178 protein-coding genes, 4 tRNA genes and 2 other RNA genes (1 of these 184 cut by a window edge) are annotated in these 230,686 nt (G+C 26.9%); 106 read left to right on the top strand and 78 right to left on the bottom strand.

Annotated elements, in window-relative coordinates; genetic code table 4:
* Positions 1-773: the 5' portion of a restriction endonuclease subunit S gene (locus tag EXC44_RS00900; protein ID WP_129621074.1), read on the bottom strand. The gene continues 430 nt to the left of window position 1, outside the view; 773 of the gene's 1,203 nt are visible here — the first part of the coding sequence; the start codon lies at positions 771-773; the stop codon falls past the left edge of the window.
* A 224-nt stretch (positions 774-997) separates the two neighbouring features.
* On the opposite strand from EXC44_RS00900, the gene EXC44_RS00895 reads away from it, so the two are divergent.
* Entirely contained in the window at positions 998-2,506 is a 1,509-nt protein-coding gene (locus EXC44_RS00895; protein ID WP_129621071.1) for a DUF2130 domain-containing protein, read from the top strand.
* 41 nt (positions 2,507-2,547) lie between these two features.
* On the opposite strand, the gene topA is transcribed toward EXC44_RS00895, so the two are convergent.
* Complete coding sequence (topA, locus tag EXC44_RS00890; protein WP_129621068.1) at positions 2,548-4,356, bottom strand: type I DNA topoisomerase; 1,809 nt, start codon at positions 4,354-4,356, stop codon at positions 2,548-2,550.
* A 238-nt stretch (positions 4,357-4,594) separates the two neighbouring features.
* Between topA and rpsF the strand changes: the two genes are divergently transcribed.
* The 7 genes from rpsF to EXC44_RS00855 all read left to right on the top strand — a co-directional run bounded on the left by rpsF (position 4,595) and on the right by EXC44_RS00855 (position 11,230).
* Positions 4,595-5,029 carry a 30S ribosomal protein S6 gene (gene rpsF, locus EXC44_RS00885; RefSeq protein WP_129621065.1) on the top strand — a complete coding sequence of 145 codons (435 nt, stop codon included), beginning with the start codon at positions 4,595-4,597 and terminating at the stop codon, positions 5,027-5,029.
* Between the two features lie 27 nt (positions 5,030-5,056).
* Positions 5,057-5,647 carry a single-stranded DNA-binding protein gene (locus EXC44_RS00880; RefSeq protein WP_129621062.1) on the top strand — a complete coding sequence of 197 codons (591 nt, stop codon included), beginning with the start codon at positions 5,057-5,059 and terminating at the stop codon, positions 5,645-5,647.
* Positions 5,648-5,656: 9 nt separating this feature from the next.
* Entirely contained in the window at positions 5,657-5,917 is a 261-nt protein-coding gene (rpsR, locus tag EXC44_RS00875) for a 30S ribosomal protein S18 (protein WP_129621058.1), read from the top strand.
* 257 nt (positions 5,918-6,174) lie between these two features.
* Entirely contained in the window at positions 6,175-7,560 is a 1,386-nt protein-coding gene (locus EXC44_RS00870; protein ID WP_129621055.1) for an ABC transporter ATP-binding protein, read from the top strand.
* Positions 7,544-8,377, top strand: a complete 834-nt coding sequence (locus tag EXC44_RS00865; RefSeq protein WP_099309294.1) for an ABC transporter permease — start codon at positions 7,544-7,546, stop codon at positions 8,375-8,377. Before EXC44_RS00870 ends, EXC44_RS00865 begins: the two co-directional genes overlap by 17 nt.
* The gene (locus EXC44_RS00860) at positions 8,370-9,155 is read left to right on the top strand and encodes an ABC transporter permease (RefSeq protein WP_099309295.1); all 786 of its coding nucleotides are present in this window, start codon (positions 8,370-8,372) and stop codon (positions 9,153-9,155) included. Before EXC44_RS00865 ends, EXC44_RS00860 begins: the two co-directional genes overlap by 8 nt.
* Positions 9,155-11,230 carry a type 2 periplasmic-binding domain-containing protein gene (locus EXC44_RS00855; protein WP_129621053.1) on the top strand — a complete coding sequence of 692 codons (2,076 nt, stop codon included), beginning with the start codon at positions 9,155-9,157 and terminating at the stop codon, positions 11,228-11,230. The genes EXC44_RS00860 and EXC44_RS00855 overlap by 1 nt, the downstream gene beginning before the upstream one ends.
* A 98-nt stretch (positions 11,231-11,328) precedes the next feature.
* On the opposite strand, the gene EXC44_RS00850 is transcribed toward EXC44_RS00855, so the two are convergent.
* Positions 11,329-14,013: a hypothetical protein gene (locus EXC44_RS00850; protein ID WP_129621051.1), complete on the bottom strand. Its 2,685-nt coding sequence runs from the start codon at positions 14,011-14,013 to the stop codon at positions 11,329-11,331.
* 170 nt (positions 14,014-14,183) lie between these two features.
* Between EXC44_RS00850 and EXC44_RS00845 the strand changes: the two genes are divergently transcribed.
* The 13 genes from EXC44_RS00845 (at position 14,184) to EXC44_RS00780 (ending at position 36,548) form a co-directional block, all read left to right on the top strand.
* Complete coding sequence (locus EXC44_RS00845; RefSeq protein ID WP_129621049.1) at positions 14,184-19,538, top strand: PDxFFG protein; 5,355 nt, start codon at positions 14,184-14,186, stop codon at positions 19,536-19,538.
* Between the two features lie 8 nt (positions 19,539-19,546).
* The gene (locus EXC44_RS00840; RefSeq protein WP_129621047.1) at positions 19,547-22,567 is read left to right on the top strand and encodes an ABC transporter substrate-binding protein; all 3,021 of its coding nucleotides are present in this window, start codon (positions 19,547-19,549) and stop codon (positions 22,565-22,567) included.
* Between the two features lie 2 nt (positions 22,568-22,569).
* Positions 22,570-23,607 carry an ABC transporter permease gene (locus EXC44_RS00835; RefSeq protein WP_165001833.1) on the top strand — a complete coding sequence of 346 codons (1,038 nt, stop codon included), beginning with the start codon at positions 22,570-22,572 and terminating at the stop codon, positions 23,605-23,607.
* 46 nt (positions 23,608-23,653) lie between these two features.
* Positions 23,654-24,640 (top strand): ABC transporter permease, encoded by a 987-nt coding sequence (locus tag EXC44_RS00830; protein WP_408634241.1) that lies wholly within the window; start codon positions 23,654-23,656, stop codon positions 24,638-24,640.
* 794 nt (positions 24,641-25,434) lie between these two features.
* Complete coding sequence (locus EXC44_RS04085; RefSeq protein WP_408634240.1) at positions 25,435-26,841, top strand: ABC transporter ATP-binding protein; 1,407 nt, start codon at positions 25,435-25,437, stop codon at positions 26,839-26,841.
* The gene (locus EXC44_RS00815) at positions 26,822-28,153 is read left to right on the top strand and encodes an ABC transporter ATP-binding protein (protein ID WP_129621041.1); all 1,332 of its coding nucleotides are present in this window, start codon (positions 26,822-26,824) and stop codon (positions 28,151-28,153) included. Before EXC44_RS04085 ends, EXC44_RS00815 begins: the two co-directional genes overlap by 20 nt.
* A gap of 66 nt (positions 28,154-28,219) precedes the next feature.
* Entirely contained in the window at positions 28,220-29,242 is a 1,023-nt protein-coding gene (locus tag EXC44_RS00810; protein WP_099309303.1) for a heat-inducible transcriptional repressor HrcA, read from the top strand.
* Positions 29,235-30,053: a nucleotide exchange factor GrpE gene (gene grpE / locus EXC44_RS00805; protein ID WP_129621039.1), complete on the top strand. Its 819-nt coding sequence runs from the start codon at positions 29,235-29,237 to the stop codon at positions 30,051-30,053. The genes EXC44_RS00810 and grpE overlap by 8 nt, the downstream gene beginning before the upstream one ends.
* Before the next feature lie 98 nt (positions 30,054-30,151).
* On the top strand, positions 30,152-31,948 hold the full coding sequence (dnaK, locus tag EXC44_RS00800) for a molecular chaperone DnaK (protein ID WP_129621037.1): 1,797 nt from the start codon (positions 30,152-30,154) through the stop codon (positions 31,946-31,948).
* Between the two features lie 425 nt (positions 31,949-32,373).
* The gene (locus tag EXC44_RS00795; protein ID WP_129621035.1) at positions 32,374-32,874 is read left to right on the top strand and encodes a dUTP diphosphatase; all 501 of its coding nucleotides are present in this window, start codon (positions 32,374-32,376) and stop codon (positions 32,872-32,874) included.
* Positions 32,875-32,890: 16 nt separating this feature from the next.
* Positions 32,891-32,974 (top strand) — tRNA-Leu (locus EXC44_RS00790).
* A 94-nt stretch (positions 32,975-33,068) separates the two neighbouring features.
* On the top strand, positions 33,069-34,160 hold the full coding sequence (locus EXC44_RS00785) for a M42 family peptidase (RefSeq protein ID WP_129621033.1): 1,092 nt from the start codon (positions 33,069-33,071) through the stop codon (positions 34,158-34,160).
* 201 nt (positions 34,161-34,361) lie between these two features.
* Positions 34,362-36,548: a hypothetical protein gene (locus EXC44_RS00780; protein ID WP_129621031.1), complete on the top strand. Its 2,187-nt coding sequence runs from the start codon at positions 34,362-34,364 to the stop codon at positions 36,546-36,548.
* A 25-nt stretch (positions 36,549-36,573) separates the two neighbouring features.
* Here the strand turns inward: EXC44_RS00780 and rbfA are convergent, their stop codons facing one another.
* Positions 36,574-36,918, bottom strand: a complete 345-nt coding sequence (gene rbfA / locus EXC44_RS00775) for a 30S ribosome-binding factor RbfA (RefSeq protein WP_129621029.1) — start codon at positions 36,916-36,918, stop codon at positions 36,574-36,576.
* A 235-nt stretch (positions 36,919-37,153) separates the two neighbouring features.
* On the opposite strand from rbfA, the gene EXC44_RS00770 reads away from it, so the two are divergent.
* From EXC44_RS00770 to EXC44_RS00670, 21 genes are all read left to right on the top strand, one after another.
* Entirely contained in the window at positions 37,154-37,450 is a 297-nt protein-coding gene (locus EXC44_RS00770) for a hypothetical protein (RefSeq protein ID WP_129621027.1), read from the top strand.
* Positions 37,437-38,210, top strand: coding sequence for a F0F1 ATP synthase subunit A (locus EXC44_RS00765; protein ID WP_120161078.1), 774 nt, complete (start codon positions 37,437-37,439; stop codon positions 38,208-38,210). Before EXC44_RS00770 ends, EXC44_RS00765 begins: the two co-directional genes overlap by 14 nt.
* A 9-nt stretch (positions 38,211-38,219) precedes the next feature.
* Positions 38,220-38,525, top strand: a complete 306-nt coding sequence (gene atpE / locus EXC44_RS00760; protein WP_197723762.1) for an ATP synthase F0 subunit C — start codon at positions 38,220-38,222, stop codon at positions 38,523-38,525.
* An 11-nt stretch (positions 38,526-38,536) separates the two neighbouring features.
* Positions 38,537-39,109: a F0F1 ATP synthase subunit B gene (gene atpF, locus EXC44_RS00755; protein ID WP_129621023.1), complete on the top strand. Its 573-nt coding sequence runs from the start codon at positions 38,537-38,539 to the stop codon at positions 39,107-39,109.
* Positions 39,109-39,657: an ATP synthase F1 subunit delta gene (gene atpH, locus EXC44_RS00750; protein WP_099309314.1), complete on the top strand. Its 549-nt coding sequence runs from the start codon at positions 39,109-39,111 to the stop codon at positions 39,655-39,657. The genes atpF and atpH overlap by 1 nt, the downstream gene beginning before the upstream one ends.
* Positions 39,657-41,240, top strand: a complete 1,584-nt coding sequence (gene atpA / locus EXC44_RS00745) for a F0F1 ATP synthase subunit alpha (RefSeq protein WP_129621021.1) — start codon at positions 39,657-39,659, stop codon at positions 41,238-41,240. Before atpH ends, atpA begins: the two co-directional genes overlap by 1 nt.
* Entirely contained in the window at positions 41,233-42,087 is an 855-nt protein-coding gene (gene atpG, locus EXC44_RS00740) for an ATP synthase F1 subunit gamma (RefSeq protein ID WP_129621019.1), read from the top strand. Before atpA ends, atpG begins: the two co-directional genes overlap by 8 nt.
* A gap of 13 nt (positions 42,088-42,100) precedes the next feature.
* The gene (atpD, locus tag EXC44_RS00735; protein WP_120161089.1) at positions 42,101-43,504 is read left to right on the top strand and encodes a F0F1 ATP synthase subunit beta; all 1,404 of its coding nucleotides are present in this window, start codon (positions 42,101-42,103) and stop codon (positions 43,502-43,504) included.
* Positions 43,504-43,914: a F0F1 ATP synthase subunit epsilon gene (locus EXC44_RS00730; RefSeq protein WP_223213745.1), complete on the top strand. Its 411-nt coding sequence runs from the start codon at positions 43,504-43,506 to the stop codon at positions 43,912-43,914. Before atpD ends, EXC44_RS00730 begins: the two co-directional genes overlap by 1 nt.
* Positions 43,915-43,937: 23 nt before the next feature.
* A complete protein-coding gene (locus EXC44_RS00725; protein WP_129621015.1) occupies positions 43,938-44,591 on the top strand; it encodes a LemA family protein in 654 nt (217 codons plus the stop codon).
* Positions 44,592-44,664: 73 nt separating this feature from the next.
* Positions 44,665-46,734, top strand: a complete 2,070-nt coding sequence (locus EXC44_RS00720; protein WP_129621013.1) for an Mbov_0121 family peptidase domain-containing ABC transporter — start codon at positions 44,665-44,667, stop codon at positions 46,732-46,734.
* Positions 46,721-47,122: an MAG1140 family protein gene (locus tag EXC44_RS00715; protein WP_129621011.1), complete on the top strand. Its 402-nt coding sequence runs from the start codon at positions 46,721-46,723 to the stop codon at positions 47,120-47,122. The genes EXC44_RS00720 and EXC44_RS00715 overlap by 14 nt, the downstream gene beginning before the upstream one ends.
* Before the next feature lie 49 nt (positions 47,123-47,171).
* Positions 47,172-48,026 carry an RluA family pseudouridine synthase gene (locus tag EXC44_RS00710; protein WP_129621009.1) on the top strand — a complete coding sequence of 285 codons (855 nt, stop codon included), beginning with the start codon at positions 47,172-47,174 and terminating at the stop codon, positions 48,024-48,026.
* A gap of 7 nt (positions 48,027-48,033) precedes the next feature.
* Positions 48,034-48,336, top strand: a complete 303-nt coding sequence (locus EXC44_RS00705) for an Asp-tRNA(Asn)/Glu-tRNA(Gln) amidotransferase subunit GatC (protein ID WP_099309323.1) — start codon at positions 48,034-48,036, stop codon at positions 48,334-48,336.
* Complete coding sequence (locus EXC44_RS00700) at positions 48,336-49,655, top strand: amidase family protein (RefSeq protein WP_129621007.1); 1,320 nt, start codon at positions 48,336-48,338, stop codon at positions 49,653-49,655. The genes EXC44_RS00705 and EXC44_RS00700 overlap by 1 nt, the downstream gene beginning before the upstream one ends.
* The gene (gatB, locus tag EXC44_RS00695) at positions 49,655-51,082 is read left to right on the top strand and encodes an Asp-tRNA(Asn)/Glu-tRNA(Gln) amidotransferase subunit GatB (RefSeq protein ID WP_129621005.1); all 1,428 of its coding nucleotides are present in this window, start codon (positions 49,655-49,657) and stop codon (positions 51,080-51,082) included. Before EXC44_RS00700 ends, gatB begins: the two co-directional genes overlap by 1 nt.
* Positions 51,063-52,184 (top strand): YhjD/YihY/BrkB family envelope integrity protein, encoded by a 1,122-nt coding sequence (locus tag EXC44_RS00690; RefSeq protein WP_129621003.1) that lies wholly within the window; start codon positions 51,063-51,065, stop codon positions 52,182-52,184. The genes gatB and EXC44_RS00690 overlap by 20 nt, the downstream gene beginning before the upstream one ends.
* A gap of 59 nt (positions 52,185-52,243) precedes the next feature.
* On the top strand, positions 52,244-52,744 hold the full coding sequence (locus tag EXC44_RS00685; RefSeq protein WP_129621001.1) for an MAG0490 family ComEA-like DNA-binding protein: 501 nt from the start codon (positions 52,244-52,246) through the stop codon (positions 52,742-52,744).
* 44 nt (positions 52,745-52,788) lie between these two features.
* A complete protein-coding gene (locus tag EXC44_RS00680) occupies positions 52,789-53,946 on the top strand; it encodes a ComEC/Rec2 family competence protein (protein ID WP_165001832.1) in 1,158 nt (385 codons plus the stop codon).
* Between the two features lie 8 nt (positions 53,947-53,954).
* Positions 53,955-54,890: a DNA polymerase III subunit delta gene (gene holA / locus EXC44_RS00675; protein WP_129620997.1), complete on the top strand. Its 936-nt coding sequence runs from the start codon at positions 53,955-53,957 to the stop codon at positions 54,888-54,890.
* Positions 54,853-56,094 carry a hypothetical protein gene (locus EXC44_RS00670; RefSeq protein WP_129620995.1) on the top strand — a complete coding sequence of 414 codons (1,242 nt, stop codon included), beginning with the start codon at positions 54,853-54,855 and terminating at the stop codon, positions 56,092-56,094. The genes holA and EXC44_RS00670 overlap by 38 nt, the downstream gene beginning before the upstream one ends.
* A gap of 14 nt (positions 56,095-56,108) precedes the next feature.
* Here EXC44_RS00670 and EXC44_RS00665 read toward each other — a convergent pair whose 3' ends face one another.
* Positions 56,109-57,029, bottom strand: coding sequence for a nucleotidyltransferase (locus EXC44_RS00665; protein WP_120161116.1), 921 nt, complete (start codon positions 57,027-57,029; stop codon positions 56,109-56,111).
* 144 nt (positions 57,030-57,173) lie between these two features.
* Between EXC44_RS00665 and rpmF the strand changes: the two genes are divergently transcribed.
* The 4 genes from rpmF to secDF all read left to right on the top strand — a co-directional run bounded on the left by rpmF (position 57,174) and on the right by secDF (position 61,707).
* On the top strand, positions 57,174-57,380 hold the full coding sequence (rpmF, locus tag EXC44_RS00660; RefSeq protein WP_099309332.1) for a 50S ribosomal protein L32: 207 nt from the start codon (positions 57,174-57,176) through the stop codon (positions 57,378-57,380).
* A gap of 93 nt (positions 57,381-57,473) precedes the next feature.
* A complete protein-coding gene (gene ruvA, locus EXC44_RS00655) occupies positions 57,474-58,064 on the top strand; it encodes a Holliday junction branch migration protein RuvA (RefSeq protein ID WP_129620993.1) in 591 nt (196 codons plus the stop codon).
* Complete coding sequence (ruvB, locus tag EXC44_RS00650; protein WP_223213413.1) at positions 58,042-58,998, top strand: Holliday junction branch migration DNA helicase RuvB; 957 nt, start codon at positions 58,042-58,044, stop codon at positions 58,996-58,998. Before ruvA ends, ruvB begins: the two co-directional genes overlap by 23 nt.
* 153 nt (positions 58,999-59,151) lie before the next feature.
* Positions 59,152-61,707: a protein translocase subunit SecDF gene (secDF, locus tag EXC44_RS00645; protein ID WP_129620991.1), complete on the top strand. Its 2,556-nt coding sequence runs from the start codon at positions 59,152-59,154 to the stop codon at positions 61,705-61,707.
* A gap of 726 nt (positions 61,708-62,433) precedes the next feature.
* On the opposite strand, the gene EXC44_RS00640 is transcribed toward secDF, so the two are convergent.
* The 3 genes from EXC44_RS00640 to mutM are packed head-to-tail and all read right to left on the bottom strand — an operon-like array spanning position 62,434 to position 64,152.
* Positions 62,434-62,769: a Smr/MutS family protein gene (locus tag EXC44_RS00640; protein WP_129620989.1), complete on the bottom strand. Its 336-nt coding sequence runs from the start codon at positions 62,767-62,769 to the stop codon at positions 62,434-62,436.
* Positions 62,754-63,329 carry a cysteine hydrolase family protein gene (locus EXC44_RS00635; RefSeq protein ID WP_223213414.1) on the bottom strand — a complete coding sequence of 192 codons (576 nt, stop codon included), beginning with the start codon at positions 63,327-63,329 and terminating at the stop codon, positions 62,754-62,756. The genes EXC44_RS00640 and EXC44_RS00635 overlap by 16 nt, the downstream gene beginning before the upstream one ends.
* Entirely contained in the window at positions 63,304-64,152 is an 849-nt protein-coding gene (gene mutM / locus EXC44_RS00630) for a DNA-formamidopyrimidine glycosylase (RefSeq protein ID WP_120161125.1), read from the bottom strand. The genes EXC44_RS00635 and mutM overlap by 26 nt, the downstream gene beginning before the upstream one ends.
* A 165-nt stretch (positions 64,153-64,317) precedes the next feature.
* Here mutM and deoD point away from each other — a divergent pair, with 165 nt between their 5' ends.
* From deoD to deoC, 3 genes are read left to right on the top strand one after another with little or no spacing between them, the layout of a single operon-like run.
* Positions 64,318-65,022, top strand: a complete 705-nt coding sequence (deoD, locus tag EXC44_RS00625; protein WP_129620987.1) for a purine-nucleoside phosphorylase — start codon at positions 64,318-64,320, stop codon at positions 65,020-65,022.
* 4 nt (positions 65,023-65,026) lie between these two features.
* A complete protein-coding gene (locus EXC44_RS00620) occupies positions 65,027-66,322 on the top strand; it encodes a thymidine phosphorylase (protein ID WP_129620986.1) in 1,296 nt (431 codons plus the stop codon).
* Positions 66,323-66,330: 8 nt separating this feature from the next.
* A complete protein-coding gene (deoC, locus tag EXC44_RS00615; RefSeq protein ID WP_099309340.1) occupies positions 66,331-66,993 on the top strand; it encodes a deoxyribose-phosphate aldolase in 663 nt (220 codons plus the stop codon).
* A gap of 102 nt (positions 66,994-67,095) precedes the next feature.
* On the opposite strand, the gene EXC44_RS00610 is transcribed toward deoC, so the two are convergent.
* Positions 67,096-68,871: a hypothetical protein gene (locus EXC44_RS00610; protein WP_129620984.1), complete on the bottom strand. Its 1,776-nt coding sequence runs from the start codon at positions 68,869-68,871 to the stop codon at positions 67,096-67,098.
* Positions 68,872-68,951: 80 nt separating this feature from the next.
* On the opposite strand from EXC44_RS00610, the gene secG reads away from it, so the two are divergent.
* The 17 genes from secG (at position 68,952) to EXC44_RS00525 (ending at position 90,718) form a co-directional block, all read left to right on the top strand.
* Positions 68,952-69,182 (top strand): preprotein translocase subunit SecG, encoded by a 231-nt coding sequence (gene secG, locus EXC44_RS00605; RefSeq protein ID WP_099309342.1) that lies wholly within the window; start codon positions 68,952-68,954, stop codon positions 69,180-69,182.
* Positions 69,183-69,186: 4 nt separating this feature from the next.
* The gene (gene rnr, locus EXC44_RS00600; protein WP_129620982.1) at positions 69,187-71,391 is read left to right on the top strand and encodes a ribonuclease R; all 2,205 of its coding nucleotides are present in this window, start codon (positions 69,187-69,189) and stop codon (positions 71,389-71,391) included.
* 2 nt (positions 71,392-71,393) lie between these two features.
* On the top strand, positions 71,394-72,170 hold the full coding sequence (locus EXC44_RS00595) for a tRNA1(Val) (adenine(37)-N6)-methyltransferase (RefSeq protein ID WP_129620980.1): 777 nt from the start codon (positions 71,394-71,396) through the stop codon (positions 72,168-72,170).
* Positions 72,170-73,714, top strand: coding sequence for a methionine--tRNA ligase (gene metG, locus EXC44_RS00590; RefSeq protein WP_129620978.1), 1,545 nt, complete (start codon positions 72,170-72,172; stop codon positions 73,712-73,714). The genes EXC44_RS00595 and metG overlap by 1 nt, the downstream gene beginning before the upstream one ends.
* A gap of 2 nt (positions 73,715-73,716) precedes the next feature.
* Positions 73,717-74,001 (top strand): antibiotic biosynthesis monooxygenase, encoded by a 285-nt coding sequence (locus tag EXC44_RS00585; RefSeq protein WP_099309346.1) that lies wholly within the window; start codon positions 73,717-73,719, stop codon positions 73,999-74,001.
* Positions 74,002-74,196: 195 nt separating this feature from the next.
* Positions 74,197-76,911 carry a P68 family surface lipoprotein gene (locus EXC44_RS00580; RefSeq protein ID WP_129620976.1) on the top strand — a complete coding sequence of 905 codons (2,715 nt, stop codon included), beginning with the start codon at positions 74,197-74,199 and terminating at the stop codon, positions 76,909-76,911.
* A 56-nt stretch (positions 76,912-76,967) separates the two neighbouring features.
* Entirely contained in the window at positions 76,968-78,413 is a 1,446-nt protein-coding gene (locus EXC44_RS00575) for a thermonuclease family protein (protein WP_129620974.1), read from the top strand.
* 14 nt (positions 78,414-78,427) lie between these two features.
* Complete coding sequence (locus EXC44_RS00570) at positions 78,428-80,518, top strand: ATP-binding cassette domain-containing protein (protein WP_129620972.1); 2,091 nt, start codon at positions 78,428-78,430, stop codon at positions 80,516-80,518.
* The gene (locus EXC44_RS00565; protein ID WP_129620970.1) at positions 80,499-81,545 is read left to right on the top strand and encodes a carbohydrate ABC transporter permease; all 1,047 of its coding nucleotides are present in this window, start codon (positions 80,499-80,501) and stop codon (positions 81,543-81,545) included. The genes EXC44_RS00570 and EXC44_RS00565 overlap by 20 nt, the downstream gene beginning before the upstream one ends.
* Complete coding sequence (locus EXC44_RS00560) at positions 81,493-82,533, top strand: carbohydrate ABC transporter permease (RefSeq protein ID WP_129620968.1); 1,041 nt, start codon at positions 81,493-81,495, stop codon at positions 82,531-82,533. The genes EXC44_RS00565 and EXC44_RS00560 overlap by 53 nt, the downstream gene beginning before the upstream one ends.
* A 2-nt stretch (positions 82,534-82,535) precedes the next feature.
* Positions 82,536-82,811: a hypothetical protein gene (locus EXC44_RS00555; RefSeq protein WP_120161155.1), complete on the top strand. Its 276-nt coding sequence runs from the start codon at positions 82,536-82,538 to the stop codon at positions 82,809-82,811.
* 2 nt (positions 82,812-82,813) lie between these two features.
* Positions 82,814-84,697, top strand: a complete 1,884-nt coding sequence (locus EXC44_RS00550; protein ID WP_129620966.1) for a hypothetical protein — start codon at positions 82,814-82,816, stop codon at positions 84,695-84,697.
* A 73-nt stretch (positions 84,698-84,770) separates the two neighbouring features.
* On the top strand, positions 84,771-85,949 hold the full coding sequence (locus tag EXC44_RS00545; RefSeq protein ID WP_129620964.1) for a hypothetical protein: 1,179 nt from the start codon (positions 84,771-84,773) through the stop codon (positions 85,947-85,949).
* Positions 85,949-86,920, top strand: coding sequence for a DHH family phosphoesterase (locus tag EXC44_RS00540; protein ID WP_129620963.1), 972 nt, complete (start codon positions 85,949-85,951; stop codon positions 86,918-86,920). The genes EXC44_RS00545 and EXC44_RS00540 overlap by 1 nt, the downstream gene beginning before the upstream one ends.
* Positions 86,920-87,885 carry a DHH family phosphoesterase gene (locus tag EXC44_RS00535; RefSeq protein ID WP_129620961.1) on the top strand — a complete coding sequence of 322 codons (966 nt, stop codon included), beginning with the start codon at positions 86,920-86,922 and terminating at the stop codon, positions 87,883-87,885. The genes EXC44_RS00540 and EXC44_RS00535 overlap by 1 nt, the downstream gene beginning before the upstream one ends.
* Before the next feature lies 1 nt (position 87,886).
* Positions 87,887-88,858: a DHH family phosphoesterase gene (locus tag EXC44_RS00530; RefSeq protein ID WP_129620959.1), complete on the top strand. Its 972-nt coding sequence runs from the start codon at positions 87,887-87,889 to the stop codon at positions 88,856-88,858.
* Between the two features lie 102 nt (positions 88,859-88,960).
* Positions 88,961-90,718: an endonuclease gene (locus EXC44_RS00525; RefSeq protein WP_129620957.1), complete on the top strand. Its 1,758-nt coding sequence runs from the start codon at positions 88,961-88,963 to the stop codon at positions 90,716-90,718.
* A gap of 40 nt (positions 90,719-90,758) precedes the next feature.
* Here EXC44_RS00525 and EXC44_RS00520 read toward each other — a convergent pair whose 3' ends face one another.
* The gene (locus EXC44_RS00520; protein ID WP_129620955.1) at positions 90,759-92,048 is read right to left on the bottom strand and encodes a glucose-6-phosphate isomerase; all 1,290 of its coding nucleotides are present in this window, start codon (positions 92,046-92,048) and stop codon (positions 90,759-90,761) included.
* 49 nt (positions 92,049-92,097) lie between these two features.
* A complete protein-coding gene (locus EXC44_RS00515) occupies positions 92,098-92,676 on the bottom strand; it encodes a thymidine kinase (RefSeq protein WP_129620952.1) in 579 nt (192 codons plus the stop codon).
* Between the two features lie 189 nt (positions 92,677-92,865).
* On the opposite strand from EXC44_RS00515, the gene EXC44_RS00510 reads away from it, so the two are divergent.
* Both EXC44_RS00510 and EXC44_RS00505 read left to right on the top strand, forming a co-directional pair.
* Complete coding sequence (locus tag EXC44_RS00510; protein WP_120161173.1) at positions 92,866-93,528, top strand: deoxynucleoside kinase; 663 nt, start codon at positions 92,866-92,868, stop codon at positions 93,526-93,528.
* Between the two features lie 3 nt (positions 93,529-93,531).
* Positions 93,532-94,209 carry a deoxynucleoside kinase gene (locus EXC44_RS00505; RefSeq protein ID WP_120161175.1) on the top strand — a complete coding sequence of 226 codons (678 nt, stop codon included), beginning with the start codon at positions 93,532-93,534 and terminating at the stop codon, positions 94,207-94,209.
* A gap of 15 nt (positions 94,210-94,224) precedes the next feature.
* Here EXC44_RS00505 and EXC44_RS00500 read toward each other — a convergent pair whose 3' ends face one another.
* The gene (locus EXC44_RS00500; RefSeq protein WP_129620944.1) at positions 94,225-96,042 is read right to left on the bottom strand and encodes a hypothetical protein; all 1,818 of its coding nucleotides are present in this window, start codon (positions 96,040-96,042) and stop codon (positions 94,225-94,227) included.
* Positions 96,043-96,144: 102 nt separating this feature from the next.
* Positions 96,145-96,430, bottom strand: an RNA gene (rnpB, locus tag EXC44_RS00495) — RNase P RNA component class B.
* Positions 96,431-96,475: 45 nt separating this feature from the next.
* Here rnpB and EXC44_RS00490 point away from each other — a divergent pair.
* Positions 96,476-97,756 (top strand): nicotinamide mononucleotide transporter family protein, encoded by a 1,281-nt coding sequence (locus EXC44_RS00490; protein ID WP_223213744.1) that lies wholly within the window; start codon positions 96,476-96,478, stop codon positions 97,754-97,756.
* Between the two features lie 546 nt (positions 97,757-98,302).
* On the opposite strand, the gene EXC44_RS00485 is transcribed toward EXC44_RS00490, so the two are convergent.
* The 3 genes from EXC44_RS00485 to EXC44_RS03895 all read right to left on the bottom strand — a co-directional run bounded on the left by EXC44_RS00485 (position 98,303) and on the right by EXC44_RS03895 (position 101,567).
* Positions 98,303-99,220, bottom strand: a complete 918-nt coding sequence (locus EXC44_RS00485) for a hypothetical protein (protein ID WP_129620940.1) — start codon at positions 99,218-99,220, stop codon at positions 98,303-98,305.
* Entirely contained in the window at positions 99,213-101,036 is a 1,824-nt protein-coding gene (locus EXC44_RS00480) for a S8 family serine peptidase (protein WP_129620938.1), read from the bottom strand. Before EXC44_RS00480 ends, EXC44_RS00485 begins: the two co-directional genes overlap by 8 nt.
* Positions 101,037-101,393: 357 nt before the next feature.
* A complete protein-coding gene (locus EXC44_RS03895; RefSeq protein WP_165001831.1) occupies positions 101,394-101,567 on the bottom strand; it encodes a hypothetical protein in 174 nt (57 codons plus the stop codon).
* 107 nt (positions 101,568-101,674) lie between these two features.
* Between EXC44_RS03895 and EXC44_RS00475 the strand changes: the two genes are divergently transcribed.
* The 3 genes from EXC44_RS00475 (at position 101,675) to EXC44_RS00465 (ending at position 102,705) form a co-directional block, all read left to right on the top strand.
* A tRNA-Cys gene (locus EXC44_RS00475) sits at positions 101,675-101,749 on the top strand.
* Between the two features lie 12 nt (positions 101,750-101,761).
* Positions 101,762-101,838: transfer RNA gene (locus EXC44_RS00470), tRNA-Arg, on the top strand.
* Between the two features lie 120 nt (positions 101,839-101,958).
* Positions 101,959-102,705, top strand: a complete 747-nt coding sequence (locus tag EXC44_RS00465; RefSeq protein WP_120161193.1) for a phosphotransferase — start codon at positions 101,959-101,961, stop codon at positions 102,703-102,705.
* 106 nt (positions 102,706-102,811) lie between these two features.
* Here EXC44_RS00465 and EXC44_RS03890 read toward each other — a convergent pair whose 3' ends face one another.
* Together EXC44_RS03890 and rsmG are read right to left on the bottom strand one after the other, a co-directional pair.
* Positions 102,812-102,961, bottom strand: a complete 150-nt coding sequence (locus tag EXC44_RS03890) for a hypothetical protein (protein ID WP_165001830.1) — start codon at positions 102,959-102,961, stop codon at positions 102,812-102,814.
* Positions 102,962-103,505: 544 nt separating this feature from the next.
* The gene (rsmG, locus tag EXC44_RS00460; protein ID WP_129620936.1) at positions 103,506-104,201 is read right to left on the bottom strand and encodes a 16S rRNA (guanine(527)-N(7))-methyltransferase RsmG; all 696 of its coding nucleotides are present in this window, start codon (positions 104,199-104,201) and stop codon (positions 103,506-103,508) included.
* 160 nt (positions 104,202-104,361) lie between these two features.
* Here rsmG and rplU point away from each other — a divergent pair, with 160 nt between their 5' ends.
* On the top strand, positions 104,362-104,673 hold the full coding sequence (gene rplU, locus EXC44_RS00455) for a 50S ribosomal protein L21 (protein ID WP_099309369.1): 312 nt from the start codon (positions 104,362-104,364) through the stop codon (positions 104,671-104,673).
* Positions 104,674-104,680: 7 nt separating this feature from the next.
* Positions 104,681-104,944, top strand: a complete 264-nt coding sequence (rpmA, locus tag EXC44_RS00450; RefSeq protein ID WP_099309370.1) for a 50S ribosomal protein L27 — start codon at positions 104,681-104,683, stop codon at positions 104,942-104,944.
* Between the two features lie 33 nt (positions 104,945-104,977).
* Here the strand turns inward: rpmA and EXC44_RS00445 are convergent, their stop codons facing one another.
* From EXC44_RS00445 to EXC44_RS00415, 7 genes are all read right to left on the bottom strand, one after another.
* Entirely contained in the window at positions 104,978-105,718 is a 741-nt protein-coding gene (locus EXC44_RS00445) for a DNA-processing protein DprA (protein ID WP_129620934.1), read from the bottom strand.
* A gap of 73 nt (positions 105,719-105,791) precedes the next feature.
* Positions 105,792-106,370 (bottom strand): SMC-Scp complex subunit ScpB, encoded by a 579-nt coding sequence (scpB, locus tag EXC44_RS00440; protein WP_120161197.1) that lies wholly within the window; start codon positions 106,368-106,370, stop codon positions 105,792-105,794.
* Positions 106,360-107,124 carry a segregation/condensation protein A gene (locus EXC44_RS00435; RefSeq protein ID WP_120161199.1) on the bottom strand — a complete coding sequence of 255 codons (765 nt, stop codon included), beginning with the start codon at positions 107,122-107,124 and terminating at the stop codon, positions 106,360-106,362. The genes scpB and EXC44_RS00435 overlap by 11 nt, the downstream gene beginning before the upstream one ends.
* On the bottom strand, positions 107,117-107,872 hold the full coding sequence (locus tag EXC44_RS00430; protein WP_129620932.1) for a lysophospholipid acyltransferase family protein: 756 nt from the start codon (positions 107,870-107,872) through the stop codon (positions 107,117-107,119). Before EXC44_RS00430 ends, EXC44_RS00435 begins: the two co-directional genes overlap by 8 nt.
* 17 nt (positions 107,873-107,889) lie before the next feature.
* Positions 107,890-108,207 carry a 4'-phosphopantetheinyl transferase superfamily protein gene (locus EXC44_RS00425; protein ID WP_197723761.1) on the bottom strand — a complete coding sequence of 106 codons (318 nt, stop codon included), beginning with the start codon at positions 108,205-108,207 and terminating at the stop codon, positions 107,890-107,892.
* A gap of 40 nt (positions 108,208-108,247) precedes the next feature.
* Entirely contained in the window at positions 108,248-109,510 is a 1,263-nt protein-coding gene (locus tag EXC44_RS00420; protein ID WP_129620930.1) for a hypothetical protein, read from the bottom strand.
* A complete protein-coding gene (locus tag EXC44_RS00415) occupies positions 109,503-109,883 on the bottom strand; it encodes an RNA-binding protein (RefSeq protein WP_129620929.1) in 381 nt (126 codons plus the stop codon). Before EXC44_RS00415 ends, EXC44_RS00420 begins: the two co-directional genes overlap by 8 nt.
* A 122-nt stretch (positions 109,884-110,005) precedes the next feature.
* Here EXC44_RS00415 and EXC44_RS00410 point away from each other — a divergent pair, with 122 nt between their 5' ends.
* The 3 genes from EXC44_RS00410 to pfkA are packed head-to-tail and all read left to right on the top strand — an operon-like array spanning position 110,006 to position 114,304.
* Positions 110,006-112,492 carry a valine--tRNA ligase gene (locus tag EXC44_RS00410; protein ID WP_129620926.1) on the top strand — a complete coding sequence of 829 codons (2,487 nt, stop codon included), beginning with the start codon at positions 110,006-110,008 and terminating at the stop codon, positions 112,490-112,492.
* Entirely contained in the window at positions 112,480-113,313 is an 834-nt protein-coding gene (locus EXC44_RS00405; protein ID WP_129620924.1) for a bifunctional 5,10-methylenetetrahydrofolate dehydrogenase/5,10-methenyltetrahydrofolate cyclohydrolase, read from the top strand. Before EXC44_RS00410 ends, EXC44_RS00405 begins: the two co-directional genes overlap by 13 nt.
* Positions 113,314-113,326: 13 nt before the next feature.
* Entirely contained in the window at positions 113,327-114,304 is a 978-nt protein-coding gene (pfkA, locus tag EXC44_RS00400) for a 6-phosphofructokinase (RefSeq protein ID WP_129620922.1), read from the top strand.
* Positions 114,305-114,707: 403 nt separating this feature from the next.
* On the opposite strand, the gene EXC44_RS00395 is transcribed toward pfkA, so the two are convergent.
* Positions 114,708-114,798, bottom strand: a tRNA-Ser gene (locus EXC44_RS00395).
* 439 nt (positions 114,799-115,237) lie between these two features.
* A complete protein-coding gene (asnS, locus tag EXC44_RS00390; protein WP_129621888.1) occupies positions 115,238-116,593 on the bottom strand; it encodes an asparagine--tRNA ligase in 1,356 nt (451 codons plus the stop codon).
* A gap of 134 nt (positions 116,594-116,727) precedes the next feature.
* Here asnS and prfA point away from each other — a divergent pair, with 134 nt between their 5' ends.
* The 3 genes from prfA to EXC44_RS00375 all read left to right on the top strand — a co-directional run bounded on the left by prfA (position 116,728) and on the right by EXC44_RS00375 (position 121,050).
* Entirely contained in the window at positions 116,728-117,807 is a 1,080-nt protein-coding gene (gene prfA, locus EXC44_RS00385) for a peptide chain release factor 1 (protein ID WP_129620920.1), read from the top strand.
* On the top strand, positions 117,807-118,520 hold the full coding sequence (gene prmC / locus EXC44_RS00380) for a peptide chain release factor N(5)-glutamine methyltransferase (RefSeq protein ID WP_129620918.1): 714 nt from the start codon (positions 117,807-117,809) through the stop codon (positions 118,518-118,520). Before prfA ends, prmC begins: the two co-directional genes overlap by 1 nt.
* Before the next feature lie 97 nt (positions 118,521-118,617).
* Entirely contained in the window at positions 118,618-121,050 is a 2,433-nt protein-coding gene (locus EXC44_RS00375) for a putative immunoglobulin-blocking virulence protein (RefSeq protein WP_129620916.1), read from the top strand.
* An 86-nt stretch (positions 121,051-121,136) separates the two neighbouring features.
* On the opposite strand, the gene EXC44_RS00370 is transcribed toward EXC44_RS00375, so the two are convergent.
* Together EXC44_RS00370 and EXC44_RS00365 are read right to left on the bottom strand one after the other, a co-directional pair.
* On the bottom strand, positions 121,137-122,996 hold the full coding sequence (locus tag EXC44_RS00370; protein ID WP_129620914.1) for a restriction endonuclease subunit S: 1,860 nt from the start codon (positions 122,994-122,996) through the stop codon (positions 121,137-121,139).
* Between the two features lie 762 nt (positions 122,997-123,758).
* Positions 123,759-125,600, bottom strand: a complete 1,842-nt coding sequence (locus tag EXC44_RS00365; RefSeq protein ID WP_129620912.1) for a hypothetical protein — start codon at positions 125,598-125,600, stop codon at positions 123,759-123,761.
* 276 nt (positions 125,601-125,876) lie between these two features.
* On the opposite strand from EXC44_RS00365, the gene trmB reads away from it, so the two are divergent.
* The 8 genes from trmB to EXC44_RS00325 all read left to right on the top strand — a co-directional run bounded on the left by trmB (position 125,877) and on the right by EXC44_RS00325 (position 142,535).
* Entirely contained in the window at positions 125,877-126,509 is a 633-nt protein-coding gene (gene trmB / locus EXC44_RS00360; protein ID WP_129620910.1) for a tRNA (guanosine(46)-N7)-methyltransferase TrmB, read from the top strand.
* Positions 126,496-127,590, top strand: a complete 1,095-nt coding sequence (locus EXC44_RS00355; RefSeq protein ID WP_129620908.1) for a M20/M25/M40 family metallo-hydrolase — start codon at positions 126,496-126,498, stop codon at positions 127,588-127,590. Before trmB ends, EXC44_RS00355 begins: the two co-directional genes overlap by 14 nt.
* A 30-nt stretch (positions 127,591-127,620) precedes the next feature.
* Positions 127,621-127,863, top strand: a complete 243-nt coding sequence (locus tag EXC44_RS00350) for a YneF family protein (protein WP_099309386.1) — start codon at positions 127,621-127,623, stop codon at positions 127,861-127,863.
* 65 nt (positions 127,864-127,928) lie between these two features.
* Positions 127,929-129,791 carry a TrkH family potassium uptake protein gene (locus tag EXC44_RS00345; protein ID WP_129620906.1) on the top strand — a complete coding sequence of 621 codons (1,863 nt, stop codon included), beginning with the start codon at positions 127,929-127,931 and terminating at the stop codon, positions 129,789-129,791.
* 6 nt (positions 129,792-129,797) lie between these two features.
* Positions 129,798-130,469 (top strand): potassium channel family protein, encoded by a 672-nt coding sequence (locus tag EXC44_RS00340; RefSeq protein ID WP_120161235.1) that lies wholly within the window; start codon positions 129,798-129,800, stop codon positions 130,467-130,469.
* 111 nt (positions 130,470-130,580) lie between these two features.
* Complete coding sequence (locus EXC44_RS00335; protein ID WP_129620904.1) at positions 130,581-131,027, top strand: division/cell wall cluster transcriptional repressor MraZ; 447 nt, start codon at positions 130,581-130,583, stop codon at positions 131,025-131,027.
* The gene (rsmH, locus tag EXC44_RS00330) at positions 131,020-131,922 is read left to right on the top strand and encodes a 16S rRNA (cytosine(1402)-N(4))-methyltransferase RsmH (protein ID WP_129620902.1); all 903 of its coding nucleotides are present in this window, start codon (positions 131,020-131,022) and stop codon (positions 131,920-131,922) included. The genes EXC44_RS00335 and rsmH overlap by 8 nt, the downstream gene beginning before the upstream one ends.
* Positions 131,923-132,425: 503 nt before the next feature.
* On the top strand, positions 132,426-142,535 hold the full coding sequence (locus EXC44_RS00325) for an SGNH/GDSL hydrolase family protein (protein ID WP_165001828.1): 10,110 nt from the start codon (positions 132,426-132,428) through the stop codon (positions 142,533-142,535).
* Positions 142,536-143,423: 888 nt separating this feature from the next.
* Here the strand turns inward: EXC44_RS00325 and EXC44_RS04035 are convergent.
* From EXC44_RS04035 to EXC44_RS00280, 9 genes are all read right to left on the bottom strand, one after another.
* Entirely contained in the window at positions 143,424-143,558 is a 135-nt protein-coding gene (locus EXC44_RS04035) for a hypothetical protein (RefSeq protein WP_268811770.1), read from the bottom strand.
* 112 nt (positions 143,559-143,670) lie between these two features.
* Positions 143,671-145,545 carry a hypothetical protein gene (locus tag EXC44_RS00315; protein ID WP_129620896.1) on the bottom strand — a complete coding sequence of 625 codons (1,875 nt, stop codon included), beginning with the start codon at positions 145,543-145,545 and terminating at the stop codon, positions 143,671-143,673.
* A 201-nt stretch (positions 145,546-145,746) separates the two neighbouring features.
* On the bottom strand, positions 145,747-146,520 hold the full coding sequence (locus EXC44_RS00310; protein WP_129620894.1) for a hypothetical protein: 774 nt from the start codon (positions 146,518-146,520) through the stop codon (positions 145,747-145,749).
* A gap of 3 nt (positions 146,521-146,523) precedes the next feature.
* Positions 146,524-147,471, bottom strand: a complete 948-nt coding sequence (locus EXC44_RS00305; RefSeq protein WP_223213743.1) for an aromatic motif membrane protein — start codon at positions 147,469-147,471, stop codon at positions 146,524-146,526.
* On the bottom strand, positions 147,464-148,333 hold the full coding sequence (locus EXC44_RS00300) for an aromatic motif membrane protein (RefSeq protein ID WP_129620889.1): 870 nt from the start codon (positions 148,331-148,333) through the stop codon (positions 147,464-147,466). Before EXC44_RS00300 ends, EXC44_RS00305 begins: the two co-directional genes overlap by 8 nt.
* On the bottom strand, positions 148,323-149,345 hold the full coding sequence (locus EXC44_RS00295; protein ID WP_129620887.1) for an aromatic motif membrane protein: 1,023 nt from the start codon (positions 149,343-149,345) through the stop codon (positions 148,323-148,325). Before EXC44_RS00295 ends, EXC44_RS00300 begins: the two co-directional genes overlap by 11 nt.
* Positions 149,323-150,033, bottom strand: coding sequence for an ABC transporter ATP-binding protein (locus EXC44_RS00290; protein ID WP_129620885.1), 711 nt, complete (start codon positions 150,031-150,033; stop codon positions 149,323-149,325). The genes EXC44_RS00295 and EXC44_RS00290 overlap by 23 nt, the downstream gene beginning before the upstream one ends.
* Positions 150,033-151,922, bottom strand: coding sequence for an ABC transporter permease (locus tag EXC44_RS00285; RefSeq protein ID WP_129620883.1), 1,890 nt, complete (start codon positions 151,920-151,922; stop codon positions 150,033-150,035). Before EXC44_RS00285 ends, EXC44_RS00290 begins: the two co-directional genes overlap by 1 nt.
* Positions 151,923-152,005: 83 nt before the next feature.
* Positions 152,006-152,596 (bottom strand): hypothetical protein, encoded by a 591-nt coding sequence (locus EXC44_RS00280; protein ID WP_129620881.1) that lies wholly within the window; start codon positions 152,594-152,596, stop codon positions 152,006-152,008.
* 63 nt (positions 152,597-152,659) lie between these two features.
* Between EXC44_RS00280 and EXC44_RS00275 the strand changes: the two genes are divergently transcribed.
* The 8 genes from EXC44_RS00275 (at position 152,660) to EXC44_RS00245 (ending at position 164,846) form a co-directional block, all read left to right on the top strand.
* Positions 152,660-154,642, top strand: a complete 1,983-nt coding sequence (locus tag EXC44_RS00275) for an MIP family Ig-specific serine endopeptidase (RefSeq protein ID WP_129620879.1) — start codon at positions 152,660-152,662, stop codon at positions 154,640-154,642.
* A 2-nt stretch (positions 154,643-154,644) separates the two neighbouring features.
* Entirely contained in the window at positions 154,645-157,146 is a 2,502-nt protein-coding gene (gene mip, locus EXC44_RS00270) for an Ig-specific serine endopeptidase MIP (protein WP_129620877.1), read from the top strand.
* A 21-nt stretch (positions 157,147-157,167) separates the two neighbouring features.
* Entirely contained in the window at positions 157,168-159,471 is a 2,304-nt protein-coding gene (gene mip / locus EXC44_RS00265) for an Ig-specific serine endopeptidase MIP (protein ID WP_408634239.1), read from the top strand.
* A 6-nt stretch (positions 159,472-159,477) separates the two neighbouring features.
* Positions 159,478-159,636 carry a hypothetical protein gene (locus EXC44_RS03980; protein ID WP_223213741.1) on the top strand — a complete coding sequence of 53 codons (159 nt, stop codon included), beginning with the start codon at positions 159,478-159,480 and terminating at the stop codon, positions 159,634-159,636.
* A gap of 81 nt (positions 159,637-159,717) precedes the next feature.
* The gene (locus EXC44_RS00260) at positions 159,718-160,416 is read left to right on the top strand and encodes a nuclease-related domain-containing protein (protein ID WP_129620875.1); all 699 of its coding nucleotides are present in this window, start codon (positions 159,718-159,720) and stop codon (positions 160,414-160,416) included.
* Positions 160,412-162,550 (top strand): helix-hairpin-helix domain-containing protein, encoded by a 2,139-nt coding sequence (locus EXC44_RS00255; protein WP_129621887.1) that lies wholly within the window; start codon positions 160,412-160,414, stop codon positions 162,548-162,550. Before EXC44_RS00260 ends, EXC44_RS00255 begins: the two co-directional genes overlap by 5 nt.
* A gap of 32 nt (positions 162,551-162,582) precedes the next feature.
* Positions 162,583-164,412, top strand: a complete 1,830-nt coding sequence (gene mnmG / locus EXC44_RS00250) for a tRNA uridine-5-carboxymethylaminomethyl(34) synthesis enzyme MnmG (protein ID WP_129620873.1) — start codon at positions 162,583-162,585, stop codon at positions 164,410-164,412.
* The gene (locus tag EXC44_RS00245) at positions 164,412-164,846 is read left to right on the top strand and encodes a 23S rRNA (pseudouridine(1915)-N(3))-methyltransferase RlmH (RefSeq protein WP_120161269.1); all 435 of its coding nucleotides are present in this window, start codon (positions 164,412-164,414) and stop codon (positions 164,844-164,846) included. Before mnmG ends, EXC44_RS00245 begins: the two co-directional genes overlap by 1 nt.
* A gap of 20 nt (positions 164,847-164,866) precedes the next feature.
* On the opposite strand, the gene EXC44_RS00240 is transcribed toward EXC44_RS00245, so the two are convergent.
* Positions 164,867-165,589: a class I SAM-dependent methyltransferase gene (locus EXC44_RS00240; protein ID WP_129620871.1), complete on the bottom strand. Its 723-nt coding sequence runs from the start codon at positions 165,587-165,589 to the stop codon at positions 164,867-164,869.
* Positions 165,579-167,333, bottom strand: a complete 1,755-nt coding sequence (locus EXC44_RS03885) for an LppA-related lipoprotein (RefSeq protein ID WP_165001827.1) — start codon at positions 167,331-167,333, stop codon at positions 165,579-165,581. The genes EXC44_RS00240 and EXC44_RS03885 overlap by 11 nt, the downstream gene beginning before the upstream one ends.
* A gap of 209 nt (positions 167,334-167,542) precedes the next feature.
* Here EXC44_RS03885 and rpoB point away from each other — a divergent pair, with 209 nt between their 5' ends.
* Together rpoB and EXC44_RS00220 are read left to right on the top strand one after the other, a co-directional pair.
* Complete coding sequence (gene rpoB / locus EXC44_RS00225) at positions 167,543-171,166, top strand: DNA-directed RNA polymerase subunit beta (protein WP_120161275.1); 3,624 nt, start codon at positions 167,543-167,545, stop codon at positions 171,164-171,166.
* The gene (locus EXC44_RS00220) at positions 171,159-175,589 is read left to right on the top strand and encodes a DNA-directed RNA polymerase subunit beta' (protein WP_120161277.1); all 4,431 of its coding nucleotides are present in this window, start codon (positions 171,159-171,161) and stop codon (positions 175,587-175,589) included. The genes rpoB and EXC44_RS00220 overlap by 8 nt, the downstream gene beginning before the upstream one ends.
* 130 nt (positions 175,590-175,719) lie before the next feature.
* Here EXC44_RS00220 and EXC44_RS03975 read toward each other — a convergent pair whose 3' ends face one another.
* From EXC44_RS03975 to EXC44_RS00205, 5 genes are all read right to left on the bottom strand, one after another.
* Entirely contained in the window at positions 175,720-175,929 is a 210-nt protein-coding gene (locus EXC44_RS03975; protein WP_223213739.1) for an IS3 family transposase, read from the bottom strand.
* Positions 175,917-176,165, bottom strand: coding sequence for an IS3 family transposase (locus tag EXC44_RS04080; protein ID WP_334295154.1), 249 nt, complete (start codon positions 176,163-176,165; stop codon positions 175,917-175,919). The genes EXC44_RS03975 and EXC44_RS04080 overlap by 13 nt, the downstream gene beginning before the upstream one ends.
* Positions 176,135-176,356 (bottom strand): hypothetical protein, encoded by a 222-nt coding sequence (locus tag EXC44_RS03970; protein ID WP_223213738.1) that lies wholly within the window; start codon positions 176,354-176,356, stop codon positions 176,135-176,137. Before EXC44_RS03970 ends, EXC44_RS04080 begins: the two co-directional genes overlap by 31 nt.
* A 555-nt stretch (positions 176,357-176,911) precedes the next feature.
* Positions 176,912-177,703: a hypothetical protein gene (locus EXC44_RS00210; protein ID WP_129620864.1), complete on the bottom strand. Its 792-nt coding sequence runs from the start codon at positions 177,701-177,703 to the stop codon at positions 176,912-176,914.
* Positions 177,678-179,492 (bottom strand): S8 family serine peptidase, encoded by a 1,815-nt coding sequence (locus tag EXC44_RS00205; RefSeq protein ID WP_129620862.1) that lies wholly within the window; start codon positions 179,490-179,492, stop codon positions 177,678-177,680. Before EXC44_RS00205 ends, EXC44_RS00210 begins: the two co-directional genes overlap by 26 nt.
* A 381-nt stretch (positions 179,493-179,873) precedes the next feature.
* On the opposite strand from EXC44_RS00205, the gene EXC44_RS00200 reads away from it, so the two are divergent.
* Positions 179,874-180,620, top strand: coding sequence for a hypothetical protein (locus tag EXC44_RS00200; RefSeq protein WP_129620860.1), 747 nt, complete (start codon positions 179,874-179,876; stop codon positions 180,618-180,620).
* Between the two features lie 345 nt (positions 180,621-180,965).
* On the opposite strand, the gene EXC44_RS03965 is transcribed toward EXC44_RS00200, so the two are convergent.
* The 8 genes from EXC44_RS03965 to ffs form a co-directional block, all read right to left on the bottom strand.
* Positions 180,966-181,103, bottom strand: coding sequence for a hypothetical protein (locus EXC44_RS03965; RefSeq protein WP_223213737.1), 138 nt, complete (start codon positions 181,101-181,103; stop codon positions 180,966-180,968).
* 128 nt (positions 181,104-181,231) lie between these two features.
* The gene (locus tag EXC44_RS04075; RefSeq protein ID WP_334295153.1) at positions 181,232-181,567 is read right to left on the bottom strand and encodes an IS3 family transposase; all 336 of its coding nucleotides are present in this window, start codon (positions 181,565-181,567) and stop codon (positions 181,232-181,234) included.
* Positions 181,470-181,730, bottom strand: coding sequence for a hypothetical protein (locus EXC44_RS03960; protein WP_223213736.1), 261 nt, complete (start codon positions 181,728-181,730; stop codon positions 181,470-181,472). Before EXC44_RS03960 ends, EXC44_RS04075 begins: the two co-directional genes overlap by 98 nt.
* A 481-nt stretch (positions 181,731-182,211) precedes the next feature.
* The gene (locus tag EXC44_RS00190; RefSeq protein ID WP_129620858.1) at positions 182,212-185,742 is read right to left on the bottom strand and encodes a type I restriction endonuclease subunit R; all 3,531 of its coding nucleotides are present in this window, start codon (positions 185,740-185,742) and stop codon (positions 182,212-182,214) included.
* A 605-nt stretch (positions 185,743-186,347) separates the two neighbouring features.
* Complete coding sequence (locus tag EXC44_RS00185) at positions 186,348-187,442, bottom strand: restriction endonuclease subunit S (RefSeq protein WP_129620856.1); 1,095 nt, start codon at positions 187,440-187,442, stop codon at positions 186,348-186,350.
* Positions 187,443-187,838: 396 nt separating this feature from the next.
* A complete protein-coding gene (locus EXC44_RS00180) occupies positions 187,839-189,323 on the bottom strand; it encodes a type I restriction-modification system subunit M (RefSeq protein WP_129620854.1) in 1,485 nt (494 codons plus the stop codon).
* Between the two features lie 86 nt (positions 189,324-189,409).
* Positions 189,410-189,856, bottom strand: coding sequence for an NUDIX hydrolase (locus EXC44_RS00175; protein ID WP_129620852.1), 447 nt, complete (start codon positions 189,854-189,856; stop codon positions 189,410-189,412).
* 27 nt (positions 189,857-189,883) lie between these two features.
* An RNA gene (gene ffs / locus EXC44_RS00170) (signal recognition particle sRNA small type) lies at positions 189,884-189,968 on the bottom strand.
* A 185-nt stretch (positions 189,969-190,153) separates the two neighbouring features.
* On the opposite strand from ffs, the gene EXC44_RS00165 reads away from it, so the two are divergent.
* From EXC44_RS00165 to EXC44_RS04030, 5 genes are all read left to right on the top strand, one after another.
* Positions 190,154-191,191, top strand: coding sequence for an NAD(P)-dependent oxidoreductase (locus tag EXC44_RS00165; RefSeq protein WP_120161287.1), 1,038 nt, complete (start codon positions 190,154-190,156; stop codon positions 191,189-191,191).
* The gene (locus EXC44_RS00160) at positions 191,169-192,206 is read left to right on the top strand and encodes an aquaporin (protein WP_129620850.1); all 1,038 of its coding nucleotides are present in this window, start codon (positions 191,169-191,171) and stop codon (positions 192,204-192,206) included. Before EXC44_RS00165 ends, EXC44_RS00160 begins: the two co-directional genes overlap by 23 nt.
* A 299-nt stretch (positions 192,207-192,505) precedes the next feature.
* On the top strand, positions 192,506-193,522 hold the full coding sequence (locus tag EXC44_RS00155; protein ID WP_129620848.1) for a hypothetical protein: 1,017 nt from the start codon (positions 192,506-192,508) through the stop codon (positions 193,520-193,522).
* 116 nt (positions 193,523-193,638) lie between these two features.
* Entirely contained in the window at positions 193,639-194,625 is a 987-nt protein-coding gene (locus EXC44_RS00150) for a putative immunoglobulin-blocking virulence protein (protein WP_220096564.1), read from the top strand.
* Between the two features lie 736 nt (positions 194,626-195,361).
* Entirely contained in the window at positions 195,362-197,080 is a 1,719-nt protein-coding gene (locus EXC44_RS04030) for a serine-rich family protein (protein ID WP_165001826.1), read from the top strand.
* A gap of 108 nt (positions 197,081-197,188) precedes the next feature.
* Here the strand turns inward: EXC44_RS04030 and EXC44_RS00135 are convergent, their stop codons facing one another.
* The 12 genes from EXC44_RS00135 to EXC44_RS00080 form a co-directional block, all read right to left on the bottom strand.
* Positions 197,189-199,621, bottom strand: coding sequence for a putative immunoglobulin-blocking virulence protein (locus tag EXC44_RS00135; protein WP_129620844.1), 2,433 nt, complete (start codon positions 199,619-199,621; stop codon positions 197,189-197,191).
* A 1,047-nt stretch (positions 199,622-200,668) separates the two neighbouring features.
* The gene (locus tag EXC44_RS00130; protein ID WP_223213735.1) at positions 200,669-201,919 is read right to left on the bottom strand and encodes an MFS transporter; all 1,251 of its coding nucleotides are present in this window, start codon (positions 201,917-201,919) and stop codon (positions 200,669-200,671) included.
* Complete coding sequence (locus EXC44_RS00125) at positions 201,903-203,534, bottom strand: zinc-binding metallopeptidase family protein (RefSeq protein WP_129620842.1); 1,632 nt, start codon at positions 203,532-203,534, stop codon at positions 201,903-201,905. The genes EXC44_RS00130 and EXC44_RS00125 overlap by 17 nt, the downstream gene beginning before the upstream one ends.
* Positions 203,534-204,550, bottom strand: a complete 1,017-nt coding sequence (locus EXC44_RS00120; RefSeq protein ID WP_129620840.1) for an asparagine synthetase A — start codon at positions 204,548-204,550, stop codon at positions 203,534-203,536. Before EXC44_RS00120 ends, EXC44_RS00125 begins: the two co-directional genes overlap by 1 nt.
* 101 nt (positions 204,551-204,651) lie before the next feature.
* Positions 204,652-206,391, bottom strand: coding sequence for a 3'-5' exonuclease family protein (locus EXC44_RS00115; RefSeq protein ID WP_129620838.1), 1,740 nt, complete (start codon positions 206,389-206,391; stop codon positions 204,652-204,654).
* Entirely contained in the window at positions 206,384-207,733 is a 1,350-nt protein-coding gene (gene rlmD / locus EXC44_RS00110) for a 23S rRNA (uracil(1939)-C(5))-methyltransferase RlmD (RefSeq protein WP_129620836.1), read from the bottom strand. Before rlmD ends, EXC44_RS00115 begins: the two co-directional genes overlap by 8 nt.
* A complete protein-coding gene (gene rsmD, locus EXC44_RS00105; RefSeq protein ID WP_129620834.1) occupies positions 207,693-208,238 on the bottom strand; it encodes a 16S rRNA (guanine(966)-N(2))-methyltransferase RsmD in 546 nt (181 codons plus the stop codon). Before rsmD ends, rlmD begins: the two co-directional genes overlap by 41 nt.
* 99 nt (positions 208,239-208,337) lie before the next feature.
* On the bottom strand, positions 208,338-208,943 hold the full coding sequence (gene nusG / locus EXC44_RS00100) for a transcription termination/antitermination protein NusG (RefSeq protein ID WP_129620832.1): 606 nt from the start codon (positions 208,941-208,943) through the stop codon (positions 208,338-208,340).
* 22 nt (positions 208,944-208,965) lie between these two features.
* Positions 208,966-209,187 (bottom strand): preprotein translocase subunit SecE, encoded by a 222-nt coding sequence (secE, locus tag EXC44_RS00095; RefSeq protein ID WP_129620830.1) that lies wholly within the window; start codon positions 209,185-209,187, stop codon positions 208,966-208,968.
* 2 nt (positions 209,188-209,189) lie between these two features.
* A complete protein-coding gene (gene rpmG / locus EXC44_RS00090; RefSeq protein ID WP_129620828.1) occupies positions 209,190-209,342 on the bottom strand; it encodes a 50S ribosomal protein L33 in 153 nt (50 codons plus the stop codon).
* A gap of 77 nt (positions 209,343-209,419) precedes the next feature.
* Positions 209,420-211,120 carry an MnuA family membrane nuclease gene (locus EXC44_RS00085; RefSeq protein WP_129620826.1) on the bottom strand — a complete coding sequence of 567 codons (1,701 nt, stop codon included), beginning with the start codon at positions 211,118-211,120 and terminating at the stop codon, positions 209,420-209,422.
* A gap of 116 nt (positions 211,121-211,236) precedes the next feature.
* Complete coding sequence (locus tag EXC44_RS00080; protein ID WP_129620824.1) at positions 211,237-211,842, bottom strand: FMN-dependent NADH-azoreductase; 606 nt, start codon at positions 211,840-211,842, stop codon at positions 211,237-211,239.
* Between the two features lie 750 nt (positions 211,843-212,592).
* On the opposite strand from EXC44_RS00080, the gene EXC44_RS00075 reads away from it, so the two are divergent.
* Entirely contained in the window at positions 212,593-214,020 is a 1,428-nt protein-coding gene (locus tag EXC44_RS00075) for a hypothetical protein (protein WP_129620822.1), read from the top strand.
* 138 nt (positions 214,021-214,158) lie between these two features.
* Here the strand turns inward: EXC44_RS00075 and gap are convergent, their stop codons facing one another.
* From gap to EXC44_RS00020, 11 genes are all read right to left on the bottom strand, one after another.
* On the bottom strand, positions 214,159-215,160 hold the full coding sequence (gap, locus tag EXC44_RS00070) for a type I glyceraldehyde-3-phosphate dehydrogenase (RefSeq protein WP_120161325.1): 1,002 nt from the start codon (positions 215,158-215,160) through the stop codon (positions 214,159-214,161).
* A gap of 165 nt (positions 215,161-215,325) precedes the next feature.
* Entirely contained in the window at positions 215,326-216,177 is an 852-nt protein-coding gene (fmt, locus tag EXC44_RS00065) for a methionyl-tRNA formyltransferase (RefSeq protein ID WP_129620820.1), read from the bottom strand.
* Complete coding sequence (locus tag EXC44_RS00060; protein ID WP_129620818.1) at positions 216,170-217,066, bottom strand: ATP-binding protein; 897 nt, start codon at positions 217,064-217,066, stop codon at positions 216,170-216,172. Before EXC44_RS00060 ends, fmt begins: the two co-directional genes overlap by 8 nt.
* Positions 217,059-218,030, bottom strand: coding sequence for a replication initiation and membrane attachment family protein (locus tag EXC44_RS00055; RefSeq protein ID WP_223213423.1), 972 nt, complete (start codon positions 218,028-218,030; stop codon positions 217,059-217,061). Before EXC44_RS00055 ends, EXC44_RS00060 begins: the two co-directional genes overlap by 8 nt.
* Before the next feature lie 61 nt (positions 218,031-218,091).
* Positions 218,092-218,640: a nucleoside/nucleotide kinase family protein gene (locus tag EXC44_RS00050; protein ID WP_129620816.1), complete on the bottom strand. Its 549-nt coding sequence runs from the start codon at positions 218,638-218,640 to the stop codon at positions 218,092-218,094.
* A gap of 3 nt (positions 218,641-218,643) precedes the next feature.
* Positions 218,644-219,537, bottom strand: a complete 894-nt coding sequence (locus EXC44_RS00045) for a 5'-3' exonuclease (RefSeq protein ID WP_129620814.1) — start codon at positions 219,535-219,537, stop codon at positions 218,644-218,646.
* Positions 219,527-222,460, bottom strand: a complete 2,934-nt coding sequence (gene dnaE, locus EXC44_RS00040) for a DNA polymerase III subunit alpha (RefSeq protein WP_129620812.1) — start codon at positions 222,458-222,460, stop codon at positions 219,527-219,529. The genes EXC44_RS00045 and dnaE overlap by 11 nt, the downstream gene beginning before the upstream one ends.
* Before the next feature lie 362 nt (positions 222,461-222,822).
* Positions 222,823-224,454: an MHO_4530 family protein gene (locus tag EXC44_RS00035; protein WP_408634229.1), complete on the bottom strand. Its 1,632-nt coding sequence runs from the start codon at positions 224,452-224,454 to the stop codon at positions 222,823-222,825.
* 1 nt (position 224,455) lies between these two features.
* Positions 224,456-226,666: an ATP-dependent helicase gene (locus tag EXC44_RS00030; protein ID WP_129620808.1), complete on the bottom strand. Its 2,211-nt coding sequence runs from the start codon at positions 226,664-226,666 to the stop codon at positions 224,456-224,458.
* Between the two features lie 9 nt (positions 226,667-226,675).
* On the bottom strand, positions 226,676-227,308 hold the full coding sequence (locus tag EXC44_RS00025; RefSeq protein WP_129620806.1) for an RDD family protein: 633 nt from the start codon (positions 227,306-227,308) through the stop codon (positions 226,676-226,678).
* Between the two features lie 5 nt (positions 227,309-227,313).
* Positions 227,314-228,336: a glycosyltransferase gene (locus EXC44_RS00020; RefSeq protein WP_120161350.1), complete on the bottom strand. Its 1,023-nt coding sequence runs from the start codon at positions 228,334-228,336 to the stop codon at positions 227,314-227,316.
* Between the two features lie 183 nt (positions 228,337-228,519).
* On the opposite strand from EXC44_RS00020, the gene EXC44_RS00015 reads away from it, so the two are divergent.
* Positions 228,520-229,707: a phosphoglycerate kinase gene (locus EXC44_RS00015; RefSeq protein ID WP_129620804.1), complete on the top strand. Its 1,188-nt coding sequence runs from the start codon at positions 228,520-228,522 to the stop codon at positions 229,705-229,707.
* Between the two features lie 62 nt (positions 229,708-229,769).
* On the opposite strand, the gene EXC44_RS00010 is transcribed toward EXC44_RS00015, so the two are convergent.
* A complete protein-coding gene (locus EXC44_RS00010) occupies positions 229,770-230,033 on the bottom strand; it encodes an HPr family phosphocarrier protein (protein WP_099309444.1) in 264 nt (87 codons plus the stop codon).
* Between the two features lie 65 nt (positions 230,034-230,098).
* Positions 230,099-230,686: phospholipase D-like domain-containing protein (locus tag EXC44_RS00005; protein ID WP_223213734.1), on the bottom strand; the 588-nt coding region annotated here is incomplete at its 5' end.

Raw genomic sequence — 230,686 nt, 5'->3', positions numbered from 1 at the left:
GCATATTCATTAATAGAATATGGTTTTGCATGACAAGTAAAAAATGGATATATTCCTCCATCAACTGCATCTTTAGCATTCAATTTACCAGTTGTTATTGAACATAATTCTTTTAGTGGTTTATACTCAACCTTAACTTTTGAATCATCAAAAGATAAAAGTTTATCCCTATAATATTCATATTGTTTAATTCTGTCCTTAAGCTCTGTTGTAAGCTCTGTGAAATTGTCAAGAATTTTGACAATTTCGTCTTGGATCGCGCGGGGTGGGATTATAATTTTTAAATCCATAAAATCTACTTTTGAGATATAAAATCTTGTTGCACCTCTTACAACATTATTTACTTGCTTTCTGGAATAATCACTTCTTAAGTAATAGTTAATAAAAGTAGTATTAATTTGGTCTTTAAATTCATCTTTTAACCTAAGACCAAATAAGTGATCATCTAAAAAGACATTTTCACTTATTTGGTCTTCGATAACTGAAGACATAGCACATTCATCACGAGTTTCTGAAGCAGAAGTTAATAATATATCACCTTTTTTTAAAGTATTTTGTTTAAAGTTTTTAACTGTTGCTTTTTCTAATTTACTAACATCAATTTTTATATTTTTAAAAGCATTTTTAAAATCTATAAATTTACAATTGCCGTGTTCTTTTCATTTCTGTGACACTCCAGCCATTCCATTAAAGTAACTAAAAATTTCATTAAGTTTTACTTCTTTTACCCCACCAGGACATAATTTATCTATTAGTGTTTCTATTTTATTCATAATCTTTCCTTAATATATTATCATATTATAGCAATGTTTTATAAATATATGTTAGAAATAAAATACGATCTTTATAAAAGTTGAAAAACATACTGCATTTTAAAAATACACTATTTAATTTTTTCCTTTATTAGTTCTTTAGTTGTATTTTTATAAAAATTAACTATAATTCTATCGTACTTATATATTAATATAAGTAGTAAAATCACAGTTAGGAGCACACAATGAAAAAAATTAATATTCGAATTAAAGATATTGATAAAATGGAATTTGAGCTTTTAGAAAATGCACAAGCAGGAGATTACATTAGTTTAAATGGTTTAACTGAAAAAAATAGTCAAATTATTTCTGAGCATATTTCAAAAGCTGTAAGTCAAATTAGCGATGATGTAAAAAATAAAATTTATCAAGAAGCAATTGCTGATAATAGTAAATCAATTTTAGAATCAAAAGAATATAATGATTTAAAATTAGAAAATCAAAAAACAATCCAAGCTTTAAAAGATGAATTTTATAAAACCTTAATTCCTAATGAAATAGCAAAAAGTCGCAAGGAATGAGAAGTAGAAATACAAAATCAACTTAAAGCAAAAGAACTAGAAGTTAAAAATGATTTAAGTGAAAAAATAGCTAAAGTTCAAAGTAGTTTTCAACTACTTCAAAAAGATAAACAAACATTAGAAACTACTATTAAAGAAAAAGAAGAAAAAATCAAAGAATTAAACCAAAACTTAAAAGAAGCTAAAAAAGATTTCGAACTTCAAACAAGCCAAAAACTAAAAACAAAAGAGTTAGAAGTTCGACAAACTTACACTGAAAAATTTAAAAATCAAGAAACTCAAATTGAAGTATTAAAAAATACCAAAACATCTTTAGATAAAACTATTCAAGATAAAACAAAAGAAATTGAAGCTTTAAAAAACCAACTTAATGGTCTAATGATTAAACGTAGTTCATTAAGTCATATTCAAGCTGCAGGCGAAGATTATGAAACTTATATTCATTCATTATTACAACAAAACTTTAATATGGACAATGATATAAGGTTTTACAAAGCAACCCAAGTTATTAACGGGATGAAACCTGATATTATAATTGAATTTTTTGACAAAAAATCTGATGACCCAATTTTAATTGGTAAATTAGTAGTTGAAATTAAAGCTAAAGTTAGTGAAAAAGGTTCAAAAAAGAATGAAGAATTTTATGAAAAATTATTTAAAGATACAAAAAATAACAAGGCTGATTACGGAATCTTAATTACTGAATTGAACCCAGATGAAGATATTTTTATTGAGCAAGTTCAAGGTTATAAAAATATCTTCGTGGTAAGAGATCGTTCATTCTTAACGTTAGTTAGAATGTTAAGAATGATGTTTGATAATAAAGCAAGATTAAGTGTTGATTTAAAAGATTTTAAAGATAAAGAAATCATTAAACAAGAATTTAAAAATTTCTTTGAAAAAGAAATTGCTCGTAATTTTGAAATTATTAAAGAAAAATTTTCATCAATTGTTATTTGTACACAAGATATTATCAAAGCAGCTAAGAAAATTGAAGATAGAATGGAAGAAATTGAAAAAACATCAATTAAAAAAATTACAACTGCTTTTGAAACTAAATTTAGCAAACAAGACTTTTTAGAAAAACTAGATTCTTTTAATAAACGTCGTCTAGAAAATGTTAAAGAAATAAACCCAATTGAAGAAGATGTTTTAACTTTAAACGAAGAATAAGAAAAATGTTTATCCCCATTTATGGATAAACATTTTTTGTATTATTCATTATAGCTCTCAGTATATTTACATTTCGGAAATGCAGAGCAGCCAATAAATTTTTGACCTTTTTTATTATTTCTAACTAGTAAGCTACTATGGCACTGTGGACAATTTTGGTTAATGGTAGGAGTAGCAAAAGTATAAACATTCATTTTTTTTGCTGCAACTGAAAGTTCTGTTTGAAACTTAGTTCAAAAATTTTGCAAGACATTATTTTTAGAAAGCTCTTGCTCAGCTATTTTATCTAATTCTTCTTCGACTTGTGCGGTATATTTTTCATTAATAATATTTGAAAATCCTTGAATTAATGAATCACAGATTGCAAAACCAAATTCAGTAGGCACAAGTTGTGAACTTTCGTTATTAACAAATTTACGATCTTTAATTAAATTAACAGTTGTTGCGAAAGTAGAAGGTCGACCCACCTTAATATTGTCAAGTGTTTCAATTAATGAACCTTCATTATACCTAGGTGCAGGTTTTGTAGCATGTGCTTCAAAATTGAATTTTTCAACACCAATTGTTTGACCTTTTTGGTAATTTGGGTCTAAAGCTTCGGTTTCTTGAGGTGCAATGACATAATATCCGTCAAATAAAATTTTAGAAAATGATTGTCTAAAATGATATTTATCATTAGAATATTCATATAATTTTGATTCTCTAATAGGTTGAGAAATTAATGCCATAAGAGTTGTATCATAAATTAATTTATAAATCTTTAAATCATAATCTGTGAGCTCTGGATAGATCTTTGCAGCTTTAGCTGGGGTCAAATAAATATCGGTAGGTCTAATTGCTTCATGGGCATCTTGTTCACCACTAAAACCTTTAACTTCAGAAGCAACGTAATCTGATCCCCATGTGTTTAAAATATAGTTTTGGGCAACTTTAGTAAAATCATTTGATAAGCGAGTACTATCAGTTCTTGGGTAAGTAATTAACCCTCCATTACCAAAACCTTCGTAAAGTTTTTGCAAGATTCCTTGGGTTGAAGCTGCTGAATAAGGACTTTTTTTGTATAAAGCTGATTGTTTAAAAGGAGTAATTGCCCCCATTTTACGTTTAGAAACTGTGACATTTTCAACTAATAATGTTTTGGGTGCAGTTTCAAAATGTTTTTTAATTTCTTGTATTTCATTAGCATAAATTCAATTTTTCTTATCACCTTGGTTATTGGCATTATAATAATATGCTAAAACACTATTATTTGTTATTTTAGCATTAAGTATAAAGTATTCTTCAGGGATAAAATTTAAAATTTCTCTTTCTCGGTCTACTACTAATTTAAGGGCAATTGATTGTACTCTACCGGCAGTAGGAATACCAGGAGAATTTTTAAATTTTGCTTTCATTAAATTAGTTAATCTAAAGCCAATAATACGATCTAACATACGGCGTGATTTTTGAGCATCAATTAAACCTTGATTTAAATCAACAGGATTTGCAACTGCTTTTAAAATTGCATCCTTTGTAATTTCGTTATACTTAATTCTTTTAAAATTTTGAATTTTGAAATATTCTACAAGGTGACTACCAATTCCTTCACCCTCGCGGTCAGGGTCGGTTGCAATAAAGACAAAATCAGCATCTTTTAATTCTTTTTTAATTTCATTTACAATCTTAGTTTTGCTACGATCAAGGGCATATTTTGGTTCTCAATTTTCTAAATCAATACCTAAGCCGTGTTCGCCATCAGTTTTCATTTGCAAGAAATGACCCACTGATGCAACAACTTTATAATTATCTCCAAGATATTTTTGGATTGTAGAAACTTTATTGGGTGACTCTACTATAACTAAATTTTTCATAATATAAATATACATTTATTTTGATTATTTCCAATAAAAAAACTAAAATGATATTAGTTTTTGCCTCTATTTATTTACATATAAATATTAATTAAATCACTAATAAATAAATTTGGAAAATTTTGCTTTCATAATATAATATACAAGAGTATATAAAAACTATATTTTATATGAAATAGTGTTATACTCCTTGGCTATTAAAAAACCCAATAGCCCAGTAAGACCATAAGGAGGAACAATGAACAAATATGAAATTATGATGATTGTTGATCCAAAATCTGACGCAGCTTTAGCATTTGATTTATTAAAAAATGTTTTTGGAGCTGGTGTTAAAAAATCAGAAAAATTGGAAAACAATCGTTTAGCTTACAAAATTAATAAATCAGCTTTTGGACAATATATTTTAGCTAATGTAGAGGCTGAAGGTTCAAAAATTGCAGAATTCACACGTCGTACTAACATTATCAAGGAAATTTGAAGAATCCTTGTAATTAATTTAGATACCGAAAAAGGTTTAGATACAAAAAAAGAAGGTAAAAAACAACCAAGAGTTGTAAAACACCCAAGAAAAAGAGTTTATTTAAAAGATTCTAAAGAGCAAAAACAAGAGAAAACTCAACCACAAGAATCTAAAGAAGTAAAAGAACCAAATAAAAAATCACAAGAAAAATAATCATTAATAAACTTAGGAGGAACTAAAGTGTTAAATAGAGTTATATTAATTGGTCGTACTACTCAAGATGCCGAACTTGTTTATACTAAGCAAGGGGTAGCATATACAAGGTTAACTTTAGCTGTTGACCGTAGACGATTTAATAACGAAAGACAAACTGATTTTATTCCGTTTGTTTTATGAAGAAACCAAGCTGAATTTGCTAAAAACTACATTAAAAAAGGAACATTACTTTGTATTGAAGGAGAGATTCATATTAGTCAATATACAAATCAAACAACTAATTTATTACAAAGATCTTTTGATGTTGTAGTTAATGATATTAAGATTCTACAATCTCGGGCAAATGCAACTAGTTCATTTGATAATTTACAAAGAAATCAAAGTGTTAATTCATTCCAAGCTAATTTAAGTAGCAAATACCAAGCTGCTAATTCACAAGAAACATTTAACCCACTTTTAAGTTCTGATATTAATGATATTTTTGATCCTTCAGATTTAACTGATGGATCAAAACAACCTGAAGCACCACAAAATAATTCATTACACGAATTAGATGAAATGGTGTTTAGTGATGATACATCAGGATTAACTTTTCAATTTGATGATGATAATTAGGAGTTTTATATGGCATACAATAAGAATAAAAAAGCTTTTTTAAACAAAAGAAAAGTTTGTCAATTTTGTGAAAATAAACAAACTTACATTGATTACAAAGATACTGAAACCTTAACAAAATTTATTTCAGGAACTGGACAAATCAAATCTAAATCTTTAACTGGTACATGTGCTAAACACCAAAGAAAATTAGCAACTGCGATAAAAAGAGCTAGGTTTATCGCTTTATTACCATTTACAATTGTTCGTACACGTTTTTCATCAAAATAATTTTTGATTAAAAAACAATGAAAAAGAAAAATAAGATTTTTAAATCGAGTTTTTCTTTTTTTATATATAATATAAAACAATTATGAAAAGGACAATGATTTTACAAAAGATTTTACAGATTAAAAATATCTTAAACCTCTTTACTGAAATTTTATATCCTTGCGCACCTTGCAATAGGGAAGAATATTGCGAGAATCTTTTTGATACCGTCTCCCCTTTAACTAATAATTTTTAGATTATAGTTAGAAAGGAGCAAATTGAAAACAAATAATAAAAAGAATATCAAACACATTATAGAATTAAAAAATATTGTCAAAACATTTGACAACAATAAAACAGTTTTAAATAACATTGATTTAAAAATTAATCGTGGTGAATTTGTCACCTTACTTGGCCCTTCTGGTTCAGGAAAAACTACTATTTTAAGATTAATTGGTGGTTTTGAATGGGCAACACGGGGAGAGATTAAATTTAATGGCCGTGACATTAAAGATCTCTCACCTCACAAAAGAAATGTTTCAACAATTTTTCAAGATTACGCTTTATTTACCCATTTAAATGTTTATGGAAATATTTTATATGGACTTAAGCTTAAGAGAGTTCCAAAAGATACTGTAAGTAGCTACCGATTAAATGAACTTGAGAAAAAAAAGGTAGCTTGAGAAGCAAAAGCAAAAGCTAAAATGGTTGAACTTGATAAAATTCAAGATAAATATTTAGAAGAATTACAAACTTTAAAACCTGGTACTTTTAAATTTAACAAACGTCAAAGCTGGCTTGATGATTCAGATTTTAAATATTCATATTGAGAAAACTTCGTAGACTTAAAGGTTCAAGATTATGAAAACAAATATTTCAAGCGCCGCATGACTAAAGATGAGTTAAATGAAAAAACGAAGCGTATTATTGAAATAGTTGGATTATCAGGAAATGAAACTAAATCTATTTCAGAACTTTCTGGAGGAATGAAGCAACGTGTTGCTTTAGCCCGTAGCCTCGTAATTGAGCCTGAAATTTTACTTTTAGATGAACCTCTTAGTGCCTTAGATGCTAAAATTCGTCAAAGAATGCAAGTATTGCTTAGAAGCGTACAACAAGAACTTGGCTTAACTTTTATTTTCGTAACTCATGACCAAGATGAAGCTTTAGAATTATCTGATCGAATTGCAATTATGCGTGATGGAATAATTGAACAATATGATACTCCTAAAAATATTTACGACTACCCAGTTAATATTTGAGTGGCTAAATTTATTGGTGATTCAAATGTTTTTAGCGCTAAAATGGCTGAAGATGGAAATGTTAAATTATTTGGTCGAAAATATAAGACTATTCACGAAGATGATGAATTTCCAAAAAATACTGAAGTAGATGTTTTAATTCGTCCTGAAGATATTGATATTACTAGTGGAACTCAAGTTAAAAAAGATGGTAAGATAGTTGGTGAAGTTATTGATGTTTCATACAGAGGAAGCTATTACTATTTAAAAATTGAAGCTAATGATGGAAATATCTTTAATGTTGAAACTGCTAAAAAATTTGAATTAAATGAAACAGTATATTTAAGTTGAACTATTGATTCAATTCATTTAATGAAAAAAGATCCTAAGTGAGATTACAATCATAATGAGTTCAAAAATTAAAGCACTTTTTACTTTTGACAAAAAAGCATATTTATTTTTACCATACTTATTTTTAGCAATTTTTTTAATTTTATTACCAATTTTAATGATTGTTATTAGTGCGTTTTCAACAACTGATTTTGATGCATATGTTTTAATTAAAGATTCAAATACTTGAAATATTATCTTTAGATCATTATGAATTGGAGTTATATCGTCAATTTTATGTTTATTAATTGGTTTTCCTTATGCATATTTTGTCTCAACTTCAAAATCTAAACTATTCAAAATCTTTGCACTAAGTTTAATGATTAGTCCTCTTGCTATTTTTACTGTAGCTAGAATTTACTCAATTAAAGGTTTAGCTTTAGCAGTTTTAGCTACAAATCCTAAATCATTAAATAACGAATTTTTCATTATTTTTGGATTAACTTATCTTAATATTCCTTTGATGGTTATGCCCTTATATACTGTTTTTAAAGATATGCCAAAAAACATTATTGAAGCAAGTCATGATTTAGGTTATGGCTTAATTGCAACAATTTTTAAAGTTGTCATTCCTTATGGAACTAAAGCTATTTTAAGTGGATTAGGAATAATCTTTTTATCTAGTGCAACAACTTTTATTGTTAGTGCTAAATTATTGCCAGATGGTTCACAAAAACAATTAATTGGAATTGTAATCAATTCCAAGATTAACCCTGGTAATAAATATGATTTAAGTAGTGGTTCAATGCTTGTTATTGTTGTTTCAGCTATATTTATTGGACTTTATTCATTATTACAAATAGTTCCTAAGCTTATTTTTAAACTTAAAAAAGGAGCACACTATGAATAAAGTTACTAGCTTTTTAAGAAGTAGTTATATTTATCTTATTTTAGCTTTTATTTATGTTCCGCTTGTTTTTGGTGTTGTATTTAGTTTTAACAAACCCACACCAAAAGGTGAATTTAACCCTACTTGAGTTGGAAGTACCTTTGAAAATTGAAAAGGTCTTTTTGATGCTGGTCGTGATTTAAGTTTAATTAATACCATTTTACTTGGATTTATTGTTAGTGTACTAGTAATTAGTTTAAGTTTAGCAACTGTTTATGCAATTTACCGACGTAAAAATAAATTACTTAGAACAACTCTTTCAGTTACTTCAAATATTCCACTAATAAACCCTGATAATATTACTGCCATTGGACTAGTTTTAGTTTTTAGTTCATTTTTTGGTATCGTTGCTGTTGATAGCGAAGGTTTTGGCCGGGTAATTGTTGGTCATACTGTTATGACACTGCCTTATGGTATTTTATTAATGTTGCCAAGAAGTGAAAAATTTAACAACAACTTATATGAAGCTTCACAAGATCTAGGTTATTCAAAATTTAAATCATGAGTTAAAACATATTTAGTGTACATGATCCCTTCAATTATTACTGTACTAGTAGTAAGCTCAGTTTTTAGTTTTGATGATTTTATTATTACTCGAACTGTGTCAAATACTTCTACGTTAGGAACTAAATTATATGAAGGGGCTTTTGAACCTTGAGGGTTAGTGCTTGGTTCAATAGTACTATTTATTGTTTTAATTTCAAATATCGCTTACGCAGTATATAAATCTAAAAAATAATGAAAAAGAATTTTTGAAAAACTCATAAAAATAAAGTATTAGTTTCAAGTGGAATTTTAAGTGTTGCAGGAATTTTTACAGCTGTTTTATCAACTAAATTAACCAAAAAATTTAAACCAAGTTTTTATAACTATAAATCTTATATGTCAAGTGATAACATTGATAAATTAAATGAAACATTTGACTATAAAGAATTTGACGAAATAAACCAATTTAGTACTGCTTTAATAAATAATAAAGCAGTAGCTGGAATTGGATCAGACTTTTTAGCTGCTGAATTAGTTCGTAAAAAACTAATAGGAAAAATTGACTATGCTAGCTTATTAGGACTTGAAGAACTTGAAGGTTTTTTAGAATATGATAAATTAAAAACTCTTGTTAATTCACAAGATTTTACTAATTATTCAATAACAGAACAAGAAACCTATAAAAAAGAGCTTAGTGAAGCATTTAACAAAAAACAGTTAATTAAACAATTTGTGAAATTAACCTTAAGACCTGAAATTTGGGATCATTTACTAAAATATAAACTTGAAGACGATAATGAGCTTTGAGAATACTTCTATCCATATTTTTCACAAGATATGGTTGTTAGCTATAATATTAAGAAAAATCCTATAGCAGTAGACAACGCTACTGGCAATGGATCAATTGATTTCGAAAAATACAAAAATACTTTTCAAAATAATGATATTAAAGATCCTTTATCATTAGTTAATGTTTTAAAGATTATGTCTTTAAATAACTTTAATAAATGATATATTACAGATTCAATTAGAGATAATATGATGTATGGTTCATCATATTGACCTTTACCTACAGGGAGAACTGAAAATAACTTTACAGGATATGTTTTAGATAATGAAACAGATGGTAATGAAACGTATAAAATTTTAATTGATGCTTTTGCTGATTTAATTAATGATGGTACTGGTTATAACATTAAAGATGCAAATCATATTGCATTTAAAGGTGATGGCTTAGAGATAGTTAATGATTTAATTAACCCTTCGCGTAATGATGTTAATGTTGCTATTATGTATAATGGTGATGCTATTGATGCATATTATGGTAAAGATAATTTTCCCAATTTAGTTGAAGATGGACACATTAGAGCAATAAAACCAAAAAATAATATTTTATTACTTGATGGACTAGTTATTTCTTCTGGTGTTTCAAAAGAAAATGCAAAAAAATATGCACAAAAAGTTTCAGAAAGTTTTTTCCAAGGAACTATTGATATTATTAATTCATATAAAGCATTATTGGAAAATAATGCTATTAAAGAATTACGCTTAGGAACTAATCAAGTTGATTTTACTCATATGCAAACTAAAACAATGTTTAAAAGATTAGCAACTAATTGAAAAGAATTAAAAATTAATGAACTTTCTGAATTAGAAACAGCAAGCTTAAATCAAGAATATTTAAATCAGTTCATTAGTAAATTTACTAATCTTATAGATTTATCCTCAGAAGAAAACAAGGCATCATATGATGAATATTTAGCAATTCAAGAAAATTATCAAAATAACCAGAAAGTAGATTTTAGTGATCGTATTAATTTATTTGTTAAGATTATTAAAAATTACCTTGATGCGAATTTAAGTGATTTTTATCAACTTGCCATAAACAATATTGAGGAATCAAAAAAAGCTATTGAATACCAAAATTCATACGATAGTTTTGAAAAAGCATTAATATATGAATTTATTAGTTCCAATTTAGAAGAACTTAAAGAAGCTTTAAGTAAACATTCGACATTAAAAGAGAAAAAAGATTTTATTGGTCTATTTTTAGCACGTAAGATTGCTATCTTGGATTTTAGTACAATTAAAGATAAATATAATTTTACGAATTTTGATTATGTAAATTATGTACCTACAAATATTTCTGATTATGAGCAAGTGTTGCAAAACTATTTTTTAGATCCAATTAGTGGTCATGATGAAACTGCAATTAATTTATACGAAATCAATAATAAAACTGGAATAATCCACGAAAACATTCAACCTGTTTCTGATGAATTACAATCAAAAATAACCACTTATTATTTTAATAAAACTAAATCATAATAAGTTAAAACACTAATATTCAGATATCAATCTGAGTATTTTTAATACTAAAAAACTTAACATAGGTCATTACCTACGTTAAGTTTTAAATTACTTTTTTACCTTAAAATATTTAATACTTCATTAAGTAAATTAATTATAGTTGTTCTTAAGGTATTTAAGGAATTATATGAAATTTCGTAAGCAATCCGATTTTCATACCTTGTATAATTGGTAATTGTTTGTGAAGTTGGTTGTAATGTGAATGTAGCCTTATAATTATTCAATTGTTTTAGGATATTTTCTAATTTACCTAATGCATTAGTTACCTTGTTTCGAAGTGATGCATTTGTTGCTTCTAAGCTAGTAATAGTTTGTTTTAAGTTTGTCACTTGACTTTCAAGTGTTTTAATTAGATTATTTGCTTGTTTTAATGCATTAGTATGGTTTAAATTTTCAGCAACAAGCTGATTGTTTTTAATTATTTCTTGGTCAAGTTCTTTAACTAGTTCATTAATACGGTTGTTATTATTTTGGTTTTGTTTGTTTAAATTATTAATAATTTGGTTTTGCTGAGATATTTGACGATTTAAATCCGCATTTTCTTGTCTTAATTGATTTATTAAGGCATTTTGGTTGTTTAATTCGCCTTGCAATGCATTGTTTTGATTTGCTAAATTATCTTTTTGGTTTTGCAATAGATTATTTTGTCTTTGAGTTTCTTCTTTTTGATTTTTTTCTTTGATTAATTCATTATTAAGGTTTTGATTTTCAATAGTTAATTGATCAATTAAATCTTCTTTTTGTGCAATAACAATATTTAATTCATTAATTTGATTTTTTAATAATAAAACTTCATTTTCTAGTTCTAATATTTTAGTATTTTTCCGGTTAATTTCTCTTTGAAGATCTAAATTTTCGTTATTTTGTTCTTCATTTTGTTTATTTAAAACAACTATTTCTTCTTTTAGTATTTTAATATCTTCTTGTTTAGTTAAAATTTCATCATTTAATTCAGAAACTTGAGTTGTCAAAAGATCACTATGTTTTTGTCGTTTATCAAGTAATATTTCGAGCTCTTTATTTTTATTTTCATTGTAATTATTTCTTAATGTTAAAATTTTTATTTCGTTTGTTAAACTTTGAATTTGTGATAAATTTCGTTTTAGAATATTTTGGAAATAACTACTATTAATAAAAAGTATGTTATTTTGATTAATAATGGTATTAATTTCTAAAGTTTTTTGCTTGATATTGTTTTCTAAATTATTTGCTTCTTCTTGTGTGTTAATAATTTGTTCTTTGAATTCCTTAATTTCTTTAGTTTTTTTATTTATATCTTGGTTTGCAATTTGTATATTTAATTCGGCAATTTCTGGAACAATTTCTTTTGAATTTCTAATTTTAATAATTTCATTTTCTAATACTTCAATTTCATCTTGAGTAAGTTTCATTTTTTGTTTTAATGCTTCAATTTGAGCAACTTTATTTTGGTATTGTAAATTATCTTCTTTTAGTAATTGATAATTTTCTGTAAGTTTTTGATATTCATTTGCTAGTTTATTTGAAAATAATTCTAATAAACTAGCAAATGAACTAGTTATTTTTTGTGAAGTAATATTAATATTGTTTGCTGATATACGCAGTTGCTCTTCAGTAGTTCCTGAGCGAAGATTTTTATCTAATTCTTTTGTTAAGTTGTTGAAATCTTCGTGATATTCATCTAATTTAGCAATTAATTCTTGGTTAGATGCAAAAGTTGTTTTAAGTGTATTTAAAATATTTTTATAATCAGAATTAAATTGCTTTTGGTAAATGCTTAAACTTTGAATTGTTTCTAAATAGATACTTGTAATTTGTGATTCTTGAACATTATCAATAATTAAAGTATTTAATTTAGCAATATTTTCATTAATATAATTAGTAATTTCATTATTATACAAAGCAAGGACATTTAATAAACTAATAGCACCTGAGGCTAGCTTAGTTTTATTTTGTGAATTGTCAATTTCTTTTTCAGCAATATTTGTTTCTAAAGTTAATATTTCAGGACTAAATTCTTTAATATATTGATTATTCTTAATTGTTTTTAAAAATCTTTCATACATTAATAAGAAATCTCTAGTGGCAGAAATAGTTAATTGACCTTCATTAATAGAATTAATTCTTTTTAAAAACTGGTCAGCTAATGTATCAAGCTTTTCAGAAGTTTCCAGGTTATGTTTTGAATTGCTAAAGAAATTTTGGTTATTATCGATTAATTTTTTTAATTCATTGTTTTTAGTAATAATGTCTTTAATGATATATAACGAATTTTCTTTCGTTGGTTTAATTTTTTTGTAAAATTCACTACTTTCTTTTAAACTAGGATCAATATCATGAATATACTTTACTAAGTTTTGCTTAAATATGTCATTATTAACTAATTCAATTAATGAATTAAAATGATTATTAATAACTTCTATATTTAGATCATGATTTGATAGTAGCTGATTTTTTTGTGTTGTTTCATTAAGTTTAGTTTTAGCTTGGACTATTTTTGCATTATTTTCTTCAATTGATTGATTATATTTATCGATTTGATTTTGATAGGATTCTTGGGATGTTTTTACTTCTTGAATTAGCCCTTTTAGTTCATTAGATAAAGTCGATATACTTATAGATCAATTAATTGTTCTTGGTTTTTGTTCTTCAACTGGAGTTTTTTTTACAAAGTTGATAACTAAGGGGATGCTACCAGCAGCTGCGCCTAAAGTTCCAACTACTAATAAAAGTTTTAATGTATTTTTTAGCTTTATTGTCATTTTACCTCCTAATAAAGTGATAAATAAAGTAAAATAAAGCACCAAAACTAAAAAATAAATTACTATGATTTTCTTAAATTTTATGGTAAAATATAAAATATATTTATATATAATATAAATATCATAAAATGTAGATTACAGTTTACTAAATTGAAAGAAATGAGGTACAAATGAAAAAATTAAGTTTAAAAACCAAAGTTCTATTATCTGCAGGTTTAATTACCTTAGTATCTGGTTCAACAGTTGGAGGTATGTTTGCTTATGCTAAAAATTCTGATGAACTTAATGGAACTTATTCAGGATTCACTCAACGAGAATTAAGAAATGATTTTTCTCAAATTCGCGATGAACAAAATAAGCTAAAACCTGAAATTGCTATTCTTAACCCGTCAAAGTCAAGAATCGTTGCAACAGTTAATGAAACATATGACAAATTTGCCTTTGTTACTGACCCTAAGACATGATATGATTTTGACCAGTTTTTCAAAATTTATTATGAACTTTTTAATGAAAGTTTTATTTTACAAGTTAAGTATGGTTCATTTAGTTTTTACAATGAATATGTTCTAGCCGTTAAACCAAAACAATTCATTGAATTTACTTTATGATTTTTTAACAATGTTTCATGAGGCCCAGACCTTTTAACACTTGATAGTTTTAGAATTGTCCAAGGAGTTGAGCAAAATGGTAATTCAATTACTTTAGGTTCACATGCTTCATTACATAAAGAAAGTAGTGAAATTAAATTCTTCCCTGATGCTTTCTTTGGTTCAATGCCAATTTATTCAACTAGCCAAGGACAAGGTAATGCTGTTGATGCACTAACATATTCATTGTTTGATGACAAGGTATCTAAAGCCAATTTAGATAGTTTCTTAGAAAATATTCCAGCTGCCACTGCCTTAAAAAATAATAGTGGTAAATATTTTGTAAAACTAAATAATCCAACTAATTTAATTGGACAGGAGTTTTTAGTTTTACCAAATGAAGCTAAGAAAGAAACTGATTTTGCCTTAACCCAACAAGAAAAGGCTGAGGGACATGGAACTTTTGTTATTCCAACTAATAGTACAGTAGACAGTTTGAAAACATTTATTAAAAATAACTTCTTAGACGAAAATGAAGGTAACAAATATTTAGAGATTTTTAAAAATTCATCTAATGCAAATGCACAAAGAAAATTCCAAAAAGCTAAAGTTGTTAATGTCCAACTTAATCAAGTGCAAACAACTATGAGTATTGTTTTTGAATTTGGGGATGGAACTCAACATACATATGTAATGAAATCAGAAGATAAAGATCCATTTTGATTCTCTGCATATGAAACATTTAAAACAATTTTAGATGCAAACTTAAAAAGCTTCCTTGATTTTTATGATTACGAATCATATGTGCAAAATTCAGATAAAAGTAAGAAAAAATTTTGAATTTTTAAAAACGGTAATAAACAAGCTTTATATCAAACAAGAACTGAAGCTTTAGATAAAAATAAAAAGGCTATTAAAGATAGCAACCTAAATAATAAAATTGATGAACATGTCTTTGAAATTGAGCTTGAATCTTTTTCAGTTGTTGATGGTGTTTTCAAAGCTCAATTTAACAAGAATATAAACATTGAATTTGATGCTAAAAATTTAACTGATGATGTGCTTAATGCTTTTGATGAGTTCAAAGCTGCAATTGGTTACCGTGGATCTATTAGTCCTGCTGCTTTACAATATGGACCAGAAGACGTTACGATGGTTGATGCAGAGGGTAAACAACTTAAAGGATTAGAAACTCGTCAATACCAAGTGTACGTTGAAACATACAATGGATTAATAAACCGAGTATTACGTAAATATCCTCATTTAAAAGTCAAACTTAATGGTCCACACATTGTGAAAAAATTAAATAAGGATTATGTTTACGAGTATTCGATTGAAGAAGGTGATTTTTATGGTCTTAGTGATTCAGACCGCATCGGAATTCCTTTACTCTTAGCTGCTAGCTTAGATGATTTTGATGGTCTACCAACAGATTTCTTAAAATATGTTGGAGCACATGAATATGGTCACCACTTTACTTTAGATTCAAGCCAGGCTTTAAATGATAATTCTAAAGCTGTTCTTGTGGGAGGTCTTTCAACTAACAGGGGAATAAACGAATCTTCATATTATTCAATAGATGCTTTAAGAAATTACTTAAATGCTCGTACTAACCTTGAAGTTACGAGAGTTAACTCGCTTGGTAATGAGAGTGAAAAAGGAAGCTTCTTAAAATTCACTTACATTAAGAATGATGGAACTAAATATGTTGAAACTAAAGAAGATATTTGAGGTTCAGCAGATAATGACCGTCAAAATATTGCAAATATTATTAATAATCCTAAACGTAGATTCTTACAAGATTTTGAAGGAATACAAAAAGCAGCTAAACTTCGTGATGTGAAGTTAGGCGATTTATTTATTGCTAATTCATTTGATGAAGAATCAGGAACCTTAAATCCATACATTGGTGGAATTTTAAAATCATTCTCAGGAACTAAAGATAATTTCCAATTTGAAGACGTTGTAATTGGTAAGTTGCTTGCATCATTAAAAGATGGATTAGGAACTAATTTAACAGAGAAAGCTGTTCAAATTAATCCTAATAATCCAAACGAATATTCATTGAATCCGGTTACTTTTGGACAAAATGAAGCTGGTAACACAGTTGTTAGAGCAATTAATATGTTTGATTTAAATGGAAATCCTGTGATAAATGTTCCTTTAAATACTCCATTAACTCAAGCTGAATTAACTTATGTACAAACTAGAATTGCAACTATTCGAAAGAGCTTTCAAGATTTAATTACTCGTACTGTATCTGAAAGTGGTTGAAATACTGGAAATACAATTATTACTGCGGATCCAAAGTTAAACTTAGTAGGATTTTTCAATCGTGTGCACAGCAAAACATTACTTGATAAATACTTATCACGTACTAACCAAGCTGAAATAAATCCAGATTATAATAATATCTTTGCTCAAAACAACACAAGAAATGCATTTGAATATACAGCTATTGATAATAGTAATAATTTAGTGAGTCAAGTTTTTGATTTACTTAATTCAAGTGTTCCGCATTTAAACCAAAGTCAACATAATTTTTCATACTATTATTTATCACAATCTAATAATGTATATGCCTTTGTAGATAAGCAATCAGATAATAATTACGCAATTAAAGCGTCCTATACAATGCCAAGAACTACTTGAAGTGATTTACACATTGAATCATATATAAGACACAATAATTTAATTAATTATTTAGCAAGACAAGGTACTTATATTAATTCACAAATGCAGGTTGCATTCCATGTTAATTTTAGTGGGATATTCACAGGAATGAGAAATGTTAATTCACAAATTAAATATAACTTCTTATTCTTAAATGATAATAATCAATTACAAGATCCAGAATTATTCTTTCAATACTCAAAGAATAAAGAATATGTTGATAAAAACTTTAAAAAGATTGTTTTAAACAACCTTAAAGGACGTTTAACATTAACTAATGGCAAAAGTCTTTATGAAGCTTATCCAGAAGGTAAATTTGCCTTAATTACTGATGCAGGTAAAACTAATAAATCACCAGCATTTACTTCATTAGCTGATTTATTTGAATATATTTCAATTGATTATTCAAAAGCTAAATTAGTTGATGCTGCAACTGAAACATATAATTGAGATATTGATTATGTGAAAACTAAAATTGACTTTGATTTATTTAAAGCTGCAGCTGCTAATGAACAAGGAATTAGTGAGATTTTAAATTATGAACAATTATTAGCTAATGAAATTATGGAACGTTTCATTAAATCTCACCATTTTGGCTTTGTGAAAAATTTCAACCCTGCAAAAGAATTGCTTAATAATAGTGCAATTTTTAGTAAAAGATATGGGGTAACTTTTGATGATCCACAATTTACCCGAAGTTTTGTACTTGATAAAACAGTTACTCCAACTAAAGCGTCTAGTGTAAAAGTTTTTGATGTAAAAGATATTCAAGATATGTTTGTTAAATACGTGCAAGAAAACTTTGGAATAAGTCACCCAGATAAAGTTGAAGAAATTGTTAATAATTTAAATAGTCAAGATTTATGGAGGTTACTTGGTAACTCAATGTGGTTTGACTATCTTGGTATAACTGGAGAAAACCAAGAAATTTACTACTCATTATTTAGTGATGGAAATCCTTCAAGTGATGTTATAAACTATAACTTAACTAGAGTTGAACCTTTAGTTAATGATAAGTTTACCGACTATGTTTACAGCCTTTCTGAAACTTTAACACGTGATTATGTACAAACTACATATATTCCAAGTTGAGATGATTTTGGTGGATTACCTAGTTACGTTAAAGGTGTTAACGAAGCACAAACTGGACTTGATTATGTTATTGATGCAACCAGACTTGCTTTTTGAAAAGATCGTCAAAATAACCAAAAAAGCATTAGTGATTCAGTTTATGCTTTATTAAATGCACAATACCTAGAAAATAAAAAATATGTAACTCAAAAAACTTTTTACCAAAATTTACTAGATCGTAAAGCTGACTACGAAAAATACAAAGAATATGATGATGCAGTATCTAATAATGGAAAACTAGTAAATGGACAAAGAGTTTCCTTTGCTAATGAAGACGAGAAAAAAGAATATGAAAATTTAAGAAATGCTCAATTGGCAAAATTAACTTCAATCGATGCTCAAAGTAGTCTTAAAGCAACATTGGAGCAATTAAGAACCTTAGGAAGAGCTTTACCTGATGCAGAATCATTTATGTCATATGGTGAAACTAGAAATTCTTCATACTTTGGTAATTTATTATCAAAAAACAATGGATACTTTAAAGATCGTTTCCAAAAATTAACTATTGGAATGGAACTTTATGATGATTTAGGAAACGAAGTAATTGATAATACAATCCGTTTAAAAGATTTCGAGGGTAATGCAATAACTTCACGTCCAAAAGCCTTCTTTATCTCACAGTTACTTAATTACGGTGTAGGTTCAAGAAATATCTCTGGAATTTTCCGTCATAGAGGTATGGATGCAGTCGCAATGTATGGTTATATTAAAAATGATTTAGCTTCTAAAGTTAAGTTTGTTAAATTTACTGACTTAGAAACACAAGAAGTTAAATACTTACCAATTAACATTAGCAAAACTAATAATATTTTCTACTTACAAAAACAAGGTGATGCAAATTCAAAAGTTCATCTTGAAGATTTAGGTTATACTTCGTGAGTTTCAGATTATGGAATTATGGGCAAATACCGTGATGCATTATTGCTGCCTAAACATTCATATATTCTTGAATTTGTTGATGAAAAGTATAATTTTGTCGCAAACTTTAGTTTAGGAGACTTAGAAACAATTTCTGAAAATGGTAAAACAAGCTCACAAGCTCCAATTAAAATTACTAACCAATTAGATAACAACAACCAAAAAACTGGTAAAGCAGTTATTTCAATTGATTACCAATTCAATATAACAGGATAGGAGGTAGTATGAAAAAAATAAAATTAAAGAATTTTTTGCTTTTTAATCTTTTAATGGCGCCTGCGGCATTTTTAGCATCTTGTAGCCCTAGTGCTAATAATCCTTATGAACAAAAACTTAACTCATCCATTGATTATGATTTAGGGTTGGCAACTGAACCAATTAATAACTTAAATTACGTTCGTTATAAATCAGTTGATAAGATCTTACCTTCTTTAGTAGACTCCTTTATTAAATTAGGACCAGATACCAACTTAAAAAGAATAATTAAAACAAATAATTTTGCCATGGCTATGGTTGAAACATCTCAATCTGTAAATCAAAACGGTGAATTATCTGCTGATTTTGATGATTTTTACAAATTAAAAAATTCTTTAAAAGGTACCAATAATAATGGTTATGGTTTAATTACACGTTCTTTTTATGAATTTACTAACTTTAACTTAATTGGTGGGCTTGCAAAAGCTTCATCTACTTCTGATGTTGGTAGAACTGCAACTATTTATGGTTTTAGAAATCCAAAAAATACTAGCAACTATATGGCATTTACTGGATTTTTAAATAATAAATTGAACCGATGAAGTAATGGTGATTATGTTAGCGCTCAAGATTTACGTGACTATTTTGAATATATTCTTGATTTAAACACAGGGTCTCAAAAACTTGATGAAATTTTAAAATTTGGGATGCGTGGTGCTGAAAAATTCATTAATGCACAAAAAGAATATTTAGCTAAATATAATAAAAATTACATTAACCCATTTGGTCGTAGAAAATATGTTTTAAATAGCTATAATGAATATGTACAAGACCATGAAGAAAAAGTTTGACAACCACAAATTCAAGATCAAAATGGCAATTATGTTGACACAGAAGATGTTGAGAAAATTAAACAAGCAGCTTTAGAATTTGGGTTTTATACAGGGCAATTATATTTAGATTATTCTAATGAAACAATTAGTGAAAATTTAGCTCTTAATCCTAATTTTGATCTCACAAAAGAAACCCAAACTTTCAATATTTCAAAAAATGGAACTTTACAAACTATAACATTAGTTAAAAACCCATTTGTTAACCCATATCAAGAATATACTATTGATAATGAAGGTAAAATAAAACCAAGTTACAACCAATTAGCTAATTCAGAAAATGCCTTTACGATGATTTTTGACCAAAACAAAACCCCAGGCATTTTGTTCTTAATTAATAATATTGTTACAAATATTTATCCAATAAACCGCCGCTACGTTGAAACTGTGGCTGGTGGAATTGATAAATATGGTGCTGATCCTAAGACATTTATTACAACTGGACCATTTTTAATGGACCCTAGTGACGTTGTTTTAGGCCCACAAGGTCAAATCATTTTAACTAAGAACAATGAATATTTTGATGCTAAAAATACAATATCAAATAAAATTAAAATTTATTTTTCATCAGATCGTAATATTAACACTACTTTCTTTGAAGATGGGTATATTTCACAAACTTATATTCCAGCAACTAAAATTAGTAGCTATTGATCAAGTCCAATTTATAAAAACTTTTTAAATAAAAATAGTGGATATGGAACTATTGCTTACGGGTTTAACTTAGATGCCGAAACAAACGGAAATAGTTACTTGCAAGATCAAGACTTAAGAAATGCAATTTATTATTCAATTAATCGTGAAAATATTATTAAGTTTGTTGGTTGAGATTTCTCATTCCCAGTTAATACTTTTACTTCATATGGTCAATATAAAACTGAAAATGGTAAAAATATCGAAACATACTTTAGTGACTTAAACTCTAAAACAAAGGATGGAGTTGAGTATCCATTACAAAACTATGATTTTGTTGTACACCTTGCTAAAAATTTTTTATTTGAAAAAACGAACCGTGAAGATTTTGCTTATAATTTAAATACTGCGCGCTTTTACATGGGCCGCTTTAAGAAAAAATATCCTAATTTATCAAAACTTTCATTAAGATATTTAAATAATTCTTCAGATGAGCAAAAAAATGCTGGTCTATTCTTAAAAGAATCCTTGCAAATTGCTTTTGGGGATTTTATTGATTTAGAGCTTAAAAACTTACCAGAAAATACTTTTGCTTCCTATATCGAAGAAGGCAAATATGATATTATTTACCAAAACTATGATAAATTAGGTGGAAATGGTGCTGAAGACTATGTTGCTTCTTTCTTTAAAGATGATGGAATCAATACTTTATCACAAAAAACAATTGGATTTAAAAATAACCCAATTGGATCATTTGGTTACACTGATTATATTGTTGACTTATTACTTGAAAAGAATAATTTAAAAAGTAATTTTGAAACATTCCAAAGTTTATTGCAAGCTGAGATAACTAAAGTTGAAAATATTATTAACTCAACTTTAGCATCTGAATTTAACCAGATTAAAAACCAAGATGATGGAACGAGAAAAAATAACCTAATTAATAATTTTGTAAAACAATACTCAACAAAATTAGCAATTGATTTAGGAACTAACTTTAAAGCTGATTTTGTGGCAAGTATTATTGAATATTTATTATTAAATAACAAGAATATGAAATTAGCAAGACTTAAAAAAGCTTACAAACATTTTATAATCAATACTATGTCAATTGATGATATTGCTAAAGCAACAAATGCTACTAAAGAAAGATTAAATATCCAACAATCAGTTAGTCAAACAGCTATTAGCTTTGATTTTTGAAAGAAATTTATTGAGCTTTCATTTGCTAAAAATGGTGAATCATTAGTTGATTATGGAGATCGTTTAAGTGCCTTTTTCTCAGCTAACTTTACTAGTGAAGAAGTTGCTCAAGGATGAACACAAGAATATGTTTTTGTGTTTATTGGAGAACTCGAAAAAATAGTACGTGATGCAGCTTTCATTATTCCATTAATGGAAGTTGATACTAACTGAGAAATTACTAGAGTTGCCGGTACTTCATCATTATATCGCTTCTCATTACAATATGCTTATGACTATACACGTCCACCAAGACCAGGATTACCAAGAGGGAGGGATAATTAATTATGTTTAATAAAGTTGTTAATGATTTAAACCCAATTTATTTTGCAGGCAAAAGAAACAATGATTATTCTTTATTTGAAAAATTATTTTCATTTAATTCTGCTTTTGCTAAATCATTAATTAGATTTAGCAAAATCATCATTGAATTTTTTATCATTGGTTTAATTGTTATTACAATTACCTTTTTCTTAATTAATGCTGTTCCTGGATCTAACTCATTAACTGCTGGATTAGATGAGGCAGCTAGAAAAGCAATTGAAACTAAATATGGTTTAAATTTACCTATTTTCCAAAGGTATTTAAATTACATTGCTGGACTTTTTAAAGGTGAATTCGGAATTTCGATTTCTTTATTCCCTGGTCGTGAGATTCAAGATTTTATTTGAATTAGATTTTATAAATCATTCTTAGTTGGAATTTTTTCTGTAGTTCTTACTGTTATAATTGGTATTTCAGTTGGAATATGAGTTGGAAAAAATCCAGGTGGATGAGTTGATAATATTTCTACAGTTTTAGTAAGTATTTTCTCAAGTGTCCCTTCAATTATCTTTGCCTTAGTCTTAGTTTTTATTGGTAGATTAGTAGGTTTACCATATATTTTTAATGAGAATAATATAATTACATATATCTTACCAGCTTTAGCTTTATCGCTTGGTAGCATAATAGTATATATTAAATATATTAGAACCGAGTTAAACCGTGAGCTTAATTCAGTGCATGCAAAATTTGCATATTTAAAAGGTTTATCAAAAAATAGGTTTGTGTGAAAACATGCTTTAAAACCAGCTTTATTCCCAATTGCAACATTTTTCCCAGCAGTAATCTTTGGTTCATTTATTGGAAGTATTTTTATTGAACAAATCTTCTTTATTCCTGGATCAGGAGCAACATTATTACAAGCAATTCAAACTAAAGATTACAATATTATTTTATTTTTAATTATGATGTTTACATTGCTTACAATTTTATCTTATGCAACAAGGGATATTTTATATGAAGTAATTGATCCAAGGGTAAGAAGAAGGGGGTCTGGTGCCTAATAAGAAAAAATCTTTAAGTGAAAAATTTAGCACTTATGTATCTAAATTAAAAAATCGTAACGATTTAGGTGAAACAAACCTTGCTAATTTAGCAAGTGCACCTAACCCCTTAATTTCACCATTCCAATACCAAGCTTGAAAAATCATTGGTAAGACAATTGATTTTTCAACCAATCAACATATGAATGCTGAAGCAAAACCTTTTAAGGAATTTGTTTACAGATATTCAAAAAACTTTGCCGGAGTCTTTGGATTTGTATTATTAGTAAGCTTAATTTTACTTTCACTAATAATTCCATTTACTACCCATGCGCCTTTAGCAACTGATGTTAATAATCGTTATTTAACTTTTAATACTACTGATACTAATGGTATTAATCATATATTAGGAACTGACCATTTAGGAAGAGATTTATGGGCCAGGCTTTGACATGGACTAAGATATTCTTTATCCTTAGCCATTGTTGTAACAATTATTGAAGTTATCATTGGACTAGCTATTGGTATTATGATGGGACAATTTGAAAAGGTTGATAAAGTTTTTACCTTTATTATTAAAATTATTTCAGTTGTACCAACAATTTTAATTTTAATTTTAATGACTATTGTTGTTAGCCCTAGTTTTTGAGTTATCGCACTTTCTTTATCGTTAACTTCATGAACTGGAATGGCTAACCAAATTAGAGCTCAAGTAAAACGTGCAAAACACTTTGAATGAGTTTCAGCTTCTAGGGTTTTAGGTACCCCTATGACTAAAATCTTATTTAACTACATTCCAGTTATTTTACCAATCTTAATTACACAATTAGTATTTACAATACCTGGAGTAGTACTTTCAGAAACATCACTTGCTTTCATAGGATTGGCAATTGATGATGCTTCAACACTGGGGAACTTAATTTCAGAAGGTCAAAAACAATTCCCAGCATATTTAAGATACGTATTTGTGCCTTCAACTATATTAATATTAATTACAACTAGTGTCCAACTTATAGGAGCTAGTGTCCAAGATGCCTTAAGAAGGCAAAGATAGAGGGAGAAGAAATGAAAAAATATTCTAAGAAATATCGTTTTCAAAAACCTAAGAAAAAAACTAGATCTCATGAATTTGATGATGCAATTTTAGAAATTATAGCTAGTGAGCCAGTAGTTGAAGCTGAACCTTTAATTGAGGAAGAAATTATTGAGGAAATTCAACCAGAACCAATTTTGGTCAAAGAGGAACCTGCTCCTTTTATTGAACCAGAACCAGAACCAGAACCAGAACCAGAACCAGAACCAGAACCAGAACCAGAACCAGAACCAGAACCAGAACCACTGTTTGAGGAACAGCCTACTGTTGAAGAAGTTATTGATGAACCTATCGTGGAAGAGCAAGAAATTTACACTGGTCCAATTAACGAAGAAACCGAAGAACCAATTAAAATTCTTCCATTAGTTGTAAAACAACCTGAAGAAGATTTAGATTATTTATACACAGGCCCAATTAATGAAGAAACCGAAGAACCTGCTTATGAGGTTAAAATAGAACCAGCAGTTGAGCAAGAACCTGCCATTGAAGAAAATCAAGCAGTTCATGATTGTTCATTAGATTGTGATCCAACAGTTGAATTCGTTTCATTACACAAGAATTTAGAACAAGAGTTCGAACTTTTTAAGCAGGGAGCAGAGGTAACTACAGCCAAAGCTCCCGTAACTATTAGAGAATATGTAGTATATAAACACCAAAAAGAAGAACCAGTTAGAATTTTTAAGCAAGAAAGAGTTGTAGCAAACCCAAAACCAAAGGTAGAGGAAATAAAAGCGCAAATTCAGAGTGAATTAGTGATAGAACAACTAACTTCTAAAGAAGTTAAAAATGATCAACAAAATATTCAAGTTGATGAAGATAATGATGAACATTATGGACCAAAAGGCTTTTACCACAAACCTGAAGTTTTAAGAGTGCAAAGGCAAGAAACATTCTTACAAACAAAAAAACTTAAAAAGATTTGTAAAATGGAAAAATATTTTGGAAGATTTTATGCTTGTCAGTGTGCTAGACAACATACTCACAAAGAAACATATTTAAGTATTTTACAAAGATCGCTTAGCAAAAATAATACAAATCAATTTAATTTTGAAAATTTTTCAAAAAATGTCGAATATAAAACATTTTCAGATGGTTCAAAATTAAAAATTGCAGCTGAAATTAAAAACATACATTTATCATTTACTAACCCTGCTGTTCCGGGACAAAAAAATAAAGTGTTACGTGGTCCATCATTAGAAGTATATGAAGGTAAAGTACATGCAATTATCGGTGAATCAGGATCAGGTAAGTCAGTTATTACCTCGTTACTTTATGGTTTAACAGGTGATAATGCAGTAATTGATTCTGGTGAAATTAAACTTTATAATAATAACGTTGAAAATTTTAGTTTTAACGATTGAGAAAAATCCAACTACCGTGGTAGAGTTGTTTCAGCTGTTTTCCAAAATCCAATGTCAACTTTAAATCCAACTATGAAAGTTGGGGCTCAAATCATGGAAGGGATGCTTTTAAACAAAGTTGTTAAAAATAGAAAAGAAGCTTATACACGAGCTATTGAATTCTTAAAATTAACTAAGATCAATGACCCTGAAGCTGTTATGAAATTATACCCTCATGAAATGTCGGGTGGAATGATTCAAAGAGTTGTTATTGCAGCTATTGTTGCTTTAGAACCAAAGATCTTAGTTATGGATGAGCCAACAACAGCGCTTGACCCAACAGTTCAAGCTTTAGTGTTAGACGTTATTAAAGAATTGCAAGAAAAACTAAAATTAGCTATTGTTTTCATTACCCATGATCTAGGAGTTGTAGCTTCTATTGCAGATTATATTTCAATTATGTATGCTGGTCAAATCATCGAAGAAGGAGCAGCAAATGAAATTTTAAGTTACCCACAACATCCATATACTTGAGGATTAATCTCAAGTATGCCTGATGTTAATAAAGGTAGCCGCCTTGCAACAATTAGAGGAAGTGTGCCTTCTAATTTAAATAAAATCGTTGGTGATGCATTTGCAGTTAGAAATGACTATGCAATGGGTAAAGATTTAATTGACGAACCTGATTTTTACTGAATTTCTGACACTCACCGTGTTAAATCTGCCTTACTAGATGAGCAAGCTCAAAAATATTATGCACCATATTTAATTCAAGACATATGAAAGGAGTATTTGGATAAAAATGAAACTAGAAAGAACTAAAGTCGAATATACCCAAACTAAATTCCCGTTTCGTAAAATAAAAACTATTAGATACCAAACTCCTGGTGTAGAAGATATGCTTAGTCCTAAGCATAACGAAAAAATTTTAGCTTCATTGCGTAACGTTGATATTGTTTATGGTGAAGGAATAAAATCTTTTAAAGCTGTTTCTGACTTAAATTTAAATATTTATGAAGGTGAAGTTTTAGGTCTTGTAGGAGAATCTGGATCTGGAAAAAGTACAATTGGTAAAACATTAGTTGGTCTTGTTCCATACCGTTTTGGTGAAATTAAATTATTTGACAAAGTTTTGCCTAAAAAATTAACTAGAGGGTTAAAATTTGGTAAGGCTTTAAAAGAATGAAAAGCAATTGAAAACTTTTTAGTTAATAAAGTGCAAATGATCTTCCAAGATCCAGCTAACTCATTAAACCCTCATGCTAATGTTGAAGCAATTGTTTCTGAAGGTTTAGTTAATACTAAAAATGCTCGTGAAATTTTATTTTATAATTTTGACCAAAATACTTTAAAAGAAGTTTATGCTGTTATTGAAGCAACAGAACAAAATAAAGAATTATTTGGTAAATATTTAGATGAACTTAATAAAAATGTTTATTTAGATGAATTTCATGCTTATGAGGCTTTATATAATAAATTTTTAACTAAATTAAAAGATAAAAAATTAACTCAAGCAACTGAAGTATTAGAAAGATTTAAATTAGAACGTGATCAAATGGCTAATTTAACTGAAAAAGAATCTCGCAAATTATTAGTTCGTGATATCTTAATTTCAGTTGGATTAGATGAATCAGTTTTAAGACGTTATCCTCTTGAATTTTCAGGAGGGCAGCAACAACGGATCGGAATTTCACGTGCTGTCGTCTTAAGGCCACAACTTCTTGTAGCGGATGAGCCTATTTCTGCATTAGACGTTTCAATTCAAGCTCAAGTTGTTAATATTTTTAACGAGCTTAAAGAAAAGTACAACTTAACGATTTTATTTATAGCCCATGACTTACGCATGGTTGAATATATTTCTGACCGTATTGCTGTTATGAATAAAGGAAGATTATTGGAAGTTGGTAAAACCGAAGAAATTATGAATAATTCACTTCATCCTTATACTAAAAGTTTACTAGATGCTGTGCCATCAATTAAGGGTAAAAAAGGAAGTTTAATTGGTTATGTGTATGATATAAATATGCATAAATATAACGAAGTAAACCAACCAGAGTGAATTAAAGTAAATGATGATCATTATGTTTTAGCAACTCATCAAGAATTAGCTGACTGAAAAGCTGGTAAATACTAAAATTAAAAATTAGCAAGATTATAATAATATTGCTAATTTTTTTATTTCTTGTGGTATAATAGTCGCATGCATCAAAAACTAAGTAAGAAAATTGAACCAATTTTAAAGTATACTGTTGCATTATATATCGAAGAAGCTAATCCAATTAGCAGTTCATATTTAATTACTAAATATGGTTCAAAATTAAACTGTTCAAGTGCTAAAGTGCGCTACATCATGAATGAATTAGAAGCATCTGGTTATTTAAAAAAATCTCATAATTCAAGTGGTAGGACTCCAACAGTTTTAGGGCTTGATTATTATGCTAAATATTTATCGCGCAGCTGAGATCAAAAGATGAAAGAAAAAGTTGATAAGATTTTAATGCAAAAACATATTGACATAGACCATACAGTTGCTGAAGCAGCCAACATTATTACTGAAATGGCTGGTATTACCTTAGTGACTAATGAAATAACTAAAGATGCGTTACTTAAAAGTATTGATATTGTACCAATAGATTTAAATAAAGCTACAGTTGTTTTAGTTATTTCAACTGGAGAAGTATTCTCAAAAATTATTACTTTTGAGACTAAGATTTTAATTAGTGATTTAAAAATTGCACTTAGAATCTTTAAAGAAAGATTAATAGATTGTAAGTTAAAAGAACTAGCCGAAAAAGTTTCACTGCTCAAAGATTTATTAGCTGAATCAGTGAATGATTATCAATCAATTATTGATTCAATAGTCAACCAAGTTTTTAATACTTATCTAAAACAACAAGAAGTTAATAAACGCATTTATGGTAAGAATAATATTATTTTAAGCAAACAAATTCAACGAGAAGATTTAACAAAAATGATAAATTTAATTGAAGAAAATTCTATTTGGGAAAAAATCCAAGATGCAGCTGATGCTGATCAAAATATTAAAATTACTGTTGATTCTTCTGGAACTTTCATGTCAAAACGAATTGAGAACAATTCAAAAATAACTGAAATTTCAGCGGTTGGCGCTACTAATTCTGATTTTGATGCAATGAAAGCAGCAATTAACGTGCTTGATTCATTTTATAAAAAACTAAATAATGAAGAGGAAAATAATGATTAATTTAAAAATAAAACATAATGACACTTTAAAAGCAAAATTTAAATTATTAGTTGATGGACAAGAAATTACTCAATTTACTAAAGAACAAGAAATCATTATTGGTAATAATGAATATTTACCAAATTTTGATGATTATTTAAAAGGAAGAAAAGTTAAGGATAATTTAGAAATTAAATTATCTTTCCCTAAAAATTATGAAATTGATACTTTAGCTGGTAAGAAAGCTATTGTTATTTTAGAAGATATTAGCTTAAGCGAAGCTAAACTTGAAAATATTCAAGAACTTAAAAAGAAACTTGATGAATTAGAAAAAAAGTTAATGTTTAAAGAAGTTGAATTATTTAACTTAAATGAAACATACAAAACAAAAGCTAAAGAATTTAGTCAAAAAACCCAAGATAAAATCAATGAAATCACTTTAGAATATAAAAATAAATTTGACTTTGAAAAGCAAGAAGCTAAAAAATATGCAATTCAAAGCTTTGCTCAAGATTTTGCAATTCCATTTAGTAATTTTATCGCAGCTATCAAAGCTGGTGAAAATTCACAATCTAGTGAAGTAAAAAATTATATTTATGGTTTTAATATTATTTCTAGGCAGTTTGAAGAACTTTTAAATAACAACGGTATTGAATTAATTATCCCAAATTTAAACGATGATTTTGATCCAAACACTCAAGAAGCAGTTGATTTTAAAGAGTCAAACGATCCAGAAAATAAAATTTTAAGAGTTGTTAGATATGGACTTTTACTAAATGGAAGAGTCATAACACCAGCCTCAGTATTACTTTCAAAAAAATTTAGCAATTAAATGCTTTGATTGCTAAATTTTGTGTTATAATATTTTCAGTTGTTGCAAGAAACAACTTATCAAAGATACATAATATATAATTATAATTAGGAGATAAAATGGCAAAAGAAATCGTATTAGGAATAGATTTAGGTACAACAAACTCAGTTGTATCAATTACAGAAGGAAAAAACCCAGTTGTATTGGAAAACCCAAATGGTAAAAGAACAACTCCTTCTGTAGTAAGTTTTAAAAACTCAGAAGTAATTGTTGGAGATGTAGCAAAGCGTCAAGTTGAAACAAACCCAAACACCATTACTTCAATTAAAAGATTAATGGGTACTGACAAAACAGTACGTGCAAATAACAAAGATTATAAACCAGAAGAAATTTCAGCAATGATTCTTTCATATATGAAAGAATATGCTGAATCAAAATTAGGACAAAAAGTAACTAAAGCAGTTATTACTGTCCCAGCATACTTTGACAATGCAGAACGTGAAGCAACTAAAATTGCAGGTAAAATTGCAGGTTTAGATGTTTTAAGAATTATTAATGAACCAACAGCAGCAGCTTTAGCTTTTGGTTTGGAAAAAAATGATAAATCAATGAAGGTTTTAGTTTATGACCTTGGAGGGGGAACTTTCGATGTTTCAGTTTTAGAACTTGAAGATGGAACTTTTGAAGTTCTTTCAACTAGTGGTGATAACCACCTTGGTGGAGATGATTGAGATAATGAAATTGTTAAATGATTAGTAGCAAAAATTAAATCTCAATATAGTTTTGATGCTTCTAATGATAAAATGGCAAAAGCAAGATTAAAAGAAGCTGCTGAAAAAGCTAAAATTGATCTTTCAAGCCAAGCTGTTGCAACAGTTAACTTACCATTTTTAGCTGTAACTGAAAATGGACCAGTTAATGTTGAATTAGAATTAAAACGTAGCGAATTTGAAACAATGACAGCTCATTTATTAGACCGTACCCGTAAACCAATTGAAGATGCTTTAAAAGAAGCTGGAATTACAGCAAGAGACTTACATGAAGTTTTATTAGTTGGTGGATCAACTAGAATGCCAGCAGTACAAGACATGGTAAAAAGAACTTTAGGAAAAGAACCTAACCGTTCAATTAATCCTGATGAAGTTGTTTCAATTGGAGCTGCAATTCAAGGAGCTGTTTTAGCCGGAGATATTGATGATATCTTATTGTTAGATGTTACACCTTTAACATTAGGGATTGAAACAATGGGAGGAGTTTCAACACCTTTAATTGCAAGAAATACAACAATACCTGCAACTAAATCACAAGTTTTCTCAACAGCAGCAGATAACCAATCAGAAGTTACTATTAGAGTTGTCCAAGGTGAACGTCCAATGGCTTCAGATAATAAGTTATTAGGACAATTTAATCTTGGAGGAATTGAACCTGCTCCCAGAGGAGTGCCTCAAATTGAAGTTAGCTTTTCAATTGATGTAAATGGTATTACCACTGTAACAGCTAAAGATTTAAAAACTAACAAGGATGCCACAATAACTATTTCAAATTCATCTAAATTATCAGAAGAAGAAATTCAAAGAATGATTAAAGAAGCAGAAGCTAACAAAGAAGCTGATGAAAAACGTAAAGAAGAAGCGGAAACAATCGTAAGAGCTGAATCATTAATTGCTCAAATTAAAAAAGCAAATGAAGAACAAGGAGATAAACTTGATGCTAAATCTAAAGAAGAATCAGAAAAACTTCTTAAAGAACTTCAAGATTTATTAGATAAAAAAGATATTGCAGCTCTTAAAACTAAACTTGATGAAGTAGAGAATATGATGCGTAATTTTGCAAACTACGCAGCGCAACAAAATGCTACAAATCAAAGTGAAAATGAAGCAAATGAAGAAGATACTGCAACAGTTGTTGAAGAATAATATATTAGAAAACAATAAAATATCTAGCTATAGCTAGATGTTTTTATTTATTAAGATAATACTTAAACTTTAAATATGATTAAAAATCAAGGGATTTTAGTAAGATTCATGGAAGAAATTTTCAACAAATAAAATAACAAAAATTCTATAATTAAAATATAATCATAGAAGCAAAAAGAATTAAAAAACTATAAAAACTTATGATGCTAGCTGGATTTAGAATTAAGTGAAGATTAACTTATTAAAGCAACTTGCTTTCATAACAGAATTCTTGGCAAAAAGGAAGCGATACAGATGTAAGTCATATAAAAGTAGTTAACAAAGCATAGGTAAAACTGATAAAGAAATTTAATAAATAATTAAACAAACTAGCTTAATTATTTATTAACAATTTAAATTATTTTATTATATAATATTTAAATATTATGAATTTAATTCAACTCTTTGAAATGCAAAAAAAATTAGACGAAAAGATTGAAAAAAAGCATGAATCAATAAGCCCAAATTTTAGTAAGAAAGAAATTACTTTGCAACGTACATTAGCATTAATGGTTGAAGCTAGTGAGTTTATTAACGAAGTCCAATCATTTAAATATTGGAAACAAAATAAAAATATTTCGAAGACAAAAGTATTAGAAGAATTTGTCGATTTATTGCATTTTTTCATCAGTTTATCTTACCAAAATGATGTTCCACACACTCTTAATCCTAAAATTAATGAATATAATGACATAAACTTGCAATTTAAGGAATTATTTATTAATATTAGCGAGATTTTAAAACAACCTAATAAAGAAAATATTCAAATTTCTTTTGAAATTGCATTAGGTTGTTTTGAAATGTTAGGGTATAATTATAATGAGTTGTTTGAAGCTTACTTTTTTAAGAATCAAAAAAATTATAAGCGCTTATATAGCAATTATTAATTGCTATATAGTTTATGCCTTAGTGGTGGAATGGTAGACGCTGCGGACTCAAAATCCGCTGGAGCAATCCGTGCAGGTTCAAGTCCTGTCTAAGGCACCAAATGATTAATAGCTGATTAAATCAGCTCTTTTTTAATATTTATTTTGAATAATATATTAAAATATACTAGATATTTTAACCAAAGGAGGTGAATATGGATCAAAAATATCAAAATTTATTTGAACGTTTAAAACATTATATGGAATTATCAGCAATTTCACGTTTTGAAGAAACAATTGTTGATAATTTAAAACTCGGTATTAAAGTTGGAAGTTTTGAAATTTCTCGCGATAAACTTGGTTCAGTTATTTTTTATAAAAAATCAAAAAAAGTTAATGCTCCAAAAGTTATGATTGCAGCTCATATGGACGAAGTAGGTTATATGGTTAGAAGCATTAAAGATAATGGTAATTTAATGGTAACACCAATAGGAGGAATATGACCTTCAACTGTTATCGGAACGAAAGCCATTGTTATTTCTTCTGAAACTAAACAACAATTTGTTGGAGTTTTTGGTCATACAAGTATTCATATTATTACAAATGAGAAATATAAAGCTGCTATGACTAATGATGAACTATATGTCGATTTAGGATTTAAAACAAAAAAAGAAGTGGAAGAGCATAAAATTAATATTGGAGACCAGATTTTAATGACTGGTGAAACTGTGCAATTAGCTAATAATTTAGTTGGTGGAAAAGCTATGGACAATAGAGCTGGTGTTACTTCACTTGAATTTATTGCTAATAATGTTGCAGATCTTGATTTAGATTGTGATTTATATTTAGTAGGAACCGTTCAAGAAGAAGTTGGTACAAGAGGAGCAAGAACTGCTGTGCAAATAATTAATCCAGATATAGCCTTTGCATTAGATACTGGGGCTGCTCATGATACAACTGGTGCTAAAGAAGGTACACCAGTTTTAGGAAATGGTGTAAGTGTTTTAGTTAAAGATGGTGGTACTTTACCAGATCCTAAATTAATTAAATACTTATTTGAAATATCAAAAAAACATAATATTCCTGCATATAAATACGTAGCTGGTGGCGGTGGTACAGATGCAGCTGAATTACAATTTGCTCCTGGCGGAGCAGCAGTAATGACTATTTCAATTCCACAAAGATATCTACACAGTCCAATTGGAGTAGCTTCACTAATAGATATTCAAGCTACTATTGATTTATTAACTGAATTTATTAAAGATTTATCACCTGAAAAATACCAAGATCGCTTACAATACAAATAAGCCAAAGCAAGTAGCTTTGGCTTTTTAAAATTTTTTAATTATATAATAAGCAGGTAATTAATAAAAGAAAACAAAATTAATTTTATGATAATGTTATGATAATTTTCATAAGTCTGAAATATTCCAGAGCTTTCAAAATTTTTTGGAGTTATTTTCTTTGTTTTGATTATCCAACCTGTTATTATTGGTTTGATGAATTTTATGAAAGGACCAAATACAGTGAAAAAACTTAAAGCAATATTTTTAAAACTAAACCTAGTTACAATTCCCTTAACTTTGTTTGTATCTAGTTGTGCAAAACTACAAAAAGAAGATAATGAACAAGAAAACACAAAAGAAAAATCAAGTAGTGTTATAACATCTCCAACACTGCCAGTATTAAATGTTCAATTACAACTTAAAACTGAGCAAGAAAATAAATTAAATAATTATGGTAAAAGAAATAATAAGATATTAAAAACAAGCGAAAATAAAAGGTTGTTTGATTCAATCAATAAGGGATATAAATTAGCTTATAGCCCTTATTCAAAAGTTATTATCTTTTGAGATAAAGATGAAGAAATTGAATATGCTGACATAGATTATGATCATAATACTATTATCAAAGCAGAAGATTTAGATGATGATTATATGATTGTAAATCATCTAAATCCTAGCTTAGATGGTGAACCTAATTATTTACTTAATTACCAAATAAATAATAATAACTTGATTTTAAATTATAAGCTAGCAACTAAGAAAGATGATAAGTATTATTATTCTTCTAATTTCTTTAGTCAAACTTTGGTAATAACAAAACCCAAAGAAGATAAAAATGAAGATCAATCTCATAATGAATTATTAGAAAAAACTATTAATTCTAGCGAAGATAAGAAAAATAAATCTTCAGATCAAAAAAAAGATAATAATAGTGAAGATGACCAAAAAACTTTTAATTCTAAGCAAGATAAGTTAAATGATCAAGATAAAGAAAAGTCTAAAAATGAACCAGTAAATAAAAACACTACTACTGAAGATAATAAAACTGAAGAATTTAAATCAAACAACCAAAACATAGATTCTTCAAAAAATGAAGATGATTTAGATAAAAATACTGATACTAATCAGCTAGAAAACTCGGAAGCAAAACAAACCACTGAAGAAAGCAAAAATCAAGAATCAGATGCCCAAAATCAAGCGATTTTGATCTTAAATAATACGGATCAAAATTTTGGAAAAATATTTGATGATATGCTTAATGTCTATAAGAGTAAAAATTCCAATAAAACTAAATACGAAACAGGAAAAATTGTAACAATGCAATGATATGTACTAACAACTAAAAGACCTAAACCATTTTTATCAATTTCTGGTTCAGGTGGTAAAAACGCTATTTTCTATATTAATGACGGATTTGATCCAAACTGAAAAAAAGATCAAAAATTCGATTCTAGCTATGATGAAGGTTCAAGAACTCTAAATATTACTTATACAATATCAGGTAACACATATAGACAAAAGTTTATTGTACCTGAACCAATTCCTATAGAACAAAGGCAGGAAAACCAAGAAAAAAATACGATTGAAGATAATGCTAAAATTAATAAAAATCCATCAAATAATGAATCAGAACCAACTAGCAATAAAGAAGAAAAAGATTCTTTAGATCCAAATCAAAATCAAAACACTAATAAAAATTCTACCGATACTTATGAATTAGGTGCTTCAAAACAAAACAATGAATCTTTAAGCCAAGAAGATTCAAATACTAAAACTAACTCACAAAATACAATGGAAAAAAGTAATTCTGATCAAACTTCAAACATTGATGCTAGGCAACCAGATAACTCAAATTCTAGCGAAATTAATTCAAATCAACAAGGTGATAAAAACCAAAATCCTTCAGAGACAACTAATACAGATGATACAAATTCTCAAAGCAATCAAGATAATAACCAGACTCAAAATTTAACGAACGATACAGTCTCAGAAAATTCAAAAAATAGTAATGAAAACCAAATAAACGAAGAAGAAAATGAGCAAAAAAACAGGCAAGAAGGAGGATTATTAGTTTTAAGTACAGAGGAAAATTTTGGAAAAATTTTTGATGATATGTTAGAAAAATACAAAACAAACAAAACTTATAAAAATAAATGAGAGAGCAAAAAAGAATTAACCTTACAATGGTATAAAAAGACTAAAAGTCGTCCAACACCATTTTTATCACTTGCTTCATCAAAAGGCAAAAATGCCGTTTTTTATATAAAAGATTCACAAGACCCAAGTTGAAAAGATAATAAAACTATTAAATCAACTTATGATGAATCTTCTAGAACTTTAACTATTACATATGATATAAAAGGAAGTACTTATACACAATTTGTAATAATTCCAAATGCAACAAATTAATAGAAAAACGCCTAATTAGGCGTTTTTATTCATTATTTTCATCTTTTAATTGTTGCAATATTTTATCAATTTGGCTACCAGTTTTTGAAACTGTATCTAAATAAAATCTTACTTCTGGAACTTTTCGTCAATCAAGGGATTTAGCTAAAAGCTTGCGAACAAAACCAGATGCATTATTTAAAGCAATGATTCCTTTTTTTTCGTTTTTTTCAAAATTAACATAAACTTTGACTAAACTTAGATCAGAAGATAATTTGGCCTCCATTACAACTGGGTTAATAATATTAACATTATCTAAATCATAAGCTAAAATACTAGCAATAAGTTGTTGAATTTGGTTTTCTTTTTTTCTTAAATTAATCAGATTCATAGTAAATATTATACACTTTAATAACTTAGAAAAAATCAAATTTTTATTATTGGGGATTTTTTTAAAAGTAATATAATCAATATTAGCAAAGCAACTTAGGAGAAATTTTATGGTTCAGTTTTGAAATAAATTTGAATTTTTATTTTGAATGTTATTTCTGAGTTTTGGACTAGTTTTTGGAATAATGGAATTGTTTAAGATTAGACTAACTTTAGGTTTTGTCCTAGGTTCGTTAATGTCTTATCTTTTTTTTAAGCTAACTGCAGTTATTTATACAACTTTATTTATTAATAAAAGATTTATTTATTATTTTCTTTTACCTTTAAAAATGTTGTTTTTTGCTGGAGTATTAGCTTTAATAATTTATTTAATTAAATTTATTAATTTAACACATTTACCACAAGATCTTAAAACTTGAACTACCGGGAGAATTAATTTTTTTAGTTTTTGCTTATTTTTATCATTAAGTGCTTTTGCTATTATTTTGCAAGTAATCATAAGTAAAAGAAAGGAAACAAATGGAAAAGTTTAAAGAAGTCTTATTTAATTGAAAACAACCACAATTAGCTTCATTATTTTTAACTGTTTTAATTGTGCTTGTTTTATCACTTTTAATTTATTTTAAAGTTAAAAAAACTAATCCACAAAAAGCTTCAAAAGGAATTGTATTGATAGCCGAAGCTTATGTTGGATCAATAGAAAAAACTTATGAAGCAGTTTCTGGACCTCAAGACAATTTAAATTTAGCTAAATTTTATATTTTAAGTTTAGGAACTTTTTTACTAATTGGTAACGGTGTAGTTATCTTTGGATTTGAACCAATTGTTACATCGTTTTCAGTTCCGTTTACTTTAGCTATTTTAACTTGGCTTGGAGTTTTAGTTATTGGGACAATGTATAGTAAATGACGTTTTTATGCTAAGTTATTAATTCCAACCGAACTAATTGGAAAAGTTTCAATTTTAGTTTCACTTAGCTTCCGTATTTATGGGAATATTATTGGTGGAGCAGCTATTTTAGCAATGGCTTATGTTTCAGGTGGAATTTTATGGCAAAAGATCTTTTCAGTTGAATATGGAAATGACTTATACTTCTTTTCACTTATTATTACTCCATTCTTTCATTTTTATTTTGATATTTTTGGTTCAACACTTCAAGCCTTTATTTTTGCTTTACTAACCTCAGTATATTGGGTCTCAGAAGCAGGAGATGTAAAACCAAAAAAACAAACTACAAGCCGCAAATTATCTTTTAGGGATTGAACTAGAAGAAAAACTCAAGCAATTTATTAGGAGATTATTATGTCTGAAATTACAAGTTTATTACAACAAGCAAGTACAAGTGCAACACAAGTTGCTAATAGTGATGCTGCTAGCTCAAGTGTTAGTGCCGGATTATTAGGTGTAGGTGCTGGAATTGCAGCAATTGGATGTTTAGGAGCTGGTATTGGTCAAGGATATGCAGCTGGAAAAGCATGTGAAGCCGTAGGGAGAAACCCAGAAGCTGAACCTAAAATTCGTTTAATGCTTATTATTGGTGCTGGTATTGCAGAAACCACTTCTATTTATGCTTTATTAATTGCACTAATTATTTTATTTACAAAATAGTAGGTTAGCTAATGACTTATTATAGTACTGCACAAGAATCATCAAGTGTCAACCAACAATTTGGAGATAGATTTAAAAATTTATTTGAAGGTTTATTTCCAAGTATTCCTTTGATGATTGCTACTATTATAGCTTTCATGATTGTTTGTGGTTTAATTTTTTATTTAGTTTATAAACCAATAAAAAAATTAATGAAAGAACGAGCAGCATTTATTCAAAACAATATTGATGCTTCAATCAAACAAAAAGAAGAAAGCATTTTAAAACTAAATGATGCAAACCAAAGTTTAAAAAATGCACATATTCAAGCTGATGAAATCATTACTAAAGCAAAAATTAAAGCCGAAAAAACAGTAGAAGTTTATTTACATAATGCTAAAACAGAGTCAAAACGTCTTTTAGAAGAAACAAATATTGATATTGAAAATCAAAAGAAACAATTTGATTTTAATTCACGTAGATATGTTGTTGAAGTAGCTACAGAATTAGCTCAAAAGATCTTAAAGCGAGAAATTTCACAAAACACACAAGATCAAATTATTGAGCAATATTTAAATTCAGATAAAGATGTTGAGGAACTATAATGTTTCGTAAAACACATACATCAGCTTATGCTATAGCAATTTTTGATTTAGTTTTAGAAGAAGATAAGTTTAAAGAACTTGAACCTTCTTTTGAGTTTTTAAAAGAATTTATTAATGAGCATCCTGAATTTATTGAATATTTAAAAAATGATGGAATTCCTGAATCTGAGCGCTTAGAAACTATTGATTTAGCTTTTAAGGATTTTGATTGAATTATCTTAAACTCTTTAAAAGTTATTGTACAGCGAAAGGCTGTAAGAATTTTAAAAAATATTATTATTGAATATTTAAAACTTTCAAACCATCATTTAAAAATCAGGTATATTGATGTTATTTCGGCTTTTCCTTTAAATCAAAGCCAATTAAATCAAATTAAAGAAAAATTACAAAAGACAACTAGAAGAACAATTAAAATCAACAATCATATCGATAAAAGTTTAATTAGTGGGTTTAAAATTGTTTCGAGAACTGAAGTTCTAGAACTTAATTACAAAAAAGAATTACAAAAATTAAAAAACCAAATTATTTGAAATAGAGAGGAGGTATAATGTCAATTAAATTAGACGATATTTCACAAATTATTAAGGAGCGAATTAAAAACTTAGGTTCTAAAGTTGATCGCTCTGAAGTAGGTAGAGTTGTATCTGTTGGGGACGGGATTGCAATTGTTTCTGGTTTAGAAAAAGTTCGTTACAGTGAATTAGTTCGCTTTGGCAATGGAATTTATGGACTTGCTTTAAATTTAGAAGATGAAACGGTTGGGATAGCACTTTTAGGAGATGCATATTCTGTGGCTGAAGGAGATATTGTCTCACGTACTGGGGAAGTTATCTCTGTTCCAGTAGGTGATCAAATGCTTGGGAGAGTTATTGATGCTTTAGGAGTGCCTTTAGATGGTAAGGGTAATATTAATAACTATAAAACCTCTGAAATTTTCAAAACTGCTTCTGGTGTTATGACTCGCAAAGAAGTTAACCAACCTTTAGAAACAGGTATTTTAGCAATTGATGCTATGATTCCAATTGGTAAAGGGCAACGTGAATTAATTATTGGTGACCGACAAACCGGAAAAACTGCTATTGCAATTGATACAATTATTAATCAAAAAGGTAAAAATGTTAAATGTGTTTATGTTGCAATAGGACAAAAAAATTCAACAGTTGCACAAATTGTTCAAAAACTTTCTGATACTTTAGCTTTAGAATATACAACCGTTATTGTAGCTGGAGCTAGTGAATTAGCTCCTAAACAATATATTGCTCCATATACTGGAGTTACAATAGCTGAAGAATGAATGAAAAATGGGCAAGATGTTTTAATTGTTTATGATGATCTTTCCAAACACGCAATTGCTTACCGTACTTTATCGCTTTTATTACGTCGTCCTCCTGGACGTGAGGCTTACCCTGGGGATGTGTTTTATTTACATTCACAACTTTTAGAAAGGGCTGCAAGATTAAACACTCAATATGGTGGTGGATCAATTACTGCTTTGCCAATTATTGAAACTCAACAAGGTGATATTAGTGCTTACATTCCAACTAATGTTATTTCAATTACTGATGGTCAAATTTTTACTAAAGAATCCTTATTTAATGCTGGACAAAGGCCAGCTGTTGATATAGGTTTTTCAGTTTCACGTGTAGGATCAGCTGCTCAAACTAAAGCAATGAAACAAGTAGTTGGTTCTTTAAAATTAGAGTTAGCTCAATATAATGAAATGCAAGCTTTTGCCCAATTTGGCTCTGATTTAGATGATTCGACTAAATCAATTTTAGACCATGGCACAAAAGTTTACCGTCTTTTAAAACAAGATCAATATTTCACAATTCCAGGATATATTCAAACAATTTTATTAATTGGAGTTAAAGAAAGAATTATTAATCCTTTGCCGTTAGATAAAATTACAACTTACCGTGATAATGTAATTGATTGAGCAATTCACGACCAAGTTGGAATTGATGTAGCTAATCATATTTTAAAAAATGGTAAAATAACTCCAGAGGTTTATGAACTAATTGAAAGCAATTTAGTTCGTATTGTAAAAGATATTATTTCAATTATTCCAAATTACGATGCTAAATTATATGAAGCACTACCTAAAAAATACTTAGGAACTGAGCATGCCTAATTTAAATGGTTTAAAAAGCCGTATTAACGTAATTAAAAATACCGAAAAAATTACTAATGCTATGGAACTAGTCTCTACTTCCAAATTAAGAAGACTTAGAAATGAATTTTTAAGTATTAGTTCTTACCAAGCAACATTGCAAAATATTTTAAATGATTTAATTAACAATATTGAACCTCGTAAACTATATTCAATTTTTCCTAAAAATACTACTAAAGGAAAATTGTATATAGTTTTAACAAGTGATTTAGGGCTTTGTGGTTCATATAACTATAATATTTTTAATTTACTTAAAGAAAAAATTCAGCCCCATGATCAAATTATTATTATAGGTAATAAAGGAATTTCTTTATTTAAAAATTCAAAACTAAAAGATCAAGTAATTAAAACAATTGCAAATGTTGGAGATTCACTGAGTTATGAATTTAGTTCGTCAATTATTAAAATCGCCCTAGATTTATATTCAGAAAATAAGATTTGTGCAATAAATCTTTTATATACTGAGTTTATTAATAATTTGACTCAAGAAGCAAAACTTTTCCAACTTTTTCCATTTGTTCTTGATAAAGAAAAAGTTGGCACTAAAATCTCACAATTAATTGAATTTGAACCAAATGCTGAAACAGTTTTAGTTAAATCAGTGCCCTTATTTTTAACTAGTGCATTATATAAACACGCATTTAGTTCAAAGATTTCAGAAATTGCTTCAAGGCGTAATGCCATGGAAAATGCCACAAATAATGCTGGAGATCTAATCCAAAACTTACAATTAGAATACAATAGACAACGTCAAAGTCTAATTACCCAAGAAATAACTGAAATTGTTTCTGGAGCTGACGCAACATAGAGAAGGAGTTTTTATGATTAAAAATGAAGGTACAATTGTCCAAATTTTAGGACCAGTTGTTGATGTAAGATTTCAAGAAGGAAAATTACCGAAATTATTAAATGCTCTTATTGTTGATTTTGAGGGCAAAAGATATACTTTTGAAGTGGCTCAGCATATTGGTGATGAAACTGCAAGAACCATTGCAATGTGCGATGTTAATGGTCTGCAAAGAGGTTTAAGTGTCTTAGACACTGGTGCTCCAATCCAAGTTCCTGTTGGTGAAAAAGTGCTTGGTCGTATGTTTGATGTTTTAGGTAATCCAATTGATGAATTACCACTTGATTCAGATGTTCCTAAAGCTTCAATTCATGCTTTACCACCAAGTTATGAAGAACAAAAAACTTCTTCCGAAATTTTAGAAACCGGAATTAAAGTCATAGACTTATTAATTCCCTACGTAAAGGGTGGAAAAATTGGTCTATTTGGAGGTGCGGGAGTTGGTAAAACTGTTTTAGTACAAGAATTAATTAATAATATTTCTACTCAACATAATGGACTGTCAGTTTTTGCTGGAGTAGGTGAGAGAACCCGCGAAGGAAATGATTTATATCATGAAATGAAACATGCTGAAGTTTTAGATAAAACAGCTTTAGTTTTTGGTCAAATGAATGAATCACCTGGAGCAAGAATGCGGGTAGCTCTTAGTGGTTTAACTATGGCTGAATATTTTAGAGATAAACGTAACCAAGATGTTTTATTATTTATTGATAATATTTTTCGTTTTACCCAAGCAGGTTCAGAAGTATCAGCTTTACTAGGTAGAATGCCTTCAGCAGTTGGATACCAACCAACTTTAGCAACCGAAATGGGTGCATTGCAAGAAAGAATTACTTCAACACACCGTGGATCAATTACCTCTGTTCAAGCTGTTTATGTACCAGCAGATGATTTGACAGATCCAGCACCTGCAACTACTTTCACACACTTAGATGCCAAGACTGTTTTAGATCGTACCATTGCTTCACTTGGAATTTACCCTGCAATTGATCCATTGAATTCATCTTCAAGGTTATTAGATCCTTTAATTGTTGGTTTAGAACATTATGAAGTTTCCCAAGGTGTTGTGTCAATTTTGCAAAGATTTAAAGAATTACAAGATATTATTGCAATTTTAGGAATGGGTGAATTAAGTGAAGAAGACAAAGCAATTGTGGCAAGAGCAAGAAGAATAAGAAACTTCCTTTCTCAACCTTTTACAGTTGCTGAAAAGTTCTCTGGAATCAAAGGAACATATGTTCCTTTATCTGAAACAATTCGTAGCTTTAAAATGATTTTATCTGGTGAGTTAGATGAATATCCAGAAGATTTATTTAGATATGCCGGAAGTATTGATGATGTTATTTCAAGATATCAAAAACTTCAAGAAGGAAATTAGTGGCTAAAACTTATCTAAAAATAACTATTCCAAGCGGGATTTTTTATGAAGGTTATACTGAAATTGTTACTTTAAAAACTTCAGTTGGTTATATTGGTTTACAAGCTAATAAATCTCCATTATTTTCTAATATTGAACTAGGAACTTTAACAATTGGTTGAGAACATGATGAAAGTTCTGAAAAATATTATATTGGAGGTGGCTTAGTTTATGCTAATGGTTCCAAAATTGATATCATTACTGATGATATTATTAAATTATCAGAAATTGATCTTAAAAAGCAATTAGCAGAAAAAGAAGCTTTAGAAAGAGCAATTGCTGAAGGTAATCCAGATACTTTTGACATTGCTAAATTAGAAACTAAACTAAAACGCACTTTATTTAAAATTAAAAATTTCACTAATGGCTAAAATATTGTATAATGAATAACAGTATGGCAAATTTATATAACAATAGAGAAAACAAAAATAGCGAAGGTTTTAACCCATATGTAGATAATACCGAACTAAGTGCAAAATCAAGTACTGCTGCAACAATAATCTTTTGAATCGTAGGTCTAATTATTTTTTCTGGAATTTATTTTTTAGTAAAAAGAAATTCATACCTTAGACAACAAAACCATATTAATGAAGCAGCTTCAACAATTGATGTTCAATTAGCTAAAAGATCTGATACCTTAGTTAAATTATTTGATGTAGTTCAATCTCACAAACAATTTGAAAAAGATACTTTTAGTGAAATTGCTCGTTTAAGAACTTTTAGATCTTCAACTAATTTAACAAGTTCACAACGAAGTGAACTTGAAGGTCTTAATAGTTCATTATTTGGAAGATTGATGGCTGTTTCTGAAAATTATCCAGAACTAAAAGCTTCTCAATCATATAAAGAATTAACTGAACAAATTATTTACCTTGAAAGAGAAATTGCTGCTGCACGTAGATTATATAACTCAAGTGTAACACAATTTAACTCATCAATTTTTACATGACCAGGTAGTGTAATAGCTGCTGCTTTAAAACTTTCTACATTTGCATTATTCGCTGCATCTTCAAGACAAAGAGAAGATGTTTCTATGAAAGGACTATAATATTTATCCCTAGCACTTTTTAGTGCTAGGTTTTTTATTTGTCTTTTTTAAAGGTTTTTTTATTTAAAAATATATGTTGCAAAACAAAAAACAAATCTCACCATGAGATTGCTCTTTATATGTTTTTAGGGAATATTTAAGTATAAAAAAATATCAAGATATTCCTCTTGAAGAATTAAAATTTAAAGCTAATTATAACCAAGAAGGTATTAGTTTAGAAGATTACAATTCATTGCTCAAAGAATTTGGATATTATATTAATGCTTATAATGCACCTGTAGATCAAATTAGCAGCCTTGACAGTAGTGAGTTGCCTTTTGGTGCTATTATTAGTACCGGAAATTATAGCCACATGGTTTTAATTTTAAAAAAAGGTAAACATAAGATAACTTACTATGACCCAGGTACTGGTCAAAAAGTGCAAGTTAGTTTTAAAGAATTTAGTAAATTTAGCAAAAACATTTATATTGAATTTATAAAACAAGATAAAGTTGTTGGACAAAAACAAGAACAAACATTAAAAGAAGATATAAGTAAAAATCAAACAATTTTTGGATTATTTCAAATAACAAAAAATAAGATTATTTTATTAATTGTTTTATTATTTGAATTAGGTCTTTATATCTTAATTCCTTGAGTTAATAAACGAATCTTAAATATTATTATTCCCTACAAACTAAAAGACGAACTAATTTTTATTGCTATTTTAATCTTAATTAGTTTTTTATTTATTTATTTGATACAAACTTTAAGTTATCAAATTACACGGTCTTATTATTATAAATATTCTTATAAACAACTTTTTGAAATTTTAAGTAAATTTCAAAAAGAAAACTATTGTTTGTTAAATAATATGCCTAATATTGAGATAAAAAACCGTTTAGGTAATTTATTTTATGTTTTAAATATCCAAGAAGTATTTTTAGCAAATTTTGTTGTTAATTGTATTGGTTTTGTTGTTTCCTTGCTTATATTACGAAATATAAACTTAGTTTTATTGTTAGTCTTATTTGCCTTTGGTATTTTAATTTTAATTATAAGTTATCTGAAAAAGTTAATATATGAAAAGAAGTTTTTAAAAATTCAAAGTAATTCTTATTACTTAGAAACTAAGTCTGATAATTTTATTAAAGCATTAAAAGAAAATCAAGAAGACTTTTTAACCCGCAGAATTTTAACTAATTGATATAAAGATTGTAAAAATTTCAAAGATGAAATCTTAGAATTTGAAATTACTAATAACCAAATTAATTCATTTCATAATATTGTTGAAATTTCGCTTCATTTATTTATTAGTATGATAGGGGTTTTAGAAGTGTGAAACCAACGAATGGAATTTGTTAATTTTGTTTATTTTTTAACATCTATTAATTTATTTATTAGACCTTTAAAAGGATTTTTTAATAATTTTGACTCATATATAGAGTATATGCAAAAAATTAAAACAATTGAAATTTTTTATAAAAATCCAAAAATTTACTTGCCTGTTCCTAAAATTCAAGAAACAATTAAATCATTGCAACTTTCTTATGCTGAATTTAGATACAACCAGAGCAAACAAGCAATTATAAACATTGGTCGTTTAATTTTTAAAGACAAAGTTCATATAGTAGGCAAAAACGGAAAAGGAAAAAGTACAATTGCAAAATTAATAGCTGGGATTTTGCCCTTAAATAAAGGAGAAATTTTTGTAAACGAAAAAATTTCCTATTTATTTTATAATGACCAATTAAAAGAACAAATTTTATATTTAAATTCTGATCGAACAGATTTAGATTTAAAAGTTAAAGATTTTTTAATGATTAATGATCAAGATGGTTTATTAAATTTACTTAATAAAAGTAGCTTTATTAATACCTTAAATGCAGTAAATTTAGACCTAAATTATTTTTTAGATAATAATATCAATGGGCTTTCAAAAGGTCAATTAGCTATTGTGAAAATTTTAAAATTATTTTTAAGAGATTATGATGTTATTATCTTTGATGAGGTTTTTGAAAATTTAAGTTTTTATGTTTACAGTAACTTAAAAAATCTTTTAGGGGAATTTTTAGACAAAAAATTAGTGGTTGAAATTAGCCATAGTAATCGCTTTGTATTTGATGAAAATTATAGCGAGGTAAATTTAGATGAAATTTTATAAAAAATATTGAGTTAGCATTTTTATACTATTTTTAATTATTTTATGTTTTTGTTTTTTACTTTATTTAATTGGTTATTTAAAAACTTATGAATATTATAATGTGCAAATTCATAAATTAAAAGATGAGCTTTATTTACAAAATATTCCTTATGAAAAGTTAATTAAAGATAATTTTTTGTTTAACATTAATTTAAATAATATAATTCAGAAATTTGATTTAGAAATTAACAATAAAATAACAGACGAAGGAATTTTAATTAAAAGCTCAGAATTAAAAGGATATTTAGAATCAAATAATATTTATACAATCCAAGGATATATTTCAATTGAAAAAGAAACTATAAATCAAATAATTATTAGCTATTTAAGAAACCTTTTACCAATCTAACTAATAATAATGTATAATTACATTATTATATTTTTTTAAAGAGGTATTTATGTTTGAAATCTTAGCAACAAAAAATGATCAAGGAAGAACCTTGTACAAACTTCTATGTAAGTATTTAAATAATTTAACAAAATCTAGATTAGAAAAAATATTCCGTAAAAAAGATATTAAAGTCAATGGGATTAGAACTAATGACAAAAGTTTTAAAGTTAGTGAAAATGACCATATCATTATTTATGGAGTTTTCGATGCAAATAAACAACAGGAAATAAAACTAGTTAAGCCAAATTTAAATATTCTTTATGAAGATGATAATATTTTATTAATTGATAAAGTACCTGGCCTCATTGTGCACGGGGAAGAGAACTCATTAGATGATCAAGTTTTAGCTTATTTAGGCTTTGTGCAAAAAGATAGTTTTAAACCTTCACATGTCGGTAGACTTGATAAAGCTACTAGTGGATTAATACTTTATGCAAAAAACTATGAAACATTAACTATGCTTAATGCAAAGCATAAATATTTCACTAAGAAATATTTATTTAAATCTAATTTAGAATTAAAACCAAATCAAAAAATAGATTTAACTATTTATCTTGTTAAAGACGAAGCTGATCAAAAAGTTAAAGCATATGCAAAAGAAATGCCTAACTCTCAAAAAGCTCAAACCTTGTTTTATTTAGAAAAAAATGACAAAATTGCTCAACTTGTAACTGGTCGCAAACACCAAATTCGAGTTAGTTTACAATACTTGCACAAACCAATTTGAGGTGATAAAAAATATGGTGGTAAACCATCTCAAAGACTAATGCTTCATTCATTTTATTTGCAATTTAAAGAGTTAACAGGTAATTTAAAATATTTAAACAAAAAAGAATTTTGAACAGAAAAACCTAAATGGTAGGAGTAATATGAAACAAATAAATAATGAAAAGATTAAAAGAATAGTTGAATCATTAATGTTTGAACCAAATGATCAAGTAATTAATAATATTATTAAAAACTGAAATGACCTTAGTAAGAGCATTGAATTATTTAATAATTTTAATTTAGAAAATCTCGAGCCAATGACACATATTGATCAAAGTTATCAAATAGATTTTTTACGTGAAGATATTCCTAGTCAAATTAATTCTATAACTAAAGAAACTATTTTAACTAATACTAAAAATAAAGATGATGATTATGTTATTTTAGCTAAGGTGGTACAATAATGCGTAAACTACAAGTTAAAGGTGATTTAACTAAAGCTTTAAAATACTTACAAAATGACCAAAATAATGCAGTAGCTAAAATCATTGCTTTAGATATAAATAATCATAGCAATAGTCAAATTAATGGGGCTATTGCTACAATCAAAGATAATTATGCAATTAAGGGTTATGAAACTAAAGCTTCAAGTTTAATTTTGGAAAGTTTTGACCCTGGTTATGATGCAACAATTGTTCAAAAACTAAAAGAAGCAGGAGTAAACTTAGTAGCAAAAACCCATCTTGATGAATTGTCACTTGGAGGAACTGGGGCTCATAGTGCTTATGGAATAGTTAAAAACCCCAATGATCAAACTAGATATGTTGGTGGTTCTTCATCTGGATCGGCTGCAACTTTAACTAAAGATATTTCTTTTTCAATTGGTAGTGATACTGGAGATAGTGTTCGTTTACCAGCTTCGTTTGTTAATAGAGTAGGTTTTAAACCTTCTTATGGTGCTATAAGTCGCTATGGATTATTTGCCTATGCTTCATCACTTGATACAGTAGCATATTTTGCTCATAATGTTAATGATGCAATTTTAGTATCTCAAGTTTTATATGGGATAGATTCAAATGATATGACTTCTAAAGAAGTGTTAATTAAGAATGTTATTAAAACTAAACCAAAAACTGTTGTATTTTTGGATCTCACTGACCAAGTTGAAGATTATTACAAGGTTTCTTGCCACCAATTAATTGCAAAACTAGAAAAACAAGGCATTAAGGTAAAAATCATCAAGCCAAATTATCAAATTTTGGAATTAATCCAACCAGTTTATCGGATTATTTCATTTTCAGAAGCTAGTTCAAATTTAGCTAATTTAACAGGTATTTCTTTTGGTAACCGTGTTGATGGTAAAAGTTGAGAAGAAACCTTAAAAACTACTAGATCAACTAAATTTGGTCATATGGTGCAAGAGCGCCTTTCATTAGGAAGTTATTTTTTATATAAAGAAAATCAACAAGAGATTTTTATTAAAGCGCAAAAGGTAAGAAGATTAATTACAAATTATTATAATGAGTTGCTTGCTGAAGGTGATGTTTTAATTTATCCAGCTACTAGCGGAATAGCACCTAAATTTGATCATAAAAGTACAAATAAAGTTATTGACTATATTTTAACTGGATCAAATTTAGCTGGTAATCCATCAATTACAATTCCTTTAGGCAAAAAAGATAACTTAGGATATAATATTGCCTTAGATTGCAAGTTATACCAAGATCAAAAACTTCTAGGAATTGCAGAGTATTTTGAAGAATTAATTAAAGGAGCAAAATAATGGTTGAAAATTTTGAAGTTATTATCGGGATAGAAATTCATGTCGAATTAAAAACCAAGACCAAAATGTTTTCTAGTGCACCAATAGATTATTTTGCGAGTGCTAATACTAAGGCTAGCCAAGTTGATTTAGCTTACCCTGGAACCTTACCTTTAGTTAATAAAGAAGCTGTTAAATATGCCATAGCTTTAGCTAAAGCATTAAATATGGAAATTGATGATGAATTGCATTTTGATCGTAAGCATTATTTTTATCCTGATTTACCAAAAGGATATCAAATCACCCAATTTTACCGTCCAATTGGAAAAGATGGTGAATTAGAAATTAAGGTTAATAATAATTCAAAGAAAATACAAGTTGAAAGAATTCACTTGGAAGAAGACACTGCAAGGCAACATCATTTTGATGATGTTACAAAATTAGATTATAACCGTGCAGGAATTCCTTTAATTGAAATTGTTACTTACCCTGTAATTAGAAGCGCTAAAGAAGCTTCTGCTTACGTAGATATGATTAAAAGGACTATTTTAGCTTTAGAAATTTCAGAAGGTAAATTGGAACAAGGTAGTCTAAGAGCTGATATTAATATCTCGATTCGTCCTTATAGTTCAAAAGTCTTTGGAACAAAAGTTGAAATAAAGAATTTAAATTCACTTTCAAATATTGAAAAAGCAATTGATTATGAAATTAAATTGCAAACTAAGCAAATCTTAAACAATGAAGAAATTTTACAAGCAACAAAACGTTTTGATGTTGATAAAAATGAAAACATTATAATGAGGGTAAAAACTGGTGCTGTTGATTATAAATATTTTCCCGAACCAAATATTCCATTTATAAAACTTTCAAAAGAATTTATTGATTCAGTTAAATTACAAGAACTTCCAAACAAAAAAGAACAAAGATATTTAGAAGCAAAAATTCAAAATATTTATATTCAAAGCTTATTAGATGATATTGAGTTAGCTAAATATTTTGATAGTATCGATTATCCAGATAAAGATAAATTATCTAAACTCTTTTTTGCTGAACTTGTTTCTTTAGCTAATTTAAAAGGTCTTAAAGCTTATGAATTAAAGATTAAAGCATCAGATTTTGCTGATGCAATTGATTTATTAGACCATGGGATTATTTCAGGTAAATCATTTAAAAAATTGGTACCTTTATTAATAGATTTTAACGGAGATTTAAATAATTTAATAAAAGAACATAATTTAGAACAAATTTCAGATCCAAATTTAATTAATTCAATTGTTAAAAAAATAATTACAAATAACGAAGATTTGGTTAAGGAATATCCATCAAGACCAGAAAAAGTAACTAAGTTTATTTTAGGTACTTTAATGAAAGAAACAGGTGGGCAAATTAACCCTGTTTTATCTAATGAAATTACACTTAAGGCTTTAAATGATCTTTTTAAAAACTAAACAAAATCATTATCGTAAATATATAAAATTAAAAAAGAAAAAATCGCATTTACGTAAGTTTTATACAAATATTATTTATCCAGATCGTTTGGAAATTTTAAATGTTATTTATGAGACTATTTTAAAATATGTTATTTTATTCTTTACAACATTCTTAATTTGAGTTAAGAATGACAACGATAAAATTAAACGTAATAAATTAGTTCAACTAGTTTATAGTAACTATAATTCAAAAGAAACAGGGTTTGTTTGAATTTCAACAATTTTTTATGTGCTAATTTCATTTATTCCTGTTATTTATATAGTTGGGTTTTTAAATCTAACCATAAATAACTCAATAACACCATTTAAAGATTATATTGAACCCTTTGTACGCTCGCGCACCGAAAGTGTGCCAAATAATGTTTTCCAGTATTTATTTAATTCAATTGTTTTTCAAAAGTTTATACCTGGTGGAGAATCTTATTTTGTTTTAGACAATCAAAACCAAGATGCTGGCTTTAACACTTTTTTTTCTTTAATTCCTGGTTCATTTATTGCGATACCATCTTTATATATAGCAGCTGGTGGATATGTAAAGGTGATTTCTGCTTATAATTTTATTTTTGGGAATAGTAGAACTGGATCATTTTTTGGCAATAAAGTTAAAGGATTATGATTAGTTATTGTAATTTCGATTTTACTGTGAATTTTTAGTAATATTTTTATCTTTACTGAAGTTCATTTATGAACCAGGTATGGTGGAATTAACAACTGATTATCGGACTTTATTTATTTAATTTATGTATTAGTATTTTTAATAGTTTTATTTTTGGTTTTATTTAAATTAATTCCGTCATTTAAAATTAAATTTAAAGAACTTTTTAAAGGAACAATTGTTGCTACTTTACCATCATTTGTTTTAATCGTAATTTATACTTATTTAAATCAATTAGTTTCATATACTAAATTTGGTTCAGCAGCTGGGTTTTTCTTTTCAATTAGCTTCTTTATAAACTGGTTTATTTATTTTATGTTTTTAGGTATTATTTTTAATAATGCTTATTATAAAAGTTTTGTGAGTTCAAAGACTATTCCAAAACGTATTTATGCATTTATTTAATAGGTAAAACCTATTTTTTTATTTTTAGTTTTTTCTTATGGTATTTTTATTCAATAATTATGAAGCGCAAAACCTTTGGACAAATTTTATTAATTTTCTTATTTTTATTTTCAGTAGCAGGCACCATTGTTGTTTTACAAGTTTACATTAATAAACCAAAAGATAAACAATATAATAATGAAGAAAAAATTCACATTTATTACGTTAGTGGAGCCGTAGTAAATGATGGAGTAATTAAATCAACTAAGAAATTAACATACCGGGAATTACTATTCCAAGCAAAGGTGCAAGACTTAGCGGATTTATCTAACTTTAAATTAAATAATTTTGTGCCTAATAGTAGTAAAATCCATGTCCCATTTTCAGATACAAAATTAAGGTGAATTGATTTTGAAAATATTAAACAAATAAGTCCATTAAAATTATCTAATAAAATTTCCCAAGCTTTGTTAGATTACCGTAAGGAAAACCCTAAAACAACATGAAAAAAAATTGAACAGATCAGTGGAATTGGTACAAAGACGCTTGAAAAGCTCATGAACTTTTTCGAGTTAATTTAAAAGACTTATTTTTGTTTTTAATAGCTTCTTTTTTTATTTTATTTATGCAACAAAATAATGTAATTTGATTATTTGTTGCTTTTTGTGTTTTAATTTTATTTATATTATTATTTTTACATAACTTAAAATTCATTGTATTTAGTTTAGCCATGATTTTCTTAGTATATTCTTTAAAACAATTATCAAACCAATTATTTTTAAAAATTTATCAAAGTATTTATTGAGTTGATTTAATTGATAAAAATAATTACAAGCTTTTAAATATTAACAATGAAGCTTTTTATTTAAATTTAAATAATGTTAATATTAAACTAAACTTGTGAGATAAGGTTTTAATAAACGGTGAAATAAGTAATAAGTATTTTAACTACATTAAAGATTTAAAAGTATTAAATTCATATGATATACGTTATCATATTTTTAGCTTTGCAAATAGCATTAACCAAATTTACTCACAATTTTTAATACCATTATTATTTGGTTCGAGTGTTAATTATCAAACTAGTCCATTTGTTTATGCTAGTGAACTAGGATTAATTCATATTTTAATTATTAGTGGAATGCATTTTCAACTGTTATTTGCTTTTTTAAAAGTATTTTTTAAAGGCAAATTAAAAAACATTAGCTATATATTATGTATAATTTACTGGTTAATGTGTTTAAAAACTATTTCAGTAAATAGGGCATTTTTTACTATTATGTTAAATTATTTTGTTAATAAAAAATTAGATAAAGAATATAAATTTCTTTTTATTTTAGTTTTAACAGTATTATTTACTTCAAATCTACAAGCAAATTCTCAAGGGTATTGACTTAGTTTTATATTATCGATTTTTATTAGCAATATGGAAAAAGAAAATTATAAAAAATCAATAGGTACCTATTTAGTAACTTATTTTCATATTTGATTAATTTCAACTAGTTTAATTATCATATGAAAAGACCAAATTAATTTAAGTTCTTGGTTTTTAAGTATTTTTATTTCACCAATTTTTGAAATATTGTATATTATCTTAATTATCTTTATTTGATTGCCGCCGGCAATTAGTTTAATCCAACTGTTTTTAGATAATTTACTTTTACTATTAATGTATCTAAAATTAACAATTGATATAAATTTAATTCTTAAGGTTATTTTGCCATCAATTACTTTAATATCATTTTTAACTGTTTTTATAAATAAAAAACAAAATAAACTATAATAAGTGATATGAAATTTATATTCGGAGATGAACAATTTTTTATTAATAAAAATCTTAACCAAATTAAATCTTCATTTACTTTGGATCAAACAACTATTTTAGATGATAATTTTGAGTTTCAAGATTTACTTGATTTAATAGCTATAAATTCGCTTTTTAGTGATAAAAAACTTATAATTGTTAAAGATTTTGAACTATTAACAACTAATAAATATAACAAAACATTGCAAAAAAAATCTGATTCTTTAATTGACGTTTTGAGCAATTTTGAAACACAAAATGAAGTTGTCTTTATTTTAAATTCAGCAAAAGTATATAATAATGCATTTAGCAATTTTTTAATAGAAAATGCAAAAGTAATTGAATGTAAAAAAATCGCTAAAAAAGATTTAATATCTGAATTATTAATATTAACAAAAGAACGCAACATAACTTTTTCTTATTCAGATCTCACAATATTTTTAGATAAAATGCCTGATAATTTAGAAATTATTATGAATGAGTTTAATAATTTAACTCAAAATTATCAACTAATCAATTTTGAGTTAATTGAAGCAACTGTTTCAAAATATGCTAAAAATGAAGTTTTTTCATTTTTTAATTCAATAGAAACTTTTAATTTACATAAAATTTATGAAAAATATTTAGAAAGAGTTTCAGAAGGTGAAGAAATAATTTCTTTAATTGCACAATTTGGAAATATCTTGAGTGACTGTTTGAATTATTTTTATATGTTACAAACGGGTTTAAATAACATTCAAATAAGCGAAAAAACTAAACAACCACTTTGAAAAATCCGTAAAATAGCTAGTGTTTTAAAATATTTAGGTATTAAGAAGATAAAACACCAAATTCAAGAGTTAGGAAAACTTGACCTTTTATCAAAAACAACTGGAGTAAATATCAATGAATTATTTGAAATCTTTCTCATCAAAAACTTTTAATGTTGATTTAAATAATGAATATTTTATTTTCATGTATCCAAAAAGTCAAGAAATATTATCTAATAATGAGTTTTTAGAGTATTTAAATTTTCTTTCTCAAAAAATTGAGAAATTATCTTTAAATAATTTAAAGGTTATTTTAGTGTTACCCCATTGGTATTTTTCTTGAGAATTTGAAACTGAAGAATCTGCTAATTTGGTTACTGAAAATGATAAGTTACTAAGAACTTGGTTAAAAAATTTAATATCGCTTGGAAATGTTCAAATTAAACAAATTGTTAATTTTAATACTCTGAATTTTTTAGCTTATACAATTTCAAAACAAAATACTAGAGCTAATGATATTTTAAATACAGAAGATTTGTTAGATCGTTCTTTAGATTTAGCTTTTAATGATAATACTAAAGATAAAGAAGCAATAGCTAATTACGGCTTAAAAGAAGATCAAACAAATATGTATTGAAATTTATTTATGGTTTATAGCTTTTTTTCAAATAACTATAATGTTTCTGGTATTGTCTTTGAAGAACTTGATGTTTATTTAAAATCTATTCCTAAAAATATTATTATTAAAGAAATTGATTTTTTAAACCGTGTTTTTAATTACTTTAAACAAGAATTAAAAATAAAAATTTACAGTTATTGCAAAAAAAATATTAAATTGAAATATTTCAATTTGCTAAATTTCATTGATGAAAAAATTTATGATTTTGAATTTAAAAATAATTTTGCACTTAATTTATTTGACACAATTTTATTAAACAAAGCAAGTTATAATTTAAATTTTAATAATTATTTAAATATCAAACACACTGAATATGTTTTTATGTTTGAAAAATTAAAAACAATAACAAAGCAACTTATTTTTAATAACCCAAAAATTTCATTTACTTATTTACCAAACATATTTTTAAGTAAATGAAAAGCCAAAGGAGTTTTATATCATTTTAATTTTTTAGATTACTTATATGACTTTATTATTGACCAAATTATTTATTTAAATACTAAATATATAATTGCTAATAATACACAAATTAAAAATAGATATTTATTGCAAAATCTTCATAAAGGAATTTTATGCTGACAATTAAGTATTGATAATCAAATTTTTTTAGAAAAAATTAATATTAGCAACAAAGTTTATAGGGAAAGTAATTTTCTACTAATGCCTTACCAAACCAAATTAATTAAAAAAAGAGATTAAGTTTATAAAAAAACTTAATCTCTTTTTGATTTTAATAATATAGATAAATAAGTTCGTTTAATTCTATTGCGGGTATATCTGCGGCTGACACAAGAATCAATAAAATCACTATAATTATTATATTCTATATTTTTTTTAAATAAATTTTCAATTCCTTCATCAACCATTTTATAGTTTTTAAGTTTTTGGGCACTAGTTTTTTTAACAAATTTTTGGAACTTAGTATAAGTATCTTCTATTCTTTTAAACTTAGTTATTTTCATTGGAGTATATTTGCTAGTATCTTGATTATTTAAAACCATTTTGCGTAAGTTTGTAGCAGAAGTGAATTCACCAAGTGCATCTAATGAATGAAAACCAATAGTTCGTTGCAAACAAAGTGGCTTAATGTTAAAATTATTTTCAACTATACTTTTAACATATTCAATTCCTAAAATATCATTTGGTGCAGTTAAAGAATAATTAGACAAATCATGAATAGCTAAGGCTGAAGATTTAGGAAAGCTATTGCCACCAGTTTTTAAATATTTTTTAATTAATTTATTGTACTGATCTTTTTTATATTTTAAAATATAAGCTATTTTCAAAAACTGAGTGATATCTCCGGTTTCTGAACCAAAAACTAAATAATCAATTTTTTCTTTATTTAGTTTTTTTACTGCTTCATTAGCAAAGATATGAGCTGCTTGAGCTGAGATTTTATTATTTAATTTAATAAATTTCGAAACACCATATTTTTTAGCAATTTTCTTTCTTTGGTTTCACGAAACACAAATATATTCAGCACGTTGCGAATATTTATAACTCATTGCAACAATAATTTTAGAATTAGGAAATTTTTCTTTAATTCAGTTTAGTTGGTAAATATGTCCATTATGAAATGGGTTATATTCAACAACTATTCCAATTTTTACCTTGTCTCTTTTTGTTTTCATATATAATTTATTATAAATTAATGATTTAAATAATTTAATTAAATTTTACATTTCTTAAATTTTAATTTTATATTATAATTGTTATTGCTATTTAACATATATAGTTAAAATTTTGTTTATATAAATTAACTTCAAGGAGGAAATATGGCAATTGTTCCAAAACGCAAGACATCAAAACAACGTAAACACAAAAGACAAACTCATAGCGCTTTAGAAACACCAAACTTAATTAAATGTTCAAATTGTACAAAATTAATTGAACAACACGTATTATGTCAACACTGTGGATTTTACAAAGGTAAAAAACATACTTCATATCTTGCATTAAACGATCGTATTAAAAGTAGTTAATATCATAATATAACAGGGCAGTAACTTTTGCTGCCTTTTTTCTTTTTTAGTACACTTTGTTTTTATTTCTTATTTTTAAAACGGAGGAAAATTATGATTTTATACAAAATTGGCGAAATTGTTTTTAAGAACAAAACAAGTATTATCTTTGAAAATAAAGGAGACGGATATATTGTAAATGTTGCAAATATTAACCGTTTTGAAGTAGGCACAAAGTGCAAAATTTATTTATACGAGCAAAATACAGAATTTTACAAAAATATTTACGGTTTTAAAGATTTTAAAGAAAGGCTTTTATTTACTGATTTAATTACTGTTGAAAAAGTAGGACCTAAAATAGCAATGACTATTTTAGAAAAAGGTTGAGAAGTTGTAGCTCACCATATTGCTACTGACAACTGAGCAGAATTAGCTAAAATTAATTTTGTCTCAGAAAAAACGGCTAGATACATTTGTGTTGAGTTGAAATCAAAATGATCAAAACTAATTGATTTAAGCAAAGAAAAAAGAACCGAGGTTAATAACTTAACTGATTTAACTAATACTCTTAGTTCTTTGGGGTTTAAACGAAACCAAATTGAGTATGCTCTAGCTAACATTACAGAAAAAACAGATCTTGATAAAATGGTAGAAGAAAGCATAAATCTAATTACAACAAATAGTGAATCACACCTTAGAACTTAGACCAACTCAATTTAAAGATTTCGTTGGTCAAAAAAACTTAGTTAAGACCTTACAAACAGTAATAAGTAGTTCACAAATTCAACAAAAAAATTTGCCACATATTTTATTTTACGGAAGCCCTGGAATGGGAAAGACAACATTAGTTTCGATCATTGCAAACCAAATAGGTGCAAAGATACATTTTATTCAAGGGGCAAACATTGAGAAAAAAAGTGATCTAATCAATGTTTTATCTGTAATTAATGAAGGCGATATTGTTTTTATAGACGAAATTCATAGCGTAAATAAAACTGTAGTTGAGTTTTTATATAATGCAATGGAAGATTTTGTTTTTGATTTAATTATTGGAGTTGAAGGAAATTCTCGTTCTATGAGGATGAAAATTAAGGAATTTACATTAATAGGCGCAACGACTCGTATCAACGATTTGCCTCAGCCACTTAAAGATCGCTTTGGCTACATTGGTAGATTAGTTAATTACGAAGAAGATGAAATTAGCAAGATTTTGGAAAATTCTGCTAAAAGACTTAATGTGAATATTGAAAAAGATTGTATTAAAAAAATTAGTCAATATTCCAGAAAAACCCCAAGAATTGCTAATCATTTATTGCAAAGAGTTAATGATTTTGCAATTTCTTTAAATAATGGCATGATTGATCTTAAAATCATTCAAAAAACTTTTAAATCACTTGATTTATATAAATATGGCTTAACTAAAGATCATGTTGAATATTTAGAATTACTTAAAGAAAATTTTTATGAAAAATATGTTTCACTGCTAACTTTATCAAGTTTAATTAAATTTAATAAAGAAAATATTGTAAGTGATATTGAACCGATTTTATTATTCTATAATTTAATAGAAAAAAATTCACGAGGCCGCAGAATTACTACTCAAGGAATTGATTATTTATTTAGTTGTAGAAGAGATTAAATGTTGTTTACTAAACCCTCTATAAGCTTTAAACATTAATTCTTATGGAGGGTTTTTACTTAAAAATTACGGTATTTTATTAGATAAAATGACAAAAATAAAATACCCCAAGAATCGCCTTAAAAAAAATAAGTTTTGTGGTATATTTAATATATGAGATTTTTAAATAGTATATTTAAATTAACATCTTGAAAACGGATTGCTATTAGTAGTTTATTATTAATAGCTGGAATCCTATCAATTATCTTTGGAGGACTTTTTTACTTTAATGGGAATATTAATAAAACTTATGAATATAACCCTGGAACAAAAATAGTTGTTAAAGTTAAAAAAGAAGATTCTGATCCAATTGATAATCTAAAGATTTCTAAATCAATTAACGACCGCCTGGTTGATGGTTTTGGTTATACCGGAATTAAGGTTGAACCTTATTCAGATGATAAAGTTATTATTTCTAAAAGCGGGAAATTATCACAAACAGAATTAAGTAATTTTATTAATGAAATTACTCAAAAACCTTCGATAATTGCTACTTCAACAGATATGCAACCATTATTTTATTTAGGTAAATTTAATAATACTCAAAAACTTAAATATGACAATGCTTACGCATACAATATTCCATTTAAAAAAGATGGTGCTGAATACATTGAACAAAATGGAACTAATAAAATTAGAATTGCTCTAAATGGTAATGTGGGAGAAACTGAATATTCAAAAGCTACCGAATCATTATTAAATAAAGAAATTTTAATTTGGTTAAATATTGGTGAATTATATTCTAAAGCAATCAATGAATATAAAGTTGAATGACAAGCCGCTAATCAAAACCTTTGAAGCTTCATTCATGTTAACAACGCAGCTAAATCAACTAGAACTGATACTAAGAAAGAAGCAGATAATATTTTAAAAGAAGCAGAATTAAATGTTTCACGTAAATATTTGATTCACCGTGGAAAAGTTTACTATGTTCATAATGGTAATCATGTATATTTAACTAATAATGCTAGTTTATCTAATTCTCAATCTCGCTCATTAGTCGAGAAAATTAATTTTGCTTTAGGAGATTATAATTTAGAGCTATTTTCTACTGAGCAAACAACTGTAAATGGCAGCGAGCAAAATAGTTACTTATATGCTTTAATTGGTTCAATTATTGCTTTTGCTATTTTAGCATTTGTTCAAATTATTAACTATGGATTATTAGGTGTAGTTGCTGCTATTTCAAGTGCTTTATATACAATTCTAACTTTATTAATTTTTACTGTTGTTAGAGGAGAATACTCACCAGCAACTCTAAGTTCATTATTAATTGGTATGGTAATTTTATTTGAATCGTCGGTTGGATGATTTGAGAAATTTAAAAATAGGCACCTAGGTGGTGATTCCATCAAAAAATCAATTATTAATACTTCAAAATTTAATTCGCTAAGGATTATTGATAGTAGTACAATTATTTTTGTTGCATCATTAATAATCTTTTTCTTAGGTACTAATGAAATAAGACACTTTAGTTCCTTTAGTGTCTTTGGAGCTTTGATAGCTTTAGTTGTTTCACTAATTTTTTTACGCCTCATTGTTGTTTCAATTAGTACTAGTGAATATCTTAGCTCTAAAACTAAATTATTTGGAATTAATAGTTTTAGCTATAAAGTTTATAATTTTCAAACTAAAACTACAATTAATTATTTTAAAAATTCAAGATTAGTTTTATTTAGTTTTGGTGCTTTATTACTTATTGCAATTATTGTTTTTGGAACTTTAGCTGGATTGAATCAAAACCTATTAAGCGGTTTTAATTCAACAAGTGAAATGCAAGGATATCATACTGTTAATATTTATAGTAGTGATAAAACCAAATACTTTTTTGATCAAAATTTGGCTAGCAACCTTATTTCACAAATCAATAATTCAGCAAACATTAATAAATTATTAATTAACCAGCCAACAATTTATTCAATTACTGGATTAGATCAACTAAGTGGAATTTCTTTAAAATTAACTCATGAAGATAAGGATATAATTAATGAACTTAATACTTTAGCTAATGCTTATAGTAATAATCTTTTAGTGGTTGATAGTTTTAAAGTAACTAATATTTCATCATTAAGTTCATTACAATGAAGTGCAATTAGTTTAATCGTTTCATTAATTGTTATTTTAATTTACACTGCCTTTAGGCTTGGTATAGTCTTTAGTTTAGTTTGAGGCTTTTCAAGTATTATTGATTTTCTAATTATCTTTATTGTTTTAGCTCTTAGTAGAATTACAGTTAATAATTTTAGTTTGGTTTTATTCTTAATTATTTTTGTATGAGCAAACAACGAAAAGAATCATATTTTTAGTGATCTAAAAGAAAATCTTAAATTAAGATATCATAAACAAATTTTAAATCACAACGAGATTTTAAATGTTGGAAATTATACTATTACTCAAAATTTAAAAAGATTTGTTCTTTCTTTTGTTGCAATTATTGTTTTAGGAATTAGTTTAAGTTTTGTTGCAACTCAAAGTAATTTATTACCAACTATTTTAATCTTTATTTCACTACCAATTATCTTAATTTTATCTACATATCTTGCAGTCTTTATCTGAATTAAATTATTTAGTTTTAGTGAAAAAACTAGACAAAAAAGAATTGACAATGGGTATTGAAATGTTAATAAACTAGATGAACAAACCTTTAACGGGATTAATGATTATATTTAATATATAAGCAAAATATTCGGAAACATCCGAATATTTTTAATTACATATTTTAGAAACACTATGATAAATTGTGGTCTAATAATTTAATTATGAAGATATAATTTAAAAAAGTAAAAGTCCTAAAAAACGGTCAAGTTGTTTTGAAGACTTAGGAAAAAAGTTCCAATTCTAATTGAATTTAATTTCAGAATTTAGTACAGATGAAATAGTTAAAGTAGTATTCTATTACAATAGAAGCATTCGACAAAACTGAAGTGATCAAAATGTAAATTATATAAGTTAATTTAAAAATTTTACTAATTAGAAGAATAAAATACTAAAAGTGAAAAGATAAACCCAACATATTTTAATTCAATAAATATACCGATATTGTCATGATCCGTTTCATCATAAATAAATAAAGATACAGTCCCCATTGATTTGCAAAGTACATAGCTTAAGTTTACAATTCAAATTAATAAATTAAATGAAAACTCTATGTAAAGAGCTATAAATAGTTTAAACAACAAAGAAATTAAATCTTTCTTTTCAAGACTAAAAAGAAAGATTTTTAACTTTAATGATACTTTGAAAAAAAGAAAAAATTTCTTGTTATTTTTTTGTATTTTTTTAACTTAAAAAGTGGTTTATTCTAACTTCTTCAAAAATAAGTCTTAAAATACCCGGAATTAATCCAGGTATTTACCTCCTAGTTTAAAATTTAATTTATTTTGTAAGATAAAACAATTATTTTTTAAATTGATCAAAAAGTTCATTAAGTTCTTGATCACTAATTTGCTTTGCAGACCAGTATGAATCATAATGATTAATAGAATTATTTTCATAATCAAATCATAATGTATATTTACCTTCATTAATTTGTTTGTAAGTTAATTGCTTATGGTTATGTTTGTTATAATTTTTAACAAAATTCTCTATAGTAGTTTTTAAAACACCACTTCCTTTACCAGTAATAAAGATTAATTCTGTGAGTTTGTTAGATTCTAAATCAAAAATATTTTTTTGAATTAGAATTAAAGCTTCTTCGGCAAGAAATCCATGTAAATCTATTTCTCTTCTCATTTTTTAATTACAATACCCGCTTGCTTCATAATTTGCAAGGCGAAATTATGATACATATCACCATTATGATCTTCAGTGTCAAATGTTTGCACACCTTCTTGATAGACAATAACATCGTTATCTTGTCTAACTTTATTTAACCAAGTTCGCAAACTTAAAGCAAATTGCATAATGCATATATCGGTGCATGAACCAAGTACTATAAATTCAATATAGTCTCTAAGTCTACGAGGTTCAATATCCCAAAAACCATTGGTAGTGTTTTTATAAATAATATTTGATTGATTATTTTGAACAAATTCTTGCAATTCATCAACAATTTGAGATTCTTTAGAGTCTTTTAAACAGTGAAATGGATAAACCTTCATTTCCAAATCTTGTTTATCGTGCGCATCACAAATAAACAAGATATCAGAATTAGGTATATTTTTTAAAATATCTTTAACATTTGGTATTATTGCATTGATTCTTTGATCTTTTAATGCTCCTTCTTTTGCAAAACCATTAATTAAATCAATTACAAAAATTAAGGTCTTATTCTTTTCTCTGGCAGTTTTCACAATAACTTGTTCCCCTCCCATTTTCTTTAAAATCAAGTTTAACTTTTTTAATAATATACTTTTGGCATCTCAAACATTCTTTACCAGATCGACCGTAAACTTTTAATTCGTTTTGGAATTTACCATTAATTCCATTTACCGAACTATAGTCTTTAACGCTGCTTCCGCCAAATTCAATGCTTTTGTCCATAATAACTTGGGCATAATTTAATAATTCTTGGAATTTTTTAAAACTTATATCTTTTGCTTTAGTCATTGGGTAAATTTGTGCTGCAAATAATGCTTCGTCTGCATAAATATTACCAATTCCTAAAACTAGGGATTGGTCCAATAAAATCTTTTTAATACTGATATTTTTAGTCTTAATTTTTTCATATAATTCTTTGGCATTAACTTCTCCAGGTAATTTTGCTAATTTTTTTATTTGGTAAAGTGAATCCTTGTTATCTTTTTCAACAATTTCAAAAGAACCAAACATCCTTGTATCATTGTAAACCATAACTTGATGATTATCTAAAAAGAAATAAATACAATCATGTTTATAACTATATAAATATGGATCATTTGCTTCTCTAATATAATATTTTCCAGCCATACGCAAATGAGAAATTAAACGAGACTGATCATTAAAATTAAAAACAATATACTTTCCAAAATTTTCAATATTTAAAATCAATTTATTTTTTAAAAATTCACTAAATCCTTCTGGATCAATATTTTTAATAAGTTTTTCAACTCTTACTTCTACTTTAATAATTGTTCGATCTTTTACGTGTTTATTTAATGCTTTTTGTACAATTGTAACTTCTGGATATTCTGGCATATGTTTATTATATTACATTTTAAAACTCCTGTAATTAAATAACTAAATGAAATATGGGTTTTTCTGTTTCTTGATAAATATGCTAAAATATAAACAGGTTATTTTGAAAAATTAAAATAACCGCTTTTATTAACTTTTTAAACAATAATAATTTTTGGAGGAATTATGACACCACACATTAGTGCAAAAAAAGGTGAAATTGCTAAAACAGTAATTATGCCTGGAGACCCGCTTAGAGCAAAATATATTGCTGAAACTTTTTTAGATCCTGGGTATAAATTAGTAAACTCAGTTAGAAATATGTTTATGTACACAGGAACCTACAAAGGTAAAGAAATTACCATTGCTGGTAGTGGAATGGGATGTCCATCAATTGGAATTTATTCATATGAATTATTTAAATTTTATGATGTAGATCGTATTGTAAGAATTGGTTCAGCTGGTTCATACGTAAAAGAATTAGGACTTTATGAAGTTGTTTTAGCAACTGAAGCTTATGCTGATTCTGATGCTTTTAGAAAACTAGCTTTAGGAAAAGGTGGAAATACTTCGCTGCCATCTGCAAGATTAAATGAAGAAATTCAAAATATAGCTAATGAACTTGGACATAAATTAACTAAAGGTAGAGTTCACTCTTCAGATGTCTTTTATTCAGTAGTACCTTTAGAAGAAAGAATCAAAGAAACACAAGCTGTTTGTGTTGAAATGGAATCATATGCTTTATTTACTAATGCTGAAGCAACTGGTAAAGAAGCAGCATGTTTATTAACAATTAGTGATAATTTAATCACCAAAGAAGAAACAAGCTCACAAGAGCGTCAAACAGCATTTGTTAAAATGATGGAGATTGCTTTAAACTTAGCAAAATAATCTTATGCGTATAGTTGATATTATTGAAAAAAAGAAACAAAACAAAGAACTAACTGAAGAAGAAATTAAATTCTTAATTGATTCATATGTAGCTGGAAAAACCCCAGATTATCAAATGAGTGCATTCTTGATGGCGGTAGTTTTTAATTCAATGTCACCACGTGAAATTGCTTGAATGACAAAATATATGATGCATTCAGGTGATGTCATTGATTTATCAGAAATACCCGGAATTAAAGTTGACAAACATTCAACTGGAGGAATTGGGGATAAAACTACCTTAGCTATTGCTCCAATTGTTGCTGCTTGCGGTGGATATGTTGCTAAAATGTCTGGACGAGGCCTAGCGCAAACTGGAGGAACAATCGATAAATTAGAATCAATTCCTGGCTTTAATACTGAAGTTAATCAAGCTGACTTTATAAAACAAGTTAAAGAGCATAAAATTGCTGTTATTGGTCAAAGTGCAAAGCTAGTACCAGCAGACAAAAAATTATATGCTTTACGCGATGTTACAGCAACTGTTGATTCAATTCCGTTAATTGCTTCATCAATTATGTCTAAAAAATTAGCTACTGGTTCAAATGCTATTTTATTAGACATTAAATGTGGTAATGGAGCATTCATGAAGGATGAAGCAAGCGCTTATGAACTAGCTAAAACTATGATTAACATTGGTAAAGAATTAAATGTTGATGTAAGAGCCGAAATTACCAATATGAATCGTCCTTTAGGAAGGGAAATTGGTAATAAAAATGAGGTTTTAGAAGCAATTAAAACTCTGAAAGGAAAAGGTCCAAGCGACTTTAACGAACTAATTTATTCTTCTTGTGCTACAATATTACAACAAGCTAAAGTTGCTTCGAACCAGACACAAGCTATAGAAATGGTCAAAGAAGCTATTTTCAGCGGTAAAGCACTTGAAAAGTTCTATGAATTTGTACAGTTGCAAGGTGGAGATTTAGAAGCATTATTAAAAGATGATTTTTGAAATCCTAAATATACTTTAGAAGTTAAATCACAGCAAGAAGGATATTTAGAAATTTTTGACAGCTTAACTTTTGGGCTAGTTTCAATGAAACTTGGAGCAGGTCGTCAAACTAAAGAAGATTCTTTAGATTTTGATGCTGGCATTACTTTAAATAAAAAAACCAATGAATTTGTTCGTGTTGGTGATACTTTATTTACCTTAGCTTCATCAAATCCAATTGATGAATCCTTAGCTCAAGAATTAGCTAAAGCTTACAAATTTAATTTAAATCAAATTGACAATAAGGTAATTATTAATAAATTACAATAAGAGGTAATATGAATTATAACAAAATGATCGACCATACACTTTTAAAACCAGAAGCAACAGAGAAAGATATTAATAAACTAATCTCTGAAGCTATAAAATATAACTTTAAAACTGTATGTGTTAATTCTTCTTGAGTTAGATATGTACATGAAAAATTAGCCAAAACTGACATTGGAATTACAAGTGTTATAGGCTTTCCGCTTGGATCAATGATTACCCAAGTCAAAGCCCAAGAAGCAAAGCTTGCAATTGATCATGGAGCAGATGAAATCGATATGGTTATGAATATTGGGCGCTTTAAATCTGGTGATTATGAATACGTTTTAAATGACATTAAAAAAGTTAAAGAAGCATGTGGCTCACATGTTTTAAAAGTAATCATTGAAACAGCACTTTTATCTGCTAGTGACATTAAAAAAGCTACTGAAATTGTGATGAAATCAGGAGCGGAATTCATTAAAACTTCAACTGGATTTAGTTTTAGAGGAGCTAACTTAGATGATATTAAAATTATGAAACAAACTTGTGGTGATAAATTACTAATTAAAGCTGCAGGAGGAGTTAGCAATTTAAATGATTTAATTCAAATGCACGAAGCTGGTGCTACAAGATTTGGAACATCAAGATCAATTGCTATTTTAGAAGGGCTAAACTCAAAAGAAGGATATTAATTTTTATATTCTTAAAATATTTTCAATAATTCAACCCACAAAGTGTTTTGCTTTGTGGGTTTTATTATAAAAACAGCATGATTTACATGCTGTTTGAATTATTTATTTAATTTCAAAAACAATTTCACGAAAAAGCTTATTTTTTTCACTAATTATATCTATAGTTGTATCAGTTTTAGCTTGCTTAGTTAATTCTTCTAGTCTATGATACCTTGGAGCAAAAAAATCATTATATAGTTCATCACTTAAACCAATATATAAATCAAAATATAAAGTAGAGTTTGGATCTTCACTACTTAAACCAAATTGATTAGTTGTTATAAAATTTTGTTTTGGTTGTAGAAAATGAGTTTCATAATTAAAATCGAGATATTTATTAATATTATTCCTATCTGCTTGAATACCAAATTCAATTTCAATTTTATTATCTTTTTTCCTAATTTGTTTAACGGTCAAATTACTATAGCGATAATTATAAAAATCTGCTTGTTTATTGTCTAGGTTTCTAATTGGGCTTGTAACTTGTGCTAGATTTATTTTACTTGCAAGAAGATTGGTATTATTACCACCAAAATTTAAGGTAGTTCTTGGTAATAAGATTCTAACTACGTGGTTAATATTTGAAGGAATTAAACTTGAAAGTTTTGTTAATTTGTTTGACGATTCTTCATCTTCTTCAATTGTTGGGAATAAATTAGTAGTTTTATTTCTTGAATATAAAGTTAAAGAAGTAGTTGTATTAACGCTTTGATTTAATACTCCAGCAGTGTCTGCAATAGTAACTTGCAATAAATCCTTGACATCTAAATCTACATCATATCGTTTAGGAGTTGAATCTTTAATTGCCTCAAAAGATTGGTTAATTTTTTCTTTATCTTTTTCTGAATAAACGATTTTAGGATTTGTCTCAGGTTGATTTGTGCCTTCTTCTTTTGCTTTTTCGGTATTGCGTTTATTTTGTAATTCTATTTGCACATTTTGCAATTCAATATTTTCATTGAATTTTGCAACTGAATCAAGTCCGCGTGGTTGGTCTAAAATAGTATTTGTCATTAAGCTAAAAAACTTAGATTCTTTTTGATTTAATGTTATAAATTCATCTTTGTAATCTTGGTTAATTTCATTTAGTAACTTATCACTTTCTTGAAAGTAACTAACTATTTTCTCAGTAATTGATGTTTTTAAAACTTGATAAGTAGTTAAATTAAAATTGCGAAATAATTCACCGACATCACTACTAAATCTTGTTACAAAGTCTTTTAATTTTGGCAAGAACTCTTTTGCATTTTGACTTGAATTAGTTTGATTAATCATAAGATTATAAAATTTAATAATTGAATTATTATTAATTAATGATCAAATAGTATTTTCTCATAAACTAAAGAAATCTCTAAGTGATTTAAGGTTAGTTGCATCAAGTTTAGTACCAATAATTCTAATTAAATTACTAAAAACACCGCTAATAAAACTGCGAGTTTCACTATTTAAATCATAAAAGAATTTACCTTCATCTGTTTGTTCTAATAAAACTGAAGCTGCATTTTTGATAGTTTCTAAGTATTTAGTAAACTTATTATCATCATAATAAATTGACAAAAAACTAGCAATCGCAGCTAAATTTTGATTAGATGCAATATTTTCAAAAAATTGTGCATCTTTTTCGACTTCTTTTTGCAAAATAGGTTTCATAAATTCTCTAGTTTCACTAAAAAAGACAGTTTGTAAATTAAGATATAATTCTTTAGAATCAATTTTCGACTTTATGAGGTTTTTCTCTTGGTTAGTTTTTATTTCATCAGAGTTACTCGAACAACTAACTGCAGGAATAGCAACTAATGTCAAAATTGAAGGGATTAAGAATTTTTTAAATTTTTTCATGTCTAAATTATATAATAATATGGTAATATATAATAGATTTTCTAAAGAAGATTTTAGAATAAATTTATATATGGAGTTTTATGGCAACACTAACAATAATTTTAGTTATCTTAAGTATTTTAATAATCATTATTTCATTTATTATGTCACCTGATTCAAATGGATTTTCTGGAGCATTAGTTGGAAGTGGTGATTTAGATTTATTTAAAGTTTCAAAAGAAAGAGGAGTTAAAAAAATAATTAAATATTCAATGATGATTTTTGGCTTTTTGCTATTAATCTTATCATTAGTCTTAAGAATTTTTATCTAATATTATGAATCAAGAAAAAATAATTAGGTATATATCACAAGCAAAAGCAAGAACTTTTTTAGAAATAGCTAAATATTTTCGAATTTCTCCTTCTAATAACAAAGAACTAACTTCACTTTTATCAGTTTTACAAAAAAACCACAAAATCTTTAAAAACCATAAAGATGAATATTATGCTGTTAATTTAATCAAGACTATTGAAGGTAATTTATCAGTTAACCAAAAGGGTATGTTTGGTTTTGTTGATTATGATATTGATCTAGAAGCAAACACCAAAAAAAGCGTTTTTATTAAAAGTTTTAATTTTAATGGTGCAATGCATAATGATACTGTTAAAGTTAATGTGTATCAAAATATTTATGATACCCAAGCTACAGTTGATGGTGTAATTGAGCAAATAATAGCTCGCAATACTCAAGAAATTCATGGTTTTATTAAATTAAAAAATGATATTACTTATTTTACCCCTGTTGATGCTAGATATAGTGGTTTTACTTGAAAAATTGATAATTCAGTTGCAACAAAATTAAATGATTTGGTTTTAGCTAAAATTAATAAGATTGAAGTAAGAAATATAAATATTGATATTTTAAAAGTTATTACAAATGAAGCAGATCCAATGGTTTATGTTAAATACTACTTAGAAGAAGTAAAGATTCCTAGCTCATTTCCCAAAATATTAGACACAGAAATTAGTTTAATACCTCAAACTATTGATAAAGAAGATCAAAGTAATAGAAAAGATTTAACTAACAAAATGATTGTTACAATTGATGGAGATGACACTAAAGATTTTGATGATGCAATTTATGTTAAAAAATTACAAAATGGAAATTATTTACTAGGAGTTTACATTGCAGATGTTTCATATTACGTTACACAAAATAGTGAAATAGATAAAGAAGCATTGAAACGAGGAACTAGCATTTACCTTGTAGATCAAGTTATTCCAATGCTTCCAGTTGAATTATCAAATGGAATTTGTTCTTTAAATCCAAACCAAAAACGTTTTGTAATGGCATGTGAGATGGAAATTGATCAAAATGGTAAAAATGTTAATTTTGAAATTTTCCAAGGAATTATCGAAAGTAAATTTAGATTAACTTACAAACAAGTAGATAAATATTTTAAAGAAAATAATATAGGTTTAGATGATAAAGATCCTAAGGTATCAGAGCTTAAAGCAATTTTAAATCAGGCTCAGGAATTATCAAAAATTATTCATAATTTCAAAATAAATCAAGGATACGTTGATTTTCAAATTAGTGAACCAAAAATTAAATTAGATGAATTTGGTTCAGTTAAAGAAATTATTATTAATGAACGTGGCGAATCAGAAGTTTTAATTGAAGATTTTATGGTGCGAGCAAATGAAACAATTGCCACATTTTTATCTGAGAATAAATTACCAGCTTTATATAGAGTTCACGATGCACCTGATGAACTTAAAATTACCAGCTTAAAAAATTCTTTAGCTGCAGTTGGAATAGATAATATTTCATTAAATGCTAATTCAATTTCCCCGGCTAAATTTGCTAAATTTGTTAATTATATTAAAACATTACGTGATGATGATTTTATTAAGTTAATGTTTTTAAGAACGATGCAAAAGGCAGTATATTCAAACCAAAACGTTGGGCATTTTGGTTTAGCTTCTGATAATTATTGTCATTTTACTAGTCCAATTCGCCGCTACCCAGACTTAGTAATCCACCGTGTAATTAGAGAATTAGTTTTTAATAAAAAAAAGTATTTACTAGAACAATTTGAAGATAACTTGGCTATCTATAGTGATTTAAATACTAAAGCCGAGCATAAAGCAGTGCAAACCGAAAGATTTGTTAATGATTTAAAATTTGCTGAATATTTAAAAAACCAAACTGGTAAGGTTTTTAAAGTGCAAATTTTAAGTATTATGAATTTCGGATTCTTTGTTGAATTTGATTTTAAAGCTAGCGGACTAGTGCATAAATCAAATCTTTTTGACGGCGAATACGAACCAAACGATAATTTAACTAAATTAATTGGGCAAAAAAGAACCTTTACGTTAGGTGATTATGTGAATGTAGTTATTATTAATACAGATTTAGTCGCTGGAAAAGTTGATTGCATTTTAGAAGATCAATATTCAGAATATTTAAAATTAAAACAAAAAAGAGCTTTTGATTCGAAAAATCAAAAGCATAATGTCAAAGCTAAATTAAAATAATTATGTTGAAGATTATAAAAAACTCGTTAGGTTTTGATAGTGATTTATACATTTACCAAGATAAAAGTATGTTTAATTATTCAGTTGATACTATCTTGCTTGGTAATTTTGTTTTTTTAAATAATAAAATTAATCATACTTTAGAAGTTGGAACAAATAATGGGGCTTTAGCAATTTTTTTAGCTGCTAGAAATAACTTGCTACATATTGATGCTTTAGAGATTCAAACTAAAGCTGCGAATTTAGCTCAAGAAAATGTTAAATTAAATAAGATGGAAAATCAAATTACTGTTATTAATGAAGATTTTAAAGAATATTGAATTAAACATAATAAAAATGCTTTAAAAAAATACCAAAGCATTATTTGTAATCCGCCTTTTTATCAAAGCACTAAAACAAAAATTAAATCAAATTTATCACAGGAGATTTTAATTGCTACTCATGATTTAATGCTTAGCTTAGAAGATTTAGTATTAGGAGCTTCAAAAATTATTGAACAAAAAGGTTATTTAAATATCGTTTTACCAGTAGAACGTTCAATTGATTTATTTGTTACTTTACGCAAATATAATTTTGAACCTAAACGCATTCAATATGTTTTTACTCGGGTGCAAAATAAACCAAAATTTATCTTAGTTGAAGCAAGGTATCAAACTGGAGCGGGAACTCATTTTTTACCTAATTTATATTTACATGATCCAAAGGATAAATTAAACCATGATTATTTACCTGAGATTAAAAAACTATATAAACCAATCAAAGTTAATAAGGAGCAATAATGAAAAAATCATTTATTACAACGCCGATTTATTATGCAAGTGGTAACTTGCATATTGGACATTTGTATACTACTACTTTAGCATGAGTTATTGCTAATTATAAAAAAATGCAAGGCTATGATGTAAAACTGTTAACTGGTAGTGATGAACATGGTCTTAAGATTCAGCAAAAAGCTGCCGAGCTTAAGTTAGAGCCAGAAACTTTAGTAGATACTTTGAGTCAAAAATACATTCAAATGTGAAAGGATTTCGAAATTGACTATGATTATTTTTGGCGTACTAGCAATTTCAAACATAAACAAATTGTCCAAAAAATCTTTAGTTATTTTTTAGACAAAGGTTATGTTTATAAAGGCGTGTATAAAGGTCTTTATTCTATTAGTGATGAAGAATTTTTAACTGAAGCTCAGGCAGTAAAAAAAGATGGTAAATTATATCACCCGGTAAGTCAAAAAGAATTAGAATGAATTTCAGAAGAAAGTTATTTCTTTGACATGAAAAAATTTGAACCATGGTTAAAAAATTATATTTCAAACCATGATTCATGATTAATGCCTTTAAAAACTAAAAAAGAAATTATTACTAATTTTATTGAAAAAGGTTTAAGTGATTTATCTGTTACTAGAACTAACATTAAATGAGGAATTTCAGTTTTAGAAGATCCAAAACACACTTTATATGTTTGATTAGATGCTTTATGCAATTATATAAGTGCGCTTGGATTTAATTTCGAGCAAAGCCAGAGAGAATTTAAAGAATTTTGAAATTCAGAAAATTCTGAAATTATTCATTTAGTTGGAAAAGAAATAACTAGGTTTCATATGATTTATTGACCAATATTTTTAAAAGCCTTGGATCTTAAGCAGCCAACAAGAATTCAATCACATGGTTGAATTTTAGATAAAAATGGTTATAAAATGTCTAAGTCATTAAATAATATTGTTGATCCTTATGATTTACTTTTTAAATATCATCCTGAAATTATTAAATATTTTTTAGCTTCGCAAATTAATTTTGGTGAAGATGGATTTTTTGATGAAGAGCGCTTAATTGATATTGTAAATGCAGATTTAGTTAATAATTTTGGTAACTTAATTTCTCGCACTTTAAAAATGAAAGATCTATCATTTCAAAGTAAAAATCTAAATTACCAAAAAACAGATAATGAATGAGACTTAGATATCCAAACTAAGATTTTAAATGCACTTAATGAATATATTGCAAATTTTGATGATTTAAAAATCGATAAAGCTTTAAAAGTTGCAATTAATTTAAGTAATGCTTTAAACAAATATATTGATTTAACTAAACCATGAACTTTAAAACAAGATTTAAAAAAATTAGAGCAAATTTTAGTTCGCTTGCTTAATGGTATTTATGCAGTTGCATTAATGCTCCAAGTTGTAATGCCTAAAAAGATGGTACAAGTTGCCAAAGCTTTAGGAGCAAGTGAATTTATCTTAAGTGAAGTAGCTAACTTTGAGAAATTCTCAAAGTTAAAACAAGAAACACACTATATATTATTTGAGAGAATTAAGAGGTAATTATGATTTATACCAAAGCAACAAGATATATAATTAATCCAGAAAAAACTAAAATCTTTGTCGATTATTTATATATCTTAACTCAGAAAGTTCGTAAACTTGAAAAAAATTTATCATTTGAATACGGTCTTGAATCACGTGATAAAATTGTTTTAATTCAAAGATGGTCAACAACTGAGGATTATGAAAGTTTTGAAACAAACGAAGAATTTAAAAAAGAATTAGCAACTTTATCAAAGATGTCACACAAAGTTATTGAGTTATTTGATTTAACTATAACTCGTTAAATTCACTCACTGAGCAAAAATTAAGTAAAAAGAATGCAAAAAATTGTATTCTTTTTTAATGTATAAATTTTTGAATTTTAAAAAAATCTGTATAATTTAATTAGGATTTTTGAAAAATTTCGCAAGTTTTCAGATCCTATTTTTATAAAATTTTATTAACTTTATATATTATAAATAGGAGATTTTTTAAATATTATGTCAAGCAGATTTAAAAAGTATGTTCTTACCTTAGGAACATCATTAGTATCAGTTACTCCAATGGCATTAGTAGTTTCATGTGGAACAACTGAACAACCAAAACCTACCCCAACACCAGCTGATAATTTTAAAACTACTCATGCTGATGTTTTAGCAAAAACCGAAACAACCATTCGTTCAGAAGATGAAGCTAAAGTAACGGTAGCTTTAAATGCATATAATGGTTTAGATGCAAGTGTTAAAAATTCTTTAGCAGATCAAAAATCACTTTTAGACAGACTTAAAGCTAAAATAGAGAGTCTAAAAGCTACTGCTAATCCAGGTCACGCTACTGGTACTACACCAGCAGATACTGCTGAATTAGCAGCAAGAAAAGAAGAATTAAAAGTTTATTTAAACTTTGTGCCTGAAGCTCAAAAAACTCAATTAGATCAAAATATTACATCAGCTGCTAATGATGAGGCTTTAGACACTGTGGAAGACAACATTAAGGCAGCAATTGATTCTGTTAATGCAGGATACTATGATCGTCTTAAGGCTTCTACTAATAAAAATAGAAGATTCCAACAAAATGTCAAAAACGAAATTGTTTTAGCTACAACCTTCTCAGAAACAGGGGCTCAATTTAAAACCATTAACAGTATTATTGAGGCATACAATGGTTTAGTTGATCAAATGAACCAAGTTAAAAATAATTCATCATTAACCCAGGAACAAAAAGATGCTGAATACAAAAAACTAGGTATTTCACCATTAGCTAAAAAAGTTGTACAAAAGAACGTTGGTTCTGGTTATAGTGCTGGAGCTGAAAAAGTTGACTTATCACTTTCATCAAATGATGCAGACAATTTCTTTAACTTAATTTTAAACTACTCAACTGTAGCTGCTAAATTAGCTGCTAGAACTGGTAGTTCAGGAGATATGCTTTTAAGTTTCAACTCATTAGATCAAGCGTTAAATACAGACTTATCTCAATTTGATTCAGGATTTTCAACTGTTAACTCAGAAATTGAAAATGTGACTCAACGTTCAACTTATGTACTTCCATTACTTAAATCAACTAAAGTATTATCACTTAATGCTTCAGTTCTTGGATACATTTTAAGCGAGATGAAATCTTCAGGTGTTGTTTTTGATGAAGCGGACGGATCAAATACCTTCTTTGAAGAAATTATTACGAAGGGTTCAGGTGATAAAAATGCTGTAGCAACTTTATGAGGCGCAAAAGTTTCAACAGCTGATACAGTTTTAGCTCCTTATAAAAAAAGTGGCTTTAAATTGTCTAAAACAATTTTCGAATCATACACAAGCTTATTAGAATTTGCAACTATTGCACAAAGTTTATTTGTCGAATCAGCTAAAGGAGTTGACGCAACAGTTAAAGTATTTGGTATTGATGATATGACTGGAGTTTATGAACAAGCTTTATTCTCAGCTTTAGGCGGAGATAAATCAGCAATGTTACAAACTGTTTCACAAAACAACGGAAGAACTCAAGTTTCATTTAATGCAATTCAAAATAACAATGGTGCAGCTTACATTCAATCACAACAAATTTTCACTAAGTTCTCAGAAGCTATGGAAAAAGGTGCAATTTATGCCTTCCCATCAGGACAATATGCATCTAATGATCAAACTAAACACCAAATTGCCTTCTCAATTGGTTCAACAGCAGGTTATTCATATAACTTCAAAAAAGCTGGTGATAAAATTAATAACTTAATTCACACTGAAACTAAATATACTACCGAAATTTCAACTAACAATGCATTTGAGTTTGCAGACAAAAACACCAATGCTAAAAAAGATGGTGGTATTGCATATGTTTCTCAAAGATACAAAAATGTGATTTGGCCTTCAACAACACAAGATGATGATAAGAAAGTAGATAAACGTTATGACTGAATTTCAAAATCACCTACTGATGATACAACAATTACCGACTTATACTCAAAAACCAAAACAACTTTAAACATCTTCTTTAAAGTATCAGATGCACAAACTGGTAAATTAAAAGAATATGTTGATAAATTAAATACTTTAGTATCATCTGATCAAGATAAATTAAAAAGATATAACTTAATTAAAAATGGTGTTGATTATGTAGTATATGCTTTTTTAGATACTTTAAATGAAAAAGCTCTTACATTTAAAGATAATGTTCAAATTCCTGGTCACACCTTCCAAGCTTTATCAGATACAAATCTTTTAAATGAAAATGAACTTGTTTCACTTCCTACACCTTCAAAATGAAATGCTGATAGTACTAAAAAAGTATTATATGTTCAAGGATCAAGCTTAATTGGTATTAAATCAAACGACCAAGATGAAGCTGCTACAAGAGCATTTGTTAAATGATTAATGACTTCTACAAATACTATTGGAAATACTGGTAATACAGCTTTAGTTGAGTTACAAAAATCAGCTGGGTATATTTCAGCAGTTAATGATTTAGAAGCTAGTTCATCAAATGCTTCAAAAATTTATGGTTCAAATGGGTATTTAAAAATTGCATACGAAGAATTTGTGAAAACTTCAAAAGATGAAAATTATGTAATTTTTGAAGAACCAGCTGGAACTGGATCAGATGCATTTAGAAAAAACATTGCAACAGCTTGAGAAACGACTCAGTCAACTATTTCAAACAAAGTTGCTACTAAGAAAACTTTCCAAGACTTCGTTACTACTGTTACAAGAGGAAATAACGGTTAATACAATCTATAAATATAATTTGGTAACAAATTATATTTATTATTACCTTTATAGCTATGAAAAAACTAAAATATAAATCACTACTTAGTTCATTAATTACAGTTTGCGCCTTTAGTGCTCTAACTGTATCTTGTGGCTCAAATACTCCTACAGAGCAAAATCCCCCAACTCCACCAACAAATAATAATCCTACTATGCCAAGCGAACCTGAGCCAACAGTGACTACTAAAAGCCAGCAAATAGGTTCTTTTACTATTAATTCAAGCATCCAAACAACAAATGAAACTTCAAAACTTTTATTAAATATTGAAAAATTATCATTACGTAGAAACCGTCATGAAAATACTTATGAATTTTGAGCTTCTGGAATTTTAACTGATGCTGCAAAGCAAAGTGAATTTAATCAAGTTGTCGCAGGAATTAATAAAGTTATTACTAGTTATTTAAGTGATACATATAAGTCAAAAATTATTGTGCCCGCAAAAACTGGTAACAAAATTTTTGCTGATCCAAAAAATATTACTGGAGCTCCGCAAGAAGTTAAAATAACTCTTAATAACCGTGAAATAACCTTAGTTAAATCACAAACTTCTAAAAACTTAGAGCTAGGTGAATTAGGAGTTAAGGGTAAAACAAGAGCTGAGCAAACTGCAGCTGAAAGTATTGCTAATGTTAATGTAGTTTATGCTGTTAGATATGAACCTAAAATTGATTCTAGCTCTCTTTTAGGTTTAGGAATCTTAGATATTAAAATTACTGAAGCAGCGCAACTTAATCCACTTTTAAACCAGCTTCCAATTAATTCTAGTGAAAGTGGTTTTAAAGCGACAGGGATTTCATTTGAAGATGAAATTTTTAAAGCTTCATCATTTAAAGCAAAAATTGAAAGTGTTTCAGATGGTGATACTTTCTCAGTTATTGCCCAAGAATCTAAAACATTAAGAGGCGGAATAGTTATTACTCAAGGAGAATCATACCGTATTAGATTAAGCGGCATTGATACCCCTGAAAAAGGAGTTGGTAGTGGAAATAATTATGTAGCAGCAGCACCATTTGAATATTCATTTGCCTTACATGCTACTAATTTCGCTGAGCAAGTTGTTAATAGTGAGAAATTTAAAAATGATATTATGGTTGGTTTTGTCTCTGGCAAAGATTCTTATGATCGCATCACAGCTGATATTTTCTTTGGAGAAAACTACCAATATTCATACATTAGTGAAATCGTACGTTCTGGCCACACTTTACCATATAGCAATGATGTATGAGAAAACTACTTACACAACAAAGATAAAAGTACGTATGAATACAATTTATACCCTAAAATAGCTGAAGCCTTTGAAGAAGCTATTAAGAATAATAAGGGAATGTTTAACTACTTTGATAATCCAGCTGATGTTTCATTATTTATTTATTTAATTAAAAATAATAATAGATGACATCCATTTTACTATGAAAAAACTAGTAAAAATGCCATTGTCAAAGATTATGTTAAAAATTAGCGAAAGGATTAGAGATGATTATCTTTAAAAAACTTTTAAATAAATTCAAAGAAACTTCTGTAAAAGTTGATGAAACTTCTTTGAATAAAATTGATCAATATTTTATGGAATTTAGCAATTTAAGTACTGAAGAAGTACCTGCAATTGAACTAAAAAACTTAAATATTGACTTTGGGGAAACATTAGCAGTTGATAATGTTAGCTTCCAAATCCCAGAAGGTAAACTAGTAACTCTTTTAGGACCTTCAGGCTCTGGAAAAACTACTACTTTAAATGCAATTGCTGGACTTTTAACTGTTACTTCTGGAAAAATTCTCTTCAAAGGAAAAGATGTAACTGATTTTACCCCTCAAAAAAGAAAAATTGGTTTTGTTTTCCAAAACTATGCACTTTACCCACACTTAAGTGTATACGCAAACATTGCCTTTCCGCTTAAAAATGATTTTAACTGACAATTTAAAACATTTTTAAAACGCGAAAAAGCGCGCAACGAAATTCGAATTTTATACTTGAAAAAATTAGGTGCTTCGGAAGAAGAAATTCAAAAACTTAGAAATGCTTTTGATAAATGAGAAGTTGTTTCTGAAGATTTACCATACAAACTCAATAAAGAATATGCTCATTTAGTTGAAAACTACGAAAAAGCACATACTGAATATAAATTAGCTAGTGTGCATGAAACTTCAAAAATTTCTTTATTAACAAAAAATGTTTTAAAAACTAATGATAAATTAAGAAGAGATTCAAAAGAAAAATTCGAACGTATTACTGAAAAATACAATTCTGACTTTAAAAATAATTTATTATTACCTAATTTAAAAGAAGCTGATATTTTAAAAAATATTGCACCTGAATACACAAAATATCAACCATTGCCATATGATCAAATTCCAGACAGAACTACTAAATTAAACAATTTTTCTGCTGAACTTATGAGTGTTAATTTAGATGAGTTAACTTTAAATGACCGTAAGTCAATTGTTAAATTAGAAGAAAAAGTTTTAAAACTATTAACTAGATATAAATTTATTCAAAAACAAAAAGAAATTATTGACGAATATGCTGTGCTTAAGAAACAAAAACAAGAAGCATATCAAAAAGCAAAAGTTGAATTTAAAGAAACTTTAAAAACTAACCAAGCTTATTTAGAACTTAAAAAAGATGCTTTAAATCTACCAGTTATTGCAAAAAAACACTTCTACAATTTAGTTACTGATCTTGAAACTAAATATGATCTTAAAAACAACTTAGCTAAAGATCGTAAAGGCGAAATTAGTTCAATTTTAAATGATGAAGAAAAATTAACCCTTAAGGCTTTGGCTAAAGATGATATTCCTCTTAAAAAAGCAATCCATAATGAAGTTATGGAAGTAGCTAACAGAGTTGAAATTGTTAAAATTTTACAAAAGAAACCAACTAGATTATCAGGGGGTCAACAACAACGTGTTTCAATTGCTCGTGCGATTGTTAAAAAACCTGAAATCTTATTAATGGATGAACCTTTATCAAACTTAGATGCAAAATTACGTATTTCAACGCGTCAATGAATTAGAGAAATTCAACAATCTTTAGGTATTACTACTGTGTTTGTTACACACGACCAAGAAGAAGCGATGTCAATTAGTGACATTATTGTATGTATGTCAACAGCAAAAGTACAACAACTTGGCTCACCACTTGAATTATACAATACACCTAAAAACCAGTTTGTGGCTCGTTTTTTAGGAATGCCTGAAATGGGATTATTTCCTTCTGAACTTAAGGATGGTAAATTATTTGTAGCCGGTCAAGAATTTAGTGGAGTATCATTACCAGATAAAAGCAATATTTCACTAAATGTTGGTGTTCGTAGTGAAGACTACATTATTAAAACAGCAGATCAACCACACATGTTTAAAGGTGAAGTGGTAGTTCAAGAAAACTTTGGGAAAGAAAGTAAACTTGTTGTTAAAATTGAAAATGTGGGACGAATCAATTTCTTATTAGATAACTCAGAAAATTATGCTATTGGTGATTTAATTTACTTTGACTTACCAATGAATAAATTACACATCTTTGATGCCACTTCTGAAGAAAGAGTTTCATATGAATGCTCTCAACAATAAATTATATTTATTCATTTCTAAAAATTTACCTTTTTTACTTAATTGATCTTTAAAAAGCCAATCAAGAAAAAAAGCAGCATTATCACATTCTATTTTAGACCGTAGAACACCATTATGATTACCATTACTTTTCTTATTGCCTGGATTTGTGTTAATTATGATGTTTACAGTAGTTCCTCTTATTTTAAACTTAAGAGCCTCACTTTTTAATGCTCAGGGTGAATTAACCTTACAAAACTACGTAAATACATTTACTGATCCTCGTTTTGCTGTTGGGGTTAGAAACTCATTTATTTATGGTTTAGCTGTGTTACCATTTGTTATGGCAATTTCATTAACAATTTCATCAGTTATTGCTAAATTGCACCGCAAATGAGCCAAAGGATTTTGACAAACAGTCTTTTTCTTACCATATATTACCAACGCAGTTGCTGTTTCAACAGCTTTTATCCAATTATTTAGCTCAAACGGTCTTTTAAACCTTTTTCTAGGTTCAAAAACACCATGACTCGAAACAGCTGATCAATTTACCTTTAATGCCTTGCTTGCAATGTTTATTAATGGTATTTGAAGTGGATTAGCCTTTAATATTTTAATCTTTACTACTACTATGCTTGGAGTTGATAAAAACCTTTATAAATCAGCTTCAATTGATGGTTGTGGTGAAATAAAACAATTTTTCAAAATAACCTTACCGTCAATTAAAGGAACAATTAACTTCTTAATTACCTTAGGAATTATTGGTGGACTTAAAGTTTTCCCATTAGCTCTTTTTAGTAATAAACCTGAAAATGCCTTTGCTTATGGTGGTGGAACTTTAATGTTATATGTATACTTAGTAACTAAAAATGGTAACTTTGCTCTTGCTGGTGCTTCTGCTATTTCATTATTTATTATTGGTGTTAGCTATTCATCAGTTATAAGGGGTGGATTCTTCATGGTTCAATTAACATTAAATAATTTAGGAGAAAGAAATGTTTGAGTTAAAGTTAAAGCTACAAAAACTATTAATATCCAAAAAGCTTAGAAAAAACCAAGAAATTGTTTCTTCTCAAGTTCTCGAAAAGAATTTAGTTAATGTTGTAATTAGTGTTTTATTAAAATTACTTTTACTATCATTTTTTGGTTTAGTAATTATCTTCCCATTTATCTTTATGATTAATATTTCCTTAATGGCTGATGATGAAGCCGAAGGATTAAAAAGTACTTTTAAATTTGCTTCTGATTTTACCTTAGGAAGAACATATTTTATTCAATCTGACCCTGAAGCTAGTGGTGGGTTTGAGATCCGGCCATGATCTGAAGTTGTGCAAAATACTTACAATCGAGCTATTAGCTCAGGATATTGACAATCTTTAATGGTAACTTCTGTTAACGTGCTTTTATCTGTTTTCTTTAAAATCTTTACTACTTTCTTAATGGGTTATGCTTTTTCGTTAAGAAACTGACGTTTTAAAGGATTAATTTGATTCTTAGCACTTGCTTTATTAGTACTACCTGAAGTAGCCTTATTATCAGGTCAATATACTGTGGTTGTGCAAACAAAGCTTCGTTCATCATTATTTACTATTTTACTAGCAATGGTTTTACCATTTTCAGCAAGTATTTTTAATACAGTTATGTATAAAAATGCCTTTGAAGCAATTCCAGGCCGTATTAAAGAAGTTTCTTTAGTTGATGGAGCTGGTGGATTGAAATACTTATTTAAAGTAGCTTTCCCAATGGTAGTTCCAACTACTTTAACAATCGTTATTTTAACAGCTCTTGCTTCTTGAAACTCATACTTATGACCTGCAATTGTAAATAGTGATAATAAGGATTGACAATTAATTTCGCTTTGGTTATTTAAAGCTGGTCTTGATGAAAGAGATTCTTCATCTGGAGCAAACGTGCAACTTAACATTAGAATGGCAGCTGCCTTAATTGTTATTGCTCCAATGTTCATTGTATACTTATTATTTAGAAAAAGAATTATGAATGCAATTAGTAGACAAGGATCTACAATTAAAGGATAAATATGCAAGGTTACAAAAGAAAAGTTATTACATGAGCAATTGTGACATTTTTAGCCTTAATTGCAATCATTGCACTCTCAATTTTCTTAGCAAACTTAAGCAACGTTTTAGAACTACATAAAACAGTAACTTTAGATCAAAAAATTATTGATACGTATAATTTTGCTCGTTCATATACCATAGGAGGTTTAGCATTTTCATGCATTATTTTCTTAATGGGGCTTATTATTTCATATTCAGGAATTAAGTCTTGAAAATATGTTGAAATGTTTAGTTAATTATGCTTAAAATAAACAAGAAATTTAAATTTATTTTTGGTAGCACAGTGTTTGGTGCACTTATTCCTATGACTGCTGTATCTTGCCTTTATGATAACGATAAAACAGTTATTTTTGCCAAAACCTTTGCTAAAGAAAATGGATTTTTAGATAAACAAAGAGTTGCTGATCCAAAGAACCGAACCTTAGTAAAATTTGAAGATGAGCTTTATAAAGCAAATTACTTAACATATACTTTTTCAAGTATTAACTTAAGATTTAAACAAACCCGTTTTGAGATTAATAACAAACACTTGCAAACTAAAATTAATAATTTAGTTACAATTAGTGGTAAAACTGCTACTAAAAATGAAACTAATTACAATCAATTTAAAAACTTAATTACTCAAACTGAAAGTAATTACCAAAGTTATTTAGCTAATAATAGTGATAAAACAGCAGAAAATACTAACGACATTCAAATTTTACTTAACCAAAATAAACTTGTTTTAAATGATTTTGATACTAAATTTGAAATATTAACAAATTTAATTAATGAATATTACAAGCAAAATAATGGCACTAAATCATTAAGCGAGATTTTAAAACTTGATTTTGGTGGTGGAGTTGAAACTGCTGCTATTAAAAATGAACAAGCAATTAAAAGTAATTTATCAGCTATTTTATCAGCAACTATTTACAATATTCCTTTAACGGATTTTAATCAAGTAATTACTTACCAGGCAGTTCAAGAAGTATTAGAAAACTACGTTAAAGATACTCCATGAGCAACATATTACAATTGATTTAAGTATGAACAAAGTGCAGCTTCAAAATCAACTTTTAGCCCAATTACTAATATGTTACGTTTTGACAATGTTTCTTTAACTTATGTTATTGAATTCTCACCAACTATTATTAATAATGGTTTAGCTACACCTGTGTTTCAAAGTGTTTGGGATAAAGTGCAAGAAGTTCACGGTGCAAGTGCTAAGAGAACAGAAGCAACTAAAGTTCTTAAAACAATTTGGGAAGCATTTTGAGACACTTCAAATTCATATAGTGTCAAAGGTGATTTAATTGAATCTTCAAGCCAAGGAATGGGTTCAGGTTTTGGACCAATTCACTTAGCTAAAGGGCAAAACCCTTCAACTGGTAAAGAAGATGATGCTTTTAAAATTTTTGATAAAGCATTAGATGATTTAGAAGCTAACGAGTTTTTATTAAATCCAACTAAATTTGTTAATAATAATTTAGACCGTATTTTCTTAGCAGAAAAAGAACATAATCTTAAAATTCAAATTAGTCTTAAAGAAGAAAATATTAAAGCTTTAGATGCTCAAATAGCAGTTTCAGGCAATCAAGCTGAAATTCAACAATGAAACAGGGAAAAAGCAAGAGAACAAAGAGATATTAATCGTCTTAAACCTCAAATTGCTCAAGCCCAAAAATTCAGAGAAAATCTTAAAGAAATTTTAAGTCAATTAAAACTTAATCCAGATAATGAAACTTTAAAAGCTCAACTTGAAGAACTTAAAAAACCATATCAATCAGATATTGATTTAGTTTTTGAAAGATTAAATAATGGTATTAAAAACTCAGCTACTTCACGCTTTGGACTTGCAGAATTGTTTACCAACCTTTTATTTTTAAATGGTATTTATAAAACACACGCTATTAAAGTTTATAAAACAACTAACCCAGCCCAAAAGAATAATTCAACGGCAACATACTTAGTTGAATTTGAAGATCAAGGTAAATGATATGTTTTAGATATTTACTCACTATTAAGTGATGCACAAAAAGAACGTGATAAAGTATTTAATATTGAATCATATATTTATTCACAATTAGCTGGTTATATTATTGATGATCATTATGTAAATAATGCACATGTAACACCATAAAAGTCAAAAACATAACTATAAAAGTAGTTATGTTTTTCATCTAATTTATTAAGAAATTTAGTAAAATTAAAATATGAAAAAGAAATTTAATTTTCGATTATTATTTCTTTCCTCGCTTGTTTTGCCTGTTGCTGTGAGCGCTTCATGTACTTCGGAAAGTAGAGTTGAAGATTCAATTAATGATTTAAATAATTATTTAAAAACTTTAGAAGCGCAAAATAAGCCAAGATATAAATATTATTTACCAATTTTAAAATATAAAATTAGCTCTTTAAATGGATTTTTAGAAACGCAAAAAGAGAAAGGTTATTATTTTAGTGAAGCACAATGAAATAATTTAAATGCTCAAATTAAAGCTAATAAGCTATTTTATGATCAAATTAAAGCCCAGCTTGATTTGCTTACTGAAACTGACCTAAATGATCCAAATAAAGGGATTAAATCTGAAAAGTTTTTAGATTTATATTTTATTATGCATGGCTTAAATGAACCTGAGTTTTCATCTTTTAGAGAGTTTGTTAAACAATATGGAATTTTAAATTGATGGTTAAATTATTCAAAGGCTAAAATAATTAGTGAATATTTAGAAACAATTCCTTTAGCTATCGATGAATCCTTAGCTAAAGACCTATCAAATTATTATCGAACTACTGATAAAATATATAATTCTTATTTGATCTATAAATTCGAAGATCCAAGTAATGAAATTAGGAAAATTGAGAAATTTGCTAATGATTATGAATCATTAGCAAAAGAAAGACTTAAAACTTTAAAAAATTTAAATTCTCAAACTTACCAAAATTCCTTAGAAAATTTTGAGCTTTTACTTTCAAAACAAAAAGAATTAGTAAAGTTTTTTAATAGTGAATATTCCAAATATTTAGAAATCATTAATTTAGTTAAAAAAAGCTATTTTGATACGTTGCAAATTAATAGTATTTTAAAAAGTGAAGTTTATGAATCGTGGCTTAAAAGTTTTGAAAAACAAATTCCTGTGGTTATAATTTGAATTCAAGAAACTTTAAAATACCATACTAAGTTTAGCATTTATAATCAAACTAGCTTTAAAAATTCTTTTCAAAACTTCTTAACTCAAGAAGAATTTAATAATTTAATTGATGAGCAAAAGTCTCAACGAGAAAATTTTAACAAGCTTGAAAATATTATGCAAAACTTAGTTAAAATAACTCAAGATTTAAATATTTATAAAGAACAAATTAAACAATTTACTGAAAATAATAAAGGAGGATAATGCAAATAGGAAATTCACAAGTTGCAATTAATGCAATTGAAAAATATGAAAATATTATTATTTTTCACCATACTAATCCTGATGGCGATTGTCTAGGATCACAAGCGGGTTTAGCTGAGTTAATTAAAACTAATTATCCAAACAAAAATGTTTACACAATTGGTGATAATAAAGATAACTTTCACTTTATGAATTATCATTTTGATAAACTAGAAGATTTAAATTTTGATAATTCATTAGCAATAGTGGTTGATGCTTCAAGTGGTGATCGCATTGAACATGCTGAACTTTTATATCAAAAGAAAACAACAGCCCGTTTAAGAATTGACCATCATCCTAATGAAGCAGATATTGACTATGAATATAATTATGTCGATGAGCATTTTGTTGCAGCTGCTGAAATGATAGCTCAAATTGCTTTTGATGCTAAATGAAAAGTAAGTCAAAAAGCATCAGGGCACATTTATTTAGGTATTAACACTGATTCAGGGAGGTTCTTATACCCTGATACAAGTGCTAGAACTTATAAGCTTGTAGCTTTTTTAATGCAAAATGGATTTCATCCAAATGAAATTTTACGAAATTTGAACAAGCGTAATTTATTAGATATTCAAATCTCAGGTCATATTTTATCTAACTTTAAACAACAAGGAAGAGTTTTATATTTTTATGCCAATAAAGCATTTTTAGAGCAATTTAAGTTAACTCCATATCAAGCTTCGCAATATGTTAATGTTTTAGCTAATATTGGAGATAATTATTGTTGAGTTTTATTTATTGATTTAGAAGATCAAACTATTAGAGCTAGAATTCGTTCTAATGGGCCATCTATGATTCCTGTTGCCAAAAGTTATGGTGGGGGAGGTCATAATGACAGGGGTGGTTTTATTATTCAAAGTACAGATCTAATAACAAATGTTATTAATACATTAAACCAATCAATTATAAAATGAGAAGGAGAAAATAAATAATGCAAATAGGAAATTCACAAGTTGCAATTAATGCAATTGAAAAATATGAAAATATTATTATTTTTCACCATATTCGCCCTGATGGCGATTGTCTAGGATCACAAGCGGGTTTAGCTGAGTTAATTAAAACTAATTATCCAAACAAAAATGTTTACACAATTGGTGATAATAAAGATAACTTTCACTTTATGAATTATCATTTTGATAAACTAGAAGATTTAAATTTTGATAATTCATTAGCAATAGTGGTTGATGCTTCAAGTGGTGATCGCATTGAACATGCTGAACTTTTATATCAAAAGAAAACAACAGCCCGTTTAAGAATTGACCATCACCCTAATGAAGCAGATATTGACTATGAATATAATTATGTCGATGAGCATTTTGTTGCAGCTGCTGAAATGATAGCTCAAATTGCTTTTGATGCGAAATGAAAAGTAAGTCAAAAAGCATCAGGGCACATTTATTTAGGTATTAACACTGATTCAGGGAGGTTCTTATACCCTGATACAAGTGCTAGAACTTATAAGCTTGTAGCTTTTTTAATGCAAAATGGATTTCATCCAAATGAAATTTTACGAAATTTAAACAAACGTAATTTATTAGATATTCAAATCTCTGGCGAAATTCTTTCTGGCTTTAAGAAACAAGGAAGAGTTTTGTACTTTGAAATCAATCAAGACTTTTTAGATAAATATCAAATTGACTCATTAAAAGCAGCAGTATATGTTAATGAATTAGCTAACATTGAAGATAATTCATGTTGAGCTTTATTTATCCAAATGGAAGATGGTAAAATTAGAGGTCGTTTAAGATCTAATGGACCATTAGTTAATGAAGTAGCATATGAATTTAATGGTGGAGGACATGATAATGCTGCTGGAATTACACTTGATTCATTTGATCAAGTTCCTAAAGTCTTAGAATTATTAAATAAAGCTATTATTAAATGGGAGGCAAAATAACATGAAAATAGGTAATTTAGAATTAGTAACTAAAGAATTATATAAATATGATAGCATAGTAATTTTTCACCATATTCGCCCTGATGGCGATTGTCTAGGATCACAATTTGGTCTTAGAGAATTATTAAGAACTAATTTTCCAGATAAAAAAGTTTATGCTATAGGAGATGCTAAAAACTCTTTTAGCTTTTTAGATTTCCAAATGGACAAAGTACCAAGCGATGAAGTTTTAAAAAAATCTTTAGCTGTTATTGTGGATGCAAACTTTAAAGAGCGTATTGAACTAAGAGAAGTTTTAGATAAAGATATCTTTCCTCAAGTTATTAGAATTGATCATCATCCTAATGATGATGATTTGGGCCAAAATGCTATTAGATGAGTTGACAGTTCATATTGCGCTGCTGATGAAATGATAAGTGAAATAGCCGTGGTAAATAGTTGAAAAATTACTCCTAAGGCAGCAAATTATTTATACTTAGGAATTAACACTGATTCAGGAAGATTCTTATTTAATACAGTTAGCGCAAGAACTCTTTATCTTGCTTCAAAACTTTATGAAGCGGGGTTAGAAGCTGATTATGTGCATACTAATTTATCACAAAGTTCACTAGATGATTTAAAATTTAACTCATGACTTTTATCTACTTTAAAAACCCGTGATGGAGTAGCTTACATTCAAAATTCACTAACAGAAACAAAAAAACATGGTAAAACACCAAATTCATCAATGCGAGTTAATGCTATTGCAAATATTAAAGGATATCCATTATGAGTGCAATTTTTAGAAGAAGAAGATGGTAAAATAAGAGTGGAATTTAGATCTAATGGACCAATTGTACGTAACGTTGCACTTAAATGAGGTGGCGGAGGTCACGAGCGAGCTTCTGGTGCAATTATTGAATCTTTTGACTTAGTTGAAAAAGTTATTGATGATTGTGTTTTAGAAGTCAAAAATTATTTAGCAATTAAGTAATAATTTTATTAATTAAGTAACTTAAACACGTTTTAAAACTTTGTTTAAGTTTTTTTATAAATATCTGCATAATATAATGGTAAATAATGTTAAAATATTAATATGAAGACCAAAATTACAAAACTAACCAAGAAATTAACCTTTAGCCTTTTAAGTCTTACAGCATTACCCTTATTTGCTTTAAGTTGCACAAAGAAAGAAACTGAGAAACCCGAGCCTACACCTATTAAAGTTGATCCAAATATAACTGAGGCTAACAGTTATAAAACTACTTATAATGAAGTTTTAAATAAAACTGAAACAACTATTAGAGAAAATGATGAAACAAATGTTAATAATGCTTTAAATGCCTATAATGCTTTGAGTGAAGGTGCTAAAGCTAATTTAACAGATGAAAAAACATTATTAGATAAATTAGTTGCTAAAATAACTGAGCTTAAAAAAGCAAAAGCAAATACAACCACTGAGCCAAAACAAGAAGAACCTAAAACGCCTTCAAACCAAGACCAAAACAAAGATGTAACTAGTTTAAATATGTATCAACTTTGAGAAACAGATGATATTGGAGCAACTTTTGATAAATTACTTGAAGAGTACAAAAATAAACAAAAAACTGATAAAGTTTTAAAAGAAATGCAAAATTATGGACCTAATTCGAATACAGAACAAAATTACTACCTTTCAATTGCTGGTTCAGGAGGAAAACCCGAGACAGCTATTTTAAAACTTAAAGACGGTTTTGATTATAAAAAATTAAAAGGAACAGTTCCTAAAAAAGACCGTAGATTTTATGCAGAATTTAACGAAACTACAAGAGAATTAAAAATTACTTATAGTTATGACGGAAAAGAGTATCGAGATACTATTATTATCCCGGTTGCTAAAACTGCTAATAATTACAAAGATCAAAATCAAAACCCACCAACAAAACAGGAAAATCAAAATTCTAATAATATTGCTCAAACACAAACTTTATCAAAAGAAGAGTTATTAGCTAAACATAATGATAACCTTAGTAAATATAACTTAGTTTATGATCCATCTAATAATTATTACGCTTCATTAGAAGGAAAAAGTGGAGAAGAATTATTAACTGCTTTAGTACAATTGCAAACTCGAAATCTAAGCACCTTAGCTTCTAAAAACTATGATGGACTAAAGGGATTTTATGATCAGTATGCAGCTTTTAAAGATGCATTTTATGAAAATAATAACTCTATTTTAGACATATATTCAGAAAATCCTAATGGATCTGATCCTTACGAATATACTACTTATAGTTCAAGTGCAGGTTCAAGTGCAAGTAATGAAGGTCAAGGTATGAACCGTGAGCATTTAATTCCACAATCATGATTTAATAAAGCAACACCAACAGTGCATGATGCGCATTTTGTGTGACCTTCGGATATTAGGGTTAATGCTTTAAGAGCTAATTATCCTCATGGCAATGTTGTTACAACTCGAACTACTACACAAAATGGAGCTAAATTAGGAACAGACCAAGAATCTAATATTGTTTTTGAGCCAGTAGATGCTTTTAAAGGAGATATTGCTAGGGCTTATTTTTACTTTATGATTACTCATAAAGATAAACTAGTTGGTACTCAAAACCATATCTTTTTAAATCAATATTCAAATACTACGTTATATCTTAAACAAACTTATTTTAATTACTACTTACAATGAGATATCAATGACTATGTTTCAAAATTTGACGTAGTTCGCAACAATGAAACATATAAATATCAAAACAACCGTAATCCTTTTATTGATTATCCAGATTTAATTTTAAAAATTACCGGTGATGATACAACTCCATTTACTAACAAAGGCGTTTTAATTGACATTAGTTCCAAATAACTTAAACAAAAAGACAAACTTTAAAATTTGTCTTTTTTACTTATTTATTAGTTTTTGTTAAAGTATTAAGAATATTATTTTTATAAACATCTAAAGCTGGTTGTTCAAATGGTTCAAGATTCAACAAATATGTACTCATTAACATTGCATTATGAAAGAAAGTAAATAAAGCACCAAGCGAACTTTCGTCATAAGCATCAAATTTAATTAAGATAATAGGATCTTCATGTTTAGATTTATAATTATATTCAACAAGATCATAAGAAGGATTTAAAGCAATCTTTTGATCTTGTTGATCTAAATAATTTAATAAATCATATTCTTTATGATTTGAGTTTAGTTTTAAATTTTTTAAAGGATTTAAGCAAAGTAACATTGTTTTAAAAGCTAAAGTAGTATTATTATTGATATTTTCTAATTTTTGATCATTATAAGCTTCAATACTTGGTCAAATCCCCTTGCCTTCTTTTCCTTCTGAATTAGCTACTAATTGCTTTCACCACAAACTAAAGGCTTTAAGCCTTGGTTCATGATAAATTAGTTTCTCAATTGCAAAAGCTTTTTCTTGGTTTAAATAATGTCTTGTTGCAGCATATAAATAAGCAAAGTTTTTAGTTGCTTGTAAATTATCTAATTCTTCTTGCATTTTAGTTGCAGCTTTAAGCATTGCTGCAACGTCAATTCCAGCACACATAAAAGCAAATAGACCTAAGGGCGTTAAAATTGAGTAGTGACTTGGTGAATTTTTGGGTACTAAAAAATATTTATAATTATGTTTTTTAGCATATTGCAACAAACTACCTTGGTTGTCTTGTGAAACTACGATAATATAAGAGTTAGTATTTTCTAGTTCTTTTTTTGTTAGTAAATTATGAAACTCTTTAAAGGTAATTAAAGTTTCGATTGTATTACCTGAATTTGAAATTACTAAAATAGCAAATTTAGTATCACTAACTAAATTAAGTTTGTAAACTAATTCATCAGCAGATAGATCATTAGAGGCAAAAATTAGTTCTAAATCTGGTTCATTATTAGTGTATTTGCTATAAATAAATTCATAACCAGCCCTAATTCCTAAATAAGTTCCACCAGCAGCAATTACAACTACTTTTTTAACACCATTATATTTTCACTCTTTAGCTTTATTATGCATTGCTAAAAATGTTTCTTTATCATAATTGCTTGGATAAGTGATTCAAGCTAAAGAATCTTTTTTTGCTAAGCTTTGTTTTTTTAGATCATTGTGAATTTTGAGTATTTTTGTTTCTAAATACTCTAAATCCCTTAAAGGTCTTCTTAAAGCACTTGTGATATCTATTTTTATTTTCATTTGATAACCTATAATTATTTATATAGTTTATATTATATAAAAAATTATATTATACTTTATGACGTTTTTTAGCTTTTTGACCAAGAATATGACATTTACGACATCTTGCTTCATATTCTAAATCTCCAAGCATATTTAATTCTTGACTATCTTCTTTGCGAAAACTAAAAGCAGCATCTGATTTACATACCAAACATACTGCTTTTAGTTTTTTAACTTCGTCAGCAATTGCTAAAAGTCCTGGAGTTACTCCAAAAGGTCTACGTAAAAAATCCATATCTAGTCCACTGGCTATAACTCTAACTCCATTTAATACAAGATGGTCAATAACCTCAAAAATTCCTTCATCTAGGAAATTAATTTCATCAATTGCAACACTTTTACAATCTTTATTTCAATAGTTTAAAATTTCTTTTGCTTCTTTAATTACAATAGCATTAACTTGTGCCCCTGTTCGACTGACAACTTTTTGAGCATCAAAGCGAGTGTCAAAAGATGGCTTAAATACTAAGGTTTTAATTTCAGCTATTTCTAAAATTTTAATACGTTTGAGTAATTCTTCTGTTTTACCAGAGAACATTGGACCAGTAATTAGTTCTAAGGTTCCTTCGGGTTTTTTTAATCTCATAGCTTTCCTTTCTTGGTGTTGTGATAAATTAAAATTTTAAACCAAAAAATAAAAAAAGTCAAATAGATTTTTAAAAAATTAGAGATAATTAAAACTAATATGGAAATTTGTGGAAAAAATTTTATTTCTGATTTTTTTTGTTAAAATTCAAACTTAGCAAGATAAAATTTTAGAAAGGTAAATAATACTATGTTAATAGGAATTAGCGGGATGATTAGTAGCGGTAAAAGTACCTTAACTACTAAATTATATAAACATTATACTTCATCATTAATGCTAGAAGAATATGATGAAAATAATGTTGTTTTTAACCAATTTTTAGAATGGTTGTACCAAAAACAACCAAATTTAACTATGGGTTTTCAAACTTATGTTGTTGAAAACCATACAACTAAATTAAATGAATTGATTCAAAAATTTCGGAAAATGAACAAAGATTTCCAAAAAGATCATATCTTTTTGGATCGTTTTAGCATTGAGCATTATATTTTTGCAAATGTTAATTTAAGACCAAAAGGCGAGCTTTATCTTAAAGGGTATGATGCATTATTTGAAAATTTAATTACAGACCAAGAAACACCTGATTTAGCGATTTATTTAGATATGAGCTATGAGACATTTGAAAAGCGTTTATTTGAACGTGGAAGAGCTGTTGAAATTGATAATTACCAAGCTAACAAAGGGTATTTCCAGACACTTTATCAAGTTTATAAGGATCTTTTTGAAAAACAAGCTAAAAAATATAATTTAAATTATGTTGTAATTAATACTGATAATTTAAATGAAGAGCAAGTATTCCAAAAAGCCTTAGAAATTATCGAAGCTTTTGATCAAGGAAATATAAGAAGGTAAAGTATGGTAGTTGCAATTAGTGGCATGATTGGATGTGGTAAAAGCACTTTATCAAAAGAATTAAATCATTATTATGCAAATTCTATTTTAGTTGAAGAATTTGATAATGATGATCCAGTTTTTAACTGTTTTTTAAAATGATTGTATGAAAAAGAACCTAATATTGATATTGCCTTTCAATCTTATATTATAGAATCATTAACTGAATCATTTCTTAAAGAAGAGCAAAAATTCTTAGAAAAATTTAAAGATCATGAAAATGGCTTTATGTTTTTGGATCGTTTTAATATTGAACATTATATTTTTGCAGTCATTACATTGGAGAAAAAAGACCCAAAGTATTTAAAGGCGTTTGATGCAATGTTTAAATATATTGTTGATGTTAATTTAAATCCTGATTTAGCAATTTATTTAGATGCAAACTTTGAGATAATAAAAGAAAGAATTTTGAAACGTGGGCGCAAAGTAGAAGTGGAAAATTTTGATGCAAATGAAGCTTATTTTCAAAGACTGCATGAGTTATATAAACCATTATTTATCAAACTTTGTGAATTTTATAAAATCCCTTATAAAATCATCCAAACAGATTTTAAGAGTGATTTAGATGTTTTTGATCAAGTTAAAGAATATATTGATAATTATAAATTTACCCAAAGAACAAAAAGTACTAGTTGCAAATAAACAACTAGTACTTTTTTAATGCTTAATTTTAAGGTAATAATAAGTATTTAATAGTGAATTAAGTTTTTCACTTACTCCCGAAATTCGTTTATGAGAAATAACACCTTCTTGGTCTTTTACTTCATAAATATTAATTGCTTTTTCATCATAAGTGTTATCATCTTTAACAAAGTAATTACGTCTAACAAGTTCATATTCAGCTATGTTGCTTGGTGTATAGTTAACAAAAGCAAAGTTTTCAAGGTTTTGATATTTTTCTAATAATAACTGACTAAAAGCTTCGCTATCAAAATCAATATGAGAAAATCCAAAAGCAACTTTAGCAATTAAATCTTCTTGTGTATGATTTTCTTCTAATTTAACTAACGCTTGAAAGATTGTTTTATAATTAGGATCATCTGTAAGTTTCTTGGCAACAAAATCATTAAATTTAGTTAAATTAGTATCATCAAGTTCTTTATTAAGATTTGAAGCATATAATTCAATTAGTTTTGTTTTAAATTCATTAAAAGCTGTTTCACTATGTGAATTAGGTAAATTTAATGAATTAAAGGCATTAATAAATTTATCTCTAAAAGCTACATTCAAATATTCATCATATATATTACGTATAATGGTAGTTGCTCCATTAGATTTATAAGGAGCTTCAATATTAGCATAAATGCTTTCACGCAATGTTTTGTATAAAATATCTTCAGTTTGTTTAGTTATTTTATTAGCTACAACTAAACCATCAACTAATAAAATATTTTCATGGAATTTAATTACTTCAATTGTTCCATTTGGTATTGGGATGCTTTTGCCTTCTTTATTAATTGTTTGTAATTCATTATCTTCTGAATAATATGCATCTAAAGCATCACCATTAAACATTAAAGCTGCATTAACATCATTAATTGAAACGTCTAACAAAGTTCGTAAAACTTCTAAACCATCTCCATTAAATGAAAAGATTTTACTTTCAATTGAATGATTAGTTGCAAGTTTAATTAAGTTTAAAAAACTATTAACAATTTCTTGGTAATTTTCGTTGGTGGTAATTTGTCCATAATTTGATTTAAGTTTATTATTTTGTACATTGTAGGGAGAACCATAAAGCATATTCACCCGCACAGCATCAGTGATTAATAAGTTTTCATAACCATTTTTATGAGTTGTATTTAAAATATTAATAAGTGAATTATATTTAGTTTGTTTAGTAAAATTAGTAATAGTAGTTGTTTTACTTAGCTCCTTGTAATTATCTTTTAATTTTTGATGAAAATCGTCAATTGGAGTTTTAGTATTCTTAAGTGGGTTAATTGCCACAACACCATCTTGGTGAAAGTAAGGCACAAAATATTCCCAAATGTGCAAAGGCTCATTGTATACATTACCATTTGCATCTGTGGTTAATTCAACATCATAACTTTCTAAATGTTTAAAAACTGTTGGTGTATAAATTTTTTGCAAAATTGCTTTTAATTCATCTTTAGTTTTAATTGGTTCTTTTAAATCCAGTAATTTTTCAAAATTAATTTTTTGAATAAAACCCCGTTTAATTAAATCAACAACTTGAAAATCACTCCCGATTCCAGCAATTGCTTTATTGTTATTTAGTGCCACAGTAAATTCGTCAATTTCATTAAATTCCTTATAATCAAAAGTTTGGTTAATTCGATCTTCATTTGCTTTTGAAACATAAGATTTATAATTAAAAAATGATGGCCGATATGGAAAGCTAAGTTTAAGTCCTATAATTAAGGAAATTATTGCTGCAAATATAACTGCAATAGTTATCATAAAAATATTTTTAAGGTTTTTAAATTTGAAAAAATTTTGAATATGTTCCATTTCCCTCCGCAGTATTTTTTTCAAATATTTTGGGAATATTTTAATACATTTTCTTTATCTTAAAAATAAAAAAAGAAAATATTTAAAAATATTTTCTTCTGTATCGATAAGCCGTGTTCTGTACATTAAAAATGTGCTGATAATTTATCTAATATCTTGATTTAAAATAACTTGATATTCTTCGAAATTGTTCATTTTCTATTCGAAGTTCCCCTACCAAATTTGGGTTTCTAGCTCATGGAGTTTACCCGTTTCACAATTCTCGTCTCTGTGGCACTAGTCGTTTTAAACTTAAGCTTCTTAGGCTTAACATGAACACTACCAGCATCGCAGCTGGTGCTAGCACGGACTTTCCTCTACTTTAAAAAAGCAGCTATCAGCTGATACTTAATAATATTACCATAAAATTGTAAAATGGTATATAATTTTATTTATGAATAAAACAATTCTACTATGATTCCAAAAATATTATCAAAAATTATTTTTAGTCTTATTCATGTTAATTTTAATTATTAATACCTTATATTCATTTGACTACAAATCATGAATTTGAACTGGTGAAATTTCAACTTGGCAAAAAATAATTGGAATTAGTATTTCTTTATCCGCAATTTTAGGAGTTTTATCAGTTGTCTTTTTTGCAATGCATAAGAATATAGCTTATATTTTAGGTATTTCAAATGCAATATTATATGCCTTATTTGCTTTTTCTTTTGGTTTAGCAATTGATGGATTTATTAATTTTGTGATTTATATTCCAATCATGTTTTTAACTTGATATAAAACAACCAGGATTAAAAATTCAAATAACTTATTTGAATCATTTCGCTCAAATATTTATTCAACAAGTTTTTTTGGATTTTTAACAGTTTTATTAACAATTAGTTTTTATTATGCTAATCCTTTAGTTAATAAATTTGTATTAAATTTATTGGGTAAAGATGGTATTGAAGTATATGGAAATAATTTTAAATATTTTACGGCTGGTAATATTTTAATTTCATTAATTAGTGCTTTATCGATTGTAGCATTAACTATGATGGTTATGGGCTTTAGAGATTCATGAATTATTTGGATTATTAAAAACTTTGTTTCATTTGCATTTTTTGGTGGAATTGGCTTTGTTAATATAACAACACTATTAATCAATGTAATTTATATGCTAATTTCACTTCATTTATTTTTAATAACAACAAATAAACGAAAAATTAGTATTGCCTTTAGCCACCAATTTGCTTTATTAGAATTAAAAGAATTTTTTAATAAACATAATTTTGAAATTTATGAAGCAGATTTTTATGATTTAGAGGATTCAAACCAAAATGAATATAAAAAACACTTAAAAGAATCATTAAAATTAGTTAAAGCTTCGCAATTTACTAAATATAATGTCTTTAATAATTATTTATTAGATGATATTTTAGCTTTAGATGAAATAAAGATAAAATCATTTTATGAAAAACTAACTTGAAAATATTTAAAATTAAGATATAAAATCTCGCTCGCGATGCAAAATAAATTAGACTATATTTTTATTTTACCAAATTCAGAATCATACTATGCATATAAAAATAAAACTAACTGAAGAAAGTTTGCTAAGGAAGTTATTTATTTTGAAGATTCTTTAATTTCTAATGTAGTAATCGAGAAACTTGATGCACTTTTAACAAAACAAGAGCAAAGTAATTTTAAAAAATATTTTACCAAAAGATAAATTAGTTGCCTACTAGCAGAAATCTGCTAGTTTTTATATTTTTAAAAATATCTTAAATATTATTTTAAATTTTCTGTAGAATAACATTTTTTAAACCATTTTTAACTTTTAACACTTGAATGTTGGTTTCAATTATTTTTTAATATTTAAGTGCAACTTGTTGTAAAAAAGACAGCAAAAAACACACCAAAAAATTTTTTCTTTGGAGACTAAATTGATAAATTAGACAAGGAAGAAATATTCGGACAAAATCCGAATATTTCTTCCTTGTCTATTTTGTTAATATCTCGCATTTGACATTTCCATTTAATATAAGTTTTTAAAATTTACTTTATGTCTACCAATATTATTAAATCAATTGAATTAGAATCATTTTATATGATAAAATTTTTCCTTTTGTAATATTTAAAATAATCTAAAAGTAAAATTTTATGGAAATATTAAATATAAAGCAACAACTTGTCAAATGTTTAGTTAATAAAAATATTTATACTTTAGTTGTTTTAAAAAACATTTGGATAATTCATCCAAATGTTTTTATTATACTTATGAAAATTTCTTTTCAAATTCTTCTTTGAACCATTTCTCAAATCTTTGTTTGTAAGATTCGTATTTTTCACCATATTCTCTAAAAATTTGATGATACTTTATATTATTACTCTTTTTTATTAAGTAAACTATTCAATATGTTGGCGGGTTTGTATTAACTTCTGCAGAGGTGGGGACCACCATATAGCTAGAACCATTTAATAAAAAATCATAGACAATATTAATAGTAACTTGATTTTCATCATAAGTAGGAATTATCATTTCGTCATAACGATAGTGTGTTGGCCGTCCGGTCTTGTGTATATAAATATTATTTTCTTCCAATACTTGATAAACATCTTGATTGTCTAAATAAAGTTCCTCAAATAATTTTTTAATTTGTGAATCTTGATTAAAATCTTCGTGTGGGTTTAGTTCTTTAAATCTGTTAATTATATATTTATCAAATTGATCTTTATTTGTTATTTTAACTGCACTTGCAATTGGTAGATATTCTAAGACATTTTTATCTCGTAAATAATCAAAACTATTATGGAAAAATGTTAAGTTAAATGGATAAATAGATTGTTTTTGTTTTCGTTCTTCTTTTATTTCGCTGCCGTTTGATTTGATCCAATCTTTAGGCGCAAAAATGTCTATTTTTGTGAATTGTTTATATTTAGAATAAACGGCATTATACATATCATAAGTTTGCTCAAAAGCATTTGCCTCTTTACTTGGGTCTACATCTAATAATATCTTATTGTCACTTGCTCTTTCTCATATTCCTTTATCTAAATCAGATATGTTAGGTTTTTTTAGTGGTGGAACAGGATCTGGCTTTGGTTTTGAAGGCTCAGGTGGGCTGGTATGTGTACACGAAAAAGTAATAAGTGGAGTTAATAAAGATCCAATCAATAATATTTTTTTATTCATTTTCATTCCTTACTACATGTGTTACAGCGACAATATCATCAACTGAATTATCAAAAGAGTTTGATGAGAATTTTAAAATTTTATATCGATAAGTACCAGCCACATCTGCTTTATGTTCGATTAATTCATCATTTGTTAAAATAGTCGAAACACGTTTTACAGTTATTCAATCACCATTAGAATTTTTCTGTTCTAAAAATAAATCATAATCAGTAAATCATTTATTAGATTGGCGATTTAACATTTCTTCTTTTTTAAGTCATAACTCATTCTCATGCTGGTTACCTCATTTTCTTGCTTCTGCAACTAAATCCTTTGTCCTATATTTTGGTGTTGTGTTATAAACATCGTTTCACCAATTACGATCATCAATCAATAATGGATTAATTACCCGTTCTTTTAATAAGCCAGCATTAAAAGTTCATGAACTAGATATTTTAATGGTTTGACCTTTGGTTAATTTTATTTCATCACTGGTAAGTATTGTATTATTAGAACTATTTGAGTTAAGTGTCTTAACTTTATAATTGTTTGCTGCTTGTAGCATTTCCTTAAAATCTACCGTTCCAGATCCATATTTTTGTTCATAACCACTTGTTTTATAAGTGAGATTTTGCAGTTTCGGACTCACTGCTGAAGCAGATAATATTGCTTTTACAATTGGAACTCTATTGTTACTATTTCTTATATCTTCTTTATACTTCATTAAATTAGAAATTAAACCTGTGACTATTGGTGCAGCATAACTGGTTCCAGCCGCATATCTATATTCTCCATAAACAGTGGTATAAATTTTTCCAGGTGCAACAACAAGCGGTTTAGAAATATTTTCGAATTCTTTAGATAATCTATAGTTAGAGTATTCAGCAACTTTATTTGATTTTAAACCTGAGTATGACGCAGAATTAGATAAAGCACCAACAACAACCGAATTAAATGATAATTGTGTGCCTGTTATTAAATGATTTTCATCTTTTCCGTCATTACTTGCACCAAATACGTTTATTACACCATATTTTCGTGATATATAATCTAAAAAGTACGAATTTTCAGAATACCCTTTTAAATATTTAGGTGAAATATATTTTTTGCCATTTTTATCAGTAAGGTATAGACTTAATCCATAGCTATGATTAATTACTCTTATTCCCTCATCTTTTACCATTTTCTCAATTGTCCTCATTCATTTACTGTCAAGATGTGTAAAAGTATGTAAATATATTTTTGATGATTTATCAATTCCATATTTTCCGCCTGTAATTAAGGAAACATTAGTTGAGTGAGTTTTTCATGCTTCTGTTCCGGGAATATCCAAATTATTTATTTCAATACCATTTTTAAAATAATGTTTAAATTTTTCATCAAACTTATGTGCCCAAACTTCAAGAATACCAATTTTATTGACATATGGATTATCTAAATAATCTTCAGCATTAACAATTGAAGAATTATGTGAAAAACTACTCTTGAAAAGGTAATGGTTTAAGTCTATTTTAGCACCAGGGTAATGGCTACTTATTTGTAATGCACCTGCTCCGGAATCAGAATCGGATAAATTACCTATTTGATGTGGAAATTGTAAGATTTTTTTATTTTCAAAAATTATTAATTTAAAAATTTCATTTCAATCTTTAATTTCTGCAACAAAGTTTTGTCTATCTCTTTCGTTTTCAAAATAAAACCAAACAATAGGCATCGTCGATAGCTTTTCAAATGATTTATAAATTAAATTTTTCTTATTAATTTTATTTATAAAATCGTTATTAAACTTGATTATAAATTCCTCGTTTTGAATTTTTATACCTGGATTTAACAATAATTTAAGTTCAAAATTATTGTTGATTGGAACAGAAACTTCTTGTTTATTAATGTTTATAACTTTTGCAGAATTTTGTGCTCTGACCTCAAATTTATCACTTGTGTAGAAATCATATCAATTTATTAGTTGTTTATTATGAACGGTCGATGTAGTAACTAAAAATGCTGTTCCACTAAATACTACACCTATCGTAGAAAAAGTTATTAATTTTTTAATTTTTTTCTCATAAAATATCCTCCATTAAATTATTTATAAAATAAAAAAATAAATATTTATAATAGTTTTCTATTTTTGTACACTTATATAAAATAAATTTATTTCTTGTTTATTACATGAATAAATTATATCATATTATTATTCTGTAATATCTTTTCCATTAATTTGGATTATCACATTTTTGTTTTTTGGTAAACTAAAAACACTTCAAATTCTATATCCAGGTACTACATCAGGTTCTGGTTTGATCATTTCGTTAATTAATATATTTAGTTTTATTGAATCACTATCTATTAAATGGAAATGTCACATGCAAAAAATCTTGCATGTGACATTTCCATTTAATAACATTAAAAATATCTTAAATATTATTTTAAATTTTAAAAAAATATATTATAATATATAAGCATTTTAAAGATGGCACTATAGCCAAATGGCCAAGGCATGGGTCTGCAAAACCTTGATTACGGGTTCGAATCCCGTTAGTGCCTCCATTTATGATATTTGCGCCCGTAGCTCAATTGGACAGAGTGTTTGGTTACGGCCCAAAAGGTTGCGGGTTCGACTCCTGCCGGGCGCGCCAAATTAAATTTTGACTTTGACATTTGTCACAGTCTTTTTTTATTAAATTTTCTTTAAATATAATATATTATTTTCTATTAAATGGTTTAAAATGTATATAAATATTTACAAAGGAGTAAAGATGGAAAAAATAAAATCTGGTTTTACAAATGATAGTTATAAAGATGGGAACTATTTTTACCAAATTAAAAAACCTAATAAATTTAACCATAAGCTAGATTATACATTACTTAGCAATTTTTCATTTGTACCTAAATTAATTGAAAATAATGAAAAAGAAATTAAGTGACAATGGATTGATACAAATGAAATAAAATTCACTAAAGAGCAATTAAAGGAAATTGCCCAAAACTTCCTTACCCTGCATAATTCTGAGCTTAAATTTCCTAAATCAAATCACTCACAAAGAGTAAAAGAATACAGAGCAATTTTAAAAGCTAAAAATATTAATTTAGAAATTTTAAATAAGTATTACCGCCGTATTAACAATATCTTAGCTCACAGTGAACATAACCGACCTTTACATAATGATTTATATAAAGGTAATTTATTATTAAATAAAGCTACTAATAAAATTATGTTTATTGATTGAGAATATGCCTCAATGGGTGATAAGCATTTTGATTTAGCTTATTTTATTTGTGGCTCATTTTTAACCAAGGAGCAAGAAAAAATCTTCTTAGATGAATATGATTCATACTGAGAAGAGTACTTAATTCAGCAAAAGATTTTAGTTTATTATTTAACAATCTTATGAATTCATGCCCAAGACATAATGCCTTTTAGTGATGAATATTGCATTAATAAACTTGAAGAAACTATTCAAGAATATAATTATTTAAAAAAGAATAATTTATTTAGAAATTAAATAAAAACTGGATATTTAAATATCCAGTTTTATAATTTTGAAATTTATTTCTCTTTATTAGTTTAGTACTGTTTTTCCTTGCTGGTTGTTTAGTCCCTGGATCTAGCTAGAAGACTATTTCTGCTCCGTCCCTTAAATCATCTGCATTATATTTTCCATAATCATCGCTTTTGTCTTCAAGATAATTCAAAGCACTATTTCTAGCTTCTCTAAGCTTATGTAATTTATTTACTATATCAAGAAGGTATTTTGTCATTATTTCTTGCTAAATTTAGCATCTCCTGTAGGCTTCAGGCAAGGTCAAAATATTTTTTTAAAATAAATTTTAGTTCTACAATTAAATTTCCAAGTACACTTATATCTACCAGATGTTACTTCATTTTGAATATACTCTAAGGTAATTCATTTACGATTTTTTGTGCATTTTCAACAGTGTTAAAATAATCATTTATTTGTTTAAAGATTTCTAAAAATATTTCATATTCTTTAAATAATGATTCATTTTCACTTGCTTTACTAAAGAATTTAATTTGTTTAAATAAATCTTTTCCAGTTCTAAAATTAGATTTAAATTTATCAATATCTAGATTATCTTCTCAATTATTATTTTGATTTTTGTAATCAGTGATTTGAGTAAGTTCTTGTAATGAATTTAATTTAGCATTAAAATTATATAAATCTAGACAAGGCAGAAATATTACGATTTTGTCTGAATATTTCTGTCCTATCTAATTTAGCATGCTTAAAATCGTTTTACGCTTATAAATCATTAATGTTATAATTTAACTTTAAAGATTTATTTAATTGATTTTTTTGATATCTTTCCATGAATATGGAAAAGTTTGTGGTGTTGATCTATGTTTAATTATCTTTATAATTTTATTATCGCGTGTATGGTTTGTTAGAGCTAAAGAACTTATTTCTAAATCATAATCCAGCTTTGTTAAAATATCTTTTGCTTCCAAAAGCTCTTCCTGATATTTTTTGCTTTTTAATAAAGTCATTTGTCCTTTAACTTTTACAAGATGAAATGATGACATTAACAAAGTTTTTATGCTTGCAACAGCCCTAGCAGTAACAAGATCAAAAATGTTTTTTTCTTTTACTTGCTCAGCTCTAGTAGCATAAACTGATACGTAAGATTGTAAGTTTAATTCTTTTATAACTAAATTAAGAAATTTAACTCTTTTTTGTAATGGCTCATAAATATAAATTTGGTTTTTTGGTTTAGTTAAAACATATGGAATCGAAGGAAAGCCTACTCCAGCACCAATATCTAAAATCTTGATTTGTTCAATATTTTTAGTTATTTGGAGCATAAAAACTAAAGATTCATAAATTCCCTCTTCTCAAAGTCTTTCACCACTAAAACCAGTCAAATTCATGACTTTGTTTTTTTCTTCAATTAATTTAACATATTTTTCAAATAAACTAAAGTCTCATGAATTTTCAACACACAACTCTTTTACTTTTGTTTGATATGATTTTTTTGACATAAAAATATTATAAATAATTATAATGGGAATTTTAATTTTTGGTATGAAAAAATAATTTTTTTTGTATAATAAATAAGTTACTCTTAAAAGTAACCGTTCCAAAAAGGTTTAAGTAGTTATAAACTCACCTCAAGGACGAGCCACTTAATGGAGGTATTGCATGTTAGCAATTATCGAAACCGGTGGGAAACAACTTCTAGTTAAAGAAGGACAAACAATTTTTATTGAGAAAATTGAAGGACAAGAGGGATCAGAAGTAAAATTTGATAAAGTGCTTCTTGTTGTTACTGATAAAAGCTCAAAAGTTGGTTCTCCTTTAGTAAAAAACGCTTCTGTTACAGGTGTAATCGAAAAACAAGGTAAAGCAAAAAAAATTATTGTATACCGTCACAACGCAAAATCAACTCACAAAAGAAAACTTGGTCACCGTCAACCATATACACGTATTAAAATTACTGCAATCAAAGGATAATTAGAAAATGGCAAAGACAAAAGCCGGTGGTTCTACTAAGAACGGTCGTGATTCGCATTCTAAACGTTTAGGTGCTAAGTTAGGTGATGGACAATTCGCAACAGCAGGATCAATTATTTACCGTCAAAGAGGTACTAAGATTCATGCTGGTGAGAATGTAGGGCGTGGTTCAGATGATACACTTTACACTTTAATTGATGGTTACATTAAATACCAAAACAGAAGAAATAGAAAATATGTTTCAGTTTACACCGAAAGAAAACAAAACTAAATTATAAAAAAACAAGTTTTTAAACTTGTTTTTTTATATTTGAATTGTCTCTGCAATGTAAGTAATCAATTTTGCTCCATTTTTAATTAGTTGATTATTTCCATCATTTAAACCATATCCAGGAAAACAAAAGACGTCTTTACCATGTTCTAAGAAATAATTAACTAAGTGGTGAGTTTTAGATTTTTCTTTTGAAGAAAAATATATTAGCTGGTCCGCAAGTAAAGAAGCAAAGTAGTTATCATTTTTAAAGTTTTCATATTCAATATTACATTCAAGTGGATATTTACTAATTACTATTTCATTTTCAAAATTTATCATATCTAACCTAAAATAATCAATGCCTGATTTAGCAATATGAATAATTTTCCCGCCATTTTTTCGGTATAATTTAATAAGTTCTTGTTCGGTATATTTATAACCATTTGTGACTAAAGTAGTATTTTCAACTAGTTGTTTAATATTATCTAAAATATATTTTTGGGTAAAGGTGGTATATACTTCGTTAACTAAGTATACTTTGATATGGTTGTTTTTTAAGATTTGTGGATTACCTTTATAATAAAGTACAAATGGTGGTTGTTTGCTTAAAATTAAATTAGTAGGGTAATAATAATCAACCATTGTTAGATAAGATATATTTTGAATGTTATATTTTTGTTTTTGTTCATTTAATACTTGATCATTTATTTTTTGGCCGCTTTTAATTGCTTGATAAACTTTGCTATTATCTCCAGCATATAAATTTGAAAAATAGAATAAGATATCAGACACAATTCCTCCATTTTCAAGATAGTTAAACTTTAAAAAAAGAACTGAAAAAGAAAAAATAACTAAAAAGTTTCTTTTAGTTATCTTCTCTTTGGCTTGAAAATAGATCAAAGTTAGCATTTTCGCTTTCTGTTGCATCAATATAATTAAAATCATTTATTTTAGGTAAATCCTTTAATGAAGTAATGCGAAAATGATCATAAAACTTACTAGTTACTCCATATAAAATAGGTTTCCCCGGAGTTGGTGAAATACCAACTTCTTCAATAACTCCTTTTTCAACTAAATTATTAATAATTGAATCAGAAGCAGCTCCACCACGAATTTTAGTGATTTGTGATTTAGTAATTGGTTGTTTATATGCAACAATTCCAGCTACTTCAATTGCTGCATTTGATAATTTATTTGGTCTTACAATTGTTACAAGTTTTGATACATAATCTTTTATTGATTCTCTTGTTGCTAGTTTATAAATTTCATCATAATTAACAACTTTAAGTCCTCGGTCTTCTTGATTATAAGATTTATGAAAGTCTTGCATAACTTTTTTTGCTTCAGTCACATTATTTAAATTAAATACTTGCTTAACTTGTTCTAAAGTTAAACCTTCATCACCTTGAATATATAAAAGAGCTTCTAAAATCTTATTTTTCATTGTAATATTCTCCTCTGCTTATATAAATAGTATCAAATTGCTTTACTTGATTTATCACTAAATATTGTCTACGGGCTAAATCAAGTAAAGCAATTAAAGTAATGACAAAATGTTGAATTGTTGGTTGGCTAAAGATTTCTTCAAACTCAATTCTTTCTTTTTGTTTTAAAAGATCTTTAATAAAAGGAATAATTTCAGCTGGTGTAACATTTATTTTTTCGATTTTAGTTTTACGTAATTCTTTAGCATAAACTCGCTCAAACATTCTTCTTAAAGTTGAAATTAAAGTCATTGGGCTTGAATGTCCATCAAGTTTAGAATTATCATTTTCTAGAATAAAACCAACAATATCACTTGGTTTTTTAATAAAGATGTTATTACGATTTTCTTGGAAAGTTTTTAAAGCTAATTGAATATCTTTAAATTGTTGATATTCAATTAGATCTTGTAAAAAGACTTTCTTTTCTTCTTCAACTTCTTGAATGGTTTCTGGATCATTTAACATTAATTTTGCCTTTAAATTAACCATCGTTGAAGCCATTAAAAGATAATCAGCAGCAACGTCAATTTCACTTTCTTTAATTTGGTTAATAATTTCAATATATTGGGTTGCCAATTCAATTAAATCAACATTCATAATGTCGATTTTTTTGTCCTTAATTAAATCTAGTAAAAGATCTAATGGACCATCAAAAACTTCTTTGATTTTAAAACTATATTCTGATGAATAGTCTACTTTTTTGTATTTACTCATTTTTATTTATTTCTGCTTGAATTAAGTTTTGAACTCTAGTAGCTAAAGCCTTTGCTTCTTGGCCAATAATATCTCTTGCCTTAATCATTGGTAAAAAATTCACTGTTACTTTAGTTCTGGAAGTTTTTGAACTGTTAAATGAATCTAAAGTGCCACTAATTGCCACAGGGACAATAGGAATAAATTTTTGCAATGCGACTTTAAAAGCACCAGCTTTAAATTCACCTAATTCTTTAGTTTTGATACGGTGAGCTTCGGGGAAAATAATTCCAAAAGTTTTTTTATCCCTAATATAATCACCAAAAGAATTTAAAGTTTTAAGACTGTTACGAAAATCATTAGGATTTAATAAAAAAGTATCTAATAATTTTATAGCATGTTTAATAGTAAAAGATTTCCCTAATTCTTCTTTTGCTACAAAAGTTGGAATTCTTTGTTCACTATTTTCTTGGTAGTCTTGTTTTTGTAAGGCAACCATTAAAGCTAAAACATCGGTATAAGATTTATGGTTTGGTGTTAATAATACAGCACCTGATTTAGGTAAGTTATCTATGCCTTTAACAGTTAAATCAATATTATAAATTTTTAAGATTTTTTTTGATAAATAACTTAGTTTATGATATCTTTCATAAACTGGAACAAAATCTGGTGTTTTTTTATATTTTTTAGCTAAGCGTTTAATAGAGATAAATCTAAAAAATCATGGAATTGAAAAAAGAATCATTTTTATTTTGGGAATAATAGTCATAAGAATACTCCATCTATTTATATATTTATTTTAACTACAAAAGCAATTAGCCAATTTGCTTCATGACTAATTGAGATTGCAAAATTTTGAAAAGTTCAGCGGTTATTAAGTTTAACAAGGTTAATTTTTGAAAATTCAAAATATTGATTATCTGCTTTAAAAATAGCTTCTTTGATTGCCCAAGCCCTAGCTAAAAATAAAGCCTTATCCTTTGAATTTACAAGTTTTTTAAAAAGTTCATATTCACCATCAGATAAAATCCTCCTAGCGAATTTTATTGATTTATTTTCAAAACGTGAAATTTGTGTTATGTCTACACCATTACTTAGTAACATATAGTATTGATTATAACAGATTTATATATAAAATATGATTTTATTTTGTATAAAATGGATTTAGTTTATTAATAATACCATAAAAGATTTTAGCTCAATAAATTATTGAGATAAATTCTCCAAAAGTTTCTTCATTTTGCTTGGCAAAATTAATTTCTAAGTTTGTTACAAAACTATTATAAGAAATTAAATAATCATTAAAAACTTGGTAACTAAGATTTTTTAAACTATGAATTGTGCTATAGTCAATACCAGTTAATAAGTCATTGTATTGCACGTCAGTAGTAGGCTGGAAATCAAAATTGTTTTGGTTAATAGTTAAGTAAATTATTGCTTTAGGAATTTTACTAGTTAAAAGCATTTGTCCTATTTTTGAAATATCACTTGGAAAATTAGCGCTATCGCAAAATACATTATTTTCTGATAATAAATTATTTAATAAACTAGGTATAGAAGTTGCTAAAAAATTTAAGTTCTTATCATAAGAAACAAATAAATTTAGTTGATTTAAATTTTTATGTTGTTCTTCAAATTGCAATGTTGAAAAAAACCAAGCAAGTTTTAAACTTAAATTTAAGGATAAATCATATTCAAAAATATGATATTGGTTTTTTGCATATCCTTCAACAAGTTTTTTAATATTTATTCCTTGAGTTGCTAATAAAATTAAACTTATTTCAGTATAAAATAAAAAAGTTTCATTTAAACTGGATGAAATAATATGAATATTTTTATTGGGAATTTTATGATTTTCTAAATAGTTTAATCATTGACGTTTTCCGATAAAAAAGATTAATTTATCAATTAAAAAAAAACTTGAACGTTCACTAAATTTTGCCATAATCATATTAACAATATCACTGTTTTTTTGTGGGGATAATTCATAAAAACCATCAGTAAAAGCAATTGCAATATTGTTATTTTCATCTTCGCTAAAATACTTATCTAATTTTTGTTTTATAACATAAAGTTGCTTTTGACCATCCACAAAATGAAGTTTAATTCTTTTGTGATTTGAATAATTATTTTTACCTAAAATAAAATTAATGCAACTTTTAATTAAGTTTGTTGTCATGCTTGAAGCAAAAACAATTAAATGTTTTATACCGTTTGAATAAATGTTATTGCAAAACTTGATAATTGCATCAATTCCATTAATTGAATAATTAATTGCAATATCATCAAAATTCAAATATTCAGAACCTAGGAAATTTAAAGATTTTACCCTTTCAATGATTTCTTTATTTTTTTCTAAATAAACCTCATTTTGTAAATCAAAACCTTTAATAGTTATTTTACTCATTATCTTTTAGTCTCTTTTGGTTTTTAAGTTTATTAAAAACTTTTTGGGTATGGTTGTATAAGTTTTTAAATCCATTAGGTGTTTCTTGCAATTTTGAATAAATTCGACTTTTTAATTCGTTAGGGTGATTTTTTTTAAAACTACCATAACAAATTTGTTGTTTTATTTTGTTTAATTTACATTCTAAAGCAATGAAATTAATCATTTCTCCAACTTCAAATAAACTATATATATTCTTATTTGGATAATCTGAAATTTCATTTCTTAAAATGGTAAATTGTTGGTTTTCCTTAGTTTGTGCAATAATGTATTTTTGGGTTACCTTGCTTACTTTTGCGACTACTACATCACCATATTTATATTTTGAATTCATATTTACATTATACCTGAAAAATTTAGTTTTTATGCTTAGTTTTATACTTCTTAAATTTAGCTTATTTGGTATAATACAATTATTATATTTAATATAAATAAATTGTCATGAAAGGAGATCAAATGGAGAAAAATTACAACCACTTAGAAGTAGAGAAAGACTTGGAGCAAAAATGACGAAATAAAAAGTATTTTATGACTCATGAAGAAAGTAAGAAACCTTTTACTATCTTATTGCCACCTCCTAATGTAACAGGCAAATTGCATTTAGGACATGCATTAGATGTTTATATTCCAGATACAATTATTAGGTATAAAAAACTTAAAGGTTATGATGTAATGTGAATTCCAGGTATGGATCATGCTGGAATAGCCACTCAGTCAAAAGTTGAAGATGTTATATATAATCAAACTGGGAAAACTCGCCATGATTTAGGACGTGAGCAATTTTTAAAGCAAATTTGATCATGAAAAGAAGAATATGCTTCATTATTTCGAAAACAATGAGCAAGAGTTGGTCTTGCTCTTGATTATCAAAATGAGCGTTTTACTTTAGATAAAGAAGCTAGTGAAGCTGTTCAAAAAGTTTTTATTGATTTATATAACAAAGGCTATATTTACCGTGGTGTTAAAGCTGTAAGTTGAGATATTAAATTGCAAACTGCAATTTCCAATATCGAAGTTATTAATGAGCCTACTAAACAAATTATGTACTACATTAAATACAAAGTAAAAGAAACTAATGAAGATTTAATTGTAGCTACAGTTCGCCCAGAAACTTTACTTAGTGACGTCGCTATTGTTTATAATTCTAAAGATAAAAAATACCAAAAGTATCAAAACTTGCATGTTATTCACCCATTAACTAAAAAAGTTTTACCAGTTATTGCGGATGAATATGTTGATCCAGATTTTGGAACTGGTCTTATGAAACTTTCTGCTCATGCTGAAGCTGATATTGAAATTATTCAAAAATTAGGTTTAGAAATTATTGAATCAATTGATAAAAATGGAATTATCAATTATCCTAACTCACAATTTAATGGACTAGATCGCTCCCAAGCTAGAAGTGCAATTGCAAAATATTTAGAAGAAAATAATTTTATCTTAAAACAAGAAGAAGTTATTTCTAATGTCTGTATTTCAGAACGTAGCAAAAGTGTTGTTGAAATTTTAGTTTTACCACAATGATTTGTTAAAATGGATCAATTAAAAGATCACATTATTAATAACATGAAATCTAAAGACCAAGTTAAATTTTATCCAAAGAGACTAAAAGATACTATGAAGCAATGAATGTCAAAAATTCATGATTGAAATATTTCGCGCCAAATTTGATGGGGTCACCGAATTCCAGCTTGGTATAAAGATAATCAAATTAAAGTTCAAATTGATACTCCTGGGGAAGGATGAAACCAAGATGACGATGTGCTTGATACGTGATTTTCATCAGGTATAGCTCCTTTTACTTTTATGGGATGACCAAATGAAACTAAAATGCTTGAAAGATATTATCCTACTAGTTTATTAGTAACTGGTTATGATATTATCTTCTTTTGAGTTGCAAGGATGTATTTCCTTGGTCTTGAATTTATCAAACAAAAACCATTTAAAGAACTTTTATTTCATGGTTTAATTCGTGATGAAAAAGGTCAAAAAATGTCTAAATCTTTAAATAATGGAGTTGACCCTATGGATTTAATTGAAAAATATGGTTCAGATTCATTAAGATGATTTTTACTAACTAATACAACACCCGGTTTAGATATTAGATTTTCAACTCAAAAAATTGAAAGCGCATGGCGCTTAAATAATAAGCTTTGAAACATTGCAAATTATATAAATTTATTACCAAATCAAGGATCAAAAACAAAAAACGCTTATGATTATTGAATTTTAGATAAACTAAGCAACTTAAACAAAAAAATTACTAAGTTAATGAAAAAATATGAATTTGCAATTATAGGTTCTGAGATTTATAAATTTATTTTTAATTATTTTAGTAGCTGGTACATTGAGTTTTTAAAAACTACTCAAAATAAAGTTGTTGCTTTAGAAATATTACGTAAAACTTTAATTATTTTACATCCGTTTTTACCATTTATTACTGACAGAATTTATACTAATCTTTATCAAAGTGAATTATTAGAGCAAAAAATGCCAATGCTTCGTTCTTATCAAGCTTTTGCAGAAATTGATGAAGTTATTGAAACAGTAACAGCTATTCGTAAATACCGCGAAGAGATGAAAATTTCTAAAAAAGAAGTTATTGAGTATCAATATTCAAAGCAAATCAAAGCTAAATGAATTGAAATTATTAATCGCATGGCTAATGCTAAAGTAACTCAAAACAAAGATTTATTAATTGCAATTAATAACCATAATTTATTTATCAAACAATCTCAAGAACTAAAAGAAAAAAATAAACAAGAACTTTTAGATAAAATTAAACACATAGAATTTGAAATAGAAAGAGCACAAAAGATTTTAGCAAATGATAGATTTGTGCAATCAGCACCATCTGATAAAGTCGCAGCTGAACGCTTAAAATTAGAAAAGTATACTAACGATCTTAAAAAATATCAAGAGGAGCTAAAATGAAAATATTAAGCGGTAAAGAATTAGCTAAAATTGAAACTGAGAAAATCAAACAAGAACTTGCCAATTTAAATTACATCCGTAAGCCAATTTTATCAATTGTACAAGTTGGGGATAACGAAGCTTCTAATAAATATATTAAGGCTAAACTGAAAAAATGTGAAGAAGTTGGAGTCGAAGGAAGATTATATAAATTTGATGAAAAAATAACTCAAAACTCATTACTTAAAAAATTAGATTCAATTAACATAGAATCTGATGGTGTAATAGTACAATTACCCCTACCTAAACATATTCCAACCCAAGTTATCTTAGATTCAATTCCCTTTGAAAAAGATGTTGATGGACTTTCAACTCGTAATGAATTTAGACTTTATAATAAAAAATTCCAAAAAGCATTTATTCCAGCAACGGCTAGGGCCGTATTAGAATTAATGGACTATTACCAAATTAACTATACTAAAGATGTTAAAGTTTGTGTAGTGGGACGTTCACACGTAGTTGGTAAACCTTTAGCTCATTTAATAAAAAAATACGGTGCAGATGTAGCGACCTTTAACGAAAATACCGGTGTTAAAGGTGTTGAATCTGGTGATATTGTTATTGTAGCTATAGGTGTAGCTAACTATATTAAAGCTGAAAACATTAAAGAAGGCGCAATTGTTATTGATATAGGAATTAACTTAGATGATAAATTAACAGAAAAATTACACGGTGATGTTGATTTTGAATCAGTTAAAGACAAAGTTTCAGCCATTACTCCAGTTCCTGGCGGAGTTGGCCCAATGACAGTTGTTTGTTTACTTAAAAACTTAATTGATGCAATTAAATAATGGAGGAAAATAAATGAAAAAAATTGCAATTTTAACTTCTGGTGGTGATGCACCAGGAATGAATAATGCCGTTAGAGCAATTGCTAAACATGCTAAAGCCAATAACTTAGAGGCATATTTAGTTTATGAAGGATATAAAGGTTTATATAATAATCAAATTATACCAGCTGATAGTGTTGATTTAGATGCTTACATCAACCATGGAGGAACTTTTATTTATTCGGCAAGGTTCCCAGAATTTAAAGAAGCTAGTGTGCGCGAAGTAGCGATTAATAATTTAAAAAAATTAGGTATTGAAGCATTAGTTGTAATTGGTGGTGATGGTAGTTATAAAGGAGCGCAATTATTACACGAAGCAGGAGTTAAAACAATTGGACTTCCTGGTACAATTGATAATGATATTGCTGCTACTGACTATACTATTGGTTATGATACAGCGTTAAATACTATTGTTGATGCAATTGATAAAATTCGAGATACAGCTAAAAGCCACCAACGTATTATGATTGTAGAGGTAATGGGGAATGGGTGTGGTGATTTAGCACTTTATTCAGGTTTAGCTACTGGTGCAGAAATTATTGCTACGAATCAATATAAATTACCTGAAGATCAAATTGCTGCTACAGCCTTAGAACTAACTAAACAACCAGGCAGAAGAAGTATTATTATCGTAGTTTCTGAAAAATGTTATGATATTAAAAAACTAGAAAAACAAGTGCAAGAAACTACTGGTTGAGACACTCGCTCGAACCCATTAAATCACATCCAAAGAGGTGGAACACCAAGTGCCCAAGAAAGAATATTAGCTTCATTACTTGGCCAAAAAGCTGTTGATTTTCTTTTGGAAGGTAAATCTGGTATTTCAGTTGGAATTATTAAAAATGATATTGTTGGTATTCCAATTTTAGAAGCTTTATCAATGGTTAATGAATCAAAGAATAAATTTGTCCAAAAAGCAATTAAATTTAACAAACTAAATCAATCAAAATAATATGAAAAACCTATCTCATTGAGATAGGTTTTATTTATAATATATAAAAAAATGAAAATTTTAAACTATACAAATGATTGTGGAGAAATTTAGTTGGTTTTGAAAGTTTTTACAATGAGAAAAATCATAAAAAAGGATATTGATTAATAAATAAAGGAAAAATAAAAATGAATTTTGAATTATTTTATATAAAGTTATGAAGAGAATATATTCCTCTATTCCTATATATATAGGAATAAGAAAATAAAATTTAATAATTAAATAAATTACACTTTTCAAAATTTCCAACTAAATTTAAATTATTATTATTATTTATATTATAAAGGCAATAAACTTATTGAAAAAATTAAACTAAAGCATTACCTTATCTAAATATAGCAAGATAATGCAACTTATTAAAAAATGGCGGAACAGAGAGGATTTGAACCTCCGCGGGAGTTGCCTCCCCTACAGTCTTAGCAGGACCGCCTCTTCAGCCTCTTGAGTACTGTTCCATTTATATGTATATATTATAACACTATTCTTAAAATATGGAAATAAATCTTAAAATATTTTTTGTTAAATTTATATTATTATGTAATGCATCTTGCTTTTAACTTTGGCAATATGTAAGCAATGATAGTGATGATATAGGTAAAATACTTTAAATTTTCAATTTTAAATATTTTATAACTTATAAAGCTAAATAAATTGTTTAACTAATAGCTTAATTTTTAACATAATATATGTTAATTAATACTAATTTGTTTATTTTTTATTATTTATAGTTAAAACTTTAATTTCTTTAAGACATAACTTATTTACTTTGGATTTTTTATAGCTTAAAAGATGTTAATATCCTTGACTTAACATATACTATGTAGTAATGTATCTTTTCAAATTATTTTAAATTTGCATAAATGAAAGAAAAAAATGACAAAATAATTTGTCATTTTACATACGAATATTTCCAGTTGTTCTTGGGTATGGAATAGCATCACGAATATTTTCAGTTCCTGTAACATACATAACTAATCTTTCAAATCCAACTCCAAAACCTGATGACATTATATGACCAAAACGTCTGAGATCTAAATACCATTGTAAATCAGCTTGATCGATATTTAATTCTTTAACTCTAGTTAGAATTTTTTGGTAGTCACATTCTCTTTGACTTCCACCAATTAATTCTCCAATCCCAGGAACTAAGAGGTCAAAAGCAGCAACTGATTTACCATCATCATTTTGCTTCATGTAAAAAGCTTTAAAATCTTTAGGGAAGTTTATAACAGCTATTGGGCTGCTATAAACTTTTTCAGTTAAATATTTTTCATGTTCAGTAGCTAAATCTAAACCATAGTGAATATCTTGGTTTTCAAAGATATCTTTTACTTTTGCTAAATCATCAATTGCTTGGGTGTAATCAACGATCTTAATAGGTGAATTAATAAAACTTTTTAACCTTTCTATTAATCCCTGATTAACTAAATTTAAATATTCAAATTCACTTTTATGTTTAGCTAAAGTGTTTCTAATTATAACTTTAAGCATATCATCTGCTAAACTAATAGTTTTAGTTAGATCATAAAAAGCCATTTCAGGTTCAATCATTCAAAATTCAGCTAAATGTTTTTTGGTATTTGATCTCTCAGCACGAAAAGTTGGACCAAAAGTATAAATTTTTTGCATCCCTAATGCATAACTTTCGCCATGCAATTGGCCAGTAACCCCTAAAGTAGCTTTTTTATTTTTTCCAAAAAATGGCTCTGAATTAGAACTATCAGAAACATTGAATGTTTCTCCAGCTCCCTCACCATCATTACTTGTAATAATTGGACTATTTAAGTAATGAAATTCTTGGTTCATGAAGTATTTATGTACTTCATGAGCTAAAGTTGATCTAATGAGCATTATTGCTCTTAAAATAGTTGTTCTATGGCGTAAATGAGGCAAGTCCCTTAAAGTTTCAAGTTTAATTTCTTGGTTTTGAATTGGATAATCTTCTGCAACATTTTTATAAGCTACAAGCTCACTAGCTACTAATTCAATTGGTTGGGGCGAATTAGGAGTTGCTCGCAAGATTCCTTTGATAATTACTGCTGCTCCTGGACGTAGCGAATCTAATAATTCAAAATCAAAATTTGAACCTTTAAAAACAACTTGGAGATTTTGGATTGTTGAACCATCATTAATTTCTAAAAACCTAATTTTTTTATTTCCACGGTTTGAAGCAATTCATCCTTTAACTTCAACATCACTTCAATTATCGTAAAAAACAGGTTTTAACAAAAATGCTTTAATTGAGTCAATCATTTTTCCTCCTAAATATTATTTATCTTTTTAATAATATTAATTATAAATGTTTTTTTACTTTTTGGAATTTTTAATTCACATTTATTAATTAATCAGATAAATATTAATAATTATGGTAAAATTACAATACTATGGAATTGACAATGTATAATTCATTACACCAAATTAAAGATAAATATGAAAAACTCAAGGCTGAGTTATTAAATCCTGATATTTTTAATGATATTAAAAAATATAATAAGCTTAGTAAAGAAGTTAATTCAATTAATGATATTGTCCAAACTTTTAGCAACTATTTAAATGCTGAAAATAATTTAAATGCTGCTAAAGAACTTTTGTCCTTAGAAAAAGACCAAGAACTAATTGAATTAGCAAAACTGGAAATTCAAGAAAATGAATCTATTTTGAAAAAATTAGCTGCTGAACTAAAAATCCTAATTTTACCAAAAGATGAAAATGATGAAAAAGACGTTATTGTTGAAATTAGAGGAGCAGCTGGTGGAGATGAAGCAAATATTTTTGCTGGTGATTTATATAAAATGTATTCAAAATGAGCAGCGCAAAACAATATGAAAATTGCAATTTTAGAATCAACTAGCACAGAATCAGGTGGTTTTACCTTAATTACTTTTTCAATTAAAGGAGAAAAACCATATTCAAAATTAAAATTTGAATCTGGTGTGCACCGTGTGCAAAGAGTACCAGTTACCGAAACAAAAGGAAGAATTCATACTTCTACAGCAACAGTGACAGTTATGCCTGAAATTGATGAAGAGATAGATATTGAAGTTAAAGCAGATGAAATTAGAATTGATGTTTTTCGTTCGAGTGGTAATGGAGGTCAATCTGTTAATACTACTGATTCAGCGGTAAGAATTACCCACTTTCCTTCTGGCATCGTTGTAAGTTGCCAAGAAGGAAAGAGTCAAATTCAAAATAAAGATATTGCCTTGCGGATTTTAAAATCTAAATTATATGATTTAGAATTACAAAAAAAGCAAGCCCAAGAATCAGGTTATCGTAAGTTAGCGGGCTCAGGTGCAAGGAGTGAAAAAATTCGCACCTATAATTATCCACAAGATCGAGTTACTGACCATCGTATTGGCTATTCAACTTCTTTAACTTCAATTATGGCTGGTAAACTTAATGCAATTATTGAAGCATTATTAACAGAAGAACAAAACTTAAAATTACAGGATTCAAATCTTTAATGCCTAGTATTAAAGATTTATTATTGGAAAAAAGAAGATATGGTTTAGAGCAAACTATATCTTCTTTTGAAAGGGAATTATTAAAGCAAGGAATGCCAGTTCAAAAAATTATTGGTTACATTGAAATGGCTAATGTTAAAATTGATCTTTCACAAAAGGTATTAATTCCACGATATGAAACAGAGGAATTAATTTTAAAAGTTTTAAAAGATAATCAAATAAATAAGAGTTTAAATGTTTTAGATTTATGTTCTGGTTCAGGTTTTATAGGCCTAGCTTTAAAAAAAGCTATGCCTTTATGAACTTTAACCTTAGCTGATATTTCTTTTGAAGCAATTAAGCAAGCTAAAATTAATGCAAGGCAAAATAATTTAGATGTAAATATTACTCAAAGTAATTTATTTGAAAACCTATCGAATCAAAAATTTGATTTGATTATTTCAAACCCGCCTTATTTATCAACTAATGAAAAACTTGATAAATCCGTTTTAGATTTTGAACCACATGAAGCACTTTTTGCACAGGATCAAGGATTGATGTTTTATAAAGAAATTATTAAAAAAGCAAAAGATTATTTAAATCCTAATGGTTTAATTTATTTTGAAATTAATCCATTACATTATGATTGATGACTTAATTTAACAAAAAACTACAAAATAGAAATACTTAAAGATATCAGTCAAAGACCTAGAATTGTTAAATTTAAGTATTAAAATTCATTCAATATATTTATATATATATAACTGTATTTTTATGGTATAATATAAATATAATTTTGATTAATAAAATAAAATTTTAGTAAAGGATACAATGAAACTTAGAAGAAAACATAAAATTGCTATTTTAGCTATCGGCACAGGACTAACTGCCACAGGTCTATTTACAACGATACAAAGTCTGCAACTTAGTGCTGAAAATAGACACAAATATAACGTTAATTCAACCTTAAAAACATTTTTGGATAATGATGAATCCGATCCTAAAAATTCAATTGTTAATACTTATGACGCAAATTTAGAACGTAAACCACAAGACCCTGAACCAACACCACCGCAAAAAGAAATTGAAAAACCAGTTCCAATTGTAACAGAACCGCCTAAGATTATTGAGCCTGCACCTGAACCAGTTCAACCAGATCCAATTAAGCCAGAACCTGAACCAGTTCCTGTTCCTGCACCTGTACCACCAGTTGTTGATCCAGCTCCTGTTCCACCAGATGTTGTTCCTGAACCTGAACCGGTACCAATTAAACCAGATCCAGAACCATATCAAAGAGTTCAACGTCGTGAACGTAGGGAAATTAATCAAGGAGGAATTAAATATCTTGCTGATATTGATGTTTTAAATCCTCCTAGAGATGAATCATATGATATTCAAAAAGGTTTAGCCAACCGTGTTCCATATCAAAATGAATTTGAAGAAGTTACTGGTATTACAGGAGCTTTGACAGAAGAAAACATACGTTTAAGTGGAGTTATAGCTGCAAAAGGTGCTAAAAAGAATGATTATATTTTCCAAACAAAAGGTGTGGGATATTATGATTTATTTCATAACGAAACTCAAGATATTGAAAATTTAAATAACTATCTTGATAAAGATGGTGGAGCTCCTGAGCAATTAGGTAATTTATATGCTAGATATGAAAGATTATTAAATAATCCAGAATTATTAAAAACATACGTTGATGAAACTGCTTTAAAAAATTGAGATAGATGGTGAAATGATACTAAGATTGTTGAGTGAACACCATATAGATCAAACCAAAAAGTTAGAGTTCCATATGGAAAATTACTTATCTTAATGCATATTGATCATAATAAAATTAAAAAAGTTAGCGCTGAAGTGCAAAGACAACTTTCAAAAGGATATGTTATCCCAGACGAATATACTCAAACTTGAGTTAACGAAAAAGGAGAATGAGAATCTTATACTTTTAGTCCTCCAGTTAACAACGTTCAAAGACGTTATACTGAAGATAACAAATATAAAAAGGTTTTAGGAAATAATTCACAATGACCAACAAGAAATTCAGATGATATAAGACGTGGTAAATATGCTAACTGAACAGATACTAACTTAAATCAAGAATTTATTAATCGCGGTTATGGTGATTTAATTAAAGGTTATGGAATTACTATTACTAAATATACCCGTAATGAAGCAATTGAAAATGTTAGCCGTACTGAAGCAACGGTTGTTGAAATCGATGTTGAGCAACCAAATGCATATAAAAATGCTCAAGAATTAATTGAACGTTTACAAAGAGATAAGATCGAAATTACTGGTTATCGGATTAAAAATATTGGTAGAGTTGGTGCCGACCAAAATATGGATAAAATTTTTGCAGCACTTCCAAACAAATTGCCATTATTAGAATTATTCTTTGCTTCTAAAAATACTAGTGCAATTAGATTTATTAAAGACAAAGAAATAGATGAATTAGCAATGTATACAGATCAAAAACTTAATGGTAATGCAAATGATTGAGCTATTAACCCTTGAGCTTTAAATAAAGTTGCTTGAGTTAATATGAACGATTATAACGTTAACTGAGCTTACTTAAATTCTGATGAACGAATTTATACCAGAATTACTTTTGACAACTTATCATTTGATGAAGAAGATGTCAAAGGATCTAATAGTAAATTTGATTTAACTAAAGTTAATGATGGTCTTAGAATGGCTTATTGAACTAGAAATAACGAAAGAATTTTCCAAGGTGGTTGAGGAGGTGGTAATAAACCTGATTCTGGACGTGATGGTAATTCATATCCATTAGGAGTTGATTTTTCTAACGCTCCAAGTATTAAAACTTTAGCCGGAATGGTCTTTCGTGATATTTTAGGTAAAAATAGCTCTGTAAGAAGACTAAAACGTATTAAACTATACAACAATTCAGATACTTGAGAAGTATCAGCGGCTGAGATGAATATTGCTCAATTTAGTGACATTTTAATTACTGAAGGTCCACAAACCCCAGATGATCGTTCTAAGATTTTCTTTAGTAACGGTAAAACTACAAAGAAAATTAAATTCTTTGCTCTTTCTCCAGGAACCGGAGAAAGTCTTAATGCTAAAGGAATTAGCAACTTGCGTACTTTAATTTCTTGAAGTGACAATACTTTTAATTCTAATACTGAAATTATCGTTCAAACAGGTGAAACTAAGATCCTAGAAACTTTAAAAAGTGCAGGATTCAATGCACGTTTTGAAACTGAAGATGATCTTTACCAAGTAATTTAATATTTTAAACATAAACCTAGAGATTTGCTCTAGGTTTATTATATGAATCTTAAAATTAAAACATGTAATTTAATTGAATGTTTTTTCTATTTATTAAAATTTAAAAGTTTATTTCGATAATATTCATATTGTTTTTGCCGAAGGTTTATTTCAGCTGGTAAACCTTGAGTTAGGTTGTTTGTGTAGTTTGAGAAATTGTCTAAGATCGCAACTATTTGGTTTTGGAGTGATAGAGGTGGGATAGGGATAAGTATTTCTAAGATATCAGGCATATAAGGATGTTGAATGCCTGCACCTCTGTAATATGATGCTATTAGATCTAATTTATTATTTAAAACATAAAATAAATATTTTATGTTTAGTTCATTATTATCTTTAGCAATAGCAATAACATTTCCTCCAGTAATAAATTTACCTTTATAATATTGCACTAATGCATTACCACCAGTAGGAAGGTAAATAACTTCTCCTTGATCAACATATTTGTCAACTTTTGCTTCGTTAGCAAATATGTTAGTTTTATTCGTAGTTAAAATTTTGATTGTTCCATCTTGAGAAGTTAAATCTTTAAGTTCTTTAGCACTAAAGTATTTTTTATATTTAATGATTTTTTCTTGTTTACTTGGATCAACTTCTTGAAACTTTTTGTTTCATGTTGTTATTTCTCATAAATGTTTGGTTTGGATTTTATACCCATAACTAACTAAATCCAAACCAAAGACATATTCAAGTAATTTATTTAATCCAGAATTATCGTCTCTCTCTCTCTCTCTCATAATATCATCTATATTAAATGATAATAAGAGATTGCGATAATATTCATATTGTTTTTGTCTTAATTGTATTTCAGAAGGCAGGCCAATTTTGAGATCTTTACATATCTTTTCAAAATTGTCTAAAACTTCCGCAATTCTGTCTTGTACTGGAAGGGGTGGGATGGGTAAACTGAATTCTTGTAAAATTGGAAGTGTAATATATGATATTACTCCATTTAGTGATTTTTGGCTAATATAATCCTTAAAGGAATTATTTATGTAATGCAATAAAAATTTAGGATTTACTTCAATAAAATTATGTAAAACATAAGTCCTTTGATATGCATTAAATTTACCATTATAATAATTTGTATGTCCTATATTACCATTACCAGAAAGCAAGATTGCCTCAGTATCAAAAGCATATTCATTAATAGAATATGGTTTTGCATGACAAGTAAAAAATGGATATATTCCTCCATCAACTGCATCTTTAGCATTCAATTTACCAGTTGTTATTGAACATAATTCTTTTAGTGGTTTATACTCAACCTTAACTTTTGAATCATCAAAAGATAAAAGTTTATCCCTATAATATTCATATTGCTTAATTCTGTCCTTAAGCTCTGTTGTAAGCTCTGTTGTAAGCTCTGTTGTAAGCTCTGTTGTAAGCTCTGTTGTAAGCTCTGTTGTAAGCTCTGTTGTAAGCTCTGTTGTAAGCTCTGTGAAATTGTCAAGAATTTTGACAATTTCGTCTTGGATCGCGCGGGGTGGGAGTGGGACATCAAGGTTATGTACAGTATCAACTGATAAGGCTGGTATAGTTCCAAAAACTGATTCAATTAATTCTGATTCTTTATTCTTTACAACATAATATAAATATTTTGAATCAATATTATCTTTTAAATCAGTTATTACTCAACAAGCATCAATTGCTCAAAACTTTTGAGTTTCTCATCTTACAAGTCCTGCAGTACCATAACGAGCAATTGATGTAGTATTTTCATTGTAATTATAGTCATTCCAATATCCTATTGGTTTAAAACCCCCACTCATTACTGGATACCCATGCTTTAGCAACTGACTCTTAGTAAGTCTTCTACCACTTTTGCACTTTGCAACCTCACTTAGTTTTTTGTACTCAACACCACCAGGACATAACTCATTAATAAGCTTTTCTATTTTATTCATTAATCCTCCTATAACCTATAATATATATTTTTATATATTATAGCAATATTTTATATATTTATTATAATAGTAAATATATAAAATAGCATACTCATATATCGTTTTAAATACTTATTTAAACTTAATTATAAAATAAATAGTTATTTGTTTAATTCAAATATAACATCCTTTATAAAAAGAGGCTAGAAATATAATTGTAAAATGGTACTTTTTTTCTAATTTTTAACCCTTTTTTTCAAAGTATCATTTTATATTAAGGAAATTCGATTCTGAAAGTATTTTGATTGCAATCGAATAAAATTGGAATTACATCATTGAATGAACTTGGCAACATCGCTTTTGTGTCAGTATTTGTGCCAAATTATGTATAATATTTGTTCAAATTGAGTTCATCTAATTTTTAGTTCAAGCAATCAACATGAGCTTGAAAATTCTAACTTATTTTCTTGTTTTAAATTCATTGTAAAACGTAAAAATCAGTATTTAAAAATAATGTTATTATCTTAAATATTATTTCCCATCTTATCATTTATTTGGAAGTATTTTTAATTAAGAATAATTACTTAAAACAATATCATTTAATACAACGAGATTAATATAAATCTATATCAAATTATTTTGAAAACTAGAAAATTGGTATAAAAGAGTTTTGCTAAACATTATTTATAATTTTAAATATTTATATCTTAAAAAATAGAAAGATAAAACTCCTCAAGTAATATGAGGAGTTTTTAATATAGATTTATAAAATAAATAACTTTATTATTCATTCATTTCAACAGTATTATCTTTAATAGTAAATTTATAATTTTTAGTTAGTAAATTATGATTTGGCTTATTGATATCTCAAAGTTTAACTATAGTAAATCTACCATTTTCTCATGGTAAGAAAGGATATATCTCAAATTTTACTTTTCCATCTGATTCATCACTTAGTTTACGAGTTTTTCAATGACTACCATATCCATTGGTCGTATCTTCTAAATAACCATTATTTGCATTATTCATTATTTCATATTTAAAATCTTTACTTTTAATTTGTTCATACACTTCTTTTGTGGAGATTAATTCTAATTTTATGTATCTATTGTTTTGAGTATCTTTAACAACTTTTAGTGATTCTATTTTTAATTCTTGTTGTTGATTTGTTTGTTGTATATCACTAGATGGATTTGATGAAGTTTGCTCTTTGTTATTACTTGTTGAATTATCTGGACTAGTAGTTGTTTGAGTTTGAGAGGAATCACTTGTCTTGCTTGATGAACCAGATTCAGTATTAGCATCACTTTGAGTATTTTCCTTGTTTTGAGTTACTTGTGTATTTCCATCAGTATTTCCTCCTGATGTTCCTCCATTATTTTGGGTATTGTTTGCATCAGGATTTTGAGTTTCAGTACTTTTGTTCTCTTCTTCTTTTGGTTGCTCTGTTGAAGGAGTAGTTGTAGTTCCTGGCTGACTTGAGCTACCTTGTTGGTTTGTGCTGTCATTTGAAGGAGTAGGTTCTTTAGGAACCTGAGTTTCTTGATTATTTTGCGTATCTTGAGAAGGCATTGCAGTCTTAGCAGTAGGAATAGTTAATGAATCATAGTATTCTTTATTATCATATTTATAGGTGATTTTTAACACTCTAGTTTCAGTATTAAATTCTGCTATAAATCTTTTTTTATTGTTATTTACTGCTGTTCCTTCAAGTTTTGCTACTTCAAAAGTTTCTTTTAGTTTTAAAAGAGCTGTCTCAGGTTTACCACCTGATCCTTGGATTGAAAGGTATACTTGTTGGTTTGTTTCATTAGTAGGACCATAAATTTGCATTTGTTTTAATCTTTGGTCATTCTTTTGTGCATCTTTTGCTAAATATTCTTTTAATAATTTATCAAATCTAGCTCCTAAGTCATCAGCTTCACTAAATTCAAATAAATTTAATGTCACAGGATTTGCTGGATCACCACCAAATTGATCAGTACCACCAAAGTTAGGTCCTGTGTTTCTTTGTGGTTGCTCAGCTTTACCAGTTCCTTGATTATTTTGAGCTTGCTCTTTTAGATCAGCAATTTTTGCAACTAGTTGATTTAATAATGTTTTTTCACTAGTTAATTTATCTTTAACATTTTGTTCAAGATTATTAAATGCATTTAAAGCATTATTAACATTAGTTTCATCCTCTAATGCAAGAGTATCTACTGTTTTAGCTAAAACAGTAGCATGAGTATTTTTAAAATTATTAGCTGCTGTTTCAGTTTGATCAGGAGCAGGTGCTGGAGCTGGTTTGTTTTGTGCTTGTTTAAGCTCCAAAATCTTAGCATTTAAATTATCTAATAAGGTTTTTTGGCTTGTTAAATTATTTTTAACAGCTTGCTGTAATGAGTTATAGGCATTTAAAGCAGCTGTAACCTTAGCTTCATCAGGTAAAGTTATATTACTTATAGTTTTATTTAAAACTTCGGAGTGAGTTGTTTTAAAACTATTTGCAGCTGTAACATTAGGATCAGGTTGAGGCGTAGGCTCAGGATCTTTTGGTTTTTGCTGTGAAGTACAACTTACAGCCCCTAAGGTTGTAATTGTTAAAATATTTGTTGTTATAAGTGTAAATTTACGTAATTTCATTATTTTTACCTCCATAATGAATTGTTGTATATATTTATGTAATTAAATTTAAAATAAATAAATTTATGTTTTCATACTAATTATATATATATATATATATTAGAAGTAAAAAGTTATGAAACTTGTAGTATTAAGAATTATATTTAAATTAATTTTTTTATAAAGATATATTTATTAAAAATAAGTTATATTTAATTAAACCTATACAAGGTTATCAAATATCACTTTAACAATTAATTTAATAAAATACTAAAAATTATTTATAATATATTAATTATGAGATTACGTTTTGATAAAACAGCACAAACTAAACTTGAAGAATCAAATTTTTATTTACGAAACTTTCCAATTCAAGTTTTTCAAACTGATGTAATAGAAATAGGAGCAGGAAAAGGAGAAATGATAGCTCAGCTTGCTTTAAATAATCCTAAAGTTCGATATTTTGCCTTAGAGAAATATCAAACTGTAGCTAATAAAATTCTAAGTAAAATAAAACAATATAATTTAATGAATTTATATATAATTACTAAAGATGCTAAAGAAATACCTGAAATATTTCAAGGACAAGTAAAACAAATCTGACTAACTTTTTCTGATCCATGACCTAAAAATGCACATGAAAAGCGTCGCCTTACTTATAAAACTTATTTAGATTTATATAAAAATTTATTATCAAAAGATGGCGAAATCTGGTTTAAAACTGATAATGATAAATTATTCAATTATTCAATTGAATCTTTAAAAGCTAATAATTGAATAATTTGTGCGAAAACAACTGATTTGCATCATTCTAAATATAATGAAAATAATTATCAAACAGATTATGAAATTAAGTGAGCAAATCAAAATAAAAATATTAATTTCTTAATAGCTAAATATAATTTAAAGGAAGAAAATGGCTCAAAATAACTTTAAAGAAAAATTAACAAAATATTTATCAATTAATGCGATGTCTCGTTATGAAGAGCCAATCGTTTATGAACTAAAACAAAATATTTCTCCAGTTTATCAAGTTTTACGTGATAAACTGGGCTCAGTAATTTTTTATAAGCCTTCTAAATATCATAATGCACCTAAAGTTATGATTGCTGCACACATGGATGAAGTTGGTTATATTGTAAGATCTATTTCTAAGACAGGACAATTATTACTTTCACCAATAGGAGGAATTTGAGCTTCAACAGTAATTGGAACTAAAGCAATTTTAAAAGCTTCAAGTGGCAAAACTTTTAATGGAGTTTTTGGACATACAAGTATTCACATTATGCAAAGTGAAAAAATCGTTAAAGCTTTAACTAATGATGAATTATATGCTGATTTTGGATTTAAAGATGATAAAGAAGCAATTGACCAAGGAGTAGAAATAGGTGATCCAGTTTTTTTATCTGGTGAAACAATTTATTTTGCTAACGAAGATCTAATTGGTGGAAAGGCAATGGATAATAGAGCTGGTGTTGCAATTTTAGAACTAATTGCTAATGAGTTGTCTAATGTTGATCTTAAAGTAGATTTATATTTAGTTGGAACAGTTCAAGAAGAAGTAGGCACTAGAGGAGCAAGAAGTTCAGTATCATTAGTAAAACCAGATATTGCTATTTCTTTAGACACTACTTCAACTCATGATACAATTGGAACAATCCCTGGTACCACTGCTTTATTTAAAGGAGCCGCTATAAGAGTTAAAGATGGTGGAACATTAATGGACCCAAAACTCATTGATATTTTTATGAATATTGCACAAAAATATCAAATTAAAGCTTATAAATTTGTGGCCGCAGGTGGCGGCACTGATGCTAAAGAATTACAATATTCGCCCAATGGTGGAGCAGCTACTTTAACTTTATCACTTGCTCAAAGATACTTACATAGTCCTATTGGAGTATGCGCAATTAGCGATTTATTAGCTACTAGTAAATTAATTATTAAATTCTTAGAAGATTTTGAAGAAGAATCTTATAATATCTTAGATATAAATAAAAATATAGTATAATTTATTAATATTATATATTTGGAGGACAATATGGTTGAAATGTCAACTGGACTATTTATTTTAATGATTATCCTTGTCGTTATCGGAGCAATTGTAGCTGCTGGATTAATCACATTTTTTCTAACAAAACGTTTTTTTGAAAAACAATTACGTGAAAACCCACCAGTTAACGAAAAGATGCTTCGTGTGATGTTTAATCAAATGGGTAGAAAAGCAAGCGAAACTCAAATTCGTCAAATCATGCGTTCAATGCAAAATGCCAAAGATAATTAATTTACATTACATAAATTCATTATGTCAAAATAATGTTTTTTTATTCCTATAAAGGTTAATTTAAAATGCTAAATCCACAATTAAAAGCTAAATTAAAGTATAATCCACTTTTTAAAATAATTAATAATTTATATTATAGATGAACAAAATTATCTAAGTTAAAATATTTATTATTTACTTATTTATTTATCATTATTGTTTCTAGTTTATTTTTATGAAGTCCAATTACCCAGGTTAACCCAGATGAAGATTGATATAGGCCAAAAAATTATTTAAATGCACTTTTTACGGTTTCAAGTGCTTTTAGTAATACTGGCCTTGTTGTTTATGATTCATACTTGCATTGAAATATTCTAGGACAAATTTTTCTGGCTATTTTGATTTTAATGGGCGGTCTTGGAATCTTTGTTTTAAAATTTTATATTTTTAATTTTATTTTTAAACGTAATATTAAAACTATGAATGCTTATAGAATGTTACAGTATGAAAGAAACCATAATGATGTTAATAAAATTGGAAGTTTATTAACTACTTCTGTGACATTTATTTTAGCTGTTTCGTTCGTTTCAGGTTTTGCTTTAAGTTTTTATTTTTATTATGCTGAGCCAATTCATACTTTTGGTATTAAACAAAATTTAGATGGTTATATTAACCCTCAAGGAAATTGATCTTTGGCTTTTAGGTTTGGTTTTTTTCATAGCATCTCAGCAATAAATAATGCTGGTTTTGATTTAATTTCAGGTCGCTCGTTAATGCCATATTACCAAAACTATGCCTTACAACTATGATTTATAGTTTTATTAATTATTGGTGGCCTCGGTTTTCCGGTTTTATATGATTTAAATCGTTATATAAAGCATAAACTTAGAGGAAAAAAACATAAATACAGATTTTTATTATTTACTAAAGTTTCAACTATTAGTTATTTTTTAATCTTTTTAGTTGGTTTTGGCATTTTAATTAGCTTCGAAACGTTATCAATTAATGCTAATACAATTTGGAACAAAGTTTATGTTCCAGATTCATTAAAAAATGATTATAGCAAATGAGTTTTAGTCTTAAATCAATATAGTCAAAACACTAGCGAGCAAGGTCAACTAATTTATCAAGAATTACTATCATTACCAAATTTAGAAGATCAATCAACTTTAACAAGTGATGTAGCTAGAGAATTTTTTAATCTTTTAAATAAAAAACATCTAAATTTAATAAAAGTTTTTGATTCTAGTGGAAATTTAATATCGGCACAAGAAGGTACTTTAAAAGACTTTTTAACTCACGGTCAAATGTATGGTTCAACTTTTGACAAAGTCTTTGCAATAATTTTTACTTCCTTATCAACTCGTAGTGCTGGTTTTGCAACTGTTAATATGCGTGATTTTACTAGAAGTAGTTTTTTTGTATTATTAATTATGATGGTTATAGGAGCTGCCCCTTCTTCAACAGGGGGAGGAATTAGAACTACAACTTTTGCCATTGTTTATTTAACGATTGTTTCAGTTATTTTAAATCGTTCAAAAGTAAGAATTTTTAAACGAAGTATTAACCCAGAAACAGTGTTTATGGCTGGACAAGTCTTTATTATTGGGTTAATTGTATTAGTTACTTCTTCGTTTATTTTATTTACTTCGTTTGATATTTTAGGAGGTCAAATAAATACTGACCAAATTTTATTAAACCGCAACTTTCAATTAGATGCAACTTCATATGAGGCTGAACATATATGGTTTGAAGTGGCTAGTGCTTTTGGAACTGCTGGGCTTTCTACTGGAATAACGAAAGATTTGAATATCATCTCAAAAATTACTTTAATTTTTGTGATGTTCATTGGCCAATTTGGAATTTCTTCTTCACTTTTAGTTTGAAAACGTAAAAAAAGTAATCAAAGACATTATGAATATATAACTACTGATATAGTTATAGGTTAGGAAAATATGAAATTTGGATATTCAGATGATATTGTAGTAATTGGGCTTGGCCGCTTTGGACAAGCTATTGTAGATGAATTATTAAAGTTAAATAAAAAAATCACTTTAATTGATAATAACGAAGAATACTTGCGCCGCTACAAAGATGATATTGAAAATTTAATTGTTGGTGATGCTGCTGATACTAGACTTTTAAAAGCTAACAAAATCAATACTACTGGAACAGTAGTTGTGGCTGTTCCAGATAATATTGAAATAGTGGCTGCTCTTTTGGAATTAGGAACTAAAAACATTATCGCAAGGTCAACTACCCCACGACACGCAAGAGTTTTGCGCCAAATTGGGGTTGAATTAATTGTAAGCCCTGAATATGAAACAGGAAAACGTACTGCTTTAATAGCTGCAAATAGTTCTTTTTTAAGATATTCAGATAACTTACAAGAAATTGGTGATGACTTTGTTATTGGGACAACTGCTATAAAAAATTCAAAATTAAATAATAAATTAGTTAAAGAAGTTGATTTTAATAAGCGTGGAGTAAGTTTAGTTTTAATCAAAACTAAAGGGATAAGCATCCGTCCTACTGGATCAACTCCATTACACCAAAATGATATTGTAACTATCATTGGTGATATTTCTGATGTTAATAGTGCTTTTGAATGATTGCAAGAAGAATAATTTTGAAAAACCTTTATAAAATGAGTTTGTTTAAAAAGCTCATTTTTTTATTGCTTTTTACTTGGAAGTTGTGTTAATAAGTGGTAAAATTATATTGGATGGTGGGAAAAAATGTCAAATATTATTTATGGTACACATTCGCGGAATATGGATGGGAAAAATCGAGTTGTTTTACCACCACATATTAAAGAGTACTTAGGAGCAAATTTTATGATATCAATTGGCTTTGATGGTAATGCTGATCTTCGTACTAAAGAAGAGTTTGCCAAGTATATTTTAATGCTTGAAAATCAAAGTGTCTTTGATAAGAAGGCTCGAATAATAACTAGATCCATTTTAGGAAATAGTTTTGAAGTTACTCTTGATAATATGAATCGCATTAGTTTACCAAAACAAGTGGTTGATAGACTCAACATCCAAAAAGAAATAATTTTTATAGGTGTAGGAACCTTAGTTGAACTTTGGTCTGCTGAATCATATAATAGTTTTGTTAATGAGCATTCTTTAGAAGACATTGCTGCTATAGCACAAGAACTTTCGCAAAAAAATAATAGATAAGTTACATTATTCAGTAATGCTCAAAGAAACTATTGATTCATTAAAGATTAAACCTGATGGAATCTACGTAGATTTAACATTAGGTATGGGTGGTCATTCAGCAGCAATTCTTAAAAAACTCACAACGGGACATTTATATTGTTTTGATAAAGATCAATTTGCATTAAACATAGCAAAAGAACGCTTATCAAAAATTAGTCCGAATTTTAGTTTAATTAAAAGTGATTTCAAAAATATAAAATCAAAATTAAACGAATTAAACGTGAATCATGTTGATGGAATTATAGCTGATTTAGGCTTTTCTTCTCCACAAGTAGACCAAGCTGAACGGGGATTTAGTTACAATAAAGATGCCATTTTAGATATGCGCATGGACCAAGAGCAAGAATTTTCTGCCTTGGAATTAATTAACACTTATTCACAAGATAGTTTATGCCAAATTTTTCGTGATTACGCTGATGTAATGCTTTTTAATAAAGTTGCCAAAGCCATCATTTGCAACCGGCCAATTACAACTACTTTGCAACTAGTGGAAATTATCAAAGACGCATATCCTGCAGCAATTTTAAGACAAAAAAACCCTGCCAAACAAATTTTCCAATCCTTAAGAATTGAAGTAAACAATGAACTCAGTTCATTACAAATTATGCTTAAAGATGCATTAGATTTATTAAAAGAACAAGGTATATTAGCAATAATTACTTTTCATTCAATTGAAGATCGCATTGTTAAGAAATTTATTAAACAAATTACAAATTCTAACATTCCTTATAAAATGCCTGTGCAAGAGGATAAAAAATATCTCACAAAACAAATATTGCCTTCTAATACAGAACTAGAAGAAAATAAAAGATCTAAAAGTGCAAAATTACGAGTGATTAAAAAACTCTTTTAGAAGTTAAACCTTTTTCCCATTATAATTAAAGCTAAATAATTAAATAATAGTTTTAAACTAAAACCGACTATTTGATCACAGTTTGTTTTAGTTTTAAAACTTTATAAAAGTTATTTGATTTAATATTTTTACTAATTATTAGCGCGCATTAATAATTTCTAAATTATTAAAATAATTACTAAAAACAAACTAATTTTAACCTTTTATAAAATTTAATAGTTTTATGATATTTACTTTTTAAACTTGTTTAATAATATTAGCTAAATTAATAAACATAATAAAAATAAATTAATGAAAGTTATTAAATTTATTTGGTTTTATAGTATTAGAAACTTCCTAAAAATAAATATTATTGTTTCCACCTAAATTAATTTAACTTCTAAGTAATTAAAATTTTTCTTAAAGATCAAACTAAAACAAGTGTATTAACCACTTGTTTTTTAACTTAACCTTTATTTTTGTTTTTTTATTTTTAGTGTATGATAATATATATAATATATTATATGGCCTCAAAACTTAAAAAAGGTACAGAAACGGAAGATATTATGAAAAAGAAATTTAGAAAAAAAAGAAGTTTATTTATAACATTATTAGCACTGGGAATTAGTACTAGTGTTGTTACAGCGTGTCAAGCACCTGGTAGCTCAGAGCGTATTAGAGGTTCAGATCCTACTGATCCAAAAACCCCATCTCAAGAAGAACAAAAAGAAAAAGAGAAATTTGACTTTGTTACTACTGAACCTAAGAATGGAAATGCAAAACAAACAACTGATAATACAGTTGAAGTAAATGTACCACGTAAAGTATCTGATAACTTAATTCAATCAAATCAGAAAATTAGATATATTTCATTAGGAGATTCAATTAGTGCTGGATTTGATGGTACCTTACCTAAAGATTACAAAGGAGCTTTAGAAGTTAATAATTCAATTTCAGGTTTATCGTTTGCCTCATTTTTAGCAAGAATGTTAAATCAAAACAATCGTGTTGAATCATTTAACAACTATGCTATTAGTGGTTCAACTACTTTAGATTGAATGAGGTTTTTCAATTTTGAATTAGATAATCAAAAATTAAACACTAATAATAGTGTCATTTTTAAATCACTTATTGATAAAAAAGAAGCAATTATTGCAGAGCTAAAAAATGCTAACTTAATTACTTTTACTTTAGGAGCAAATGATTTCTTTGGATTATTATTTGAAAGTTTTAGTAATAGTGATACTTTAAATTTAGTTCAAAAGTTTTTTGAAAATAAACCTGTTTTAGGTGATGCGATCAAATTTGTTAATAAATTATTCCAAAAAGCGTTGCCAGAAATGAAAAAACGTTTAGTTGCTTTTTCAAGACAATTAAAAAAATTAGCACCAAATGCTAATATTAACATAATATCTTACCCAATGCCATTACAAATGCTTTTTAATGTTTTAAATCAGTACATTAATCAGAATTTACTTGGTAATTTAGTCAATATTAAAGTTTTTGATTTATTGCAAGAAATCATGAATGATTTACTCAAAGAAGTTGCTGATGCAGCAAAAATTAATTATGTTCATACTTATAATAATGAATTTTGAACAAAAAATGCCAAAGATCTTTCTGCTATCTTTTTTGACATTCACCCAGGTACTAAAGGGTATAAGAAAATTGCCTTAGATTTATATCTAAAAATTACTAAGCCATATTTAAATAAAAAATATTATGAGAATTATGATTTTAACCAAGAATATTTAAATCTTGATGCAAACACTGCTAGTTATCAAATTGCTGTTAACGTTGAAGATCAAATGATTCTTGGCAATAGTTCATATGAATATTTAAATAAAACTAGTGATTACGAATATGCCATTGATGTTTTAAGAACTCCGTTAAACTTTGTGCAACGTCTTAAAGAATTAGCTTATATTTTTGATTATTATATTAATGATGTTTTAGACTTTTTGACTAATAATTCTATTTACAATCAAATTGATCCTGATGGTCTTCTTAAAAAAATACTTTATAAAAAATCAAATAAAGGAAATACCCTTTTTGCTAGTTTAGCTTCTGATATTTTAGGATCAGATAAAATAGCTGAAATTTTAGCTAATATTCAATTACAAATTGATTTAGCAACTAAAGAGAAAAATTTAGATTTTGAAACCTTAAAAACAATTGTTTCAAATAACATTTTCTCCTTAAATAATTTATCTTATATTATTAGTTCAATTGCTAAAAGTGAATTAGTTACTAATAATAAAAATGAACTTTCAAAAGCTTTAAAAACAATTGTTAAAAATATTTTGAGTATATATAAAACTTCAATTAATAATTTATTAACTGAGCCTGTATATAACTTAGTAAAAGATTATAAAATTCAAAAAAATGATTTAAGTGATATTTTTGCTAATATCCTTAATTCAACTGAATTTAGTAATTTAATTGAAAAATTAATTGATATCTTTATTTATAGATCACAAGATTTTAGCAATCTTACTAATTTATCGCAATTTATAAATAGTTTTTTAGCAAATGAAGCCAATAACCAAGAATTATCAACTTTAATTAATAATAATTTTAAATATATTGTTCAAAACCCAGCTGTTCAAGACTTAGTTACTAACTTAATTTATAACTTGCTCGAGAATGCTAATTTAACTAAAAATATAACTAAAGACCATATTAAAAAAGCGACTATTGATGGGTTTGAACTTAGTCAAATTTTAAATACTGAATTTAAAATTGTTGATAATGTTTTATACCATATTTTAAATAATTTAGCCACTAAAGGACTTGGGAATATTACTCAAGTTGTGTCTCAAGCATTAAGTGATTCAGTTAAAACAATCTTTTTTGATAAAGATCCTGAAGCAAGTTTAGTTAAATTTATTAAGCATTTAGCAAGTTCAAAATTAATTACTAACCACCAAGAATTATTGTCACAACTTTTACATAATATATTAGATTCACAAAATATTAGTTCATTAAGTGAAATGTTAACTAATGTAATTCGTTCTGATGACAATATTAGCAGGTATTTAAACAAAGAAGACTTAAATAACTTACTTTCTTTTGTCTTAAATAGTAATGAAACAAAAGAATTATTATTAGCAGCAGTTGATTCTACAATTAAAAATTATGAAAGTTTTAAAAATGTTCAAAGTTTAAATGAAGTTGTTTTAAAAATAATTAGTAATTTTGATTTAGATAAAGCAAATCAAAATATAATTACTTTAATTAATTCAATTCGTAATTCAAGTCAATTTAAAAAGTTTTTAACTAGTTCATTAACTAATTATGTTGCTTCTTCTAACATTGCCTTAACAGCAAGTGATCATACTTTTATTAATACTTTTATTAATGATCTAAATCCTATTATAAATGAGATTAACTTACTTGAACCCTTAATTAACGCTTTCTTTAGTTACTTAAAAGAAATTAAAAATAATCCTGATATTTTAAATGCCTTAAAAGGCTTACCGAATAAACTTCTTAGTGTAGTGAAAGAAAGAATTGCTAACCCAATTGTTTTAGTTAAAAAACTTCTTAATAAAGACTATGTTAAAAATAATGCTGAATTTATTGGAACAATCGCTAAATTAGTTTATGTTGATTTAAATTCTAAAGGATTATTGGTTAACTTAGTTAATGATAACTTACCAAGTTTATTGACTAATTTAAATGTTGCAAAATATTTAGACCAAGAAGAAATCACTAAGTTATTTGTGGCGATTTTAAATAATAATGAAACTAAAAATATTATTTATAATGCAATTAAAATAGTAATTAAAGATCAAAGCTTAATTGATAAAGTTAATGATACTAATTCTTTAATTAATGCTTTATTAGTTAAAAGCGATGTTAAAGCATTAATTAAAACTAGTTTAAAAAACCTTACTAGCGAGATATTTCAAGAATTATCATTAAATAAAACCTTAGCTAAAACTTTAATCGAAATTTCCAAAGATACTTTTTATGCTATTGATACAAAATATGAGTCTTTAATTCATGCAATTATCCCAAGTGTTAAGCATGTTTTAAATCAAACCAATAAATATCAAGAATTCTTTAATTTAATTTTTAATAGTTTAAGTGAAGTTAATAATTTAGATCAAATTACAACTAACTTATTAGATAAATTTAAAGTTTTCTTTGATCTAAAAGATTTAAATCTTTATAAGATTATTTTAAGTTCACCAATTTTTAGCCAAAACAAAGATTTATTGAAAGAATTTTTAAAAGACTTCTTAACTAAAATAAAATCTCCTGAATTTCCAAAATTAATTGAAAGTTTATTACCTGAAAAACTACCTTACAATTTAATTAAAACAGAGCTAAATCAAACAATTTCATTAATTTATAATAATGAATCATTTCACAATGTTTTAAATAAAGCAATTGATTTATTATTTGATAAACTAGATGAATTAAAGCAAGCTAATTCAGTGGTTGGTGCTTTAAAAATTATTTTAAACAACCAAAGTAATTTAAGTGCTTTAGGTGAAGATATTAATAATTTTGTTAAAATTGTGCATCAAGATCCAGGAATTAAAAAAATAGTTCTTGGTTTACTTGATTCAATTTTAACAAATGAAGAATATAGTTGAATCTTAGAAAATGTACAAAATAAAGCGGAGTTTTTAAGCAATACTTATGATACTTTTATAAGTGAATTACAAAATTTAAATTTAATTAAGCATTTCTTTAGTGCATTAAATCAATTTGTCCAAGGTGATTTTAGTGATTTAAATACTTTATTAAGTTATTTCACAAATGAATTATTTAGTGAATTTAGTGGTAATAAACTTGAAACTAATATTCTTAGAATCATTAAAAATTTAAATCAAAATTATATCAACCAAAATAAAGTCGCTCTTTTACAAGTTTTTAAAAATATATATAACTATTTTGTAGCAGATAAAAATAAGCTTCAAAATTTATTTGAAGCATTCTTGCCTGCAAATGTAAAAGTTGGACTTGACAGTTATCTTAATTTAAGTGATTTAACGGACCTATTAAACATAGTTTTAAATGACTCACAATTTAAATCAAACTTGTTTGAACTAACTGAAAGTATTTTAAATAATAACAATGAATTAAGCAACATTGCTTCCTTAAATGATTTAGTTTTTAAAGTAATTAAAACTTTAGATAAAACTAAATTAAAAACTTTATTAGAAACTATCTTAAACAACATAAATACAGAGCCATGAGCTAATTCGATAGTTGAAGTTTTAAGTCAAGTAATTAAACATAAATATCCTCAAATTTATAAACAAGTTACTACAGAAGCTTTTCTTAAAAACTTAATTAAAGATTATTTTGAAATTGATAAATTCGCTACTTTAAATACTAAATTAATTGAATTTATAGTTAATTCTTTATCTGATGCTAATAACCAAAATTTAGCTGATATTATAAATAAACTAAGTATTAGTAATTTAGCTTCTAATCTTTTTGGTGATTTAACAAATAAAGTTGATCAAATTATTAGATACATTACAACTAATTCAAATGTAATTAAACAAAATAAAACTTACTTTTTTAAAGTAATTGAATTTTTTAGCTTAGAATTAATTAATAATTCGCAACTATTATTAGAACCAATTAATAATTTCTTAGTTGAAAATCAAATTCTGGATTCAACTAAGAAAATAACAGCTAATCAATTTAATAATTTAAAAAAATTTATTTTAGATATTATTTATTATAATTCAAATGTTTCGTTAATTCAAAAATTGCTAGATTTTAGTTACCAGCAACTTAAAAATATAACATCACTTGAATCATTAAAAACTACTTTAATTGATAATTTAACAAAAGCACTTAATTTAAGTGAATATGATTTTGTTAAAGCAATTATTAGCTCTGATTTCTTAACTAAAGAAAGAGAACTTGTTAAACATATAATTGAAAAATTAATTGCTAAATTTCTTATTAAAGATAATTTAAGCAATCTTTTGGCTAATGTTAATATTAGTATTTTTGGCGGCTTAGGTATTAATGATAATCTAAAAAATGCCTTCAGCGAACTTTTAGCAAAAGATGAATTTAAAAACATTTTAAAACTTTTTGTTAATACTACTTTAGATAATTTAGAATCATTGCAAAAAGCAACAAGTTACAATGATTTAGTTAAAGCTATTTTTAGTATTCCAAGTTTAAAAACTACATTGCAAGATCCACTCACTAAATTTATTAAAGACCTAGTTTTAAATGGTAAATTTAAAAATTGACTTAAAAAGTTTTTAACTTCTACTCTTAATAATCAAAGTTTTGAACAATATTTTAAAGGTATAACAAATAAAGAACGTATCGTTACCAATGTTATTGATGTTTATGAAATAATTGATAAACATTTAAATTTCAGTAGTTTAATTTTTAATACTATTTTTGATGCTCTGAAAAATTATGGCTATCAACTTGATTTTAGTTCACTTGGTAACATAATTTTAGGAGCACTCCAAAGTCAATTTGGTGATTCACAAACCAAAGAAACTAAAGTTATAACATTAATTAAAGAATTAGCAAATTCAAAATTATTTGCAGAAAATAAAGATGATTTAACTAAACTTTTAGCTAATATCATTGACATTTTAAATGCACAAGGAACATTTAATAATTTAATTGATTCCTTACCTGCAAGCACTAAAATAACACTTGAACAATTTATCCCAATTAATTCATTTAAACTTCTAGTTAACTATATTGCTTCAAACACTCATTTTAAATCAATCTTGCAAAATACAGTTTATAACTTTATTACTAAAATTAATGAATTTAAAGATGTAACTTCATATTTTGATGTTCTAAAAAAACTTTTAAGTTTAGTTAATGTTAGTCAACTTGAAACTGATGTTAATGGCTTAATCCAAGATTTATTAGTTAATTCAAGTGCAGTTAAAACAGTTATTAAAGACTTTTTAATTCGTACCTTAAGCACATATGGTGTGCAAGTTAATGACACTAGAATCAATAATTTAATTACTAATATTAGTAATAATTTAAATACTATTTTAAATACAACTGAGATTATTAAACCAATTATTGATAAATTCTTTGAAAAATTAAAAGTAGCAAGCAACCAAACATCGCTTGATAAAATGCTTGCTCAACTTAGCTCAATTAGTAATGATGTTACACTAATTATTCAACAAAAATTAACTAATAATCCAAAAGAATTTGTTGATAAACTTCTAAATCTAGATATTTTTAGAAATGATAAAGAGACTTTAGCAAAGATCCTTTCACAATTATTAATTGGTTTAAAAAATAAAAATGTTATTCAAGAAATTGCTTTTAAAACAATTGATGCTCTAGATCAAAATAGCTCAATTTTAACTATTGTTGATAAAACAAGTTTAAAATTAATTGCTGAAATTGTTTTAAACAATAATACTTTAAATAATGCAGTAACTGCTATTGTTCCTGAACTTATTAATGATACTTCTTGGTTATCTCATACTAATAATTATTATGATTTAATTAAAAACTTACTTGCTAAACCAAATATCAAAAATGCTTTAACAACCCTTTTAACTAATTTTATTAATTCATTGCAAAATAACCCTAAATCTACGGAACTAGTTTTAAGATTAATTGATAATTTAGCAAGAAACTTTAAAATTAGTTTAAATGGTATTAATAAAGCTAATTTAGTTACAAGTTTACTTAATAATCTTGGTAACTATTTAAAAGATATTAATATCTTGCCTAACTTATTTACTAAAGTTTTTGAGTTTATTACTACTTCAAATAATATTGAAGCTGTAACTCAAAAAACAACTGATTGATTATTTAGCGAGCTTAATTTAAGTTCTTACAACATTTATAAAAAATTCTTTATTCATTTTGAGTCTTTAACACAAAACTTAAATGATTTAAAATTAATTTTTAATAATGTTTATAGCCAAGTAAGTCAAAATAATGAATTAATTAAAGATTTATCTAATTCATTAACTCAAGGAAGTTTATTGAGCAAATACAACCTCCAAACTAATGATTTAGAAAGCATTTTAAAATTAATTCTACAAGATTCTCAAATCTCAATTAAAGTCAAAAGTTTATTTAGTTTGCTTTTAAATAATTGAAATAGTTTTAAAACTGCTAGTGATTTTTGAGATTTATTTAATAAATTATTAAACCAAGCTAGTGTTTCATCTAATACAATTGATTTAATTAAATTAGTAATTAATAAACTTTTATCAAGTGATAATTTCCAAAATGTCGTTGCAAAAGTAATCACAACAGAAATTAATGCAACTAAATATCGTGATATTTTTAAACAAGTTTCAAATCCTGAAACCTTTGTTAAAAATTCATTCCCAATTGCAACAATTATTAATAATACTTTAAAAATTTCTGATAATTTAGCTACAGATTTAATTAATGAGCTCAAGGTTTCAAAAACTTCACTTAGTTTTGAAAATATCTTAAATAGTCTATTAAAAACTGTTTCAAACTTTGTTCAGCGAAATGATTTTGATAGTCAAGCTGCTAAAATCTTTAGAGATATTTTAAATAATTCAGCATTTGAATTAAGTAAACTAGATTTAATTAAAGTTATTGAAAATGCCACTTTATTATTAATTAAAGAAGTTAAAATTGGGGAATTAACTTGAAGTATGCTTCCTGAATCTTCAACAACATTTATTACCCGTAATTTAATTGAAAAAAATCAATTTAGTGCTATTATTGATGATATTTTAGATCCTAAAGCTATTAAAGATTTAGTAAGTGAAATTTTCATTTACATTGTAAATAATAAATCACAGTTTACCAATGTTACTAGCTTAGTGCAAATTTTTAAAGTATACTTTGCTAGTGAGCAAAATAAACAATCATTCCAAACTCGAATTATTGAAATTCTTAAAAATGGATTTAAAAAGCCTAATGCACAAAAAGCTATTATTGAGATCTTTGATAAAGCAATTAAATTTTTAAATATCAGGGCTACAAATAATACTAATACTTTAAAATTAAATCTTAGCAAAGGTTTTGGAGACTTTTTAGCTCGCCAAGAACTCTTCCAAAATGCTTTAAGAAGTATCTTTAACACTATTTCAAGATCCAATAATTTAAAACAAATTCCAAGCATTGTTGCAAGTGAACTTAGTTCTAATTTAAAATTAACAGATTTTAGTACTGTTAAAAAATTATTAAATGATCAGTTAATTCAAACTAATTCAAGGTTGATTATTGAATTTTTCACTGATGCAATTAATAATTTTATTAATGATAAAAATAAAATTAGAGCTGTAATTGATGAACTTGGCTTAGCTAATTTAATTGTAAGTAATTACCCTGAAATAGATATTAATTTAGTTAAAGATATGTTAATGCTTGCTGTTAATAATCCAGATTTACGTCAAGCATTAAATACTTCAATTAGTGATTTTATTACTAGAATTAATGAATACCAAAAAAATAATAGTTGATTAACAGCTCTTAATACTTTACTTCGCACAAATGAGGCAACATCAACTAAGTTAAAAGATAATTTTTATAATTGAATTAAAACAACTCTTAAAAATCCTGATGCAAGATTAACTCAAGGAATAGCTCAAGTATTAATTTCTAAATTTAGAGATTCACAAATCATGCTTAATTTTACTGGTTCAGATGTAACTATGGTTAATACTATGGTTAATAACTTCTTTAAGTTCTTAGCTGATCGAAATGAATTAAAAGCTATGATTGATAAAATTTATGAGCGAATTAAGACGATTGATTTTTCTCAAGTTAAACGAGATGATCCCTCACTTATTATCCGTGCAATTACAGATGGAGCATTCCACTTTATTTTAACAAATGATTATAAGAGTATTCAATTAAGTAAAATCTTTAATAACGTTAATTTCTTTAAAGCTATGATTGATAGTTTAGGTGATTCAGATTATGTAATGTTTATTAATAGATTATTTAGTGCAAGTAGTAGAAGCGCAATGACTGGTATTTATTCAATGGTTTATAATACTTTCTTGAAAAAACCTGCTTCTGGTGGTAGCTCAGGCGGAGGTGGAGCTACACCAGCTCCAAGCCCTAGTCCAAGTCCTTCTCCTGAGCCGCCTGTAAGCGCTGATGAAGGATATGGTTTATACCAAGATATTAGTATTTTAAGTGTTCGTCACCGTATTGCTGATATTTTAAAAATAATTTATCGACCAATTTTTAGGCAAATGGTTTTAAAAGTATCAAATAATATTTATAATGTTAATAATCCTAAAGCAAATGATGAATATCATGCAGCTTATAGACTTACAACTTTATTACTTTGATTCTTAAAAGATAAAGCTAATTTAGGTGGTTCATTCTGAAATATCGGACTTGATGGAGTACAAGCTGTAGTTTGATCATTAGAATATGCCTTTAATGATGCAGTTAGCCATTATCGTGAAAGATATAACAAATTAACCATGAAACAAAAAAATGCAATTGGTGGAAATTGAAATGGTTATAATACTGATTTTATAATTGGTAATCGTAGTGCATTTACTAAATATAGTAATTATTGATCAGACCAACTTTTAGCCTATATTTATTACCGCGAAAATAATATTGACCGTTATTCAGCCAGAACAATGACTGATGTCTTGCTTGATTCGTTAAGAGATGGATACTTAGTTAAACGTTAAAATTAAAAATATTTGGATAAAAACATAGCAAAATTTGCCATAGTTAAATAATCCAAATATTTTTTTATTTAAATTTTAACTGGTAGTTAGAATCTTTTATTCGATAATTTATTTATTATAAATACTATTTAATAAATCATATTAAACAATGATCAAACATAAATATTGAAAACTTATTTTATACTATATATTTAACAACTGCTAACCTTAATCTGCTTATCATAAGTTTACGTAATAATCTAGTAAATAAACCATATTACTCACAATCTAAAACATAAAATGAACTTAGAGCAATTTGAAAGATTTCCACATATGCTTTTAAGTGTATTAAAAAGGCTTTGAAAAATTAATTCTTTTTCTTTCAATGAATATAAATCATATTATGTTCTTTATGAAAGCTTTAAAAACTAAATTATGAAGAATTTACAAAACTTGAAACTTTAACTGAAGAACTAAAGACCACAACTAATCTAGAATAACAAATCTAAAAATTCCAAAACTGGCTTCATTACCTAGTAAAATTATTTAAGCATAAAAATGAATTTAATTGTAAATAAAATAAACTAATTAAGTAAACAAAGCATTTTAGCCCTAAAAGATTAATATACCTCCCTAAAGAACGTTTATTTATATCTATTTTATATTTTTGAGATATATAAACCTTAGTTTTAACCTTCCGTATCTTGACTTTGTTTCTGCAAATGATTTTTCAATTACATCACTATATTTAGAGTTTTTGTACAGTTTTAATTTTTTTGAATTTTAAAAATTGTTTGCCTAGAAATGGCAATAACTTTTGAAAGTTTAATATAACTTATGTAAAGTTTTTAGATTCAATAACTTTCTTACTTTTAGGTAATTCGTTGGTAATTTCATAATATCTTTTGGTTATTTGCAACAAATCATCTGAATGTTTTTTTCTGGTGATACTTGGTAAATAGTCAAAAAAGCACCTGGTAAACCTCATTTTTGGTATTCTTCATATATTTTTACAAATTCTTCTTTCTTTAAATGTCTTTTCATATTTTCTTTTCAATTTTTTTTCTTTGGTACCAATGAATGACAACAAAAAAAGTTAACATTTTCATGTTAACTTTTCTGTCTAGTTTTCTTTTTAATTAAAATACTTAGTTTTTTAATTACTGTCCATTACAACATTATCACTAGTAAGAGTAAATTTATAATTCTTATTTAATAAATTATAATTAGATTCTTTTATATCAAAAAGGTTAGTTAATGTGTATGTTCCATCTTCCCAAGGGTAACCTGGAAAAATTTGGAAAGTTACTTTACCATTACTTTCAGATAATTTTCTCGTTTTTAAATTTGAACCATTTGTAGTATCATCAGCTTCCAAATTTCCTTTATTTAATATGTATTTAAAATCCTTATCTTTAATTTTTTCATAAAGATCTTTAGATGAAGTTACATTGAAGATTATATATCTTTTATTTGTATCTTTTATTACTGTGAGTGATTCAAATTTAAGTTGTGTGTCAACTAATTTTTGTTCAGCTTCTTTTGTTGTTTGAGTAGATTTATTTTTTTCTTGATTATTAGCACTAGCATCTTCGCTTGTTGTTTGAGCTACTTGTTCAGTACTATTACTTTTTGAATTATCTAAGTTGCTAGCTGTTCCAGATTGATCTGGAGCATCTGCTTGGGTTGATGAACCAGATTCAGTATTAGCATCACTTTGAGTATTTTCCTTGTTTTGAGTTACTTGTGTATTTCCATCAGTATTTCCTCCTGATGTTCCTCCATTATTTTGGGTATTGTTTGCATCAGGATTTTGAGTTTCAGTACTTTTGTTCTCTTCTTCTTTTGGTTGCTCTGTTGAAGGAGTAGTTGTAGTTCCTGGCTGACTTGAGCTACCTTGTTGGTTTGTGCTGTCATTTGAAGGAGTAGTTCCTTTAGGAACCTGAGTTTCTTGGTTATTTTGCGTATCTTGAGAAGGCGCTGCAGGCTTAGCAGCAGGAATAGTTAATGAATCATAGTATTCTTTATTATCATATTTATATTTGATTTTTAACACTCTAGTTTCAGTATTAAATTCTGCTATAAATCTTTTCTTTTGATTATTAACTGTTCCTTCAAGTTTTGCTACTTCAAAAGTTTCTTTTAGTTTTAAAAGAGCTGTCTCAGGTTTACCACCTGATCCTTGGATTGAAAGGTATACTTGTTGGTTTGTTTCATTATTAGGACCATAAATTTGCATTTGTTTTAATCTTTGGTCATTCTTTTGTGCATCTTTTGCTAAATATTCTTTTAATAATTTATCAAATCTAGCTCCTAAGTCATCAGCTTCACTAAATTCAAATAAATTTAATGTCACAGGATTTGCTGGATCACCACCAAATTGATCAGTACCACCAAAGTTAGGTCCTGTGTTTCTTTGTGGTTGCTCAGCTTCACCAGTTCCTTGATTATTTTGAGTTTGCTCTTTTAGATCAGCAATTTTTGCAACTAGTTGATTTAATAATGTTTTTTCACTAGTTAATTTATCTTTAACATTTTGTTCAAGATTATTAAATGCATTTAAAGCATTATTAACATTAGTTTCATCCTCTAATGCAAGAGTATCTACTGTTTTAGCTAAAACAGTAGCATGAGTATTTTTAAAATTATTAGCTGCTGCTTCAGTTTGATCAGGAGCAGGTGCTGGAGCTGGTTTGTTTTGTGCTTGTTTAAGCTCCAAAATCTTAGCATTTAAATTATCTAATAAGGTTTTTTGGCTTGTTAAATTATTTTTAACAGCTTGCTGTAATGAGTTATAGGCATTTAAAGCAGCTGTAACCTTAGCTTCATCAGGTAAAGTTATATTACTTATAGTTTTATTTAAAACTTCGGAGTGAGTTGTTTTAAAACTATTTGCAGCTGTAACATTAGGATCAGGTTGAGGCGTAGGCTCAGGATCTTTTGGTTTTTGCTGTGAAGTACAACTTACAGCCCCTAAGGTTGTAATTGTTAAAATATTTGTTGTTATAAGTGTAAATTTACGTAATTTCATTATTTTTACCTCCATAATGAATTGTTGTATATATTTATGTAATTAAATTTAAAATAAATAAATTTATGTTTTCATACTAATTATATATATATATATATATTGGAAGTAAAAAGTTATGAAACTTGTAGTATTAAGAATTATATTTAAATTAATTTTTTAGTTTCATACAAAAATACTCAGCAAAGCTGAGTATTTATCATTTTATTTTTTAGCTAAATAAACGTATGCTGGGTATCCAATTTCTTTAGTGGTTCGGTCAATAATTGCCCCTAAGGTTTCGGTAAAATTATCTGGATGCACATTTAAAACTTCTTTTACTACTTCTAACCTACTTGCATCAATGGCACCCGAATATGCGCCTGGTTCATTGATAAAGTATAAAAATTGAGGTAAAATCTTTACTTTTGTACCTTCTTTTTCAATTTGCATAATGACTCTACCAAAAGAGACATAAATTCTAGTATTATTAGTTATATTAGAAGTAAAAGCATCAGAAATATCACTGAAAGATTTAAAGCCAATAATTTTATCAACTTGTTTAATATGACTATGAGGGATTGATTCATTATCAATTTTAATTAATCCAATGCTATGTTTATATAAATCAGAATATTTAGCATTTTCTTTTTCTTTGTACATAAATCATTTAGTAGTTGGATATTTATAGTAAGCAAAATAATCTAAGTTTGAAATAAACAATGCTCAATTTTCATTAATAACATTACTTAGTTTTGTTTCGTATGATGGATCGGTATATAAAATGCTGTTAAATTTAGTTAAAAAATCATTTCATTTTAAATTAGGATTATTAATTGAAGCATTAATATCACTAATTCCTAATTTAGCTGTTATATTAATAACATTTTTGCTAGTTAATATATTTTGATTACGATCTTGATCATTATTATTATTTGATGAGCAAGAAATAGTTAAAGATAATGGTAAAATACTTGAAATTAAGAGTCATTTTTTCATGGGTTATCCTTTAATACTTATTAGTATGTAACGAAATTCTTTAGTTCCATATTCATCGGCAAATAAAGTTTTATTAATATCACTAAAACTATAATTTTCATCATCTCATTCAGCAGCTACTTCGACGTATTTTTTTAAATCAAAATCGTGTAATTTATCTTTACTTAAAATTAATTTTGGATATGAATATAAGTAGCTATGTAATGATGGGGGTGATGTTCGCGAGATTGAATTATTTGCTTCATCACCGCTTATATCAAAATGCATAATTCTTCCATCTTTAGTTAATAAATAAATTCTAATTTCGTATGGTTTTTGGATTTGGTTTGTTTCCGGATTAATAATTTCTTCAGAATAATATTTTTGTACTACAAAATCAATGATTTGATTATCAGCTGGCGAATAAAAAGCATCATAAATTAAATTGTTTGTTTCAATTTCATCAATTAAATCATTCGAAGTTTCATCAGAAGCTTGTAATTCAGTATATTGTAAGAAGACAAATTTATCTAAATGATATAAGAAAAATAACCAATTTTTAGTATATAAATCAACAATTGCATTATTACCACTTAAAGCAGCATAATGTGCCTGATTGCTTTGAAACTTTTCTTCTTCTTTATTAAAATATGGATAGATAATATTGTTTGAATATCTAATTTTGGTTTTTAATTCTTGAAAATAAGCTTGACCAAGATTTTTCTGACTTTGAATATATTCATCTTGTTTGTTTGTGTTATTTTTATAAATTGATTTTAAGATAGTTTGAATATAATTTCTTTTAATAAAATTATCTCAGTTTTGGTCTACTTGGCTTTGACTAGTAATTTTAATTGATTCTAAAGTTTGAAAGTTTTTAGATTCATTATTTGCAGCACAACTTGAAATAAATAAAGTAAGAGCAAACATAATAGGAATTAAAGCAAAATATTTTCTAAGTTTTTTAAACACTTTTATCCTTTCAAGTTGCAAAAACAAAACTTGGTGAACCATACTTTTGTTTTTGAACCATTTCTACTTCAAATTCTTCTTTGCCACGCTCATATCCATGGATAAATAATTGGTGCACAACATTTGAAATTAAAGAAGGAGAAATTGTATTAGCTTTAGATTCACTAAAATACCAATTAATTGGTCTAAGTTGCACAATTGGCTGGGTGTTTTGGGCTCTTAAGTTATTTATTACAATACGAAAAATAAGCTTATTTTTTCTTACATAATAAACAACAACATCGCCAAGTTCAGTAGATTCAACTCCTTCTCTAATTCCATCTAAGTAAGAATTCTCAAATTCTCAACTCTTACGTTGTTTGCTATTTTTTAATTGGTTAGTTTTAGTTACCATTAAATCTTGGTATTCTTGACTTGTTGCATAGTTTTTAGCTAAATCAACAGTAACAAATTCAATAAAGTTAAAATCAAATTTATCTAAATTATTTAAGATAAAATACCAATTTTGACTATAAAAATCATTTAGTGATTGAGCAAATGATTTTTTATCATCTGCTAATTTAAAATTTTCACTAATAGTTTTATAACTTGCTACTAAATTATCATAATTAGTTTTGCTGGTTTGTAAATTAATATATTCTTGAATTTTTAAACTATCAGAACGAAAGGCATTATTTAATAAAGTATTTAAAATGCTTTTGTGAGTTTTAAGTTTATTATCATCAGAAACTGAAACTATTGCATCAGAACTATCAATTAGTTTGTTTAATTCATTTTGTTTTGAATAATCAACGCAAGAAGTGGTAATTATTGGCAAGGCAATAACGCAAGGTAAACTAACTTTTAAAAACTTATTTTTCATCAATAAACCCCCAAGTATAACGTTGCATTTTGTTAGTTGTTTGGTTTTTATTAAATGCTTCATTAGCATAATAAAAAGCATTAGAATAATTATTTTTATGATAGTGATTTAAAAAATATTGATCACTAAATTGGCTCAAAATTGTATTTTGATTAATTTGCTCATTTTCATCTTTAGTTTTGTTGTAATACTCTATTTCTTTATTTGGATAATATTGCATTCCTTGAATAATGTATGAAGCTAATTTTGAATATAAATTAGCTCAATTAGATTCATCATTATCAAAGGTAAAAATTTCCCCTGTCAATAAAATTTCTTTTTCTAGAGCTTCTTTTGTTTTAGTGTACAAAAAAAAGGGAATTAAGATATTTTTATTTTCTTGGTTTTTTAACCTTAAAAAAGTAATTTTATGGTTAAAAAATTGGTTAGTAGGATTTAATCATAAATTATATTCATTACTAAATTCAACTATTTTATAACCAAAAAAAGATTTGCTTAAAGTTTTTTCTTTAGCATAATGTTGTTCAAAACTTAGTTGATTTTCTTTATACTGATTTTGATATTGTGCACGATGTTCTTTAAAATTAGGCATTCAATTATTAAAAACAAAGGTAAATTTATCTAAATTCTGTAAATATCAATATCAACGTTGTTGCAAGGTTTGACTAATAATTTTTACTGAATTAAGAGCTGTTTTTAATTTTCACCTTTCAGCTATTTCTTCAATTTTAGGAATAAATAAAGGTGAAAAAGTTAAAGCCATGTTAACTTCTTGTTTAAATTTTTGCTCTACTCTTAATTGTTCATTAAAAAAACTTTTTAATTTACTTTGATCACCTTGAAAAAGATTATCTTTAACAAAATTTTGAATTAATGGTTTAACTTCATAATCTTCTTGAACTAAATCTTTATAAGGCGATTCTTGCAGAGATTTAGTTTGATTACAAGAAACTAATAAAGGCAAGGTTGCAAAACTTAAATAAAATAATTTAAGCTTTAATAACTTTGTCATAAAAAATGTTTTCTAAAGATGTGTATCTTTGACCTGAATAAACAATTTTGCCTTTATGAATTAAAGTTAATGAATCAACAAATTTATCTATTTCGCTTAAAATATGTGAACTAATAAAAATTGTAATTCCTTTTTGGTGTAAGTTTTTAAGTAAGCTAAAAAGTTGATAGCGAGCAGTTGGATCTAAGTTAGCTGCTGGCTCATCCAAAATAATAATTTGAGGATTATTTAATAAAGCTTGAATTAATAAAACCTTCTTTTTTTGTCCGCTTGAAAAATTAAATGGTTTTTTGAATTTTAAAGCACTAATTTCAAATTCTTCTAAATATGAATCTATTTTTGAAATTAGCTCTGATTTTTCAATTCCATTAAGTTGTCCTAAATAAGTTAAATATTCTACTACAGTTAATTCTTTAGGGAAAATAGCATTTTCAGGAATATAACCAAGAGCAAGCCGGCTTTTATGATCTTTAATGTTGATTTGGTTAATATATACTTCACCAGTATAGTTCATATAAGCTCCAATTATGGTTTTAATCGTGGTTGTTTTACCTGCACCATTTTCACCAATAAAAGCATGAAACGACCCTTTTTTGACATTAAAATTTAGTTCAAAAATTCCCGTTTGCTCATGTTTATTAGAGTAAATTTTACTTAGGTTTTTCACTTCTAAAATATCTCTTTCCATTATTTATAATCCTTTTTAAAGTATAAAGTGTTATTTAAACTAACAAATAACGCAATTAAAGCAATTCAAATTAAAAAGTAATAGTTTTTATTAACAGTTTGAATATTATTTCTAGTTACTTGTCATATTTCTTGTACAGGTTGAAATACATAGTTATTTGAAGGTTCAATTTCATAACGTATTACAACTTTACGTTGTTTATTTTCATCTTCTTCAATTTGTTGTTTAGCAACATAGTTGCTAAATCCTCCAAGGTTATACCTAAAGCCTTCAATATCTAAATTAATTGAATGAGGATCAAAGTTATTAGTTGAAGTATTAAATAAAATAGCATCTGCAATATAAGTATGGTTATAAGTAAAATATAAATAGTATATAAGTCCTAAAGCAATGTATATTTTTTTCTCAATAATTGTTTTAATATTACGATTTTCTAAAGAATCTTTATTTAAAACAACAGAACTAACATCATGAATTTTTAAAAGTTCTCATTCTGAATCAGTTTTTAAATATTTAGAAATTAAACGAAAAATAATGCCTTTAACTTCATGAACATTATCTAAAGAAGCTTCTTTTAATTCATTACTTAATTCTTGGATTAGTATTTTTGAATAATATTGGAAAATTTTATTTTCCAATAATTCTTTTAAATAGTTTCATTTAATTTCACCAACTAAATTATCTGAAGCGGAGTAAATAAATTTATCTTCTGGAAATTTTTGTGCAAAACTTTCAGCTCCTTCGCGTGCATAAATTAAGTTAGTATTAACTAAATTTTCAATTTGGCTATAAGTTTTTAAAGCTCCAGGAACTAAATAAACATCTTTATGAGTTCTTGATTCAATAATATCATCACCAGCTTCATTTTTTAAATAATTACCATTAGCATCTTGTTTTTTAATAATTTGATCAGTAATTGGATAAAGTTTTAAATTAACATTTTTATTTAAATCATAATTATAAGTATAAGTATCTTGATTTTTATAAAAAATATATTTACTTAAATTATTACTTGAAGTTTCTAAGAAAGTTTCAGCAATATTTTTATTTTGTAAATTAAAAAAATCAACAAATTGGTATGGTAATGATAAATATGAATAAATTTGTCATTCTAATGCTGAATTCTTAGAATAATTATATGCTTCTTGTAAATATTTAACTTGATCTTTGCGCAAGGTAAATTTATCATTACCATTTGCAATGATATAAAAAGTGTCTTTCTGGTTATTTAAATAAAATTTTTCCAAATTTGGTAAATTACCAGAAGGATTGTTTTGATATTGAGCATTTAAATAATAAGCAATATTATTACTTGTTGAGGTACTTTTAGTTGAAATAATAGTTCCACCAACTACTAAAGGACTAAATAAGACTAAAGGTATAGTTATTGCAACTTTAGCATTAACTTTATAAGCAATTAAAGAGCTAATATTTCCAAATAAAATATAACCAAATGAAAAAATTGGAATTGATAAAAAACCTAATGCTACAATATTTTGATCTTTTAATGCTCCTAAGATCATAAAATTTGAAATTGCTAAAATAATTGATCAATAAAAAGCAAATAAAAAGTTTGTTACTGTTTTACCTCAAATAATACTTTTTCTTGAAATTGCTTTAGATAAAGTTAAAAGTTCAATTCCTTCATCTTCTAAATCTTTAAAGATATTAATTGATTTAATTGAAGAGAATAATAAAGTTAATAATAATTCAATAAAGATAATAATGTAAAAAATTAAAGCTTTTACATTATTATTTAATTCAAAAGAAACAACTGAAACTAAAAAAATTAATGAGATTGTTAATCAAATTAACGGAATAATTAAAGTGTTTTTCTTTTTTAAAGTTATTTTATGTATAAATGAAATATATTTATAAAAAGTATTCATTGCGTCCTTTCTATATTACTGTATAGTAATATTATATATTTATAATAAAAATATGAAAACATATTTTCTTAAAAGATAAAAATTTAGCTTTCTAAAGCATCGTATTTATTAAAAATAAAGCTAAAAAACTTAGTTAAAAATTCATTTTGCTGTATTGTCAATAATTTTTTAATTTTATTTCCAAAAATCTTTTTTTCTTGATCATTAAATTTTAAATATTCTTTTTTAATATCTATTTGGTGCAAAAAAAAGCTTTTTAAATAGTTATTTTCTCACTTTAAAAAACTATTTAAAGAATTATTTTTAATTTTGCCAAAAAAGATAGCATCTTTAATTTCTAAATTATAAAATTTATTTTCTGTAATTTTTATTTCTTGTTTGAAAATAGATTTTAAATAATTTATATCTTCTAAATCAAATTTTAATGAATGAATCGTTCTTTTGGGTAAAAAGTTTTCGTAATTTTTACTTAAAAATAATTTATTTAGGTGAATAAATGAATCAAGTACAGCATTGCACCTTTGAAAGGTTGTTTTAAAGCAAGCAAAATTAAAATTAACACATTTATAAAATGTTTTTGTATAAATAGTTATAAAGATATTTAAAAGGTTAGTTAGCTCGTCAAATTTTAAAGTTTGAATCACTTTATTTTCTTGGGTAATAATTAGTTTCATTATGCTCCTTAATTTAGTTAGTTATTTATTACAAAAAAAACATAGATTTTATATAATAATTATATGAAAAAGATTAATAAGAAATTTAAAAATATTTTTGCGTTAACTATGTCTGCATCTATTTTACCAATTGTGGTTTCTTGTAGTTCAAGTAGTGAACCACAAGAAGACCAAGAAATTGTCCAATTAAAAGCAGATATTAATACATACATTATAAAGTTAAATACACAAACCAAATTACAATATACTCAAAATTTAAATTCAGCTAAAACTAAAGCTGAATTTACCAGATTAAAAACTCAAGTAAGCGAATATTGAACTAAAGTATTAAACGATACTAAAGCAGCAATTGATAAAATTACTGATAATACCATTAAAGCACAATTAACTACTGAATATAATGGTTATAAAGATTCAAAGACTTCAACTGAAAGTAATTTTAATAGTGTGAAGAAAAAAGCTGATGAGCAATATAATAAAGAGCAACAAACTAAAACTAACCCAGGAAATGATACTAAAACTCCACCTAGTGGTGACTCAGGAAAAAATAATGACCAACAAGCTCAAACAGATAATCCCCAAGAAGTTGCAGCTTTAAAAACAGAAATTCGAAACTTAATTCAACAACTGCCGGATGATAATCGTAATAAAACTATTTTTACTTTACGCTTAGATTTTAATCCAAATATTAATAAGGATCAACTAGAAAAACTTAAAACAGAGGTTCAAAATGAGCTTAATTCTGTGCGTGAAGCATCTCAAGATACTACACCAGTTGAAACAAGAAATTTTAGTTTTTCTAAAATTACCCAGCAACAAGCAATTGAAAAGCTAAAAAACCGTAGCTTTTCAGTAGGGTTTGGATTTAAAGAAAAAAGTGAACAAGTTTATGATAATTACACTGGTACAGCCTGATTATTTGACTATGCTTTTGATCAAAATAAACAAAATATAGTTTTATTTTTAGCAACTAACTTACACGTTTATAATCGTCAAACTAACACTTTATCAGAACAAGATAAAGCTAAGTTTCCTGAATATGGAACAAATGAAGATTCAAAAAATACTAACTTTTTTTTAGGTGTCCCACAAACTAATATTAATACAAACCCTATTCCAAATAATACCACTCCAAGTTTAGAAACAAATAGACCAAAATTATATTCTAACCTTCCTGATAGCGTTAGTGATAAACAAGGTTCAACTTCTATTGGTGATATTTTAGGAAACCCTCAAACAGTTTTTGCTGCAATTGATATTTTTGATTCTGCTTCTAATAGCGAACTTAAAAGAACAGCTGCTGTTGCACCAGGTAGTGAATACACGGATCAAAAACTTGGTTTTGACTTTGCAATTTTTGCAGTTGAAATTAAATATTCTCAACTTAGTTCTACAACACATAAAGAATTAAAAGAACATATTGATAATGCTATTAAATCTTTCGATGATGATATAAAAATTTTAAAACATGATCAAGATACTTTATACATTCCATTTGATTATGCTACTTCATATAATGAAAATCAACGTAGAAATTTAAAACCAGAACGAATTTACATTGGTGGATATCCTAAAGTTTCTGATACAGCTCCAGTATTTATGACTAATACTTCAACTGATTTAGATCATACAATTACATATGAAAGAAATACATTTAGTAATAACTTAGTAGTTAATCATGTCTTTGATTCAAAAAGGGCAACAGTGCCATTTGGATATAGTTTTAATGTTAAAAATTCTTCATTGTACTATGGAGCAAGTGGATCAATGGTACTGAATGAATATGGCGTTCCAGTGGGGATTTATTCAACAGTTGAAAATACTGAATCACCATCAGATTTATCAAAAAGAGGTGGATTTATTCAACTTATTTTAACTAAAGATGCTCCAGGTACTTCATATGCTTATAATTTAATTGATGGTTCTGATAAAACCAGAACCCCAAAACAAGAAAAATCGTACCGTCAAAACCTTGGTAAACTTTCTTCATTAACAGCAAAATACCCTAAAACTGCATTATTCCCTGAGGGAATTATTAAAAGATAATTATGAAAAAAAAGTTCTTTTTAAATTCAACTGCTGTTTTTAGTATTTTAAGTTTTGGAACTATAGTTTCTTGTGGAGTTACCCAAAAACCACAAGAACCTAAAAAAGATCCAGATAATAAGCAAAAAACAAATGATCGTTCAACTCAAAAAAATCCTGCTGGTGCAACAGGAGCTTCAAATCCTGTAACACTCAATAGCGATTTTGAAACATTTAGATCTTCTATTGCTAACAAAGGTTTCATAGAATTATTTGATATCACGGGAACATCTTTTAATTTAGATGATATTAAAGCTAATTTAACTAAGGAACAATTTATTGATAAAGTTCTTTCGGGTGATCTAAAAATTAGTTTAAAAAATAATGATACATCTTTAAATATTGTTAATGCTGTTGCGGTTGAAAACCAAAACACAGCTGCTTTGATTTTTGCTTATAAAAATAATTCTAATAACTTAATTCAATTTAATATCGATGGGTTTGTTGATAAAAATAGCAATAGTCTTATAACAAAAAAAAGCAATAACCCAAGTGATTGAACCATTTATCATGAATCATCACAAGCAAATCGTTATGAATCAGATATGAAAGAGTATGATAAGTTATTAAAAGCTAATGTTCAAGCTCGCGAGCTTGGTCAAACAGCTGCAACTAAAGCCGAGTTTGACCAAAAAGCAAAATCTTTAAATTTAGCAACTTATGATAGAGCTAACCTACTTGGTTATACTATTCCTAAATATAATGAACAAGGTGAGTTTCTTGGTTTAGATATGAAGATGTCAGAACAAGCTAAAGCTGATTCATGAGTTGATAGTTATGGAAAAATTAAAGCTTTAAACAGTGGTTTAGCAAGAACTATAACTAACCAAACTTATGCTAATATGGCTTTATCTTCATATAATTTAAAATTAACTAATTGAGCTGTTTCATCACGTGAAGCAGATCGTTTAATTGCTAAGGAAATTTTTAAACCAGATCCAAATGTTGTTAAATATTTAATTAACATGTTAACAAACAACGAAATTAAACAAGATTTATTAACTAAATTTGATCGTAATAATGATGATTCAGAAACTGTTGAAGTAATTCATGACAAAGCTTTTGAGCAACTTGCTTCAGAACATGGACTTTACCTTGCTAGGCAAAAATATGAAGATAAATTTAATAAATATCGCCGTGAGCTATTATTCGAAAAAATTAATGCTTCAACATTAGAACAAAAAATTAAAGATAAACTTATTACTGCAGTAAAAAGAATGCGAACTCATGCTAACTTCCAACATGCACAACACTTATGAGAAAGTTTTACTCCTAATGCTGGTACAGCTTGAATTATGGATTATGAGCTTACTGAAGATGGTAAATACCCAACTAAATGATATTTTGCTACTAATTTACACGTAATTGATGCTATGGATCAAACACACTTTAAAAACTTCCAATTAACAGTGTTACATGAGGAAATGAGTTCACTTTATAATAAGCTAAGAACTATTCCTTTAGATGATCGCTTTAAATCATATGATTTTAATGATGAAGATTCTAAAGCAATTACTCGTATTTTTGATGGAAGGGATTATTTAACAAAAGATCCAGTTGATTACTTAGCTGATAAAACTTTTGACAAAAAAGAATTTATTGATATTGCTATTTTTGAAGTAGATTTTTCAAAAACTAAATATACCGAAGAAGATATTAAATTTATTACCAATAATTATGCCTTAAAAGACGATCGTAAAATTTCTTTCTTAGAATATGATTATTTGCAAGAATATTCAAAAATTGATATTCCTTTAGCGACAAATAATATTGAAGATTTAAAGAAATATGATAATTTATACGTTTTAGGTTACCCAAAAACTAAAACAGATAATTGGGAAGATTACTACATTGATCAAATTAAAGATAAAACATTATACGAACAACAATGATTTACTTATAGCTTATGAACTAACGCTTCATATGAATTATATGAAAAACCTGGGCCAACTGATGATGCCAGATCAAAAACTAGGTATGAGCTTGGATATGGTCTTTCATATTCTTTAGGATATCGTACTTTTACTGATAAGCCTGGAGTTGTGGACCAATTTTTAAGTGCTCCAATTATTGGAAATGCGCCATACACATCGCCACAAGATAATAAAGAATATGTGGCAATGAACTTAGCCTATATGCCAAGACGTTATATTCCTGGTGGTGGAGCTAGTGGTTCACAAGTTCGCTCCCAAGATAATAAAGTAGTTGGAATCTTTCATAGTGTTAACCAATATGCTGGTACAGGACTTGCAGCTGCTTTTAGATCAAATGGATTTAATTATCAAGGTTTATTTGGTTCATATAATCTACCACAATATGATATAATCTATGGAACTGGCAAAGATCAAAAGAACTCATACAGAGATGCTATGAAAAAATTAAATAAACAAAATACTTGATTATTTAAAAATGGTTTTGAACTTGAAAACGTTCCAGAACAATACAAGTTCAAAAATTCAAATTAGTAAACTGTCAAATTAAACTAATTACAAAAGGAGGAATTATGAAAAAGAAATATAAGCTGCTTTTTTTTATCATTAAATTTTGTTGGTTTAACAACTTTAACCTTATCTTGTGCAAAACAATCAGAGCAAGAATCTAAGCCAAAAGTACCAGAAAATGATCTTAATAATAGCAATCAAAATAGCACCACAAGCCAAGATTTAACTTTTGAGCTATTTTCAAAAACAATTAAAGGCAAAGACTTTGATACTTTATTTAAAGTAGAAGGTGCACTAGTTGATCCAGAAAACTATAAACAAAATTACAATAAAAAAGATTTTGCTTCCAAAGTTCTAACTGGTGAAATTAAAATTAACTTAAAAGATGGTAATACAAACTTAAAAGTTTTAAATACTGTTGCTAATGATTATGAAAACAGTGTTGATATTATTTTTATGTATAAAGATAATATCAATGATACAATTAAATATAAACTAAGTGATTTTAAACAAGATCGTTACATTATTCAAACCCCAAAAAAATCTGATAGTGAATGAAGTAGATATTTAAATGCTTCGCAACAAGAGCGCTATGAAAAAGATGTTTTGGAATATGACCGAGGTCTTGAAGCTAACACTACTCTTCGTGATACTAATATTTCTGATTCCCAAAAAGAGCAATTTAATAATAAAGCTAAAGAATTAAACTTACCTAATTATGATCGTTCAAACCGTACGGGAATGACAATCCCAACTTATGATAAATCAGGGAAATTTTTAGGTTTAGATTTAAAATTAGAAGAAACTGGTAAAGGTTCTTCTTGAGTTGATTCACATGCAAAGGAAGCTCATTTAAATAAAGGTTTAGCAAGAACTATTACCAATGAAACTTATTCAAATATTTCATTGCAATCATATCAATTTAAAATTAGTAATTGAACTATTTCAAGTGACCCTAGACAACGAGAAGTTGCTACCCAAATGTTACAAAATGATGCTGATGTAAGTGTATTTTTAAGGATGGTAACTAACGAATCAGAAAAAGAAAGAATGTTAGGAGTTTACAAACGTCATAAAGATCAACAAGGTGTAGTTACCCAATTAATTGAACAAGCTTTCAATTTACTTGTGCAAGAAAATGGTTACCAACATGCTGTTGAAAAATATAAAGAATATACTTCAAATCACCAAGCTAAAATTATTGCTCGAGTTAATGCAAGCACTGAATTAAAGCAATCAGTTAAAGATAAATTAATTAGCAAAATTAAAGAAGAAGATGATTTTTATAAATTAGCTAATTATGCTAATACTTTTAGTCCTAATGCAGGTACTGCCTGGGTGATGGATTATGAATTAACTAATGATGGTTCATATCCTAAAAAATGGTATTTTGCTACTAACTTACATGTTATTGATGGAATCAACAAAGATAATTTTGATAGTTTCCAACTAACAGTTTTAGATAAAAATACCCCATCTTTATACCAAAAATTGCAAACAATTCACTTTGAAGATAAATTTAAAACTTACAACTTTTCAAATAATAATAAAAATGCTTTAACTCGTATTTTTGATGGTCGTGATTATTTAAAACAAGACCCAAACACATTTTTAGCTGATAAATCAAATGACTTAAAAGAATATATTGACATTGCAATTTTCGAGGTAGATTTTTCAAAAACAGATTATACTGAAGAGCAAATTATAGCTTTAACTAATAACTATGCTAATTTACCTAATAAGAAAAAAGTTTCATTTGCTAATTATGATTATTTAGCAAATTATGAAAAAATTGATTGACCTTTAGCAACTGATAATTACCAAAATATTTTAGACAATTATGATAATTTATATATTCTTGGTTTCCCACAAACTCAATCTCAAGGATTTTTAGATTTCTTTTTAGATAATTATCAAGATGAACGTTTGCTCTCATCAGCTTTATATACTTATAGTTTATGAACTAATGCAGCATACGATTTGTACCAAAAAATTCCAACTAATGATGAGAAATCTCAAACTTTATATAAATTAGGTTATAACCTTTCATATAACTTAGGGTATCGTACTTTTACTAATAAACCTGGAATTGTTGATCAATTTATTTCTAACCCAGTTACAGGAAATGGTCCATATACCTCTAGTGATGATAATAAAAAATATGTTGCTATGAACTTAGCTTATTTACCACGTCGCTATGTGCCTGGTGGCGGTGCTAGTGGCTCATCAGTAAGAACACAAGAAAACAAAGTAATGGCAATTTTCCATAGTGCTAATTTAACAGCTTCTACGGGTGTAGCTGCTGCACTTAGGTCAAGTGGCTTTAATTACCAAGGTTTATATGGATAATATAACTTGCCACAATACGATGTAATTTATGGAACTGGTAAAGACCAACAAAATTCATATCGTGAGGCAATGTTAAAACTTAATAAGGCTAATACTTATTTATTCCAAAATGGCTTTAAGTTAGAGAATGTTCCAAGTGAATATAAATTTCAAGAATCAAACTAATCTATAAAAAACATTTAGTCTAACTAAATGTTTTTTATCCTTATATAATATAATTTTCATTATTAAATATAAAGGAGAATTATGACAAACCAGCAATTTTTAATTATTACAATCATTTTAATTGTAATATTTTCACTTGGATTTATTGTAAGTTTTAGCTTATTTATTTTACATAAATATGTACATAATCTTAAAGCGCAAAAAAAGGGTTTTATGTTTGAAGATTCAATTAATAATAAACTTAAAACTTTACTAAAAGCAACAGATTTTAACTTTATTTCAGGAGGAGCTTATAAGCTAGATAAAACTCTTTATGAAGTTGATGCTATCTTTTTTAATAAATCAATGTTAGTTTGTGCGGAATATAAGTATTTTCAAGGAGTTTTATCAGGTGATTCATATGGAAATGAACTTAATTTAAGTAACGAGAAAAATAAGAAAATAAAAGTAAAAAATCCTATTACTCAAAATGAAAGTCATGTTAAAAACATTTTTAAAACTACTAATAAAAAATTACCTTATGCATCATTAATTATCTTTCCTGATGATTTAAAATTAGAAATAAGCAATATTCCTGCGCACGTAATAATTTGTAAAGTTAATGAAATTGAATCTAAAGTTAATCAACTTTATAATGAAGCAAGCACACTTGAGCAAACTATAAACATTAAAGAATTTCACAATACCTTAAAAGCATTTGAAATTTCCATTTTAGCTGAAAAACTATATTTTAGAAATAAAATAATGAAACAAAGGAGAAAATATGAATACAAAAATTAATATTGAAGCTAGTGCAATAAACACAACTGCTTTAGAACTTAATTTAAACCTAAACCAAGTAAATTTAGTTTTAGAAATGCTTGCTAATGGAGATACAGTTCCATTTATTGCAAGGTACCGCCAAAATTTAACTAAAGGCTTAAATGAAGAACAAATTTATAAAATTGATAAATTATATAAATATTATGAAAGTTTAAATAAACGTAAAGAAGCTATTATTAATATTTTAAGTGAGAAAAAACTTTTAACTGATGATTTACTAAATAAAATTAACCAAATAACTACTAAAAGTGATTTAGAATCTTTATATGAACCTTTTAAAGTTGGCAAAAAAACCAAAGCCTCACAAGCTATTGAATTAGGACTTGAACCCCTTGCGCAAAGCATTTACCAAAATAAAAATCCTAAATTTGATGCAAAGTTTGAAGCTAAAAAATATTTAAATGATAAAATCCCAACTATTGAATTCGCTTTAGAACAAGCAAATTACATTATTGCCCAATGAATTTCACAAAATACAGAAATTAAAGATGAAATAAAAAAACGTATTTATAGTTTTGGAGTTTTAAAAACCACAGCTAAGAAAAATAAAGAAGATCCAAAAGAAAAATTTAAACTTTATTATGATTTTAAATTACCAATTAAATACTTAAAAAACCATAATATTTTAGCAATTAATAGAGCAGTTAATTTAAATATTGTTTTGTTATCTTTTGATTACAAATTTGATCACTTTGTTTCATATATTTTATATATTTTAGATCGTAAAAAACTTAATGAAGTAAATTTAAAAGATCCGATTATTGATTCATTAAAACGACTTATTTTACCTTCTGTGGAACGAGAAATTTTTAGCGAATTATTTGTTAAGGCCGAAACAAGTGCAATACAAATTTTTTCTAATTCTGTTGAAAAACTTTTAAATACACCAGCAATTGATAATATTACTTTATTATCAATTGATCCAGGTTTTAAAAATGGTTGCAAAATTGCTGTTTTAAATAAAAATGGTGATTTATTAGAAGTAGCTAAAATTTATCCTACTGAGCCCCGTAAAGAAATTTTAAAGTCCCAAAAAATTGTTTTAGAGTTAATTAAAAAACATAATGTAGATATTATAGTTATTGGCAATGGAACAGCTTCAAGAGAAACTGAGAAATTTATTTCTGATTTAATTAAAGAATATAAATTAACTAATTTAAAATATACTATTGTTTCCGAAGTTGGAGCGAGTATTTATTCTGCTTCACAAGTTGCAATTGATGAATTCCCTGAGTTATCCGTTGAAGAAAGAAGTGCTGTAAATATTGGGAGAAAATTTTTATATCCGTTAAATGAATATGTAAAAATTGATCCTAAATCTATAGGAGTTGGTCAATATCAACATGATGTAAATCAAAAAGAATTAGATCATTATTTAACTTTTAAAGTTCAAAAAGTAGTTAATAAAGTAGGAGTAGATCTTAATTTAGCTACTAAAGAAATTTTGACTTATATTTCAGGTCTTTCTTCAAAACATGCACAAAATATTATTGAGCATCGTAAGGAAAAAGGTGAATTTAAAAATCGCCTTGAAGTTTTAGAAGTAAAAGGAATTGGTCAAAAAACTTATGAACAAGCGATTGGTTTTTTAAGAATTCTTAATTCAAATAACTTTTTAGATAAAACTTTTATCCACCCTGATTTATATCATTTGGCTAATAAAATTATTGATAAATATAATTTAGTTCCAAATGATAATGGTTTAAATCTAACACATTTAGATCCTAAAGTTTTAGCTAGCGAATTACAAGTTGAATATTACGATGTTAAGTTAATTTTAGAAGCACTTAGTTCAAGTGTGCAACCAATTAAACGAGATAAAACTGGTTTTATTTTAAAAAGTTCCATCACTAATTTTGAGGATTTAACTGAAGGAGAGCAAATAACTGGTTTTATTGATAATATAACTGACTTTGGAATTTTTGCATATATTGGACTTAAAGAAAGTTTGTTTATTCCTACTAAAGATTTAAATCTAACAAATAACTTAAGTCAACATGAAGCTTTTGCTCCAGGACAAATAATCAATGCTACTATTACAAATTTAGATAAAGAAAAAAAACGTATTAGTGGAAAATTAATAAGTTTTTAATCTTATTAAGATCTGATACAATTAATATCATTATGATTAAAACAAAATTTGATGCAATAGTAGTAGGTGGTGGACACGCTGGAGTTGAGGCAGCTTTTGCATTAGCTAATAAAAATCATAAAGTTGCTTTAATTTCATTTGATTTAAATAACTTAGCTATGATGCCTTGCAACCCATCCATTGGAGGACCTGCAAAAGGTATCATAACTAGGGAAATAGATGCTTTAGGTGGAGTGCAAGGATACTTTTCTGATTTAGCTATGATTCAAATTAAAATGTTAAATGAATCAAAAGGACCAGCAGTACGAGCTTTAAGAGCTCAAATTGATAAAGAAAAATATTCCAAAATTATTAAAGATGCTTTATTAAAACATCCTAATATTACTTTAATTCAAGCCACAGTCGAAGAAATTCTAGTAAAAGAGTCTAACAAAGAATTTTACGGAGTAAAACTTTGAAGTGATATTATTTTAGAAGCGCAAACAGCAGTTATTACCACTGGAACTTACATGAATTCACGTATCTTAAGAGGTAAAGATATCACAATTAGTGGCCCAGATAATCAAAAAACGACCCCAAAATTAAGTCAATCACTCTTAAAACATGGTTTAGAACTACAACGCTTAAAAACTGGGACTCCGCCAAGAGTCTATGCTAATTCAATTGATTTTTCAAAAGTAGAAAAAGAAAATTTAGAAGATAATTATTTAACTTTTTCAAATCGTTCAAATGTTAAGTTAAATGAGCAAATTTCTTGCTATTTAACTTATACTAATGAATTAACTCATCAAATTATTGAAGAAAATATTTCGAAATCTTCAATGTATTCAGGTTTAATTGAAGGAATTGGTCCAAGGTATTGTCCAAGTGTGGAAGACAAAGTTATGCGTTTTAGAGATAAAATTCGACATCAAATCTTTTTTGAACCAGAAACGGCTGATGGCAGCATAATTTATGTCAATGGATTATCAACTTCAATGCCTATTGAAGTTCAAGCAAAAATGCTTAAAACAATCCCAGGAATGAAAAATGCTAAGGTGCAAAAATGAGGCTATGCCATTGAATATGATGCTTTAAATCCATTGCAAATTTCAGATACTTTAGAATCAAAAATCATTAAAAACTTATTTACAGCAGGGCAAATAAATGGAACTAGTGGTTATGAAGAAGCTGCTGCCCAAGGATTAATCGCTGGAATTAATGCTGGGCAATTAATAGAGAAAAAAGCTCCTCTTGTTTTAAGTAGATCTGATGCATATATTGGTGTTTTAATTGATGATTTAGTAACTAAAGGTACTAAAGAACCTTACCGTATGCTTACTTCGCGTGCTGAATATCGCTTATTACTTCGTAATGATAATCCTGATCTAAGACTTGCTAAATATGGTTATGAAGTAGGTTTATTATCATATGAACATTACCAAAAAGTTTTAAATAAGTACCAGATTATTAACCAAAAAATTGAAGAATTAAGCTTAAAGTTTGTATCATCAAAAAGTGAATTAGCTCAAAAATATCATATTGAAAATGGGGTTTCATACATTAAAATATTGGCTCGTCCAGAAGTTGATGCTAAAGATATTTTAGGTGATTTTCAATATAAAAATGAGCTTGTTACTATCATTCGCTTAGAAGGGTATATTAAAAAACAAGAAGCCTTAGCTCAAAAAATGGCTAAGCTTGATAATTTTAAAATTCCCGCTGATTTAAATTATAACTTAGTGACTAATTTAGCAACTGAAGCTAAGCAAAAATTACTTTCTATTAATCCAAAAACAATTGGTCAAGCTTCAAGAATTTCGGGAATTAACCCTTCTGATATTCAAATGTTAATGTTTTATATTTCTACTAAACAAAAATAATGAAATTAAATCTTATTGCCGTTGGTTCTTTATCTAAAGAATACCAAGTAATTTTTGATGAGTATCTAAAAAAAGTAAACTACTTTGCTAAAGTGAATTTAATTGAAATTAAAGAACAAAAAATAGATAATATTGAGTTAAAAAAGCAAAAAGAAACTCAACTAATTTTAGAAAAAATACCCAAAAATTCATTAGTTATTTATTTATCATTATTAGGTAAAAAATTAAACTCAGTTCAATTTTCAAGTTATATTACTAATTTAGATAATATAACTTTTGTAATTGGTGGCTCAAATGGAGTAATTGAATCAAAATTTAATAATAAAATTAATTTTTCAGATTTAACTTTCCCGCACCAATTATTTCGAATAATGTTAATTGAACAAATTTACAGAGCTTTTACAATTAAAAATAATATTACATACCATAAATAAAACAAAGTAAGTTTTATCGCTTACTTTGTTTTTTGTAATACCCAAAATGTTGTGTTATCTGAAAAATTTAATACTTCTTCTGGTTCGTTTAAATTTTGATCTCGATTTAAAATTTCTATAATTTGAAAGTTAGTATTTTTATTAATTAAATATTTTAATTCTTTTAATGAATATAAATGCATATAGTCTCAAATGCCTTCTTCATTCAAAAAAACATAATCACCATATTCATTAAAGTTATATTCTTGACACTTTGCAAAATTTATTTTATACCTTAAATTATATTGTGTTTCATTTCGTTCGTGTGCACAAAAAATAAAAATTCCTCCTGGTTTTAAAACTCTATAAATTTCTTGCATAACTTTAATTCGTGCTTCTTTCTTAGGAATTCCAGTTCAGCCGTTAAATGAAAACAATACAAAATCAAATGTATTAGTTTTAAAAGTTAAGTTAGCAGCATCTAAAGATAAAAATTGCAAATTAAACTTTAACTTTTGGTTAATTTCATTTGCTTTCTTTATCATGGCTTTAGAAATATCAGCACCAATAATATTTTTTCAACCAAGTTGATAAAGTCAAAATGTAGTTCTACCACAACCACAACCTAAATCTAATATTTGGGCCTCTTTTTTAATATATTTATTAATTAGAAATTCTTCTGATTTCCATAATCCTACATTTATAATGCTCTGGGCATATTTATTAACTGTTTGCTGGTTTGTGAAAGCATTTTTAGCTTGCATTATTACCCAAAATTAATTTATTTAAATTTAATTTATACCTAAATGATTTAGCTATAAATTCAGATGCAAAAGTTAGGTGATTTAAATCACTAAAACTATCAGCAACAAAAGGAAATAGCTTATAATTTCCTTCTATTATTACTTCTAAATCATGATTATCATTTAAAACTAATTTAAGAGCTAAATCTGTTAAATTATCTTGGTCATATTTAGATAAAAAAGGATATAAAGCTATATTTTGTTCTCAAGCAAAAAGATCTTTTACTAATAAATTCACTGATTTTGAACTATAAAGATTATTTTTAAAATAATATGCTAAAGAATTAAAGATACTTTGTTTTAAAGCTTGTAAGTTAAATGAAGATATTTGACTTGTAATATCTTGATTTGTTTTATTATGTTTATTTTGATCGTAAATTTCTTTTATTTTTTTAATAAAATTTTTATATTTTGAAATATTTGTTTCAAAAGTGTTATTATCAATTGTTAAATCAAAATCATCTGAATTTAAACTTAAGGAAGCAAAATTATTAAAACTAAATGTTTTTGTTAAATCTGGATATTCTTGAACTGTATCACTTCGATCAAAAATATTAACTTGTATTTCTAAAGTTCCAAGTAAATCATTTGCTTTAATGCCAGTTATTTTAAAATCATATTTTGTTTCATGTGATTCATTTATTTTTAAAAACAAATGTGGTAAGGCAGGGTTTAAGACAATATTTTGATCATTAAAATATTCACCAACATTTTGATTAACTAAAGCTTCAAAATTATAATTACTATTATTAATTTGATTTAATCTTAAAGTTTCTTGAGCCTGGTCATTTTTATTTCAAATTAAAAAAGACGCTATTAATGAAGGGTAAAGTTGTAACATATATTTATAAGTTTCAAGTTCTTGTTTTATTAAAAAATTTTCTTTTGGGTTAATTTGTTTAATATTTTTAATTTTAAAACCTTGTAATTTAAAATTTAAAATATTATTTGCATTAGAATTTTGTAATTGGAATTTAATTAAAATATTATCAATAACACCAGTTTCATTATTAATATTCAAATTAGCATAATTTTCTAAACTAATATTATATTTTGAGTATATTTGCTCTGGGATTTCTAATAAGCTAATTAAAGCATTATAGTTTTCTTTAATATGATGATAAAAAGATAAAGCATCAAAACTTTGGTATTGCTTAATTTTTATTTTGATATTTAAATTAAGATTATTTAAATCTTCAAAATTTATTTCCTTATTATCTAAATCATTTTTACTTTGATTTTTTTGTTTGTTAAGTTCTTTATTTTCTTCTTTTTTAGTTATTTTTTCAGCTTTATCCGTTTTTTTTGGTTCTTGTGTAGTATTTGTATTATCACTTTGGTTTTGGGTTTTTATAGAATCATTATTATTTGTTTTTTTGGTATTATCATTGATCGAATTATCATTTTTATCATTATTTAAATTATTTTCCTTTTTTGTATTATCAGAATTATTTTCTTTTGGTTCTTCTGGTTTTAAAGGTGTTTTATTTGTTTTTATTACATTATTTGGCGCTGGAATAACTGGTTTTGGTTCATCATCTGCAAGAGGTTTTAACGAAGAATTAGTAGAATCCTTTGATTTTTTTGGTTTTTGCTCTATAAGATTAGAAATTTTAGAATTAGTGCATGAAGAAACTAAAACTAAGGGTGTAATTAAAGATAAAAAGAAAGATTTTTTAATAAACTTTTTGGTTTGAAACTTCATAAAGTTATTTTACCTTTTTTCTACTTTTTCAAAAATTTTTTTTATTAATAAAAATAATAAATTTTAGAGTTCTTAAAATCAATATTTTTTTTGCTTCTGTATTTTAAATTTTGTAGTAAAATTAAGTTACTTTTGTAGTATATTTTTATACCTATAAAAGTTTTATTTTATTTTTTAACATTTTAATCATATATTTAGGGAGGTTTTCTATGAATATTGAACCAAAATATAAACTTCGTAAATTTGGTCCAAAAACTATACGCCGTGACTATTCGGTTACTAAGCAATCATTAAAATTAGAAAACATTTTAATTACAAGTAAAGATAGTTTTGATAATTTTATGAGAAAACGGATCAATGAAGTTTTATTAGATATTTATCCAATTATTACTGGTCAAGTTAAACTTGACTACATTAAAAATTCTGTAGAGGTAGAATACCCATTTAAAAAAATAACAAGTGAAACAGAAGAAATTAATAAATGTAAAGCTAAAGGAATTAATTATAGTTCTAAAGTTTACATCCAACTTCAAAAAGAAAATATTAATACCGGGGAAATCACTAAAGACCGTGTTCTTTTAGGAGAGATCCCATATATGACTTCTGGTGGAAGTTTTATTATTAACGGGTCAGAAAAAGTTATTGTTAGTCAGTTAGTTCGTTCCCCTGGTGCATACTTTGGTGTTGGTGTACGTAACAAACAATCTGATGATCTTTTTAACAAATTAGAGATTTTACCAAAGGTAGGATCATGATTTGAAATTTCACATAAAGTTACATCAAGTACTTTAGATCCAGTTAAGGTAAAAGTAGACCGTAACAAAAACATTCAACTTGGAACCTTTTTAGCTTACTTTGGTTTTAGTGAAAAACAAATTAGAAAGTTATTTGGTCCAAATGAACTTTTAGATGAAACATTAAAGAAAGATAAGATCATCGAAAGATATTTAGAAGATGATGCAGAACTAACCCAAGCTGCTCAAGAAGATATCTTTAGAACGATTCGTAAAGGTGATCGTGATACTCATGATGCCAAAAAATCTTTATTAGCCGGAATGCTTTTTGACCGTCGCAGATATAACTTATCTGATACAGGTCGTTATATGCTAAATAACAAACTTTCATTAGTAGATCGTATTACTAATACATATTTAGCCCAAGATATTAAAAACAAAAATAATGAAACCTTATTTGAAAAAGGAACATTTGTTACTTTTCAAATAGCTAAAACTATTCAAGAAAACTTCAACCAAGGATTCATTAAAACAGAAAAACTAGAGCTAGACCCTGAGCATGTATATTACAAAATCTACCGTCCAGAACTAAATGAAAAAAATCCTCATTCATTATTTAATAACCCTAATTTAAGAAAAAGAATTAAAGTTATTAAAATTAAAGTTTACCCTAATAAAAAATGGATGAACGATACAAGTAAAGAACCAGTTAGTGTTATAGGTAATGATCCTAAGTCAACTGAAAACCATTTATTAATTTCAGACTTAGTTGCAGCAATTAGTTACTATTTTAACTTAACTGATGGAATTGGACAAGATGATGAACCAGATTCATTAGTTAATAAGCGTGTTGTTTCAGTTGGAGAATTAATTGAAACACAACTTCAAATTGCATTAAACAAACTAGAAAAAACCACAAGAGAATCAATTGGTGCTAAGGATGTTGAGAAAGTTACTGTTAAAAATGTAACTAATAATAAATTAATTACAAACCAATTTAAATCATTTTTTAACACTTCAAAACTATCTCAATTTATGGACCAAATTAATCCATTATCAGAAGTTTCAAACAAACGTCGTGTTACTTCGTTAGGTCCAGGAGGGTTAAGCCGTGATACTGCACAATTTGAAGTTCGGGATGTGCATGCAACTCACTATGGTAGAATTTGTCCAATTGAAACTCCTGAAGGATTAAACATTGGACTTATCTTAAACTTTGCAACTTATGCACAAATCGATGACAAAGGGTTCTTAAAAACCCCTTATTATAAAGTTAATAATGGAGTAATTGATTATAGTGATGTACGTTATTTAAATGCAACTCAAGAATTAGGATATTCAATTGCTCAATCTTCAGTTAAAGTTGATGAAAATAATAAAATTATTGATGATAATTTAACAATTCGTCGTAACTATACTTATACTAACGGAACAAGTTCAGAAATTGACTTTGTCGAAGTTTCTTCAAAACAAATTTTATCTGTTGCTGCAGCTGGTATACCATTCTTAGAAAATGATGATGCAAATCGTGCACTGATGGGTTCAAACATGCAACGTCAAGCTGTTCCACTGTTACAAGCAGAAGCACCATTAATTGCCACAGGTATTGAAGCAGATATTGCTAAATATTCATCATACAACTTAGTTGCCAAAAACCCTGGAACTGTAACTTATGTTGATGGATCTCATATTCATATTCAACGTCACGAAACAGGAATTACTGATAAATATTCACTAAGAAACTTTGAAAGAAGTAATCAAGGAACAATTATTCAACAAATTCCATTAGTAAGGATTGGAGATGTAGTTGAAGCTGGCGATATTTTAACTGATGGTTCATCATTTAAAGATGGAGAAATGGCCTTAGGTAAAAACGTTTTAGTTGGATTTACCACATGAAATGGATATAACTTTGAGGATGCTGTTATTATTAACGAACGACTTGTCAAAGATGATGTCTTTACTTCAATTCATATTGAAGAGCAAATTATTCAATTTAGATCTTCGCGTGCCGGAGATGATGAATTAACTAAAGATATACCAAATATCTCAAAACACTCAATTCGCCACCTTGATGATACAGGTATTGTTAAAGTGGGTTCAGAAGTATACCCCGGGGATGTATTAGTAGGAAGAGTATCACCAAAGGGAGAGGAAAATCCTTCTCAAGAAGAAAAAATGCTTTTTGCAATTTTAGGACAAAGACCACCTTCAATTAAAGATACTTCTTTAAAAGTAAAACATGGACATAACGGTACAATTACCCACGTTGAAATTTTATCACGCGATAAAGGTGATATCTTAGAAGAAGGAATTGAAAAAATAGTTAAAGTTTCAATTGCTCAAAAACGTAAAATTAAAGTTGGAGATAAAGTTGCTGGTCGTCACGGAAACAAAGGGGTTGTCTCAATTGTTTTACCAGAAGAAGATATGCCATATTTAGAAGATGGAACACCACTTGATGTAATGTTAAATCCACAAGGGGTTCCTTCTCGTATGAACATTGGTCAAATTTTAGAACTTCACCTTGGGATGGCGGCACGTAAATTAAATGTTAAGTTTGTTTCTCCGTCATTTGATGGAGTGAAAAAACCAGATATTGAAGCAGCTTTAGAGGAAGCTGGTTTAAATAAAACTGGAAAACAAATTATTATTGATCCAATTACTGGTCGTAAATTCGATAAACCAATTTCAGTTGGTGTTATGTACATGTTAAAACTTAACCACATGGTCGATGATAAGATGCACGTTCGTTCTGTTGGACCATATTCATTAATTACCCAACAACCCCTTGGTGGTAAATCACAAAACGGGGGACAAAGATTTGGGGAAATGGAAACATGAGCCTTAGAATCATATGGAGCAACTAACATCTTACAAGAGATTTTAACTTATAAATCAGATGATATTATTGGACGTAATTCATTATATAGCGCCTTAGTAACCGGAAAACAAATTCCAAATCCTGGTGTTCCTGAATCATTTAACGTATTAAGTTATGAATTGCGAGGACTAGGAATGAAATTAGAACAAAGTTTTGAAGAATTAGAAGATGAAAACCAATTAATCCAATTTGAAACAGGAGGAGAGAGTGAATAATACACCTGGAAAACAAAAATATAATAAAGAAAAAGTTCGTAGAATTATTTTATCTTTAGCAACTAAAGAGGATGTGCTTAAATGATCACATGGTGAGGTAACTAAAGCTGAAACAATTAACTATAAAACATACAAACCTGAACGTGATGGGTTATTTGATGAACTCATTTTTGGTCCTACAATTGACTTTAAATGTCCAATTTGTGGAACTAAATATAAAAAAAGTGATGCAAATACCATTTGTTCAAAAACTCAACAATGTAAAAGATATAATCCAGAAATTTTACCTAAAATTTCGCGCCGTAGCCGGATGGGTCATATTCATTTACATACTCCAGTAGTGCACTTTTGATACTTTAAAATTGACCATTCAGTTATTTCTAATTTACTTGGTTTAAGAATTGAAGATAAAGGTGAAAAACAAGTTGTTTCAAAATCAGATTTAGAAAAATTAATTTACTATAAATCTCATATCGTGCTTGAGAGCGGATCACTTAAATCACTTAAGAAAAACACTATTATCGATATTAACCGAGCTGCTACTATTTATGAAGCAGCTTTAGAAGAATTAAAAGAATTAAATAAAGATGACGAAGAAGCTTCAGAAGTAATTTTAGAATCTTTATACGAGCTACGTGAATATGCGCAGTCACAAGATGGTAAGGATTTTGGAATTGATTTTTATCAATATAATGATATTATTAAAGAATATTCAGATGCAATGATTGGAACTGGTTCACAAGCTATTGAATATTTATTAACTAATTTTGATATCCATAAAGAGCAAAAATTAGTGCAAGAACAAATTGACAGAATTAATGCTGATATAGCAAAGCAAAGAGATGTCTCAAGTTCAAAATACCAACAACGCCAAAAACTTTATAAACGTTTAAATATTATTTCTTCATTTATTCGTTCAGGACAAAAACCTACTGATATGTTAATTTATGAATTACCTGTAATTCCAGCTGATCTTCGTCCGTTAGTGCAACTAGATGGAGGAAGACATTCAACTAGCGATATAAATGAACTATACCGTAGAATTATTATCCGTAATTCGCGTGTTGGAAAATGACATGATACTGATGCTCCAATGCTTATTAGACAAAATGAATATCGGATGGTCCAAGAAGCAGTTGATGCTTTAATTGATAACGCTCGTAAAAAACCTACTCCTGTATCTTCGAGGGATAACCACCCGCTTAAATCAATTTCAGATAGTTTAACTGGTAAAAAAGGACGTTTTCGTCAAAATCTTCTTGGAAAACGTGTTGATTATTCAGCACGTAGCGTTATAGTTGCTGGTCCTTCTTTAAAAATGTACCAAGTTGGAATGCCTCGTGATATTGCTGCTAAAATCTTTGAACCATACGTGATTAAATCATTAATTGAAAAAGAAGATGGTATTACAAGTATTAAAACAGCTAAAAAATTAATTGATAATTTAGATCCAAGAATTTGACCTTATGTTAATGAAGCTATTAAAGGTCGTCCTGTGCTTTTGAACCGTGCACCAACCTTGCACCGTTTATCAATTCAAGCTTTTGAACCTGTTTTAATTCGCTCTAAAGCTATTAAATTACACCCACTTGTTACTACAGCATTTAACGCTGACTTCGATGGGGACCAAATGGCAATTCACGTACCTTTATCAGAAAAAGCAGTACGTGAGGCTCAAGAATTAATGCTTGCTTCAAAAAACATTTTAGGTCCCAAAGATGGTGAGCCAATTATTAACCCTTCACAAGATATTGTGCTTGGAATTTACTATTTAACTTTAGAAAAATCAGGTGAACAAGTTAAAGGTGAAGGTAATTATTACCATAATTATGAAGAAATGATTCGAGCATATGAAAGAAATGATATTACCCTCCATACTAGAGTAGTTTTACCAATTGAAGCTTTAAATAAGCCACAATTATTAAAACAAACTAACAAACCTTATATTTTTTCTACTGTTGGTAAATTTATTTACAACCAAGCACTTCCTGAAGATTTTGAATTTATTTTTGGTAAATACCTTGAAACTATTTATAAAAAATTATCTAGTGGTGAAATTAAAACATTTACAAAAGAAAAAATTCATACTTCGGTTCATGATTTAGATCGTTATACCTTAGATTATGGGGATAATTTCCGTGAAATTATTGCTAATACTCAACTAAACTTAGCTTTATCAAAAAAAGATACCGCTAAAATTATTCACCAAATTTACAAAGAATATGTTTCAGTTATTACCATAGAAGATTTAGCTTCTGTTTTAAATAACGTAAACAAAATTAACTACAAAGATCAAATTGATGCTTTAACAAATTTAATTGACTATAAAGGAGATTATTTACCACTTGTTCATGCTAAATTAATTAATGGTTTTATTGCTCAAGAATTTGATAAATATTATTTTCTTAATTCAAATAAAGACCAATTAGAATGAACCTTGCCTGAATATACCAAAGCTTTAGAAAATGTCTGATTTAGATATTCTAATTACGTTGCTGAGATTTTAGATAATATTAAAGAACTAGGCTTCCACTATTCAACTATTTCAGGAATTACCATTTCGATGAGCGATGTTAAAACCGCTGATTCAACACCTGAATTTATTAAAGAAGGTGATGAGTATGTTGCTGAGCTTAAAAAATATTTTGATTGTGGCTACTTAACAGATGATGAACGTTATAAACTAACTGTGGAAAAATGATCTAAAGTTAAAGATAATGTTGAAAAATCACTTAAAGAAGTTGCTAACTCTGATTTAGATAATCCATTATTTATGATGATGTCATCAGGGGCTCGTGGTAATGCTTCTAACTTTACCCAACTTGCTGGGATGCGTGGACTAATGTCAAATAACACTAAAACCTTAAAAGCCGATGCTGAAAATGAACGTGTTGTTCGTTCGACAATCGAAATTCCAGTTAAATCATCATTCTTAAATGGTCTTAGCGCATATGAATTTTATTCTTCAACTCATGGTGCACGTAAAGGTTTAACTGATACTGCTCTTAACACCGCTAAATCTGGATACTTAACACGTAGATTAATTGACGTAGCGCAAAGTATTGTGGTACGTGAAGAAGATTGTGGCTCAGACTTTGGATTTGCTGTTAAGGCAATTAAAGATACTAAAACAGATATAGTTATTGAAACTTTGCTTGAAAGAATTGAGGGAAGATATACCAATAAAGCAATTTTTGATTATGATGGTCAATTAGTAATTGGAGCAAACCAACTAATTACTCCTGAAATTGCAGATAAATTAGTTAATGAGTTAAAACTTGAAACTATTGACATTCGCTCTGTTTTATCATGTCACACTAAAAATGGAGTATGTAAGGTTTGTTACGGTAAAGATTTAGCTACAAATCGTGTTGTAAATATTGGTGAAGCTGTAGGAATCGTGGCAGCTCAGTCAATTGGTGAACCTGGAACACAACTTACTATGCGTACTTTCCATACCGGGGGGGTTGCTGGCGTTGAAGATATTACTGGTGGATTTGGTCGGTTAATTGAATTAATTGATGCTTATGATAACCCGTGAGGTAAAACAGCTGAAATTTCAAAAGTACATGGAATCATTACTAATATTGAGCAAATTATTAATAAAGACACAAAACGTGTTTCAGATTTTACACAAGTAACTATAAAAACAAAAGATGAACTTGGTAACGAAGTTAATGAATTTGTTACAGGAAGTACTTCACAAAGACTCAGAGTTAAAATTGGTGATCCTGTTATCCCTGGGCAAAAAATCTTTGAAGGTCCAATTGTCTTACACCAACTTTTAAATACCACCGACGTTAGAACTGTGCAAAATTACTTACTTAAAGAAATTCAAAGATTATACCGTATGCAAGGAATTACTATTTCAGATAAGTATATTGAAATTATTATCTCACAAATGTTGTCAAAAATCTTAATTATTGATCCAGGAGATTCAAGATTACATAGCGGAGCGCTAGTCGATACTTATGTTTACCAAACTGAAAATGCTAAATTATTAGCAAGAGGTCTTAAACCAGCTTACGGTAGGCCAAAAATTTCAGGAGCAAAGCAAATTCCACTTCTATCCACTTCGTTTTTAGCAGCTGCTTCTTTTCAAGAAACAGCTAAAATCTTAGTTAATTCTTCAATTGGTAAGCGAATTGATTCACTAGAAGGATTAAAAGAAAATATTATTTTAGGTCAAAAAATTCCTGCTGGAACCAACTCAAATTATGAATTAAAAGGTAAATATGATATTCGCAGCTTTAGCTCATATTTCCCTAATAAACTTGATCCAAGTAAACCAATTATTCAAGAAGAATTAAAAACTGGTTTTGAAGATTTCAATCTTGATGATATTGTTGATACTGATGATAACGAAGAAACCTATGACTTTGACTTAGATTATGATGAATTATATGATTTAGAAGATAATTAATAAAAACAAGCCGTTTTTCAAATACAGACAAAAAAGTTAACATGATAAACTGGGAAATTTTTTCCGGACAGTTTTACCTTCCCCAACCATACCATTTGGCTTAGCCAAAAGGAATGGTTGGGGAAGGTTTTTATCTTATTCTTTTATAGTTATATCAGTTTATAAATTCTTTAATTTTTTGTGATAATTCATAGGTCACAAACTTAGTTTTGTGGTCAATAATTGCTGATAAATAAATGTGATTCTGTTTAATATCTTTTGGTGCTTGTATGTAGGTTACGACTGTTGCATATATATTATCGTTGCATGAATTATAATCTCTTTTTACTAAATCAGGCACTTTAACACATGTATTTTTAGACTCTTTTGTTTTACGTTTTTGTCTAACAAATGTTTCAATTTAAGCTTTTTCATATAATTTCCTAGGGTTCTAGGATTTATGTCAATATAGTATTCTTGGAAAATATATTTAGCAAGTTTTCTACGTCCATACCTATCTTTATTTTCAACAAAACTTTGAAAAATTATTTCTTTATGTTTAATCTTTAACTCTTTAGCTTTATGATTGTCTTTCAATTTCTCATAATATTTTTAATGTCTGCATCAATATTATTTTCATTAAAAATTCGATAGTAGTATTTTATAAATGCATCTTTTTCATCATCTTTAAGCATATCAATTCATGTATAATCAAGAACTTTCTTTATCTTTCTTCCAAAACCTTTATCTTTCTTAGGTGATTTACCACTTTGAGATTCTATGTTCATATTTAAATGATATAATTTTCTTTTCTTTAACATATTTCTCAGTGATTCTTTATTTCAGTATGCTTTTCTAATATCAAAACAGTAATTTTCAAATTCTGCTTTAGTTATAGTCAAGTCAAATATTTATCCTATGAGTCAAAAATTTTGACTCATTCTTTAGTCTTTAAATGTCTCATAAATACCTCTTTTTCTCTATATTAAAAATATTCGGATTTTATCCGAATATTTTTTCCCTGTATAATTTCATGTTTTGTGTCCTTTCTTTTTTTTACTTATGTAGATTATTTTCAAGCGTTGTTACATAAAAACTACATTTTAAATATACCAAAGTTTATTTTATTTTTTGTTTTTAGGTTTTCTGAGGTATTTTACGAAAAATAAATATTACTTAGTTTAACACATACAAAGCTAAAATTTTATTGCTTAAATTTCGCACACTTTAATCATCTTAAAACAATTATATAATGCACAAATGAGTGATAAAAAGATAAGTTATCATAATGAAAAAGGTTAACATTATCTTGCTAACCTTATTATAAATAAATTATTGTAATATTAAGTTTTGGTAAATGTAAAATCGTATTTTTTAATATCTGAAAGTTTATCGATAACTATGTAATGTACCGTTGATGTACCACTTAAAACTTGATCTTCTGCAGCACTTCTTGAACCTTTTTCTCTAATTTCTACCCATTTATACTGGAGATTAATCAAATTATTTGTTATATCGATTTTTTTAATTCAATACCCAGAACCCTTTACAACGGAATTAGAAGTGTTTGTTACGTAGTTCAAACCATTTATTACTAAGATTGAAGATTTACTAAAATCAATGTTTTTAAAAATATCTTTAATGTCAATGTATTTATCAGAAGATAAATCATCTTGTGAGTTTATTAAACTAAATATCTTACTTTTATTAATTTTTATATTTTTTGCTTGCCATTTATCAATAACCTCTTTTTGAGCATCTCTTAATTTTGCATACTTTGCATCGCTATCTTTTTTATCATAATAGGTTATTGGTTTATGATATTCATTATAAGCATCTTTATACTGTTTTATAGCTTCTGCGTGTTCGTTCTTAAATGCATCATCAAAAATAACACTTTTTTCAATTTCGTCATAGAAAACTGAAGATCATAAGGCATTTTCATAATCAGGTGCACTATTTGGATAATGAAATCTAACCACTCTTTGACCCCCGTCTGTTTTTGATTCTGAAAAGTATGGTTTACTTGTTGTATTAGAACAAGATACTGCAGATAGTGTAGCCAAAGCTGGGGCAGGAATACTGAACAACCAAAATAATCTTTTAATTTTAGTTTTTTGCTCTTTTAATCGCATATGTGAATGCTAAATCCCTTTTTATATCATTACTATCGTATCTTATAAGATTGAAATTGTAATATCCACTTTTTTGGGCTGTAAATTCTACAGTTTCTGTGTTTCTCTCACCTAAAGTAGATCATGTTAATAAAGAATTACCCGGATCGTAAACTTTTAAATCAAAATCAACTATATTTTGTTTATTACTTACTTCTGCTAATCATGAAATATTTGCTCTAATTGTATCTCCTTTATTCAAATAAATGCTATGGTTTGCGGTAAATTTGGGTCCCGTTTTTTTATGGTATTTAAGATTTTTAACAGCTTGATCCACAAATTCAAACTGAGGTATTCCAAACCCTGTTTCATTAGTATAAATAGCATTTGTGTATCTTGGTTTTACAGAACCTGAAATTATTGCAGATTTAGCAATTATTGAATCATATCCTAAGTTAAATCAATATGGATTTCTTTGAATAACCATTGATGTTAAGGCAGTAATGACTGGAGTTGAAAAACTTGTACCATGTCCACTAAAATCTACTTCCTTAGTTGTTTTACTAGAAAAATTATATTCTCCACCGTAGGCTACAGCTGTTAAGTAATTATTCTCACTTCCAACTTGGCTATAACTTGTTTTAGTTTGCCAATAATCATCATTAATAGCACCAACTACAATGCTATTCTTAGATAAACCAGTTCCCGCTAACGTTTTATATGGATCCGTTTTTAGTTCATCAGTATTTATTCCTGAATAATTATTACCAGCAGATATAAAATTAACTATTTCAGGATTTGATTTAATTAATTCGTCAAAATATCTAGAATTAGAATTATAAACCTGATTAGGTATATCATTTTTTGGATCTGTAAAACCTCAACTATTATTTATAATTTTTACACCTCTACTTAAGAAAAAGTTCATTTCACCTGCCATACCATTTCAGTGAGTATTTAATTCAACACTTCATAAAGTAGCTGTTGGATTTATACCTTTTTGGCCAACTAAAATTTCACCTACATTATTAGCATGATTACTATATGACTCAGTGTAAAATCATTCATTTCTTCAATGTGCTCCATTACCATATTTTTTATTTCAGTAAAAAGGAGTTTCATCATTATTAATTACACCTTTAGCTTCTAAAATTCCAACTTTTATAGGATTTTTATTTACATATTCGTTAAAATGGGCATAAATTACATCTTTATTTAAGCCAACCAACTCATATAAATGATAATTGCTATATACAGGCCTAGTATCAAAAGCTATTTCCGGGTTTAGGCGGGGTGGTATTTTAGTAGCAGTGCTTACTATTGAGCTTTGTTTAATTTTATTCTGAATGAAATCGCTAAATGTATAGTCTGTATTAAATCCGTACAAACTTGATACATCCTCATCATTAAGAGCAAATTTGCCTAAGGATTGCTTAAGAGTTTCATAGTCATTGTTCTCAGTTACAGCTATTGAAATTGTCTTTAAATATTGTCCTGTAACATAAACTAAGTTTTTTTTAGTAGTTTTTAAATAATTTTCTGCTATAACATTAACCTTATCTTCAAGATCAACATGGGAAGTACCTTTGAAAATAATATCAAACCGTTTAACACCAATTCCATTTTGGGTGGCGGTTCCTTTGTCTGAATTGCTAATTGTTGAAGAGTTTATAATCTCGTAAAATTTTGAATTAATATTTTCATTTTTTGTAAGTTTTGGGTTATTTTTCCCTATTGGTACAATAACTGCAGCGGAGCTTATAGTTAAAATAGGGAATAACCAATATTTAAGTTTATTTTTTGGTTTCAATAGGCTCCTTATTGGTAATTATGTATTTATTTTTTGGAATATAATTACCATATATATTATACCAGAGTTTTAAAGAACCTTAAAGACAGTGCAAGGAAAAACGTTTCTAAAATATTAGAAGGTTGGTGTATTTTAAACCAAAAATTCTTATTATTGTTAGTACTGAAAATATTATAAATAGATGCTCCAGCTGGAAACTATATTTAAAATATAAAATTATAATTCTTATATTTTTTGTCCGAAAATCATGAATATAAGCTTCTTTTCATTTTTGATATAGAATAGAAATTAAACCAGAAATAAGTTAATCAGCTCAGCGAGAAATTCTTACTATAATTTCTCAATTACATATATAATATATACATATGAAAAAAGTAAAAATTGGAAATATTTTTATGTTTTTTTGCAGCTAGTCTTTTTTCTATAACTAGCGCAATATCTTATTCATCAAATATAATTACAGCAAGCCGAATTAATAATGTCAAGAAAAACGTATTTAACGTAAATATTTACAATAATAATCAAATCAAAACAACATTTACAAGTACATTAATTAAAGAAGATGCAGATAAATTGATTTTCTTAACTACATCACATTCATTTAAAGCTTTAAATATAAATGAATCTACAGTGTACAACTTATCACTAAAATTAATACAGTTTTACAACATAAAAAAAGAAATAAATTTAAATTCTAAAATAACTATTATTTATGACAATAAAGATGAAGATATCGCTATATTCACAATAAATAAAACATATGAATTTAATAATATAACTACAAATAAAAATTTAAATTTTAATTCTTTTGAAAATAAAATAACTCAAACAAACTTTTTGTATAGCCTTGGTTTTGTAACATTGTTAGATGATAATTTTAATCAAAGTTCACATAATTTATTTTTTTACCTTAAAGAAAAAGAAAGTGAATTTTTAGAACCAAATTTGTTATTTGTCAAAGACATTGAATACAATAGTGGATCTTCTGGCTCACCACTAATATATAAAGATAATATTATAGGAATTTACTTAGGTAAAAAAATTAATAATAGTAAACTAACCCCATTCTTTAAGTTATTTAGTAATACAATTGTTTCAGCACTTATTAATTCATTAACACATAAATAACTAAAAGATAGTATGACAAATATATTTTATCTTTGTTGTTTAAAATTATATGCCTGTGGTTAATTTAAACTGGGAAATTTTTTCCGGCAAATTTTACCTTCCCCAACCATTCCTTTTGGCTTAGCCAAATGGTATGGTTGGGGAAGGTTTTTTATCTTATTTTTTTATAGTTATATCAGTTTCTAAATTCTTTAATTTTTGATATTTCAATAAAAGTAAATCTTTTACATGTTTGTTCAAAATTTGGGAAAATCTCGCTTTTAAGAATGGAAAAGAAATACTCGATTTCACGATTATCAAGACTATTGCCAATTCTTAACATTGATATTCTACCTTTTAGGGATTCTATTTTTTAGTATATTCAAGTGATGAGTAAGCAGAACCATGGTCAGAATGTAAAATAAAATAATTTTTAAATTTTGTATTACTGATATTATTCAAAACTAGTTCGTTATCATTTTTAACTGATAATTCATAGGTCACAAACTTAGTTTTGTGATCAATAATTGCTGATAAATAAATGTGATTCTGTTTAATATCTTTTGTTGTTGGTATGTAGGTTACGACTGTTGCATATATATTATCGTTGCATTAATTATAATCTCTTTTTACTAAATCAGGCACTTTAACACATGTATTTTTAGACTCTTTTGTTTTACGTTTTTGTCTAACAAATGTTTCAATTTAAGCTTTTTCATATAATTTCCTAGGGTTCTAGGATTTATGTCAATATTGTATTCTTGGAAAATATATTTAGCAAGTTTTCTACGTCCATACCTCTCTTTATTTTCAACAAAACTTTGAAAAATTATTTCTTTATGTTTAATCTTTAACTCTTTAGCTTTATGATTATGTTTCAATTTCTCATAATGTGTAGATCTTGCTATTAAAAAAATGTTTGCTTTCTTTTTTTGATGAAAGATTATCGATTTCTTTAATGTCTGCATCAATATTATTTTCATTAAAGATTCGATAGTAGTATTTTATAACTGCATCTTTTTCATCATCTTTAAGCGTATCAATTCATGTATAATCAAGAACTTTCTTTATCTTTCTTCCAACACCTTTATCTTTCTTAGGTGATTTACCACTTTGAGATTCTATGTTCATATTTAAATGATATAATTTTCTTTTCTTTAACATATTTCTCAGTGATTCTTTATTTCAGTATGCTTTTCTAATATCAAAACAGTAATTTTCAAATTCTGCTTTAGTTATAGTCAAGTTCAAATATTTATTGTATAAGTCAAAAATTTGGACTCATTCTTTAGTCTTTAAATGTCTATAAATACCTCTTTTTCACTATATTAAAAATATTCGGATTTTATCCGAATATTTTTTCCATGTATATGAAAATGTTAACTTTTTTTACATTAGTCAGTAACAACGAAAAATTTTGAAATGAAAGTTTGTCAAGATATTTGAATTTATTTTAAACAATTAATTAAAATCTAACCAACTTACTTAAAACTTATTATTATTCTGAATATGGTTCTGGTATAAGAAAAAAATTTCTTACAAAACTTTTAATGAGATAACATTGTTACTAAAAAATATTCAAAATAAGAAAAATAAAAAAATCTAGGTTAACCTAGATTTTCCTTCTTACTTCATCTCCACCAAAAAAATCTTTAACTTGCTTTGCTATATCTTCAAGAGCTTGGTTAAAGTAATTATTTGGATAATTATATTTTATTAAACATTTTTTTATTGCGTTGCGCATTCTGGCTCTGCCACTTTTAGTTTTATCTCAATCAGTTTTATTATTTTCTTTTACGACATCTTTTATTTCAGTTGCAATCAATTTTAATTTATTATCATCTATAAATTGCAGTATATTTTTATGACTAACTAAAGAGTTATAAAAAGCTTTTTCATGACCAAAAATACTTAATTCTTGCATTTGTTTTTCATCAGGATGATACATTTCAGTAGAAGAATTAGTTAAAGCAATAATAGCATCTTCAGGAGCATTAATATCATTTGAATTGAAATTTTCTAAGTTTTCGCTATTTCAAAAATGTTTAACTTGCTTTGCTATATCTTCAAGAGCTTGGTTAAAGTAATTATTTGGATAATTATATTTTCTTAAACATTCTTTTATTGCGTTGCGCATTCTGGCTCTGCCACTTTTAGTTTTATCTCAATCAGTTTTATTATTTTCTTTTACGACATCTTTTATTTCAGTTGCAATCAATTTTAATTTATTATCATCTATAAATTGCAGTATATTTTTATCTCGAGCTAAAGAGTCATAAAAAGCTTTTTCTTGACCAAAAATACTTAGTTCTTGCATTTGTTTTTCATCACTATAGATTTCACTGTGTAAATTATTGAAAGTAGCAAAACTGTCTTTGGAAGATTCATAATCACCTGAATTTAATTCTTCTAGGGTTTTTCAAAATCGTTCTGAATATTTTTTTTGTTTTGAATAGTCATTTCTTTGACCTGACACAGCAATTAATATTTGAAGTGACTTTTTAAACATTTCTTTAAAATCTATAGGGTTTGATTGTTTTAAAGTTTCAATTTTATCTTTTTCTAATAAATTTATAATATTTCCTTCCTTATCATCATTATTTGATTTTAATGCAGTTATTTCATCGCCTTTTAATGCATCATTGAGTAAATTTAGCACATATTCATTCATTTGTTTGGTTGAAAGAACACTTAAACTACGCTCTAAATTAAGCAAATAAAGTCTAATTACTAAATAATATTGTGCTTCTTGTTCTTCGTATTCTGAAACATGAGGTCGTGAAAATCAGTAGGTTTTTCTTAAGTATAAAGTATCAGATAAAAACGATTCTTTAGAATTATTTTTATCTTTAAGTATAAATTCAGCTCCTAGTTGAATTGCATTAAATACAGTTGAAGCATCCTTGTTAAAAAATCCTTGTCTATCAACTGAAGCAAATTTATAATTGAGCTTAGTTAAAGTTTCTTTAAAATCCTCATAAAAACGTTTTGTAATGTCTTGAAAATTAGTTGTTTTGTCTCTTGCAGTATATTCACCTAAAGCTTTATCAAGAGAATTTCTCAAGTTCATATAATCGACTATTAAACCATATTTTTTACCTGGGTAAACTCTATTTACCCTAGCCACTGCTTGCATTAAATTATGTGATTTAAGACGTTTTATAAAATACATTACATCTAAGTCAGGTACATCAAAACCTGTTAATCACATATCACAAACAATTGCAATTTTGTATTTAGAAGTATCTTTTTTGAATTCCTTTGCTAATTCTTTGCGATATTGTGAATTACCAAAATAAGAGCGCTGCTCTTGTGTATCTTTATTTGATTCAGTAATTACTAAAATTGTTTGATCTTTAATTTTTTCATCTAGTTTCGAAATTGCTTTGTAAAGTTTTCAAGCTAGGTTTCTAGTTTGACAAACAATCATTGCTTTTCCATTTAAAATTTCTTTACGGTCATTATAATGATTTAAAATATCTTTAGCAAAGAAATTAACAACACTATCATTCTCTAAAATAGCGTTTTGTGTTGACATTTCTTGTTTTGATTTTTCAACCGATAATTCATCTCCTTGATCAGATAGTTTTATAATATTATCATAAAAATTATCAATTTCTTTAATTTTAGCTTCATTTGCCTTGATCACATTTATTTTTGATTCATAATATATTTTAACAGTTGAACCGTCACTAATAGATTGAGTCATATCATATGTATCAATAATTTCACCAAAAACTTCAGTGGTTTGTTTATATTTAGTTGTAACTGGTGTTCCAGTAAAGCCAATATATGTTGCATTAGGCAATGCATCTCTAATATATTTTTCAATTCCATATTCAATGTTAACTTCTTCTATTTCATTAGTTTCTTGATTCTTTTTAAATTTGTAAGTTGGATTTAAACCATAATGAGAGCGATGAGCTTCATCAGCTATAACTATAATATTATTTCTATGGTTTTTAGGTAAATTATCTTTATCAAATTTAGAAATATTTGTTAAAATAATTTTACCTTGCTTTACTTGATTTATTTTAGCTAATAAATCAATGCGAGAAGTTGCTTGCAACGGTTTAGTTTTTAAAAAATCTTTGGCACTTAAAAAGGTTTTATATAATTGTTCATCTAAATCAATTCTATCTGTTAAAATAACAATTGTTGGCACATCTAAGGTCTTATTAGTTAATAACCTTTTTGCAAGCATCAACATTGAAAAAGATTTACCGCTTCCTTGGGTATGTCAAATAATTCCGGCTTGACCATTGCCATTTGGTTTTAAAGCTTTTTCAATATTATTAAGTGCTTTTTTAACACCAAAGTATTGATGGTATTGTGCCATGATTTTTCTATGTCTACCATTTTTATCTTTAATAAAAAAGATGTTATTTTTCAATAAATCAAGCAAGGTATGATGATCAAATAGTCCATTAACCAAAACATTAGTTTTATAAGCATAATCTTCATCATAGACTTTCTCACCGTCAACACTCTTTCATTCATTAAATCGATCAATATCAGAAGTTAAGGTTCCGACTTTTGAAATAACTCCATTGGAGATAACTAAAAAAGCATTATATTTAAATAAAGTTGGAATATCATAACGATATCCATCAGTTCCAGAATCAACACCAAGTTGTTCTAAAGCTTTTTCTAAAGAAGCATTTTCTGAATCTGAAGCAAAATTCTTTAGTTCCATAACTATTAATGGAATTCCATTGATATAAATAATAATATCAGGTATTCTTTTGTTTTTGCCTTCTTGAAATACCACTTGTTGGCAAACTTGAAAAATATTATTTTCAACATTATCAAAATCAAGAAATTTAATAGTTGGATTAATCATAAAATCTTTTGCTTGAATAATTATTCCTTCAGTTAAGATTTTATGAACCTCATAGTTAAGTTCAAATAAATGTTGATTATATATCTTTTTAAGTGTGTTAATTGCTTCGATGATGATTTGCTTGTTTACATTGGGATTAATTTTGAATAATGAATTTCTTAATAAATCTTCATTCAGGAATTCATCTAATTTTCTATTTTTAATTCAATTATTCTTATAATTATTTATTAGTTGATATCCTTTAGCTTTTAATAAATCAATAATAGCTATTTCAATATGTTTTTCTTGAAATTTTTGCATCTTACCCTTTCTGAATAATATGAAATTTAAATATTAGGTAAATTTTCTTATTATATTGGATTTTTAAAATACTAACACTATCAGAAGTGTGCTTTGATTGTTTGAAAATTTAATTGATTAGGCAAATATATCTTATGGTTAACTCTGGTAAGATAAAGGAATGAATATTGATTCAGAAGTATAAAATTAATAAATTGATTAGAATTAATTAATAAGTAGTTATAAGTAAACGGTGTATATTTAGTTTTAAATAAAGCAATAAAAATCAAGCAGGTTTTTATTCCAAAAACTAACTTGAAAACATTTAAATATTATAAAATAATTAATAGAAATCATTCTTATTTGTTTTTAAATAAAGACTAAAACAAATAAGAATTAATTGAATAGATCTCCAAATAAAAAATTTAAATTGAAATATTAAATGAATGTAGATGTAATTTATCTATATTCATTTCATGCACAGTTTTGGTAAACTTGTTAGAAAAACAAATGATATTATCTTACTTATAAAATTAATCATTCATAAATTAAGTGAAATGACAAGAATATACTTAAAAAAAACCAAGAGAACAAGTTATTCTTGCCAGTTAATTAATTCGTAAAATTTAAAAATATTTTTCAAGAAGTTTAGCTTTTAAATCTTTTAAAATGCTAACCTTCTTTTTGTGTTGTAAAATTAATTCAAAATAAAAATTTAACAATTCTTTATTTTCATTACTAATCTTTGCATAAATTAAATTTTCAATTGACTTATCAGCGTATGGAATAGTTGTTCCTTGATAATAATCAGCTATTATTTTTTTATTAATTAAACTGTTGATTTCAAAATAAACTAAACCTTTATTTTTAATATCACAATTTAGTTTTCATATAGCAGATGCATAAGCTCCAGATAATCCAATATTATTGCGTCCTGGCGAAGCTACTAATGCCATTAAAATATCATTAAAAGTAGCTATTTTAGTTGATAAATGAGCATTAATATATATATTATTATCATTATTATTCTCTAATAAATTACCTACTCTAATAAAAGGAATACTATTCTTAAATTTAGTATTAGTATAATTTGATGAGCCAACTTCAGAACCACCTTCAAATTCGGCAATATTAGTTAATTTATCTAAAATATTTTCTTGATTGAATAAATTGATTTTTTTTACTCCTAAATCATTCAAAATTCTAATTTGTTTAGTTAAATTTTGTATTATATCATCTGCACTACTGATAATATTGACTATGTGTTGTTGGGTTTTTAGGTCTGGCAAGTTGATTTTAACATTTTTAAATAATTTGTTAATTAACTTTTTATCTGCTGATTCACTGGAAATTAACTCTAGCAACTTTTTTTTAGCTAAAATTCAATAATACATATATTCATTATCAACTATATCAGCATTACATATAAGTGATTTAACATTATTGTTAGTACAAAGTTCATCACCAGCAATTGCCACATAGCGAATAGGTGTATATGATCCAACTAAAATTGTTCCTATTGGTATTATTTTAGTTGAGCAACTATCTAAGCCTTCTTTAGTAATTTTTTTATTTGATGTATAAATATATTTACTGCTGAGTTCTTTTAAATCTTCTGCAGTTACTCATGTTATATCTCCATTTCAAAACAATTTATTTTGGGTAGATGGTTTAGCACCATCTACAATTTGTGCAACATCTTTAATTTTATAAGTTCTCATAATATGAAACTAGAAGAAATATAAGAAAAATCTTATAGAAAAGATCAAAATAACCTTGGAGTTGATAAAATTAATACTCAAATTTATGCAACAAGATGTGGTATTAATTATGCTTAAAGATCTTACTGCCATAAGGAACAAATATTAATACCCCTAATGAAAACAATATTTAAATCATTTTACATAATCAAACTTTTTTATACAACTTATAAAGTATTTAATACAAAAATAAATACTATAATTGTAATACAATAATCTCTTTACTATTATTTATTATTAATTGGACTAGAAAGATATTCGGAAGGATGCTAATGCGGTATTTAACACAAAAAAATTATATTAAATAAATATTTATCTTCCTAGACATGCTGTCAAACAACACATTGTTAACAGATCTTACATAATTTCTTTTTCTAAAATTTCTTGAAATTTTTCTTCTAGTTTTTTTCCCTCCTTAATTAATTTAAATAATTCTGCTGAAGCTTTTTTAATTTCTTGTTCAATTTCTTCAGTACTTAATTTATTAGATTCATCAAACCCAACATACATTCTAGGATTTAGAGAATAATCATTTTCTATGATTGATTCAAAGTCTGCTTTTTTACTAAATCCTGGAAGATCATCTAAATTATTATTTTTATAATCTTTATAAGTTTGAACAATTTTTTGTATATCAGACAGTTCTAAAACTCGATTCTTACCTGAAACAAGGTTACCAAGATTATCGGCATTAATAAATAAAATATCTTTGTTAGTTTTAGCTTTATTTAAAATTCAACATTCCCCTGAAATAGAAAACGCATCAAACAATTTATTAGGTAAAGTTATGATGGCATCTATATGCCCTGATTCAATCATTGCTTTACGAATTTTATAATCATCCTTAGTTTTTGATATTTTAGCCCCACTAGGCATCAAAATAGCTGCTTTACCAGTTTCTTTTAATTTATAATATATTAACGATAATCAAGCATAGTTAGCATTTGTTTTATCTGGGTCTCCAAAAATTCACCTTGGATCTGCTTCAAATGAAGGATTTCAATATTTTTTTAAGTTATAAGGAGGATTTGCAATAATAAAATCAAATTTTTCATCTTTATGCAAATCATTACTAAATGAATCAGCATTGCGAGGACCCAAATTAGCTTCTAGACCTCTAAAAACTAAATTCATTTTAGCTATTTTCCATATTACTGGGTTTGATTCTTGTCCATAAATTGAAATATCATAAATTTCTCCTTGGTGTTCTTTAACAAACTTCGAGCACTGCACGAACATTCCACCTGAGCCACAACAAGGATCATAAACTCTTCCTTGATATGGTTCTAAGATTTCAACCATCAATTCAGAAATACATTTAGGAGTAAAAAAATCTCCTAATTTAGTTGTAGTTGGAAAGTGCTTATCAAAAGCGCTAATATAATATTCATAAACTTGACCAAAGAAATCACTATCAAGGTCTTGTGCATTTAAATTATTATCAAAAAAATCAACTAATTCTCCAAGAGCCATTTTATCTAAGCTACTCTTAGAATAAATTTTTGGTAAAATTCCATTTAACTGATCATTATTTTTTTCTAACTCCAAAAAAGCATTATCTATTACTTGACCAATTTCAGGTTGTTTTGAATATGAAACTATGTAGCTTCAAAGTGCCTTTTGCGGAACAAGAAAAATATTATCTTCAATATAATAATCACTATCTAGCTCACTTCCATCGTTTCTTGAAGATAATTCATTATATTTGGCTTGATATTTATCACTAACATATTTTAAAAAAACTAGTCCTAAAACAACTTCTCTATGATCCGTAGGATCAACTTTATCAAGAAGTTTTTCAACGGCTTTTCATAATATATTTTCGTCAATAATTTGTGACATTTTTTTACTCCTTTTTATAATATTTTGAAAATTTATATACTATATTTTAAAGTAAAAAAAAAAAAAAAACAAAAGTAATTTTTCTTTTATAAGTCAAAATAATTCAAAATTGATTTTGGAAAAAAGTCAATTTTAGCTAAATCTGATATATTAATTCATTTAAAATATAAAGTTTTCAGGTTGTTTTCTTTAAGTTCAAATTCATCTTGTAACATAAATTCTAGTAAATCAACTTCAACTTTATAATAAAAACAAATTTCATGAACTTTTGAATTAAAGATTTGTGAATAATAAAAATTTTCTTCATGAAATAATAATTCAGTTTCTTTTGCTTTTAAATTTAATTCTTCTTGCAGTTCTCGCTTAACACTATGGCATGATGTTTCGCCAAATTCAATTTTGCCGCCAGGTAAATAAAAGTATGAACCAATATAATCACGTGCTAGTAATATTTTATTATCTTTAATAATTAAATATCCAGCGCGTAATTTAAATAAATAATCACTAGATTGAAAAAATACATCTTTAGACATTTTAATCCTTAAAAAAATATAATAAAAACAAGACCACCTGACACAACACTTCTTCATATGGCTGCTATATTTCTATCCTGACCAGGTTAGTAGGTTATTGTTCTGATGGCAAGGATATTATACATTAAATTTTAAGATTTTAAAAATAAATTAATTAAATAATAACACATGAATTCAAAGCAAGTGAATTTAGGCAAAATTCCATTTTTTTATTTTTAAAATATCCTTAATTTAATATAATATGAAAAGTTTTTAAAACATATTACTATTTCATTAAATTTTATAATAGGAGCAAAAATGAAAATAGCATTTTTTGATGCAAAAGATTATGACATAAAATACTTTGAAAAATATAATGAAAATAAACACCAAATTACGTTTTTCAAAGAAAACTTAAACCTAAATACTGCTTCATTAGCTAAAGGATATGATGCAGTATGTGGGTTTGTTAATACCTATGGTGACAAAGTTATTTTAAATGTTTTAACTAAATTAGGTGTTAAATACTGATTCCAAAGATCAATGGGATATAATAAAATTGATGTTAAAGCCGCTAACGAACTTGGCATTAATGTTTTTAGAATTTTTAATTATTCAGCTGAAAGTATTGGAGAATTTGCTTTTGCTGGTCTGTCAGCTTTAAACCGTAATTTAATTGTAGCTAATAAACGTGTTGAAGCCTACAATTTTTCATTAAATGGTTTAGATGGAAAATGTATTGCTAATTCAACAATTGGAGTTATAGGTTCAGGAAAAATTGGACAAACCTTTATTAAGATTGCAAGAGCAACAGGAGCTAAAGTATTAGTTTTTGATGCATATGCTCAAGAAAATTTCCCTGAGTTAGCAAGGAAATTAGATATTGAATTTGTTTCACTAAGTAAATTATTAGAAGAATCTGATTTTATTTCAATTCATTGTCCATTATTACCTTCAACTAAATATTTATTAGATCAAGCAGCTGTAGATAAAATGAAAGATGGAGTAATTATTGTCAATACAGCCCGTGGTGAAATTTTAGAATTAGATGCAATTATTAATGGTCTTAAATCAGGTAAAATTAGAGGTTTAGCTACTGATGTTTTAGAGCGTGAAGAAGGAAGATTTTACGAAGATGTTTCAGCAAGAATAACTGAACTTAAAGCTTTAGATCCACAATGAAAAGCTTTAATTGAAATGCCTAACGTTTTAATTACTTCACACCAAGCTTTTTTAACTGATTTAGCTTTAACTCAAATTGCTAAAGTTACTTTGGAGCACGCTGATGCTGCTCAAAATGGTAACTTTGAAAATGCCTTAGTTTTATTAGAGAATGGAAAGATTAAAAATGGATAATTCAGCTCAATTAACTAAGACTCAATCACTATTTAGTTATTTTAAACTAAAAAAACATCAAAGATTAAATGCTGAAATGCCTAAAGATAAACAAACTTGAATTATCCATGGGATTTCAGAAATTGTTGGTACTGCATTACTCTCATTACTACTAGCAGGACTAAGCACCTTTGTAAAACATCATGGTGAACCAATTATTATTGAAGAATATTTAATTCATCCAGTTTTAGTAGGGTTTTTTGCTGGATTTATTGCTGTTGGGTTAGTATTATTTTTATTTTTACGTTTTAGTTGTGATTTAAATCCAGCTGTGTCAATCACAAGGTATTTAAATGGAACAAATCATGGAAAATACACCTTATTCAAACTTGGAATGCAAGTTATTGGAGCTTTTTTCGCTGGAGTAATTATTTATGGAGTCGGAAAAAGCCAAGTAGGTAATTCTTATATTGCTAATGCTCCAATTAATTCAATAGTAGCAGCTAAAAAAAGCTTTTCACCTTTTGTACAAGAAGGTGTTAATTCAGCATTATTATCTGGATCACTTTGAATTTTCTTTTTTGAAATGATTGTTACAGCAATTTTATTAGTGCCAATTTTTTCACCAAGAATTGATAACAAATACCGTGATACGTTTATTATGGCAATTATTTCATTTAGTGTTTGAATGGGAATTTTAACTGGTTCAGCTGCAATTAATCCAGCCCGGGGATTAGTACAACAATTACCAACATTGTTATTTGAAGCACCAGGTAAAGATTCATTTGCTGCTTATGCAAATAGTCTTGGAGTTTCACAAGTTTCAGCTTGAACTGGAGTAGTAGCAGGAACATTTTCAATGCTACTTGGAACTTTACTAGGACCTATACTTTATTTATTTATTCAAGGATTTACTGAAACTTTCTTTAATCCATTTGTAATTAAAATGACTACCTTTAAAAACTTTAAAGCTCAAAACATGATAAAACCAAATATGATTAAAAAAGAACAAGTAAAACAAGAAAATAAAGAATAATTTAAAACATCATGTTAATTTTATAACATGATGTTTTAAATTTAAATAAAAAATAACCTGGAAAAAATATGGAAATTAAATTTTAAATAAACTATTTTTTACTTTTCTCTTTATTTATAAACTTATACAGTCAATTAACTAATACAAGTATTTAAGTTTTTACATATACATATATATATGTATATGTATGTATGTATATATGTAAATATTAAAATATTTTTAAGATATTTAGTATTTTAAGAGATGTAAACAAAATATCTTTTGACATAAATATCAAAATTAATAAGGAGAAAACAATTATGAAATGACGCAAATTTACACTTTTAACTACTGTAACAAGCTTTAGCACTTTAACAGTTGTATCATGTGGTTCATCCAAAGAAGATGAAGAATTTGAGAAATATTTCAATACTTTTTTTGGAGAAAACTCAAATTTAATTAGTAAAGAACAAAAAGAAGAAATGCGAAAGGCTTACAAACAAGCCATAAGCAATCCAGAAGTTAAAAAGAATTTTGATACTTTAAAAAATATTTTAAATAATACCAATGAAATAAATACCACTAACATAAAACAAAATGAAATTAATAATTATATAAATGACCATACCATAATTTTATCACTTACTGTCAATACAGTTTCAGTAAATGATGAAAGAAGGTTAAATGCAGCCATTAATGCTTATAATAACTTAAGCAATGAAGTAAAGGCTGAGTTAAAATATCAAAAATCATTGTTAGATAAACTAGCTAATAAAACAGCTAGTTTAAAAAAAGATAGTGAGATTCAAACTAAAGTAAATAACTTTAAACGGGTTTATTCAATTATATTAGCTAAAAATGAATGAAATATTACAATTAATGATGAATCAAGAATCACCCCTGCTTTAAAAGCATATAATTTATTGTCTTATGAAATAAAAGCTAAATTGAGAATCGAAAAAATATTATTAGATAAATTAGCTGCTAAAATTAGATCATTAAAACAAGAACAAACAACAAATCAAAATACTAATGATCCAGGAAATGAATCAGATCAACGAACTTTACCAACTGATGATGTTAATGCTGGAACTCAAACTCAACAACAAGAACCAGATCAAGATTCCAGAACCACATTTGGCGAAAAAGAAGAAAGTCTATCAACAGCAACTACTTATGATAATCAATTTATCAAAATAAATTATGATAATTTTGATGTACAAACTCACCGCTTAGATTACAATAGTTTACAAAATTCATCAAGTAAATGATCTAGTTACAATATTAATAATGAATTATCAAACAATGGTTATAAAGAATTAGTTAGCGGCTTTTAAGGGATAAATATCTCTAAACATAGAAAAACTGACCAAGTTGATAAAAAGAATCAAGAAGCTATAATTGTTGAAATAGATGTTTCGCAAACTAAAGTGTATCAAAATGCTAAGCATTTATTGATAAAATTTCTTTAGATACTAGATATAAAATTACAAGTTATAGAATTAAAAATATTGGTAAAAATAAAACTTTAAATATGGATGATATTTTCAGTGAAATACCTAATAAATTACCTTTATTAGAATTGTTCTTTGCAACTAAAAATACTACAGTTTTAAGAAGATTAAGAGATAAGGAAATTAAAGAATTAAATTTCTATACTGATTCTAAACAAGAAGCAGAGAGCAATGAATGAGCAATTAACCCACTTGTTTTAAGCAATATTAAAAATATCAACCTTGCTCAAAATCCAGCAACTTCTAATTATGATCAAACAAGTTATTATGTAATTAAATTTGATAACTTATCATTTGACGAAGAAGATATTTATATAGCAGGAGAATTTGATTTATATAAAGTTAATAAAGCATTAAAAATGTTTTATTGAACTCTAAATAATGAAAAATTCTTCCAAGGTTTAGGTTTAACATACCAACTTACTGATCGTGATGAAAAGATAAAAATAACTTGGCCATTAGGTTTAGATTTTTCTAACGCTCCAAGTATTAAATCTTTAGCTGGGTTAGATTTCCGCAACCGTGATGGTAACTATAACTATAATAATACTTATCGTAAACTATTAAGAATTAAATTTTATAATAATTCAGATATGTGAACATTAAATACTAATGAGCTAAATAAGAATCAGGTAAGAGAAGTTATCTTAGGTAATACACTTAGTGAATCAGCTAAAATTACCTTTAGTAATGGAAAAGGCACTACAAAAATAAGAGTTGTACCGCATACTAGAAGTAAAAATAATGAGAGATTAGATAGCAATGGTACAAATGAATTATGGAAATTACTTGAATATCTTGGTGAAGTATTTGATAAATATACAGTTATTATTGTGCAACAAGGAGAAGAATACTTATTTAACTCAATTAAAAGTGCAGGCTTTAATGCTTGCTACTTAACTGAAGCAGATAATGTTAATGATTAAATGATAAAAAAACCAGCTAAGCTGGGGTTTTTTAGTTAAATTTTAAAATAATATGAAAAATTATCGTAATTGTTTGTAATAATTTAATATAAATATTTTTAAAAATAAAAAACTTTTTTTATTAATTTTATATACCTTATATCTGCATTTATACTATTAAGTTTAAAACTTTTTCTATAGATATAAATATTAAACAAGGCAACATTTAAACAAAATACTACAATAATTTAAAAGAACCTTATATACATAGCTTCTTATATAGTAAAAAACCAAATTTTTACCAAATAATTTGCTCCGGCTTATGTGCACACTATAAAAAAATTTGAATAATCTTTTTTTACTAAAATATGATTATTTTAAAATGAATTTAAAAATTCCTATGGAAAATATATGGAAATAATTATTTATAATAAATATATACTTATTAAGTATAAATAACTTAAATTAATATATTTTTACTGTTCTTACCCTTCTTTTTAATCTTAACCACTCAAAACATAATTACAAGTATTCAACTTTTCGCATATATATATATATATATTACAATTAACACAAGGATATGTCATTTAAACAAGATATTTTACCTTAATAACATTATCCCTGTTTAAGTAAAATAATTAAATTAATAGTCATTTGTCTTATTGTTATTAAGATAAATAAATATATTGTTTTAAATTAACATATCCTTACATAAATATCTATTATATATAATAAATTAAACAATAGAAGGACAACAATGAAATTACGTAAATTCATATTAATATCAACAAATATATTAACAATCTCGACACTTGCAGCTGTAAGTTGCACTAGTGAACAAGATCCTAAACCAACGCCTCCGGTACAAAGTGATCCAGGAAATGGTAATCAAAAGCAAGGAGATAGTGAAAATACTGGTAATAATACGAGGCAAAACCCAGGGGATCAAACTCCACCAACAAATAACACTGGAAATAGTAGATCTAATACTCAAACACCTCCGTCAGATAGCCTAGGTAATGGATCAAGTCAAGATCCAAGTAAAGGCGAAAACCCCGAAGATAATTCATCAGATAACCAAAAACCAATAGAATCGCAAGGCGATAACCAAAACACAGGTAATGGAAACAATAACCATCAAACTCCACCTGATGAAAAAAATTCATCAGGTGGAAACGAAAATTCTTCCGAACAAAGTCAAAATAAAAATGGGGTTCCGGAAGAAGGAAACATACAATCTAATCAACCGGGAGGACCAGATTTTAGTGGAACAAATGAAGCAGGCGGAAATCCTAATACTAAAGTAGAATTGCCTCGAAATAAAAGTAGCGAAAAAGTAGAGGAAGAAAGAAATGACTCTATAGTAATACGTACAGATGAAGGCCAAGAAGGTTCATCTGGATCTACAGGAACCGAACAAGGTTCAGATGGATCTAATAATGGCCAAGATGGCTCAACAGGATCTACAGGATCTACAGGAACCGAACAAGGTTCTACAGGATCTAATAATGGTCAACAAGAATCTACAGGAGGTCAAGAAGGTTCAGATGGATCTAATAATGGCCAAGATGGCTCAGCAGGTTCTACAGGATCTACAGGATCTACAGGATCTACAGGAACCGAACAAGGTTCTACAGGATCTAATAATGGTCAACAAGAATCTACAGGAGGTCAAGAAGGTTCAGATGGATCTAATAATGGCCAAGATGGCTCAGCAGGATCTACAGGATCTAATAATGGTCAACAAGAATCTACAGGAGGTCAAGAAGGTTCAGATGGATCTAATAATGGCCAAGATGGCTCAGCAGGTTCTACAGGATCTACAGGATCTACAGGATCTACAGGAACCGAACAAGGTTCTACAGGATCTAATAATGGTCAACAAGAATCTACAGGAGGTCAAGAAGGTTCAGATGGATCTAATAATGGCCAAGATGGCTCAGCAGGATCTACAGGATCTACAGGATCTACAGGTTCTACAGGTTCTAATAATGGTCAACAAGAATCTACAGGAGGTCAAGAAGGTTCAGATGGATCTAATAATGGCCAAGATGGCTCAGCAGGTTCTACAGGATCTACAGGAACCGAACAAGGTTCTACAGGATCTAATAATGGTCAACAAGAATCTACAGGAGGCCAAGATGGCTCAGCAGGTTCTACAGGATCTACAGGATCTACAGGATCTACAGGAACCGAACAAGGTTCTACAGGATCTAATAATGGTCAACAAGAATCTACAGGAGGTCAAGAAGGTTCAGATGGATCTAATAATGGCCAAGATGGCTCAGCAGGATCTACAGGATCTAATAATGGTCAACAAGAATCTACAGGAGGTCAAGAAGGTTCAGATGGATCTAATAATGGCCAAGATGGCTCAGCAGGTTCTACAGGATCTACAGGAACCGAACAAGGTTCTACAGGATCTAATAATGTCAAGATGGATCAGCAGGAAACAGGAGATAAAATTTCTTCTTAATTCATGTAACAAGCAATTTTAAATTAAACAACAAAATCTTTTCAATAGTTAACTAAGTTTCAATTAATAATTAAAATAAAGAAAAACCAGCAAAAGCTGGTTTTTTAATTATAAGATAACATATTTATCATCTTCAACTTCAAATCTAGCATTAAAACCTGCTGATTTAAGTGAATCAAGTAAAGATTGTTCTCCTTCCGGAACAATAATTTCTGTTTGAGCATTAAATGTTCCATCACTATAATTTAGTAATGTTCTTAAGTTAGCTATACCTTGTGCGTCTAACTTTTCATTTGAATTTTTATTTAAAGCATACATCTTGATTTTTTTGGTTTGGTGACCGTTACTAAAGAAAATTTTTCCTCTTTCACTTGGGTCATCAGTTATTAAAATTTTACTAAATTGTGCTTTATTCATCTCTCAAGCTGTAACACCTCAAATATCAGAATCGTTAAATAATTTAATTCGTTTAACTTTCCGGTAAGTTGAATTATTACCTAACACATCTTCAAAGACCATACCTGCTAAAGTTTTGACACTTGGGGCATTACTAAAATCAAGTCCTAAAGGTCATGAATTGCCATCACGGTTGCTGTCAGGTTTATTACCACCTCCTCAACCACCTTGGAAAATTCTTTCGTTATTTCTAACTCAATATGCCATTCTTAAACCATCATTAACAGTGGTTAAATCATATTTGTCATTAACCATAACATCTTCTTCATCAAAAGCTAAATTATCAAAAGTAATCCTTGAATAAATTCTTTCTTGACTTTCTAAAGCTCCCTGTGAAACATTATAATCACTCATGTTAACTCAAGCAACTTTATTTAAAGCTCATGGGTTAAAAGCTCAATCATTAGCTAATGAATTGAGCTTTTGATCTGTATACATTGCTAATTCATCAATTTTCTTATTTTTTATGTATTTAAGAGCTGTAGTATTCTTTGAAGCGAAAAATAGTTCTAAAAGTAGCAATTCATTAGGTAAAGCAGCAAAGATTGCTGCAACGTCTTGATCTGCTCCAGTACGTCCAATATTACGAATACGATATCCAGTAATTTTATACCTGGTATCAGCATTAAGACGTTCAATTAAAGCTTTGGCATTTTGGTAGGCTTTTGGATGTTCTACATCAATATCAACAATAATAGCTTCATTACGTTTACCTTCTTCAGGATTTTGATTCGTATATCTGTTAATATTAATTCCATAAAACCCACTAATTAAATCACTATAACCACCTCTTTCAAATTCGGCATTAGCGTAAGTTTTTTTTCATCCATCATAATTCCCTAAACGAACATCATCAGAATTACGCTTAGGCCATTGGCTATTATTTCATAATATCCGGCGATTTTTATTATCATTTTGAATTCTTAATTGTGTGTTGTTAACGGGTGGAGCATAAACATAAGATTCTCATTCACCATTTTCATTAACTCATACTTGACCTGATTCACTAATTGTATAACCATCACGTAATCAATTTTCTACTGTTTTCGAAACTTTGTTAAGTTTACTTTGGTCAATATGCATTAAGAGTAATAATTTACCAAGCTCAACTTGCATTGGTTGGTTTGAAAGTGGAGGTGTTCATTTAAAGATTTTAGTATCATTTCATCATTTTTCAAAATTCTTTTGGCCAGTTTCATCAACATAACTACGTAGCAGTTCTTTATTTTTTAGTAATCTAAAATACCTACCATATAAATTGCCTAAAGCTTCAATTGCTCCATCACCACTACGTTTGAAAAAGTCAATTTGGGCTTCAACATCCATGTTTTCATTGTGTAATACTTCATGAAATGATGTATTTGAATTTTGAAATAATCAATCTGAATCTTTAGCTCCTTTTTGTGATCTTTGAACACTAATTTTTAAGTTCTCAGCAGTTAAAGCATTATGAATTGCTTCAACTTCTTCAAATTCATTTTGGTAAGCAATCCGGTTAGCAATACCTCGTTCTTGATCATATTTTTCAGTTTTAGGAGGATTTAAAATTGCAATATCTGCATTAAATTTAATACCACCTTGGTTAATTTCCCTACGTTCACGACGTTGCACTCTTTTGTATGGTTCTTCAGGTGCAGGTTCTGGTTCAGGAGTAATTGTAATACTTGGTGGTACAGGTTCAGGCGCAGGCTGAGGCTCTTCAACTGGTGGAACGGGAGCTGGCACTGGAACTGGTTCAGGTTCTGGCTTAATTGGATCTGGTTGAACTAGTTCTGGTTCAGGTTCAATAATCTTAGGTGGTTCTGTTACAATTGGAATTGGTTTTTCTATTTCTAATGGTGGGGGGGTAGGTTCAGGTTGTTCTTTAGGCTTACGTTCTAAATTAGCATCATAAGTATTAGTTATTGAATTTTTTGGATCAGATTCATCATTATCCAAAAATGTTCTTAATGTTGAATTAACGTTATACTTATGAGCATTTTGTTTACTAAGTTGTAAACTTTGAATAGTTGTAAATAATCCTGTCGCGCTGACACCAGCTCCAATAGCTAAAATAGCAATTTTATGCTTTCGTCTAAGTTTCATATTAAATTTCCTTTATTACGTATTATTCTATTAGTATATTATACATTATATATATGTATATATAAAATTAATATTAAAATTATTTGTTGTCCAATAACAACTATTTTAGCCATCTATAAATCTCATTAAAAATTAGATATTTAATTAAAAAAAGTAAAACTAAATTTTAAATAAAATGAAGGGGGACAAGTTGTTATGAAAACTATGAAAAATAAGAAATTATTTTACGTTATTAACATGCTAAATGATTTTTAGTTTTAAGATTTAAAAGACGAAACTATTGTAGGAATTGTTTCTGATATGATTAATCCTTTATCTTGTAATAAAGAAAATGATATCATATTTGTTTGCTGTGTACATAGGCATGATTTAAAAATAAAAACATATTCTGAATATTGTATTGCTGCGGTAGCAGCGAGGCAAAATTATTAATGAATTATATGAATTTATTTTATCATACCAATCAACAACTTTATAAACACAAATAAGGGTTTTCTTTTTAGAATTAGATAAAAATAACATAAATAACTATTAAGAATTTAAAATAATAAGTGCATGCAATGATATTTACATAATACAATTTAAATTAAATTTAAAAAATGATTAAATAAATCAAAATAAGGTAAGCAAGTTGCTATTTATCGTAACCGTGTTTAAAGTTATGAATCGTTTGAATATGATACTAATTTATTCCACATTGTGACACTTAGTATCATGCAAAAAACTGGCACTATTATCAAAGTATATAGCAAACAGTAGGTTTTGATGGATTAGAATCTCAATATGTTTTAATTATTTTGTAAAAGCATCTTTGAAAACTTTGCAAAAAACATAATCATAATAGCAATTTAAAACTTAAATATCAGGCATTTAATGATGGATCACATCCTTTATGAATCGAACATATGAATGATAGTTATAGTAATAGTTTATAAAAATTACATTAAAACATTTGAAAAAATGAAGTAAATTAGTTATTTGGGCAATTTAAAAACAAAAAGACTAACAAAAACATTAGCTTGAAAATGCTAAATGTTTTTGATAAATTTAATCTTTTTGTAGTATAAAATCAACATTTTTGATTTTTGGTTGATAAATTCAAATTAGTATTGTTGAAACTAAGACTACAGCAAAATACGCAATAAATGTATAAGTAGCTCAAATTGTAGCTAAGTATGTTAATAAAATAATAAGCAACGAACTTAATATAATCCTAAAACTTAATGAAATGCCATTTTGTTTATGGAAGCTTTTGCTATCAAATAACTCATAAGTCAAGCTATAGTATTGACTTAAAAATAGTGAAAATAAGAACTGTTGCACTGAACTAAAGATTATAAATAAAATTAAATTTGTAAATTGATCTTTGATAAATATTAAACCTAGTAATCATACAAAGCCCGCTAAAGATATGATTGATAAAACATAAGATATTTTAATTTCTTTAATTTTCTTAAGCCAAAATTGAATAATAGATGATAGCAATGCACTTGCTGAAAAGATAATATTTATATAAAAACTCCAAGAGTCTATTGAAAAATCTGACATTAATTTAAAATATTGAGGCAAGCCACTACCACGAGGATATGTAAAAATACCAATTATAGTTGAGGCAGAAAGTACATAAATCCACTTTTTATGCGGCTTAGTTTCTTTTATAGTCGTATTACTAGTTTCATTTAGTTTGCTTATTGTAAATACTGATTTCTCATGGTTTGTCTGAAGTGATAAGTACAAAAATCCAGATAATAAATACGTAACACAGTTAAAAATAATCAAATAATAAAAACTAAGATTTTGATAAATAAAAAAAGATAAAATTGGCGAAGCCATAAAACCAACTGAGGTTGCAAATGATGAGCCAATATTTATCTTTCATATTTGCTTTTCATTTGTTGCTACATAATAAACTATATTTTTTATATAAATAAATCTAAAAGAATGTATAAAACCTAATATTGCAGATATTATAATTAATAAAATTGAAAATATATAACCATCTTTAATTGCAAAAAACATAGCAATTAAAGATGCTAAAAATAAAACGCTTATAACATCACAAATAAATAAAATAGATTTACCGGATAATCTTTTAAAAAAATCAACTATTTTAGAACTAAAAATATAAACAATAATTGTTGGCAATTGGATAAGTAAATATAAAATTGATACTACCCAAAAATCACCAGTTATACGGTATATATATAATGATGAAGCAAATTTAAATGCTTCAGATCCAATTAAGGAAATTGCTAAAGATCCAGTATATTTATAAAGGTTATTAAGAAAACTCTTCATTTAAAATACCTATTGCAAACAACATATAAAATATATTTTTGTGGAAAATTTTAGATGAATATGAATGAATTTCATTAGCTGGTATAGCAATTGTCATTGAATTTTCAAATTGAAACTCTGTTTGGTCTGTAGATCCAGCTCCAAAATAATATTGAAAAGGTAATGCATATTGATTAAAAATTTTTGAAATATGTTGCAACATTTTTGGATTAATACCTGTATAAAAATCAGCAACACGAATTAATAAATTCTCATTATCTCAATTTTGATGTTTAGATACTTCTAAATTGTAAATATAATCTTTTCCACATATAATATCCTTCACTTCTTTTAGTTTTGAACTTTGTAACTGAACTTCCTCTCGTGTTGTTATTAAATAATTAAGGTTGGAAATCTTAGAGTCTTCAACCAAACTTAGTAGAAGGGCATTAATACGGTTATCATGATTTCTAGTTATAAAATAACGATCATTAAACTCAGGTTTTTGACTTGAAACCACTTGTAAAATTTGATTATCATAATTGTCATAATCAATTTCTAATTGTTTACTTGCGATCTTTGATTTATATTCTTTTGAGTATACTTCGCTAGTTATTGCAGTTCCATTTACTTGTTTAACATATTCACCATCAAGATTATATAAATCATATTCTCCTGAAATTCAATTGTGTGTACCTAGGTTGTAAACATTATTTCCAACTAACAAACCTCCAGCTTCATCACTGTGGGATATAAATAATTTTTTTTCTTTTGTGTTATTTTCTTTTAAATGAAAACCTTTAAAGTTTTTCTTTTCAATTCCAAAAACTTTATTTAGGAAATTTACTTCAGTGCCAGGTAATGATGGAATGTAGTAATTATTTAATAAAAAGTTGTTAATAAACTCTTTATTTTTCAAAATTTTTTCACCAATTTTTACAATTCGTTGAATCTTTTGATCATGAGCAAAAAATTCGTAAAATTTTACAATAATCTTAACTATTTCACTGTCTTTAGTTAAATTTTTATAAAAGTCCTTCTTACCATAATCAAAAATTAACATTTCTGTATAATTATATTTATAAAAAATAAAAAAACTATTTCAAAGACAATGCTTCAAAAAATCTAGCGTTTCATTGTTAAATAATTCACTAACATTTATCACAATTTTTCATTTTGATAATTGTTCAATTGTGCGGCGAATTTTTTTATCCCTGTCATGTGGAAAATAATCACTCATTATATATGGAAGAGCAAGTAACTTCTGCGCAAATAATCATTTACCTTTTAAAAGTAAAATTCCATCTCAATGTGAACTTGTTGTAAATTTTAAGTTAAGTTGTTCTAGTAAAATTATTTCAATTGTTAGAGAATCTAAATTAAAAATAAATAAATTACCATCATTTTTTATAATTTCTATTTTTTCGTTTGTTTGTAGAAATTGTAAGAATGCCAGTTTGGTTTCATAACTAGTTGATCATAAAACTACATCTAAATCAGCAGGCATATTTTCTTTTGCTTGTTGTTGTAATCAAAAAACAACACTTCCTTTTAATATTATTTTAAGGTCAGAATTTGTTTCTTTATTAAATTGCTTTATATGAGCGCTTAGCTTATTTAATATTTTAGTTATCATTATGGCAAGACCTCCATATCTGTAAGCCTCGGAATTATTTGTGCATCACGGATATCCTCCAAGCCAGTTATAAATAAAATTAATCTTTCAATACCAATTCCAAAACCTGAAGTTTGTAAAGGTTCTTCTTTTTTCATTTGGAGATATCATTTATATTCATTTTGTTTATTTTGATGATTATTAATAGAGGCAACAGTTTCATCATAGTAAAAACATCTCTCGCCAAGTCCCACAGTTTCACCAATCCCAATTAAAAGATCTGAGGTTAAAGAATATTCACCAAATCTTTTTTGGTAAAAAGGCGTGTTTATTCAAGGAAAATTATTTAACCATAAAATTTTGTCTGAAAATTTCTGTATTAAATATTTTTCTCCCTTGCTGTTTATATTAATAAATCCATTCTTAGTTTCCAAGCCTATATTATGCTCTTTTTCTAAAATACTTACGGCATCTACAAAGTCAAGGTTATAAACTTCTTTTTCTATCCATTTTTTTAGTCTAAATACATTTTCTACATTATAAGAATTCAGTATCCCAGGCATTTTATTAACTAATCTTGTTATAAGTTTTTTTAAATAGGAAATAACTAATTCCTTTGCTTGGTTTTGGTTTCCTTTAATTTCAATTTCAAAATGATAAAACTGATGTAGGTGTCTATGATCCACTTTTTCACCCCTAAAAGATGGAGAAATATAACCGATTCTTTCAATTCCTTTATTTCTTAATAATAATTCTAAGTAAAATTGCATACTATCTGCAAGATAAAAAGAATAATTGGGTTTTAAAGATGAAAAAACTTTATATGGTAATGAATCACTGCCTAACCCCATAGGACTAGATATGCTTTGTGTGCTCACTGGAAGACTAACAATCTCTACGTGATTGCGTTTCATTCATTCAAATGTAAATGCAATTATTTCAGAATTAAGCTTAATTAAATTATATGTTGCATCAGATTTTATTAAAAATAAAAAATTATCTTGATATTTTATAAATCTATTTTTTGTTTTATGCATAATATGATTATTATTATACCAAATTTCTTTATTTTTAGTTCAGCTGAAAATCATAAACTAAAACAACTAAAATTTACTTTTTTAGTTGTTTTTGTCTTTAATTAAATTTCAGTTAAATCAACTTTATACAAATAAACTCCAGCTTCTTTAGTTTCGTTTGGCCTTTTGCCATTTTTAATCTTTGTTTCATGATTTTTTGAAATAAATGAAAGCAAGTATTTCTCGCGCCCATTAGCTTGGTAATATAATTGTCTTGCAATTTTTTCATTAAGCTTACCATCTTTATTGATTACATCATAAGTTTTAATTTCTAAAACAGCTTGATCATTTGATAAATCACATAATGAATAAATTCTTCCATCTTTTGAAAAAGATAATTCTTGACTTTTGATTTCTTTATTTTTAAAAATTTTTGTTTTTATATGATAAATCAGTTTTTGTATATGATTTATAATTTGCATTGCAGGATTAGTTGGGCTTATATTATCATGATAAGTAGGTTTAGGTCTATAATTTTCAACTTTATAATCATAAGGTCTATTTAACATACTTAATTCAGTTAATTTACTACGATTATCGCTAGTAAATTTCTTATTTATATCCCCTAAATCTAAGACATTAAGTTGTTTGTTAATTGCTTCTTCAATATTTTTACCCAAAGCTTTTGAACGTTTTATATCACTTTTATTAATTTCTTCAAAAATAAAGTAATCTTCATTTTTTTGAGTTTTAGCAAATGGAAAAGAAGCAACCAAATGAACCTTAGATATAAACTTAGGAACTTTTAAGGCAAGCTTTTCAATTAAGTTAGGGTTTTCATTTAGAGTTGTAATTGGAATAATATATTCTTCATGATATTTATAAAATAAATCCCCTACTTTTAAAATTGGAAATTCTTTTAATTTTTCAAATAATTTTCATTCCAAAATGCAATCATTAACAGCATTATGAGTTAAACTAACACCTTCAATATCAAAAAATTTGCATAAATTGTCTTTATTTAAGTTATTTTTAATTTCTTTTGAACCAGGTGGTATTTGGGCTTTAATATTTTCATACTTAAAATTTTCAAAACCTTTAATTCCTCGTTGAGTTAAATATGCTTCTAAGAACTTTTGGTCAAAAGATTTATTTAAACCACCAAAAAATAATATTATTTTATTATTTAAATCAAATTTTTCAACTAAAAAATTAAATTCTTCTTGGCTCATATGAGTTTGCTCTCGCAATAATTCTTCATCTAGGCCATTTACAAACCCCGTTAAAACTACTGGTTGTAAATTAAGAGGTAAATATCTTTCGTAGCACAAACCAGTAGTAGGATCATATAAAGCAAAAGATAATAAATCATCTTTTTTATAATCTAAACCATTAGATTCTACGTCAAAAACAACATATTTATTAAAATAGTTTTTGTTGGTTGTTATTTGGTTTGTATCTTTTAAATATGTTTGATAAGCTTTAAAAGATGCTTTAGGAGCAATCTTATATTCAGGCAATAAGTTTTTTGACTTTTCTAAAATTAGAATTTGATTATTATATTTAGATCTAAATCTTTTTTTATCTTTATTTAATTGAGCTATTTTATCTTCTAATAAGAAATATTCATTTTTTCCATCTCGTAAAGCAAATATTATGCTTTCACAAATATGTTTTTGATTAAATTTTAAATAAACTAATTTATCACTAGTTAACTTAAAAAATTCTTGTTCCTGGGTATATTTTGGATTAGTCTTAGTTTTTCAAATATTATTTTCATTAAGATCCAAAAGATAGTTAAATTTTTCATAAAATTCTTTTAAAGTTAATTCTTTAACTCTTTTATCTTTAGTATTATTCATTATTACCTTCTTTAGTTATAAAGCAAACTAATTCAAGGTGAAATGTATGTGGAAACATATCAAATGGTTGAATATAATTTACTTTATAGCCATTATTAATAAAATCTTTTAAGTCACGAACTAAGGTTCGTGGATTACATGAAATATAAATTAAATTTAAGATATTATTTCTTCCAAGTAAATTAATTAAATCAGTATTTAAACCACTGCGTGGTGGATCAATAATAGTTAAAGTTGAGTTATCTAAAAAAGGTTTTAAAACATCATTTTCTTTAAAGATATCTTTAGCAACAAAATGATGTTTTAAATTGTTCTTTTTAGCATTAAATTTAGCATCAATAATTGCTTCTTTTACAATATCAATTCCTAAAATTTCTTGAGATTCTTTTGCAACAAGTGTTGAAATTACACCAGCACCACAAAATAAATCTAACAACTTTGTAAATTTAGCATCATTAATTTCTTTAACTAAATCAAAGATATTTTTAGCAACATCATTATTAATTTGAAAAAAAGAATTTAAATTTAGTTTAAATGATTTATTATTTAAAGTAAGATAAAAATCTTTCTTACTAGCTATTTTCTGGTAGCTAAAATTTTTCCAAACATAGATTTCAATAATCTTATCTATTTCTAATAATTTAGTAATTAACTTTTTAGGTAAATCATATTCAGTTTTTAACTCAAAACCAATTTGTACATCATTTAATTCATTAATTCTTATTAAAATTGTTTTAAAGAACTTTAAGTGAGCTAATTTTTGGTTTTGAAAATAATAGTTATTTAAATAATCTAAAATTAATTTTAGACTTTGATTTAAATTCGGGTTATTTAAAATTAAATTTGCTGTATCAAAATTTAAATCATTAGTATTTTTTACATAAGAAGCTAAAACTAAAGTATTTTTAACTACTTTTACAGGATATTTAACTTTATTACGGTAGTTAAAAACTTTTTGACTAGCAATAATTGTATTTAACTTAAAATATTCAAAATTACGTTTAAATAAAGTTTCTAAATAAATTTGTTTATATTTTAAAGCTTTTGTATATTCTAAATTAACTAACGGCATTGCGTCAATATTAGTGTATTGGTTTTCTGAGCGTTCACTAGAATATTTAATAAAATCAATAATTTTACCAATAGCATATTTAGCATAAACTTGTTCAATTTTTACCTTAGCAATTTCGCCAGGATAAAAATTGTTAACTAGAATTGGGTAATTATTTACTCTAGTTGTTCCTAACCCTTCAAAACTTAGTTCACGACAAGTTAATTCTAAAATTTGATCTTTAAATAAATTAGTTTGCTTTAACAAGGTATGCGACAAAAATTTTTCCATATTTTTTCTCTTTATAAATTATTAAATTACTTGGTAAACTAATTTTAGTTAAATTATCTGTTTCTAAAATTATTTCTCCTTCTTCTTGTAATAATTTATTTTTAATAATTAAATCCAAAGCTTGGTTAACTAAATTATATTCTTGATATGGGGCATCAATAAAAATAAAATCATATTGTTTTTTTATATTATTTAAAAATTGAATTGCGTCATTATGATAAGTTTGTAAGTTTTCAATTTTTAAATTATTAAGATTTGTATTTAAAATTTTGTATGCTTCGCGGTGTTTTTCAATTGCATCAACTTGTATTGCTCCACGGCTTAATGCTTCAATAGCTAAAGCACCTGAGCCAGCAAAAAGATCTAAAGCTATTTTTCCTGGTAATTTAAAATGCAATGAGGAAAAAATTGCTTCACGTACTTTATCAGTTGTAGGCCTAGTTATTTTTAGATCTGGTTGTTCAAGCTTACCGTTGCGATAAATTCCGCTAATAATTCTTAGCATAATTCTCCTTTCATCTTTATCAAATGAAAACAAACACCATTTTAAGTAGATGGTGTTTGTTTTAGTAATTAACAAAACACAAATTAATAAATCTGTGTTTTAATTTTCTTTTACGTTTCGAATGATTTCCATTGATAAAGTTACTTCAATTTCTTTACCATAACCTTCAGTTTTCAATGTTACAGTTTTTTCATTACTATTAATTGACAAAATTTCGCCTTCTTTTCCAATGTAAAGACCATCAATTATTTCAACAAGATCACCTTTAGTAAAACCAAAAACATTTTCACCAGCTTCAAAAGCACGTCAAAATTCTTTTTCTTGTTCAAACATTTTTTTAATTTCTAGAATACTCACCGGAGTTGGCTTGGCACCTTTTCCAGATGAACCAATTAATCCAGTGACATATTGTGTGTTACGAATTAAATATCATGCTTCATCTGACATGTGCATTTTTGCAAAAATATACCCAGGATATAAATTAACTTTTTTTATTTTGTAAGGCTCACCATCTTCTTTTTTTTGTCATTCTCTTCTGGTTAAAGTTGGTTTTTGAAATAATTTAAATGCTGAACCATTATTAGCATTTAAATCAAAATCGTATAATAAATTTTCTGCTTCAATCCGGTTATTCAATGATTCAATTACTTGCTCTTCTTTACCACGCATGGTTGAAATCATATATCATTTAATTAAATTTGCCATAAAATCTCCATATCATATATTATTAACTTAGTGATAGAAATGCTCATAATTCAGTTAACCCGTAGGTTACTAATGAGACAAATAATGTGAATAAAAATGCAAATACTATTGTCATAATGAAATTACGTTTATTGGTTTTAAAATCTGGTCAACGAACTCTTTTGATTTCTTTTACAAATTTTCTAATTCAATATTTTTTTTGTTTTTTTTGTCTTTTTTGTTTAACCTTAAGTAATTTTTCCATAATTAAACCTCTTCTAGATGTTTCGTATGACTAGTGCAATGAATGCAAAATTTTTTTACTTGTAAACGTTTAGGATTACCTAAACTTTTATTAGTATAATAATTTTTACGCCGACAACTTTCGCATGACAATGCAACTTTATTTGTATTTTTCATAGTTTTATTTTATCACAAAATTGCATAATTAAAAGATACAATTATAATAATTCAATTGTATTTTAAATAAAGTATTTTTATGGTCTTTTAATTTTAATTAATGCATTAGCAAAGGTATGATCAGAAAGTTTTAAAGCTAGTTCTTGCTCATTTAAAGATGGTTTATTAGTTTGTTTAGTATATAGTTCTAAATACTTTTGATAATTAAGTTTTTGTTTAAAAACTTCTAATAAATTGAATTTGAAGTCTTTTGATTTAAGTGCTTCAAATTCATCTTTTGGATCATAAGCAATAAACTTATCATAAGGATTAACATACCTATTTTTTGAAAATGAAGTTTTGTAATATTCTATTTCACTTTTAGCAAGAGGTTTTTGATAACCTAATTCATAATTTCTTTTTAAATAATATTCATTTGCATAAATAAAGTGGTTATCTTTAATATTAGTATCTCCATTAAAGATAACTAAATCTTCCAAGTCTTGAGAATTATAAAAAGCTTTTAAACTTTCAAAAGCATTATGTAGGTCTAAAAATTCTTTAACTTCTTGATCACCTTGCGAAGATCACTTATAACCATTGATAGTTGGACTTAAAACTTCGTTATACTTATAATTAGCTCCAGGTCCATCTAAATGACCATTAATAATTCAAAACTTAGTTAATGAATTTTTAATTTGCCAATATGATAATCATAAAGGTCTAGTAAAAGTAACATCTTTACCTCGATATGAATTAAAATCATGAGTATTAAGTTGCGTAAAAATATCAGAATTATATAAAATAGCATATGATTCTCATACAGCGGGGCTATTTTTTCTAGTATTTGAAATTAATCCTAAAGGACTTTTTGCTAATTTAAAATTAAGCTGATATTTTTCATTTAATACTTCAACTAAAGTTTCAACACCTTTGAATTCTTCATAATTTACTTCTTGAATACTAATAAATTGTAATTGTTCTAAGTAAATAATTTCTGCTAAAGCTTTAATTCTAAAATCTTCTTTATTAATTTTACTATTGCCGAAGTTTTGAATATTTCAGGTTGAAATTTTTACTTCTGTTAGTTTGGTATTTTGTACTTTATCAATAGTATTAGTCTTACTTTGACTTGTAGTAATACTAATATTATCTTGATCTTGAGTATTTTGATTATTATTTATAAAATTATTTTGTTTTTGTGTAGTTGTTATATCTTTAACTCTTTTTACCTTAGATTTTGGTATTTTTATTACTTGGGTATATGTTTTATTATTTAAGGTATATTCCAAAATTAAAGTTCTTGTTGTTTGATCAAAACTACTCTTAACAAAATGACCTTTAGGACTATATTTTCAAGGAACTTTATTAAGATCAATGTCTTTTCTGAATCTTAATAAAGTTCTATTTGGATTATTACCAGTTTTTGGCAAAGTTAAATGAACTAAATTTTTATTTACTTTACCTCTATTTTTTCGTCAACCATATAATCTTAATTGATTAAAATCAGTATTTGAAGTATTATCTTCATATTCTTTTTTTAAGTTATCAAATAATTCTCCGACATCTTGGTTATCATCTGCTAATTCAAAAATATTTTCTAGATTTATTTGTTTGTTTTCTAATTCTTTTGTAGTATCTGTCTCAATAACTTTTGGCTCTGCTTCATTTTCGTTTAATTGCTCTAACTTTGATTTTGGCGGTTTTTTTTCTTGTGTTTTTTCTTGACAACTAACAATCATCAAAGAAAGACTTAAAAGTGATGAGAATTTAATTATTTTTCTAAATAACTTTTGCATAAAAACCTATACTTATAATTATAAATTTTTTTTAAAAATTTTATAAATTTTCAAAAAGTAAAAAATAAGAAAACCACTTAATAATTTTTGGTTATTAAGTGGTTTTTAAAAACTATTTATAAATTATTTTTAACTTCTAAAACTAATTTATCAATTTGGTCTTTTACTGAATCTACATACTCACTTGGGGTTTTCTGTGCAATTTCGGACATCTTAGTTCCCAAAATGTCAAAGCTATAAATATTTTTAACTCCTAGGAAATTAAAAGTGCCTTTTAATCACTTAATATGATCACCTCAAGGGTAAACTCCAAAGTTTGCACCTTGCGAACCAATGATTAAGACATTTAGATTAGTTAAATATCCAATTGCATCGTTAGTGGTTGAATATTTATATGAAAATGTTTTATTAGCAACTGCTATTGCATCAATAAAACTTTTTAATGTTGTTGTTGGTCCAAAGTTAATCATTGATGTTGAGATAACTAATAAATCGGTTTGCTTTAATTGTTCAATTCATTTATCACTTTCAACATCTTGTCAAAAATTTTTAGAATTTTGCGTTGACACAATTGTGCTTGCAAATTTAGTTTGGTTTAAATTAATTCTTTGAACTTCGTACTCTTGATTATTAAATAATGTTTGTACGTAGTTCAAAGCTTGAGTAGAATATGATGAATTACTTGTATTAAGTGCTCCATCTAATAAGAGTATTTTTTTCATCTTACCTCCTAAGATTTATTGTTTAACTAGATGCAATTATACACTAAGTTTTAAATGGTGGAATATTATTTCAAAATTCTTGGTCATTCAATAATAGATAATAATTAGTTTTTAGTAAAAATATATAAATTAATGATATGCAAAAATTTAAAAAAATGGATTTATAGATATTATATATAAAACAAATTATACACATACTATTGATATTAAAATGAACTTAGGTAAATCAAAATTAAACAAATTAAACTTATATTAATAAATATGAATAAATTAAGTACTTAAAATATCTAATTTATTAAAATTACTACTTTATAATTAACAATTTTTATATATAGTTTGTTCTTTACACATTCATAATCTATAACCAAAACATTAAATAACAAATTCCTATGGAAAATATATGGAAATAATTATTTATAATAAATATATACTTATTAAGTATAAATAACTTAAATTAATATATTTTTACTATTCTTACCCTTCTTTTTAATATTAACCACTCAAAACATAATTACAAGTATTCAACTTTTCGCATATATATATATATATATATATTACAATTAACACAAGGATATGTCATTTAAACAAGATATTTTACCTTAATAACATTACCCCTGTTTAAGTAAAATAATTAAATTAATAGTCATTTGTCTTATTGTTATTAAGATAAATAAATATATTGTTTTAAATTAACATATCCTTACATAAATATCTATTATATATAATAAATTAAACAATAGAAGGACAACAATGAAATTACGTAAATTCATATTAATATCAACAAATATATTAACAATCTCGACACTTGCAGCTGTAAGTTGCACTAGTGAACAAGATCCTAAACCAACGCCTCCGGTCCAAACTGATCCAGGAAATGGTAATCAAAACCAAGGAAGTAGTGAAAATACTGGTAATAATACGAGGCAAAACCCAGGGGATCAAACTCCACCAACAAATAACACTGGAAATAGTAGATCTAATACTCAAACACCTCCGTCAGATAGCCTAGATAATGGAAATAATAACCATCAAACTCCACCAAATAATTCTGACAATGGGGATAATCAAAAACCAATAAATAGTAATCCTGCGGATCAAACTCCACTTGATGAAAGCAATTCAACAGGTGGAAACCCAAATTCTTCAGATCAAGATCAAAATAAAAATGGAGATCCAGAAAAAGGCAAAGTACAACCTGATCGGCCAGGAGGACCAGATTTTAGTGGAACAAATGAAACAGGTGGGGATCCTAATACTAAAGTAGAATTACCTCAAAATAAAAGTGGTGAAAAAGTAGAGGAAGAAAGAAATGACTCTATAGTAATACGTACAGATGAACCCGGTGGTAAAGATGGTTCAGATTCTACAGATGGAACTACAGATTCAAGTCAGGAAGCTAAGACAGATTCTACAGATGGAACTACAGATTCATCAGGTGGAACTAGTTCAGATTCAAGTCAGGAAGCTAAGACAGATTCTACAGATGGAACTACAGATTCATCAGGTGGAACTAGTTCAGATTCAAGTCAGGAAGCTAAGACAGATTCTACAGATGGAACTACAGATTCATCAGGTGGAACTAGTTCAGATTCAAGTCAGGAAGCTAAGACAGATTCTACAGATGGAACTACAGATTCATCAGGTGGAACTAGTTCAGATTCAAGTCAGGAAGCTAAGACAGATTCTACAGATGGAACTACAGATTCATCAGGTGGAACTAGTTCAGATTCAAGTCAGGAAGCTAAGACAGATTCTACAGATGGAACTACAGATTCATCAGGTGGAACTAGTTCAGATTCAAGTCAGGAAGCTAAGACAGATTCTACAGATGGAACTACAGATTCATCAGGTGGAACTAGTTCAGATTCAAGTCAGGAAGCTAAGACAGATTCTACAGATGGAACTACAGATTCATCAGGTGGAACTAGTTCAGATTCAAGTCAGGAAGCTAAGACAGATTCTACAGATAGAACTACAGATTCATCAGGTGGAACTAGTTCAGATTCAAGTCAGGAAGCTAAGACAGATTCTACAGATGGAACTAGTTCAGATTCAAGTCAGGAAGCTAAGACAGATTCTACAGATGGAACTACAGATTCATCAGGTGGAACTAGTTCAGATTCAAGTCAGGAAGCTAAGACAGATTCTACAGATGGAACTACAGATTCAACAAAATAAACTTCTAGCTAAAGCTAAAATAAAATCTTACTTTTGAAACTAAAACAACAAAATCTTTTCAATAGTCAACTCAGTTTCAAATAATAATAAAAAATATTCAGATTTTAAATCTGAATATTTTAATTTTCTTAGTATCAATTATTTATCTAAGTTAGCAAAGTAAACAACTGTTCTAACTAATTGTGATACATATGACATTTCATTGTCATATCATGAGAATAGTTTGTATAAGTTACCTTCTGGAGTAGCTTTAACTGTTGTAAGAGCTGAGTCGAAGATTGAACCATGTGTTGAGTTAACAATATCTGATGAAACAATTTCTTCTGTTTCGTATTTCATTGTTTCATTAGCAGCTTTTTTCATTGCTGCATTAACTTCTTCAACAGTAGGTTGTTTGTCTAAAAAGACTGTTAAATCAACTAATGATCCAGTAATTAATGGAACTCTAATTGCTACACCATCTAATTTTCCGCTTGCTTCTGGAACTACTAAACCAATAGCTTTAGCTGCTCCAGTAGAAGTAGGAACCATGTTTGCAGCAGCTGCACGAGCTCTACGTAAATCTTTATGTGGAGCATCTTGTAATCTTTGATCTCCGGTGTAAGCATGAATTGTTGTCATGTATCCAGATTTTAATCCAAATTCATCAGCTAATACTTTAACCATAGGTGCTAAGCTATTTGTTGTACATGATGCAGCTGAAATAACTGTATCACTGGCATCTAAGATTTTGTGGTTTACGTTGTAAACAACTGTTTTAACATCTTTGTCTGATGGTGCTGAAACTACAACTTTTTTAGCTCCAGCTTTTACGTGTTTTTCAGCTCCTTCGCGTTTAGTAAAGAATCCTGTTGACTCAACTACTAAGTCAATATCAAGTTCAGCTCATGGAAGATTTTCAGGATCTCTTTCAGCTAATACTTTAATTTCTTTACCATTAACTACTAAAGCTCCTTCTTTTGCCTCTACTGTAGCATTTAGTCTTCCAAATGCAGTATCAAATTTTAATAAGTGTGCTAATGTTTTAGCATCTGTTAAATCGTTAACAGCAACAACTTCAAGGTTTGACCCTGATTCTAATAGTCTACGGAAAAATAGTCTTCCTATTCTTCCAAAACCGTTAATTGCAACTTTTTTCATTTTGTCCCTTCTATAAAAATTAAATATAATTTAATTGTAATTTGATATAAATGTAAATTTTTTTACTTGTTTATTATATTATAATTTTTAAATTATTTAAGCTTAAAACTAAAAATATTTAAAAAACCCTGGAATCGTTTCCAGGGGTGAAAATCTTAATTATTTTTAGTTTAATTTAACTCGTTTTTTTGATTCAAATTGGTAGTCAAGAGCATATAAAGATCCATCACTAAATTTTAGTTCTAATGCATTAGGAATTTTATGCTTTGATGCATAAAAGATCTTAACTCTTTTTTGATTTAAATATAGATAACAGCCAGGATTTGATGAATAAGCTCTTATTTTATTAAATGCTGCTAATTTAGTAAGGTTGGAATCAAGTATGGCATCTTCTTTTAAAAGTTTGGGAGCTAAAGTTACTAAACTTTCATCTTGAACTTCAGGGCTTATTTGATTATTAATTAATTTAATAAGTCAATTAGATATATTTTCTTTAGCAAGGTTGGAAATTTTAAGAAATAAAGAATCTGAAGTATCAGAATCTAAAATGGGTATTGATGCTTTAAAAATCATCTGCCCTGCATCCATTTCTTTAGTCATATATATTAAAGTAATACCAGTTTGAGTTTCGCCATTTCATAAGCTATGTTGAATTGGAGCAGCACCTCTATATTTAGGTAATAATGAACCATGGATGTTTATCGAAGCAATTTTAGCTAAATCTAAAACTTTAGTTGGAATATATTGTCCAAAAGCACAAGTTAGTAAAATATCGTAATTTAAATCTTTTAATTCCTCATATATTTCAGCTATTTTATCAGGTTGGAATAATTTAAGATTATATTTTTGCGCTAAAAGCTTAGTTGGTGTAGTTTTAAGCTTATAACCACGGTTCGCTGGTTTATCAGGTTGAGAGATTATTGCGATGACATTAAAATTCTTAATTACTTCTTCAAAAACTGGTACGGCAAAATTTGGTGTTCCAGCTAAGACTATTTTAATTTTTGATTTATTCATGATTAATTCATACTTTCTCTTGGGATAATTGGTCAATTAAATAAATCAGCTTTTTTGCTAGTGGACCTTTAGGATCTAAAGATTCACCACTAGCTCCTCGTTTAAAAAGCTGTTTTCCTAATTCATCAAAATTATAATATGATCCAAAATAAGTCAAACCTTTACTTTGAAATCTTTGGTTAATTAGCGGCAAAAAAAAGCTATCTATAAATCACATTGATAATTGTTTTAGGCCAATTTCATCAAAAATAACTACATCTAGAGCAGCTAAATCTTCTAATAAAACATCAATATCTAAAGTGTTTTTATTAAAGCTGCGTTTTAATTTATCTTCTAGAAGGTTGATATCTAAAAAAGCAATGCGCTTATCTTTAATAGCATAATTATTTGCAATTAAAGATAAAATATATGAGCGCTTTGAATCAATTGATCCTGTTAAATATAAACATGCTAAGTTTGATTTATCATTATAAAAATCACTTAAATAATCGTATATTTCAGGATAATCGTGAAATGATTCTAAAAGCTCTAGGGACAAAATATCATCATTTAAATATGATCTATATTCTTTAAAAAGAATATTTTGTTTAATTTTATATTCATTAGTTAAATTAGTTTTGCGCAACTGCTTAATAAAACTGAGCTTACCTTGCTTGTTTCTATAAATAGTAGTTTCCCAAATTAAGTTATCTTTGTGTTTTTCTTGTTCTAAGGTTAATAATTGGGGTAAGTATTTAAAGATCTCGGTATCAGTAATTTGATATCTTTCAATAATCAAAGCTAAAAAAGAATTAGCTTTGATTTTTTTTACAATTTTTTTCTGATCAATTTGGGTTTCTAAAAGTTTGTTAAGATTATTATTTGTAGTTTTTAAAATTGGTTTAGACATTTTTTAAACCTTTATAATAATCGTTTTTTAGAACAACTTTTTCGTTATATATACTTCTAGTGCGAATATTATTTTTAAATTTACCATCTAAATAATTTTCAATTTCATCAAATTTAGTTAACTTACGAGAAGTTAATTCCGCAATTAATGAATTAGTATATTTATACCAATTAGCACCACTGCGGCGTTTTAAACTAAAATATATAACCAAATTTAAAGTTTTAGAATCAATAAAAACTTTAGTTCAGGTATTTAAAATGCTTTCACTTAATTCAAATTCATTATTATTAAACATTTGTTTAATAAAAGCTAAAGTATTAAGTTGCATAATAGCTTGGTAATGATTAGCATATTTAATATTAGCTATTTCTAAAGGTGTATAAATCTCTTTTTTCTTAACTATTGATTTTATTTCATCTTGACTAACTTGTTTTGAACCTGACTCTAAATAAAAATTTTTCATTATTTCTTTCGAATTATTTAAATTTGCCTGAAAGATATTAAAAAAGTTAGCTGAAATATCTTCAAACATAAATTTATTAATTGAAACTTTATTTTGTTCAGTAGTTATACGTTTAAAATTAATTTCTCCAATTTTTTGTTTCACCATTTGTGAAATAAAGGGGTTTTTAGTTAATTCAAGACTATTTAAAGGTTTATGTAATTCAAAGATAATCATTGAATTATTTAAATCTTTGTAGGTATTAATTAAACCTAAAGCTTCAAGTTCTAAACGTGAAGTATGTAAATTAGCTTCATTAGTATTTAAGAGTAATGTTAATAACGAAAAACTAAAAGGTGTTTCTTGTTTATTAGTTTTAGCTAAATCATTTAAGTATTCATATAATAAAATACTTAAATGATTTAAAATTGGCGAATATAACTTTCTTAAATTCCCTAAATCAGAATTATAAATAATAGTTTTTTGAGTTAATTTAAAATAATCAAAATCTAATTGGTTCATAATAATTTGCTCCTTACTTTAATTAAATGCAAGAATTATTTTAAAGCTTATTTTTAAATTGTTAAATTAATAATTCTTTACGGGGAAAACTATTTATCTTTTCCCATGAGATATTCACAACTTCAATTTGAGCAAAAAATTCATTTTTAGCCCAATTATAGTTATTTAAAGTGTCTAATTTACTAATAAATTGGTTTTTCCCATATTTTTTTAATAGAAAACTTTTTCGAGTTTTTTCCGGAATTTGTAAATGTCAAATTTTGGTAAATAACTTAATTAGTTCGTTAGGTGCTTTGAATAAAATTGGAAATTCTATAAAATCATAATAATGATTTTGTAAATGAATTAAAAGCTCATAATTAACAAACTTCTCTATGATTTTGAAATTATTAAAATCTAAATTAAGTCAAGTTTTAAGTTTTTGTTTATCTAAAAGTTGATTTGTCAAAATCGGATAATCAATTTTATTTTGAACTTCTAATCCAAAATACTTATCATTATAAAGATTAACAACAAATTTATCAACTTCTAATGTTTTATAACCTTTTTTCTTTAGTAAGTTTAAGATGGTTGTTTTACCAGAACAAATTTTCCCAACAATTACAATCATAAGTTATTTTTTTAATAAACTTTTTAAATCTTTTTTAAATTTACTTAGTTCTAATTCTTCAATATATTCTAAAGCATTATCATAATCAAAATTTATTTTGTATTCACTAGGATCCAAACTAAGATTTAAAATCTTAGTATTAATTTGTGATAAATTATAAGATAAAAATCCAGATTCTTTACCTTTAACTAATTTATCTAAAATACTTTTAGATTCAGGTAAATTATTTGATTCTAAAAGATCATAAAGATTTTGAAAATTTCCATATGTTTCAATTAATTTTATGGCAGTTTTATCTCCTATTCCTTTCACACCAGGTAAATTATCACTTGAATCACCTTTTAAACCTTTATAGCTGGTAATATCTTTAGGATGCATTTGGTAAATTTCAAAGAAATTTTCAAAAGTAACTAAAGATAGTTCATAACCTTTTTTTATAATGTAAGAAGTATTTTGATCCACTAATTGTAATAAATCTTTATCTGAAGAAAAGATAAATTTTTGACCCTCAAAATTTTTACAATATGTTCCGATAATATCATCAGCTTCATCACCTGCTTGTTCAATTCATTTTACTTTTAATAAACTTAGTAATTTTTTAATAATATCAAATTGATCAAATAATTCTTGCGGAGGTTTCATACGCCCTTTTTTGTATTCTGGAAAAATTTCATGTCGTTTAGTTTTACCTTCAGCATCAAAAGCAATCATTAAATGTGTTGGTTCTATAAATTTAATTAATTTGATTAATTGAGATAAAAAAATTGCTATGGCATTAGTTGTAATGCCGCTAGAAGTGCGCAATATTGTTGTAAGATCACCACGATAAGTAGCATAAAATGATTGAAAAAGCATGTAATTGCCATCAATTACTAAGCTACGTAAATTATTCTTCATCTATTAACTCCATAATATCTTTAATGTTATAGAAATTACCTTTTTTTAGAGCTAAGACTCTAACTTTTTGAGGTAAAACTGCATTTAATCATGGTAAGAACTTTCCACTTCAACTTGATGCAGTAACTACTTTAGATTCATCTTGCAACTTAAATTTTAATTGGTTATCTTTAGCTCCTTTAGTAACACTCAAAATTTCAACTTTTAAATATTGAGCCTTCTCTTGCAATGATGCTAAGCAAATTTTATTTAAATTTTGATTTGATCTAGCATCACTAGATCAAACCTCATTCGTATATTTATTGCCTAAAAGTTTTATTTCTCACTGGTCTTCTAAGGTTTTATCATGATCTTTTAAATTTAGTAAATGATCACCTAAATTATGTTTTTTTATAAAAGTATCTAAATATTCTAAGGGTTCTTGATGATTTTTTGTTTCAAATTTAAAAAGTTCATAAAAATCTTGACAAATATCTAAACTTGAAAGCAAGGTTGCAAGATTTGCAAAATTATTAAAAGAACCTGCCTTAATTAAAGTTTCTAAAATACTTTCTCCTAAGCCACTAGCTTTTAGTCTAAGTCATGATGAGATAAAACTAGTAAATTTCCCAGCTCTATTTCTTTCTGTTAAAATCTTATCAATTGCAGCCTGGCCAATACCCTTAATTAAAGCAAAGCTTAAATATATTTCTTTATTATTTAAAGTGGCATACTCAGTTGATAAATTAATGTTAGGAATTTTAACTTTAATGTTAAAAAGAGCTGCTTCTTCAGCATACATTTTAATAGTATTTTGATCTACTCCTATATTAGATAATAATACTTTATAAAATATCATTGGAAACCTAGCTTTATAATAAGCTAGTTTATAACTAATTATTCCGTAAGCTACTGCATGCGATTTATTAAAACCATAATCCGCAAATTTTTCAATATTACTGTAAATTTTTTTCAAAGTAGTTTCATTAAATCCATTTTTAAGCCCTCCAGCAAAAAATTCATCTCTATATAATTTTAATTCGCCTTCTTTTTTCTTAGAAATTGCTCTTCTAAATAAATCTGCTTTTGAAAAAGACATATTAGCAACATCTTGGACTATTTGCATGATTTGCTCTTGGTAGACGATAATCCCATAAGTGTGTTTAACAATATTATCATACAAAGGATGCACTTTCTCAATAAATAAAGGATTAGCTTTATTTTTAGCATAAGTTTTTATATATTTACTTGGCCCTGGTCTAAATAAAGATAAAACTGCGTATATGTCATCAAATTTATCTATCACAACTTCTTTAATGGCATTTCGCATCCCTGGTGATTCAAGTTGGAAAATTCCATCAGTTAAGGTTGAATTTAATAAATCAAAGGTGGGTTTATCATTAAATAAAGAAATTGAATCATTAATAATTTGCTCAAAATGCAATTCTTTAGGAATTTCTTGTTCTAATTCGTTGATAAATGTAAGATTTTTTAATCCTAAAAAATCTATCTTGATTAATCCATATTGTTCTAAATTATTCATTGTCATTTGTAATTGGTTTAATTTAAAATTACTTACTTGAATTGGTACTAGATTAATTAAAGATATATTGCTAATAATAAATCCTGCAGCATGTATTCCTAGTTGTCTTGGTAAACCTTCAATTCTTGAAGCAAGTAAATGTAGCTGGGGATACTTTTTAGCATATAAAGCATATTTTTTATTTTTCTCATATGCTTCTAAAAGCGAAGCATCATGTGATGAAATTGATGCCGAAATTTCATCAATTTCTGCTTTTGAAATACCTAAATATCTTCCAACATCTCTCAATGAATTTTTTGAAGCTAAAGTTTGAAAAGTAGAAATAAATGCAACTTTATCAAAGCCATATTTATTAGCTAAGTATCAAAATAATTCATCACGTTTATTGTCTTGAATATCAATGTCAATATCTGGAAGGCCAATTCTTTCTAAATTCAAGAACCTTTCAAATAGTAAATCAAATTCAAGTGGATTAACACTTGTTATACCAATTAAATAAGAAATTAATGATCCAGAAGCTGATCCTCGACCTGGGCCAATTAAAATATTATTTTGTTTTGCGTATTTAATTACATCTTGAATAATTAAAAAATAATCGATAAAGCCAAGTTTTTTTATAACTTGGTATTCAAGTTTAATACGGTTATCAACTAAGTCTTTATCATATTTTTTAATTAGTTCTTGGTAAGTATGATTATTGATTAATTTTTGCAAATCTTCTTTAGAATTCTCGCTATATTTCGGTAATTTTAAATCACTAGAAGGTTTTGATAAATTAATGCATTGAACAATATTTAAAATATTTTGATAAACACCTTCATCAACATTATCAAATTCACCTGGTTCATAATATTCACTATATAATTTTTTTTGATAAGACAAATTACCAATATTATTTAAAATAGGTAAAAGCTCGTTATCATCAAAATATAAGATCTTTTTGGTGGGTGCATATACAGTTTGGTGTGCTTGCATTTTTTTATCATTTAAATAAAAATTATTAAATAATTTATCAAGCTCAAGATTTTTAGCTTTGAAACCCTCTTCAAAATGATCAATTAAGTATAAATTTGGATCATTTAAATCATAGTATGATACTAGTAAATTATTACTTTTAGCTAAAACTAGTTCTTTAAGTTTTAAAAAACCTTGATCATTTTTAGCTAAAGCAATAATTTTAAAACCTTCTTTCAAATTCAGTTCTAAACCTAAAATTAGTTTAAAATCATATTCATTTTGAAAATTTCAATAAAATTGTAAAGCATGGAAATTTTCAAAATCTGTTAAAGTTAAATATTTAACTTTTTTAGATTTAGCTAAATTAAAAAGTTCATCTAATCTTATAGTTGAATTCAAAAAAGAATATTCAGTATTAGTATGTAAGTAAATAATATCTTTCATGGTTTAATTTTATATTATTTACTAAAAATTAATTCAATTTAACTAAAAAAACTAGTTAAATTTTACTTAGTTTTTAAAAATAATCAAAATAATAAAAAAATAATAAATAATTAATAATTTTTAGTATAATATTTTTGGATTTAGGACATTTATAATTTAAATTTTTACTAAACAGTACCTTTCATTTTTTTATTAAATTAACACAATATATTTTCTGTTGTCTCCTAAATCCAATAAAAATTTTTAAGTTTTGTTTTGTTGGCTTTACCTGGCTTTGTAAAGCTAACCTTACTATTTTGTGACTTATTTTAAAATAAATGTTAGTTTTAAAAACAAACATGGCAACATGTTTGTTTTTCATTTTATTTTTCTAATTTTACAAAAGTCTTTAATGTATATTCAATTTGCAGTTTTTCAAAAATTAAAGTTTCTCAATTTGGATCAATTTGCTCAAAAATGACAGTAATGTTTTTTTCTCTAGCTAATTTAACTAAATGAAAGCAAGAAAAAATCAATGCTCAATTTTTTAATTGTAAACATAGTTCTTTACTTAAAACAATGTATTTTAAGTTTTGTAAAGCGCTTACTAAGTTATATGTGCTTTTTGTAATATTAGTTAAATAAACTCCATATTTAAAATTTAATTTACCATGTAATAAAATTTTAGTATTAAGTCTATTAAAACTAAAATCATCATAATCAGCATATAATAAACATATTGCTTTAGTATCATTAATTAAAAAATCAGTACGCAAAAATCTCTCTTGCGATAATTTTACTAAAATTGCCTTATTTTCTGTTTTAGCATAATTATCTAAATAATCAAACCAAAGATTTTGATATTTATATTCTAAATATGGAATAGCTTGAAAAAAATCTATTTGGTCTTTGCTAATCTCCTGGTGCCAGATATCTGTTTTTACTAAATCTAAAGAAATTTTTTCATCAATGTATTCGGTGTTAGTTACTTCTTGAATAAATAAATCAAAATCTTGGCTATTGGCATTTAAAGTTTTATATAAATTAAGACTTTTGGTGAAGTTTAGATATTTTTCATCTTTTAATAAACTAGCTTTAAAATTGATATAATCGTTTGGTTTTTTTGTTATATAAAGATTATATAAGGCATAATTTAAAATTTCTTTCAAATTATGCTTGTAATATAAAGTATTTAGTAAAGGATATCTAAAGATTGTTAGTTTATAATAATAATCATTTAAATTAGAATAATTATTTAAATAACTAATCTTTTTTAATAATGAATTATATTTAAAGCTTGATAAATTTTTAATTAATAAATAAATTATGTCTTGATCTTTAAAAACTTTAACATAACGTTTTTTTAAATTTACAGTTTTTAAGATTATTTTAAGATCAGTATTAAAAAATGGATAGTTATATTTGCTTGTTTTAAGCAAAAAACCAACAACAACAAAATTTTTTCATTTTGCAAGTTTATCTTCACTTTGTTTAAAATCATCAAATTTAAAAAGTTTTTTATTACTGAATCATTTACTTCAAGTTAAGGTGCATAAAAATTTATTAGTACTAGTAGCATAAATAGTTAAATGAGTTTGATGTTTTCTAATAATAAATTTTTCTATTTTAAATAAAAATCAAGTTAAAAAATGGGTTTTTTTAATAATATCATCATTTAACTTTACATCTAACTTATAAGTTACGTTAGTTATATAACTATCAGCTAATATTTTATTAATATTAAGTTTTGAATCATCATCAAAATATCCTAAAAACTCTTTTAATGAACCATATTTAAACATTCCAACACTACTATTTTTTACATCTAAAACAGTTGCTAAATATTTATTACGTTTATTTAAACGAATTACCCTTAAATTATTCATATCAATTTCATAGTGCATGATATCCCATGATGCAAAATAATATAAATAAATACAAAATATTAGTGCTAAAGTTAAAACGCTAGTAAGTAATAAACTAAACAGAAAAATCAATCCAAAGTATAAGCTCATATTACCTGCTTAAAAGTCGTATTGCTGGATGGGTTTTATTAAGTTTTCGTGTAATTCCATCATTATGAAATTGCACTTCAATATCATTGCTTGAACCAACTTGCACCACAACGCCCTCACCAAAAATTGTATGCGAAATAATATCACCAACAATAATTTTTGAATTTTTAGAAACAACTTCACTATAAGTTTCGTTATTTTCTGCAAATTTAGTTGGGTCATCTAATAAAATTGTATCACCAAGGTTAATACCCATCTCTTTTAAAAATGGCGAAGGAACTTTAAATTTTTCTGAAGCATAAATCATTCCTCTTGAAGAAGAAATAAACAGTTTCTTTTTTGCCCTAGTAATTGCAACATAAGCTAAACGACGTTCTTCTTCTAAAAGTTCATCAGTTGTTTTTCCTTTAGAATTATTGATAAAATCTCCTTCATCATAAATTCTAAAACTTGGAAAAACTCCATCGCTTAATCCAACTAAAAAGACGTTTTCATATTCTAAACCTTTAGAAGAGTGGATTGTCATTAAAGTAACATAGTTAGTTTTATTATGATATTCATCACTAACCGATAGCAAACTCACCATATTAAGGTAATCTTCTAAAGTACCTGTTACATGGGTTTTTTCTCAGTTTTCAATTGATTTAATTAGTTCTTTAACATTATCTTTAGCAGTTCCCCGTAAGTTTTTATCGTTTTTAATACTTTCATAATAACCTACTTCATCTAAAAATAAATCAAGTGCTCTACTGATTTTCAGTTTCTTAGTTTCAATTGCATTTTTATAAATTAAAATTTTTTGCATAAAAGGTCTTAGTTTATTTTTTAAAAACTCAGTTCCAAATTCTTTGGGACTCAATTCTTTAAAGTGATCTTTTAAAGCTCAAAACATTGTTTTATGTCTTGCTAAGGCAAAATCTCGAATTTTTTGCAATTTTACTTCACCAATCCCCCGGCTTGGCACATTAATAATTCGCTCAAATGAAATTTGGTGACCATCAAAAAGAGCTCTCAAAAAGGCAATGGCATCTTTAACTTCATCTCTTTGGTAAAATTTAGTTCCATTAATTAATTTATGAGGAATATTAGCTTCAACTAAAGCTTGTTCAAAGGCACGGGAATAGTAGTTAGAGCGAAATAAAATTGCAATTGAACGAAGTGGATTTTTTTGTTTTTTAAGCTCATTAATTTTGTTTACCACTCAAGAAGCTTCAGCTTCTTCATTGTATAAATGTTGATATTCTAAGTTAGAACCGTCTTCATTTTCAGTAACTAAATCTTTACTAAAACGAATTTTATTATGTTTAATTAATTTATTAGCTGCTTCTAAGATCTTTTTAGTTGAACGATAATTTAAATCTAAAATTACTGTTTTAGCATCAGGATAATCTTTATCAAAATTTAAAATTAAATCAACCTTCGCTCCTCTTCAATTATAAATAGTTTGGTCAGGATCACCAACAATTGTTAAATGAGTATCTTTAGTATAAAGCATTTTCATAATATCATATTGCAATGAAGCTGTATCCTGAAACTCATCAATTAAAATATATTTAAATTTAACTTGATACTTTGCTAAAATATCTGGGCGCATTGTAAAAAGTTTATGAGTTTGAATAATTAAGTCATCAAAATCTAATGATCCATTAATTGCTAATTCATTTAAATATTCAATGTAGATTTTATTTAAAATTGAAGGTTTTTTTTCTTGAGCTAAAATTTTAGCAAATTCCTTTGGATCTTCTGAAAAGTTTTTAGCTCAAGAAATATATTGTGAAGCAGTTTTATAAGGAATTTCACTTGTGGTTATTTCTAAACCTTTATAAATTTTCTTTAAAATTGCATCTTTATCTTGTTCATCAATAATTTGAAAACTAGTTGGGTAACCAAGTTCTCTAATATCTTTGCGTAAGACATCAGCACAAAATGAGTGAAAAGTTTTAGCATTAATTTTTTTAATATCTTGTTGACAATAGTTGCTAATACGTTGAACTAATTCTTGGGCGGCTTTATTTGTGAACGTAACAGCTAAAATAGCGTCAACAGGAACATTTAAATCATTAATTAAATATGAAACTTTTCGTGTTAAAACTTTGGTTTTTCCTGATCCTGCTCCAGCAATAATCCGAAGCGGAGTGTCAAAATAAACCACCGCTTCTCGTTGTTTTTCATTTAAATCACTTAATAAATCAATTTTCTTTAAAAATAACATAATTACTCCTTATTTATAAACAAATTTTCTGCGGGTGTTTTTTTGTGGCAGAAATTTAATTTCACTAATTAATTGTTGAAGTTTTTTATCTTCAACAATTCTTGTTTCAGTTAATAAATCAATTAAGGTTAAATTTCTTTTGGAAACTAGCAGCATAAAGTATCCTGCTAGAACTAAAAGGAAATTAATTGATAAAAGCATTGTTATGATCCTTAGAATAATTTGGTGGTATAAATCATCTTTTAAAGCTATTTGGTTTTTATTATTGATCACAAAACTTTGGGGAGATAGAAAACTTAGGATCAATATTACGACAATCCCAAAGTAAAAACTTAAAAAATAGTTTCTCTTGATGACTAAGACATATTTAAAACTTTTAGTTTTTGTATCAATAATCTTTAGTTTTAAAAGTCAAAGGCCAATTGTTTTCCCTTTAAAAACAATTGGGATTAATAAATAAATAAGCATAATACTTATTAGAATAAAAATAACTCCAAAGTAAAAAACACCTTGTGAAGGTAAAAAAGGGGCTTTTTTTGAAAATGTCAAAAAATAAAAAAGCAGCAATATTAACGAAGTGAACAAAGTCAAATCGATAATATTTGCTAGAAACCTTTTAAAAAAACCAGAATTTTTATGCATGTAAATTAACTGAGTTTTTTTAAAATTTTAAGGTTTTTTAACTTAGAAACTGGAGTTGAAAGCAGCACAACTTCGCTATTGTTACGCAAGAAATATGGGTTAGTAAGGAAATAATCCTTTGTTTTATAAGTTAGTTCGATTTTTTTAATTATTTCTAAATGATTTTCAAAGATTTTATCGTTACGTTTTTCAGCAATATCTTCTTTGGTTTTATAAATATTACGATACATAAACTTTGTTTCAGTTAAAAAAGCAGTTAAGAGTAATTTAACGAAGTAATATTTGGCATATAATAACTCATCAATCAAATTTATTTGCCTAGCTTCTAAAATACTTTGAACATTGTCAAAAACTGATACATAGTTTTTAGTATTCAGTCATATATCAGTTGGATAGTACTCCCGAAATATTTTATAATCTAAATACATATAAGTTTTGGCTTCTAAAAACAACATATAGGTTAATTCAAGACACATTTTGTTATTATTAATTGTTTTAAACTTATAATTAAGCATTTTATTTGATAAAGATTTTTTAATAATTTTATTAAAAATAAATGGGTATGTATAAGCAAAAACAAGTTTATGATATTTTAGATTAATTTCCCTTCCTTCTACAACCCTAGCTTGTGGCTTTCAAGAAATTGAACCATTAATTCTTGGTTTAAATTCTAAAATATCAACTTTTGCTTGGTCAATAGCTTGAATCATTTTTTCAATATAAGTATTTTTTATGACGCTAATATCAGTATTAAAGACTACTGAATATTCACCACTTGTCACTCGATAGGCATTAAGTAAATGTTCTTGAGCATTATTTTGTTTGGAATTATAAATATATTTAAGCCTTGGACCAAATTTTAATTGGTATGGGACCAATTCTTTGATTAAATCTAAGTTACGTTGACTAGTATTACTTAAACATAAAATTATTTCGAATTCCTGGCTTGTTTGCTCCTCAAGTGATTTAAGATAATATCCTAAATCCTTTTCTTCATTTGTCACAATTGATATTAATGATAATTTCATTTTAACCACCCTAATATTAAGTATTTTACCACAGATTTTAGTTTTTAAAAATAATCAATTTAAAAGCTATAAATTTTATATATTTTTGCTGTTAAAATTATTTAACTATTTTTATAGTTTAATGCTTTAAATCTTAAAAAATCTTTTATAATATAAATCATAAAAGAATTAGGAGGAATTTATATGAAAAAAACAATTGACAATTTAAATCTAACTGGTAAAAAAGTTTTAGTTCGAGTTGACTTTAATACTCCAATTAAAGATGGACAAATTACATCTACTAAAAGAATTATTGCTGCATTGCCAACTTTAGAAAAAGTTTTAAATGATGGTGGTAAATTAATTTTACTTTCACACCACGGTAGAGTTAAAGAAAAAACTTGTTTAGTAAAACATACTTTAAAACCTGTAGCTTTTGAATTAGCAAGACAACTTAAAAGACCAATTAAGTTTGTAGAACAAACTAAAGGTCAAGTTTTAGAAAAAGTAATTAATGAAATGAAACCTGGTGAAGTAGTATTAGTACAAAATACACGTTATGAGGATTTAAATGACAAAGCAGAAAGCAAAAATAACTTTGAGCTAGGAGTATATTGAGCTTCGTTGGCAGATGTTTTCATTAATGATGCTTTTGGAACAGCACACCGTGCCCATGCATCAAATGTTGGTATTGCAAACAACATTAAAGAATCAGCATTAGGTTATTTAATGGAAAAAGAAGTTTCATCTTTAGAAAAAGTACTTAAAAACCCTGCACACCCATATGTTGCAATTATTGGTGGAGCTAAAGTATCAGATAAAATTAAAGTACTTGAAAACTTGATTAAAATTGCTGATAAAATGATAATTGGTGGTGGAATGGCTTATACTTTCTTAAAAGCTCAAGGTATTCCTGTTGGTAATTCATTAGTTGAAGATGATTACTTAGATCTTGCAAAAGATTTCCTGGCTAAATATTCACACAAAGTTGTTTTACCTATTGACCATGCTGTTGCAAGTGAATTTAAGGATGTTGAACCTCAAATCCAAATTGGCGCAATCAAAGATGGTTTTATGGCACTTGATTTAGGGCCTAAATCAATTCAAGCTGTGCAAGCTGCTTTAAAAGATGCTAAGACAGTTGTTTGAAATGGTCCTATGGGAGTAGCAGAATTTGAAAACTTCAAACATGGTACTTTAGCAGTTTGCAAGGCAATTGCTGAATTAAAAGATACCTATACTGTTGTCGGTGGCGGAGATAGTGTTGCTGCTGTGGAAAAGCTTGGTATGGAAGCAATGTTTTCACACGTTTCAACTGGTGGTGGAGCGAGCCTTGAATTCTTACAAGGAATTGCCCTTCCTGGTATAGTTGCAATTCAAGATAAAAAATAATTCAAATAAAAAAGGACTTGAGAAATCAAGTCACTTTTTTATTATTTAAATAATAATATTTATTAAATTAATTGGTGATCTACAAGAGCTTTTTTGATTGCATCAATTGCTTCTTGTTCATCTTCACCTGAAGTTTTAATTGTAATTTCTGCGCCACATTTAATTCCTAGCGCCATAATGTTCATAATTGACTTTAAATTACCTTCACGACCTTCATATGATAATTTTGCTTCAGATTTAAATCTAGCAGCAACAGCTGTTACCAATGAAGCAGGACGTGCATGTAAACCAATTGGATCAATTATTTTACATTTTAATTCTTTCATATTACGAAACCTTTCTATATTATAAGTATTATTTTGATTAATAGCAACTATAATTATACCACAAATTATATTAAAGTTTTAATTCAATTAAAAAAGAAGTTTTCAATTTTATTATACTTACGCTCTATGTTTGGAACTTTATGTCAGTTAAATGACTTTTTATCATAAGTAGCAAATAAAAGTCTTAATTCATCAACTATTGGGCCATGTAAAATATCAACTGTTTCATATTGCGAAAACATGCTGCGAGGATCTAAATTGTTTGTTCCTATCCAAGCAATTTCATCATCGATTAAACCCATTTTTGAGTGCAAAAAATGATCTTTATAAATTTTAACTCTTAAACCAAATTTAATATAACGGTTAAGTTGGTTTAAGCCTGTTTTATAAACCAATCTTTTATCAGCTAATCCAGGGAAATAAATTGTAATTTGTACACCAGTCTTTAAAGCAACAATTAGTAATTTTTCTAAAGAGCTAGTTAAGGTAAAATAAGGTGTAGCAATTTTAATTGAATTTTTAGCATTAGATAAAGCCAAAAGCAAGAAATCTTCAATTGTAGAATATGAGTAAGAAGGTGAGTCAGTAACTAATAATGCTCTAGAATTAATTAAATTTGGATCTAAAGTATTATAAGTTAAATAATAACTCAA

The sequence above is a fragment of the Mycoplasmopsis bovirhinis genome, from assembly GCF_900660515.1.
Lineage (GTDB): Bacteria > Bacillota_I > Bacilli_A > Mycoplasmatales > Metamycoplasmataceae > Mycoplasmopsis > Mycoplasmopsis bovirhinis.
This window is presented reverse-complemented; position numbering and strand designations above follow the sequence as displayed.